The 226,467-nt window shown below is 66.6% G+C and carries 214 protein-coding genes and 4 tRNA genes (1 of these 218 only partly in view); 133 read left to right on the plus strand and 85 right to left on the minus strand.

The features are described from left to right. The first annotated feature begins 260 nt into the window (after window positions 1–260). Window positions 261–1,562 carry a histidinol dehydrogenase gene (hisD, locus tag N5I32_RS00005; RefSeq protein ID WP_261493332.1) on the plus strand — a complete coding sequence of 434 codons (1,302 nt, stop codon included), beginning with the start codon at window positions 261–263 and terminating at the stop codon, window positions 1,560–1,562. Here the strand turns inward: hisD and N5I32_RS00010 are convergent. After that, on the minus strand, window positions 1,559–1,954 hold the full coding sequence (locus N5I32_RS00010; protein ID WP_261493333.1) for an MAPEG family protein: 396 nt from the start codon (window positions 1,952–1,954) through the stop codon (window positions 1,559–1,561). The genes hisD and N5I32_RS00010 overlap by 4 nt on opposite strands. Window positions 1,955–2,157: 203 nt before the next feature. Between N5I32_RS00010 and N5I32_RS00015 the strand changes: the two genes are divergently transcribed. The 10 genes from N5I32_RS00015 (at window position 2,158) to N5I32_RS00060 (ending at window position 7,457) form a co-directional block, all read left to right on the plus strand. Next, window positions 2,158–2,637 carry a UPF0262 family protein gene (locus tag N5I32_RS00015; RefSeq protein WP_261493334.1) on the plus strand — a complete coding sequence of 160 codons (480 nt, stop codon included), beginning with the start codon at window positions 2,158–2,160 and terminating at the stop codon, window positions 2,635–2,637. Window positions 2,638–2,702: 65 nt separating this feature from the next. Then, entirely contained in the window at window positions 2,703–3,107 is a 405-nt protein-coding gene (locus N5I32_RS00020) for an arsenate-mycothiol transferase ArsC (protein ID WP_261495874.1), read from the plus strand. Between the two features lie 183 nt (window positions 3,108–3,290). Next, window positions 3,291–3,689 (plus strand): ketosteroid isomerase-related protein, encoded by a 399-nt coding sequence (locus N5I32_RS00025; protein ID WP_261493335.1) that lies wholly within the window; start codon window positions 3,291–3,293, stop codon window positions 3,687–3,689. Continuing rightward, a complete protein-coding gene (locus N5I32_RS00030; RefSeq protein WP_261493336.1) occupies window positions 3,686–4,273 on the plus strand; it encodes a GNAT family protein in 588 nt (195 codons plus the stop codon). The genes N5I32_RS00025 and N5I32_RS00030 overlap by 4 nt, the downstream gene beginning before the upstream one ends. A gap of 30 nt (window positions 4,274–4,303) precedes the next feature. Beyond that, window positions 4,304–5,197 carry a carbon-nitrogen hydrolase family protein gene (locus tag N5I32_RS00035; RefSeq protein WP_261493338.1) on the plus strand — a complete coding sequence of 298 codons (894 nt, stop codon included), beginning with the start codon at window positions 4,304–4,306 and terminating at the stop codon, window positions 5,195–5,197. An 82-nt stretch (window positions 5,198–5,279) separates the two neighbouring features. Further along, window positions 5,280–5,498 (plus strand): translation initiation factor IF-1, encoded by a 219-nt coding sequence (gene infA, locus N5I32_RS00040; RefSeq protein ID WP_037209844.1) that lies wholly within the window; start codon window positions 5,280–5,282, stop codon window positions 5,496–5,498. Between the two features lies 1 nt (window position 5,499). After that, window positions 5,500–6,078: a Maf family protein gene (locus tag N5I32_RS00045; RefSeq protein WP_261493342.1), complete on the plus strand. Its 579-nt coding sequence runs from the start codon at window positions 5,500–5,502 to the stop codon at window positions 6,076–6,078. Continuing rightward, window positions 6,075–7,127: a ribonuclease E/G gene (locus N5I32_RS00050; protein WP_261493344.1), complete on the plus strand. Its 1,053-nt coding sequence runs from the start codon at window positions 6,075–6,077 to the stop codon at window positions 7,125–7,127. The genes N5I32_RS00045 and N5I32_RS00050 overlap by 4 nt, the downstream gene beginning before the upstream one ends. Beyond that, on the plus strand, window positions 7,124–7,300 hold the full coding sequence (locus N5I32_RS00055) for a DNA gyrase inhibitor YacG (RefSeq protein WP_261493346.1): 177 nt from the start codon (window positions 7,124–7,126) through the stop codon (window positions 7,298–7,300). Before N5I32_RS00050 ends, N5I32_RS00055 begins: the two co-directional genes overlap by 4 nt. Window positions 7,301–7,381: 81 nt before the next feature. Next, a tRNA-Phe gene (locus N5I32_RS00060) sits at window positions 7,382–7,457 on the plus strand. Window positions 7,458–7,488: 31 nt separating this feature from the next. Here N5I32_RS00060 and N5I32_RS00065 read toward each other — a convergent pair. Genes N5I32_RS00065 through N5I32_RS00075 form a run of 3 tightly spaced genes read right to left on the minus strand, consistent with a single transcriptional unit; the run spans window position 7,489 to window position 9,076 of the window. Beyond that, window positions 7,489–8,601, minus strand: a complete 1,113-nt coding sequence (locus N5I32_RS00065) for a tyrosine-type recombinase/integrase (protein WP_261493348.1) — start codon at window positions 8,599–8,601, stop codon at window positions 7,489–7,491. Next, window positions 8,601–8,837, minus strand: a complete 237-nt coding sequence (locus tag N5I32_RS00070; RefSeq protein ID WP_261493350.1) for a hypothetical protein — start codon at window positions 8,835–8,837, stop codon at window positions 8,601–8,603. Before N5I32_RS00070 ends, N5I32_RS00065 begins: the two co-directional genes overlap by 1 nt. Window positions 8,838–8,851: 14 nt before the next feature. Next, window positions 8,852–9,076, minus strand: a complete 225-nt coding sequence (locus N5I32_RS00075; protein ID WP_261493352.1) for a hypothetical protein — start codon at window positions 9,074–9,076, stop codon at window positions 8,852–8,854. A gap of 141 nt (window positions 9,077–9,217) precedes the next feature. Here N5I32_RS00075 and N5I32_RS00080 point away from each other — a divergent pair, with 141 nt between their 5' ends. Further along, window positions 9,218–9,640, plus strand: a complete 423-nt coding sequence (locus N5I32_RS00080) for a helix-turn-helix domain-containing protein (protein ID WP_261493353.1) — start codon at window positions 9,218–9,220, stop codon at window positions 9,638–9,640. Between the two features lie 2 nt (window positions 9,641–9,642). Next, complete coding sequence (locus tag N5I32_RS00085; RefSeq protein ID WP_261493354.1) at window positions 9,643–9,939, plus strand: hypothetical protein; 297 nt, start codon at window positions 9,643–9,645, stop codon at window positions 9,937–9,939. Between the two features lie 335 nt (window positions 9,940–10,274). Here N5I32_RS00085 and N5I32_RS00090 read toward each other — a convergent pair whose 3' ends face one another. The 3 genes from N5I32_RS00090 to N5I32_RS00100 all read right to left on the minus strand — a co-directional run bounded on the left by N5I32_RS00090 (window position 10,275) and on the right by N5I32_RS00100 (window position 12,350). Further along, window positions 10,275–11,150 carry a nucleotidyl transferase AbiEii/AbiGii toxin family protein gene (locus N5I32_RS00090; RefSeq protein WP_261493356.1) on the minus strand — a complete coding sequence of 292 codons (876 nt, stop codon included), beginning with the start codon at window positions 11,148–11,150 and terminating at the stop codon, window positions 10,275–10,277. Next, complete coding sequence (locus N5I32_RS00095; protein ID WP_261493357.1) at window positions 11,143–11,754, minus strand: type IV toxin-antitoxin system AbiEi family antitoxin domain-containing protein; 612 nt, start codon at window positions 11,752–11,754, stop codon at window positions 11,143–11,145. The genes N5I32_RS00090 and N5I32_RS00095 overlap by 8 nt, the downstream gene beginning before the upstream one ends. A 110-nt stretch (window positions 11,755–11,864) precedes the next feature. Further along, entirely contained in the window at window positions 11,865–12,350 is a 486-nt protein-coding gene (locus N5I32_RS00100) for a very short patch repair endonuclease (RefSeq protein WP_261493358.1), read from the minus strand. 76 nt (window positions 12,351–12,426) lie between these two features. Here N5I32_RS00100 and N5I32_RS00105 point away from each other — a divergent pair, with 76 nt between their 5' ends. From N5I32_RS00105 to N5I32_RS00130, 6 genes are read left to right on the plus strand one after another with little or no spacing between them, the layout of a single operon-like run. Continuing rightward, window positions 12,427–14,034, plus strand: coding sequence for a DNA cytosine methyltransferase (locus N5I32_RS00105; protein ID WP_369414204.1), 1,608 nt, complete (start codon window positions 12,427–12,429; stop codon window positions 14,032–14,034). After that, window positions 14,024–15,535, plus strand: a complete 1,512-nt coding sequence (locus tag N5I32_RS00110) for an ATP-binding protein (RefSeq protein WP_261493360.1) — start codon at window positions 14,024–14,026, stop codon at window positions 15,533–15,535. Before N5I32_RS00105 ends, N5I32_RS00110 begins: the two co-directional genes overlap by 11 nt. A 20-nt stretch (window positions 15,536–15,555) precedes the next feature. Then, on the plus strand, window positions 15,556–18,294 hold the full coding sequence (locus tag N5I32_RS00115; RefSeq protein ID WP_261493362.1) for a Z1 domain-containing protein: 2,739 nt from the start codon (window positions 15,556–15,558) through the stop codon (window positions 18,292–18,294). Then, window positions 18,291–19,304, plus strand: a complete 1,014-nt coding sequence (locus tag N5I32_RS00120; protein WP_261493363.1) for a PD-(D/E)XK motif protein — start codon at window positions 18,291–18,293, stop codon at window positions 19,302–19,304. Before N5I32_RS00115 ends, N5I32_RS00120 begins: the two co-directional genes overlap by 4 nt. Continuing rightward, a complete protein-coding gene (locus N5I32_RS00125) occupies window positions 19,297–21,339 on the plus strand; it encodes an AIPR family protein (RefSeq protein ID WP_261493365.1) in 2,043 nt (680 codons plus the stop codon). The genes N5I32_RS00120 and N5I32_RS00125 overlap by 8 nt, the downstream gene beginning before the upstream one ends. 35 nt (window positions 21,340–21,374) lie before the next feature. After that, window positions 21,375–22,121: a hypothetical protein gene (locus tag N5I32_RS00130; protein ID WP_261493367.1), complete on the plus strand. Its 747-nt coding sequence runs from the start codon at window positions 21,375–21,377 to the stop codon at window positions 22,119–22,121. 362 nt (window positions 22,122–22,483) lie between these two features. On the opposite strand, the gene N5I32_RS00135 is transcribed toward N5I32_RS00130, so the two are convergent. The 5 genes from N5I32_RS00135 to N5I32_RS00155 all read right to left on the minus strand — a co-directional run bounded on the left by N5I32_RS00135 (window position 22,484) and on the right by N5I32_RS00155 (window position 27,387). Further along, entirely contained in the window at window positions 22,484–23,032 is a 549-nt protein-coding gene (locus N5I32_RS00135; RefSeq protein ID WP_261493369.1) for a GNAT family N-acetyltransferase, read from the minus strand. Continuing rightward, window positions 23,022–23,330 carry a type II toxin -antitoxin system TacA 1-like antitoxin gene (locus N5I32_RS00140; protein ID WP_261493370.1) on the minus strand — a complete coding sequence of 103 codons (309 nt, stop codon included), beginning with the start codon at window positions 23,328–23,330 and terminating at the stop codon, window positions 23,022–23,024. Before N5I32_RS00140 ends, N5I32_RS00135 begins: the two co-directional genes overlap by 11 nt. Before the next feature lie 47 nt (window positions 23,331–23,377). Next, window positions 23,378–23,959 (minus strand): helix-turn-helix domain-containing protein, encoded by a 582-nt coding sequence (locus N5I32_RS00145; protein ID WP_261493371.1) that lies wholly within the window; start codon window positions 23,957–23,959, stop codon window positions 23,378–23,380. A 282-nt stretch (window positions 23,960–24,241) separates the two neighbouring features. Beyond that, window positions 24,242–25,099 (minus strand): hypothetical protein, encoded by an 858-nt coding sequence (locus N5I32_RS00150; protein ID WP_261493372.1) that lies wholly within the window; start codon window positions 25,097–25,099, stop codon window positions 24,242–24,244. 698 nt (window positions 25,100–25,797) lie between these two features. Next, window positions 25,798–27,387 (minus strand): RelA/SpoT-related domain-containing protein, encoded by a 1,590-nt coding sequence (locus tag N5I32_RS00155; protein WP_261493373.1) that lies wholly within the window; start codon window positions 27,385–27,387, stop codon window positions 25,798–25,800. Window positions 27,388–28,039: 652 nt separating this feature from the next. Here N5I32_RS00155 and N5I32_RS00160 point away from each other — a divergent pair. Beyond that, a complete protein-coding gene (locus N5I32_RS00160; RefSeq protein ID WP_261493374.1) occupies window positions 28,040–28,519 on the plus strand; it encodes a toll/interleukin-1 receptor domain-containing protein in 480 nt (159 codons plus the stop codon). A gap of 138 nt (window positions 28,520–28,657) precedes the next feature. Beyond that, entirely contained in the window at window positions 28,658–30,286 is a 1,629-nt protein-coding gene (locus N5I32_RS00165; RefSeq protein ID WP_261493375.1) for an AAA family ATPase, read from the plus strand. An 82-nt stretch (window positions 30,287–30,368) separates the two neighbouring features. Here the strand turns inward: N5I32_RS00165 and N5I32_RS00170 are convergent, their stop codons facing one another. The 6 genes from N5I32_RS00170 to N5I32_RS00195 all read right to left on the minus strand — a co-directional run bounded on the left by N5I32_RS00170 (window position 30,369) and on the right by N5I32_RS00195 (window position 35,275). Further along, window positions 30,369–31,850 (minus strand): recombinase family protein, encoded by a 1,482-nt coding sequence (locus tag N5I32_RS00170; RefSeq protein WP_261493376.1) that lies wholly within the window; start codon window positions 31,848–31,850, stop codon window positions 30,369–30,371. Continuing rightward, entirely contained in the window at window positions 31,847–31,993 is a 147-nt protein-coding gene (locus N5I32_RS00175; RefSeq protein WP_261493377.1) for a hypothetical protein, read from the minus strand. The genes N5I32_RS00170 and N5I32_RS00175 overlap by 4 nt, the downstream gene beginning before the upstream one ends. Window positions 31,994–32,056: 63 nt before the next feature. Further along, window positions 32,057–33,211, minus strand: coding sequence for a type IV secretory system conjugative DNA transfer family protein (locus N5I32_RS00180; RefSeq protein WP_261493378.1), 1,155 nt, complete (start codon window positions 33,209–33,211; stop codon window positions 32,057–32,059). Between the two features lie 82 nt (window positions 33,212–33,293). After that, entirely contained in the window at window positions 33,294–34,382 is a 1,089-nt protein-coding gene (locus N5I32_RS00185; protein ID WP_261493379.1) for a beta family protein, read from the minus strand. Continuing rightward, window positions 34,383–34,880, minus strand: a complete 498-nt coding sequence (locus tag N5I32_RS00190; RefSeq protein WP_369414205.1) for an ImmA/IrrE family metallo-endopeptidase — start codon at window positions 34,878–34,880, stop codon at window positions 34,383–34,385. Next, window positions 34,877–35,275 (minus strand): hypothetical protein, encoded by a 399-nt coding sequence (locus tag N5I32_RS00195; RefSeq protein ID WP_261493380.1) that lies wholly within the window; start codon window positions 35,273–35,275, stop codon window positions 34,877–34,879. Before N5I32_RS00195 ends, N5I32_RS00190 begins: the two co-directional genes overlap by 4 nt. Window positions 35,276–35,513: 238 nt before the next feature. On the opposite strand from N5I32_RS00195, the gene N5I32_RS00200 reads away from it, so the two are divergent. The 15 genes from N5I32_RS00200 to N5I32_RS00270 all read left to right on the plus strand — a co-directional run bounded on the left by N5I32_RS00200 (window position 35,514) and on the right by N5I32_RS00270 (window position 62,147). Beyond that, the gene (locus tag N5I32_RS00200; protein ID WP_261493381.1) at window positions 35,514–36,071 is read left to right on the plus strand and encodes a DUF3768 domain-containing protein; all 558 of its coding nucleotides are present in this window, start codon (window positions 35,514–35,516) and stop codon (window positions 36,069–36,071) included. 375 nt (window positions 36,072–36,446) lie between these two features. After that, on the plus strand, window positions 36,447–36,797 hold the full coding sequence (locus tag N5I32_RS00205) for a helix-turn-helix transcriptional regulator (protein WP_261493382.1): 351 nt from the start codon (window positions 36,447–36,449) through the stop codon (window positions 36,795–36,797). Continuing rightward, window positions 36,784–37,266: a hypothetical protein gene (locus tag N5I32_RS00210; RefSeq protein WP_261493383.1), complete on the plus strand. Its 483-nt coding sequence runs from the start codon at window positions 36,784–36,786 to the stop codon at window positions 37,264–37,266. The genes N5I32_RS00205 and N5I32_RS00210 overlap by 14 nt, the downstream gene beginning before the upstream one ends. Window positions 37,267–37,656: 390 nt before the next feature. Beyond that, entirely contained in the window at window positions 37,657–38,373 is a 717-nt protein-coding gene (locus tag N5I32_RS00215; protein ID WP_261493384.1) for a DUF932 domain-containing protein, read from the plus strand. Window positions 38,374–40,105: 1,732 nt separating this feature from the next. After that, on the plus strand, window positions 40,106–40,759 hold the full coding sequence (locus tag N5I32_RS00220; protein WP_261493385.1) for a hypothetical protein: 654 nt from the start codon (window positions 40,106–40,108) through the stop codon (window positions 40,757–40,759). 7 nt (window positions 40,760–40,766) lie between these two features. Next, the gene (locus tag N5I32_RS00225; protein WP_261493386.1) at window positions 40,767–40,958 is read left to right on the plus strand and encodes a hypothetical protein; all 192 of its coding nucleotides are present in this window, start codon (window positions 40,767–40,769) and stop codon (window positions 40,956–40,958) included. Window positions 40,959–40,973: 15 nt separating this feature from the next. Continuing rightward, window positions 40,974–41,333 carry a hypothetical protein gene (locus N5I32_RS00230; protein WP_261493387.1) on the plus strand — a complete coding sequence of 120 codons (360 nt, stop codon included), beginning with the start codon at window positions 40,974–40,976 and terminating at the stop codon, window positions 41,331–41,333. Continuing rightward, window positions 41,330–43,408: a type IV secretory system conjugative DNA transfer family protein gene (locus N5I32_RS00235; protein ID WP_261493388.1), complete on the plus strand. Its 2,079-nt coding sequence runs from the start codon at window positions 41,330–41,332 to the stop codon at window positions 43,406–43,408. The genes N5I32_RS00230 and N5I32_RS00235 overlap by 4 nt, the downstream gene beginning before the upstream one ends. Window positions 43,409–43,428: 20 nt before the next feature. Continuing rightward, window positions 43,429–44,298 (plus strand): replication-relaxation family protein, encoded by an 870-nt coding sequence (locus N5I32_RS00240; RefSeq protein WP_261493389.1) that lies wholly within the window; start codon window positions 43,429–43,431, stop codon window positions 44,296–44,298. 432 nt (window positions 44,299–44,730) lie between these two features. Continuing rightward, window positions 44,731–44,964: a hypothetical protein gene (locus N5I32_RS00245; protein ID WP_261493390.1), complete on the plus strand. Its 234-nt coding sequence runs from the start codon at window positions 44,731–44,733 to the stop codon at window positions 44,962–44,964. Window positions 44,965–45,080: 116 nt separating this feature from the next. After that, complete coding sequence (locus tag N5I32_RS00250; RefSeq protein WP_261493391.1) at window positions 45,081–45,668, plus strand: hypothetical protein; 588 nt, start codon at window positions 45,081–45,083, stop codon at window positions 45,666–45,668. A gap of 874 nt (window positions 45,669–46,542) precedes the next feature. Then, on the plus strand, window positions 46,543–57,438 hold the full coding sequence (locus N5I32_RS00255) for a calcium-binding protein (RefSeq protein WP_261496021.1): 10,896 nt from the start codon (window positions 46,543–46,545) through the stop codon (window positions 57,436–57,438). A 123-nt stretch (window positions 57,439–57,561) separates the two neighbouring features. Further along, window positions 57,562–59,283: a type I secretion system permease/ATPase gene (locus N5I32_RS00260; protein ID WP_261493392.1), complete on the plus strand. Its 1,722-nt coding sequence runs from the start codon at window positions 57,562–57,564 to the stop codon at window positions 59,281–59,283. Continuing rightward, the gene (locus tag N5I32_RS00265) at window positions 59,284–60,570 is read left to right on the plus strand and encodes an HlyD family type I secretion periplasmic adaptor subunit (protein WP_261493393.1); all 1,287 of its coding nucleotides are present in this window, start codon (window positions 59,284–59,286) and stop codon (window positions 60,568–60,570) included. 182 nt (window positions 60,571–60,752) lie between these two features. After that, window positions 60,753–62,147, plus strand: a complete 1,395-nt coding sequence (locus N5I32_RS00270; RefSeq protein WP_261493394.1) for a T6SS phospholipase effector Tle1-like catalytic domain-containing protein — start codon at window positions 60,753–60,755, stop codon at window positions 62,145–62,147. Window positions 62,148–62,390: 243 nt separating this feature from the next. Here N5I32_RS00270 and N5I32_RS00275 read toward each other — a convergent pair whose 3' ends face one another. Together N5I32_RS00275 and N5I32_RS00280 are read right to left on the minus strand one after the other, a co-directional pair. Further along, complete coding sequence (locus N5I32_RS00275) at window positions 62,391–62,615, minus strand: helix-turn-helix transcriptional regulator (RefSeq protein WP_369414206.1); 225 nt, start codon at window positions 62,613–62,615, stop codon at window positions 62,391–62,393. Window positions 62,616–62,661: 46 nt separating this feature from the next. After that, on the minus strand, window positions 62,662–63,774 hold the full coding sequence (locus tag N5I32_RS00280; protein ID WP_261493395.1) for a tyrosine-type recombinase/integrase: 1,113 nt from the start codon (window positions 63,772–63,774) through the stop codon (window positions 62,662–62,664). Window positions 63,775–63,872: 98 nt separating this feature from the next. Here N5I32_RS00280 and N5I32_RS00285 point away from each other — a divergent pair. Next, window positions 63,873–63,951, plus strand: a tRNA-Phe gene (locus tag N5I32_RS00285). A gap of 226 nt (window positions 63,952–64,177) precedes the next feature. On the opposite strand, the gene N5I32_RS00290 is transcribed toward N5I32_RS00285, so the two are convergent. Next, a complete protein-coding gene (locus N5I32_RS00290) occupies window positions 64,178–64,978 on the minus strand; it encodes a beta-keto acid cleavage family enzyme (RefSeq protein ID WP_261493396.1) in 801 nt (266 codons plus the stop codon). After that, complete coding sequence (locus N5I32_RS00295) at window positions 64,975–66,303, minus strand: aspartate aminotransferase family protein (RefSeq protein WP_261493397.1); 1,329 nt, start codon at window positions 66,301–66,303, stop codon at window positions 64,975–64,977. The genes N5I32_RS00290 and N5I32_RS00295 overlap by 4 nt, the downstream gene beginning before the upstream one ends. Window positions 66,304–66,427: 124 nt before the next feature. Between N5I32_RS00295 and glnH the strand changes: the two genes are divergently transcribed. The 5 genes from glnH (at window position 66,428) to N5I32_RS00320 (ending at window position 70,499) form a co-directional block, all read left to right on the plus strand. Continuing rightward, window positions 66,428–67,165 (plus strand): glutamine ABC transporter substrate-binding protein GlnH, encoded by a 738-nt coding sequence (gene glnH / locus N5I32_RS00300; RefSeq protein ID WP_261493398.1) that lies wholly within the window; start codon window positions 66,428–66,430, stop codon window positions 67,163–67,165. 66 nt (window positions 67,166–67,231) lie between these two features. Continuing rightward, window positions 67,232–67,888, plus strand: coding sequence for a glutamine ABC transporter permease GlnP (gene glnP, locus N5I32_RS00305; RefSeq protein WP_261493399.1), 657 nt, complete (start codon window positions 67,232–67,234; stop codon window positions 67,886–67,888). After that, on the plus strand, window positions 67,885–68,613 hold the full coding sequence (glnQ, locus tag N5I32_RS00310; protein WP_369414207.1) for a glutamine ABC transporter ATP-binding protein GlnQ: 729 nt from the start codon (window positions 67,885–67,887) through the stop codon (window positions 68,611–68,613). The genes glnP and glnQ overlap by 4 nt, the downstream gene beginning before the upstream one ends. Further along, window positions 68,603–69,625, plus strand: a complete 1,023-nt coding sequence (locus tag N5I32_RS00315) for a C45 family autoproteolytic acyltransferase/hydrolase (RefSeq protein WP_261493400.1) — start codon at window positions 68,603–68,605, stop codon at window positions 69,623–69,625. Before glnQ ends, N5I32_RS00315 begins: the two co-directional genes overlap by 11 nt. Continuing rightward, window positions 69,579–70,499, plus strand: a complete 921-nt coding sequence (locus N5I32_RS00320) for a MurR/RpiR family transcriptional regulator (protein ID WP_261493401.1) — start codon at window positions 69,579–69,581, stop codon at window positions 70,497–70,499. Before N5I32_RS00315 ends, N5I32_RS00320 begins: the two co-directional genes overlap by 47 nt. 74 nt (window positions 70,500–70,573) lie before the next feature. Here N5I32_RS00320 and N5I32_RS00325 read toward each other — a convergent pair whose 3' ends face one another. The 8 genes from N5I32_RS00325 to N5I32_RS00360 all read right to left on the minus strand — a co-directional run bounded on the left by N5I32_RS00325 (window position 70,574) and on the right by N5I32_RS00360 (window position 80,529). After that, on the minus strand, window positions 70,574–71,956 hold the full coding sequence (locus N5I32_RS00325) for an FAD-binding oxidoreductase (protein WP_261493402.1): 1,383 nt from the start codon (window positions 71,954–71,956) through the stop codon (window positions 70,574–70,576). Window positions 71,957–72,113: 157 nt separating this feature from the next. Further along, on the minus strand, window positions 72,114–73,487 hold the full coding sequence (locus N5I32_RS00330; RefSeq protein ID WP_261493403.1) for a GAF domain-containing protein: 1,374 nt from the start codon (window positions 73,485–73,487) through the stop codon (window positions 72,114–72,116). Further along, window positions 73,484–74,038 (minus strand): hypothetical protein, encoded by a 555-nt coding sequence (locus N5I32_RS00335; RefSeq protein ID WP_261493404.1) that lies wholly within the window; start codon window positions 74,036–74,038, stop codon window positions 73,484–73,486. Before N5I32_RS00335 ends, N5I32_RS00330 begins: the two co-directional genes overlap by 4 nt. 146 nt (window positions 74,039–74,184) lie before the next feature. Then, window positions 74,185–77,412 carry an efflux RND transporter permease subunit gene (locus N5I32_RS00340; RefSeq protein WP_261493405.1) on the minus strand — a complete coding sequence of 1,076 codons (3,228 nt, stop codon included), beginning with the start codon at window positions 77,410–77,412 and terminating at the stop codon, window positions 74,185–74,187. Further along, entirely contained in the window at window positions 77,409–78,374 is a 966-nt protein-coding gene (locus N5I32_RS00345) for an efflux RND transporter periplasmic adaptor subunit (protein ID WP_439648166.1), read from the minus strand. Before N5I32_RS00345 ends, N5I32_RS00340 begins: the two co-directional genes overlap by 4 nt. A gap of 19 nt (window positions 78,375–78,393) precedes the next feature. Then, entirely contained in the window at window positions 78,394–78,594 is a 201-nt protein-coding gene (locus tag N5I32_RS00350) for a YgaP family membrane protein (protein ID WP_261493406.1), read from the minus strand. Between the two features lie 136 nt (window positions 78,595–78,730). Beyond that, window positions 78,731–80,020: an NAD(P)/FAD-dependent oxidoreductase gene (locus N5I32_RS00355; protein WP_261493407.1), complete on the minus strand. Its 1,290-nt coding sequence runs from the start codon at window positions 80,018–80,020 to the stop codon at window positions 78,731–78,733. Between the two features lie 164 nt (window positions 80,021–80,184). After that, a complete protein-coding gene (locus N5I32_RS00360) occupies window positions 80,185–80,529 on the minus strand; it encodes an ArsR/SmtB family transcription factor (protein ID WP_261493408.1) in 345 nt (114 codons plus the stop codon). Between the two features lie 59 nt (window positions 80,530–80,588). On the opposite strand from N5I32_RS00360, the gene N5I32_RS00365 reads away from it, so the two are divergent. After that, entirely contained in the window at window positions 80,589–81,962 is a 1,374-nt protein-coding gene (locus N5I32_RS00365; protein ID WP_369414208.1) for a glycerate kinase type-2 family protein, read from the plus strand. Here N5I32_RS00365 and N5I32_RS00370 read toward each other — a convergent pair. Together N5I32_RS00370 and N5I32_RS00375 are read right to left on the minus strand one after the other, a co-directional pair. Further along, window positions 81,959–82,453, minus strand: a complete 495-nt coding sequence (locus N5I32_RS00370) for a flavin reductase family protein (protein ID WP_261493409.1) — start codon at window positions 82,451–82,453, stop codon at window positions 81,959–81,961. The two genes, N5I32_RS00365 and N5I32_RS00370, sit on opposite strands and share 4 nt — an antisense overlap. An 80-nt stretch (window positions 82,454–82,533) precedes the next feature. Further along, window positions 82,534–82,683, minus strand: a complete 150-nt coding sequence (locus tag N5I32_RS00375; protein WP_261493410.1) for a hypothetical protein — start codon at window positions 82,681–82,683, stop codon at window positions 82,534–82,536. 305 nt (window positions 82,684–82,988) lie between these two features. Between N5I32_RS00375 and N5I32_RS00380 the strand changes: the two genes are divergently transcribed. Both N5I32_RS00380 and N5I32_RS00385 read left to right on the plus strand, forming a co-directional pair. Next, window positions 82,989–84,026, plus strand: coding sequence for a DUF475 domain-containing protein (locus N5I32_RS00380; RefSeq protein ID WP_261493411.1), 1,038 nt, complete (start codon window positions 82,989–82,991; stop codon window positions 84,024–84,026). A 198-nt stretch (window positions 84,027–84,224) separates the two neighbouring features. After that, complete coding sequence (locus tag N5I32_RS00385; protein ID WP_261493412.1) at window positions 84,225–85,055, plus strand: 2OG-Fe(II) oxygenase; 831 nt, start codon at window positions 84,225–84,227, stop codon at window positions 85,053–85,055. Between the two features lie 51 nt (window positions 85,056–85,106). Here N5I32_RS00385 and N5I32_RS00390 read toward each other — a convergent pair whose 3' ends face one another. After that, entirely contained in the window at window positions 85,107–85,436 is a 330-nt protein-coding gene (locus tag N5I32_RS00390) for a YegP family protein (RefSeq protein WP_261493413.1), read from the minus strand. A gap of 450 nt (window positions 85,437–85,886) precedes the next feature. On the opposite strand from N5I32_RS00390, the gene N5I32_RS00395 reads away from it, so the two are divergent. The 8 genes from N5I32_RS00395 to N5I32_RS00430 are packed head-to-tail and all read left to right on the plus strand — an operon-like array spanning window position 85,887 to window position 94,995. Next, window positions 85,887–86,396 (plus strand): hypothetical protein, encoded by a 510-nt coding sequence (locus tag N5I32_RS00395; protein WP_261493414.1) that lies wholly within the window; start codon window positions 85,887–85,889, stop codon window positions 86,394–86,396. Continuing rightward, window positions 86,393–88,582 (plus strand): NosR/NirI family protein, encoded by a 2,190-nt coding sequence (locus N5I32_RS00400; RefSeq protein ID WP_261493415.1) that lies wholly within the window; start codon window positions 86,393–86,395, stop codon window positions 88,580–88,582. Before N5I32_RS00395 ends, N5I32_RS00400 begins: the two co-directional genes overlap by 4 nt. An 11-nt stretch (window positions 88,583–88,593) precedes the next feature. Beyond that, a complete protein-coding gene (nosZ, locus tag N5I32_RS00405) occupies window positions 88,594–90,516 on the plus strand; it encodes a TAT-dependent nitrous-oxide reductase (RefSeq protein ID WP_261493416.1) in 1,923 nt (640 codons plus the stop codon). 3 nt (window positions 90,517–90,519) lie between these two features. Beyond that, complete coding sequence (locus N5I32_RS00410; RefSeq protein ID WP_261493417.1) at window positions 90,520–91,851, plus strand: nitrous oxide reductase family maturation protein NosD; 1,332 nt, start codon at window positions 90,520–90,522, stop codon at window positions 91,849–91,851. After that, window positions 91,817–92,713: an ABC transporter ATP-binding protein gene (locus N5I32_RS00415; RefSeq protein ID WP_261493418.1), complete on the plus strand. Its 897-nt coding sequence runs from the start codon at window positions 91,817–91,819 to the stop codon at window positions 92,711–92,713. The genes N5I32_RS00410 and N5I32_RS00415 overlap by 35 nt, the downstream gene beginning before the upstream one ends. Further along, window positions 92,710–93,531 (plus strand): ABC transporter permease, encoded by an 822-nt coding sequence (locus tag N5I32_RS00420; protein ID WP_261493419.1) that lies wholly within the window; start codon window positions 92,710–92,712, stop codon window positions 93,529–93,531. The genes N5I32_RS00415 and N5I32_RS00420 overlap by 4 nt, the downstream gene beginning before the upstream one ends. Next, window positions 93,528–94,085, plus strand: coding sequence for a nitrous oxide reductase accessory protein NosL (locus N5I32_RS00425; RefSeq protein WP_261493420.1), 558 nt, complete (start codon window positions 93,528–93,530; stop codon window positions 94,083–94,085). The genes N5I32_RS00420 and N5I32_RS00425 overlap by 4 nt, the downstream gene beginning before the upstream one ends. 1 nt (window position 94,086) lies before the next feature. Beyond that, a complete protein-coding gene (locus tag N5I32_RS00430) occupies window positions 94,087–94,995 on the plus strand; it encodes an FAD:protein FMN transferase (protein ID WP_261493421.1) in 909 nt (302 codons plus the stop codon). A gap of 66 nt (window positions 94,996–95,061) precedes the next feature. Here N5I32_RS00430 and N5I32_RS00435 read toward each other — a convergent pair whose 3' ends face one another. Then, a complete protein-coding gene (locus tag N5I32_RS00435) occupies window positions 95,062–95,205 on the minus strand; it encodes a hypothetical protein (protein ID WP_261493422.1) in 144 nt (47 codons plus the stop codon). Window positions 95,206–95,232: 27 nt separating this feature from the next. Further along, window positions 95,233–96,588 (minus strand): GSCFA domain-containing protein, encoded by a 1,356-nt coding sequence (locus N5I32_RS00440; protein WP_261493423.1) that lies wholly within the window; start codon window positions 96,586–96,588, stop codon window positions 95,233–95,235. 175 nt (window positions 96,589–96,763) lie between these two features. On the opposite strand from N5I32_RS00440, the gene N5I32_RS00445 reads away from it, so the two are divergent. Further along, the gene (locus N5I32_RS00445) at window positions 96,764–97,867 is read left to right on the plus strand and encodes a glycosyltransferase family 61 protein (RefSeq protein ID WP_261493424.1); all 1,104 of its coding nucleotides are present in this window, start codon (window positions 96,764–96,766) and stop codon (window positions 97,865–97,867) included. A gap of 33 nt (window positions 97,868–97,900) precedes the next feature. Here the strand turns inward: N5I32_RS00445 and N5I32_RS00450 are convergent, their stop codons facing one another. The 4 genes from N5I32_RS00450 to N5I32_RS00465 all read right to left on the minus strand — a co-directional run bounded on the left by N5I32_RS00450 (window position 97,901) and on the right by N5I32_RS00465 (window position 103,076). Beyond that, a complete protein-coding gene (locus N5I32_RS00450) occupies window positions 97,901–98,461 on the minus strand; it encodes a sarcosine oxidase subunit gamma (RefSeq protein ID WP_261493425.1) in 561 nt (186 codons plus the stop codon). Further along, window positions 98,454–101,435, minus strand: coding sequence for a sarcosine oxidase subunit alpha family protein (locus tag N5I32_RS00455; RefSeq protein WP_261493426.1), 2,982 nt, complete (start codon window positions 101,433–101,435; stop codon window positions 98,454–98,456). Before N5I32_RS00455 ends, N5I32_RS00450 begins: the two co-directional genes overlap by 8 nt. Next, window positions 101,432–101,755 carry a sarcosine oxidase subunit delta gene (locus N5I32_RS00460; RefSeq protein WP_261493427.1) on the minus strand — a complete coding sequence of 108 codons (324 nt, stop codon included), beginning with the start codon at window positions 101,753–101,755 and terminating at the stop codon, window positions 101,432–101,434. Before N5I32_RS00460 ends, N5I32_RS00455 begins: the two co-directional genes overlap by 4 nt. A 76-nt stretch (window positions 101,756–101,831) precedes the next feature. Beyond that, window positions 101,832–103,076, minus strand: coding sequence for a sarcosine oxidase subunit beta family protein (locus N5I32_RS00465; protein WP_261495884.1), 1,245 nt, complete (start codon window positions 103,074–103,076; stop codon window positions 101,832–101,834). Window positions 103,077–103,294: 218 nt separating this feature from the next. On the opposite strand from N5I32_RS00465, the gene ccmI reads away from it, so the two are divergent. Genes ccmI through N5I32_RS00480 form a run of 3 tightly spaced genes read left to right on the plus strand, consistent with a single transcriptional unit; the run spans window position 103,295 to window position 105,197 of the window. Beyond that, window positions 103,295–104,497, plus strand: a complete 1,203-nt coding sequence (gene ccmI, locus N5I32_RS00470) for a c-type cytochrome biogenesis protein CcmI (RefSeq protein WP_261493428.1) — start codon at window positions 103,295–103,297, stop codon at window positions 104,495–104,497. Continuing rightward, window positions 104,494–104,970 carry a Holliday junction resolvase RuvX gene (gene ruvX, locus N5I32_RS00475; protein WP_261493429.1) on the plus strand — a complete coding sequence of 159 codons (477 nt, stop codon included), beginning with the start codon at window positions 104,494–104,496 and terminating at the stop codon, window positions 104,968–104,970. The genes ccmI and ruvX overlap by 4 nt, the downstream gene beginning before the upstream one ends. Then, window positions 104,967–105,197, plus strand: coding sequence for a DUF1289 domain-containing protein (locus N5I32_RS00480; RefSeq protein ID WP_261493430.1), 231 nt, complete (start codon window positions 104,967–104,969; stop codon window positions 105,195–105,197). The genes ruvX and N5I32_RS00480 overlap by 4 nt, the downstream gene beginning before the upstream one ends. Before the next feature lie 12 nt (window positions 105,198–105,209). Here the strand turns inward: N5I32_RS00480 and N5I32_RS00485 are convergent, their stop codons facing one another. Genes N5I32_RS00485 through N5I32_RS00505 form a run of 5 tightly spaced genes read right to left on the minus strand, consistent with a single transcriptional unit; the run spans window position 105,210 to window position 110,447 of the window. After that, on the minus strand, window positions 105,210–105,983 hold the full coding sequence (locus N5I32_RS00485; RefSeq protein WP_261493431.1) for a hypothetical protein: 774 nt from the start codon (window positions 105,981–105,983) through the stop codon (window positions 105,210–105,212). After that, the gene (locus N5I32_RS00490; protein ID WP_261493432.1) at window positions 105,977–106,795 is read right to left on the minus strand and encodes a sulfite exporter TauE/SafE family protein; all 819 of its coding nucleotides are present in this window, start codon (window positions 106,793–106,795) and stop codon (window positions 105,977–105,979) included. Before N5I32_RS00490 ends, N5I32_RS00485 begins: the two co-directional genes overlap by 7 nt. Before the next feature lie 55 nt (window positions 106,796–106,850). Then, entirely contained in the window at window positions 106,851–107,846 is a 996-nt protein-coding gene (gene dusA, locus N5I32_RS00495) for a tRNA dihydrouridine(20/20a) synthase DusA (RefSeq protein ID WP_261493433.1), read from the minus strand. A 59-nt stretch (window positions 107,847–107,905) separates the two neighbouring features. Next, window positions 107,906–108,838 carry a dimethylarginine dimethylaminohydrolase family protein gene (locus tag N5I32_RS00500; RefSeq protein ID WP_261493434.1) on the minus strand — a complete coding sequence of 311 codons (933 nt, stop codon included), beginning with the start codon at window positions 108,836–108,838 and terminating at the stop codon, window positions 107,906–107,908. Between the two features lie 16 nt (window positions 108,839–108,854). Next, a complete protein-coding gene (locus N5I32_RS00505; RefSeq protein WP_261493435.1) occupies window positions 108,855–110,447 on the minus strand; it encodes a zinc-binding metallopeptidase family protein in 1,593 nt (530 codons plus the stop codon). A 202-nt stretch (window positions 110,448–110,649) separates the two neighbouring features. On the opposite strand from N5I32_RS00505, the gene N5I32_RS00510 reads away from it, so the two are divergent. The 11 genes from N5I32_RS00510 (at window position 110,650) to N5I32_RS00560 (ending at window position 118,845) form a co-directional block, all read left to right on the plus strand. Beyond that, on the plus strand, window positions 110,650–111,528 hold the full coding sequence (locus N5I32_RS00510; protein WP_261493436.1) for a LysR substrate-binding domain-containing protein: 879 nt from the start codon (window positions 110,650–110,652) through the stop codon (window positions 111,526–111,528). Between the two features lie 111 nt (window positions 111,529–111,639). Beyond that, window positions 111,640–112,710 carry an ABC transporter ATP-binding protein gene (locus tag N5I32_RS00515; RefSeq protein WP_261493437.1) on the plus strand — a complete coding sequence of 357 codons (1,071 nt, stop codon included), beginning with the start codon at window positions 111,640–111,642 and terminating at the stop codon, window positions 112,708–112,710. 34 nt (window positions 112,711–112,744) lie between these two features. After that, window positions 112,745–113,857, plus strand: a complete 1,113-nt coding sequence (locus tag N5I32_RS00520; RefSeq protein ID WP_261493438.1) for an ABC transporter substrate-binding protein — start codon at window positions 112,745–112,747, stop codon at window positions 113,855–113,857. Window positions 113,858–113,912: 55 nt separating this feature from the next. Next, window positions 113,913–114,734: an ABC transporter permease gene (locus N5I32_RS00525; RefSeq protein ID WP_261493439.1), complete on the plus strand. Its 822-nt coding sequence runs from the start codon at window positions 113,913–113,915 to the stop codon at window positions 114,732–114,734. Further along, complete coding sequence (locus N5I32_RS00530) at window positions 114,731–115,543, plus strand: ABC transporter permease (RefSeq protein ID WP_261493440.1); 813 nt, start codon at window positions 114,731–114,733, stop codon at window positions 115,541–115,543. Before N5I32_RS00525 ends, N5I32_RS00530 begins: the two co-directional genes overlap by 4 nt. Window positions 115,544–115,615: 72 nt before the next feature. After that, the gene (locus N5I32_RS00535; RefSeq protein WP_261493441.1) at window positions 115,616–115,972 is read left to right on the plus strand and encodes an Mth938-like domain-containing protein; all 357 of its coding nucleotides are present in this window, start codon (window positions 115,616–115,618) and stop codon (window positions 115,970–115,972) included. A gap of 39 nt (window positions 115,973–116,011) precedes the next feature. Continuing rightward, on the plus strand, window positions 116,012–116,635 hold the full coding sequence (ccmA, locus tag N5I32_RS00540) for a heme ABC exporter ATP-binding protein CcmA (protein ID WP_261493442.1): 624 nt from the start codon (window positions 116,012–116,014) through the stop codon (window positions 116,633–116,635). Window positions 116,636–116,711: 76 nt separating this feature from the next. After that, window positions 116,712–117,368, plus strand: coding sequence for a heme exporter protein CcmB (ccmB, locus tag N5I32_RS00545; RefSeq protein ID WP_261493443.1), 657 nt, complete (start codon window positions 116,712–116,714; stop codon window positions 117,366–117,368). Window positions 117,369–117,423: 55 nt separating this feature from the next. Further along, window positions 117,424–118,152, plus strand: a complete 729-nt coding sequence (locus N5I32_RS00550; protein ID WP_261493444.1) for a heme ABC transporter permease — start codon at window positions 117,424–117,426, stop codon at window positions 118,150–118,152. After that, entirely contained in the window at window positions 118,152–118,307 is a 156-nt protein-coding gene (gene ccmD / locus N5I32_RS00555; RefSeq protein WP_304504698.1) for a heme exporter protein CcmD, read from the plus strand. The genes N5I32_RS00550 and ccmD overlap by 1 nt, the downstream gene beginning before the upstream one ends. After that, window positions 118,300–118,845, plus strand: coding sequence for a DsbE family thiol:disulfide interchange protein (locus N5I32_RS00560; RefSeq protein WP_261493446.1), 546 nt, complete (start codon window positions 118,300–118,302; stop codon window positions 118,843–118,845). The genes ccmD and N5I32_RS00560 overlap by 8 nt, the downstream gene beginning before the upstream one ends. A gap of 187 nt (window positions 118,846–119,032) precedes the next feature. Here the strand turns inward: N5I32_RS00560 and acnA are convergent, their stop codons facing one another. After that, window positions 119,033–121,783, minus strand: coding sequence for an aconitate hydratase AcnA (acnA, locus tag N5I32_RS00565; RefSeq protein WP_261493447.1), 2,751 nt, complete (start codon window positions 121,781–121,783; stop codon window positions 119,033–119,035). 214 nt (window positions 121,784–121,997) lie between these two features. On the opposite strand from acnA, the gene N5I32_RS00570 reads away from it, so the two are divergent. After that, window positions 121,998–122,702: a DUF1223 domain-containing protein gene (locus N5I32_RS00570; RefSeq protein WP_261493448.1), complete on the plus strand. Its 705-nt coding sequence runs from the start codon at window positions 121,998–122,000 to the stop codon at window positions 122,700–122,702. Window positions 122,703–122,777: 75 nt separating this feature from the next. Here the strand turns inward: N5I32_RS00570 and N5I32_RS00575 are convergent, their stop codons facing one another. Then, window positions 122,778–123,818 carry a flagellar motor switch protein FliG gene (locus tag N5I32_RS00575; RefSeq protein WP_261493449.1) on the minus strand — a complete coding sequence of 347 codons (1,041 nt, stop codon included), beginning with the start codon at window positions 123,816–123,818 and terminating at the stop codon, window positions 122,778–122,780. 329 nt (window positions 123,819–124,147) lie between these two features. Continuing rightward, the gene (gene purB, locus N5I32_RS00580; RefSeq protein WP_261493450.1) at window positions 124,148–125,452 is read right to left on the minus strand and encodes an adenylosuccinate lyase; all 1,305 of its coding nucleotides are present in this window, start codon (window positions 125,450–125,452) and stop codon (window positions 124,148–124,150) included. A gap of 75 nt (window positions 125,453–125,527) precedes the next feature. Here purB and N5I32_RS00585 point away from each other — a divergent pair, with 75 nt between their 5' ends. Then, window positions 125,528–125,890, plus strand: coding sequence for a hypothetical protein (locus N5I32_RS00585; protein ID WP_261493451.1), 363 nt, complete (start codon window positions 125,528–125,530; stop codon window positions 125,888–125,890). After that, window positions 125,887–126,297, plus strand: a complete 411-nt coding sequence (locus N5I32_RS00590) for a DUF6314 family protein (RefSeq protein WP_261493452.1) — start codon at window positions 125,887–125,889, stop codon at window positions 126,295–126,297. Before N5I32_RS00585 ends, N5I32_RS00590 begins: the two co-directional genes overlap by 4 nt. Window positions 126,298–126,312: 15 nt before the next feature. On the opposite strand, the gene dddP is transcribed toward N5I32_RS00590, so the two are convergent. Beyond that, complete coding sequence (gene dddP, locus N5I32_RS00595) at window positions 126,313–127,653, minus strand: dimethylsulfonioproprionate lyase DddP (protein ID WP_261493453.1); 1,341 nt, start codon at window positions 127,651–127,653, stop codon at window positions 126,313–126,315. A gap of 138 nt (window positions 127,654–127,791) precedes the next feature. On the opposite strand from dddP, the gene N5I32_RS00600 reads away from it, so the two are divergent. Then, window positions 127,792–128,997, plus strand: a complete 1,206-nt coding sequence (locus N5I32_RS00600) for a class I SAM-dependent methyltransferase (protein WP_261493454.1) — start codon at window positions 127,792–127,794, stop codon at window positions 128,995–128,997. A gap of 9 nt (window positions 128,998–129,006) precedes the next feature. Here N5I32_RS00600 and N5I32_RS00605 read toward each other — a convergent pair whose 3' ends face one another. From N5I32_RS00605 to N5I32_RS00615, 3 genes are all read right to left on the minus strand, one after another. Then, window positions 129,007–130,416 (minus strand): mannose-1-phosphate guanylyltransferase/mannose-6-phosphate isomerase, encoded by a 1,410-nt coding sequence (locus N5I32_RS00605; RefSeq protein WP_261493455.1) that lies wholly within the window; start codon window positions 130,414–130,416, stop codon window positions 129,007–129,009. Window positions 130,417–130,510: 94 nt separating this feature from the next. Continuing rightward, a complete protein-coding gene (locus tag N5I32_RS00610; RefSeq protein WP_261493456.1) occupies window positions 130,511–131,896 on the minus strand; it encodes a phosphohexomutase domain-containing protein in 1,386 nt (461 codons plus the stop codon). A 78-nt stretch (window positions 131,897–131,974) separates the two neighbouring features. Then, the gene (locus N5I32_RS00615) at window positions 131,975–132,253 is read right to left on the minus strand and encodes an acylphosphatase (RefSeq protein ID WP_261493457.1); all 279 of its coding nucleotides are present in this window, start codon (window positions 132,251–132,253) and stop codon (window positions 131,975–131,977) included. A gap of 99 nt (window positions 132,254–132,352) precedes the next feature. Here N5I32_RS00615 and N5I32_RS00620 point away from each other — a divergent pair, with 99 nt between their 5' ends. Together N5I32_RS00620 and lepA are read left to right on the plus strand one after the other, a co-directional pair. Next, window positions 132,353–133,360 (plus strand): C-terminal binding protein, encoded by a 1,008-nt coding sequence (locus N5I32_RS00620; protein WP_261493458.1) that lies wholly within the window; start codon window positions 132,353–132,355, stop codon window positions 133,358–133,360. Window positions 133,361–133,491: 131 nt separating this feature from the next. Next, window positions 133,492–135,291, plus strand: coding sequence for a translation elongation factor 4 (gene lepA, locus N5I32_RS00625; RefSeq protein ID WP_261493459.1), 1,800 nt, complete (start codon window positions 133,492–133,494; stop codon window positions 135,289–135,291). Between the two features lies 1 nt (window position 135,292). Here lepA and N5I32_RS00630 read toward each other — a convergent pair whose 3' ends face one another. Continuing rightward, window positions 135,293–136,129, minus strand: coding sequence for a DUF3800 domain-containing protein (locus N5I32_RS00630; protein WP_261493460.1), 837 nt, complete (start codon window positions 136,127–136,129; stop codon window positions 135,293–135,295). 644 nt (window positions 136,130–136,773) lie between these two features. On the opposite strand from N5I32_RS00630, the gene N5I32_RS00635 reads away from it, so the two are divergent. Next, window positions 136,774–137,127 carry a hypothetical protein gene (locus N5I32_RS00635; protein WP_261493461.1) on the plus strand — a complete coding sequence of 118 codons (354 nt, stop codon included), beginning with the start codon at window positions 136,774–136,776 and terminating at the stop codon, window positions 137,125–137,127. 141 nt (window positions 137,128–137,268) lie between these two features. Further along, window positions 137,269–137,598 (plus strand): GYD domain-containing protein, encoded by a 330-nt coding sequence (locus N5I32_RS00640; protein ID WP_261493462.1) that lies wholly within the window; start codon window positions 137,269–137,271, stop codon window positions 137,596–137,598. A 44-nt stretch (window positions 137,599–137,642) separates the two neighbouring features. Here the strand turns inward: N5I32_RS00640 and N5I32_RS00645 are convergent, their stop codons facing one another. After that, window positions 137,643–137,786, minus strand: coding sequence for a hypothetical protein (locus tag N5I32_RS00645; protein WP_261493463.1), 144 nt, complete (start codon window positions 137,784–137,786; stop codon window positions 137,643–137,645). 142 nt (window positions 137,787–137,928) lie between these two features. On the opposite strand from N5I32_RS00645, the gene N5I32_RS00650 reads away from it, so the two are divergent. The 4 genes from N5I32_RS00650 (at window position 137,929) to N5I32_RS00665 (ending at window position 139,273) form a co-directional block, all read left to right on the plus strand. Continuing rightward, complete coding sequence (locus tag N5I32_RS00650; RefSeq protein ID WP_261493464.1) at window positions 137,929–138,108, plus strand: hypothetical protein; 180 nt, start codon at window positions 137,929–137,931, stop codon at window positions 138,106–138,108. 56 nt (window positions 138,109–138,164) lie between these two features. Beyond that, window positions 138,165–138,470 carry a hypothetical protein gene (locus N5I32_RS00655; protein WP_261493465.1) on the plus strand — a complete coding sequence of 102 codons (306 nt, stop codon included), beginning with the start codon at window positions 138,165–138,167 and terminating at the stop codon, window positions 138,468–138,470. 75 nt (window positions 138,471–138,545) lie between these two features. Continuing rightward, window positions 138,546–138,725 (plus strand): CTP synthetase, encoded by a 180-nt coding sequence (locus tag N5I32_RS00660; protein WP_261493466.1) that lies wholly within the window; start codon window positions 138,546–138,548, stop codon window positions 138,723–138,725. Between the two features lie 59 nt (window positions 138,726–138,784). Beyond that, on the plus strand, window positions 138,785–139,273 hold the full coding sequence (locus tag N5I32_RS00665; protein ID WP_261493467.1) for a cytochrome b: 489 nt from the start codon (window positions 138,785–138,787) through the stop codon (window positions 139,271–139,273). Between the two features lie 9 nt (window positions 139,274–139,282). On the opposite strand, the gene N5I32_RS00670 is transcribed toward N5I32_RS00665, so the two are convergent. Next, entirely contained in the window at window positions 139,283–140,044 is a 762-nt protein-coding gene (locus tag N5I32_RS00670) for an alpha/beta fold hydrolase (protein WP_261493468.1), read from the minus strand. 106 nt (window positions 140,045–140,150) lie between these two features. Here N5I32_RS00670 and N5I32_RS00675 point away from each other — a divergent pair, with 106 nt between their 5' ends. Together N5I32_RS00675 and N5I32_RS00680 are read left to right on the plus strand one after the other, a co-directional pair. Further along, complete coding sequence (locus N5I32_RS00675; protein ID WP_261493469.1) at window positions 140,151–140,522, plus strand: hypothetical protein; 372 nt, start codon at window positions 140,151–140,153, stop codon at window positions 140,520–140,522. 111 nt (window positions 140,523–140,633) lie between these two features. Then, window positions 140,634–140,771: a hypothetical protein gene (locus N5I32_RS00680; protein WP_261493470.1), complete on the plus strand. Its 138-nt coding sequence runs from the start codon at window positions 140,634–140,636 to the stop codon at window positions 140,769–140,771. Window positions 140,772–140,852: 81 nt separating this feature from the next. On the opposite strand, the gene glyA is transcribed toward N5I32_RS00680, so the two are convergent. Beyond that, a complete protein-coding gene (gene glyA, locus N5I32_RS00685; protein ID WP_261493471.1) occupies window positions 140,853–142,148 on the minus strand; it encodes a serine hydroxymethyltransferase in 1,296 nt (431 codons plus the stop codon). A 208-nt stretch (window positions 142,149–142,356) separates the two neighbouring features. Here glyA and N5I32_RS00690 point away from each other — a divergent pair, with 208 nt between their 5' ends. Further along, on the plus strand, window positions 142,357–143,166 hold the full coding sequence (locus N5I32_RS00690; protein ID WP_261493472.1) for an NAD kinase: 810 nt from the start codon (window positions 142,357–142,359) through the stop codon (window positions 143,164–143,166). Window positions 143,167–143,175: 9 nt separating this feature from the next. On the opposite strand, the gene N5I32_RS00695 is transcribed toward N5I32_RS00690, so the two are convergent. The 3 genes from N5I32_RS00695 to prpE all read right to left on the minus strand — a co-directional run bounded on the left by N5I32_RS00695 (window position 143,176) and on the right by prpE (window position 148,104). Continuing rightward, window positions 143,176–144,549: a sigma-54-dependent transcriptional regulator gene (locus N5I32_RS00695; protein ID WP_261493473.1), complete on the minus strand. Its 1,374-nt coding sequence runs from the start codon at window positions 144,547–144,549 to the stop codon at window positions 143,176–143,178. Then, complete coding sequence (locus N5I32_RS00700; RefSeq protein ID WP_261493474.1) at window positions 144,546–146,069, minus strand: response regulator; 1,524 nt, start codon at window positions 146,067–146,069, stop codon at window positions 144,546–144,548. The genes N5I32_RS00695 and N5I32_RS00700 overlap by 4 nt, the downstream gene beginning before the upstream one ends. A gap of 142 nt (window positions 146,070–146,211) precedes the next feature. Next, window positions 146,212–148,104, minus strand: a complete 1,893-nt coding sequence (prpE, locus tag N5I32_RS00705; RefSeq protein WP_261493475.1) for a propionate-CoA ligase PrpE — start codon at window positions 148,102–148,104, stop codon at window positions 146,212–146,214. A 213-nt stretch (window positions 148,105–148,317) separates the two neighbouring features. On the opposite strand from prpE, the gene murD reads away from it, so the two are divergent. From murD to N5I32_RS00745, 8 genes are all read left to right on the plus strand, one after another. Further along, window positions 148,318–149,721 carry a UDP-N-acetylmuramoyl-L-alanine--D-glutamate ligase gene (gene murD, locus N5I32_RS00710; protein WP_261493476.1) on the plus strand — a complete coding sequence of 468 codons (1,404 nt, stop codon included), beginning with the start codon at window positions 148,318–148,320 and terminating at the stop codon, window positions 149,719–149,721. 98 nt (window positions 149,722–149,819) lie between these two features. Further along, a complete protein-coding gene (locus N5I32_RS00715; RefSeq protein WP_261493477.1) occupies window positions 149,820–150,512 on the plus strand; it encodes a phosphatidylserine decarboxylase in 693 nt (230 codons plus the stop codon). 4 nt (window positions 150,513–150,516) lie between these two features. Then, window positions 150,517–151,269: a CDP-diacylglycerol--serine O-phosphatidyltransferase gene (gene pssA / locus N5I32_RS00720; protein WP_261493478.1), complete on the plus strand. Its 753-nt coding sequence runs from the start codon at window positions 150,517–150,519 to the stop codon at window positions 151,267–151,269. 62 nt (window positions 151,270–151,331) lie between these two features. After that, window positions 151,332–152,321, plus strand: a complete 990-nt coding sequence (locus N5I32_RS00725; RefSeq protein ID WP_261493479.1) for a Gfo/Idh/MocA family protein — start codon at window positions 151,332–151,334, stop codon at window positions 152,319–152,321. 67 nt (window positions 152,322–152,388) lie between these two features. Next, the gene (locus tag N5I32_RS00730; protein ID WP_261493480.1) at window positions 152,389–152,832 is read left to right on the plus strand and encodes a host attachment protein; all 444 of its coding nucleotides are present in this window, start codon (window positions 152,389–152,391) and stop codon (window positions 152,830–152,832) included. A gap of 56 nt (window positions 152,833–152,888) precedes the next feature. After that, complete coding sequence (locus N5I32_RS00735) at window positions 152,889–153,848, plus strand: capsular polysaccharide export protein, LipB/KpsS family (RefSeq protein WP_261493481.1); 960 nt, start codon at window positions 152,889–152,891, stop codon at window positions 153,846–153,848. A gap of 113 nt (window positions 153,849–153,961) precedes the next feature. Beyond that, window positions 153,962–154,699, plus strand: a complete 738-nt coding sequence (locus N5I32_RS00740; protein ID WP_261493482.1) for a S1C family serine protease — start codon at window positions 153,962–153,964, stop codon at window positions 154,697–154,699. Between the two features lie 9 nt (window positions 154,700–154,708). After that, window positions 154,709–155,068: a PDZ domain-containing protein gene (locus N5I32_RS00745; RefSeq protein ID WP_261493483.1), complete on the plus strand. Its 360-nt coding sequence runs from the start codon at window positions 154,709–154,711 to the stop codon at window positions 155,066–155,068. A gap of 48 nt (window positions 155,069–155,116) precedes the next feature. Here N5I32_RS00745 and N5I32_RS00750 read toward each other — a convergent pair whose 3' ends face one another. After that, window positions 155,117–156,943 (minus strand): M3 family oligoendopeptidase, encoded by a 1,827-nt coding sequence (locus tag N5I32_RS00750; protein WP_261493484.1) that lies wholly within the window; start codon window positions 156,941–156,943, stop codon window positions 155,117–155,119. 143 nt (window positions 156,944–157,086) lie between these two features. Here N5I32_RS00750 and N5I32_RS00755 point away from each other — a divergent pair, with 143 nt between their 5' ends. Continuing rightward, complete coding sequence (locus N5I32_RS00755) at window positions 157,087–157,818, plus strand: Ntn hydrolase family protein (protein WP_261493485.1); 732 nt, start codon at window positions 157,087–157,089, stop codon at window positions 157,816–157,818. Window positions 157,819–157,823: 5 nt separating this feature from the next. On the opposite strand, the gene N5I32_RS00760 is transcribed toward N5I32_RS00755, so the two are convergent. Continuing rightward, complete coding sequence (locus N5I32_RS00760) at window positions 157,824–158,759, minus strand: alpha/beta fold hydrolase (protein WP_261493486.1); 936 nt, start codon at window positions 158,757–158,759, stop codon at window positions 157,824–157,826. A gap of 16 nt (window positions 158,760–158,775) precedes the next feature. Then, window positions 158,776–159,063, minus strand: coding sequence for an SCP2 sterol-binding domain-containing protein (locus N5I32_RS00765; protein WP_261493487.1), 288 nt, complete (start codon window positions 159,061–159,063; stop codon window positions 158,776–158,778). Window positions 159,064–159,220: 157 nt separating this feature from the next. Here N5I32_RS00765 and N5I32_RS00770 point away from each other — a divergent pair, with 157 nt between their 5' ends. From N5I32_RS00770 to N5I32_RS00790, 5 genes are all read left to right on the plus strand, one after another. Continuing rightward, entirely contained in the window at window positions 159,221–159,688 is a 468-nt protein-coding gene (locus N5I32_RS00770; RefSeq protein WP_261493488.1) for a tetratricopeptide repeat protein, read from the plus strand. An 11-nt stretch (window positions 159,689–159,699) separates the two neighbouring features. Next, a complete protein-coding gene (locus tag N5I32_RS00775; protein WP_261493489.1) occupies window positions 159,700–162,537 on the plus strand; it encodes a helicase-related protein in 2,838 nt (945 codons plus the stop codon). 3 nt (window positions 162,538–162,540) lie between these two features. Continuing rightward, a complete protein-coding gene (locus tag N5I32_RS00780) occupies window positions 162,541–162,843 on the plus strand; it encodes an RNA-binding S4 domain-containing protein (protein WP_369414211.1) in 303 nt (100 codons plus the stop codon). A 113-nt stretch (window positions 162,844–162,956) separates the two neighbouring features. Beyond that, complete coding sequence (gene fdxA / locus N5I32_RS00785; protein ID WP_261493490.1) at window positions 162,957–163,295, plus strand: ferredoxin FdxA; 339 nt, start codon at window positions 162,957–162,959, stop codon at window positions 163,293–163,295. Between the two features lie 270 nt (window positions 163,296–163,565). After that, entirely contained in the window at window positions 163,566–164,075 is a 510-nt protein-coding gene (locus tag N5I32_RS00790; protein WP_261493491.1) for a CarD family transcriptional regulator, read from the plus strand. A 48-nt stretch (window positions 164,076–164,123) separates the two neighbouring features. On the opposite strand, the gene N5I32_RS00795 is transcribed toward N5I32_RS00790, so the two are convergent. Further along, the gene (locus N5I32_RS00795) at window positions 164,124–166,001 is read right to left on the minus strand and encodes a cation:proton antiporter domain-containing protein (protein ID WP_261493492.1); all 1,878 of its coding nucleotides are present in this window, start codon (window positions 165,999–166,001) and stop codon (window positions 164,124–164,126) included. Window positions 166,002–166,008: 7 nt separating this feature from the next. Continuing rightward, the gene (locus tag N5I32_RS00800) at window positions 166,009–166,482 is read right to left on the minus strand and encodes an Lrp/AsnC family transcriptional regulator (RefSeq protein WP_261493493.1); all 474 of its coding nucleotides are present in this window, start codon (window positions 166,480–166,482) and stop codon (window positions 166,009–166,011) included. 118 nt (window positions 166,483–166,600) lie between these two features. Between N5I32_RS00800 and hppD the strand changes: the two genes are divergently transcribed. After that, entirely contained in the window at window positions 166,601–167,695 is a 1,095-nt protein-coding gene (gene hppD, locus N5I32_RS00805) for a 4-hydroxyphenylpyruvate dioxygenase (protein WP_261493494.1), read from the plus strand. Between the two features lie 74 nt (window positions 167,696–167,769). Here the strand turns inward: hppD and N5I32_RS00810 are convergent, their stop codons facing one another. Next, a complete protein-coding gene (locus N5I32_RS00810) occupies window positions 167,770–170,631 on the minus strand; it encodes a hypothetical protein (RefSeq protein ID WP_261493495.1) in 2,862 nt (953 codons plus the stop codon). Between the two features lie 157 nt (window positions 170,632–170,788). Between N5I32_RS00810 and N5I32_RS00815 the strand changes: the two genes are divergently transcribed. Further along, the gene (locus N5I32_RS00815) at window positions 170,789–171,484 is read left to right on the plus strand and encodes an SIMPL domain-containing protein (RefSeq protein ID WP_261493496.1); all 696 of its coding nucleotides are present in this window, start codon (window positions 170,789–170,791) and stop codon (window positions 171,482–171,484) included. 90 nt (window positions 171,485–171,574) lie between these two features. On the opposite strand, the gene N5I32_RS00820 is transcribed toward N5I32_RS00815, so the two are convergent. From N5I32_RS00820 to qhpR, 6 genes are all read right to left on the minus strand, one after another. Then, window positions 171,575–172,861 (minus strand): O-acetylhomoserine aminocarboxypropyltransferase/cysteine synthase family protein, encoded by a 1,287-nt coding sequence (locus N5I32_RS00820; protein ID WP_261493497.1) that lies wholly within the window; start codon window positions 172,859–172,861, stop codon window positions 171,575–171,577. Between the two features lie 76 nt (window positions 172,862–172,937). Next, window positions 172,938–173,081 carry a hypothetical protein gene (locus tag N5I32_RS00825; RefSeq protein WP_261493498.1) on the minus strand — a complete coding sequence of 48 codons (144 nt, stop codon included), beginning with the start codon at window positions 173,079–173,081 and terminating at the stop codon, window positions 172,938–172,940. Between the two features lie 284 nt (window positions 173,082–173,365). Beyond that, window positions 173,366–173,494, minus strand: coding sequence for a hypothetical protein (locus tag N5I32_RS00830; protein WP_261493499.1), 129 nt, complete (start codon window positions 173,492–173,494; stop codon window positions 173,366–173,368). Between the two features lie 125 nt (window positions 173,495–173,619). Then, the gene (locus N5I32_RS00835) at window positions 173,620–175,002 is read right to left on the minus strand and encodes a Do family serine endopeptidase (protein ID WP_261493500.1); all 1,383 of its coding nucleotides are present in this window, start codon (window positions 175,000–175,002) and stop codon (window positions 173,620–173,622) included. 76 nt (window positions 175,003–175,078) lie between these two features. Next, on the minus strand, window positions 175,079–176,080 hold the full coding sequence (locus tag N5I32_RS00840; RefSeq protein WP_261493501.1) for a GT-B fold glycosyltransferase domain-containing protein: 1,002 nt from the start codon (window positions 176,078–176,080) through the stop codon (window positions 175,079–175,081). Between the two features lie 77 nt (window positions 176,081–176,157). Further along, on the minus strand, window positions 176,158–177,204 hold the full coding sequence (gene qhpR, locus N5I32_RS00845) for an AraC-like transcriptional regulator QhpR (RefSeq protein WP_261493502.1): 1,047 nt from the start codon (window positions 177,202–177,204) through the stop codon (window positions 176,158–176,160). A 186-nt stretch (window positions 177,205–177,390) separates the two neighbouring features. On the opposite strand from qhpR, the gene qhpG reads away from it, so the two are divergent. From qhpG to N5I32_RS00885, 8 genes are all read left to right on the plus strand, one after another. Next, complete coding sequence (gene qhpG, locus N5I32_RS00850) at window positions 177,391–178,710, plus strand: flavin-dependent monooxygenase QhpG (RefSeq protein WP_261493503.1); 1,320 nt, start codon at window positions 177,391–177,393, stop codon at window positions 178,708–178,710. Further along, window positions 178,707–180,263 (plus strand): quinohemoprotein amine dehydrogenase subunit alpha, encoded by a 1,557-nt coding sequence (gene peaA, locus N5I32_RS00855; protein WP_261493504.1) that lies wholly within the window; start codon window positions 178,707–178,709, stop codon window positions 180,261–180,263. The genes qhpG and peaA overlap by 4 nt, the downstream gene beginning before the upstream one ends. A 10-nt stretch (window positions 180,264–180,273) precedes the next feature. Then, entirely contained in the window at window positions 180,274–181,707 is a 1,434-nt protein-coding gene (gene peaB / locus N5I32_RS00860) for a quinohemoprotein amine dehydrogenase maturation protein (protein WP_261493505.1), read from the plus strand. Further along, window positions 181,704–182,027, plus strand: coding sequence for a quinohemoprotein amine dehydrogenase subunit gamma (qhpC, locus tag N5I32_RS00865; RefSeq protein ID WP_261493506.1), 324 nt, complete (start codon window positions 181,704–181,706; stop codon window positions 182,025–182,027). The genes peaB and qhpC overlap by 4 nt, the downstream gene beginning before the upstream one ends. Before the next feature lie 10 nt (window positions 182,028–182,037). Further along, window positions 182,038–183,132, plus strand: coding sequence for a quinohemoprotein amine dehydrogenase subunit beta (peaD, locus tag N5I32_RS00870; RefSeq protein WP_261493507.1), 1,095 nt, complete (start codon window positions 182,038–182,040; stop codon window positions 183,130–183,132). Beyond that, window positions 183,129–184,808, plus strand: a complete 1,680-nt coding sequence (locus N5I32_RS00875) for an ABC transporter ATP-binding protein (RefSeq protein WP_261493508.1) — start codon at window positions 183,129–183,131, stop codon at window positions 184,806–184,808. Before peaD ends, N5I32_RS00875 begins: the two co-directional genes overlap by 4 nt. Continuing rightward, window positions 184,805–185,458, plus strand: coding sequence for a subtilisin-like serine protease QhpE (gene qhpE / locus N5I32_RS00880; protein WP_261493509.1), 654 nt, complete (start codon window positions 184,805–184,807; stop codon window positions 185,456–185,458). Before N5I32_RS00875 ends, qhpE begins: the two co-directional genes overlap by 4 nt. 165 nt (window positions 185,459–185,623) lie before the next feature. After that, window positions 185,624–187,339: an AMP-binding protein gene (locus N5I32_RS00885; RefSeq protein WP_261493510.1), complete on the plus strand. Its 1,716-nt coding sequence runs from the start codon at window positions 185,624–185,626 to the stop codon at window positions 187,337–187,339. A gap of 32 nt (window positions 187,340–187,371) precedes the next feature. Here the strand turns inward: N5I32_RS00885 and N5I32_RS00890 are convergent, their stop codons facing one another. Then, window positions 187,372–187,584: a hypothetical protein gene (locus N5I32_RS00890; protein WP_261493511.1), complete on the minus strand. Its 213-nt coding sequence runs from the start codon at window positions 187,582–187,584 to the stop codon at window positions 187,372–187,374. Window positions 187,585–187,822: 238 nt separating this feature from the next. Between N5I32_RS00890 and N5I32_RS00895 the strand changes: the two genes are divergently transcribed. The 3 genes from N5I32_RS00895 to N5I32_RS00905 all read left to right on the plus strand — a co-directional run bounded on the left by N5I32_RS00895 (window position 187,823) and on the right by N5I32_RS00905 (window position 190,136). Then, complete coding sequence (locus tag N5I32_RS00895; protein WP_261493512.1) at window positions 187,823–188,083, plus strand: helix-turn-helix domain-containing protein; 261 nt, start codon at window positions 187,823–187,825, stop codon at window positions 188,081–188,083. Window positions 188,084–188,163: 80 nt separating this feature from the next. Beyond that, window positions 188,164–189,888 (plus strand): SulP family inorganic anion transporter, encoded by a 1,725-nt coding sequence (locus tag N5I32_RS00900; RefSeq protein WP_261493513.1) that lies wholly within the window; start codon window positions 188,164–188,166, stop codon window positions 189,886–189,888. Beyond that, complete coding sequence (locus N5I32_RS00905) at window positions 189,885–190,136, plus strand: hypothetical protein (protein WP_261493514.1); 252 nt, start codon at window positions 189,885–189,887, stop codon at window positions 190,134–190,136. The genes N5I32_RS00900 and N5I32_RS00905 overlap by 4 nt, the downstream gene beginning before the upstream one ends. Window positions 190,137–190,168: 32 nt before the next feature. Here N5I32_RS00905 and N5I32_RS00910 read toward each other — a convergent pair. Next, window positions 190,169–190,252 (minus strand) — tRNA-Tyr (locus N5I32_RS00910). A 140-nt stretch (window positions 190,253–190,392) separates the two neighbouring features. Here N5I32_RS00910 and rlmB point away from each other — a divergent pair. The 3 genes from rlmB to N5I32_RS00925 all read left to right on the plus strand — a co-directional run bounded on the left by rlmB (window position 190,393) and on the right by N5I32_RS00925 (window position 192,425). Then, window positions 190,393–191,199, plus strand: a complete 807-nt coding sequence (gene rlmB / locus N5I32_RS00915) for a 23S rRNA (guanosine(2251)-2'-O)-methyltransferase RlmB (RefSeq protein ID WP_261493515.1) — start codon at window positions 190,393–190,395, stop codon at window positions 191,197–191,199. A 124-nt stretch (window positions 191,200–191,323) separates the two neighbouring features. Beyond that, window positions 191,324–191,785 (plus strand): YHS domain-containing (seleno)protein, encoded by a 462-nt coding sequence (locus tag N5I32_RS00920; protein WP_261493516.1) that lies wholly within the window; start codon window positions 191,324–191,326, stop codon window positions 191,783–191,785. A 163-nt stretch (window positions 191,786–191,948) separates the two neighbouring features. Further along, window positions 191,949–192,425: a CoA-binding protein gene (locus N5I32_RS00925; RefSeq protein ID WP_261493517.1), complete on the plus strand. Its 477-nt coding sequence runs from the start codon at window positions 191,949–191,951 to the stop codon at window positions 192,423–192,425. A 157-nt stretch (window positions 192,426–192,582) separates the two neighbouring features. Here the strand turns inward: N5I32_RS00925 and N5I32_RS00930 are convergent, their stop codons facing one another. Both N5I32_RS00930 and hisF read right to left on the minus strand, forming a co-directional pair. Further along, complete coding sequence (locus N5I32_RS00930) at window positions 192,583–192,894, minus strand: phosphoribosyl-ATP diphosphatase (RefSeq protein ID WP_261493518.1); 312 nt, start codon at window positions 192,892–192,894, stop codon at window positions 192,583–192,585. After that, window positions 192,891–193,652, minus strand: coding sequence for an imidazole glycerol phosphate synthase subunit HisF (hisF, locus tag N5I32_RS00935; protein WP_261493519.1), 762 nt, complete (start codon window positions 193,650–193,652; stop codon window positions 192,891–192,893). The genes N5I32_RS00930 and hisF overlap by 4 nt, the downstream gene beginning before the upstream one ends. Window positions 193,653–193,749: 97 nt before the next feature. Between hisF and N5I32_RS00940 the strand changes: the two genes are divergently transcribed. Continuing rightward, window positions 193,750–194,877 carry a THUMP domain-containing class I SAM-dependent RNA methyltransferase gene (locus N5I32_RS00940; RefSeq protein ID WP_261493520.1) on the plus strand — a complete coding sequence of 376 codons (1,128 nt, stop codon included), beginning with the start codon at window positions 193,750–193,752 and terminating at the stop codon, window positions 194,875–194,877. A 7-nt stretch (window positions 194,878–194,884) separates the two neighbouring features. On the opposite strand, the gene hisA is transcribed toward N5I32_RS00940, so the two are convergent. After that, window positions 194,885–195,613, minus strand: coding sequence for a 1-(5-phosphoribosyl)-5-[(5-phosphoribosylamino)methylideneamino]imidazole-4-carboxamide isomerase (gene hisA, locus N5I32_RS00945; RefSeq protein ID WP_261493521.1), 729 nt, complete (start codon window positions 195,611–195,613; stop codon window positions 194,885–194,887). Between the two features lie 148 nt (window positions 195,614–195,761). On the opposite strand from hisA, the gene N5I32_RS00950 reads away from it, so the two are divergent. Next, window positions 195,762–196,157, plus strand: coding sequence for a DUF2147 domain-containing protein (locus tag N5I32_RS00950; protein WP_261493522.1), 396 nt, complete (start codon window positions 195,762–195,764; stop codon window positions 196,155–196,157). Between the two features lie 2 nt (window positions 196,158–196,159). Here the strand turns inward: N5I32_RS00950 and N5I32_RS00955 are convergent, their stop codons facing one another. Genes N5I32_RS00955 through hisB form a run of 3 tightly spaced genes read right to left on the minus strand, consistent with a single transcriptional unit; the run spans window position 196,160 to window position 198,314 of the window. Next, window positions 196,160–197,092: a glutaminase gene (locus N5I32_RS00955; RefSeq protein WP_261493523.1), complete on the minus strand. Its 933-nt coding sequence runs from the start codon at window positions 197,090–197,092 to the stop codon at window positions 196,160–196,162. Beyond that, window positions 197,089–197,730: an imidazole glycerol phosphate synthase subunit HisH gene (hisH, locus tag N5I32_RS00960; protein ID WP_261493524.1), complete on the minus strand. Its 642-nt coding sequence runs from the start codon at window positions 197,728–197,730 to the stop codon at window positions 197,089–197,091. Before hisH ends, N5I32_RS00955 begins: the two co-directional genes overlap by 4 nt. After that, window positions 197,727–198,314: an imidazoleglycerol-phosphate dehydratase HisB gene (hisB, locus tag N5I32_RS00965; protein ID WP_261493525.1), complete on the minus strand. Its 588-nt coding sequence runs from the start codon at window positions 198,312–198,314 to the stop codon at window positions 197,727–197,729. Before hisB ends, hisH begins: the two co-directional genes overlap by 4 nt. A gap of 260 nt (window positions 198,315–198,574) precedes the next feature. Between hisB and N5I32_RS00970 the strand changes: the two genes are divergently transcribed. After that, complete coding sequence (locus N5I32_RS00970) at window positions 198,575–199,186, plus strand: transglutaminase-like cysteine peptidase (RefSeq protein WP_261493526.1); 612 nt, start codon at window positions 198,575–198,577, stop codon at window positions 199,184–199,186. 64 nt (window positions 199,187–199,250) lie between these two features. Here the strand turns inward: N5I32_RS00970 and N5I32_RS00975 are convergent, their stop codons facing one another. The 4 genes from N5I32_RS00975 to N5I32_RS00990 all read right to left on the minus strand — a co-directional run bounded on the left by N5I32_RS00975 (window position 199,251) and on the right by N5I32_RS00990 (window position 201,578). Continuing rightward, on the minus strand, window positions 199,251–199,790 hold the full coding sequence (locus N5I32_RS00975; protein WP_261493527.1) for a hypothetical protein: 540 nt from the start codon (window positions 199,788–199,790) through the stop codon (window positions 199,251–199,253). Window positions 199,791–199,957: 167 nt separating this feature from the next. Then, window positions 199,958–200,263, minus strand: coding sequence for a hypothetical protein (locus N5I32_RS00980; protein ID WP_261493528.1), 306 nt, complete (start codon window positions 200,261–200,263; stop codon window positions 199,958–199,960). A 245-nt stretch (window positions 200,264–200,508) separates the two neighbouring features. Then, window positions 200,509–200,583 (minus strand) — tRNA-Gly (locus tag N5I32_RS00985). Window positions 200,584–200,663: 80 nt separating this feature from the next. Beyond that, a complete protein-coding gene (locus tag N5I32_RS00990; protein WP_261493529.1) occupies window positions 200,664–201,578 on the minus strand; it encodes an AraC family transcriptional regulator in 915 nt (304 codons plus the stop codon). 173 nt (window positions 201,579–201,751) lie between these two features. Here N5I32_RS00990 and N5I32_RS00995 point away from each other — a divergent pair, with 173 nt between their 5' ends. Continuing rightward, window positions 201,752–202,723 (plus strand): MBL fold metallo-hydrolase, encoded by a 972-nt coding sequence (locus N5I32_RS00995; protein WP_261493530.1) that lies wholly within the window; start codon window positions 201,752–201,754, stop codon window positions 202,721–202,723. A gap of 39 nt (window positions 202,724–202,762) precedes the next feature. Here N5I32_RS00995 and N5I32_RS01000 read toward each other — a convergent pair whose 3' ends face one another. After that, window positions 202,763–206,203, minus strand: coding sequence for a pyruvate carboxylase (locus N5I32_RS01000; RefSeq protein WP_261493531.1), 3,441 nt, complete (start codon window positions 206,201–206,203; stop codon window positions 202,763–202,765). A 162-nt stretch (window positions 206,204–206,365) separates the two neighbouring features. Beyond that, a complete protein-coding gene (locus tag N5I32_RS01005; RefSeq protein WP_261493532.1) occupies window positions 206,366–207,502 on the minus strand; it encodes an alpha-hydroxy acid oxidase in 1,137 nt (378 codons plus the stop codon). A gap of 280 nt (window positions 207,503–207,782) precedes the next feature. Here N5I32_RS01005 and N5I32_RS01010 point away from each other — a divergent pair, with 280 nt between their 5' ends. Then, window positions 207,783–210,155 carry an ATP-dependent helicase gene (locus tag N5I32_RS01010; RefSeq protein ID WP_261493533.1) on the plus strand — a complete coding sequence of 791 codons (2,373 nt, stop codon included), beginning with the start codon at window positions 207,783–207,785 and terminating at the stop codon, window positions 210,153–210,155. Window positions 210,156–210,627: 472 nt separating this feature from the next. On the opposite strand, the gene N5I32_RS01015 is transcribed toward N5I32_RS01010, so the two are convergent. After that, the gene (locus tag N5I32_RS01015; protein WP_261493534.1) at window positions 210,628–210,843 is read right to left on the minus strand and encodes a DUF1127 domain-containing protein; all 216 of its coding nucleotides are present in this window, start codon (window positions 210,841–210,843) and stop codon (window positions 210,628–210,630) included. Between the two features lie 270 nt (window positions 210,844–211,113). On the opposite strand from N5I32_RS01015, the gene N5I32_RS01020 reads away from it, so the two are divergent. From N5I32_RS01020 to N5I32_RS01090, 15 genes are all read left to right on the plus strand, one after another. Next, window positions 211,114–212,184 (plus strand): Mrp/NBP35 family ATP-binding protein, encoded by a 1,071-nt coding sequence (locus N5I32_RS01020; protein ID WP_261493535.1) that lies wholly within the window; start codon window positions 211,114–211,116, stop codon window positions 212,182–212,184. A 631-nt stretch (window positions 212,185–212,815) separates the two neighbouring features. Beyond that, complete coding sequence (gene mraZ, locus N5I32_RS01025; protein WP_261493536.1) at window positions 212,816–213,322, plus strand: division/cell wall cluster transcriptional repressor MraZ; 507 nt, start codon at window positions 212,816–212,818, stop codon at window positions 213,320–213,322. 3 nt (window positions 213,323–213,325) lie between these two features. Further along, the gene (gene rsmH / locus N5I32_RS01030; RefSeq protein WP_261493537.1) at window positions 213,326–214,318 is read left to right on the plus strand and encodes a 16S rRNA (cytosine(1402)-N(4))-methyltransferase RsmH; all 993 of its coding nucleotides are present in this window, start codon (window positions 213,326–213,328) and stop codon (window positions 214,316–214,318) included. Between the two features lie 2 nt (window positions 214,319–214,320). After that, complete coding sequence (gene ftsL, locus N5I32_RS01035) at window positions 214,321–214,668, plus strand: cell division protein FtsL (protein WP_261493538.1); 348 nt, start codon at window positions 214,321–214,323, stop codon at window positions 214,666–214,668. Then, the gene (locus tag N5I32_RS01040) at window positions 214,665–216,449 is read left to right on the plus strand and encodes a peptidoglycan D,D-transpeptidase FtsI family protein (RefSeq protein WP_261493539.1); all 1,785 of its coding nucleotides are present in this window, start codon (window positions 214,665–214,667) and stop codon (window positions 216,447–216,449) included. The genes ftsL and N5I32_RS01040 overlap by 4 nt, the downstream gene beginning before the upstream one ends. Before the next feature lie 26 nt (window positions 216,450–216,475). Continuing rightward, the gene (locus N5I32_RS01045; RefSeq protein WP_261493540.1) at window positions 216,476–217,957 is read left to right on the plus strand and encodes a UDP-N-acetylmuramoyl-L-alanyl-D-glutamate--2,6-diaminopimelate ligase; all 1,482 of its coding nucleotides are present in this window, start codon (window positions 216,476–216,478) and stop codon (window positions 217,955–217,957) included. After that, window positions 217,957–219,405, plus strand: coding sequence for a UDP-N-acetylmuramoyl-tripeptide--D-alanyl-D-alanine ligase (locus tag N5I32_RS01050; RefSeq protein WP_261493541.1), 1,449 nt, complete (start codon window positions 217,957–217,959; stop codon window positions 219,403–219,405). The genes N5I32_RS01045 and N5I32_RS01050 overlap by 1 nt, the downstream gene beginning before the upstream one ends. Continuing rightward, window positions 219,406–220,488, plus strand: coding sequence for a phospho-N-acetylmuramoyl-pentapeptide-transferase (gene mraY, locus N5I32_RS01055; protein ID WP_261493542.1), 1,083 nt, complete (start codon window positions 219,406–219,408; stop codon window positions 220,486–220,488). 12 nt (window positions 220,489–220,500) lie between these two features. Next, window positions 220,501–221,391 (plus strand): MBL fold metallo-hydrolase, encoded by an 891-nt coding sequence (locus N5I32_RS01060; RefSeq protein ID WP_261493543.1) that lies wholly within the window; start codon window positions 220,501–220,503, stop codon window positions 221,389–221,391. 97 nt (window positions 221,392–221,488) lie between these two features. Beyond that, window positions 221,489–222,280, plus strand: coding sequence for a helix-turn-helix transcriptional regulator (locus tag N5I32_RS01065; RefSeq protein WP_261493544.1), 792 nt, complete (start codon window positions 221,489–221,491; stop codon window positions 222,278–222,280). Window positions 222,281–222,430: 150 nt separating this feature from the next. After that, the gene (locus N5I32_RS01070) at window positions 222,431–223,507 is read left to right on the plus strand and encodes an ABC transporter ATP-binding protein (protein ID WP_304504702.1); all 1,077 of its coding nucleotides are present in this window, start codon (window positions 222,431–222,433) and stop codon (window positions 223,505–223,507) included. Window positions 223,508–223,511: 4 nt separating this feature from the next. Then, the gene (locus N5I32_RS01075) at window positions 223,512–224,462 is read left to right on the plus strand and encodes an ABC transporter permease (protein WP_261493545.1); all 951 of its coding nucleotides are present in this window, start codon (window positions 223,512–223,514) and stop codon (window positions 224,460–224,462) included. Then, window positions 224,455–225,267, plus strand: a complete 813-nt coding sequence (locus N5I32_RS01080; RefSeq protein ID WP_261493546.1) for an ABC transporter permease — start codon at window positions 224,455–224,457, stop codon at window positions 225,265–225,267. The genes N5I32_RS01075 and N5I32_RS01080 overlap by 8 nt, the downstream gene beginning before the upstream one ends. A gap of 36 nt (window positions 225,268–225,303) precedes the next feature. After that, on the plus strand, window positions 225,304–226,335 hold the full coding sequence (locus N5I32_RS01085; protein WP_369414213.1) for an ABC transporter substrate-binding protein: 1,032 nt from the start codon (window positions 225,304–225,306) through the stop codon (window positions 226,333–226,335). A gap of 81 nt (window positions 226,336–226,416) precedes the next feature. Continuing rightward, on the plus strand, window positions 226,417–226,467 hold the start of the coding sequence (locus N5I32_RS01090) for a serine hydrolase domain-containing protein (protein ID WP_261493547.1). Its footprint extends 1,182 nt past the window's final position; only the first 51 of its 1,233 coding nucleotides appear in the window; the start codon lies at window positions 226,417–226,419; its stop codon lies beyond the right edge, outside the window.

Genomic DNA, 226,467 nt, shown 5'->3' on the forward strand with positions numbered 1-226,467 from the left:
GGGGCATGGCGATGAGGTGTGAGCGGCGTCCGGTCCGGGCGCGGGACTGCCTGCAGCCGCCGAACGGACGCGGGGGGGGGGGGGGGCCCCCCCGGCCGGGGGGCGCTGCCCCCCGGACCCCCCGGAGTATTTCCGCCAGACTGAAGGAGGCGCCGCGGGAAGGGCGTTCGGGGATGAGCTTTCGGGGGGCGGATGATGCGCGGAGTGCTTGAGGCGGCGCGCGCGCTTCGCTATGGGGGCGGCAGTCGAGGAGAGCACCCATGCCCCATTTCCTGAACAGCTGCGATGACGGTTTCGAGGCTGCATTCGCGGCGCTTCTGACGATGAAGCGGGAGGATGCGCCCGATGTGGACGCCGCGGTTGCCGCGATCATCGCCGAGGTGCGTGCGCGCGGCGACGATGCGGTGATCGAGCTGACCCGCCGGTTCGACCGGCTGGAGCTGACGCCCGCGACGATCGCGTTTTCGGAGGCGGAGATCGCGGCGGAATGCGCGAAGGTCGGGGCGGAAGATCGCGCGGCACTGGAACTGGCCGCCGGGCGCATCCGCGCCTATCACGAGCGCCAGATGCCTGCGGACGCGCGCTGGACCGACGCGGCCGGTGCCGAGCTTGGCTGGCGCTGGGGGCCGGTGTCGGCGGCGGGGCTTTATGTGCCGGGCGGACTTGCCTCCTATCCGTCCTCCGTCCTGATGAACGCGATCCCGGCGCGTGTCGCGGGGGTGGGGCGGCTGGTCATCGCCTGTCCGACGCCGGGGGGCGCGGTAAACCCGCTGGTCCTGATGGCGGCGCGGCTTGCGGGCGTCGACACCGTCTACCGGATCGGGGGGGCGCAGGCGATCGCCGCGCTTGCCTACGGGACCGGGACCATCGCGCCAGTCGACAAGATCACCGGGCCGGGCAACGCCTATGTCGCGGCGGCCAAGCGGCGCGTCTTCGGGCGGGTGGGCATCGACATGATCGCCGGACCGTCGGAGATCCTCGTCATCGCGGATCGCGACAACGACCCGGACTGGATCGCGCTCGATCTGCTGAGCCAGGCCGAGCATGACGAGAGCGCGCAGTCGATCCTGGTCACCGACGACGCCGATTTCGGCCGGGCGGTGGCGGCCGCGGTCGACAGGCGGCTGGAGACGCTGGAGCGGCGCGCGATCGCCGGGGCGTCCTGGCGCGACTACGGCGCGGTGATAGTGGTGCGCGATCTGGCCGAGGCGGCGGCGCTTTCCAACCGGATCGCGCCCGAACATCTGGAGTTGTGCGTGGCCGACCCCGAGGCGCTGGCGGCCGAGACCGTGCATGCGGGGGCGATCTTCCTTGGCCACTGGACGCCGGAGGCGATCGGCGACTATGTGGGGGGGCCGAACCACGTGCTGCCGACTGCGCGGTCGGCACGGTTTTCGAGCGGGCTATCGGTGATGGATTTCCTCAAGCGCACGACGCTTGCGAAGATGACGCCGCAGGCGTTGGCCGCCATCGGCCCGGCGGCGGAGCGGCTGGCGACATCGGAAAGCCTGCAGGCGCACGGGCTGTCGGTGCGTGCCCGGCTTGACCGGCTGAACCGCTAGATCAGTCCGAGGAGCACGCCCGCAAGGACGAGCGCCGATGCGACGAAGGCAAGGTGCTGGACGACCATCGCGGCCGCCCGCGCCGCCGGGCCGCTTGCGAGCAGCATGCCTGCCGCGTGCAGCAGGCGTGATGCCAGGAAGGCCAGCGTGAAAAGCCAGACCAGAGCGGTGTCGACGTTGGCTGCCGCAAGGGCCCAGACGGTCAGCGTGGCCATGGGGGCATATTCGATGAAGTTGCCGTGGGCGCGGATGCGCCGTCTGAGGGTTTCGTCGCCCGCATCGCCGAAGGAGACGCCGAGCGCCCGCCGGCGCATCGAGACCGAGAGCGAGAGGCCGGTGAGCATGAGTGCACAGGCGGACGTGAGGGCGATGGCTGGTGCGATGGCAGTCATCCGGTTTCCTGCGGGCTGAGGGCGGCTTGCGCGCCGGACGTTAGACCCTGCCGAAGTGGCCGGCAATCCTCAATCGGCCCCGCCACGCCGGTTGCCTGAAGCCCCCCTCCGGCGGTTCCCGACGCCCTGCGCCGATGCTGACGGGGTCTTGCGCAACGTCGTTGCGTCGGGCATCACCGGGGGCGCAGTTGGAAAGGCATCGCATGACCCGGATATGCCAGATCGACATCGACGACAGCGGCCTGCCCGCACCGACGCCCGAGGTGGAGCAGGAGCGCAAGGTCGCGGTCTTCGACCTGCTCGAGGACAACAGCTTTGCCCTGCCGGCACGCGGTGACGGGCCGGCGCCCGACGGGCCGTTCCGGCTGGGCCTTGCAATCCGGGAAAAGCGGCTGGTCTTCGACATCCAGTCCGAAGCGGGCGAGAAGGTGGGCGAGGTCCACCTGTCGCTCGGCCCGTTCCGGCAGGTGGTGAAGGATTATTTCCAGATCTGCGAAAGCTATTTCGAGGCGGTCAAGCGCCTTCCGCCCAGCCAGATCGAGGCGATCGACATGGCCCGGCGCGGCATCCACAACGAAGGCGCGCGCATCCTGATGGAGCGGCTCGAGGGCAAGGCCGAGCTCGACGTCGACACGGCGCGGCGCCTGTTCACCCTTATCTGCGTCCTGCATTTCGGAGGGTGATCTTGGGCAACGGGCTGCCGCACTCGGTGCTCTTCTGCTGCGACCACAACGCCGTTCGTTCCCCCATGGCCGAGGGGCTGATGAAGAAGCTCTACGGGCGGAAGATCTATGTCCAGTCCGCGGGCGTGAAGAACGATCTGGAGGTCGATGGCTTTGCCGTCGCGGTCTGCAAGGAAATCGGGGTGGAACTGGCGCGTCACCGCGCCCGCAGCTTCGAGGAGATGCAGCAATGGGGCGACGACCTGTCGGGCTTCGATCTGGTCATCGCGTTGTCGCCCGCCAGCCAGCGGCAGGCGCTGGAACTGACGCGGTTCTTCCATCTCGAGGTCGAATACTGGCCGATCATGGACCCGACCGGCATCGGCGAGACGCGGGAAACCAAGCTGGCCGCCTATCGCCAGACCCGCGACCAGATCAGGGCCCGGATGATCCAGCGCTTCGGCCCGCCGACCGACGATTGCACACCCTGAACCCGCCGGAGGGCCGGGTTCGGCCCGCGCGCACAGGGTGGACGCCATGCAGGCCAGGGGTGCGGCGCGGGATGGTCGCAAACGCGCCGCTTCACGTCCCTCCCGGTCTTGCCTCATCCCGGGGGCTCGGCTAGTCCCTTCCGGGACCGCCAGACAACACCTCCGGGGAGCGAGAGAGAACCGATGAGCCGCGCCACCATTCAAGCCTATTACGACGCCTTCAACCGGGGCGACATCGACGGGATGATCGCAACGCTGCACGACGACTTCGCCCACCATGTGAACGAGGGCGCGACGCGACTGGGCAAGGTGGCCTTTGCCGAATTCTGCAAGCACATGAGCGAGACCTACAAGGAGCTTCTGACCGACATGGTGGTCTTCGCGAACGAGGATGGCACCCGCGGGGCGGCGGAGTTCACGGTGAACGGCACTTACCTGAAGACCGATCCCGGCCTGCCCGAGGCGCGGGGTCAAACCTATGTCCTGCCGGCCGGCGGGTTCTTCACGCTCAAGGACGGCAAGATCACCCGGGTGACGACCTACTACAACCTCCAGGACTGGATCCGGCAGGTCAGTCAATGACGATCGAGATCCTGACGCTGACCGGCGCGGCCTTCGAGGCCGCGCTTGACGATGTGGCGCGGCTCAGGATCGACGTCTTCCGGCACTGGCCCTACCTCTATGACGGCGACATGGATTATGAGCGCCGCTACCTGTCGCGCTATTGCGGCAGCGGCGGCGCGGTCCTTGTCGGCGCCTTCGACGGGGCAAAGCTCATCGGCGCCTCGACCGGCGCGCCGATGGAGGAACATTCCGACGACTTCGGCGCCCCCTTCGCAGAGCGGGGGATGGATCTGACCCACATCTTCTATTGCGCGGAATCGGTGTTGCTGCCCGAATACCGGGGCAGGGGACTGGGCCACGCCTTTTTCGACGCGCGCGAGGCGCAGGCCCGCGCGCTCGGGCGCCGGCACGCGGCCTTCTGTTCGGTGATTCGGCCCGCCGACCACCCGCTCAGGCCTGCAGACTATCGCCCGCTCGACGCCTTCTGGCGCAAGCGTGGCTATGCGCCTCAGCCCGGCATGTTGGCCGAATACGCCTGGAAGGATCGGGGCGAGCCGGCCGAGACCGTGAAGCAGTTGCAGTTCTGGATGCGCGACCTTTAGGCCGCGCATGCCGCATCGGGAGATGGATCAATGAAGATCGCCGCCGCCGCCTATCCGCTCGACTGGTTCGACGACTGGTCCGGCTACGAGGCGAAGCTCTCGCGCTGGGTCGCCGATGCGGCAGGGCAGGGGGCGGAGGTCCTGGTCTTTCCGGAATACGGGGCGATGGAACTGGCGAGCCTTGGCGGGCACGCGGTCGCGGCCGATCAGGAGGGGTGCCTGCACGAGGTCGCGCGCCACAAGGTGGCGGCCGACGCGCTGCATGTGCGGCTGGCGGCAGCGCATGGGGTCTTCATCCTGGGCGCCTCCGGTCCCGTCTTCGACCCCGCCGTCCACCCCGCGCGCCCTGTCAACCGCGCCACGCTCTACGGTCCCGGCGGTATCCTCGGCCATCAGGACAAGGCGATGATGACGCGCTGGGAGCGCGAGGACTGGGACATCGCGCCGGGCCGTGACGTGAAGGTGTTCGAGACCGCGCCGGGCCGGATCGGCGTGTCGATCTGCTATGACAGCGAATTCCCCCTGCTGGCGCGCAGCCTGGCCGAGGCGGGGGCGGAAATCCTGCTGGTTCCGTCCGCGACCGAAACGCTTGCCGGGTTCACCCGCGTCCGTGTCGGGGCGATGGCGCGCGCGCTGGAAAACCAGTTGATCGCGGTCCACGCGCCGGTGGTGGGGGCCGCCCCCTGGTGCGCCGGGATGGAAGCGAACACCGGCCGCGCATCGATCTACGGCCCCCCCGACCGCGGTTTCCCGCCCGAGGGCATCCTGGCCGAAGGGGCACCGGGCGCACCCGGCTGGGTGATCGCGGAAGTCTCGCTTCAGGCGGTGCGGGACGTGCGCGCGGATGGCGGCGTCTTGAACCTCCGGCACTGGCCGGAGCAGGCCGGGCCTGCCGGCAATGTCATAATCGTCAGCGGCGATTGACAATGCGCTTGAAAAATCCCCCTTGGGGGCGCATTTAGGGCGCGCCTGCGGAAGACGGCAGGCGATCTGTCAAGGAGTGACCATGGCCAAGGAAGAAATGCTCGAATTTCCTGGCGTCGTGAAGGAACTCCTGCCGAATGCGACGTTCAGGGTCGAGCTGGAAAACGGCCATGAGATCATCGCACATACGGCAGGAAAGATGCGCAAGAACCGCATCCGCGTTCTGGCCGGCGACCGGGTTCAGGTGGAAATGACGCCCTACGACCTGACGAAGGGCCGCATCAACTATCGCTTCAAGTAACGTGCGGCTGATCCTGGGATCGGCCAGCCCGCGCCGGAAGGAGCTTCTGGCGCAGATCGGGCTTGTGCCCGACGAAATCCGTGCCCCCGACATCGACGAAACCCCGGCCAGGGGCGAACTGCCGCGCCCCTATTGCGAGCGCATGGCGCGCGAAAAGGCGCAGGCCTTGCCCTGTGGCGCGGACGAGGTGGTGCTCTGCGCCGACACGACCGTGGCCCTGGGCCGCCGCATCCTTGGGAAGCCCGCCGACGCGGGTGAGGCGGCGGCCTTCCTCTGGGCGCTGTCGGGACGGCGCCACCGCGTCGTCACCGCTGTCGCGGTCCGCCGTGGCGATCGCCTGTGGGAACGGGTGGTCGAGACGGTCGTGAAGGTCAAGGCGCTGTCGAACGCGGAGGTGAACGGCTACCTCGCCAGTGGCGAATGGCAGGGCAAGGCTGGTGCCTATGGTATCCAGGGTCGCTTCGGCGCGCTGATCCCGTGGATCCAGGGCTCCTTTACCGGCGTGGTCGGCCTGCCGGTCGCGGAAACGGCCGTGCTGCTGCAAGCCGCCGGCATCGCCACATGTGGAGAGTATGCATGAAGGGTCGATTGGTCGTTCTGGGCGAATACCGGGGCCGCGAGGCGGCCGCACTTGTCGTCGACGGCCGGCTGGAGGATCTGCTCATCGCCCCGGCCGAGGATGCGCCGCCCGCACCGGGTGCGATACTGCGCGGGACGCTCGACCGGCTCGTGAAGGGGCAGGGCGGCGTCTTCGTCAAGCTCCCCGAAGGGCAGAAGGGCTTCCTTCGCGAGACGCGGGGGCTCACGCCCGGCCAGCCGGTTCTGGTCCAGGTGTCGGGCCACGCCGAGGCGGGCAAGGCGCTGCCCGTCTCCACCCGCCTTCTGTTCAAGAGCCGGCTTGCCATCGTCACGCCCGATGCGCCGGGGCTGAACATCTCGCGCCGGATCAAGGACGAGGAGACGCGCAGCCGCCTTGGCGTGCTTGCCGAAGGGGCGATGCATGGCTGCGACTTCGGCCTGATCCTGCGCTCCGCCGCAGCGGCGGAGGAAGATGCCGCCATCCTCGGCGACATCGCCGCCATGCGCGAACTGGCCGAAGCTGTCGCCGCCGACCTGGCCGGCAAGCCCGAGCTTCTGGTCGATGCGCCACTGCCGCACGAAGAGGCCTGGCGCGACTGGACCGACCCCGCCCCCGACGAGGTGGACGAGGACGAGGGCGCCTTCGAACGGCACGGGGTCGATGCGCTGGTGGACGCGCTGCTGCCGCCCGAGGTGAAGCTGCACGGCGGCTGGACCATGGTGGTGGAACCGACCCGCGCGCTGGTGGCGGTGGATGTCAACACCGGCGCCGACACCAGCCCCGCCGCCGGCCTCAAGGCCAGTATCGCCGCCGCCCGCGACCTGCCCCGGCAGTTGCGCCTGCGCGGGCTTGGCGGGCAGATCGTGGTCGACTTCGCGCCGATGCCGAAACGCGACCGGGCGGCGGTGGAACAGCAACTGCGCGCCGCCTTCAAGGGCGAAGCGGCCGAAACCAGTCTTGCCGGCTGGACGCCGCTTGGCATGTACGAGATCCAGCGCAAGCGCGACCGGCTGCCCCTGTCCGAGGTGCTGACGGGGGCCGCGACGTGACCTGCCCGATCTGCCGCAAACCCTCTGACACGAAGTACCGCCCGTTCTGTTCCCGGCGCTGCGCCGACGTCGACCTCGGACGCTGGCTTTCGGGCAGCTACGTGATCCCCGGCCACCCCGAAGAGGACGAAACCGCTGCCCGCCCCCCTACCGACGACGGGCCGGTGCACTGAGGCCCTGATTGCACGAATTCCCTCTGGACAGGCCCCGCACACTCGCCTAAGAACGCGCCACCCGAGCGGAAACGCCCCGGTGCCCAGATAGCTCAGTTGGTAGAGCAGCGGATTGAAAATCCGCGTGTCGCTGGTTCGATTCCGGCTCTGGGCACCACTTAAATCCCTGAAATCGCTAGGTTTTGTTTTCATTCCGATTTCCCTTTCGGTTCGGGTTTGACGCATTTGGTGGAAGGTTTGACAGTTCGCGCCCGCCGCGCGTTCTCGGTTTCGAGAGTCGCCATGGTCTCGCGGTTCTTCGCCGCAAGGTTGGCAGAGCGCGAATAGTGCCGCGCCATCGACAGGGTTTTCTGCCCCAGAAGGTCGGCGATGCGGCGTTCGTCCAGTCCCGCCTCGCGCAGCGTGGTCGCCACGGTATGCCGCAGGCCCTTGAGGGTAAGGCCGGGTTGGATCATCCGTTCGGTCTCCAACCCCGTCTTGAAGCGGTGCCAGACTGTGGAGAAGCCGTTGTAGGTCCATTGCTCGCCGCGTGAGTTGGTCAGCAATGCGGGCGCGTCGTGCTTCGGTGCTTGCTTCAAGGCCGTGTGCAACGTCGGGCCGATGGGAATGGCAACTTCGACGCCGGTCTTGCCCCGCACGCCCCAGATGGTTTCGCCATCGATCTGGTCGCGCCGCAGGTTCAGCGCGTCGGATGGATCAAGGCCGGTGTTCATCAGCACGGCCAGAACCACTCTCACATGTGGCGGCGCGTGTTCGAGGACGATGTCGCATTCCTCCGGCTCCCAAGGGCGGTTGGCATAGGCGAGCTTGGCCGGGCGGGGCTTCGGGATCACGCCAGTGGCGAAGTTGGCCGCGATCAGGCCTTTGGGAATGGCGAAGCGGAAGACCTCGCTCAGGAAGGTCCGCAGCATGTTTGCACGCCTCCAGCCGATCTTCTGCGCGGCTTTGTCGTGGATGCCCGCTACCAGCGGCGTGTCGATGGTGTGGATGGGGATTTCGCGGATGGGTTCCAGGAAATCGGCGCATTGCCGATAGTCGCGCCGTGTCGCGGGCGCGAGGTTCTTGAAATGCTCGGTCTCGTAGTAAGATTGGATCAGCCCGCTCAGCGTGCCGACCTTCGGCGCCTTTGCCTTGTTCGCCTCGGCAATGGCGGTGATCTTCTCGCATTCGGTGAAAAAGGCGGCCGACCCAAGCGGGGCCTTCACAAGGTCGATCTTCTGGCCGGTCTCGCGGTGGTAGCAGCGCATCCGACCGTGGCGATCCTTGAAGATCTTGAAGCCCTTGATGCGGACAGTCGTCATCACAAGCGCGCCAGAATGGCGTCGTGCGTGGCGGCCTGCGTGCCGGTCTTCACATCGTCGATCCAGAGATCAAGGTCGCGCTTGTCCCAAAGCAGCACGCCCTGGCGCAGCTGGATCGGCTGCACCGGGCAGGCGATCTTGAAATGCTTGACGGGCAGGCCTGCATAGCTGGCCGCCTCAGTCTCCTTGAACATGCGCTTTTCGATCACGCTGATGTTGAGGTTGGTCGTGGACATGGCACTCTCCCTGATCAATTCACAACCGACGCCGAACCATCCCTCTTACTCTCCGCACCGCGCTGCTTGGTGGCGCGCTTCTGAAATCGCTCCCACCCAGTCATGGTCAGCAAGCGGGTCTTGGGCGTGATCTCGACGAATTCGAGCCGCCCGTCGTTCATCAAGGCACGAATCTGCGCCGTGCTGAGCCCCACAAGGGCGCCAAGTTCCTTGGGCGACAGCAGCTTTTCCTGTGACAAACCCCTCTCCTTTCCTGAAAATGGACGAAAACGCATTGAATGCGGTGCCTTGCCGTGGTTCGATGGTGGAAAGCAGGCGCTGACGCACAAACGTGCGCCTATATGCGTTCATGCGTCATGGCAAGCTGATTGATGTCAAGAATGGTGAATCGTCCGGATACCTACCTCGGCGGCCTCGGCGCGCGCATGGCAATCGCGCGCAACGAGCTTGGCCTGTCGCAGGCCCGGATGGCCCAGGCCCTTGGCATGTCGCAGCGCGCCTACCAGAGCTACGAGACAGGCAAGCGCTCGATCCCGGTCGAGGCGTTGGTGGACATGCACCGCCAGTTCGGCGTGGACCTGAACTGGATCCTGTTGGGGGTCGAAGCGGTGCGCCCGGGCCACGACCTGGCGGCGCTGGAAGGGTTCGAGACGGCGCTGGAACGTCACCTGAGCGCGACCGGCATCCGACTGAAAAGCGAGAAACGCGGCGCGATCGTTGCGCGCTGGTACCGGTCGTTCCTGGAAGGGAAGGAGATTCCGATGGACGACGTCCACACCTGGATCGAACTGTTGAGAGAGTGATGATGAAGATTGAGAAGAGCGATGCATGGCGGCGGCACCAGTCAGCGTTGGCGGAGCGGATGCAGAGAGACCTGGCGCGTTACACCCACCCCGTAATCCGCGCGCTTGGGCTATGCGGGGTAGCCTATTTGGCAAGCTGTGCGGTGGTAATGGTGCTGGGAGCTGGTGCCGTGTCGACGCCGGTGGCGATGGTAGCGGCCTTTTCTGCGGTCGTCTTGGTCCTGGGTGCTCCAGCCTTCGCACTGGCGGTGGGAGTGGAGCGGCATCTGCGAGGGCTGCTGGAAGGGCGCGGTTGTTGACTGGAGAGTGTTCGCGCTCGGCCCAAAGCCGCCGTCCGATCGGTCCCAAACCGGTGTCTGCTTCTGCGCCCCATCCCGGCCATTCGCCGAGCCGATTGCTAAGCCCGAAAGTCGTCATTCGTTAGGGAGAGATTGGCGCTCACAACTGGGTGGGAAACGGAATGGCGACTTTGGGATGGCGAGGTGGCTATAGCGGACGTGGGTTCATCTGGAGTGTGATGACAGCTATGCGTCCGAAACCGACGTCGCATCGGCAACGATCGTTCTCTACAGGGCCGGCGACAGCAGCTACCACATCCTTGCACCTGCTTGACGGCGCACGGTGCCGCGGTCGATCAGCCCTCGGTGCTGGTGGAGGTCAGTCGCACGCATGACGGACCGACCAGTTCCCAGACAGCCTCCACCACCTCGGCTAGCGTGACCACCTGCAGCCCGAGAGAGTCGGCATAGTTTCGCCATTGGCGCTGCTTTGCCGCATCATCGACGAAGGCGCGGGACAATCCTTCCGGCCGTTCGGTCGGGATTGCCGTCCTCCTGCGTTCGAACGTCGCTGCGATGGCAGCGTCGAGATCGGCTGGTCGTATGTGGAGCGCTCTCGGAATGGCCCAGAGGTCGTGATAATCTTTCATGCGCCCGTTGATCATGCCAAGCGCGACCATGGCTTGGAGCTTCTCGGCGATGACGGCTGCGGGCGGATAGGCCTGGATGCTCGGCTCCTCCATGCCGAGGAGCGAGGGATAGTTCATCGGCTCCAGCTTCGGGGCGACCGCATCACCGAACCCGATGTCGACGGTCACCGGAATGCGCGTCCTTTCGAGATATGCGGTGGTTCGAAGGCGCACGCCCTCGTAGTCCATGCCCTCTCTGATCTGATCCGCGCGCAAAGCGACGACGTCAAATTCGATCGCATCGTCGGCGGGCTTCGCCATGATCTCGGCAAAGGTGGCTCTCAGCTCGTCGATCGCCGATTCTCCAAAGCCGAGAAAGTCGGCGTCCCGCGTCTCCCGGTTGCCGCCATCGATCCAGCGCGTCACCAGCATGCCACCCTTGAGCGCAAAGCGGTCGCGATGGGGGGACCGGGAAAGGCGATATAGCAGCCGTTCCAGAGCATATCGCACCAGCACGACCTCGTGAACACGCCCTTTGGCGCGGGCGATGTCGAGCAGGCGCTGCCTGATCGAGGCCGCGGAGGACCGGCGCCCCTCAGCCATCGGACACGAGTGCTTCCAGATAGGGTTGCATGACTTTCCAGGCGCCTCCGTCCCACGCCGAGCGCGCGATCTCCCCCGGCGTCGCGCGGCGATCCCGCAGCGCAGCGCGCAGCGCCTCTATGGCGACCGAGCGATCGACTGCCCTGCTGCGAAACACGTCGGCGAGCGTCTTCGGCACAGAGAATATCGGAACATCGATTCCGGAGATGCGGTGCCGTTCGATTCCGTGGGTCATGTATTTGTCAGGAAACTCGGTGATGCGCATGGGAGGATAGGAGATGACCGGCGCCCAGTCGCGCGGACTGATCGCCACCCACACCTTTCTCGGCATCTGGTCTGTCAGCTCGTGGAAGGCGAGCGCCGACGTCAGGGCGATCACACCCTTTGGCACCAGCTTCGACGCCTCGGCCAGCGACTGCTCGGCCGACAGCTCGGCGTTCACCCGCTGATAGAGTCCCCTCGCAATGCGCGCGAGATCGCCATCTTCCACGGCCCGCGAAATCATCGAGGGCGTGATGCCCGCCTGACGCAGCTCATATGCGCGCACGATCGGCTGTGTCTCGAGAAGGGCCGCAAGACGATCGCGTTGGGAGAGGCGATTCATGGTCTGGTACATATCCTGGGTGCAAACTTAATCTACACCCAGGATATGTCAAGTGTTTATTGGTACATATCCTGGGTTCAGAATCGATCTACACCCAGGATATGTACCGATCATAAGAAAATTTCATCCTGATCAGACGCCCGTCGCGTGCGAACGACGCCGCTTTCGAAGATCGGACTGTCCGACCTGATCCAGTCAACCAGCGACCTCACGGTCTCATCGATGCTGGCAGACCTCAGCCCACACTCCCAGACCGTCGCGATACGCCAGCCTGTCTCGCGCAGCACCGCCATGACCTCTGCATCCCGCTCCCGGTTGCGAGCGAACTTGGCTTCCCAGAAGTTCATGTTCGACGCCGGTGTCGTGCACCAGTGACACCCTTGGTGCCGATGCCAGTAGCAGCCGTGAACGAGGATGGCGATCCTTCGGCCCGGCAAGACAATGTCAGGCCTTCCCGGCAGGCCGACACCGTGAAGGCGAAAGCGGAAACCCTCGCGATGCAGCCGCCGGCGGAGGAGAATCTCTGGCGTCGTGTTGCGGCCGCGGATGCCGGCCATCATCCGCGATCTGGTCGCCGGATCAACTACGTCCGCCATGGACTATTCCCTGTCATTTTCGACGGCAGATGCTATCCTTAAGTCATTTGTCCCGGGGCCAGAGAGCGTACGATTCTTGTCTACATATTCCGTCGTCGACATCTTTGCAGGCCCTGGGGGGCTGGCTGAAGGATTTTCCAGCGTTTCCGCGAGCGACGGCGAACGCGCCTTCCGCATTGCCCTCTCGATCGAGAAAGAACCGTCAGCTCACGCCACCCTGCGGCTGCGCAGCTTTCTGCGGCAGTTCGGCAACGCATATCCCGATGCCTATTATGCCTACCTGAACGAGGGGGGCAAGGAACCGGACTGGTCCGTCAGCCACCCCGCCGAATGGGCGGCGGCGGTCGAGGAGGCTTGGCAGCTCGAACTTGGCAAGGAAGATCCCGATCTGCGCCTCAACGCCAGACTGGACGCGATCCGCAAGAAGAGCGAGGGCAGCGCGATCCTGATCGGCGGACCTCCCTGTCAGGCCTATTCGCTGGTAGGACGCTCCCGAAATCAGGGCAAGAAGGACTATGTGCCCAGCGAGGACGAGAAGCACTTCCTGTATGGGGAATACATCCGGATCCTCGACCGCCTGCAGCCCGCGGCGTTTGTCATGGAGAACGTCAAGGGCATGCTGTCCTCGTCGGTCGACGGGCACAATCGAATCTTCGATCAGGTGCTGCGCGATCTGCGCGGCGAACGCCCCGGGGCGACGCGCTATCGGCTGATAGCGCTCGACCCGCGCTCACGGCGTCAGCTCGATCTGACGCCATTCGAGCCGCGCGCCTCCGACTTCATCGTGCGAGCGGAGGATTTCGGTGTTCCGCAGGCCCGCCACCGCGTGATCGTCGTCGGTCTGCGCGACGACCTCGCGAAAGGCATACCGGACTCATCGCTTGCCGATCTCATGGTCCGGCATACGCTCAAGACGACGGTCGGCCATGTCCTCGACGGCGTGCCCCGCCTGCGCAGCGGCCTCAGTCGCGGCCTCGACAGTAGCGAGGAATGGCGCAGGATCGTCACGACCGCGATGGATTTCGTGGCAGATATCGAAACCGGTCTTCCGGAAGCCGAACAGCTCGCCTTCGAGAAGCGCGCACGCGAATGCCTAGCCAGCCTCAGGCGGATGAACGACGTCCCGGGGCGCGAGAGTTCGGGCACCGGAATCTCTCCCGACTGCCCTGCCGACCTGCGAAGCTGGCTCGTCGACGATCGGCTGGAGAAACTGCCCAACCATGCGTCGCGCAGCCACATGGCAAGCGACTTGGCGCGCTACTTCTTCGCGGCGGTGTTTGCCGAGGTCGCCGGCCGTTCGCCCAAGGCATCCGACTTCCCCGAGGATCTGGCCCCCGACCACGACAACTGGAATTCGGGCAAGTTCGCGGACCGTTTCCGGGTCCAGCTGTCAGGTGGCCCGTCGACCACCGTCACGAGCCACATCTCGAAGGATGGACATTATTTCATCCATCCCGATCCGCTGCAGTGCCGCGCCCTGTCGGTGCGTGAAGCCGCCCGCCTGCAGACCTTTCCGGACAACTATTTCTTCAAGGGCAATCGTACGCAGCAGTACATCCAGGTCGGCAATGCCGTGCCGCCGCTTCTCGCCAGGTGGATCGGCGAGGCGCTCGCCACAATCCTGGGCGCCCGACGGACAGCGGTCCTGACACAACAAGAACCGAGGCTCAGGCATGTCGGATGACTATGACATCGCCAGTCCTGGTGCAACCGAGCTGTTCGAATCGCTGCGCGCGTTCGGCTATGACCTTCCGACCGCACTGGCCGACATCATCGACAACAGCATCACGGCGCGTGCGAGGAATGTGTGGATCGACATGCACTGGGCCGGTCCACAGTCGCGCATCATGATCCGCGACGATGGTCGCGGCATGACGGAGGATGCCCTACGGCAGGCGATGAAGCCGGGCAGCCTTAGTCCGCTGGCCGATCGCCCGAAGGACGATCTCGGTCGCTTCGGGCTCGGCATGAAGACCGCGTCAATCTCCCAATGCCGCTGCCTCACCGTGCTCAGCAGAACGGACCGGTCCGCAGCAGTGCTGCGTCGATGGGATCTCGACTACATCGCCTCGACGGGAACAGGCGAGTGGCGACTGCTCAAGCGTCCCGATCTCCTCTCTCCCGAGGATCATGCCCGTCTGGATTGCCACAAGAGCGGCACCATACTCTTCTGGGATCGTCTCGGCGCGCTTGTCGGCAGCGCCCCCGCTGACGACGAAACGGCGCAGCGGCACTTTCGCGAGCGGGCGGACGCGGTCAAACATCATCTCGCGATGGTGTTCCACCGCTTTCTCAAGGGACGCGGGGCGGTGACGATCCACATGAACGGACGTCCCATCGAGCCTTGGGACCCATTCTTGGAGGACATCGATTTCACCGAACCGCTCTCTGCCGAAACGCTGATCGCCGATGGCGAGCGGGCAGAGATCAAGCCCTTTGTCCTGCCTCACCACAGCCGGCTCACGGCGGATCAGCATGCTGCCGCTGCCGGTCCAAAAGGGTGGAACGCCCACCAGGGGTTCTACATCTACCGCAACCGCCGCCTGCTCGTAGCCGGCGACTGGCTCGGACTCGGCATGCAGAAGGAGGAGCATTTCAAGCTCGCCCGCATCCGCATCGATCTGCCGAACTCGGCCGACCTGCTGTGGCAGATCGATGTGAAGAAGTCCCGCGCGCGACCACCTGCGGCGCTGAGGCTTGATCTGCAGCGGATCGCCCGGACCACCCGCAACCGGGCGTCCAGCATATATCGCCACCGCGGCAAGATCATCCAACGCCAGCTTGGAGACCGCGAGGCATTCCTGTGGACACACCTCACGAAGCACGGAAAGTCGTATTATCGGATCAATCGGGACCATCCGCTTGTGCGCAAGGTGCTGGAGGTCGCCGAGGAGCGCGCACCGATTCGCGCCTTGTTTAGCCTGATAGAGCAGACAATCCCGGCGCCGCTGATCGTGATCAACAATGCCGAGACGCCGGACGCCTTCGGACAGCCGTTCGATGGCGCTCCCGCCGAGCTTCGCGCCGCCATGAAGGCCGTCTTCGATGCGATGGTCGAGGATGGACGGGACCGGGCAGAGGCAGCCCGCGCGCTGCTGCTAATGGAACCGTTCAGCAGCTGGCCCGAGGTCGTCACGGCGTTTCTGGACGAGGTCGCGCGTGAGGCCGCAAAGTCATCACGATAGAGATTGAGCAAGGAGGCAGTATGTCGATGGTCACTCCGGAACAGCAGATGCGCAGCGCCTACGGCGCCGCCAACGCGCTCCTGGAGCTGGAGCCGCGGATCACACAGGAAGCGCTCGAACAGGCCGTCGACACGATCCTCGCCATGCCACCATATGCCAGCGTCGACCGGACACGCCTGCTGCGCGAACTGGAGGCGCGAAACAACACGCTGGTCGGCGGCTATTCCATCATCGACGACAAGGAATTCGTCGCTTGGGTAAAGACCGCCCGCGAGAACCGGACCTTTGAATTCTGGGAACGCTACCGGCACTGGATGGACCGCGGCAAGCAGTGGGCATCCGGCCCGCTGATCCAGCTCGATCGTCTGACCGACGACATTCTGGACAGGCTGCGCAATCCCGAGACCGTCGGCACGTGGGATCGCCGTGGGCTCGTCGTCGGTGACGTCCAGTCGGGCAAGACGTCCAACTACACAGCACTCATCTGCAAGGCGGTAGATGCCGGTTATCCGCTCGTCATCGTGCTGGCGGGCGTCCACAACAGCCTGCGCAGCCAGACCCAGCTTCGTCTCGACGAAGGCTTTCTCGGCTTCGACACACGTCTCAGCCTGCTCGCCGACGACCAAGAGAACCAACGCATCGGTGCTGGAAAGATGCCGAGCGCGCCGTTTCTCGTCGCTCATTCGCTGACAAGCAGCCACGAGGGCGGCGACTTCAAGATCGGCACCGCGGATGGCACGCGGCTGATCCCCGGCGGCCGCGATCCCATAATCCTCGTCGTCAAGAAGCGCGTCAGCATCCTCAAGAACCTGATCGCCTGGGTGCAGTCAGTGCGCGCCAAGGACGACCCCGGCACGCCTGGCGGCAAGCTGATCCGCGACGTGCCGGTTCTCGTCATCGACGACGAAGCGGACAATGCCTCGGCAAACACGAACGAATACCGCAGGGATGACGGATCGATCGACCAGGATGCGAGCCCGACCGAGACCAACCGTCTGATCCGCAAGCTGCTCGTCGGCTTCGAGAAGAGCACCTACGTCGGCTACACGGCCACGCCATTCGCCAACGTCTTCATGCATCATGAAGCGACGAACAAAGATGTCGGCAAGGATCTCTTTCCCAGCAGCTTCATCATCAATCTTCCAGCGCCGTCGAACTACATCGGACCGGAGAAGGTGTTCGGCGTAAACCGACCGGGCGCGGACGGCGAGACAATGGGACTGCCGATCATCCGCCGGATCGCGGACGCAGCAGCGATCTTCCCGCCTGGTCACAAGATGGACCTTCAGGTCACGAAGCTCCCGGCCTCGCTGCATGAAGCGATGCTAGCCTTCCTGCTGGTCTGCGCGGCACGACGCGCCCGCGGCGACATCAATGTCGACAATTCGATGCTCATCCACGTCACGCGATTGGTCGTGGTGCAGGAGAAGGTGGCACGGCTGGTCGATGAGTTCCTGGTCGATGTCGTGCGCCAGCTTGAGTTCCCGGGAACCGGCGGCAGCGCGCTCAATGAACTTGAGGCGCTCTGGCAGAGCGAGTTTGCAGCGAAGTCGGACGAGCTTCGATCCCTGCTGGCCGATCATGACCTGCCGCCGGTTTCCTGGGCTGACGTTCGCGAGAACCTGTTCGACGCTGTCAAGCGGATCAGGGTCAAGCAGGTGAACGGATCGGCCAAGGACGCCCTAGACTATTCGGATCATCCCGGTGGCCTTTCCGTCATCGCCGTCGGCGGCGACAAGCTGTCACGCGGACTGACCCTCGAAGGCCTGTCGATCAGCTACTTCATCCGAACGACCAAGATGTACGACACGCTCATGCAGATGGGGCGCTGGTTCGGTTACCGGCCGCGCTACGCCGATCTCTGCAGGCTCTACACGTCGCGCACTCTCGTGCGCTGGTATCGCCACATCGCGACGGCCACCGCCGAGCTGCGCGAGGAATTCGATCTCGCCTTCAACACCGGACAGACACCGCTGGAGTTCGGCCATCGTGTCCGCACACATCCTGATGGCCTGCTGATCACTGCCGCCAACAAGATGCGGTCCGGCACACGGGTCCGCGCCGGCTTCTCCGGCACGATTTCGGAAACGGTGTCGTTCGAAACGGCGCAGGCGAAAGGGAACTTCGGCGCTTTCGACGCCTTCCTGGCCGGTCTGCCCGCCAGTTCTGCCAAGGGACGGCATCAGTGGGACGCGGTTCCAGGCGCCGACGTCGTCTCGCTGCTTCGCCAGATCCAGACATCGAGGGATTCGTGGAAGGCAAACTCGCAGGCGCTTGCCGACTATGTGGCAAATCGCGTTGCGAACGGGCGTCTCGGCGACTGGACCGTCGTCTTGGCCGGCCAAGGACGCTCCGGCATCCGATGCCGGCTCGGCGGATACGACATCACCCTCACAGAGCGCGAGCATGACGGCGGATCTGGAGACGGCCGCGTCAGCATCGGCCGCCTGGTCAGCCCAGCCGACGAGGTCGCAGATCTCGACCACGCGGCGCAGGTACGCGCCCTCGAACAGACGCTTGAGGCATGGGAGAAGAAGCCCGACCCGAAGAAGGATCGTCCGAAGACTGCCAGTGGCCCGTTCATCCGGCGCCAGCGCAGCCACGATCGCGGCCTGCTTCTGATCTATCCGATCGACGGCGGCCTTCCGGGCAACCTCCCGCTGATGGGCTTTGCGATCAGCTTCCCCTTCGATGACGACGCGCCGCTCATCGACTATGCAGAGAACAGCGTAAAGCAGCTTGAAAGGCTCTTCGAATGAGCCCCGAGGAGCTGCTGTCGATCTGGACGGAACTAGCCGAGGCGCCCCCGACTGCGGCCGGTCTGCAGCGCATCCGGCTTGAAATCGACGCGGCCGCCGACATATTCGCCTGCATCTTCTGGCCCAGCAGGCGTCCTGGCCTGCTGATCGAGGGTGAAGGCGCACACCGCCCTGCAGGCGACCGAATTCCCGCCTGTCGCGGCGTTCGAATGGTCCACGAGATTCTGCCCGGGACCGAGCCACGAACGCTCCTGCGGGTGATGCTGGCAGAGGAGGACGTGTCCGACATATTTGCAGTCATGTCCGCAGACCTTGTCGCCGCAACCGCCACACAGCCGTCTGCAGCGTCGGCGCTGCGGCGATGCATCGATCGTCTCTGCATGTGGCAGGGACTGTTCGAAAAGATCCCTGCCGAGGGGCTGTCCGAGGAGAAGCAGCGCGGGTTGCTCGGGGAGCTTCTTGTCCTCGAAACGCTCTTCCTTCCTCGCATGAGCGAGATCGAGGCGGTCGACGCGTGGACCGGCCCTGACCCAGCGCATCAGGATTTCATCCGCGGCGGACTGGCGGTCGAGGTCAAGACCAGCCTGGCGAAGCGCCATGCCCGCATCCAGATTGCGAACGAAAAGCAGCTGGACGACCGTCCCCATGAAGTGCTGCTTCTCGCCTTCCTGCGCCTCGACGAGAGCGCAACGCACGGTGATTCCTTGCCCGCCGCCGTCGCGCGGGTCCGACAGAGGCTCGGCAGCGCTCCGGGCGCGACGCAGGCGCTGGACGACAGGCTTGCCATGAGCGGCTATCTTGACGTGCACGCCCCGCGCTATGTCCGGAACAGATGGCAATGTTCCGAGCGTCGCTACTTCAGAGTCGAAGGCGACTTTCCGAGACTGACCGAGGCTAACCTGCCCGCCGGGGTCGGCGACATCCGCTACTCCATCATCGCCGACGATCTGGGCGAGCACGAGATCCTTGAAGATGAGGTGTCGGCAATCGTGGGGGAGACCGATGGCTGAACAAGACGATCTCCAGCAATATGCAGTGAACATCCTCCAGGATGTGATCGCCCGGGCCGATTCTGCGGAAGATGGCGCCCTTCGCGCCGAAAGCTTTGCGGAGTTGATGTTCGAGCATCTCGCCGATGCCGGCGAGATCGACGACGGCATCGGCTGTCCCGTCGACGGACGCGGCATCCGATGCTCCGGGTATTTCCTCTCGGAGGACAGTGATCGTCTTGATCTCTTCCTCGTGATCCCCCGGCTCGACGGCACGGTCTCGACGGTGCCGAAGGCGGACGTCGATGCGGCCTTCAGACGTCTCGGGGCCTTTCTGGACAAGGCGCTGACGGGGCTTCACAAGCAGCGCGAGGAAGCCTTGTCCGGCTATGACATGTGCCGCGCCATCTGGGAGGCGCGTGACGAAATCAGCCATGTGCGCCTGTTCGTGATCACCGACGGACTTGCCACGATCGACCAGATCGAGAGCTACATGCTGGGCTCGATCGAGGTGTCCAGCCACCTGTGGGATCTACGTCGCCTGCACCGCGCAGTCTCGTCCGGCTCCAGCCGTGAGCCGATCCATGTCGACTTCGCGCGCCTCGGCGGTCGCCTGCGATGTGTTGTCGCAAGCCCTGCGGAGAGTGGTTATCGCTGCCTGCTCACCATCATGCCGGGCAACCTGCTGGTCGAGATGTACCGGCAGCACGGCCCGAGGCTGCTGGAGCGCAACGTCCGCAGCTTTCTTCAGCTTAAAGGGAAGGTGAACCAGGGCATCCGCAAGACGATCATCGACGAACCGCAGATGTTTCTCGCGTTCAACAACGGTCTGTCCGTCACCGCAACTGGGCTGAAGATTGAGGACAATGGCGACGGCACCGCCGACCTCGTTGCAGCCGATGACTTCCAGATCGTGAACGGCGGTCAGACGACTGGTTCGATCTTCCGCGCATGGCGCAAGGACAAGGTGGATGCCGCGCGCCTTCAGGTGCCGGTCAAGGTCACGGAAATCCTGAGCGACGGGGACATCGAGGAGATCGCCCCCCGCATCTCGCAATCGGCGAACAACCAGAACAAGGTCAACATGGCCGACTTCTCGTCGAACCATCCGTTTCATCGGCGCATGCAGGAGCTTTCGCGATCGATCTGGGCGCCGCCGGCAGGCGGACTTCAGCGGCAGTCGCGCTGGTTCTACGAACGGGCGCGAGGTCAGTATCACGACGCGCTCGCCGAAAATCGCACCGAGGCCGAGCGCCGAAAGTGGGAGCTCATTCATCCACGCAACCAGCTGATCACCAAGACCGATCTCGCGAAGTATGAGCACAGCTGGTCCCAGCTGCCTCACATCGTCAGCCGAGGTGGCCAGAAATGCTATCTGGATTTCATGGACGCGCTTGACCAGCGCGGATCGTTCGATCCCCAGGAAGGATATTTTCAGCGGGCCGTCGCGCGTGCGATCCTGTTCAAGCAGTCCGAGCGCATCGTTTCCAGACAGAAGTTCGGAGGCTATCGCGCCAACATCGTGACCTATCTGATCGCATGGCTGTCGCATCGTACCGCCAAGCGGGTCGATCTCGATGCCATCTGGGCGGCTCAGGAGCTTCCGGCACCGCTTGCCTCCTTCATCGAGGTGTTGAGCGTCCACGCGCACGCACACGTGACCACCCCGCCGGGCGGTCAGAACGTGACCGAGTGGTGCAAGAAGGAGGCCTGCTGGGACCGCTTCCGTGACACTCCGATCGAGATACCGGCCAATGTCGAGGCGGGACTGCTTTCCCGCGAGAATGCCAGAACATCAGGCTCCGCCAGCGTTCTTGAGGAACAGACGAACGCTGGCGAAAGCGAGCTGGTCGACCGGGTGGCGGAAGTGCCTGCGCAGACTTGGTTCGATATCGCCGCCTGGGCGAAGGACACGCAAACCCTTCAGGCCTGGCAGCGCTCCCTTGCGTTCAGTCTCGGCAAACTGGCCGGATCGGGCAGGAAGCCGTCCCGAAAGCAGGCGCTGCACGGCGAGAAGATCATCGAGGAAGCGCGCGTCCTGGGCTTTCGTGGCTAGAGAGACAGGCGAAACCGACGGATCGAGGGAGAGTGATGGCTCGCAGCGAGAAGGTCAGCGCAAACACGCCGTGGACGGACGACGAGCTTCGTCAGTCCGTCGAGGTGTATGTTCTCCTGCTGCGGCTCCAGCTGAGCGGCGGTGACGGGCGATCGGAGTCTGTGGCGCAGGCACTGCTCCGCGGCCCGCTCGCGCTGCGCAACGACGCCGCGATCCGCTACCGCATGCGCAACATTTCGGCCGTGGTTCAGGAAATGGACGGCCCTATGCTGAAGGGCTTCTCGCCCGCCGAAAGCGTCGGGAAGCAGGTTCGACCGCGCATTCGCGCCATGCTCCTCAACGATCCCGACTTCGCGCGCCTGCTTGCGCCGACACCGAATGCCGGGGACGACGACCGCGGCGATGCGCTCAAGGCGCTGGCAATCCTGCGACGACAGATCGAGGAGCTGGAAGCCGATCTCGCGTGGCGCAGGCACAATGGTCCGCCCGAACAGGAAGATGTCGGCATCGAGCGGGCCGATCTACAGGATGCCCGGGAAGCCGTCGCATCGGTGGAGGCCGAGCTTGCGAAGCTTGAGCCGGACACGGAAGCGGTCAAGGCCGGAATATCGCGCATCCTGGGTCTCGCGCTCAAGTTGACGAAATGGATCGGTGAGCGAACGACCAAGTTCGTCGATGCGGTGTTGGTCGCCGGCGCTCCGGTGGCAGTAGCAAAGGTCACCGGGCTGCTGCCGGCGATCATCGATGCGGTGGAGGCGGTGGGCCGCGCCGTCGGTCACTGACCGCTCGCGGAGAACGGCTACAGGTCGTCTCCGCTCGGCACGGCCGAATGTACAGGAGTGTTCCCGATTCCTCACTTCACTTCGAAGACAATTCGGATTGGCATTTCGAAATCGCAGAAGGCAGCCGTTCAACCAGATGAACGTATGGCAGGTTCTCGGATGCGTCTATGATCGTCTGAACGTCGGGGTGTGGGTCGTTGCGGATTGACCGGCGAACCAAGCCAACGTTTGCTTCGCTCGACCTGGCGTCCATAAGCTGCCAGGCCGCAACTCGGTGCTAGACCTGCCATTCGTCCTGGTCGCAGCGACCGGCCGCTTACCGCCCTTCTCGTCCCTCGATCATGAATGTTCCCCCTGACTGATCAGCCGCCAAGCGTCGCCTGGACATCCGCAATGGGGATGAAGACGCGCGTCGGGTTCTTTGGATCGCCCAGAGCCCGAAAGCCCAGATCTTGGTAGAACCGCCAGCGGCGGTCGAAATGGTCGTCCTCGAGTACGTCGAGCACGATGGCGGCAGCGCCCATCTGCTCCGCGATGTCCAGACAGCGCCGCATTGCGTCGATGACAAGCGCTGTTCCCAGCCCTTTACCTTGCAGGTCATGTCGGACTGCAACTGCGCGGATGTAGATCACCGGCACATCGGGCACGCGGGTCCGCTGCCACGCCTTTGGGCCCAGGTCAGACCGAACGGCCAGCGCGCTGAGCGTGTAGAACCCCAGCACCGCCGGATCCGCGCCCGCCGTCGCGATCCATGCCGCAACCATCCCCGCCTTTGTCTGGTCTGACAACGAGGATTTCAGGAAATGGTCGATGGGCGCAAAGCCGCAGGAAAAGGCGCTGCGGTCATGCAGCGCCTTGTCGAATTTTGCGATAGTCAGAGCGGGCCGGACCGCGGGCGGGTCAGCCTGCATCCGTCAGCAGGCCTTTCGAAGCCTCTGCCGCACGGGCCAAGCCGGGCACCACTTTGCCCGGTGCATCCACGGCAGCCCTGAAAGCAGCGAAGGCCTCGACTGGCAGGATCGAAAGGGACAGTCGCTGTTCCACCTCCTGTGCGCGCAGGAGGGCTGCCTGACGGATGAAATCAGCCTCTTGCAACCCAGTCGCGGCGGCGGCGGCGCGGATACGCTCTTCATCCGCGCGATGCAGGCGCAGCTCCTTGCGGGCACCCATCTTTCCCTGTGTCGGGCTGGCTGGTGTCATGACAAACATAGCAGGCCTCCTTTGTATGCGACATGTACGGTAATGCGCCGTACATGTCAAGAGTAGCAGCCTCCCGCCTTCAACCCCGACAGAGCCTCGTCGACCTCTCGCGATATCGCCTCCCGTCTCGCGCCCCACAGATCTTGGAAGTCGGCTATGAGGGTGAACGTAAAGGCCATCAGCGCGCAGATCGCCGCTTCGTCGTCGGCCGAGTAGGACGGGGAACGACCGATCAGCCTTGCCTCGTTCAGTTTGCGGGCGATCTGGTTGATCGCGGTGCCATGGCTTTGGATTTCGGCGGTCCAGCCCTTCAACATGGCTGCCGTTACCGGGTCTGGTGCCATCAGAATCTTGTCGGCAGCTCCCATCAGGCGGCGAACGGCAGCGGGGCGGTCGGTGATGCCGCGTTTGGCAAGCGCAGCCATGAAGCCGGTCAGGTCGCGGTCGCTGACACGCGTGGTCACTGATCGAGTGCGGATGGCCGTCGGCCCGGGTGCCCGCGCACGGTTCAAGGTGTTGTAGATCGTCCGGGGCGAGACACCGAAGCTACAGGCAAGTGCAGCGGCGGGCACGCCTCCAGCGCGTGCCTCGACGATCTGGCGGCGTTCGTCGTCGGTCAGTTTGCGGTGGTGGCGCATGTGAAGATTACGTTCCTATTTCTTGCCAACTTCCTCCGAGCCCCCCGCCTCCCAGCGTCAGCGGAGGCGGGTCAGGGGCTTGGAGTCCGTTTCAGTGGGTTTGCTGGGCGGGTTGGGGTGAGGACTGCGCGATGCGCGCAGCGCGGCGCAGCAAACACGGTGCAAAGGACGTGATGCGTGATGCGCAAGGCGCGGCGCTGGTGACGCGGGACACGACGCAGGGCGCGGAAAGCGCGATGCACGGGACGTGATGCGCGGCGCATTTTACAAACGACGCGCCCCTCATCCCGCCAACCCCGCCGCGCGCAACTGGCCATCGGTCACCAGCCCCGCCGCCACCAGCGCTGCTACCTGCAGGGCGGTGATATGTTTGCACATCGGGTTGCGATCGCGGACCCAAGCGGCCAGCCGGGCGTGGTGATCGGCGGCCAGCGCCGTCCGCGCATCGCGCTCCTCTGCCGCCGCTTTGAGGAAGCGCTGCCAACGACGATCAGCGAACCAGTTGTCCGAGAAACAGACCTTGGACCGCGTGAAGCCCGCGCTCTCGGTCGAATAGGCTTGCACGGCGCGCAACAGATCGTCCGGGTCGATCCCCTCGGCCAGCGCTTCGGTAATCGCCACCAAGCTCGCTGCCTTCCCGCGCTGCCGATCCTTGGGGTAGGCCGCCCAGATCCTTTCGACCCGCTCATCCACCGCCGCCTCCCCGCGCTTGCGCGTAGGTGGTTTATGGATGGTTTCAGGGTGGTTTGGGGTCCATCCTGGACCCCGTACCCCGTCCATGGTGGACCCCCTACCGGGATCACGCTGGACGGGGTTCACAGTGGACCCCGTCCCCTCATCGGGTTCGGCGGAGCTTTCGAAGGCCATCACCCGGTCAAGCATGATCCGGTAGATCACTGTGAAGCCGTTCTTGCAGGGGCGGCGTCCTGTCTCCACCAGGATGCCCTCGCGCAGGAAATCGGTGATCGTCCGCTTGACCGTGCTTTCGCCGAGTTCGGTGTGGCGCTGGATCGTGCCCTTGGAGCACCAGATGCCCGAGCCGTCGTCGCTCGCCTTGTCGGCGAGGAACATGATGATCTGCTTGCGCGCGGCGCTGCCGAAGATGCGGTCGGCGCAGAGATTGGCGATCTTCCAGCTCATGGGCGAGAGTCCGGAAGGGGGGCGCGGCGGCTCGTTAAGGGCGGCGGGTCAAGGCGCTTGACAGGCCGGGAAGTGCAGCCGCACCATCCCCCAACGGCCCCTTTCCGGGTCCGCAGATGGTTTGACAATCGACCGCTAAGTGCTTGATTTCCCGCGGTGGGTTTGACGGAAAACTCAGATATAACCGACTGATCTTCCATCCACAATCCGGGATTGAAAATCCGCGTGTCGCTGGTTCGATTCCGGCTCTGGGCACCAATTATTTCAAATGGTTACGAGTAGTCGGAGCAGAGGCTAGTCTCTTTTTAGTCTCTTTCGTGCACATGATGGCGCAGCTAGTCGAGCCTGCCTCACATACTGCCGATCTATAGTCCCCCACGTCGTCGGCATGATGGCTTGCGTACGGAGTATGTTTCGCAGCAGTCTACTTCGACTGCTCTTTTCGCCTCCCAAGAGGCAGGCAACGCCACATGCGTCGGCATTTCGGCGGAAACGGACTGTCCAAGGCCGGATCACGCCAGTTGTGTTGACGTCAACACAGGGAAGATTAGAGTGAAGGTGGCATACCGAACACACCCGACAGCGATCTGTGTGCTAAGTGTGGAACCTATAGCGCCGCTCTGACGGTGTGCTACTATATATGGGACGCCCTGCAATGCGTAGGGTGATCAATTAGGAGTGAAACTAATGGCGTTTCCTTACGGTTGGGACGGAGACCCCGTGTGAAGTCTCTCGAGTTCCAGTAGGCGCACGCGAGCGCAGTAGTCATGGAACTCAAACAATAGTTGCGCCTCTTGCTCACAAGCGAGAGGCGCATTTTCGTTAAGAATACGCATTCTGCTCCTAATCTGATTTAGTTCAAGTACGTTCGGTGCAAGTTGCGCCCTAACAAAGAGTTCAGTGTCGAGAGCATTGAAATTCGAAGGCGCGAACTCTGTGTCTCGAAGGGATCTACGAATAACACCTAGTTTCGCAAAGGCATTGTTTGGGCAATTTTTGATCCTTCTCCGCAGGCTCAGGCCTCGCTTTAGGTGACGTTCAGCTTCTGCAGCAGAGTTGAGCTTTCGGCCCACATCTGAACCGATAATCTCTGCATGGTAGTAGCTGAGAGATGAATGGAGCGAGTGAAGCCGACGAATTTCCCTAGCCTTCTCATCAGGGCTAGCATTATGGGTAACTCCGCCTAAGAGATGCTCGACTGCTCTCTCTGTTTCGTCAATTGCATCGGCAGTATCTCCAACAAAGAAGGACATCAAGCCGGAAATCCCAGCTATTCTTGCCTTCTCACTGTAATTGACAACTTGGCTCTCCCAGTCACGCAAAGCCTCTCTCCCTCGATCCTGTATGCGACGAATGGCGGTAAGGTGTCCGAGAAAGAAAAGCGTGCATGCTCCGGAGCGGCTCGTACCGCTTTTATATTCTTTGAGGCAAAGCTGAACAAGCTTATCTATGGAATCTGATGCAGAACCAGCGCTAAGAGCGGAAATTTCTTCCTGCTTTTCTTTGAGAAATCGAGACGATTCAATTGCAAAAGCCAGATGGTTTTTTACCTGCTCCCTGAGAAGCGCATCTTTCTTTCTCTGCCGAGCGAGGGCTTGCTGCGTAATCGCTTTCTTGGCGACATCGCTCTGCTGATCTAGTTTCGCGAGAGAGTCACCCAAAAGCTCAAAAGTCCTCAGCAAAGAGAGCTCAACATGACTCGAAGCCTTATAAGTCAAATCGTGGGTCTTGGCTCCCCACGCGTCGTGAAGAATCGTCTTAATTTGTATTTCGCAAATGCACCTCTGATTATCAGAAATCCCGGGCTCGTATAAATTGTAATGGCAAGCAAAGTAGCCTTTGCTCATAAGAGGTCTTCCATGCTTAGAGGTTATTACAGCGTTATCGTCATCGCTTTCGGCTGGCTTCTCCGGAGTTTGAGAGCCAAATACTCCTAGGTCAACAAGTTGATCAATCTTTCGGCATACTTCGGAGATGTCGGATGGATAGGAGACGACCACGGTGAATCCTACAATATCTGGTATTTCCCAAAGCGAGCCTTGTGATAACCCCCGTGATTTATAGTAGCTATTTAGCTTCAGCCTGATCTTTCTAGTTTCTTTCAGAATTTCTCCGCCTTGGCGCTCTTCTCGGCTATAGATTCGGTATATTTCGAGTTTTGACAGGGCATTGGAGACTCTTGTCCGCACCTGATTAAGTGTCTCTATATACTTACTGCGGTTTGCGTCAATGAATTGTTGCACAGTTCTGGGCTCCGCAGGTATAGGTACGCATTCGAAGCTAATCATGGCGAGATATCCCTTTGCTATCTTCATTAGCAGCTGGTGATATGCAGTTGCGGTTTTGCGCGGTGGTAGCTCTTGCTAAGCGTGAGGTCGCGACGCACAGGACATGACAGCGTAATCGATCCTGTCAAGTATAATGTTCTCAAGCTTGACTGGGGGCAAATCACCCCAATAACCTATGAATACGGTTTGAGATCTGCACCATCATGGCTGGGCTTCTTCCTCGGATCGGGCCACCAGGGGCACGGTGCCACGGTGGGATGTCAGCGGGCTCTGCCTTCAGTATCCGGTTGGCACGGAAGAGTATGCCCTGGCTCACGAGGTGAATAGGTGGTGGAACATCGGGATATCGCAATTGGCACTTGGACACGGAAGCCCATAGACATGGTGCTTGATGGCCGCCAGATCACAAGGTATAGTGAAATTCATGGCAAGATGCACAGCACCAGTACGTGGACATCGTTCAGCAGCTGCCGCAGCGGCGTGCCCTGCATGTGGTAACCGATATGGCGGTTACCGTAGCTTCGGCGGCTACGGTTCATACTCGTCCTACACACCATCCTATTCCTCCCGGTCAGTCAGCAGTACCGGTGGAAGGAGTGGCAGTGGACGCGGTAGCAGTAAACCGAGATGGTCTCCGGCAGGATCATCCGCGATGTACACGCCGACGGAGGTGCGGGCACTCACGCCAATCCGCGACAATGTCGAGAGGCGCGCGTCACAACCTGACCTTCGGGATGTCTTTCTCTGCCACGCATGGGACGATCGCAAAAAGGCAGCCAAGGATCTGCACGATTTGCTTGTGTCACAAGGCGTCTCTGTCTGGTTTAGTGAAAAGGACGTCCCTCTCGGTTCGCCTTTGCTCAGAGAAATCGACAGAGGATTGGCAAGATCTCGAATTGGGATCGTGTTGGTAACGCCTGCGTTTCTAGACCGCCTTCGCGGAGAGGGCATCGCCGACAAAGAGCTTTCAGTGCTCCTGGCGCGCGAGTTACTGGTGCCCGTCGTACACAACACGTCGTACGAAGCTCTCCGCGACGTGAGTCCTATGCTCGGATCGCGAAGCGGGCTGAGCACTGGAGAAGAGCCAATGAAAGACGTTGCCACCAAGCTTGCGGAGTTGGTCAAACTGTAACATGGGCTTAATAGTGCATTTGACCATTTCTAAGTCTATGACGACATATCGCTTGATGGCTGCGGTCAGCACATACCCGCGAGCTCCCGAAAAATTAGGAATTTCCGGCGGAAGTGTCGAATTTGGTAAGATTAGAGCATGAGACATCCTTGGAGAATTCCGCCCCTAGAGGGCGGCGGCCCTGAAACCGAAGTTGTGCTGACCAACGGGAGCGCCGTTTTTGTTGTTGGATCAAACGGATCTGGAAAATCTGCACTAATCACGCAGCTCTCAAAGTCTACAGGTGGACTAAAGGTAACGCGTATTGCGGCACATCGTCAGTCCTGGTTACAATCTAGCTCTGTTGACCTTACACCGAAAACAAGGAGAGACCTGGAGCGTAACATCAATACACGTGATCGACAGGATGAAGCCCGATGGAAAGATGACTACGCGCAACCTCGAACCCAGGTCGCCCTCTACGATCTTGCGAATGCGCAAAACCGAGTATCACGTGAAGTTTTTGCACTCCTTAAGGCTGACTCGGTTGAAGAAGCAACCACAGCAGCAAAGTTACCTTCCCCACTAGAATCTATAAATAACATTTTGGCGATCAGTTCATTGACTGTTCAGCTTTCAATCAATGACGACGGAGATATTCTCGCCAGCCATGATGGAGCGTCGAATTTCAGCATTAGCCAACTCTCGGACGGCGAACGAAACGCGGTGATGCTTGCTGCGCAAATCCTTACGGCAGAGCCTGAAACGCTTTTTCTGATCGACGAGCCTGAAAGACATTTGCATCGATCCATTACAGAGCCAATGCTCTCGGCGCTTTTCGAAAAGCGAAGCGATTGCTGTTTCGTTATCGCCACGCACGAGCCAGAGCTCCCGAATTGCAATCTGGACGCAAGGGTGGTCATCGTTCGCGGCTGTAGTTGGAATGGGGCCGTCGCATCCGGGTGGGATGTGGACATTTTAGAGCCTGGAGTTGACGTTCCAGACGATGTTAGGCGGGCCATACTTGGCGCAAGACGAAGAATTCTGTTCGTTGAAGGCGAGACGCAGAGCCTGGATTTTCCATTAATATCTGCGCTCTACCCGAGTTTATCTATCGTTCCAAGGGGTAGTTGCACCGAAGTCGATCGATCGGTTGTGGGCCTTGCTGGGACAGCAGCGTTGCACTGGCTGAGTCCCATCGGGTTAGTTGACCGGGACGACCGAACCGAAAAAGAGGTTGCGGAGCTTGAGGCGAAGCAAGTCTTTGCTCTTGAGGTAAGCGCAATTGAATCAATCTTCTATTCGTCGCGTTCGCTGCATGAGATGGCGGCAGTTCAAGCAGATATCTTCGGTATCGACGCTGCTGCACTTGCGGCCGCAGCAAATCAAGCAGCGTTGTCAGTCTTGGATCAAGAGACAAAAGAAGTGCTTGCCGCCCGTAGGGCCGAGAAGACAGCAAGAAACCGCATGTTGAGTAGTTTGCCGACTTGGCGGGAGATCAGGGAGCAAAGAGGCGCTCAACTTCGAGTGGAAATAGAAACCACGTTTCAGGCTGAACTCGACAGGCTCGATGCTCTGATCGCAGCAAGTGACCTGAATAGTATTGTCGCGAGATACGCCATCAAGAAAACTAGAATGCCGCAAGTCATTTCAGATACCCTTAGGTTCTCCACCAAGCGACACTATGAAGAGGCCGTGGTTGCACGAGCAAAGAAGAAAGTTGATTTTAATCGAGCTTTGCGCGGTCTACTTGGAACATTGGATGGGTATTTAACAGCACTAGATTGAGTTACCGTAAGGGTAACCGTTAATTCGAAAAGTTATCCGGATCGCCCCGCAGATTGAAACTTCATAGTCTAGACTCGTCGTATTATACGTGCTCAAACTTTTTGAGAATGTCTGCGATGGTTCGAAAAGTGTCGCGTTGTGGGTCACCATTGGAGACACTCAGTCTATTCTTAATCTCCTGAAGCCAATTATATGGCTCTAGGTCTAGCTTTGCTTCGCAGAGCGTCCGGTTCGAAAAGCAAATCTCGACTAACTGGCGTTTTTCGTCACGTTTTGCCAAACGGTGAAGCTGGACAAGGTTTTTCATGAGTTCGAAGAACTTATTAACGTCATCTGTGCTCCGGTCGTTCTCCTCCAGTTTGGTCCGGTCTTCCCGGAGTTTCGCGATCTCAAGCGCCATTTCACGCTTTCGCTGGTGGTAGGTGTCGGCGTCGATAATGCTATCGACCAACAGATCGGTCAGCCGGTCCATTCGGGCGGTGGCCCGTCCTATCTGCAGGTCGAGGGCCTGTCGTTCGGCGGCAAGGTCACGCTGCCCGATCCAGGTTTTGAAGTCACTGACCAGGCGCTCCGCATCACCCTCGGAGATCTCGAAGTCCGCTAGGCGCATCTGGACAAAGTAATCAAACCAGTCTTCACGGATCGTCTTGGTCGGACAGCCGATGGTGTGGCAGCGGTAGTACACATGACCCTTCTGAAGTTCCGGGCTGAGCACCCGATCGCAGTGGCCGCAGCGGATCAAGCCCCGATAAGTGTGATTGTGCTTCGTGACTTTCTTTCCGGCGCGTCCAGATCTGATGGCCTGTATCCGGCGGAAGGTAGACAGGGTGATCAGCGGCTGGTGGATACCGTCGAACCTGGCCCCGGTTCGTTTGATTTCGATGATCCCGGCATAGAACGGATTAGCTAGAGTTGCTTCGATGCCGTGCAGGGTGAGCGGACGGCCGGTGTGGCTGCGCAGGCCGAGACGTTCCGCCTCGGCTTGAAGTGATCGCATGGAATGGGCGCCGGACGCGTAGAGTTCCAGCACCTGCCGCACTTGGGGGCCATTGACCGGACAGATGGTCTTTTCCTTGCCGCGGCCGTTGTCGCGGTAGCCGATGGGCGCACGGAACGGGTAGAGCCCCTGCTTCAGCCTTCCGTTCATGCCTTTCAGGGTTTCCTCGCGGAGGTTGCGGATATAGTCGGCAGCAATAACCGCCTGAATGTCGGCGGTGAGGCGGCCGCCACGTGACCGGAAATCCAGGCTTTCGGTGGCGAAATAGACGTCGATGCCCGCGTCGGACAGATCGCTGATGATGGCCCAATCCTTTAGGTTGCGGGCGGAGCGGTCGATTTTGTGGATGATGAGACCCCGCGCCCGGCCGCGTTCCAGCAGTTTCAGCATGCGGCTGAATACCGGGCGGCCACTCTTCGCCGCCGTTTCTTTTTCCTCGAACCATTCGGTAATGGAAAGGTTGTGGCGACTCGCAAAGGCCGTAATCGCGTCTCTCTGGGCTTCGAGCGAAACACCTTCACCTTGCTTCTGTGTCGAGACCCGTATGTATCCAAAACACGGCTTCATGGATCATCTGGGTTATCGTCCGACTCTATCAGATCCTCGGAATTTGGCGAATCTGCCCAAGGCCAGGAACCCTCTGCCAGCATGCGGAGGTAGATGCGCTTGCAAAGATCGAGGTAGTGCTGAATCTGGTCGTCGTTGTTCATCTGCCCATCGTACCGGCTCGTGTGCGGCGCGATAGACACGGGAATGTGCCGTTCGGCGAAGGTTCAAGGGAAGGTGGCGGCACTGAAGGTTTTGGTCTTCTGGCCGCGCACCATGAGTTGGACATAGGCGTGGTGGTTCGGCTGGTTCACGAGGTCGCGGACGTTGACCGTGCCGAGCTGCTGGCTGATCGTGGGTGCATCGAGCGCACCGGTGCGGAAGGCCATGAGGCTGCCGACATTGCCCATGATGGCTTCGAAGACCGGGGCCTCCGTCTGCGCGAGGTGCTGCTGAGCCAGGGTGACGCCAAGACCGTATTTGCGGACCTCGGACAGCATTCCGGCGAAGGCGGTCGTGGTGAAGGAATGGAACTCATCGACATAGAGCATGAAAGGGCGGCGATCCTGTTCAGCTGTATCGTGGCGACTGAACGCTGCGTTCATGATCGACGTCACGATCAACCCGCCGAGCACATTGGCCATATCGGTGCCGAGGCGGCCCTTGGCAAGATTCACGATGAGCATGCCGCCGTCGTCCATGATCCGGCGGAAGCGGAGGGGCAACTCGGGTTCGCACAACGCTTTCCGCGCCACCGGGTGCGCCAGGAAAGCCCCGAGTTTGTTCGCAATCGGCGCGACACCATCTACGGCGGTCTTATAGTTCATGGACGGGTATTCCCGCGTCCAGAACCGGCGTACCTCCGGGTCGGCTATGCGCCTGATGACCTCCTTCTGGAATGGCTTTTCGACAAGGAGCCGCATGATGTCGCGGATGTCGGCGCGGGGCTGGTCGAGGAGTGCCAGGACTGCGTACCGCAGCAGATGCTCCATGCGTGCACCCCAGGCATCGGCCCACTGCTTCTTCAAGGCTTCGATCAGCCCGGAAGTGAGGAGGGGACGTAAGCCGGGGCTGACATGCGTGAGCGGGTTGTATCCATAGGAGCAGGCCGGGTCGGCGATGTCCCAGTACAGGCAATCGGGGTCAAATCGCCTTTGCAGCGATGACGCAAGATCGCCATGCGGATCTATCAAGCAAAAACCAAGACCACCGGCCGCGTCCTGGCATGCCATGTTGCCGAGGAGCGTCGTCTTGCCGGTGCCGGTCTGGCCGATGATGTACAGGTGGAACAATCGGTCGGGCAGGCGGATACCAAAAGGGCGGTCGCCGTATCGGCGGTATGAGGTACCGAGCAAGGTTATGTGGTCTGCGTGCGATGACATACCCCCATTTTGCGACGTAGAGCTGGCAGCACTAGGTGGAGAGAAAAGGAGCCATGCGCATGGCCCCACCCCTACGGCTGTGTCACTCCGGGTACTCGTCGTCCGTGTCGGGCGCGGGATTGAAGTTCGCGTAGTGCAACTGTCGATAGAGGTGCATGTTGATGCGGACGGCGGTTGCCTTATGCAAGCTTCGGATGCCGTTCGGATCCCCGAGAGCCGTCGCCTCGATCATATAGGTTGCCCAGATATGCAGGCCCTTGGGAAATCTCTTGCTATTCGAAGCGGCCTCGGCAGCATCCTTGAACCCACCGTCCTCCTCACGGCATCGGAACGACTCCCACTCGGAACCGGTTGCCAGATCGATCCTCGGCGGAATTGGATTCCCACCACCACCACCTTCGCTCGGCGACCGGCTACTTGCCCAGTCACCGTATACAAGTCGTGCGCGGTTGTTGTTCTGCTGGAGTTGCTGGAAAAGCTGCCGTTCTAGTATTTGGAACGTTGCTCCAAGATCAACTCCGCTGAAGCTGTCTGGAAAGCTGCTGCCAGTCACCGCTATCGGAATGTCATCGCCTCGAAGCACGACTATCTGCTTCACCAGACCATCTACCCAATTTGTGCGACTGAGCAAGTCACGCGACCATCCTGCGTCAAGGACAAAGCCAAAGTTAGAATGCTCGGTGTTGCAGACTTCCTGAATCACGTCACTATATCTCTGACCATTTCCATAGTCCAAGCGCACAAGGAATGGTTTTTCCCGTTTGGTGAACTCGTCAATCTGATTTCTAATAGACGCTAGATCGCCATGATTGACCTGGATACACGGGTAGGCACGCGGATGCTTGTCAAAAAAATCGACCCAGCTTTGGTTGTTATCGGAATGATCGACCAATTCAAGGAAGCTGTCCTGTGCCGGCCGCCTTGTCTCCTTCAGCTTCACCTTGGCTGGTTCGAACGGGTCAATATCGAGAAAATACTCTCGATCCCCGAATGCCTTTCCAATCTGAACTATGGCAGCCTCAAGAAGCTTGGCGGTCTTCCACGGCTTCAGGCAGAAGATTGGCGTAAGGATATCCTTTGCGCTATCAGGCAGTTCAGCAACGGCCTGTAGCTCCGCATTTCGCAAAAAAATTGTCGGAACATACGACGTCGCGCGAATATCGATTGCCAACTAGCCCAACCCCAGCCTGATGCCCATCGCCACCTCTGACACATCGTAGCGCTCTGCCATGATGCGCGCAATCTCCGGTGTCGCAATCCCACCATACTCCCGCAACACACGAATAACACTCTTTTCCGGCATCAGTAATTGTGCGCCCAGTCGGTTCGCTTCAGCCTCCCGCGCGTCGGACAGGGTAGATCGGTACAGTATCGAATCCTCAATCCCATCACCAATGTAATCGCGGTGCAGCAGATAGTGCGCAATCTCGTGGGCGATGGTGAACCGCTGGCGGGTTGCTGCTTCATGCCGGTTCACGCGAATGCGAAAGCCGGAAGGGCTATCAGGCGAGCGCTGCAACTGCCCGGAAATGCGCGGGCGCAATGTTGCGCTTTTAACTTCAATACCAAGCGCGCGTGCCATAGTGGCTATCTTTACCGGAACTGTGCCGAGGAAGGGTGTGATAATCGCCTTTTCTTCAGCTGCGATCCGATCCCATTCACGCGTCACGATGTGCCCTCTTCTTTTTCGCCTTCCTCGAACTCCGTATCGACCGGCTCAACACCACGATAGATAATCGACTTGGCTTCGTTCTTAACGAGGTCGTGAAGCTCTCCACCTTCCTTAATTGCGTCCTGTAGAAAGGTTTTCGCCAGAGACGAAACCCGATCTCCGATTGAGTTCCAGCCAATGAAGGCAAGTATGGCAACCACGAAGCCAAGCGCCGCCAATATCAGTGAAATCCCTGTCATCATGATCGAAACGAAATCGGCGTAGTCGATTGAGGTTCTCGGGCTTGCATCGGCAACTGAAAATGGGGTGAGAGTGGAAGCCGCGTGCACGATCCCATATGCGCCAGCACCGCCCACAGCGACGGCGATGACAGTAGTCACAAAACGCTTCATCCGCTCACCGTCGATCCGAGAACTCACTCACCTTTTCACACGGCTGGATTCGTGATGCAATGCTGTCTTTGTTCACTTTTTGTTCCAGTGACGGACTTCATGCCGTTTGCCATACCCCCACCCGAAATCCCACCACCTTCCCCTGATCTCTGCCTGGTCTGTACAATACCTCCGGACAGCTCTTCTCCCAGCATCGCCTTTCGCCGGGCGCGCCCGACATCCTGTCGGACGGCCGCCCATGCGGAAGGAGATGATCATGGGAGCGGCAACAGATGCAGCGGTAGACGTGTTCGCCGACATCGGCACAGTGCCGGTATGCAAGGCCTGTGGGTCGGAACGGGTGGTGAAAGATGCCTGGGCCTGCTGGAACCCGAAGTTCGGGCTCTGGGAACTGGAGACGGTCTTCGATCATGAGCACTGCCACCGGTGCGAAGGCGAGACAACCTTCGTCTGGCAGCGGATCGAGGCGACCCCACGGCGGCGCATCCGGGAGTTGAATGACCGGATGCGCACCATGGGCCAGGGTGTCGGGTCGGTCGTCGTCACCGCAGGCGTCACGGCGCATGGGCCGGATTTCCTGCGGCACGTTGTCGAGGCCGTCGAGAGGTTTGACGGCTTCGATGATGACAACGATCCCTGGGGTGAACATGACTTCGGTTCCGTCGAGGTCGAAGGTCGAAAGGTCCTCTGGAAAATCGACTACTATACCCCCGAGCTCACCACCGGATCGGAGAATCCGGCCAACGAAGGTGAAACCCACCGGGTGCTGACCATCATGCTCGCCAGCGAATACTGACGATCCCGCCCTCCCTGCGAGGGCGGTTTTTCCTTTTCGAGACCGGAACGGGGTACACCGGACGATACAATGAATGGGCGGTGGCACATGCCGGAAAGCAATCCGCCGCCGACTAGCATTTCGCTCGGGGTAACCGGTATCCTGATCCTCGGAACGGGTGAGGCTATGCTCCCTGGAATACCCACCCGATCGGTAGGACGTGGCCCCGGAAAGGTTTCACCTTTCCGGGAGACGGTCACGGGCCCTGCCGGTCCGGGTGGGACAGGTTCCGGGGAGGATGGCGGACATTGAGAATGGGCAAACTGCGCCTCCTAGAGAAGGATGCGGCGGCCGGACTAGACTGAGCGCGTTATCAGTTCTTAGCCAAATAGCTCTATGAAATCACAATTTGCCCTCGACCTGCGCGTGGCGCGGCGGAACGCGGGGCTGACCCAGCGCGATTGCGCCATTCTACTATCCATCCAGGCATCACGGTTCTCGGAGATCGAAAGCGGCAAGTGCCTGCCCCGGCTCGCGGAAATCTGCGCGCTGTCGCTCATTTTCGGACGGACCTTCGAAAGCCTGTATGGCGTCTTGTTTGACGGCGCGCGGGACGCCTTGCGGAAGACCATCCTGAAGCTGCCAGCCGATACCCGTGTCTATGTCGGCACCAAGAACCGCGACCACACGATCGAACGCCTGGCGGTCCGCTTAGCAGAGGAACAGTACAGGCATGACGGCGTTTAGACTGCTTGCGGTCGCGGCAACGGCGCGGCACGTCGCCTATGTCTTCTTCGTTGGCGAAAAGCTCGCGGACTGGGCAATTTCCGACCGGGCGAGTGAAACCCCTGAGGCAGCACGGCAGGCGGTGGCGCAGTGGATTGAAGACCTCGACCCGCGCGCGGTGATTTCCGAGCGGGCTGATACCGCGCGTCGCAAGGCGGAGAGCACGCGTGCGCTTTTCGCGTCAATCAGCGAGGCAACGACGCAGCGCGGACGGCTCCATGTGGCGGTGACACGGGTACAGGCCTTTCCGAACAAGTACGCCGAAGCCGCTTTTCTTGCTGCTCGCTACCCAGATTTGCTGCCTTGGCTCCCGGAGAGGCGCCGTTTCTACGAGAACGAGCCACGCAATACGATTCTCTTCGAGGCAGTGGCGCTCGCGGACACCGTGCTGCGCAATCCGACGGCCGAACTGGCCCGCGCGCTGGGCTGAGATCGTCAAGCGGATTGATCCAACGGAACCTGAACTGGAACCGACCGAGCGGAACGCGCCTCCAGCCATCGTGGTCATCAAGACTGGGGCAAGGCGAAAGGTGCCGGAGGATGCCCACATTGCAATTTGGAAGTCGGCGCGGCCGGCGCGGAACCTGTGGTCGTCTACTCAGGATGGCAAGGCGTCGACGATTGCCCCGCAGCGGGCGTGACGGGGAAATTGGCAGAATGGCAAGTTCCACCGCCTGGCGCGTTTTCAGGGCCTAATGGTACTCTTTTGCTGGATGTTCCTTTCAATGGCGGCGCTGAACCCGCGACGTATCGGCCTGCGTCGGCGGCGATCCCGGTCTGACGGCAGCATCCGCTTCAACCCAAACCCCAGGAGAGACCCATGACCCTCATGCTGCATGCGGGCGGCGAAGCGATTGCCTTCGACGACCTGCGTACGCTTCCGACGCCAGACCCGACGGCAAGCCACGTGCCGGTGCCGCACCACGCGGTGGTGGACATGGTGCGCTACGCACTCGGCTTCTTTGGCCACGAGTTGCTCGAAGAGCACCACGCGGTGACGCCCGACGGGATGAACTACTTCGGTGTCCTGTCGCTCCGCTCGCCCCACGGGGATTACACCGACATGGTGGGCTTGCGAAACAGTCACAAGAAGCAGTTTCCGATCGGCATTGCGATCGGCTCGCGTGTCTTCGTCTGCGACAACCTCGCCTTCAGCGCCGACCACGTGATCCGGCGCAAGCATACCGCCAACGCCAAGCGCGACCTACCGGGGCTGGTGGCGGCGGTGATCGAACCCTTGGGCGCGCAGCGCCAGGCGCTGGCCCTCACCTACGCTCGATACAAGTCGCTCGCCCTGTCGGACGAACACGCCGACCAGGCTATCATGGCGATGTACCGGCTGGGGATTATCAACCTGACGCGCATCGGTGATGTCGTTCGCACCTACGAGGAACCACCCCATGACTGGGGCGGAAAGACCCCGTGGCGGCTTTTTAACGCCACTACCTATGTGCTGACCGGTCGGGTTGCGGAAAACCCCGCAGCGACGCGGCGCCTGCATGAGGTGATCGACGGAGTGTGTGAGCGGTTAACGTGATGCAAGTCCTTGCCAAGGGGCCCCGGTCGGGGCCCTTTTCCTTGCCGTCCGCATCGCTGCCTGCGCGCATCCAGGCGGCTGATTTCGCCTATAGAGATCTGGGCCGGCGCAGGTGGTTGGCGTTCTTCCTGTCGACCGGTTTGTGCGTGCCCCGGCGATATACCCGTCGGACGGCCACCGATCGTGTTTTCCGGCCGCCGGCGGCAGGGAAACGAAGATCTGGGCAAGAGGGGACGAGCGGCGCGACCCTTCCAAATGTTGGTGACGGCAGAGGCGAGCGAACTGATCCGTTTGATCGACGCCAAAGGCCAGACGTGGCTGGTCCTCGATCCCGCGGAAAATCAGATCTGGTTGGCCGGCAGTCCGAAGGAAGCAGTTGTGCTGCTCGGGATCCTCCCGTCCGACCGGATGAGGATCGTCCTGCACGGCGTCGGAACGAAGCAGGATCAAGGCGACATCCCGCTTGCGGGGTGGGGGACTGGCCTGCCAAGGCCGCTTCTGGTTATATCAGCATTGGATCGAATAGGTGCGACGGGCCGGGAGGCGCAGGGTGGAGGACGGGCAGGTTAGCGAAAGCAAAGGTCAGATTAACTGGTCGCGGGGTTGGTTGAGGCTGTGGGTTGCCGCCACGCTCTTGTGGTTTGTGGTGATTGCGGCGGTCATCCTCGTGGCGCCGGAGGCGGCATGGCGTTTGCGCGAACCGGGGACAGTGACCATTGCCGCCCCAGCTTGCAGGTCAGGTCAAGCGTCCTGCCGGCCCTGGGAGCGGAACTGGGATGGGTTTGATCTTCCAGTCGGATCGGTCGTCAGGGATGGAAATGTGACGGCTCCGAGAGACTTCGCTGCGGGGCGCGTGGCCTTTGCCGCGCTGGGCCCTCCCGCCGCGGTATTTGCCCTCGTGGCGCTGTTGGCTTGGGTCGCCGCGGGTTTTCGAAGCAGCGCTCGCCAGCAGTAGTTGAGGTTCGTAAGATTGGTCCCGGTTCTGTTCCTCTCGTGTTGCCTTGGCATGATACGTCCGCTAGGCCGGCAGCGTCGCACCCCCGCTCGCTGGCGGTGCGGTGTCGGAGGCGGAGAAGCGTAATCGACCGCCCTCCCACCTGGGGGCGGCCGAGCGGTTGGCACGTCGTGAGGCCTGCCCCGGGAGGTCAACCCGCCTGCTGCCGCTGCTTCTGCTTGCGTGTCACCAGCTAGCTGATGCCGAAGCCATCGGAAGCGAGGGTCACGGCGGAGCGGGTTTCGCCGTCCCTCCCCTCAGAGGGCCCATCACGGATAGTGCCCACGGTACGGACCAGATCTCCGGGGCGACATTGTCCCTGGCCCATTGGATGACGTTCTGGTTGCCACGGAATATCTGGGGGCGGCGGTCAGCATTCAGTAGAACGCAAGCTGTTCCGGCCGGGGCCAGATGCCGACGCGCCCGAGTGATTTATCCCCCATAGGGACCCCCAACCCCTATGGGGGTCCGGTATGGGGTGCCATACATGAACGCCTTGATCCACCACGGAACACCGAACTGGGTTCCTGACGCGTGACTTCATCTGCCTTCGCAGATCAACCGCAGCACATCTCGCGCCTGCCTGTCACCCGTCCGAGCTGCACCACCGTCCGAATTGTTCTTTTCTTCGAACCGGTGGTCGGACTAGCATCCACGCCACAAGAAGAGTCTTGAGGTCTCGGCAGCTGAACCAGCAACGGCGCAGATGATGGCGCTGAATTCAAGGGGGATGCGGTGATGGAATACTTCTTTGCGCGCTTGGTTCTTGGCCTGCTCGGTCTCGCGAGCCTCGCGCTGATCGTCATCGGGATCTTTCTTGCCGTGTCCGGCGTCGGGATCGGCGCTGGGGCCGTGATGCGGAGCGGCTACGCCGACGCTGTGCCGGCATCGCTTCTCGCTGCGATTCCCGGCATGGTCATCACGCTCATCGGAGTTTTACTGATGGCCGTCATCGATCATTTCTCGGCCACGCTCGATACCGCGACCTATAGCCGGAAGCTGCTCAGGATCGCCGAGGAGCAGCTCAGGGTGTCGAAGCAGACGCTGAAGCTCGGGGAACTTGCCCAAGCAAGTTACGCGGGCGCGGGGAGCGGATCCCGCGAACATCCCGGTGCACAGAATGGTGCGCAGCCGCGCGGTCTCCTGGGGTTTCTGGGCAGGAAGGGAGGAGCGGCAAGTCGGGCCGCGTTCTCGCCAGGATCGCCCGCCGCGGTCGAGTCGGTGCGGTCTGAACCGTCGGGTGAAGCAGGGACCCGCGGTGGACGCGACCTGGCGTCGGATGCACCTGGCCAGATCGAGGCGGCGGGACACCAGGAACTGCGCCCCACACTGACCAGCGGTCTGGTGGTGCCAGCAACAGCCCGGACCGTCGATCCCGATCGGCGCGCGTGAGCCGGATATGGGCTGCCTCGGCGTCCTCCTGATCGGCTTCGGCATGCTATTCCTGGTCTATGGGCTTGCCGCCTTCTGGGTGCCGCCGGTCGCGGTTCTCCTTCTCGTTCCGGGGGTGGCGCTGCTGCTTCTGGGCCGGTTCCTGCGTCGAAAAGCGCGAGAAACCCGAGTGCGGCGCGAACTCGGCGACCGGTGGTAGCGGGGTGGGCGGCGGATGCGGATCAAGATCACCCATCATGACGTGTCCGAAGGGAGGCTCTTCCGCCGCACCCTCCACGAGGTGCGGCTCACTGTCGATTTCAGCCACGAGGAAAGGCAGATCATCCGTCAGCGCGGCCTGATGGAGACCAGGATCATGGACCGGCGACCCGCCGACGCCCGCGAGGATGATCCGGACGAGTGGTATGAGTTGCGGGTCCGGCACCTCGTCGAGCGCAAGCCCGACCGCTTCAGATGCGCGACACCGTCAGATGCCAAGACTTACGAAGAGGCGCTGGTTGACGCGCTGCGCCTGGTCAAGCTCTGGCTCAGCGACAATGCCGAACCCGGCAGCGGGCGGGTCATCGAACTATGATGCCGCGCAACCCTTTTGACCTCATGGGCGACGCGATGGTTGTGCTGATCCTGGCCATCATCGCGCTTGGCATTACGCTTGCCCTGACGCCACTGGTCCTCGTGGTGGTGCCATTCTGGGTCGGCTATCGCCTCTGGCGCCAGAGCCCCTACCGCGCTGAACGCGCCGCCCGCCGCGAGACGATCGCGCTCTATCGCCATGCCAAGCGCGGCCGTGTCCGGCTCAGCTCGGCAGAGATGGAGGCCGCCCTCACGCTCCGTTTTCCGCCGGACGTACCCGACAGTCTGCGGCTTCAACTGGTCGCGATTGGCCGGACCCTCTTTGCCGATGAGGGTCTTGATCCGGAAATCCCGCCGCCACCAGCACTGTGCAACACCGTGGAGGCCGCGCGCTATCGCGACATGCTCGCGCGGATCGGCCAGGCCCGTGGCGACCGCACCATGTCGCTCTCGGCCCTGGAGATCATCTCGGACGCTCTGGCGCCGATCGCCCATGCGGTTCCGCCGTGCGAGGGCGATGTGCTGGTCGAGGTCACCCAGTTCACCCATCCGCTCGGCCAGACCGTCCAGGATGTGATCGCGCCCTTCTTCCGGGACAATGACTACCGGCATTTCAAGCGCCTGCGGGACCGTCTCGACGCGAACCTCGCCGCTACGCATCGCGGCAGCCCGGTCTTGCCCGTCGACTACAAGGGCGCCGACATTGTCGACACCTATCTGCGCGGGACGCCTTTGAAGGATCTGTTTCGCCTGAAAACGCCCTTCACCATCCCCAAGGATCGTCGTTTCGAGCACATGCATATCGTCGCGGGCTCCGGTCACGGCAAGACCCAGACACTGCAATACTTCATCGCCAGGGATCTTGAGGAAGTAGCGCGTGGCGACAAGACCGTCATCGTCATCGACAGCCAGGGTGATCTCTTGGGCACGATCCTGCGCGCCAGACACTTGCCGCCGGAGCGGATCGTGCTCATCGACCCTGAGGATATCGGCTGGCCGGTCAGCCTCAACCTGTTCTCGGTCGGCCAGGAACGGCTCGAAAATTACGAACCGCTCGAACGCGAACGGCTCACCAACTCCATCATCGAGCTTTATGACTTCGTCTTGGGTTCGCTCCTCTCCGCGGGCATGACCGCCAAGCAGAACGTGGTCTTCCGTTACGTCACTCGGCTCATGTTCCATATTCCAGACGCTACCATCCACACGCTCCGCGACCTGATGGAGCCGGGTGGCACCGAGAAATACCGTGCAGAGATCGCCAGGCTCGATGGCACGCCGCGACGGTTTTTCGAGACCGAGTTCGACAGCAAGGAATTCGCCACGACCAAGACACAGGTGCTGCGCCGCATCTACGGTATCCTCGAGAACCAGACCTTCGAGCGCATGTTCACCCACCCGGTCTCGAAGTTCGACATGTTCGACGAGATGAACGCGGGCAAGCTGATCCTCATCAACACCTCGAAATCGCTCCTGAAGGAGCAGGGTACGGAAATCTTTGGCCGCTTCTTCATCGCGCTGATCGCCCAGGCCGCACAGGAGCGCGCGACGCTGCCCGACTGGGATCGCCTCCCGGTCATGGTCTACATCGACGAGGCGCAGGACTATTTCGACGAGAATGTCGGCGTCATCCTGAGCCAGGCACGCAAATACCGGGTGGGCATGGTGATGGCGCACCAGTATCTCGGCCAGCTTTCCTCCGGCCTGCAGGAAGCCGTTGAGGCCAACACCTCGATCAAGCTCGCCGGTGGCGTCTCGGCGCGCGATGCGCGGGCGCTTGCCGGGCAGATGGGCGCCGATCCGGACCTCATCCAGCGTCAGCCGCGCGGCACGTTCGCCACTTTCGTGCGCGGCCTTACCGAACGTGCCGTGCCGATCAGCATTCCGTTCTTCACGCTCGAAAAGCTGCCGAAGGCGACACCGGGTGAGATCGAGGCGATCCGCGCGCACAGTCGTGGGACCTACGCCCAACCATGGCGGAACCTGCGGGAGCATAGCGTGCCAGTGGAGAGCCAAGATGCTGACAAAGCAAAAGAAATTTCTGATCGAGATCCAACAATCCCTTCGCCGGAACTCTAACTTGGGCTAACCTATGCGGCATGAAGCAGAAAGACAGCCTCGGCCGCGCCACCTTCCACTGCATTGCGCCACTGCCGGATGTCCGTCCGACGCCGCGCGAGATCCGGTGGTTCAAGCATATCGAACGCCACGGCCCGCAAAACTCCGATTATCTCTTCGAACTTACGCGCGGAACCCATCGCTGCAAGGACACCGCGCTGCGGCAACTGCAGAAGCTTCGGGCCGGCGGCTACCTGTGCCTGCCGCCACAGCAGCGGGTGATCGAACGCGCGGAGTTCCAGCCATACATCTATGACCTCGCCCGGAAGGCGAAGGACCATCTGGCTGGGATTGGGGTCGCCGAACCGTCCGTCCGTCCGACGGGTCCCTGGTGGCACAGCTACCTGGTCTCTTGCGTCACAGGTTCGATTGACATCGCCGCCGCGCGGGCCGGTGTGCGGTACATCCCGGCGCAGGACATCCTCGACATCAGGGAGGCGACACTGGCGCTCCCGTTCGGCCGTCAGAGGCTCATTCCCGACCAGATCTTCGCTCTCGACTATGGTGGCCGCTACCGGGCCTACACGCTGGAGGTGGATCGAGGGACCGAGCCCATCACGTCAGCCGGTGTGCGCAAGAGCCTTGCAGCCATGGTACAGCAGTATCGAATCATGTTGGCGGCCGATCTGCCCGCCCGCCATTACGGGCTCAAGGCTACGCTGCTCTGCCTCTTCGCCTTTCAGAGTTCCGGTCGGGAAACGCTGTTCCGGCACCTGGCCGAGCGCGAGGCGGACAGGTACGGCGACCGGTTTCTCACTGCGGTGATCCCGCCGGGATGGAAGCCGCTGGCCGTGCTCGCAGAAGGACCCTGGCAGAGGCCGCGGAGGGCACCGGTGTCACTGCTGCGTTAGGATCGCTTGGTCATGATGCTGCCGTCGGCACCTACGTCGGACACCATAGTTCATGTCTGCCGAACGCCGGCCGCTCTGTGGCCTGCTGATTGCTTTGAATACAGGTTTGTTGACGCACTCGGCGGGAATGGCAGCGGGCAGCGGGTCGGTTTCGCCCCAGACCAAGGGTGCAGACCAGGTAGAGTTGCGGTCGGCGGCGTGGGATGGAATTCTAACATATTGGAAGTTCAACAGTTTGTGACCGAGCGGTGCCGAAAACAGCAACGTCGAGCGGGCGCTAGGAAGCGCGGACGGAAACAATCGGATTTCCAATAAATGCCAGATTGACGCGGGAAGGGATTGCTGAAAGCCTTACCCGCGGTTGCATCACCGGCGGATTGAATGGGCATTGGACAGCGCATTGGAGGCGGCGGGCATTTGGAGACGGCCGGGGTGAAGACGGCAGCTTTGACCAGCGCGCGTGGCGATGGGAAGCTGACCGCGGCGGATGCGGGTTTCGCGCAGTTCCGGGTGCTGGTGACGAATGGCGACGGGACGAAGACGGCCCGGACGCTCACCGAGCTGGGCATCACCGAGATCAACCTGACCGAGGATGCGACGCGGATAGTGTTGCCGGACGGTTCGGTGATCGAGTTCGAGATGATCCCTAAGTGTTTCGCTGCGTAACAATATGAGCAAGGATAGTAAAATTACCGAGTATTGAGAACAGGTATTTCAAGAGTGGTGATGGAGTATCAAGATTCTATTCTCGGAAAACATGGACTAACACATCGGTGACATGAATGACTGTTGAGAAAAATGAATCGAACGTTCGAATGGTGTCGCATCTGGTACTTGTGCCGCTATATTTACCCGCATTGACCTCCTTGATCAGCTTTCTGTTGTTCGGTGGTTTGTGGTGGCCAGTTTCTGATTCTGTTCGTGCTCGAAGAATCGTTCCAAAACTTATAACAGAACATGCGGAAATCTCTTCTTATTTTACGGAACACGCTGCAGACACGTACTCTGTTACTTACGTGAACTATCTTTGCTTAGCTATTTCATCCTCCGTGTTGATTCTTATGTATTTTTTCAGGCGAATGTTTGCTCAGCGCATATTGCATGATAATAACGCGGACCGAGATTATCCATCAGTGCGATTGAAAGAGAATCCGATCAGGCGAACTTTTGTTCTTGTCGTAGCCACAAGTCTTGTTGCCATTCTGGTTTTTTTTGTGCCACTAGCATTTTCACCTTCAGCCGGAATATCTGAATTGCGCTCTCTGTTGGGACTCTACTTTTTATCGTCATTTTTATGTTCATTGCTTGCCGTGATGATCTTGTCAACACTTATATACTCTTTCCACTTAGCGTTGCCCCTTGCAGAGTAAGGATAAGAACATGACTGATACTTGGCAATCAGGTTCTACGCTCAACCAACTTACCGCGGCGGATAGGTTATCTAACCTAGATCAAGTTAATACTGGAATTGAAGCGACCACGGGCGCATTTGGATCGGCTTTAGATCAGTCACTTTCAAAGTATCCGAATGCACCAACAGTGTCGAAGTTGACCGGCGGAGCAATTTCAAAAGCCGCAATAGGTCTTGGTGCCGTGCTGGAAGGTGGGGAGGTGATAGCGGCTGCAACCGATGGCGACCCAAACACGCGAGTGGGCCAGCAGATTGCGGGCGGCGTTGTATCAGTGGCCACGCCAATGGCGGCGTCTTGGGCGGCATCTGAAGGTGGCGCATATTTAGGAGGGGTCGTCGGATCATTTGTAGGACCGGGTGTCGGCACAGCTGTGGGGGCAGTGGTTGGCGGCGTGCTCGGGTTCGCGTCCGGTGTTGCAGCATCTTTGTATGCAGAGGGCTGGGTAGAAAGCCTTTGGGAAACGCCAACGCCCACCACAGACGCTTACCGACGCTATAAAGAAGATAGAGAGGACTTCGTTGACCAATGGGGGGCTGGGGATCCAGACCTTTCGGAGTTCGACCGGCTCGGTAACCCTCTTGGGCCCAACCGCCCTACCTACGGCCCCAATCCCGGCCAGATCACGCTAGGCGAGACGACCCTAACAGGAATGCCGGTGACAGAGGTTGTCAACACTCCCGCCGGTCCCCAAACCGTCTGGAAGGGATCGCACTACAACCCGCCTACGGGAGGTGGTGGCAACAAGAACTCGAGCGGCGGTGCGGGCGCAGCAGGTGGCGGCGGATCTGGCGTTGGCAACGGTGCGGGCCCCTCGGGTGCGAGTGCATCTGGTATGTCCGGAACAGCGGGCAACCCGGGCAAGGTGAAGGACGACACGGTCAGCAAAACCAAAACGGATCCTCAGGGTCGCCCGCCAAGCGACCCCAAGTACACCGGCCCTCAACCCATCCTCCTTGATCTTGACGGCAACGGGGTGAAGATCGACGAGATCTCCCGCTCGACGACGTTCATCGATGCCGGCGGCGACGGGTTGAAGCACCGGACGGCCTGGGCCGGGGCGGGCGACGGGGTACTCTTTTTTGACGCGGACGGCGACGGGACCATCTCGCAGAAGCGGGAGTATGTGTTCACCGAATGGGACCCGACGGCCACCTCCGACATGGAGGCGCTGAGGAGCTATTTCGACACCAACGGCGACGGGAAGCTGACTGCGGCGGATGCGGGTTTCGCGCAGTTCCGGGTGCTGGTGACGAATGCCGACGGGACGAAGACGGCCCGGTCGCTCGCCGAGCTGGGCATCACCGAGATCAACCTGACCGAGGATGCGACGCGGATCGTGCTCCCGGATGGTTCGGTGATCGAGGGGCAGACGACCTTCACTAAATCCGACGGCTCGACCGGCACGGTGGCCAGTACCGCGCTGGTGGCCGAGGCCGAGGGGCACCGGGTGACGGAGGTGGTTTCGACCGACGGCAACGGCAACCGGGTGGTGGTCAGCACCGCCTATGGCGCTGGCGGGCAGGTACTTTATGCGGTGACCTCGGTGACCTCGCCCACGGGTGCGAGTGTCACCAACAGCTGGGACGATGACGGCGACGGGGTGACGGACCGGATCCAGACGATCGACACGGTCACGAATGGCGACGGCTCGAAGGCCGAGACGATCGTCAACAAGGTGGGTGCGCTGGCGGCGACTGCGATCACGGTCAGCCGGACGGTCACGACCCGCAGCGCCGACGGCGCGTCGGTGGTGATCGAGCGGGATTCGACGGGCGGTGGCTGGTTCGACCAGCGCGAGGTGCAGGTGATCAATGCCGATGGCAGCCGGACGAACACGACCAGCGACCTGAGCCAGAGCGGCTCGGTGATCCGATCGGTCAGCGAAACGGTCGCAGCCGACGGCAGGACCCGAGCGACCGCTGCGAACGAGGACGGGCTGGGTGGTGCGGATACCATTACGACCCATGTGATCACGGTGAACGGGGACCTGAGCCGCACGGAAGCGGTGAGCGTGTCGAATGGCGACGCCACGCTGCGCTCGCGCGAAACGACGGTGGTGAGCGCGGATGGCAAAACCAAGACGATCACCAGCGATCTGGATGGTGACGGCGATACCGATCTGACCGAGGCGCAGGAGATCACCGTCTCGGGCGCGGGCTCGGTCTCGACGATCACGCTCACGAATGGCGACGGCAGTCTGCGGAGCAAGGACACCCATACGCAATCGGCTGACGCGCTGACGAAGACTGTTGCGCGTGATGTCGATGGCGATGGCGACAATGATACGTCGACGGTCGATCAGACGGTGGTGAATGCCGATCTGAGCCGGGTCAATACGGTCACCGTCACCAATGTCGATGGCTCGGTGCGCGAGAAGACCATGGTGACGCTCGGGGTCGACAAGGTGACCTCCGAGACCTGGGTGGACCTCGACCAGGACGGAACGTTCCAGGCGACCGACCTGGTGAAGTCGGTGACGGTGGACGCCGGCACGCAGCTGCGCACGGCCCAGATCTGGGAGCGCAATGCCGACGGTTCGGTGCGGGCGTCGGAAGTGGTCACGACAAGCGCCGACGGGCTCGACACCACCCGTGTCCGCGATTCTGATGGCGACGGCGATGCGGACGCGAGGATCGAGGATGTGACCATCCTGGCCGCCGGCATTGCGACCCGGACGGTGACGGTGAGGAATCAGGACAATTCTCTTCGAACGAAGACCGAGACGGTCACGAGCGCTGATGGCCTGACTGTAATCAGCCAGTCAGATATCGACGGCGATGGCAGCTATGATGCGAGTACCATCGACGCGAGAGTTCTGAACGGCGATGGCAGCACGACACGGACGGTGTCGGACTATGCCGGCAACGGGACGACACTGACCGGGAAGGCGACGACGGAGCAGAGTGCGGACCGTCGGACCGTGACTGTGACGCGGGATGCTGACGGTGACGGCTCAGTCGACGGCGTGACGACCTCCATCGAGGCGGCAGACGGCTCGCAGACGGTCACGACGGCGGCATATCATGCCAATGGAGGGCTCCGCAGCCAGTCGGTAAGTGCGATCAGCGCCAACGGCTTGATCGCCACGACTGAGATCGACCTCGACGGCGATCTCATATACGACATCGTCGAGGCCGACTCCTCCGTCCTGAACATTGACGGGAGCCGGACGCGGACCGTCACCCTGACCAACGGCGATGGCAGCCTGCGGAGCAGCACAGTCACAACTACCAGCGACGACGGTCTGGTGACAACAGTAGAGACCGATGCCGACGGCGACGGGGCCTTTGAAACCGTGGCCAGCAGCACCAATGTCCTCAACGCCAATGGCAGCGTGACCACAACGGACCAGGTCCGTTCCCAGGACGCGACGCTTCTTGGACAGACCCAGCGCACGGCCAGTGACGATGGTCTGGTTGTGACCACCGGCGTCGACCGCGACGGCGATGCCAGCGCGGATTTCACCGAATCCCGCTCGACACTGCTTCTGAATGACGGCGGGGTCAGTGTCACCACCGAGCTGCGCGATGCGGCCGATGTCCTGCGCTCCAGGTCGGTCGACACGACAAGCGACGATGGCCGCCTCTCGACAACCTCGACGGATGTGAATGGCGACGGCCTGTTCGATCTTGTCACCACACGGACTGTGGCGGATGACGGATCGGTCACCAGCGTGCGTCGTGAGCAGGCCTCAAACGGATCTCTGCAAGCTTATGCCGCCACGATCATCAGCGATGATGGACTGGTGGTGACGACGGTCGCGGATGCCGATGGTGACGGGGGCAATGAACGCTCGGCACTGGATACCACCGTGCTGAACGACGATGGCTCCACGACCCGGACCCTGGTCAACGTGGGGGCCAACGGGGCGGTCTTCAGGGCCACGATGATCGCGACGAGCGATGACGGGCTGTCGCAAGTCCGGACGGATGACTGGAACCACGACGGCACCGCCGACCTGACAACGAATTCCACGCGATCGGTCAGCAGCGCCGGCATCTGGACCGAGACGCTCGAGCGCAGGGCCGCCGACAATACGATCATAGACAGTTACGCGAAGGTCACGAGTGCGGACCGCCGGGCGGTGACGGAGAGTTTCGATGCCGACGGTAACGGCGTCGCCGATCGCGTGACGACGACCACCATCGCGAGCGATGGCCAGGTGACTCAGGCCACTGAGCGCCTGTCGACCGCCGGCGTTATCGAGGCGACCGAGGTCGCGACGGTGAGCGGCGATGGGCTGGTCGCGACAATCGCGACGGATCGAAATGCCGACGGCCGGATCGACCTTGTCAGAAAATCCGTGACTGCGCTCGGGAGCGACGGGTCGCGGACGACGACGGTCGAATACACCAACGACCACCACGTCCTCTTCGGCCGGACCGAAAGCCATGTCACCGATGATGGGCTCTTCATGACCGAGCGGGTCGACCTGGACGGCGACGATATCTTCGAGTTCCAGTCGGAGCAACGGACCACGCTCGCGGCGAACGGTGACCGGGTCATCTCTCAGGTGACGCGCGACGCCGCGGGACTGGATCTGTCTTCGGCCGAGATCAGGCAGAGCGGCAACGGCCTCCAGACCAGGTCTCGCTTCGACTATACCGGCGATCACGACTTTGACCGCGAGACCCAGCGGATCGAGGCCGCCGATGGCAGTGTCGTTGAAACGCTGAAGTTCTTCGCCGCGGGTGAAGAACTGACCTACCAAAGCACGACGAGCGTCAGTGCCGATGGCCGCACGACGACGCAGGACACCGACCTCGACGGGGACGGAGTGGCGGATCGCCGGGTTGTGTCAGCGATTGATCTCGATCGGGACCACACCGAGACCTGGGCCGACACGCGAGCGGATGGTAGCGCGATAGCCCAAGTGGCCATGGATCTGTCCGCCAACGGGATGTCGGAGGTTGTAACGGTCTCGGTCGATGGTGCGGGTCCGGCCGATATCAGCCGCGAGACCCTGCGGACCTTCGCCGCCGATGGCGCGCTGATCGAGACCTTCAGTGAACGGATCGGGGCGGGCACGCTCGCCTATCGGCAGGTGACCACGACGGCTGCTGACGGCCTCTCGAGAGTTCGCTCGATTGACGCGGATGGCGACGGCGTCACCGACGCGAACAATACCGTTGAAACCACCTTGAACGCCGATGGCAGCCGGACGACCGCTGACGTCGCAACCTATGCGAATGGCAACCTGCGATGGTCGTTCGAGACCTTTGAAAGCGCAGACGGCCGGTTGCTGACCCGCTCTATGGATTATGACGGCAATGGGCTTGCGGACAAGACCATCGCGATCGTGGTCAATGCCGATGGCTCTCGCAGCGAGACGGAAGCAGCCTTCGGACTTGGCGGACAGTTGACCGAACGGTTTGTCACCACCACATCGGCCGACGGGCTGAAAACCTCTATCCAGCGCTTCGGCATCGAGCAGACGATCTCCAGGTCGCCGGTCGACAACGGCAGTTACAGCTGGAACAACGGCGTCACCGCCGCCGTCGGCGCAACCAACGTGATCACAGACCACCAGGTGGATCCGTCCGGTGTCGAGATTTGGACGATCGACAGGACTTGGAAGACCACTGAGACACGCGAGGTCCACGACGAGTTACGCACATTCACCGTGACCCATACCTCGCATGTGGAGGCTCGCCTCGATGCCGTCGCCAAGGCGTTACTTGTTTCGGAAGCCGCGCGGATATTCGACACAGTTCTCGATCGCGAACTGGACTTCAGCGAGATCGAGCTGCTCGCCGACTACATCAAGGACGGCCGGCTCGACGGCGCGGCGCTGACCACGGTGCTGCTCGCCGAGGGTATGCTCGGCGGCGCGGAGTTTGCCGCACGCTATGGCACGCTCACGGATGCCGAATTCGTGACCCAACTCTACTGGAACGCTCTGGGCCGGGCGCCGGACATGGCGGAACTGGGATCGCTTCTGGGGGCGCTTTCGGGCGGCACTCTGGATCGCGGGGGCCTGGTCCTGCAACTCGCTGAATCGTCTGAACACCTGGTGGTCGGCAATGCTCACCGGCTCACCAACAACTTCGATGTCATCCTGAACCCGGTTCAGTACGAGCGGAACCTCGACCGGGTCTTCGTCGAGAACCTCGTGCAGTCGATCTCCGATGTGGTCTATGACCGCGCGCCCACCGAACACGAGCTTGCCTTCCTGCGCGATCGGCTGCTGCGCGATGTCGACAACCCCGATGATGTTGCCGCTGCGCTGCTTGCGTTGGATGGGTCGATCCTGGGTTTTCCGGCGTCGAGCCTCTTTGGCTTGTCGGGCAACGAATTCGTCAACCAGGCCTACTTGAATGCCCTGGGGCGGGTCGCGACGTCGGCCGAGCTTTCTCTCTGGAGCGACCATATCAGTTCGGGCCGGATCACCCAGGCTCAGTTCGTGGCGTCGCTCGCACAGAGCTTGGACCATCTGGCGGCCGGAAACGCGCATACGCAAGCGGAACAGGGCGAGTTCACCACTTGGGCGGGCTCCGCGGGGAATGACACGTCGTCGTTCGGTGCGGGTGCCAACACCAGCATTCCCGCGCTCATGTACGGTTATGCCGGCAACGATACGATCACGGGTTCGGCCCTTGGTGATCAAATCGTCGGGGGCACCGGCGTGGACAGCCTGAAGGGTGAAGCGGGCAGCGACACCTATGTCTGGGCGCGCGGCGACGGCAACGATACGATCGACGACAGCGCGACCTCGATGGTCGAGACCGACCGGCTGGTCTTGACCGACGTTCTCTCGTCCGACGTGGCACTGACGCGCGTGCAGGGCAGCAACAACCTCATCGTGACCATCACGGGTCCGGGCGGCGCGGAAACCCTGACCGTGGTGAACCGCTTCTACAGTGCGACGGAAAGCCGCGGCCTCGAGGTGATCGAGTTCGCCGATGGCGAGGTCTGGTCGCTGAGCGAGATCCTGGCGCAGACGAAGCTCGAGGGCACCAGCGCGAACAATACGCTGACCGGGACGGGCTATGCCGACAATATCCATGGCCTCGGCGGCAACGACACCATCGACGGGAACAACGGTGACGATGTTCTCATTGGCGGCCAAGGAATTGATCTTTTGCGTGGCGGCACCGGAAACGATCTCTACGTCTGGGGCCAGGGCGACGGCAATGACACGATTGACGATACAGGCGCGTCTCTAATTGAAGCCGATGTGCTTGCCCTTGCGGATACCAGCGCGGGTCTGGTTTCGCTGCGAAGAAACAACGGCTCCAATGACCTGAAGATCTTCATTGACGGTGATGGCAGTTACGAAAGCAGCAAAGGGGTACTCTACTACGAATACTATTCCGGTCTGAGCCAGCCGACGGTCGCGACGATTCCGACCACCGGGGTTGCGGGTGTCGGGCGGCTAGAAAGCATGAACCTTGCGGCGCTTGACGCCAAGCACGGAGGTACTGGAAACTACTACGCGTTCAGGATGTTTGGAACTCTCGATCTGGTTGCGGCCGGGGACTATACGTTCAACATCCAGTCCGATGACGGTTGGTCTCTTCTGATCGACGGCGTTCCTGTTTCCAACACCACGGCCTATCAGTGGACCGCGAACACGGTCAGTTTGAGCGCAGGACAGCACACGATCGAGTTCGCCTACTTTGAAGCTGCAGGTGCCGATTACTTCAACATGACCGTGTCGGGGCCGGATACGGGGGGAGCGACCGTCGACCTGTTTGCAAGCGGTCTTCTCGGCCACGCCGAAGACGCTACGCATCTGATGAACATCTCGCCGGGTGATTACGCCGCCGAATTGGCAGGACAGAATGAAATTTCCGTGTCCAACCAGTTTGCGAACACGGCCGACGGGAAGGGCATCGAGGTGATCGAGTTCGCCGATGGCGAGGTCTGGTCCCTGAGCGAGATTCTGGCACGAACGAAAGTCGAGGGCACGAGCGCGAACAACACGCTGACCGGGACGGGCTATGCCGACAATATCTACGGGCTTGCCGGCAACGACACGATCAGCGGCGGCGCGGGCGACGATGTGATCGTCGGGGGCACCGGCGTGGACGCGCTCTGGGGGGGCGATGTCAATGCCAATCCCGAAACCAACGGCAACGATTCCTACCTCTGGTCAAAAGGTGACGGTGGCGACACCATCAATGATTGGGCAAAGTCGATGGTCGAGCAGGACACGCTGGTTCTGCTGGATGTGGTTTCGACGGAAGTGTCCCTGACCTATTCCAACGCCAATGGCGACGACCTGTTGATCACGGTCATCCCGACCAATGAAACCATTACGATTGATGAGCGATTCAAGCACAACTACACGGGGTACGGCATCGAAGCCATCTCCTTTGCCGATGGTGTGATCTGGACACTTGATGACCTGATCGCCCGCACCCGGCTCAATGGCGACGCGAGTGCCAATACGCTGGCCGGCTCTGGCTACGCCGACAATATCTACGGGTTCGGCGGCAACGACACGATCGACGGCAACGACGGTGACGACCGTATCTTCGGAGGCGCAGGGGCCGATCTTCTGCGCGGCGACAACGGCAATGATCTCTACGCCTGGTCGCGCGGTGACGGCAACGACACCATCGATGAAACCTCGACCTCGCTCACCGACGTGGACACGTTGCGCCTGATCGATGTGAATGCCACTGGGGCAACTCTCACGAAATCGGGCAGCGACCTGATCGTGAGCGTGAACGCTACCAGCGAGGTGCTGACGGTCAAGAACCGGTTTGCCTCGGCGGGAAGTGGCTACGGTGTCGAGTACATCGAGTTTGCCGACGGAGTCGTTGTTGAGGTACTGGACAGCCCGGTCGCCGAGGCGATCGTGACCGGCACCTTGGCTGCCAATACGCTGACGGGTTGGGGCTACAGGGACACGATCTACGGGCTTGACGGCAACGACACGATCAGCGCCGGCGCGGGTGACGATGCCCTCTTTGGGGGCACCGGCGTGGACAGCCTGAAGGGTGAAGCGGGCAGCGACACCTACGTCTGGGCGCGCGGCGACGGAAACGATACGATCGATGACAGCGCGACCTCGATGGTCGAGACCGACCGGCTGGTCTTGACCGACGTTCTCTCGTCCGACGTGACGCTGACGCGCGCGCAGGGCAGCAACAACCTCATCGTGACCATCACGGGTCCGGGCGGCGCGGAAACCCTGACCGTGGTGAACCGCTTCTACAGTGCGACGGAAAGCCGCGGCCTCGAGGTGATCGAGTTCGCCGATGGCGAGGTCTGGTCGCTGAGCGAGATCCTGGCGCAGACGAAGCTCGAGGGCACCAGCGCGAACAATACGCTGACCGGGACGGGCTATGCCGACAATATCCATGGCCTCGGCGGTAACGACACGATCAGCGGCGGCGCGGGTGACGATGCCCTCTTTGGGGGCACCGGCGTGGACAGCCTGAAGGGTGAAGCGGGCAGCGACACCTACGTCTGGGCGCGCGGCGACGGAAACGATACGATCGATGACAGCGCGACCTCGATGGTCGAGACCGACCGGCTGGTCTTGACCGACGTTCTCTCGTCCGACGTGGCACTGACGCGCGCGCAGGGCAGCAACAACCTCATCGTGACCATCACGGGTCCGGTCGGCGCGGAGACCCTGACCGTGGTGAACCGCTTCTACAGTGCGACGGAAGGGCGTGGCCTCGAGGTGATCGAATTCGCGGATGGTGAGGTCTGGTCGCTGAGCGAGATTCTGGCGCGGACGAAGCTCGAGGGCACGAGCGCGAACAATACGCTGACCGGGACGGGCTACGCCGACAATATCCATGGCCTCGGCGGCAACGACACCATCGACGGGAACAACGGTGACGATGTTCTCATTGGCGGCCAAGGAATTGATCTTTTGCGCGGCGGTACCGGAAACGATCTCTACGTCTGGGGCCAGGGCGACGGCAATGACACGATTACGGACGCTGGTGTCTCGCTTGTCGAAGCTGATGAACTTTCACTGCACGGGGTGGCTGAAAGCCAGGTGTCGCTTTTCCGCGACAGTGGATCGACCGACCTGAAGGTTGTTGTCAACGGGAATGGCAGCTACGAAAGCAGCAAAGGGGTACTCTACTACGAATACTATTCCGGTCTGAGCCAGCCGACGGTCGCGACGATTCCGACCACCGGGGCTGCGGGTGTCGGGCGGCTAGAAAGCATGAACCTTGCGGCGCTTGACGCCAAGCACGGAGGCAACGGTGACAACTATGCCGTCCGGATGTTTGGAACACTCGATCTGGCTGCGGCCGGGGACTATACGTTCAACATCCAGTCCGATGATGGCTGGGCCCTTCTGATCGACGGTGTTCCTGTTTCCAACACCACGGCCTATCAGTGGACCGCGAACACGGTCAGTTTGAGCGCAGGACAGCATACGATCGAGCTCGCCTACTTTGAATCTGTGAGTGTCGCATATTTCAACATGACCGTTTCGGGGCCGGATACGGGGGGAGCGAACGCCGACCTGTTTGCAAGCGGTCTTCTCGGCCACGCCGACGATGCCAAGCACCTCATGAATGTCTCGCCAGTGACCTACGCCACAGATCTCGCGGGGCAGAGCACCCTTGTCGTGACGAGCCAGTTTGCCAGTACCTCGGATGGAAAGGGCATAGAGCAGATTGGCTTTGCCGATGGCACGAACTGGTCCCTGAGCGAGATTCTGGCACGAACGAAAGTCGAGGGCACGAGCGCGAACAACACGCTGACCGGGACGGGCTATGCCGACAATATCTACGGGCTTGCCGGCAACGACACGATCAGCGGCGGCGCGGGCGACGATGTGATCGTCGGGGGCACCGGCGCGGATACCCTGAAGGGCGAAGCGGGCGGCGACACCTACGTCTGGGCGCGCGGCGACGGCAATGACACGATCGATGACAGTGCGACCTCGATGGTCGAGACCGACCGGCTGGTCTTGACCGACGTTCTCTCGTCCGATGTGACACTGACGCGCGCGCAGGGCAGCAACAACCTCATCGTGACGATCGCGGGCTTGAGCGGCGCAGAGACCCTGACCGTGGTGAACCGCTTCTACAGCACTTCTCAGGGTCGTGGCCTCGAGGTGATCGAGTTCGCGGATGGCGAGGTTTGGTCGCTGAGCGAGATCCTGGCGCAGACGAAGCTCGAGGGCACGAGCGCGAACAACACGCTGACCGGGACGGGCTACGCCGACAATATCTATGGGCTTGCCGGCAACGACACGATCAGCGGCGGCGCGGGTGACGATGTGCTCGTCGGGGGAGCGGGAGCGGACAGTCTCGCGGGTGGTGGTGGTGAGGACACCGTCAGCTACATCACCGCATCGCAGGGCGTCTCGGTTTCTCTGGCCACAAGTGGCGCTCAGACGGGGATTGCGGGCGGAGACGAAGTGGGGGATGTATTGACGGACATCGACCATATCGAGGGCTCTTTGTTCGGCGATGTGCTTGTCGGGGACGCTTGGAGCAACACTCTGTCGGGGCTGGATGGCAACGACAGCCTGCGTGGCGGCAACGGTTCGGACACGCTGGTCGGTGGGACAGGCGCGGACAGCTTCATTTTCGCGGCCGGCGACGATCAGGATATCATCCGGGATTTCCAGGACGGAACAGATCTGATCCGATTTGAGGTGGCCGGTCTCACCTTCGCTGATCTGGTCCTGGACGAAGTGGCCGGCTCGGCCGTTGTCCGCTACGGAGACGGCGACATTGTTGTGCTGGAAGGTGTGACTTTGCCGCAGTTGAGCGCTGATGATTTTATCTTCGTGTGATCGGCGTCAGCCCGCGCACCCCGCGATCCGCGTCATGCGCCGGAAGGGAGATGCCGGCGCATCAGACTGTGCGAGAGCGTCCGGGGCCGGACCGGGGGTCTTTTACGCGTGATGCAGTCGTCCGTGCAACATACCAAGCAACGAGCGCAGGTCGCCTTCGCCATGCCTGCGCTCCCCAAAGGACCGCTTATTCTTGTCACCGTCTTCACGATTGTGGTGAACCTGCTTGGGCTGACCGGCTCGCTGTTCATGCTGCAGGTTTATGACCGGGTCTTGCCGGGTCATTCGGTGCCGACGCTGGTCATGCTCCTCCTGGCGGTCGCCGCCCTTCTGGCGGCAATGGGCGGGCTCGACGCGGTCCGCGGCCAGATCGGCGCACGGATCGGTGCGGCGTTGCAGTCGCAATGTGATGGCCCTCTGTTTCTGGCCACACTCGATCCGCCGCCGTCGGCCGCGCGCGAGGCAGCAACGGCACTCCATGACCTCGAGGCGGTGCGGAGGTTCCTGGGGTCGCCGCAGATGTTCGCGCTTCTGGACCTGCCTTTCGCGCCCCTCTTTTTCGGGCTCATCTTCCTCTTCCATCCGCTGCTGGGGTGGCTCGCCATCACCGGAGGCTTCCTGTTGGTCGCGATCATGCTCGTCAACCAGATCAGCAGCCGCGGGACGGGCGAGACCTCAGCGCGCGCGAGCGCCACCGCTGCGCGAAACGCTGAACTGATCCGGGCCGGCGCTGACACGGTCCGATCTCTCGGCATGTCCGGCAATGCCGCCTCGCGTTGGCGCAGTGATCGCGACCGGGCGCTCGCCGCCGAAATCGACCTCGGCGACCGCAACGGCGGATTCGGTGCAGCGGTGAAGGCGCTGCGGATGTTCCTGCAGTCGGCGATGCTGGCGCTGGCGGCCTGGCTGGTCCTGAGGGCCGAAATGACGGCGGGCGGCATGATCGCGAGCTCGATCCTGATGGGCCGTGCGCTGGCCCCGGTGGAGCAGATCGTCGGAGGTTGGTCGCAGGTCGTTCGCGCGCATCGGGGATGGCACGCTCTCAAGGTCCTCACTGCTGCCGTTGGCGCAAGGCCACGCCTGACGCGACTCAACCCACCCGAGGCGCGTCTTGTGGTCAGCGATTTGACGGTGGTCCCGCCCGGCGAGAGTCGATCGACACTTCTGCGTGCGAGTTTTGCGGTCGGACCGGGTCAGGCCGTTGGCGTCATCGGCGAGAGTGCGGCAGGCAAGTCGACGCTCGCCCGCGCGCTCACCGGGCTCTGGCACCCGACAGCGGGCGAGATCCGGCTCGGCGGCGCGAAGATCGACCAGTATGGCGATGACCTGGCGCGTTACGTGGGGTACCTGCCGCAGGACGTTACCCTCTTCGAGGCATCGGTCACAGAAAACATCGCTCGCCTGGCGGAGGTCCCCGACGATGCTGCCGTCATAGCGGCTGCGACCGAGGCCGGGGCGCATGAGGTGATCCTGAGTCTGCCCAAAGGCTACGATACGCCGGTTGGTCATTCCGGCGCGAAACTGTCCGGCGGGCAACGCCAGCGCATTGGTCTCGCGCGGGCTCTCTACGGCGCGCCCTCCCTCGTGATCCTCGACGAGCCGAACTCCAATCTGGATGCGCCGGGATCGGAAGCTGTGAATGCGGCGATCCGTGCCTTGAAGGCGCGCGGCGCCATTGTCATCGTCATGGCACACCGTCCGGCGGCGATTGCGGACTGCGATCTCGTGCTGATATTGAAGCAGGGCCAGGTCGCGGCTTTCGGGCCGCGCGACGAGGTGCTGAAGGCGAATGTCGTGAACCATGCGCGGCTGGTCGGTGCGTCGCGCCCGGCGGGAGCTACCTGAATGGACTGGAGCACGCGGCGCCAGTCCCTGTTCGGGCTGACCATCACCGCTCTTCTGATGGGCTTCGTTGGGGTGTGGGGCAGTTTCGCCTCGCTCGCAGGGGCCGTCATTGCCGCGGGACAGATCGAACCCGAAGCGCGCAGCCAGGTCGTCCAGCATCAAGACGGCGGTATTGTCGCCCGGATCCTGGTGCGGAACGGCGACCGCGTGGCGGCAGGCGATCCGGTCCTGGAACTCGATGGCGGCACGCTTGGTTCGCAATCGGCCATCGTGACTGGCCAGATCATGGGGTTGCGCGCAGAGGCGGCCCGGCTTGCGGCAGAAGAACTCGCCGCCACTACCCTGGTCTTCCCCGAAGGTCTCAGGGACGCCGCCGCGGGAGATGCAGCAATGGCTGCGACTCTCGGGCGGCAGCAATCCGTTTTCGCGACGAGGCTCGCCACCTATACCGGTACCGTGAAGAGCCTCCGCACCCAGCAGGAGCAGAAGCGCGCTGAGATCGAGGGCCTGCAGCTTCGGTCCGCGGCGCTCCACGACCAGAGAGCTCTCGTCAGCGAACAGCTTGTTGCCGCGCAGGATTTGCAGGCAAAGGGCCTGATGCCGGCCTCGGCTGTGCTCGAACTGCGTCGAACGGAGCGTGTGCTCGACGGCGAGATTGCCGGCGTCGCGGCGTCGGCTGCCGCGGCGGCGAGCGAGATCGCGCGGCTCGATGTCGAGGTGGAGCGTCTCGCGTCCGCGCGCCAGGAAGAGGCGGCGCAGGGGCTTCGCGACGTCCAGAATCGGCTCGCCGAACTTGAGGAGCAGAAGCGCGACCTCGACCGTCGGATCGGGCGACTGGTTCTCCGCGCCCCATTGGCAGGGATCGTCCATGAACTGCAGGTGTACACGCTCGGTGCGGTGATCCGCCCAGCCGACCCCGTCCTGCACATCATCCCGCAGGAAGGCGATCTGACGATCATTGCGAGAATCGACAGCGCCCATGTCGATTCCGTCCGCGCCGGTCAGGCCGCCAAGCTGCGCTTCACCAGTTTCGACAGCCAGCTGACGCCGGAGCTTGCCGCGACGGTCGCGCGCGTTTCCGCCGGCGCGACCCTCGACCAGCGTTCCGGTGCCTCTTACTACACTGCCGAACTTGCCATCGCCGAAGACCAGGGTGCACTCCTTGACGGCAAGCCGCTCCTGCCAGGAATGCCAGTCGAGGTCTATATCCAGACTGGTGAGCGTTCGCCGCTACAATACGTACTTAAGCCGTTTCTCGATTATGTTGAACGGGCGTTCCGGGAGTAGCGAACGCAGCACGAACGATGTGGCCGGGCGGCGACCCGGTTCCATGGGTCATTGGCCCAGCCAGCTCACACCGCGATCATGAACCACCTGAAACGATCATCAGGATGTTCACCCATTGTTCCGTATGCAGTAGGGAGCTAATATCCAAGAACGAGCATTGCAACAGGAACGCGGACCGGATCATGGGTAGGAACATCGCAATTTTCTCGGACGGCACTGGCCAACGCGGCGGTGTCCACTTCGATGAACGACGCAGCAACATCTATAAGCTCTACCGCGCGGCTCGCTGCGGTCCGGACTCCTCTGTCGACCCCTGTGAGCAGTTTGCCTACTACGATCCGGGCATCGGGACCGTTCCGCCAGGGATCGGGTTCGTCGGGGCTCTTCTGCGGCGGGTCGAAAATCTGGTGTGCCAGGCGACAGGACTGGGGCTCACCGCCAATATCATCGACTGTTATGCCGAGATCGTCCGCAACTGGCAGCCGGGTGATCGGATCTATCTCTTCGGCTTCAGCCGCGGAGCGTACACGGTCCGCTGCCTCGCGGCGGTCTTGTCCTTTTGCGGCGTTCCGACGCGCATGAAGGATGGCAGCCCGCTTCTGCGCGACCCGGACACCTGCCGCAAGATTGCCACCGAAGCGGTGACCAAAGTTTACCAACATGTCGGATCGCCGCGCGATACGAAGTACCTGCCGCAACGCCAGGCACTAGCGAGGCGGTTTCGTGAAGACTATGATTCTGGCACGTCGGATCGTTCGAATGCCATTCCGCATTTTATCGGTGTTTTCGACACGGTCGCGTCGCTCGCCAGTATTGGATCCCTGTTCGTTGTCGTTGTCGTCTGGCTGGCTCTGGCCGGCCTGTTTGGCGGGGTGATTGGCGTTGGTGTCGGGAATGCCTGGCTCGGGGGCGCCGCGTTCATTGGCGTTAGCATCGTCATGGCCCTGGCCTTCTATGTGAAGACCCATCTGAAGGTTGCATTCAACTTGCCGGGGATTCCGTGGTGGAAGACTTTGCATTTTACCGCGCTTCGAATGACCTTCTACGATACCCAGTTGAATATCAACGTCGGCTGGGCGCGTCATGCGCTCGCAATTGACGAATGCCGCAAGGACTTCGATCGGGTCCCATGGGGAACGCCCAACGAATGGCGCAAGGTCGGCAACGGCGAGCCCGGCTGGTTCAAGCAGCTTTGGTTCGCCGGCAACCACTCCGACATCGGTGGCAGCTATCCCGAGCCCGAGTCACGTCTCTCCGACATAAGCCTTGCTTGGATGCTGGACGAAGCCACTGGCGTCCCTGACGGGCTGAAAGTCGATCGCACGGTGCTCCAGCTTTATCCGTCACCGGCGGGCATGCAGCACGACGAGACCAGGGGCTGGGTGTTCCGCTATGCAGGGAAGATCAATCGATCGATCGTACATGAAGCACCATTGCATCCCAGCGTGATCGAGCGGTTCGGTGAAGCGAATGTTCTGCAACATGACATTGCAAAGCCCTATCGACCCACTGGATTGCAGCAGCACCAGAAGGTCAAGTCCTTCTACGATCGGTCGGTGGCAGATCATAACTGCTGACCGCACCCGGCATCTTGTTGCTCAGCACCGAAATTCGACGCGGTCAGATCGTGGTCGTGAAATCTCGGAAGTTGGTTCACCGAGGACTGGGTGTGGTTGTGATGGCCAAACGCCACCCAAGGGGTCTGTCGGGTCGGCTCCGCGCATGGCTCCTCCCGCGTGACGACCCACAGGTCGAACGCCGCAGTCCAAACTCAAGGTCAGGTGGCCGGGTTGTGCACACCCGGCCACCTTTGCTCCTATTCAGGAGTGTCGCTCAGGTGCTTCGCGGCAGTCCAGGCGCTCCTGCAGCCAATCCAGGACTTCCGCCTCAACCCATCCGACCCGGTTGGGACCGAGAATAACCCGCAGGGGGAATGTCCCGGCCTTCTCCAGCCTCGCGATGTGTTGCGGTGAGTACAGGACCAACTCCTTCAGCTGGCGCTTTGAAAGTAGCCTCATCACGATGTCTCCATGACTGAAGAGCATCGCGATGCCCTCGGTTACGACAGTACCCTCGGGTGACGTGATGGTATCAATCGGCGGTCAGCTTGGCGAGATATTCGTCATGGAGCATGAGGGCGGCCCGCATTTCGTCGAGGTAGGAGTAACGGTTGTATATCGCCGCGACACCGCTCACCGTGCCGGAGACGTGGTTCAAGAGCTTCTCGGTGACGTGGATGGGTGTCCCTAGCCGCGCCAGGTTGGAGCTGAAAGTCCGGCGCAGGTCGTGGAGCGTGTACGCGGCCACCTCAAGCGGCTTGTCGAACCGCTCCTTCGATTTGCCCCAGCCGTTGAAGGGGTGATCCGGCACGCCACGGGCGGGAAAAAGCATGTCGCCGATCTCGGGCAATGCTTCGATCAGCCTCTGCGCCAATGGCGACAGCGGGCAACGGTGCTCCCGCTTGTTCTTGGTGAACCCGGCCGGAAACACGATCAGGTCGCCCTCGATCCAAGAGCGGCGCAGCGCCGCGATCTCACCACGGCGCTGGCCGGACAGGATGAGGAGCTGGACGATGCTGCCGTAAGGATAGCCGGTGGCGACCGCTCGGTTATACACGGCCTTCAGGTCGGGGTCGGACAACACGTTCGACCTGGTTACGGACCGGAAGGTCAGGGCCGGGACCGGCGAGTGGTCAAGAATTCCCCGCTTCACACACCAGTTCATCATGGCGCGGACTGCAACGAACGCATGCTGCTGCTCCGAGGGTGTGGCGGCCAGTTTCTCGACCGCCGTCACGATATCGGCACGGGTGAGTGTATCCATGTCCTTGCTGAAGGAGAAGTGACGGCACAGCAGCCGGTCGTAGTCGGTGTGGGTACGCTCCTTGTGGCGCAACTTGCTGTCGGCGAGGAAGCGGTCCCTGGCGGTATCGAAGGGCACCGGCTCATCGCGTGGCAGAGCGGCGATGGCGGTCGCGGCGTCGACCTGCACCCGCTTCGCCTCGCGACGAGCCTCAGCGAGCGAGAGGTCAGGGTACCGGCCGATCGTCTTCAGCCGTCGCCTGGTGCCGAACATGACGACGAATGACTTGGTTCCGCCCTGCGACACCCGCACGCCGAAGCCGGGCAGTGCGTCGTCGAAATGGGTCTTCTGGCCGGTCGCCGGGACCTTCAGACTTTTTATCAGAATGTCGGTTAGTCGCATCTTAGTCACTCAAATCTGAGGCGTAGGGGCGAAACTCTATGTTCCACCATGCGCAATACATATCATGAAAAACAGATGGTTACACGTATAGATGTGCAGCCATGATCTGCCCTGAAAAGCAAAAATTTCGGATTGAAAATCCGCGTGTCGCTGGTTCGATTCCGGCTCTGGGCACCACCTCCGCCGCCAAGCCCTTGAATGGCTTCAGCTTTGTCCTTGGGTAGAGCGAGCGTAGAGCATGGCGACCCCCATTGTTGCATGACGGGGTCTTCTCCTTCATCGAACGCGTCCCGAGCGCCCTTCAGCACCACGGCAACTTATCGAAAATTTCGCTCCTTGATGGCACGGCCGGTCATCGTGCGCCACCCTCCCCGCGGCGCGGCGCCCTGCGCCTGTCGCCCTGTCAGAACGACCGGTCGAACGCCTGCGCATCCCGGCTTGCCTTGAGCAGCTTAAGGAAGTCGGCAACCTGGGCGGCGTTGTCGGCGGCCATTGATCCATCGGCCCGGAACAGATTGTTCTCGAACCCGATCCGCACCTTTCCGCCCGCCCTTCGCGCGGCCAGAAGGCAGGCGCTTTCCGCCGGACCGAAGGCACAGGCGGCCCAGTCGGGGGCGACCGCCAGTCCTGCCTGCGCGGCCAGTGGCGCCGCGAGGTCGGCAGGCGATGCCCGCTGGCCGGTCACATAGCGGCCGAGCACGTGGAGCACCTGCAGCCGGCCTGCGGGAAGGATGCCTTCCGCCTGCAGCGCGCCAAGGCGGGCAACGTCGCCGGCGTCGTAGAGGATGTGCTGGACGGCGATGCCGGCCTCGGCGCAGAAGGCGAAGAAGCGGCGGGTGATCGCCATGTCGGGCTCGGCCGCGATCTCCCTCAGCGCGACGGAGACGGACGGCGGCTTCAGCGTCTCGACCAGCGCGCGCTGGTCGCCCGGGCTGTAGCGGCCGGCGGCCTCGGTCGTGATCTGGACCTGCATCTGCGGCACGCGGGCGGCAAGTTCGGCCAGAAGCTCGGCGTAAAGGCCGGCGTCCAGCACGTGCCGCCCCGCGCCGTCGCGCACATGGGCGTGGAGGCCGTCCGCCCCCGACCGTGCGCAAGCCTCGGCGCAGGCGACGATTTCGGGGATCGTCACCGGCAGCGCCGGATGGTCGGCCCTGGTTCTGGTCGCCCCGTTCGGCGCAACCATCAGCGCGGGCAGCGGTCTCATCCCGCCACTGCCTGACGGATCGCGCCGGAAAGCTTGCTCACCAGCTCGTCGATCTGGGTGTCCTCGATGATGAACGGCGGGGCGAGCAGGATGTGATCGCCCCGCTGGCCGTCGATCGTGCCGCCCATCGGATAGCAGATCAGCCCCGCCTCGAAGGCCAGCGCCTTGACCTTGCGGTGAACCCCCAGCGCCGGATCGAAGGGCGCCTTGGTTTCGCGGTCCGCGACAAGCTCGACCCCGCGGAAAAGACCGCGGCCCCGGATGTCGCCCACATGCGGGTGCTGGCTGAGGGCCGCCTCCAGCGCCGACTGGAGCCTGGCGCCCTGTTCGCGGACGCGCGGCAGCAGCCCGCGGCCGAGGATCGCGCCCAGCACCGCGTTGGCGGCGGCGGCGGCCATCGGGTGGCCCATGTAGGTGTGGCCGTGCTGGAAGAAGCCGGAACCCGCCGCGATGGCGTCGTAGATGCGCCCCGAGGCGAGAAGCGCCCCGATCGGCTGGTAACCCGCGCCAAGTCCCTTGGCGATGGTGATCATGTCGGGGGCGATGCCATCTTCTTCGCAGGCGAAGAGGTGGCCGGTACGCCCCATGCCGCACATCACCTCGTCGAGGATCAGAAGGACGCCATGCCGGTCGCAGATCTCGCGGATGCGCCGGAAATAGCCCGGCACCGCCGGCAGCGCGCCGGCCGTGGCGCCCACGACCGGCTCTGCGATGAAGGCCATGACGGTGTCGGGCCCGAGCCGCTGGATCTCGGCCTCCAGTTCGTCGGCGACGCGCAGGCCATAGGCCTCAGCGCTCTCCTCCGGCAGGCGGTCTCGGTATTCGTAGCAGGGCGCGATGTGGCTGGTCTCCACCATGAGCGGCGCGAACTGACGGCGGCGCCAGGCGTTCCCACCCGCAGCCAGCGCGCCGAGCGTGTTGCCGTGATAGCTCTGCCGCCGGGCGATGACCCGGTGGCGCCGGGGCTCGCCGATCTCTAGGAAATACTGCCGCGCGAGCTTGATCGCGGCCTCCACCGCCTCGGAGCCGCCGGAGACGAGATAGACCCGCTCGATCCCCGCCGGCGCATGGGCGACGAGTGTGTCGGCAAGCGATTCGGCCGCGTCGGTGGTGAAAAAGCCGGTGTGGGCGAAGGCCAGCCGGTCGATCTGCGCGTGGAGTGCCGCGCGCACGTCCGGGTCGGAATGGCCAAGGCAGGACACCGCCGCGCCGCCCGATCCGTCGAGATACCGTTTTCCTTCCCGGTCAATCAGGTAGCAGCCGTCGCCCGCGACGGCGACGGGAAGCGCGCCCCTGGTTGAACGGCCGAAGACATGGTCGGGCATGGGTTCTCCTGATCCGCAGAGGAAGGTTAAGCAAAAGATTTGCATTTTGAATGACGTCATGCAAATGTTTTTGCGTGATTGGCGCTGCTTGCCGTCGGTCACCCGTCCAACACAGGAGATCGCCATGAAATCGCTTATCAGACTGGCGGGGGCCGCGGCCCTTGCTCTCGGCGCCACAATCGCCCAGGCCGAAGACCTGATCGTTGCCACCGATACGGCCTTCGTGCCCTTCGAGTTCAAGGAAGGCGACACCTATGTCGGTTTCGACATCGACATGTGGGATGCGATCGCGACCGAACTGGGCGTCACCTACGAACTGCGCCCGATGGACTTTGCCGGCATCATTCCGGCGCTGCAGACGGGGCAGGTGGACGTGGCGCTTGCCGGCATCACCATCAAGCCGGAGCGCCAGGAGGTGATCGACTTTTCGGATGGCTACTATGACAGCGGCTTTCTTCTGATGGTGCCCGCCGACAGCACGATCACCGGCGGGAGCGATCTTGCGGGCAAGTCGCTTGCCGTCAAGACCGGCACTTCGGCCTCGGACTATGCCGAGGCGAATTTCAAGGACACCGAACTGCGCAAGTTTCCCAACATCGACAACGCCTATCTGGAACTGCGCGCGGGCGGTGTCGATGCGGCCATGCATGACACGCCGAACGTGCTTTACTACATCGCCACCGCCGGCGATGGCCAGGTCAAGGCCGTGGGGGCGCAGATGATGGCGCATGAATACGGCATCGGCTTTCCAAAGGGCAGCGAACTGACCTCGCGGGTGAATGAGGCGCTGGCCAACATGAAGGCCGACGGGCGCTACGACGCCATCTACGAGAAGTGGTTCGGCACCAAGCCCGCCAGCTGATCCGACGATCGGGCGCGGCGGCGCTGCCCGCCCGCGCCCTTCCCCTTTCCGCCATCGGAGCGATCCATGCAGACCGACTGGTCCGTCGTCCTGAATTTCCTTCCCCAGCTCATCGGCGGCGCGAAGATCACCGTGCAGATCACCGTGATCGGCCTTTTCGGCGGGCTGATCCTTGGCACGATGGCCGGGCTCATGCGCGCCTATGGCGGCCGAGTCCTGAACGCCATAGCCTTCACCTATGTCGAACTGATCCGCGGCACGCCGATCGTCGTGCAGGTGATGTTCCTCTACTTCGCGATGCCGGTGCTGACCGGGCTGCGGGTCGATCCGATGTCGGCCGCGGTGCTGGCGATCATCGTCAACGCCGGCGCCTATATCGCCGAGATCGTGCGGGGCGCGTTCCTGTCGATCTCTCGCGGCCTCAGCGAGGCGGGGCTGGCGCTGGGCCTGCCGCAGTGGAAGGTGCTCGTCTACATCCTCGGGCCGCTCGCCTTCCGCCGCCTCATCCCGCCGCTTGGCAACCAGTTCATCGTCAGCCTCAAGGACACCTCGCTCTTCATCGTCATCGGCGTCGGGGAACTCACCCGGACCGGGCAGGAGATCATGGCCGCGAACTTTCGCGCGGTCGAGATATGGACCGCCGTCGCCGTCATCTACCTGATCCTGACCGGCACCATGAGCGTGGCGCTGCGCATGATCGAAAAACGCATGAGGATCCTGTGAGCATCATCGAATTCCGCAAGACCTCGAAGCATTTCGGCGACCTGAAGGTGCTGGACGAGGTCGATCTCCACATCGACGTGGGCGAGGTCGTGGTGCTGATCGGTCCGTCCGGTTCGGGCAAGTCCACGCTTCTGCGCTGCATCAACGGGCTGGAACAGATCTCCGGCGGCGATCTCGTGATGGACGGGATCAGCGTGCGCGCCGGCAAGAAGCAGCTCCGCCTGATCCGGCAGGAGGCCGGGATGGTGTTCCAGCAGTTCAACCTGTTTCCGCAGATGACGGCGCTGGAGAACGTGGCTTTCGGGCCGCGCAAGGTGCGCGGCGCGTCCGTGGCCGGGGCGCGCGAGCAGGCGCTGGCACTTCTGGAAAAGGTGGGCCTGAGCGACAAGGCCGGGCACTACCCGGCCGAGCTTTCGGGGGGCCAGCAGCAGCGCGTGGCGATTGCCCGCGCGCTTGCCGTGCGCCCGAAGGTCATGCTTTTCGACGAGCCGACCTCGGCGCTCGATCCCGAACTGAAGCAGGAAGTGCTGACGGTGATGCGGCAACTGGCGCAGGAGGGGATGACGATGGTCGTCGTCACCCACGAGATGGCCTTTGCCAAGCAGGTGGGCACGCGGCTGATCTTCATGGAACATGGCAAGATCTCGGTCGACGGCCATCCGCGCGAAGTGATCGAGAACCCGCCCAGCGAACGCCTGAGAGACTTCCTGCAACATGTCGAATAACGCGAAGGACCTGGGCTGGATCGCGGCCGGCGGCGATCCCCGGTCGATCGGCCGGGCTCTGGGCATGGCGGGGCGCGAGGCCGTGCACCGGCACCTGCTTCGGTCAGCGATCTGGCACCGGGTGACCGATCCGGCGAATTCCGAAAGGGTTGCGATCCTGACCGCCTCGGTCAGGGCGTGCTTCCCGGAGATCTGGGCGGAAATCGAGGGCCTGGCCGAGGGCCTGCACCTGCCCGTCGATCAGGTGATGGCGTGGAACTGCCGCGGCGATCTTCTGGCCTCGGTGCCCGACGGCTGCACCACGGTGATGCTGCCTGGTCCGATGCCGGTTCTGGCCCACAACGAGGACGGGCTGCCCTTCTTCCGCGGCGCCTCATTCATCGCCGAGGTGACGCCAGAGCACGCGCCGGCGTTCCGCGCCTTCTGCTACCCGGGCTCGATCCCCGGACACACCTTCGCCTGGACGCGGGCCGGTCTGGTCCAGACCGTCAACAACATCCGACTGGTGGGGGTCCGCGCCGATATCCCCCGCATGGTGCTTGGCCGCGCGGTCCTGGCCGCGCCCGACATCGACGCAGCCCTTGCGGTGCTCAGGGCGCAATCGAACGCGGGCGGCTTTCACTTCGCGCTGTCGCATGTGACCGACCGTCGCATCGTCTCGGTGGAGTTCGGGCGCGGAGAGCTCTCCGTGACCGACATCGACGCGCCGTCGGTTCATGCCAACCACGCGCTCCATCTCGCCGGCGGCCGTGCGGAGCAGATCGTCACCGCATCCTCGCGCGATCGCCAGGCGCGCGGCGAGGCGCTGCTTGGCGCGGGCCTCGACGATCCGCTGGCCATCCTGCGCGACACCGTCGGCCCCGGCCTGCCGATCCGGCGCGACGCGGCCGACGACCCCGACGAAGAAAACACGCTTGCCACGGCGCTGTTCCGTGTCACACAGGACGGGATCGAATGGAGCGTTCATGACCAGGCATCCGGCCCCGCCGCCTACGCAGGCACAACCGCCTGAAACACTGGACGCGCTGCGTGCGCTGATGGTCGCCATCGCGCGGGGCGAGGCGGCGATCAGCCTGGGGACGAAGGCGCGCGAGGCTCTGGGACGGATCCTCGACCTGACCGGCAATCCGGCCCTACTGTCGATCACCTCGCTGGCCGAGGTTCTGGGCGTCAACCCGTCGACCCTGACGCGGCTTGCCCACAGCCTTGGCTATTCGGGGTTCCCGGCGTTCCAGCAGGTGCTTCTGACCGCCTCCATGGCGCCACCGGGGGAGTTCTATTCCCGCCAGGCCCGCGCCGCGCTGGCCGAAGGCCCCGGCGCACGCTCGCGCGCCGCCCAGCTTTGCCGGGAGAACCAGGCCAACATCGACCGCTTCGTCGAGCGGTTCGACACCGACGCCTTCGAGGCCGCCGTCGACCTGATCATGTCGGCGCCCCGGGTCGCCGTCTACGGCATCCGCCAGTTCCACGCGGTCGCCGCGTTCCTTGTTTACGGGCTCCGGATGATCCGGTCCGATGTCGCCCTTCTCGACGCCAACAACCTCGGGATCGCCGAAGGTCTGGCGATGCTCGGCAAGGGGGATGTGCTGATCGTGGCCAGCTGCGCGCCCTATTCGGCCCAGGTGGTCGAGGTTGCCCGGGCCGCGCGCGAAATCGGGCTCGCCTCCGTCGCCCTGACCGACCGGGCCAGTTCGCCCCTGGTCGACACGTCGCGCGCCGCGATCCTTGTCGGGCATGAGTCGAGCTTCATCTCGAACAGCATCGGCGCCTTCACGGTGGCGGCCGAGTGCCTCATCAACGCCTGCGCCGGCGCGAGGCCGGACCAGACGCGCAAGGCCCTGCTGGAGCGGGACCGGATGATCGAGCGGCTGGGCATCGAACGCTGAGGCTTAATGCGCGGAGCCGGCGGAGTGGCGACCACGGCCCCGGCCGTGATCGCCTTTCCGGTGTTCGCGGCCGGTCAGGCCGCCTGCGCCCCCTTGGCCGGGGTGGCCGCGGGCACCGCGCGCAGGAAGATGCCCTGCGGGTCGTAACGCTTCTGCATCGCGCGCAGTTTCTCCAGCGCCGCAGGGGCGTGGCAGGCGTTGCGCCGCTCGGGCCGCTCAAGATCCGCCTCGCCGACATAGTGGCCCAGCACGCTGGATGCCACGCCGTCGGTCGTCCGCCGTAGCCAGGCGAGGTTTTCGGCGTCGTCCTCCGGCTTTTCCCAGATCGTGTAGACACAGCCCCAGACCGGGCCGAACATCGAGAAGGCCGCGTCGGGCGGGGTCGGGCGGCTGGGCGACAGCACGGTGGCAAGCGCGAAGCTTTGCGCCGAAGGTGCTGCCGCGATGCCCTCTGCAAGACCCGCGACATAGTCCTCGGCCCCGTCCGCGGACCAGGCGGAGTCCACCGCGTAGCGATGCCCGACGGGGAAGAACTGTCCGATGATCTCGTAAAGAACGCCGATCGGGGTGGGCATTTCCGGCTGCACGTCGAACGCGCCTTCCGGGGCAAGCGCGGCGATCCGGCCATGGATGGCGCTGGCTTCGGCGGGGTCGTCGGCAAAGACGGTCGCGATGGCCAGAAGCACCTTGGCGCTGCCGTCGGAACCCGGCGCGCTCTGCATGGCGGCGGTGAACTCGACGAAGTTCGGCACCACATCCATGGCCGCCTTCATCCAGGCCACGACACCTTTCACCGCGGTCAGCGGGTAGACCCGCACGACGGTCGTGATGGCCCGCGGCAGCGGCTTGAGCCGAAGCCGGTAACCGACGACGACGCCGAAGAATTCCGGCCCCGCGCCGCGTGCCGCCCAGAAGATTTCGGCGTGCTCCGTTTCGCTGACGCGACGCAGGACCCCGTCGGCAAGCACCACGTCGATGCTTTCCACGTTGGAAAACCCATAGCCCCAGCTGCCGGAGTTCCAGCCGAAGCCCCCGCCAAGCAGATAGCCGCTCATCGGCACGCTGGCGCAGTGGCCGACGGGGAACGCAAGGCCCTGCGCCTCGAGCGCGCTGGCCAGATCGGCGTTGGTCGCGGCCGGCCCGACCTCGGCGATCCGCGCCGAGCGGTCGATCCAGATCCGGTTCAACGCGCCGAGGTCCAGAACGATCCCGTCCTGCTGGGCGATGCCGGAAAAGTTGTGGCCGCCGCCCCGGGGCGACACGCGCAGGCCCGCTTCGGCGGCGAAGCGGACGGTGGCGATGACATCCGGGATGCAGGACGCCTTGACGATCAGTTGCGGTTGGGCGGACTGCTTGCGGCCGTTCCAGAGCAGGGCTTCGGTCGAAGCCTTGAAGGACGGATCGAAGACGGGGATGACGGCGCCTTTGACGGCGGCCTTCAGTTTCTCGATATTCATGGCGTGTCTCCTGACAGGGCCCGGCCGCAGTCGTCGGATCCCCGCGCGAAGGCGGGTCGATCCCGGACGGCGCGGGCGGCGGGCGTTTCGTATGAGGAGAACCTAGCCGGGCGCCGACCGGGGCGCCTGCTAAGTGTTTCTGCAAAGGATGCTAAGTTTATGCTAAATCGGCCGACAGCGCGCCGTCGCCGGCGCATTCGAGGGTGATCGACCCGGCGATGCAGAGCCGCAACTGCCCGCGTCCGCACTTCTCCAGCCGGATCGGAGCATCGCGTTCCTCAAGCCGCTTGCGCAGCAGCACAAGCCGGGCGTCGAGGTTCTCGGCGTGCTGCGGCAGGCGCAGGGACGGGTCCAGACGCAGTTCGCGCGTGTTGAAGACGGTGCGCCCGGTTGCGACGTGTTCGCGCAGCAGGCGCCACAGGATGGCGCCCGCGACGCCCTTGATCAGGTAATCGTGGCCGAGAAAGATGCTGTCGTCGCGCCCGAAGTGCCGAACCGCGAGGGGCTGCGCCGGGGCAGGGGCGGGCGGCGGTTCTTCAAGGGCTTCCGTCTCCGGCCCTTCCTGGGAGACGGACTGGATGCAGGTGCCGAGGACGTCGGCGATCACCGCCAATGCGTCCTCATCGTCGTGCCAGTAGCGCATCGCGACATCGCTTTCGACGAAGAGCACACCGAAGACGTTCGCGCCCGCGAGGATCGGGAGGGCGACCTGGCTCGAAGGGGCGTCTAGGCCCGGAAACGGAATCTCGGTCGCGGCCTGCCATTCGATCCCGGTCCGGATGACCGCTTCGCGGATGGCGGCGCCGTAGCGATAGTCGGCGGTCAAGTGATTGATGCGGATCGGTGTCCGCTCGCGCGCGGCGACGCCGATGATGCCCTCGCCGATCATGATCTCCGATCCGGTGCCGGAACAGGGATAGCCGCGCGACGCCAGGGTGTAGAAACGGTCGGCCTCCGGATCGAGCATCAGGATCATGCAATGCCCGATCGCGAACTGCTCGACGAGGCAATCCAGGGTGGCATCGAGCAGTTCGTTCAGATCGCCGCATCCCTTCAGCCGCGCGCAGGTCTTGCGCACGGCGCCGAGCAGGTCGCGCGGCCGCGACGGCTCCGCCAGGGTGACGCTGGGGACATGTTCGATCGCGCGCACGCGGAAAATGTCGGCGCCAAGCAGCCGGAAGACACCCTCCATGCCGCTGTGGGACGCAATGCCGGCCAGTTTCGCGCGCATGGACTCGAAGATCGCCCCGGAGCTTCGGGTTTCGAGAAACTCCAGCGAAAGCCGGTGCTGCGCGTTCGTGATCGGGTCGATCACCTCGACCGTCGCGCGGCGCGTCTCCAGCATGTTCCGCCGGGTCTTGTTGAAGAACTGGTAGGACAGGGCCACATGCAGGTCATCGACATGGTGGACTTGCGATATCAGCGAGACGTTCGGCGTGCCCGCCACATCGCAAGTCGCGAGGGTGGCCGGCAGGATACCTTCAAGCGACCGTCGAATCCCGCCGATCGATACCGTCTCACGCTGGGTCATGTCGGCGTCAACGTGGTTCCGGCGCCCGGCCCGGGCGTCTGGACGAAGGCGTGCTCGGGCACGAACGCGATCACCGCCAGATCACCGTGCTCGCAGGACACATAGGCGTCGGAGAAGGCGCGGTCATAGCCGACAAGCACGAGTTGATCGCTGAGGCCAGCCCCCTGAACCAGTGCGGCGTCGCGGTCCGCGGGCTCGGGCTCGACAATCCTTGCCGAAGCCGACTTGAGCTGGATCGAGCGATGGTCCTCCGGGCGGCTGAAGGTCAAGGCAACCGGGTGCCCCCGGGACAATGCGCCCAGCAGGCGGGCATAGGATTGCGCGATGATCGTGACCCGCACCATGCCCGAGGGGTCGACCCTGCATCCCTGGGCCTTGCCGGGAAGGGGGCTTCCGTCGTCATCGACGCTGGCAAGGATGATGCTGATGCCGCTTTGCATGAAAGCAGCCAGTTCGGCGGTCAGCGGATTGCGTGGCCCGTAATCCGGCCGGGCGTCACGCTGCCGGGCGACCTCGCCGATGGGTGATGCCGGATGGATGGCGCGGGGCATTACTGGCCTCGGAACTGGACGGTGCGCACCATACAGGTCCTCGATCTGTCGATCAAACGGCTTGACGTAACGGAAGGAGATCACCCGCGCCCACACCGGGCAGCGGCGGGGCTGGCGAGGCCCGCGCGCCGCACCGCAAGCCGAAGTCAGGTCCGCAGCACCCGGTAGAGCGCGGGGATGACCAGAACCGTCAGCGCGGTCGAGGACGCAAGCCCGAACAGAAGCGAGATCGCCAGCCCCTGGAAGATCGGGTCGGTCAGGATCACCGCCGCCCCGATCATGGCCGCCAGCGCGGTCAGGAGGATCGGCTTGAAGCGGATGGCGCCCGCCTCGATCAGCACCTCGGTCAGCGGCCGGTCTGGCGTGCGCGCATGGCGGATGAAATCGACAAGCAGGATCGAGTTGCGCACGATGATGCCCGCCAGCGCGATGAAGCCGATCATCGAGGTGGCCGAGAAGGGTGCGCCGAAGGCCCAGTGGCCCAGCAGGATGCCGATGAAGGTCAGGGGCACCGGCGTCAGGATCACCAGCGGCACCTTGAACGAGCCGAACTGCGCCACGACAAGGATGTAGATGCCCAGGAGCGCCACGCCGAAGGCCGCGCCCATGTCGCGGAAGGTGACCCAGGTCACCTCCCACTCACCGTCCCACAGAAGGACCGGGGCGCTGTCGTCCTCGGGCTGGCCATGCAGCGCGATCTCCGGCTTCGTGAGGCCCGTCCAGTCCTGCGCCTCGAGCGCGTCGGAAACGGCGAGCATGCCGTAAAGCGGCGCCTCGAATTCGCCGGCCAGTTCGGCGGTCACCATCTCGGCGGGCCTGCCGTTGTGGCGGAAGATCGGGAACGAGGCGCGTTCCTCGGACTTGGTCACCACGTCGCCCAGTTCGACCACCCCGCGTGCGCCTGGCAGGACGTTGGCCGGGATCGGCGTGGTCAGGAAGCGTTCGTCCAGCACCCGGTCGCCCTTGGCGCGCTCCATCACGATGGGGATGGGTTGGCGGCCCTCGCCCCGGTGTGAATAGCCGACCGTCCGCCCGCCGTTCAGCATGGCGAGCGTGTCGAGCACGTCGGACTCCTGCACCTGGAAGAACTCCGCCGCGTCGGTGGAGACGGTCAGCCGCAGGCGCCGCGCCGGATCGCCGAAGGAATTGTCCACATCGACGACGAAGGGGACCGAGCGGAACGCCGCCTCCACCCTTTCGGCCACCGCGCGGCGCGTCTCTGGGTCGGGTCCGTAGATTTCAGCCAGCAGCGTGGCCAGGACCGGCGGGCCGGGCGGCGGCTCCACCACCTTCAGGCTCGCGCCCACCGGCAGCTTCAGGTCGGCGAGTTTCGCCCGCAGTTCCAGCGCGATGTCGTGGCTGGTCCGCTCCCGCTCGCCCTTGGGCGAAAGGTTGACGGCGACCTCGCCCATTTCCGGCATGGCGCGCAGGTAGGTGTGGCGGACGAGGCCGTTGAAGTTGAAGGGCGCGGCGGTTCCGGCATGGGTCTGGGCCGAGATCACCTCGGGCAGGCTCAGCGCCACGGCGGCGGCGTCCTGCGCGACGCGGTCCGTCTCCTCGACCGAGGTGCCTTCGGGCAGGTCGATCGTCACCGACAGTTCCGACTTGTTGTCGAAGGGCAGGAGCTTCACCGTCACATGCTTGGTGTAGAAGAGCGTGAGCGAGCCGAGCGTCAGGACCAGCACCAGCCCGAGGAAGCCCCAGCTGCGCGCCTTGGAGGCGAGGATCGGCCGCGCGACCGCCCCGTAGCCGCGCCCGAGCGCGCCACCCGGATGGCCGTGCGCGTCGCCGTGGCCATGGGCCGACATGTCGGCGCGCCCCGCGACCTTCAGCATCAGCCAGGGCGTGACCATGACTGCGACGAAGAAGGAAAAGATCATCGCGGCCGAGGCGTTGGCGGGAATGGGGCTCATGTACGGCCCCATCAGGCCGGAGACGAAAAGCATGGGCAGAAGGGCCGCGACTACCGTCAGCGTGGCAACGATGGTGGGGTTTCCGACCTCGGCCACCGCGTCGATGGCGGCCTGCCGCCGCGACCGCCCGTCGGCCATGGCCCAGTGCCGGGCGATGTTCTCGATCACCACGATTGCGTCGTCGACAAGGATGCCGATGGAGAAGATCAGCGCGAACAGCGACACCCGGTTCAGCGTGTAGCCCATGATCCACGAAGCGAAGAGCGTGAGAAGGATCGTCACCGGAATGACGATGGCGACCACGAACGCCTCTTTCCGGCCGATCGTTGCCCAGACCAGCGCGATGATCGAGATGGTGGCAAGGCCGAGGTGGTAGAGCAGTTCGTTGGCCTTCTCGTTGGCGCTTTCGCCGTAGTCGCGGGTGATCTCGATCGCGACATCGTCGGGGATGAGCCGGCCTTCGAGCGCCTGGGTCCGGTGCAGGATCTCCTCGGCCACCACCACGGCGTTGGCGCCCGCGCGCTTGGCGATGGCCAGGGTGACGGCCGGGACGCGCAGCGTGGCCTCGCCCTCGCGGGTGACGGAGGCGACGATGTGTTCCTCGGCGCCGGAGACGAAGCTCACCTCGGCCACGTCGCGGACATAGACCGGGCGGCCGTCGCGCGTGGTCAGGAGAAGGTTGCCGATCTCCTCGGGCGAGCGCAGCGTCTCGCCCACGGCAAGCTCGATCTGCTCGCCGCCGTCGCGCAGCCGCCCGGCGGGAAAGGCCGCGTTGGCGCCCTGCACCTTGCCGGCCAGCTGTTGCAGCGTCATGCCGTAAAGCGCCAGTTTCTCCGGGTCGGGGGCGATGCGCAGCCGCTCGCTCGTCTCGCCGACGATGTAGGTCAGGCCCACGTCTTCGATCTTGGCGATCTCGGTCCTGAGTTCGCGCGCGATCCGGGTCAGGTCGTTCGCGGTCATCCGCCTCGCCGCCTCGGGCTTCGGCGTCAGCGTCAGCGACAGGATCGCCACGTCGTCGATGCCGCGCCCGACGATCAGGGGTTCGGGGATGCCGACCGGGATGCGGTCCATGTTGGCGCGCAGCTTTTCATGCACGCGCAGGATCGCCGCGTCGGAGGAGGTGCCGACCAGGAACCGCGCCGTCACCATCACCTGGTCGTCGCGGGTCTGGGAATAGACATGTTCGACCCCGTTGATCCCTTTGACAATGGTTTCAAGGGGTTCGGTGATCAACTTCACCGCGTCCTCGGCGCGCAGGCCGTCCGCGCGCAGGTGGATGTCCACCATCGGGACCGAGATCTGCGGCTCCTCCTCCCGCGGGAGGGAGACGAGCGCGACAAGGCCGAAGACGAAGGCGGCGACAAGGAACAGGGGCGTCAGCGGCGAGGTGATGAAGGCACGCGTCAGCGCCCCGGCAAGGCCGGGTTTCAGGGGGCCCGGTTTCTGGGGCTCGGGGCTCACGGCGCCACCACCCTGTCGCCGGGCACGAGTCCCGTCAGCACCTCGATCATCTCGGCGCCGTCAAGCGACACCGCCTCGCCCAGAACCACGGCGCGTTCGCGGCCGTCCTCCAGCGTCACGAAGTCGATGCCGCCCCGCGTTGCCACGGCGCCTTCCGGCACCAGAAGCGCGGTCCGGCTGCCCACCGGCAGCGTGACCAGCAGGCGCAGCCCCACATAGGCGGTGGCCAGCCCCTCGACATCGACATCGGCGATGACGCGGCCGTTCTCGATCTGGGGATAGAGTTTCGCGATGCGGCCCCGCGCCTCGCCCGCGTCGGTGGCGATGCCAAGTTCCGCGCCCTCCTCCAGCGTGCCCGCATGGCGTTCGGGGATGGCGAGGCGGAGGAAGAAGCCGCCGCCGCCGATGGTTGCGACGGGTTCGCCCGGCAGGATCACCGCGCCCCGCGTCACCGGCACGGTGAGCACCCGGCCGGCGGCAGGCGCGAGCACCTGGCCCTCGGCGGCCTGCTGTTCCACGACCGCGCGCTGGGCGCGGGTGGCGGCGATCTGGCCACGCGCGACATCGACGGCGGTGCGCAACTGGTCAAGCCGCTGCACCGTGGCCACGCCACGCTCCACCAGTTCCTCGCCGCGCTTCAGTTCGGTTTCCGCGGTCGCCAGTTGCGCCTGGAGCGCCGCGATCTGCGCATCGAGTGCTGCGATCTGGAAGGCGATCTTGTCGTCATGCACGCGCGCAATCTCCTGCCCGGCCTCGACTGCATCGCCCTCCGACACGGAAAGCTCCGTCACCGTCCCGCCAATGCGGGCGCGGGCGGGCACGGTCTCCTTCGCCTCGACGCGGCCGTAGACGGGTTTCCACTCCGTCACCGGGCTTGGCTCGATGGTGATCGTCTCGGCCAAGGCGGGAACGGCGAGAAGGGTGGAGGCTGACAGGGCCTGAGCAAAGAGGAACGCGCGCAAGGTTCGGTCCTTTCCGGGGTCAGAAGGCGCAGCCGCGCTTGACGCCGAGTTTACGCAGAATTCCCGCGGCTGGACAGAAGCCGGTGAACGCCGATTGCAGCATGTTGGCGCCGACGAAGGCGGTCAGCCACATGAAATAGGGCGACACCCACAGGGTCAGGGCGAGTGAGAGAAGGATCATGCCGCCGGCAAAGGCGAACATCACGCGGTCGATGGTCATGGGAAGCTCCGATGGGATGAGTTAATACATTCGTAAATGTGAATGTATTGTGGGAATTGCAAGCCCTTTCGTCACGACCCCGCCCGATCCTTGCCAAGATCCGGCGGGGCAGGGGGTGCCCAGGGCCATTCGGGGCCTATTCGGTCTCCACGCTGATTTCCTTCAGCTTCTGGATGCCAAGGACATGCAGCGCCAGCCGTTCGTAGAAGCCTTCGGCCTTGCCGGTGCGGACCTTGTGGAGAAAGTATTTCTCGAACCCGATCTTTGCGGCATGGACCCACTTGCCGGACGACGACCAGTTGACGTTGCGCGGCGGGATCTGCGGCTGGGCAACAAAGGCCACGCCACCATCGCCGAAATCGGCCAGGCAGACGGCGTTCCAGGTGCCCTCGGCATTGGGCTCCTTGCCCTCGATCAGGCGGGCGATGTTGTGGGTTGTCGCCGTGACCATGCTTTCGATCATGAAGCCGGTTTTCGGCACACCCACCGGCACCGGCGTCTTGCCCATCGGCGGGATCGCCACGCAGACGCCGACCGAGAAAATCTCGGGGAAGGCGGGGTTGCGCTGGTGCTTGTCGACAAGGATGAAGCCGCGCGGGTTGGTCAGCCCCTCGATCCCCCGGACCGCCTCGACACCGCGGAAGGCGGGCAGCATCATGGTGAAGGTCTGCGGGATCTCGTGGGTCTTCGCGACGGTCCCGTCCTCGGCGATCTCCGAGACGTGGAGCTTGTCGGCCTCTACCCTGTCGAGCTTGGCGTTGCAGATCCACTTGATGTGATGCTGCCGCAGTTCGCTTTCCAGCAACCCCTTGGTGTCGCCCACCCCGTCAAGGCCGAGGTGGCCGATATAGGGTTCGGAGGTGACAAAGGTCATCGGCACCCGGTCGCGCACCTTGGCATCGCGCAGCGCCTTGTCGAGGATGAAGGTGAACTCGTAGGCCGGGCCGAAGCAGGAGGCGCCCTGAACCGCGCCGATCACCACCGGGCCGGGGTTGGCCACCAGCCGGTCGAACGCCTCCTTCGCCTGAAGCGCGTGGCTGATGTGGCAGACCGACTGGGTATGGCCGGCCGGGCCGAAGCCCTCGATCTCGTCGAAGGCAAGGTCGGGGCCGGTCGCGATCACGAGGTAGTCGTAGCTGACCTGCGCCCCGTCATTCAGCTCGATGCGCTTTTCCTGAGGATGCACGCGCTTCGCGCCCTGCGCGTGAAGGGTGATGTTGCGCTTGGCAAGGACCGGCGCGAGGTCGACGCTGGTCGCCTCCTCGGTGCGCCAGCCGACCGCGACCCAGGGGTTCGAGGGTACGAACTGATAGGTCGACCCCTTGTTGACGACGCTGATCCGGTGCGCCTTGCCCAGCTTGTCGGCCAGTTCATAGGCCATGATGGTGCCGCCGAGTCCGGCGCCGAGAACGACGATATCTGCCATGTTGATCTCCCCCAAGGCCGGTCGCGCCGGCAAGCCTGAACGTGCGGCCGCAAGCACGGCGCATCTGGAAAGGATAGACCCATGCGGCCCGTCCGGAATTGATCCGGATCAAAAGAGATATATAAAAGTATGAATATGAGGTCCGGCTTCGCCGCTGGGCTGTCCTAGGCGTCGGGCGCGGCGCAGAAGAGACCGTAGAGCGTCTTGACCAGTTCGGCCGCGCGCTTGTCGGCGATGGCGTAGTAGATCGTCTTGCCGTCGCGCCGGCAGCCGACGAGTCCCTCCACCCTCAGCCGCGCGAGTTGCTGGCTGACCGCCGCCTGGCGCATTCCCAGCCGGTTCTCCAGTTCGGTGACCGAACATTCGCCCTCGGATAGGTAGCACAGGATCATCAGACGCCCTTCGTGCCCGAGCGCCTTGAGAAGGGCCGCCGCCTCGGTGGCGCGCGCCATCATGTCTTCGGCCGTCACCGGCGATTCGTCCGCGCGCTCGATCACTTCCGTGGTCATCGACCCTTCTCCCGTCCAGGCCCCCTGCGGGGGAGCCTGTCATATAGGGCAAATCCGATATGAAATCGACCCTCTCGCGCGGGAATTCGGGCTCTCTGGGGTCGGGCGGTCGCGAAGATATGGCGAAGTGGCGGTTTCCGGCTGGTCATGCCCTGCCGATCGGCGATGGTGGGCGCATGGACGAAGACGGCATTCACACCCTGCGCGCCCGTGCCCGCGCGATCTTCGACGCGGGCGTTGCCGCGGCCGATCCCGGCCGCGCGGTGGCGGGCTGGCTTGCGCGCGGCGAACTTGCGCCGCCGGGTCCGGGCGGGCGCGCTGTCGTCATCGCCGTTGGCAAGGCCGCGCTGCGCATGGCCGAGGCGGCGCAGGCGACCCTTGGCCCGGTCGAGACGCTTGTGGTCACCAACTACGAAAACGCCGTGCCGCATCCGGGAATGACGGTGCTGGCGGCGGGCCACCCGGTTCCCGACGCGAACGGCGCTGCGGCCGCGCAAGAGGTGCTGGCCCGGCTGTCCCGCGCGGGGGAAGCGAACCATGTGCTGGCGCTCGTCTCCGGCGGCGGATCGGCGCTGCTGCCGGCGCCCGCCGACGACATCAGCCTGGCCGACAAGGCCGAGGTCAACCGCCTGCTCCTGGCCTCCGGCGCCGGGATCGAGGAGATGAACCTGGTCCGCCAGAACCTTTCCCGGCTGAAGGGGGGCGGCTTTGTCCGCGCCGCGTCCCCCGCGCGGGTCACCGCGCTGATCCTGTCGGATGTGGTGGGCGACGACCTGCGCGTGATCGCGTCGGGGCCGACGGTCGCGCCGATCGGCGGGCGCGATGCTGCGCGTGCGGCGCTGCGCGCGCGCGGCCTTTGGGACCGGCTACCAGACGCAGTCCAGCGCCACCTGTCTGCGCCCGAGCCCGAGGCGACCCCCATGCCGGCCGCGCGGAACGTTCTGGTCGGGTCGAACGCGCTCTCGGTCGCGGCGATGGTCGCTGCCGGGGCGGTGGCCCATCCGCACCCCCTGGTCGGCGATGTCGCCGATGCGGCGGCCGAGGTGCTGGAGGCGGCCCTTGCGCTTCAGCCGGGGCAGGCGCTGGCCTTCGGGGGCGAGACGACCGTCACCCTCAGGGGCCATGGACTCGGCGGGCGCAACCAGGAACTGGCGCTGCGCGTGGCGCTGGCTGCCGCGGGCCGCGGCCTTTCGGGGAACTGGGCCTTTCTGGCCGGAGGCAGCGACGGGCGCGACGGCCCGACCGAGGCCGCGGGCGGGCTTGTCGATGCGGGCACCGCGGGGCGGATCGCGGCCGCCGGGCTCGACCCCGCCGCGCTGCTCGCCGACAACGACTCGAACCGTGCGCTGGCTGCGGCAGGCGATCTCGTCATCACCGGCGCCACCGGCACCAATGTCGCCGACCTCGCCGTCTTCGTGCGCGCCGGCACCTAGCCGTGATGGATGAAGTCGCCGTAGCGCCCGCGCCAGAGCAGGAGCGGGTCGCCGTCGCGCATGGTCGCGCGCAGCGCCCGTCCGACAAGAATCGCGTGATCGCCTCCGTCATGCTGCGATTCCGCGGCGCAATCTATGCGCGCCAGGCAGCCGGGCAGGACGGGCATACCCTCGGGCGTGCGCTGGTCCCCGAAGGCGCTGAAATCCCCGCCCGAGCGTGCAAAGTGGCGGCAGACCGACAACTGGTCGGCGGCCAGCACATGGATGGCATAGTGCCGGGCGCGCAGAAAGCTCTCGAATCGCTCCGAGCGCCGGGCCGCGCACCACAAGACCAGCGGCGGATCGAGCGAGACCGAGGTGAAGCTGTTGGCGGTGATTCCGACCGGGCCGCGTTCTCCAAGCGCGGTAACCACCACCACGCCGGTCGCGAAATGTCCCAGAACATCGCGAAACGCGCGCGAGCCTTCCGGGGTGATGGGGATTTCCTGCATGTCCTGTCGCGCCGTCGGAAGCCTTGGTTCCCGAGGGAAATCACAAATCGCGCGGCATGACCACCCGTTGTGAACCGCCGTCAGACGTCCTCGACGCCCGTGTCGATCAGCCAGCCGCCGGGGCCGGCGATCCGGTCGGGCAGGGACAGGATCATTGCCTCGCGCAGGACGGCGCAGACCAGCAGGCTCATCACGATGTCGTCAAATGTGATCTGGGCAAGGTACTGCATCGGCTTCTCCGATCTCCGGTCTTGTCCATCCTCGCGCCAGAACGGGGCGTCAGTTTGACCCGGAAAAGGTAAAATGCCGTTCAATTCGTGCCCCAATGCCGCCCTTTGTGGCCCCGGGACGGCGAAATCCCACAACTTTGCCCCAATCGGCGCCGCGGACGGCACGGCAGACGGCGCGGCGGATCGCTGTAGCGGGGCAGGCACGCAGCCCTGCCCAAATTGCCCGATTGTCCCGTCGTGGCTTGCCCGCGGGAAGCCGGACACTTATGTGGCTAGGACCAAACGCCTTCCAGCCCGAGAGAGACATGGCCTCGACACTATCCCATTTCCGCTGGGCGTTCATTGTCACCTTCGCGGGGCTTCTCGGGACCTTCTGGCTGGGCTGGAGCTACAATCACAATCTGGGCGGGGCGCTTTCCTTCTTCGTCATCGGGCTTGTCCTTGCCGCACTCGAGATTTCGCTCTCCTTCGACAATGCCATCGTCAATGCCAACAAGCTGAAGGACATGACGCCGGTCTGGCAGAAGCGGTTCCTGACCTGGGGCATCCTGATCGCGGTCTTCGGCATGCGGATCATCTTTCCGCTGCTCATCGTCGTGGTCGCGGCCGGCATCGGGCCCTTCGCCGCGCTGCACCTTGCCGTCGCACGCCCGGATGAATACGCCCGCATCGTCGGCGACGCGCACCTGACCATCGCGGCCTTTGGCGGCACCTTCCTGATGATGGTGGCGCTGCGCTACTTCATCGACGAGGGCAAGGAGGTGGACTGGATCCGCACGCTCGAGTGCCAGTTGCGTCGCTGCGCCTCGGTGCGCGGGCTCGAGATCGGCTTCGTCCTGTCGGTGGTGCTCCTCTTCGCCACCGTCCTGCCTGAGGCCGATGTCGCCCCGTTCCTCTTTGCCTCGGTCGCAGGCCTGCTGACCTTCCTCGGGGTCGAGGTCATCGGCCATTTCCTCGACCGCGGGGAAGCCGTGGGGCTGGCAGTGCGCGGGGGCCTTGGCGCGTTCCTCTATCTCGAGGTGCTCGACGCCTCGTTCAGCTTCGACGGCGTGATCGGCGCCTTCGCGCTGACCCACAACCTGTTCCTCATCGCCATCGGCCTTGGCATCGGCGCGATGTATGTCCGCTCGATGACCATCATGCTGGTCGAGAAGAAGACCCTGGCCGAGTTCCGCTATCTTGAGCACGGGGCCTTCTATTCGATCCTCGTCCTCAGCGTGGTCATGTTCGCGCAGACTCTGATCCACGTGCATGAACTGATTACCGGCCTTCTCGGCGCGGGCTTCATCGGCGTGGCGCTCATCTCCTCGATCCGGCACAACCGGCGCGAAGACGTGGCCTAGGCCGGGGTGTCGCGGCGCGCGGCACGTCGGTTGCCTGTCGCGGGAGCGCGGACGGCGGCTGAACAATCGCAAAGATCTTCCCGGATTGCGGGAGAATCGACGCCAATCGCGGCCCATCTGCGCATTCCCCATGACAGCGCGGCATGACCGGGGCATGTATCAGGGCTACTGCACAGTGCCCTTCGCCCGGAGTCCGACATGCCCACCGCCGTCTACCCGCTTGATCCCGTGACACTCGTGGCCCCGTCCGATGCCGCGCGCGAGGCGGCCAGACCCCACGCGGCGGCCTATCAGAGCCAGACCCCCTACCATCACGGCGGCTTCGATAACTTCCTGCCGCCCGAGATACTCGAACGCGTGCGCGAGGAGCTGAAGGAGTTGCCCGAAGCCGAATCGAGCTTCGACCGCGATCAGGAAAAGCTGAAGTTCAGCTACCTGCCGGAGCGTCTGCCGCCTTACTCGCGCGCGCTGTTCCATGCCCTGAACTCGCGCGCCTTCATCCTGTTCCTGGAAGAGCTGACCGGCATCCAGGGCCTGATCCCCGATCCCTACTACATGGGCGGCGGCATCCATGTGGTCCGCAACGGCGGGCACCTCGACATCCACGCCGACTTCAACCACCACGGCAAGATGAACCTGGAACGCCGGCTGAACGTCCTCATCTACCTGAACAAGGACTGGAAGGAGGAGTGGGGCGGCTCGTTCGAGATCTGGGACCACGAGATGAAGCACAAGGTGAAAAGCTTCGTCCCGCTGTTCAACCGGATGGTCTGCTTCTCGACCGGGTCGGACACCTGGCACGGCAACCCCGAGCCGGTGAACTCGCCCACCGGAGAGCCGCGGATGTCGATCGCGCTCTACTACTACACCGCGACCTGGGGACCGGACCGCAAGGAACACACGACGCTGTTCCGCCCGCGCCCGGGCACGCAGGACAAGGCCGACCGCAAGGTGGCGAGCATGCAGTTCTGGCAGGACATCCTGCCACCCGTTCTGTTTCGCAAGATCGTCTGGAAGATCTGGGGCTGAGCGACCCGGATCGGCGGCGGGGTCATGCGCCCCGCCGGCCGCAAGGGTGTGTCAGATTTCCGCGACAGTCGCGTCGGGGGCGTTCTTCCTGACCGACTCGATCCCGTTGTCGCGGGCGGATTCGCTCTCGTAGCTTTCGCTGGTGCCGACCACCTGGCCGTTGGTGGCCTTGAGGTTGAACATGTGCTTGCCCGACTTGGTTTCCTTGCGCTCGAAGCGTGCCTCTGTCGCCGCGTTGCGCCGGACGGATTCGATCCCCTTGCGGGCGCTGGCCATCGTCTTGTAGCCCTCGCTCGCGAGGATGGTCTGTCCGTTGCCTGCCTTCAGACGAAAGCGGAACTCGCCGCCGTTGTCCTTGTAAAGCTCGAACTTGCCTGCCATCGCACTTCCTCCCGTTGACTGATACGCTTTGGTTTCCCGATCCCTCGCGGGGCGGCGTCTCCACAACCGGAAGACTGCGTTACAAGTCGGGGCTTGGCAACCCGGATGATCGGGTGGGCTTCGATTGTGCGCCGCCGCATCCGGGGCAGCGCGCCGTGCCCGCTGACCTGATCCCGGCCCGATTCCCGAAACGGGCCCTGATACGGGCGGCGTGTCGCGCGGGCGCTTATCCTTTTGAGCGGGTGGACAGGCGGGTGCGATCCGTACACCCTGAAAGACGGCACGGCATCGGGCGGATCGTTCGATGGGACAAGATGTCCTGACACTTGTCCCGATTGCCGGGGTTCTTCATCTGCCGGCCGCACGGGCGCCGGCACTGCGTTCACAAAGCGGATTCGGAAGTTGACTATTATCAAGGATGTGTCCGGCCATCCGCGGCATTCGGGGGCCATGAAACGCGCGACAAGGCCCTTTCTGATTCTGCTGACCGTGGTGGCGCTCTGCCTCTACGGGCTGGTGGCGTCTGCCGGAAGGCTGTCGGCCGGAACCGCGTTCGAAATGGTCATCTGCGCCGAGGATGGCCCTGAAACGATCTGGCTTGATGCCGGGGGCACGCCCGTCGAGGCCCCCGCCAAGACCCCGGCAAAGTGTTGCGACTGCCAGGACTGCCTGTCTTTCGCCCCTGCCGCAGTGCTGACGCGCGTCTTCGCCGCCCCGATGCGGCTCCCGGTACCGTCCCGCGCCGCGACGTCCCTCCGCACGATGCCGATCGCCCATCCTGCCCTGACCCTGCCCCTGTCCCGCGGCCCCCCGACCCATCCGGCGGATGTCGCGACCCTTTCGCCTGCCCGCGCGGGCCATGGGTTCGGGGCGTCCGTGTCGCCGGCTCCGGTGTCCGTTGAGGACAACGGCCACGGCGCTGCACAAGCCTGTCGGGCGAATCACGAGGTTGCCCGATGACCGTCTTCTCCCGCCTGTTCCTTTCGCTCGCCCTGGCCGTCATCCTGGCCTTCCCGCTGCGGGCGGAGCCCTTCCTTCCCACCTATCTGAAGGACGTTGCCGCCGCCGACCTCGTGCCGGGGGCCGAAGGCTACGGCGCCATCCGCGACGACATGCCCGTGGCGCCGATCCTGAAGGGTGGCGAAACCGTCGGCTGGGCCTTCATCACCTCCGACTTCGTGTCCACCACCGGCTACTCCGGCAAGCCCATCCATACGCTCGTGGCCGTGGACCCCGACGCAAAGGTGATCGGTGTCCGGCTGGTCAAGCATTCCGAACCCATCGTCCTCATCGGCATTCCCGACGCGAAGATGAAGGCCCTGGCCGAGGGTTATGCCGGGCTCGACCTCGTGGCCGAGGCGCAGTCGGGCGGGACGTCGCATGAGCTCGACATCATCTCGGGCGCGACCGTCACCGTGATGGTGATCGACGATTCGATCGTGCGCTCCGGGCTCAAGGTGGCGCGCGCGCTGGGGCTTGGCGGGCTTGCCCCCGACACGGCCGCCAAGGGGCCGCAGTTCGAGTTGAACCCCGAGGCCACCGCGCCCGGGGACTGGATAACGCTTGAGGGCGACGGCACGCTGCGCCGGCTTGCGCTGGACGTGGGCCAGGTCAACGCCGCCTTCGCGGCGCTGGGCGATCCGCGCTCGGAAGCGCGCGCGCTGACCGAGGCGCCCGAGACGACCTTCATCGAGATGCAGGCCGCCCTCGTCTCGCACCCCGCCATCGCCGCCGCCGTCCTGGGTGAGGCAGAAGCGAGGAACCTCGGATCATGGCTTGCCGCCGGGGAACACGCCATCGCCATCGTCGGGCGCGGGCTCTACAGCTTCAAGGGATCGGGCTATGTGCGCGGCGGCATCTTCGACCGCATCGTGCTGATCCAGGACGATGTCTCGGTGCGCTTCCGCGACCGGATGCACAAGCGCATCGTCGCCCTCGCACCCGCCGACGCGCCTGCCTTCACCGAGGCCGACCTGTTCAAGATCCCGGCCGACGTCGGCTTCGACCCGGCCAAACCCTTCCGCATCCAGCTTCTGGTCCAGCGCGAGGTCGGGCCGATCGAGAAGCTCTTCACCACCTTCGATCTCGGCTACCAGTTGCCGCAGAAATACCTGCGCGCGGTCGCCCCCGCCGCCCCGACCGAGGCCGCAGCGGCCGTCGCGGAGGTGGCATCGCAGGATGAAACCGCGGCGCACCAGGCGCTCTGGAAGCGGATCTGGCTCGACAAGAAGGCCGCGATCGTGGTGACGGCTGCGATGCTCGGCGTGCTGACGCTCGTCTTCTTCTTCCAGAGCTTCGCGACCCGGAATGCCCGCGCCTTCTTCTGGTTCCGCATGTCCTTCCTGACGGTCACGCTCGTCTTCCTCGGCTGGTATGCCAATGCGCAACTGTCGGTCGTCAACCTCATGGCGCTGTTCGGGGCGCTGGTGGCGGGCTTCTCATGGCAGGCGTTCCTGCTCGATCCGCTGACCTTCATCCTGTGGTTCGCGGTCGCGGCGGCGCTGTTGTTCTGGGGACGCGGCGCCTATTGCGGCTGGCTCTGCCCCTTCGGCGCGCTGCAGGAGATCACCAACCGCATCGCCCGCGCGCTCCATGTTCCGCAATGGACCCTGCCCTGGGGCCTGCACGAACGGCTCTGGCCGATCAAGTACATGATCTTCCTCGGACTGTTCGGCGTGTCGCTGATGAGCATCGAACAGGCGGAGCATCTGGCCGAGGTGGAGCCGTTCAAGACCGCGATCGTGCTGAAGTTCGTGCGCGCCTGGCCCTTCGTCGCCTATGCCGCCGCCCTTCTCATGGCCGGGCTCTTCGTCGAACGCTTCTACTGCCGCTATCTCTGCCCGCTTGGCGCCGCCCTGGCGATCCCGGCGCGGCTGCGCATGTTCGACTGGCTGAAGCGGTACCGCGAATGCGGCAACCCCTGCCAGACCTGCGCCAACCAGTGCCCCGTTCAGGCGATCCATCCGACCGGAGAGATCAACCCGAACGAATGCGTCAACTGCCTGCATTGCCAGGTTCTCTACCAATCCAAGACCATCTGCCCGGTTGTCATCAAGAAGATGAAGCGTCGCGATACCGTGGGCACGGCAGCGCCGCGCGACCTGACCGGGCATCCGAATTCACCCAGATCCCAACCTGCTGAATGAAAGGACAGGCCATGTCTGACAGACTGAAACCAGGAATTACGAGGCGCGGAATGCTCGGCGCGACCGCCGGGGGGGCTGCCCTTGCCGGCGCACTCGGAGGACGGGCCGTCCTGACCGGGGGCGCGGTCGGTGCCGCGACGCTTGCAGGCGCGACGGCATCCCGCGCGTCCGAGGCCGTGACGGTAGCGCCCGGCCAGCTTGACGAGTACTACGGCTTCTGGTCCTCGGGCCAGACCGGCGAAATGCGCATCCTTGGCATCCCCTCGATGCGCGAGCTTATGCGGGTGCCCGTCTTCAACATCTGCTCGGCCACCGGCTGGGGGATCACCAACGAATCGAAGAAGATCCTGACCGAAGGTTTGACCGAGAAGACGAAGAAGTACCTTGCCGCGAACGGGCTCGAATTCCCGAGGAACGGCGACCTGCACCACGTCCACATGTCCTTCACCGAGGGCAAGTATGACGGCCGCTTCCTCTTCATGAACGACAAGGCCAACACCCGCGTCGCCCGCGTGCGCTGCGACGTGATGAAGACCGACAAGATCATCGAGATCCCGAACGCCAAGGGCATCCACGGCCTGCGCCCGCAGAAATGGCCGCGCACCAACTACGTCTTCGCCAACGGCGAGGATGAGGTGCCGATGGTCAACGACGGCAAGGTGCTCGACGATCCGTCGCAATACGTGAACTTCTACACCGCGATCAACGCCGACGACATGACCATCGCCTGGCAGGTGATGGTGTCGGGCAACCTCGACAACACCGACGCGGACTACGATGGCAAGTACGCCTTCTCGACCTCCTACAACTCCGAAATGGGTATGACGCTGGCCGACATGACGGCCTCGGACATGGACCATGTCGTGGTCTACAACATCGCCGAGATCGAGAAGGGCATCGCCGAAGGCGACTTCACCGAACTGAACGGCGTCAAGGTGATCGACGGCCGCAAGGGGGCGGAAAAGAACTACGTCCGCTACATCCCGATCCCGAACAACCCGCACGGCTGCAACATGGCGCCCGACAAGATCCACCTGTGCATCGGGGGCAAGCTGTCGCCCACCGTCTCGGTGATCGACGTGCGCAAGCTCGACGACGTGTTCTACAATGGCGCCGATCCGCGCTCGGCGGTGGTCGCTGAGCCGGAACTGGGCCTCGGGCCCCTTCACACCGCCTTCGACGGGCAGGGGCGTGCCTACACCACCCTCTTCCTCGACAGCCAGGTGGTGCAGTGGGACATCGAGAAAGCGGTGAAGGGCGAGGACCCGATCATCTCCAAGACCGACGTCCACTACCAGCCCGGCCACAACTCCACGGCCGAGGGCGAGACGCTCGATGCATCGGCGAAGTTCTACATCTCGATGAACAAGTTCTCGAAGGACCGGTTCCTGAACGTCGGCCCCTTGAAGCCCGAGAACGAGCAGGTCTTCGTGATCGAGGGCGACAAGCTGACGCTGGTGCATGATGGCCCGACCTTCGCCGAACCGCACGATTCGATCGTCGTCCACGCCTCGAAGGTGAACCCGCTCAGCGTGTGGAACCGGCAGGACCCGATGTGGGCCGAGACCCGCAAGCAGGCCGAGGCGGACGGCGTCGATCTGGACGGCTGGCAGGACACGGTGATCCGCGATGGCAACAAGGTGCGCGTCTACATGTCGAGCCAGGCGCCGCAGTTCGCGATCGAGACCTTCACCGTGAACGAAGGCGACGAGGTGACGGTGACGGTCACCAACCTCGACGATATTGACGACCTGACCCACGGCTTCACCATGGGCAACCATGGGGTCGCGATGGAGATCGGGCCGCAAGCCACGAGTTCCGTCACTTTCATCGCCGGACAACCGGGTGTCTACTGGTACTACTGCCAGTGGTTCTGCCACGCGCTCCACATGGAGATGCGCGGCCGCATGTTCGTCGAACCGAAAGGTGCCTGAGCCATGATCCCGCGTCTGGCCCTGATCCTTGCCCTGCTCCTCCCGCTGCCCCTCGGGGCGGCGGAGGTGACGGTTGAGCCGGGGCCCGGCGCGCTGCAACGGGCCATCGCCGGGGCTCTCCCCGGCGATGTGCTGATCCTCTCCCCCGGCCTCCATCCGGGCGCGATCACCATCGACCGCAGCCTAACCCTGACCGGCACGGGCGAGGCGGTCATCGACGGCGGGGGGCTTGGCACCGTCGTCACCATCGCCGCGCCGGACGTCACGGTGCGGGGGCTGACGGTCACCGGCTCCGGCCATGACGGCACGATGCTCGACGCCGGCATCAAGATCCTGAAGGGCGCGGACCGCGCGCGGATCGAGGCGAACCGCCTGCTGGGCAACCTGCACGGGATCGACGTGCACGGCGGGCGTGACGCGCGGGTGACCGGGAATGCCATCGAAGGCACGCAAGGCCCGAAGATGAACGAACGCGGCAACGGCATCTACGTCTGGAACAGCCCCGGCGCGGTGATCGAGGGCAACAGCGTGCGCTGGGGTCGCGACGGCGTCTTCGCCAACGCTTCGCGCGAGAACGTGTTCCGCAACAACACTTTCCGCGACCTGCGCTTTGCCGTTCACTACATGTACACCAACGACTCCGAGGTCTCGGGCAACGTCTCGATCGGCAACCACCTCGGCTTCGCGATCATGTTCTCGAACCGCGTCGTGGTGAAGGACAACCTCAGCCTCGGCGACCGCTCGAACGGGGTGATGCTGAACTACGCCAACAACGGCGACGTTTCGGGCAACCTTGTCCGCGGCGGGGCCGAGAAGTGCCTGTTCATCTACAACGCCCACAAGAACCTGATCTACGACAACCGTTTCCAGGACTGCGGCACCGGCATCCACTTCACCGCCGGGTCGGAGCGCAACGTGCTGACCGGAAACGCCTTTCTGGGCAACCAGGAGCAGGTGAAATATGTCGGCACCCGGCAAGTGGAGTGGAGCTTCGAAGATCGCGGCAACTTCTGGTCCGACCATCCCGCCTTCGACCTGAACGGCGACGGCATCGCCGACGGCGCTTTCCGCCCCAACGACCTGATGGACCATATCCTGTGGTCCCAGCCCGCCGCCCGGCTCCTGACCGGGTCGCCCGCGGTCCAGCTGATCCGCTGGTCGCAATCCTCCTTCCCCGCGATGCTGCCGGGGGGTGTCACCGACAGTCACCCCCTGATGCAACCGCTGACCATTCCCGTTCCCGACGACCTTGCCGCGGATGAAGCCGCGGTGGCAGGGCGTTGGGCGAAAGGCACAGACGATGACTTCGACCTTGACGATCTCGGGTCTCACTAAACGGTTCGAGGGGGTTACGGCCCTTGCGGACGTCAGCCTGACCGTCGCCCCCGGAGAGCGGGTGGCGCTTCTCGGCCACAACGGCGCGGGCAAGTCGACGATGATGAAGATCATCCTCGGCCTCATTCCCGCGACCGAGGGCCGGGTCGAGGTCTGCGGCGCGGCCCCCGGCTCGCCCGAGGCGCGGCGGCAGGTGGCCTACCTGCCGGAGAACGCCGCCTTCCACCCCGCTCTGACCGGCGAGGAGCAACTGCGCCACTACCTGCGCCTGAGGGGCGAGGACCCCGCCGGGGCATCCGCGCTGCTGGAGCGTGTGGGTCTTGGCGGCGCGGCCCGGCGCCGGATTGGCACCTATTCCAAGGGGATGCGGCAGCGCGTCGGCCTTGCCCAGGCGCTGATCGGGCATCCGCGGCTTCTGGTCCTGGACGAGCCGACCAGCGGGCTTGACCCGGTGTCGCGGCGCGACTTCTACGCGCTTCTCGATGCGCTCGCCGCCGAGGGGGCGGCGATCCTGCTGTCGAGCCATGCCCTGACCGAGGTCGAGGCGCGGACCGACCGCATCCTGATCCTCTCGGGCGGGCGGCTGGTCGCCGAAGGAAGCCTGACCGACCTGCGCCGCAGCGCCGCCCTGCCGGTGGCGATGCATGTCACCGCCCGCAACGGCCACGCGGTGCAGATCGCGGCCGCCCTGCCTGGTGCAATCGCGGCCGGCGGACTTGTCCACCTGACCTGCGCGCAGTCCGAAAAGCTCGACGTGCTTGGCCGCATCGCCGGGCTTGGCGACAAGGTCGCCGACCTCGAGGTGCTGCCGCCAAGCCTTGAGGACATCTATAGCCATTACAGCCGGAGGGACGGGCAATGAGCCGCATCCTTGCCACTGCCGCCAGCGAATTCCGCATCGCGCTGCGCAACCGCTGGGTGGCGATCGCCCTTGTCCTGATGGCGGTGTTCTCGCTCGTCCTGTCCTTTGCGGGCTCCGCGCCCTCGGGCGGACTTGGTGCCGACCGGCTGTCGGTCACCGTCGCCTCGCTCACCTCGCTGGCCGTCTACCTGGTGCCGCTCCTCGCGCTGCTGATGAGCTTCGATGCCGTCGCGGGCGAGGTGGAGCGCGGCACGCTGCCGCTTCTGCTGACCTATCCGGTGTCGCGGGCCGAGGTTCTGCTGGGCAAGCTGGCCGCGCATCTGGGCATCCTCGCGCTGGCCATGACGCTCGGCTACGGGCTGGCGGCGGGGGTGACCTTCGCCTTCGACGCCCGCTCTGTCGAGGGGCTGCCCGCGCTCTGGCGGCTCGGCTGGTCGTCGGTCGCGCTCGGTGCCACCTTCCTCGGCGCGGGCTATGCGGTCTCCGCGATCGCGCGTCGGCCCTCGGGCGCGGCGGGGCTGGCGATCGGGCTCTGGCTCGGCCTCGTCGTCCTTTACGACCTTGCCCTTCTGGCCGCGGTCGTGGCCGACAACGGCGGCTGGTTCACGACCGAGGCCTTCCCCTTCGCGCTCCTCGCCAACCCCGCCGATGCGTTCCGGCTTTTCAACCTCGCCGCCTCGGGGGCGAGCGGGGTGTCAGGCGGGGTCGGCGGTGCCGCCTCGGTGATCCCGGTCTGGCAGTCGCTGGTCCCCGTCCTCCTCTGGCCCGCCGCGGCCATGTCCCTTGCCATTCTCGCCTTCCGGAGGGTTACGCCATGAAACGCGCCCTGATCCTTGCCCTGCTTCTGGCTGCCTGCCGGGAGGAAGTCGCACAGGCGACCGACCCCATGCCGCTGACGGCAGAGGCAGTGGGTTATTTCTGCCAGATGAACCTCTTGGAGCACGAGGGGCCGAAGGCGCAGGTGCATCTGGACGGGCTTCCGGGCGCCCCGCTCTTCTTCAGCCAGGTGCGCGACGCGGTCGCCTATGCCCGCCTGCCCGAACAGAGCCACCCGATCCTGAAGATCTGGGTGAACGACATGGGTGCGCCGGGCGCGACCTGGGCCGCCCCCGGAACCGACAACTGGATCGCGGCAGAGGCTGCGCATTTCGTCGTGGGTTCCGCCATCGCCGGCGGCATGGGCGCGCCGGAACTCGTGCCCTTCGCGCGGGCGGAGGACGCTGCGGCCTTCGTGCGTGACAACGGCGGCGTGGTCATGGACCTTGCCGCGATCCCGGACGATCAGGTGATCGCGCCGGTTGCGGAAGACGCGGGCGAGGACGCCGATTTCGCGCGCCGGCTCCAGGCGCTGTCGCAGAAGGCCGGAGGGTAAGATGCTGAACCGTCGCCGTTTCCTGTCGATCGCCGCCGCGGCCAGCCTCGCGCCGGGTCTGGCCCGCGCCGCCCCTCTCCATGTCGAGACCGGCGTAGCCATGGGCGCGCGCGTCACCCTGCGGCTGGCGCATCCCGACGCGCCCGCCCTTGCCGCTGCCGCGATGGAGGAGATCCGCCGGCTGGAACGGATCTTCAGCCTTTACCTGCCCGGTTCGGCGCTCGTCCGGCTGAACGAGACCGGCCGGGCCGAGGCGCCCGCCTTCGAGCTTCTGGACTGCCTGACGGTCGCCGGGGCGGTCCACGGGGCTAGCGGCGGGCGCTTCGATCCGACCGTGCAGACCCTTTGGCAGGCCGAGGCGCGCGCGCGGGAACGGGGCGCGGCACTGACCCCCGCCGAACGGCAGGACGCGCTGGCGCGGACGGGATGGGCGGGCGTGACCCTCGATGCCGGCGCGATCACCCTGCGCCCCGGCGTGGCGCTGACGCTCAACGGCATCGCGCAGGGCTATGTCGCCGACCGCGTGGCCGCTTTCCTCGCCGCGCGGGGCCTTGAGGAGGCGCTGATCGACACTGGCGAGATGGTGGCGCTGGCGGGCGGTCCGGACCCTGACGGCTGGCCGGTCCGGCTGTCCGAGGGAGGTACCGTCGCGCTCCGTCGCCGCGCGCTTGCCACCTCGGCCCCGCTCGGGATGACCTTCGGCGGCGATGGCCGGACCAGCCACATCCTCGACCCGATCGGGGGAGGGCCGGTACAGCCGCTCTGGCGGGCCGTCAGCATCTCTGCCACGCGCGCCGCGGTGGCCGACGCGCTGTCGACCGCGGCTTGCCTCATGCCGGATGCCGATGCCGTGGCGCGTCTTTGCCGAAGGTTCCCCGGTGCGCACGTCGAGGCGGCCGTGCCTGCCTGACCTGCTGGCGAGGCGAGGGCAGCGCGCCGGCGCCGGGGTGAGGATGCCGTTCGACCCGCGGTCGTGCTAACCGGCCGAGAAGAGGAAATCGTTCGGGCCAAGCCGTTGTGCCAGCCGGTAGCCATGCCGCGCAAGGATGGCCGCCGCCGGATCGTACTCCTGCTTCTGGGCGCGCAACTCGATCCAGATCACCGGCCGCACCTCGGTCATGAGCCGGCCGGCGCCCGCAACTGTCAGCTAGACCCAGCTGATCCTGCCCCGGAATTCCGAACGCTTCGGAAAGCGCTGAGCATGGAGATCAAGCAGTCGTGCCGCATCTTCCCGGCGTCTTAACGGGCGGCAGAGCGAGATCAGCCTTTCCAGCGCGACTGGCCGCGCCGGATCGACCTTGACCGCGGTTGCCAGCCTGTCCCAGGCATCCGCGTCGCGCCCGAGTTGGCGCAAAGACGCCGCCTCAAGCATCAGCAGCTCGCCGTCGCCATCGGCGATGGCGCGATTTACCTCAATCAATTCGGTAAGCTGTTGATGCTCTTCAAGCTTGGAAAGCATCCGTGCGGTCGATAGCAGGGCCTCTGACGTCAACGTTGGCAACTCCCCTGACTCGCTTTCCGGATCCGACTCGACATAGTTCAGCAGGACGTCCGACATGATCCGGTTGACGACATCCGGCGAGACGTGTCGGTAGTCGCCACGTGACCAGGCGATGGTGGGGTTCGAAAGCGTCACGAACTCGAAGGACGGGAAGTAATCGACGCCGGGCTTGCCACGCACGAATTCGTCGAGCGCCGCACGCTGCACAGACTTGGAATAGGCGTTGGCGACCAGGACATCCATGTTGCGGAATGTCGCCAGCAACGGAACGGGTGAAACGGTCACCAGCATCTTCAAAGGCTTTGTGCGGTGCCGTATGAGAAGGGCGTAGAACTCCTCCAGCCCCTGCAGGACGTCCGCATAACTCAGTACGCGGAACTCGAACCGCTCCGGCGCGTTCTTGACCAGACGCACAGGCGGCGCGACGTTCAGGTAAAGGCCAAGCTCACGGTCATACCACGTCTCGACGTAGCCCAGAGTCAGGATAACCACATCGGCAGTCGCGACCTGGGCGATAGTGTCGAGATAGCGGTGACGGAAGGCCAGGATATCCTCGATCGGATGTTCCAGCTTTGCCAGGCCCAGTTGGCAGTCGCTGTAGCTCTGGCGCCCGGTCTCGTAAAACAACCGCGCGCCGGGGAAGCTGTCACGCTCCAGCGCCCAGCGAACTTCGTTGATGACGGAATGGATCGAGTACTTGTTGAAGAAGTTTGCAGCGTCGCCAAGGCTCTCACCGATCGCACCCAGATCAAAATTCCGGCTGAGCACGACCTTTCCTGCCGTCGCAAGCGCGCGTTCCACGTTGCGCGCGAAACACGACCCGATGGCGAAAATCGTATCGCTGGGGCCGATCTTGAAGGTAGGGGTGCAATGCGGTGCGGCAAGTGGATACAGGCGGTCACCATCGCGATCGGGTGAAGGGTAGCGGCGCAAGTCGTTGTCCGAAGCGCGCGCAAGGGCGTCGGCGGCACTTGTTACTTCGATCGGCCGGTCGCTTGCCATGATTGCGTTTCTGCCTCCCTTGTTCCGGCTCGGACCATAGGTGAGCCGCCCTGCAACTTCAACCGGCGCGCGATACTACCGTGGGATGAATCCCCGCGCACGCTCAAGGTGTGTGGACATTGCATGCGTCGCGCGACAGTATCCGCCGCAAATCCGCAAACAAAGGTAAATACCGTTGACACCAGACCTGAACGAGCGAATTGCGGACAAGATAGACTATCTCGAGCGCGCCATTGTGGTGCCGCCGGCGAAAGGTCTTGGCAACCAATCCGTGCAAAAGTCCGGTGTCCTGACGGCTGGCGGCGAACATGTCGTCAACTCGATCACCTGGCGAGGGACCAGCCAGGTCTCTGTCCGCCCGGCGATGCCGTCGGCTGAGAGCATACAAGAACTCGCCGGAACGCATCTGTTCCTTGGCCCCCTGTTCGGTCATTTCGGTCATTTTCTGGTCGAGAGCATCTGCCGGATATGGGCGGTGGACCAGTTGCGGGACAAAATCGATGGCGTTGTCTACGTGCCCAAGTTCCAGAACCGACCGGAGCATGTCGCATCGGTCTACCGGCCGTTTCTGGAGGAATTGGGGGTCGATCTGCCGATGCGCAATCTGGATGAACCGACGCGCGTCGAGAGCCTCTATGTGCCGCAGCAGGGTTTCGGCATGTTTCAGATGATCGAAGGCGCGCCTGAGTTCAGGGAATTCGTGCGCCGCCATGCCGGCAAGCGCGTCGAGGCGAAGGGGCCGGAGAAGATCTACATCTCGCGTTCCGGCCTGCCGCCGGTGCGTGGCAGCATCCTGTGCGAAAGGATGCTTGAGGCCGCGCTCGAGGCGGATGGCTATGTTGTTTTCCATCCCCAGAAGCACTCTCACGCTGAACAGATCGCCGCCTACAAGGCCGCGCGCCAGATCGTTTCGGTCGACTGCTCGCCTCTGCATCTCCTCGCGCTGGTTGGCGACAGTGGGCAGAATGTCGGGATCATCGCGCGCCGTGGCGGCGGGTTGGACCAGTATTTCGCACGCCAGATCCGGGCGTTCCAGGAAGCGAAGGCCCATACGTTCGGCGGCCTTTGCGGAAACTGGATCGAGAAATCTTCACATCGCCCGGACCGGACCTCCTGGGGTCAGGTCGACTTCGACGTGCTTGGCCGCGGCCTGAAGGACGCAGGGCTTCTCAGCCCGGATGCAAGCTGGCCCGTGATCGGGCCCGACGAGATCGCCCAGGAGATTGCGCGCCTTGAGGCGGCTCTGGGTATCGAGATGCGTCGGTTCGAGGATGGTTGAACGGGCGGCGCGTGGCCGCCCGTCTTGCGCGGATCACGCCGGGAAGAGCTCGCTGCCCTTGCGGCTGGAGACTTCGAGAAGCCCCATGACGTAGCCCGCGACCGAGCGGAAGGAGACGAGGGTGAACTCCTCCGCACCGGATTTCCAGAAGGCAGCGGCGACCTGGGCGGCGCGGGTGCGGCGGATCTCGCCTTCGGCGAGTGTCGCGAAATCGACCGGGCAGAGCTTCATCAGAACCTCGGCCGCCTTCGCGCCCCGGACGGTGAAGACCGCGCGGGCGTCGGAGACATCGGCGACCAGGTGGTGTTCGCCCGCAAGCGCCTTTTCGAGCGCGGCGACCGCGTCCTGGGCGGCGGCGTAGGGGACCATGACCAGAAGCTCGTCCGGCGACATCCAGGCCACGGCCCTGTCGCCTGCGATCTCGATCCGGCGGGGGGCCGGCACTGCCGTCCCGGTCGCCGCCTTCACCGCCTTCTTCATCGCCGCCGACGACAGGTCGCCCCGCACGGTGATCATGCCGCGCAGGCCGGCCTCTGCCACTTCGGCGAAGCCCTGGTGGGATACGCCGCCCAACGCGCTGACAGCCTTAGACATTCTGCTTCTCCCCATCCTTGTCGTAGAAGACCGGATCGACGATCCGCGCCTTGACGACCCTGCCGTTGTCCACCGGGAAGTCGAGCACTTCGCCCATCCGGTCGGGGCCATGTTTCACCAGCCCCATGGCGATGCCCTTGTTCAGCGTCGGCGAATGGTAGGTGGAGGTCACGCGGCCCTGCATGTTGCGCTGCCCGTTCGCGTTCACGCCTTCGGCCACCGCATAGGCGCCATCCGGGATCACGCTGCCGTCGAGCGTTTCAAGCCCCACGAGCTTCCAGCGGTCGGGCGAGGCCATGTGGCTGCGTTCCTGCGCACGCTTGCCGAGGTAGTCCGCCTTCTTCTTGGAAATCGCCCAGTGCAGGTTGAGGTCCTGCGGGATCACCGTGCCGTCGGTTTCGTCGCCGATCATGATGAAGCCCTTCTCGGCCCGCATGATGTGCATGGCCTCGGTGCCATAGGGCGCCACGCCGAACTCCTCGCCCGCCGCGATCAGCGCCTCCCAGAAGGCGCGGCCTTCGGAGGCGGGCACCGCGACCTCGAACGACAATTCGCCGGAGAAGGAGATGCGGTAGACCCGCGCGCGGAAGCCGCCCAGCGTGCCCTCGCGCCATTCCATGAAGGGCAGGGCCTCTTTCGAGACATCCATGCCACCCAGCTTTTCCAGCACCTTGCGGGCGTTCGGGCCGGCGACGGCCACTTGCGCATATTCCTCGGTCACGTTGGCGGTATAGACCTTCCAGTCCCACCATTCGCACTGGAGCCAGTCTTCCATCCAGCCGTGGATGCGGTCCGCGCCCCCGGTGGTGGTATGGCAAAGCCAGGTATCGTCCGAAAGCCGGACCACCACACCGTCATCGCTCAGGAAGCCGTTTTCGCTGCACATCAGGCCGTAACGGCATTTGCCCACGGGAAGCGTCGACATCATGTTGGTGTAGAGCATGTCGAGGAATTTCCCCGCATCCGGCCCCTTCACGATGATCTTGCCAAGCGTGGAGGCGTCGAGCAGGCCCGCCGCGTTGCGCACGGTGCGGATCTCGCGGTGGACGGCGTCGTGCACGCCCTCGCCATGGCGCAGGAAGCAGTAGGCGCGCCGCCAGAGGCCGACCGGTTCCCAGTGCGCGCCATGCGTCTCGTGCCATTCGTGCATCGGCGTGCGGCGCAGCGGCTGGAAGATTTCCCCCCGCGCCTCGCCCGCGATCGCGCCGAGCGAGATCGGCGTGTAGGGCGGGCGGAAGGTCGTCGTGCCGGTTTCCGGGATCGGACGGTGGAGCGCGTCGGAGAGGATTGCCAGGCCGTTGATGTTCGACATCTTGCCCTGGTCGGTCGCCATGCCGAGCGTGGTGTAGCGCTTGGTGTGCTCGACGCTTTCATAGCCCTCGCGCGCGGCAAGCTGCACGTCCGACACCTTCACGTCGTTCTGCGGGTCGAGCCACATCTTCATGCGAAGCGCCGGGCCCGCGCCCTGCGGCATGATCCAGACCGGCAGCAGCGGCGCCTCGGCCGCGGAGGCGGCAGAGGGGGCCTTGCCCTTGCCGCCGGCGGCCTTGTGGGCGTCGGCCAGAACTTCGTCCGCGGTCAGGCAGCCATTGGCCGACCCCGCCGCTGTCACCATCGCCGCGCCGTCCGCACCCGTCGCCGGGCGCGCCGGATCGGGGCGGAACATCGCGCGTTCCTCGTCCCAGACCAGCTTGCCGCCGCAGTGCGACCAGAGGTGCACCACCGGCGACCAGCCGCCCGACATCGCGACCGCGTCGCAGGCGATGGTCTCAAGCTCCGCGCCCTCGCCGGCCTGCACGCAGACGGAAACGCCGGTGACGCGCTTGGCGCCCTTGACCTTGGCGATGCCGTGGCCCGCGAGGATGCGGACGCCGCGCGCTCGGACGGCCTCGGGCAGGGCGCCCGTCACCTCGGGCCGTGCGTCGATGACGGCGGGAACCAGAAGGCCCGCGTCCAGAAGGGCGAGCGCCGTGCGGTAGGCGTCGTCGTTGTTGGTCACGACAACGGTGCGGTCGCCGGGGCTGACCGCCCAGTTCACCACGTAGTCGCGCACCGCCGAGGCGAGCATCACGCCCGGAATGTCGTTGCCCGCGAAGGAGAGCGAGCGTTCGATCGCACCGGTTGCGGTGATGACATGGCCCGCGCGAATGCGCCACAGCCGGTGGCGCGGGCGGCCGTCGCCGGGCGTGTGGTCGGCCACGCGCTCATAGCCCATGATGTAGCCATGGTCGAAAAGGCCGGACGCCATGGTGCGCGTGCGCAGCGTGACATTGTCCATCTTGCCAAGGGTTTCGATGGTTTCGTTCACCCAGGATTCGGCCGGCTCGCCGTCGATCTCGACCCCGTCGACCACCGCGCGCCCGCCCCAGTGGGCGGTCTGTTCCATCAGCCAGACGCGCTTGCCGGCCTTCGCGGCAGCGAGCGCCGCCGTCAGGCCCGCGATACCGCCGCCCACGACGACGACATCGGCGAAGGCATAGGCGTATTCGTAGCGGTCCGCGTCGCGCGCCACCGGCGCCTTGCCGAGACCCGCGGACTGGCGGATGATCGGCTCGAACACGTGTTTCCAGGCAAAGCGCGGGAACATGAAGGTCTTGTAGTAGAACCCGCCGGGCAGGAAGCGCCCGAAGGTGTTGTTGACCGCGCCGATGTCGAAGTCGAGGCTCGGCCAGTGGTTCTGGCTGGTCGTCGCCGCGCCCTCGAACAGCTCGGTCGTGGTGGCGCGCTGGTTCGGCTCGAACCGCGCGCCCTCGCCCAGGCCCAGAAGTGCGTTCGGCTCCTCCGCGCCGCTCGCGACCAGACCGCGCGGGCGGTGATACTTGAAGGAGCGCCCGACCAGCATCTGGTCCGCGCCGAGAAGGGCCGAGGCCAGCGTGTCGCCCGCAAAGCCCGCCATCCGGCGGCCGTTGAAGGTGAAGTTCAGGGGTTTCGCGCGGTCGATCAGGCGGCCGCCACGGGACAGACGGGTGCTCACTTGTAGCCCTCCCAGTTCGGGCGCTTCGCCCTGATTTTGGCCTGAAGGTCGGCCGGCGGTTCCTTGGACTGCGCCGGATAGGTGCCGAAGACCTCGAGTGTGGCGGTGCAGCGCGCGGCAAGGAACCACTTGCCGCAGCCGTAGGCATGGCGCCAGCGTTCGAAATGCACGCCCTTGGGGTTCTTGCGGCTGAACATGTAGCCGTCGAATTCCTCGTCGGTCGAGCCCGGCCCGTAGCGCTTCAGATGCGCCTCGCCGCCGGCCTGAAGTTCGGTTTCCTCGGCCTTCACGCCGCAACAGGGGCATTCAAGGGTCAGCATGCGTTCGTCCTTTCGGAAGCCGGCCGGGGGCGCTGCCCCCGGACCCCCGGGATATTTGGGAAAAGAAGAAGGGGCATCAATGCGCCACCCCGGCCGCGACGCTTTCGTCGATGAACTTGCCCTCGCGGAAGCGGTACATGGAGAATTCCTCGGTCAGGGGCGAGTGGCCGCGCGCCATCAGCTCCGCCATCGCCCAGCCCGAACCGGGGATCGCCTTGAAGCCGCCGGTGCCCCAGCCGCAGTTGACGAAGATGCCCTCCACGGGCGTCTTCGACAGGATCGGCGAGCGGTCGCCGGTCATGTCGACGATGCCGCCCCACTGGCGCAGCTGCTTGAGGCGCGAGATCATCGGGAAGGTCTCGATCAGGGCGCGGACGGTTTCCTCGATATGGTGGAAGCTGCCGCGCTGGGTGTAGTTGTTGAACCCGTCGGTGCCGCCGCCGATCACCATCTCGCCCTTGTCGGACTGGCTCATGTAGCCGTGCACGGTGTTGGCCATCACGACCACGTCCATGCAGGGCTTGATCGGTTCGGAGACCATGGCCTGAAGTGCCAGGCTTTCGATCGGCAGGCGGAAGCCCGCCTGTTCGGCCAGCACGCTCGCGTGGCCCGCGACGACCATGCCGAGCTTGTCGCAGCCGATGAAACCCTTCGTCGTCTCGACGCCGGTGACGCGGCCGCCCTCGGTCTTCACGCCGGTGACCTCGCACTGCTGGATCACGTCCATGCCCATCGCCGAGCAGGCGCGTGCATAGCCCCAGGCCACCGCATCGTGGCGGGCGGTGCCGCCACGGGCCTGGTAGAGCGCGCCGAGCACCGGATAGCGCGGCCCGTCGATGTTGATGATCGGGACCAGCTTCTTGACCTCGTCAGGGCCGATCCAGCGGGTTTCGACGCCCTGCAGGTTGTTGGCGTAGACGGTGCGCTTGTAGCCCCGGACCTCGTGTTCGGTCTGGCCGAGCATCAGGAGCCCGCGGGGGGAGAACATGACGTTGTAGTTCAGGTCCTGGCTCATCGTCTCGTAGAGCGAGCGGGCCTTTTCGTAGATGGCGGCCGAGGGGTCCTGGAGGTAGTTGGAGCGGATGATGGTGGTGTTGCGGCCCGTGTTGCCGCCGCCGAGCCAGCCCTTCTCGATGATGGCGACGTTGGTGATGCCGTAGTTCTTGCCAAGATAGTAGGCGGTGGCGAGCCCGTGGCCGCCGGCGCCGACGATGATCACGTCGTATTTCTTCTTTGGTTGCGGCGAACCCCAGGCACGTTCCCAGCCGAGGTGATAGCTCATCGCCTGCCGGGCGATGGCAAAAGCCGAGTAGCGTTTCATGGCCATGCGAATCCCTTCCCGATGGTCCGGCATCTGTCGTTCGCTTGATGGAACGGCGGGCGGGTGTCGACCGTCCGTCAAACGCCGCAATCGCGACAAATGCGACATTCCCCGTCGGGAAGGCGGCCGCGGCATGCCCGGCCTGCGGCAACTTGGCCGGTCTTTGGGCTTTTGTGGCCGGGGGGGACGCTTTATATCGGGCCGGACAAGGAGGCGCGATGCTGTTCTGGATCTTCGCCGCGGCGCTCGCGGCTCTCGTCCTGGCGACGCTGTGGCGCGCCTCTGCGGGTGGCGCGGGACCGCTTGGCAGTGCCGAGCGTGACCTGACCGTCTACCGCGACCAGTTGGCCGAGGTCGACCGCGACCTTGCGCGCGGCGTGATCGGGCCGGAGGAGGCGGGGCGCGCGCGCGTCGAGATCTCGCGCCGCATCCTGGCCGCGGACAAGGCCCGCGCGGCGGGCGGCGCGGCGGGCCGCGGGCCGGGGCTGGCGGTGCCGGTCCTGGCGCTTCTGGCGCTGGCGGGGGCAGGTGCGCTCTACCTTCGCCTTGGCACGCCCGAGATGCCCGACATGCCGATGTCTACCCGCCTTGCCGCGGCCGAGGCGCTGAAGGCGGAGCGTCCGACCCAGGCCGAGGCGGAGGCGGCGGTGCCGCCCCAGGGTGCTGCGCCCGATCCGGAATTCGCCGCCCTGATGGACCGGCTGCGCGCCTCGACCGAAGAGCGCCCGGACGTGGCCGAGGGGTTCCGGCTGCTGGCCACCTACGAGGCGCGGCTGAGCAATTTCGCCGCCGCCGCGCGGGCGAAGGCTCGGTTCATCGCGCTCTTGCCGCCGGCGGAGGTGCGCGCCGACGATCACGCCGAACTGGCCGATCTTCTCATCCGCGCGGCAGGTGGCCTCGTCACCGCCGAGGCCGAGGCGGCGCTGGGCGCCACGCTGGCGCGCGATCCCGCGAACGGCACGGCGCGCTTCTACCTGGGCCTGATGGAGTTCCAGACAGGCCGGCCGGACCGGTCCTTCGGCCTCTGGCGCGCGCTTCTGGAAAACGGGCCGCAGGACGCGCCCTGGATCCCCTACCTGCGCGAGAATATCGCGACCGTCGCGGCCCTGGCGGGGGTGGACTATGCGCCGCCCGCCGCCCTTCCGGGGCCGAGTGCCGCCGACATGGCCGCCGCCTCCGAGATGTCGGCCGAGGACCGCGCGGCGATGATCCGCACCATGGTGGAGGGGTTGGAGACGCGCCTGGGCGCGGAGGGGGGCGAGGCCGCGGAATGGGCACGCCTGATCGGCGCCCTGGGCGTGCTGGGAGAAAGCGATCGCGCCCGGGCCGCCTGGGATGCCGCCCGCAAGGCCCATGCCGCCGACCCCGCCGCGCTGGCGGAAATCGACGCGGCCGCGCAGGGCGCGGGGATCGCCGAATGATCTGCGACACGATCGAAGATCTTGCAGCGGCGCTCGCGCCGATGCGCGCCGTCGCGGGCCTTGACCTGGGCGAAAAGACCATCGGGGTCGCGGTCTCGGACCCGATGCTGTCGGTCGCAAGCCCGCTCCAGACGATCCGGCGCACCAAGTTCACCAAGGACGCCGAGGCGCTTCTGGCGCTGGTCGCGTCGCGCAGCCTTGGCGGCCTGATCCTTGGCCTGCCGCGCAACATGGACGGCTCCGAAGGGCCGCGCTGCCAGTCCACCCGCGCCTTCGCGCGCAACCTGTCGCGGCTAACGGAGATTCCGATCGGCTTCTGGGACGAACGCCTTTCCACCGTCGCCGCCGAACGCGCGCTGCTTGAGGCGGATACGTCACGAAAGCGTCGCTCCGAGGTGATCGACCATGTCGCGGCGGGCTATATTCTGCAAGGCGCGCTCGACCGGATCGGGCATCTGAGGCGGCAGACATGACCGACGACGTCTGGAAGCGGAACGAGATCGACAGCCCCTGCATCAAGATCTGCTCGGTGCACCCCGAGGCGCGCATCTGCATCGGTTGCCATCGCACCATCGACGAGATAGCCGGCTGGAGCCGTATGACGCCCGAACGGCGGCGCGAGGTGATGGCGGAACTGCCCGGCCGCTCCAGCCTTCTGCGCCAGCGGCGCGGCGGGCGGGCGGCCCGGCTGGGCGGCTGACGCGGGCCGGTTCTAGGCCCGGTTCACCCAGTCTTCGACCGAACCCAGAAGCGGACGGAAATAGGCGGTGGCGCGGCCCTCCGGCGGGGCTTCGGCACCGTTTACCCAGGGGCTGATCCCATGGAGCGTCATGCGGTGCATCAGGATCGTCTCGCCCTGGCGCAGCGGCACCAGCCGCCGGGGACAGGTGGCGAAAATCTCCCGGCGCGTGGCGTTGTAGCACTCGGTCAGGTCGACATCGCCCCAGTCCTTCGGGTCCGCACCCGCCAGAGCATCCCGGAAGGCGCGGGCGACGATGCGGTGGCTACCTTCCCATACGGCGAGCGGGGCGGCGCCCGGGTCCGGGTCGTTGAGGCCGATCCCGAGGATGAACGCATGCGGTTCGTGCAGCATCCTTTGCCGCGCGGCGCCGACGGCGAGAAGCCCGTCGACATGGGCCGCATCCCGGCGCAGACGGTAGCCGAATGAGGCCTCGGCCTCGTCAGGGCCCCGGCGCGGATAGCCCGGCCGCGCGACGGAAATCTGCGCCCGGTGCCAGGTTTGCGGGCCGAAGGCCGCGGCCACAGTCTGCGCCGCCTGTCCGGCCAGCGGCACGCCGTCCACCGACCCGTCGACGGCATTGGGCAGCGCCTCGAGCCCGACCATCCAGGTCGCGTCCGATCGCCAGTCGGCGCCGGGGTGAAGAACGGCGGCCTTCGCATGGGCGAGCGCCGCGGCCGCCCAGGCGCGCGTCGCGGCCTCGGCCGGGAAGGCCGCCCAGCCGGCCGGATCGAGCGGCCCTACCATCCCGCCGCCTTGCGCAGCATGTTGAGCGCGACCACGGCGAGGAAGGCCGCGAAGACCCGGCGCAGGGGGCCCGGGTCCATCGCGTGGGCGATCCTGACGCCCAGGGGGGTGGTCACCAGCGTCATCGCGATGACAAGGGCGAAGGCCGGCAGGTTGACCGATCCGAGGGTGAAGGGCGGCGCGCCCTCGACCGCCGTCAGCAGGAAGATCGCGACCGATGGCACGGCGATCAGCACGCCGAATCCGGCGGCGGTGGCGACGGCGCGGTGAATCGGGGTGTTGTAAAGGCTCATCAGCGGCACGCCGAAGCTGCCCCCGCCGATGCCCATCAGCACCGACAGGAACCCGACAATCGGCGACAGCGCGGCGCGCGGCGCGCCGGTGGGCATGGCGGGGCCAAGCCGCCAGCCCGCGCGCCCGAAGCCCAGATAGGCGGCGACCACAAGCGCGAGGGTGCCGAAGATCGCCTGCAGCGCAGGCGTGCGCAGCGCCGCCACCACGAGGACGCCGCAGACCGCGCCCACCGCGATGCCGGGCCCCCAGCCCCTGAGGATCGCCCAGTCCACCGCGCCCTTGCGGTGGTGGGCATGGACCGAGCGCAGCGAGGTGACGATGATAGTGGCGAGCGACGTGGCCACGCAGACCTGCATCAGGTCGGCGCCGCCGTAGCCGAGGACGGTGAAGGCGTAGAAGAAGGCCGGGACCAGCACGATCCCGCCGCCCACGCCCAGTAGCCCGGCGATGATGCCGGCGAAGGCCCCGATGGCCAGCAGCAGCGCCGCCATGGTCATGAGTTGGTCCGGTTCGGGCATGGTTTCCTCCGCTGTCGCGGGTTTGGTAGCGGCTTCGGCGCCGCACCGGAAGGGGTCACGCCGCGAGGCGGCGTACCTCGGACAACGCCGCGTCGAGAATGTCGAGCCCGGCCTCGGCCCCGTGCCCGCGTTCGGACAGGACCCGGCGCCAGCCGCGCGCGCCCGGCCTGCCGTGGAACAGGCCAAGCATGTGCCGGGTGATCTGGTGCAGGCGCCCGCCGCGCGACAGATGGTCCGCGATATAGGGCTTCATCCGCTCCGCGACCTCGAACGGGTCGGGGCCGGGGGCGGCGTCGAAAATGACCTCGTCCGCCCGGCCGAGGATGTCCCAGGGTTCATGATAGGCGGCCCGCCCGACCATCGCGCCGTCCAGCTCGTCCGCAAGGAAGCCCCGCGCCTGATCGAGCGTCTGCACCCCGCCGTTGACCGAGATGTGGAGGTGCGGGAAGGCGCGCTTCATCTCGCGCACGAGGGAATAGTCGAGCGGCGGAACCTCGCGGTTTTCCTTCGGGCTCAATCCCTGGAGCCAGGCCTTGCGGGCATGGATCGCGAAGCGGGTGACACCTGCTTGGGAGACGGTTTCGAGGAAGGCGGGCAGCACATCCTCCGGCACCTGGTCATCGACGCCGATGCGGCATTTCACCGTCACCTCGACCGGCGCGACCGCAATCATCGCCGAGACGCAGCCGGCGACCAGCGCGGGCCGTTCCATCAGGACCGCGCCGAAGCAGCCCGACTGCACCCGGTCCGAGGGGCAGCCGACGTTCAGGTTGATCTCGTCATAACCGTAGCCGGCGGCGATCCGCGTGGCCGCCGCCAGTTCCGCGGGCTCCGACCCGCCCAGTTGCAGCGCCACCGGATGCTCCGCCGCGTCGAAACCCAGGAGCCGGTCGCGGTCGCCGTGGATCACCGCGGGCGCCGTCACCATCTCGGTGTAAAGCAGCGCATGACGCGACATGAGGCGGTGGAAGAACCGGCAGTGCCGATCCGTCCAGTCCATCATGGGCGCCACGGACAACCGCGCCGCCCGGCGTATCGCGTCCCTGCTCATGGGGGCTCCGTTCCGGTGGGCCCCCAACATAGGCGTTCGGTTTGCGCTCCGCCAGCCTTTCAGCCCGCGTCGCGCCGGAGTGCCTGCGCCATGCAGTGGATGCCGCCGCCGGTCTTGGAAATTTCGTCTGTCTCGACCGCCGCGACCTCGAATCCGCGCGCCTTCAGCTGCCCGATCAGCACGCGCGAGGAGGCCGGCGCGATGATCTTGTCGTGGCCAAGGCTCATGAAGTTGCAGCCAAGCGCCATGGTGTCGCGGAAGGGCACGTCGATGATCTCGTGCCCCTTGGCCTTCAGCCAGTCGACGATCCAGGGATCGGTGCAATCGAGGCACACGGCCGTCAGCTTCGGCGCGACCGGCACCACCATCAGGTCGATATGGACGTAGTATTCGTCGATGAAGGCCAGTTTGACCTCCCAGCCTTCCTTCTCGAACCAGCCGGCGACCTGGCGCGCGCCTTCCTCCTGTGTGCGGGCGCCGCCGCAGCCGATCAGCACGCAACCCTCCTCGATCACGTTGAAGTCGCCGCCCTCGAAGGTGCCGGCCGTCACCATGTCATAGATCGGGATGCCCATCGCCTCATAGGCGCGGATCGCGGCATAGTTCTCGCCCCGCCGCCACCAGTTCGCCATCGCGGTGATGACGGGGCCATAGGGCGTCATCACGCTCGAATCGCGGGTGTAGACCTGCATTGTCAGTTCCGGTTCGGCCGGCAGCATGTGCACCTTCACCCCGAAATGTTCGTAGGCCGCGACCAGTTCGGCATGCTGCGCCTGCGCCACCTGGATGTTGCAGGGCGCCTCGCGCAGGTGCTTGCGCGACAGCGACGAGGTCGCGCGGTGCTTGAGATGGGCGGGAGAGCCCAGAAGCACGTCGGTCAGGGGATCGGTCTCGTTGCGGAAACCCCAGTGGGCCAGCGGCTTCGTGCCGCCGGCGGGATTGCGGCGCTGAAGCGAGAAGCCTTCGGCGTGGGGCAGTCGGTCAAGGGCCATGGGTCACTCCTTCGGGTCAGGCGCCGGGCAGGGCGGAGGGGATCCACCAGTCCCGCCCGCGCGGGGTTTCGACATATTCGGGCCAGCGGAAATGGATCGGCGGGTCGTAGTCGCAAAGTGGCGGCAACCAGGAGCTGCCGCCGACCCCGCCGCCGGTGCGGTCGCGGAATTCGGTCATCGCGGCATCGCGTGCCCCTGCGTCTTCCAGAAGGCGCACAGCCGAGGCGGCAAGAACCTTGGCCGCCGTGGTCACCATCGGGTCGATGGTCGCCGGGATGCCGCCCAGCGCGTTCATCACCCAGTTCGGATAGGCATAGCCCGCCGGCGCCTTCAGCGCGGGACGGGCGATGTAGAACCGGGCGGTCGGCGCGTGCCAGCACATGTCGGTGTAGTCGTCCGAGGTCGAATGGCCTTGCGACGGCGGCAGGTCGCGGCGCAGGATCGCCTCGGCCGCGTCTGGGTCGATCAGCCGCTCCATCTCCTCGATGAAGGGCGCCTCCATGGGATGAAGCCCCAGCCCGGACTGGATCTCGCGCGCGACGGCGCGGGCCTCCTCGCCCCAGCGCGGCGCGCCGACGGCCTGCATCGCCTCCCAGACCAGCCGCGCCATGGCGTGATTGGCCAGGCCCGGGCGCGACTTGCAGACCCAGCGGCGTTCCCAGCGGCAGCCCGACATCATCGCTGCCGCCTCGGCGTTGCGGTCGAGGACGGCGGTGATCTGTTCGGCCATCGCCACGGTGGGCGTGCGCATCATATACTGGATCTCGGCCAGGCCCGCGGGCAGGTTGTCGGCGGTCGCCTGCCCCGCGGTCAGGATCGCCTCCGATACCGACCAGCCGCCCTGATGCGGCAGCATCGCCTCGCGCAGCGCCTTCGAGGACTGGTACATGAGCATCAGCGCGTCGTTGGCGCCCGGCGCGCGCACCGCCGAATGCGACTGCGGGATCGGCGCGCCGTCTGCGCGGCCCCAGGCCTCGGGAGCGTCGCAGATAAAGCGGTAGACCATCGCATAGGCCGCGCCGCAGTGGGTGTCCCAGCGGACGGTATTGCACATAGGCAGCATGTAGAACGGATGGAACGACAGCATCGCCGCCAACCCGTCGTAGTAGCCCTTCGCGGCATGGATGGGTTTTGACCCGCGCACCTTCTCGGCCGGTTCGCCGGTGAACCTCAGGCCGCCCCGGATCCCGTGCCTTTCCATCGCCGCCTTGGTGGCCAGAAGCCCGCCGAGCGCGCCGATGCCAAGGCCGGAGTGCGGGTCGGTGTGCCCGCCCGCCTGATAGCCCAGCCCCGCGCGCGGCTCGCGCCGGGTGCTGGCCGCCTGGCAGTTGCCGGGCACCGCATCGTATTCGCCATACATGCCGATGACGGGCCCGTCACCGTTCGACCATTCGGCGCAGAAGGCGGTGGGCATCCCGCCCGATCCTTCCTCGACCGCGAAGCCCTCGGCCCTCAACCGCGCGACGTACCATTCGGCCGATCGGTATTCGCGCCAGGCGGTTTCGCCGAAATCGAAGATCGTCGCGCACCAGTCCGAAAGCGCGCCCGCGCGGGCGTCGACGGCGGCAAGGGCATCCCTCTGGGCGGCGGTCAGGATCGGTGCGGGCATCGCGGACCTCTGGACGTCGGGGCGGGGCCGTCGCCGGACGTCGTGCCGACGCAAGGCGGTCGCCCCGTCCTTATCGCTACACGCCTTCGGGCCGCCGGCGGTAGTGAAACCTTTTCCCGACTTCGGCAAATCCCATTCACCATTTCGCTGGATTCGGGGGCAGGGCGGGCTAGACTTGCGCGGTCACAGCAAGCGGGGCCGGATGGCGCGCATACCCTCCACGCAGGCGCTCAGGGCGCTTGAAAGCTTTGCCCGTCTCGGCACGGTCTGGCAGGCGGCAGACGAACTGAACGTCACGCGCAGTGCGGTCAGCCACCAGTTGCGCCTTCTGGAGCAGGACCTGGGCTTTCCGCTTTACACCCGCGTCGGCACCCGGATCGAGCTGACCGTGCGCGGGCGCGCCTATGCCAGCGACGTGCGCAAGGCGCTGTCGGTCATCGCCGGGTCGGCCTCGCGCAATGCCGGACGCGGGCTTTCGGGGCAATTGACGCTCTCCTGCACGCCGGGATTTGCCGCCGCATGGCTGTCCACCAAGATCGGACGTTTCCGCGCGATCTGCCCCGATGTGCAGCTGTCGGTCATCACCCCGCGCCGGCTTGACGACGTGTCGAACCCCGACGCCGACCTTTTCATCGCCTTCGGCACCGGCAACTTCCCCGGCGGGCAGACGGAGCTTCTGAAGGAGGTGGAGTTCACCCCCCTCATCAGCCCGATCCTGCTGAACCGGCTGGGCGGGATGAAGGACTTCGCCGATGTGCAGCGCGGCGATCTTCTCCACCTCGTCAACCGCTCCGACTGGGTCGACTGGCTCAGGCTTGCCGGGCTTGGCGAGGATATCGCCGCCGGCGGGCTGACATTTTGCGACATGAACCTGGTCTACGCCGCGGCGATGAACGCGCAGGGCATCGCCATGGGCGACGGTTTCATCTGCCGCGAGGCGATGGAGGGCGGGCAGCTCGTGCGCCCCTTCGAACTGGCGGTGCGTTCGCCCAAGTCCTATTATCTTGTCATTCCAGAGGAAAAGGCCGCGATTCCGGCGGTGACCGAGTTCCGTGCCTGGATCCGGGAGGAACTGCCCTGAGCCGCCGCGCCGCGAATGGCGGCAACGACAAAATTCCTTTGCCGAAGCGGGAAAAACATTTCGATTGCCGCCCTGCCGCGCCTGCCCATACCTTCCGCCAAGGAGGACCCCATGCCCACCCCCCAGGCCGCCGAACTCACCGCCCGGTCGATCCGCAAGGAATTCGGTGAGTTCGTGGCGCTCGACGATGTGTCGCTGACCATCGGGCGGGGGGCGTTCGTCACCCTTCTGGGGCCGTCGGGATCGGGCAAGACCACGTTTCTCATGGTGCTGGCCGGCTTCCTGCCGCCCACGGCGGGCGAGGTGCATCAGGACGGCCGCGACATCACGGCACTTCCGCCCGAGGCGCGGGGCTTCGGCATGGTCTTTCAGGGCTATGCGCTGTTCCCGCACATGACTGTGGCCGAGAACATCGCCTTTCCCTTGAAGGTCAGCCGCCGGTCGGGTGCCGAGATCCGGCGCCGGGTCGCGGAGATGATCGAGATGGTGGGCCTTTCCGGGCATGGCCACAAGCGCCCGGCGGCGCTGTCGGGCGGGCAGCAGCAGCGCGTGGCGCTGGCGCGGGCGCTGGCTTGCGAACCCGCGGTCCTGCTTCTGGACGAACCCTTCTCCGCGCTCGACAAGAACCTGCGCGGCCAGATGCAGGACGAGGTGCGCCGCCTCCACCGGGAGATCGGCACCACCTTCGTCTTCGTCACCCACGACCAGTCCGAGGCGCTGGCGCTGTCCAGCACGGTGGCCATCTTCGACCACGGGCGGCTTCAGCAGGCCGGCGGCCCGCAAGAGGTCTACGAGCGGCCGGCGAACCGCTTCGTCGCCGAATTCCTGGGCGATATCAACATTCTGCCGATTTCCGGGGCCGAAGCGCAGGGGGGCGTCGGCCACGGCCGCTTCGAAGGCCGCGCGATCCGGGCGTCATGCGGCGCGGCCGGTGCCACGGCGGCACTGGCGGTCCGGCCCGAACACATGCGGCTGGAACTGGGCGAGCCTGCCGGAGGAAATGCCATTCCCCTCTCCGTCACCGATCTGACCTACATGGGGGCCGAGACACGGCTTCACCTAGTCTCGGGCGGCGGAACGCCCGTGATCCTGTCCGTTCCGACCGCGGCGATGCCTGCCGCGGTCACCCCCGGTGCCGCCGTGTGGGCGGCCTGGGCCGAAGACCGCGGTTTCTTTCTCTAGCCAACACCAGCCACCTCGACACAGGGAGGAAAAGATGAACGGCCACTTCCAGGAAGACTGCCTGCAAATCCTTGCCGAACGCGCCCGGCGCGGAGAGATCTCGCGCCGCCGCTTCACCCAGTTGGCCATCGGCCTGATGGGGGCGGCTGCGGTCGCCGCGCGCGGCACGCCGGTTCTGGCCCAGTCGGGCGAACTGGTCTTCGTCAACTGGGGCGGCGACGCGATGACCGCCTACGACCAGGCCTATGGCCAGCCCTTCCAGGCCGAAACCGGCGTCGTCGTGAAGCAGGACGGATCGGGCCCGACCGAAGGTGCGATGCAGGCCCAGTTCGAAAGCGGCAAACCCACCTGGGACATCTGCGACGCCGACCCGTTCTCGGCCCAGGCGCTGGGGCGCAAGGGCATGTGCGAGCCGATCGACTACGCCATCGTCGACAAGGCCAAGATGCGCGAGGGGTTCGGCTGGGAATACGCCGCCTCCTCCTACTTCTTCAGCTATGTCATCGCCTACGATTCGACCAAGTTCGACACCGCCCCCACCGGCATGGCCGACTTCTTCGACGTGGAGAAATTCCCCGGCAAGCGCGCGATGTACAAATGGGGCGCCGCCATGTGGGAGGCGCTTCTGCTGGGCGACGGGGTGGCGCGCGACGCGCTCTATCCGCTCGACCTCAAGCGCGCGCATGACAAGCTTGCGGCCTTCAAGGAACATGTTGTGGCCTTCTGGGGCGGCGGCGCGGAAAGCCAGTCGCTGCTTCTGAACGGCGATGCGTCGATGGCGCTGGTCTGGTCCACCCGTGCACGCCTGCTGGAGCAGGACTCGGGCGGCGACATCAAGTTCATCTGGGCCGACGGTCTTCTCTCGCCGGGCGCGATGGCGGTGATCAAGGGCAACCCGGGCGGCGCCGAGACCGCGATGAAGTTCATCGCCTCTGCCCAGGACCCGGCACGACAGGTGGTGATCTTCGACCTTCTGGGGCAGGGGCCTGCGAACCCCGCGGCAGACGCGCTGATCGCGCCGGACGCCGCGCGCTTCAACCCCGTCGATCCCGCGAACATGCCCCAGCAGGTCGCGCTCGACATGGCCTGGTACGAGGAAAACTACGGCCCCGCGCTGGACGAATTCCTCAAGATCGTCTCCGCCTGATCCCCTTCGCCGCCGTCCCGCCCTGACGGGGCGGCGGCCCGATACGGAGTGCCCGATGCGCCAGATCACCCGCAGCCTCGTCCTGCTCGGGCCGCTGCTGATCCTGCTGGCGCTTGCCTATATCCTGCCCTTCCTCGGCATCCTGCGCTGGAGCGTGACACTGCCCGAGCCCGGCCTTGGCCAGTATCGCGCCGCGCTGAGCGATCCGCTGATCCTGTCGGTCTTCTGGCGCACCCTCCGTATCTGCGCGGTCGTCACCGTGCTCAGCGTCTCTGCCGGCTACGCGGTCGCCCTCCTCTGGGTGTGGGGCGGGCCGGTCGCGCGGCTTCTGACCGAGTTGTGCATCTTCATCCCGTTCTGGATCTCGGTCCTGACGCGCGCCTTCGGCTGGCTGTCGATCCTGTCGAACCGCGGGCTGGTGAACAGCTGGCTTGAAGGCGCGGGGCTGATCGCCGAGCCGCTGGCCCTCGTGCGCAACGAATTCGGCGTCATCGTCGGGATGACCCATTTCCTCATCCCCTTCGCGGTCTTTCCCATTGCCTCGGCCATGCGCAGCGTGGACGAACGCGTGCTGATGGCCGCGCGCGGGATGGGGGCGGGACGGGCGCGCATCTTCTGGCAGGTGTTCCTGCCGATGACGCTGCCCGGCGTCCTTGGCGCCGCCCTTCTCGTCTTCGTCTTCTCGATCGGCTTTTTCGTGACGCCCGCGATCCTCGGCGGCGGGCGCAGCGTCATGGTGGCCGAACTGATCTACCTGCGCATATTCCAGAGCCCCGACTGGGGACTGGCCGCCGCGGTCAGCGTGATCCTGATGATCGCGATCGCGGGCTTCCTCGCCCTGCTCCTGCGAAAGATGACGCCGGGGGATGCGCGATGATCCTCCAGCGCCCCGGCCGACTTGCCATCACACTCGCGATCATCGTCTCGCTGTTCCTCCTCCTGCCGCTTCTGGCGGTGGTGCCGGTGTCGTTCACGCCCAAGCGCTTCCTCTCCCTCCCCGAGGGGGAATGGTCGCTGCGCCACTACCGCGCGCTGGTCGAGAACCCGGCCTGGGGCGCGGGCCTGTGGCTGTCGATCCGCATCGGGCTGATCAGCGCGGCGCTGGCCACCACACTCGCCACGCTCTTCAGTCTCGGCATGTGGATGCTGCGCCCGCGCTTCGGCGGGGTGCTGATGGGGGTGGCGCTCCTGCCGATGGTGGCGCCGCCGGTCGTCTCGGCGCTGACGCTCTACTTCTTCCTCATCACCCTCGGCCAGGCGAATGACCTTGTCGCCTACGACACGCTCGCCGGCGTCGCGCTGGCCCATACGGTGATGATCGCACCCTTCGCGGTCGTCCTGATCTCGGTCGCGCTGGCGCAGGTCGACCGGCGGATCGACCTGGCCGCGCGCGCCATGGGGGCCGGGGTGGCGCGGCGCATCTTCCAGGTGATCCTGCCCAACATCCGCTTCGGCCTCGTCTCCGCCTTCTTCCTCACCTTCGTCCTCAGCTGGGAGGAGATTGCGGTCACGCTCTTCATCACCTCGGTCGATGCCGTCACGCTGCCCAGGCTGATGTGGATGGGGCTGAGGGACAACATCGACCCCGCCATCGCCGCGATCTCGGTCCTCCTGATCGTGCTGGTGACGCTGGTGGCGGTGTCGCGCGCCCTTCACGCGGCATGGCGCGGGCGCAAGGCCGGCTGATCCGGCCCTTGGCCCCGCCCGCCTGGCGGGGTAATCTCTCAGGGCTTGCGGGACAAGGAAAGGCGCCGCCTCGTGAACCTCAGCGAAATCGACTTCGGACAGGCCCGGCCCATCGACGGCTACGGCCCCGGCTTCTTCCGGATCGCGGGCCAGGCGCTGCAGGGCGCGGTTATCGTCACCCGGACCGGCGCGCGCACCTGGCAGGGCTACGGCGATCCTGCGCCACTGCTGGCACTCGCCGGGCAGGTCGACGTGCTTTTCGTCGGCACCGGGCGGCAGATCGCGCATCTGCCCGCTGACCTGCGCGCGACCCTCGAGGGCGCGGGCCTCGGCGTCGAGATCATGGACAGCCCCGCCGCCTGCCGCACCTACAACGTCCTACTCTCCGAGGGGCGGCGCATCGCCGCGGCCCTCCTGCCCGTCGACTGAGGCTTTGCGCTTGTCCGCGGCATCGGCTAACCCCGCATCATGGACCTGACCGTCACCGACCTCGCCATCGCCCGCGGCGGCATCCCCGTGCTCGCCCATGTCTCGCTGACCCTGCGTCCGGGGCGGGCGCTGGTCCTGCGCGGGCCGAACGGGATCGGCAAGACGACGCTCTTGCGCACCATCGCGGGCCTGCAGCCGCCGCTTGCGGGCGCCATCGGCCTGCCGGCCGAGGATATCGCCTATGCAGGCCACGCGGACGGGCTCAAGGCGACGCTCAGCGTGGCGGAAAACCTGCGCTTCTGGGCGCGCATCTTCGGCACCGGCGACATTGCCGCAGCCCTTGCCGCGATGGATCTCAAGGGGCTGGCGGACCGCCCGGCGCACAGCCTTTCGGCCGGGCAGAAACGCCGGCTCGGCCTCGCCCGCCTTCTTGTCACCGGGCGCCGCTTCTGGCTTCTCGATGAACCGACCGTCTCGCTCGACGCGGCCTCGGTCGCGCTCTTCGCCGCGGCCGTGCGCGCCCATCTGGCGCGGGGCGGTGCGGCGCTGATGGCCACCCACATCGACCTCGGCATCGCGGAGGCGGAGGTGCTCGACCTCACCCCGTTCCGCGCCGCGCCCACCGCGCCGGCGCCGGGCGGGTTCGAGGAGGCCTTCGCATGATCTTCTTCTTTTCCCAAGTATCCCGGGGGCCCGGGGGCAGCGCCCCCGGCGGCCGGTTGCGTTCGGGGCGGCCGGCATGATGGCGCTCCTCTCCCGCGATCTGGCGCTTGCCTTCCGCGCCGGCGGCGGCTTCGGGCTGAGCCTCGCCTTCTTCCTCATCGTCACCGTGCTCGTCCCCTTCGGCGTCGGGCCGGAGGGGGGCACACTGGCCCGCATCGCCCCCGGCATCCTCTGGGTCGGCGCGCTCCTGGCCTGCCTTCTCTCGCTCGACCGCATCTTCGCGCTCGATCACGAGGACGGGACGCTCGACCTGCTCGCCACCGCGCCTATCCCGCTCGAGACCGTCGCGGCGACCAAGGCGCTGGCGCACTGGCTGACGACGGGCCTGCCGCTGACGCTGGCAGCACCCGTTCTGGCCATCCTCCTCAACCTGCCGCCGTCGGGGTTCTTCTGGCTCACCGCATCGCTCGCGCTCGGCACGCCGGCGCTCTCCATGATCGGCGCCTTCGGGGCCGCGCTGACGGTGGGACTGAAACGCGGCGGGCTGCTTCTCTCGCTTCTCGTCCTGCCGCTTTACATCCCGACGCTGATCTTCGGCGCCGAATGCGCCCGCCGCGGGGCCGAGGGGCTGGCGACCGCCACGCCGGTCCTGATGCTGCTGGGCATCACGCTCGGCTCGCTCGCGCTCTTGCCCTTCGCCGCGGCTGCGGCAATCCGCGTCAACCTGAGATAGTGCCGTTCATGTTAAGCCTATTGTGAGCGCTCACCGGAACATTTAGTCAGTCGCCATGTCGATCTGGGAATACGCCAACCCGAAGAAGTTCATGCAGACCTCGGCCTGGGCGTTGCCCTGGGTGACGGGGCTGGCCGTGCTGACCCTTCTTGGCGGGCTGGTCTGGGGCTTCTTCTTCACGCCCGACGATTTCCGCATGGGATCGACCGTCAAGATCATCTACATCCATGTCCCGGCCGCGATCATGGCGACGGGGACCTGGTTCATGATGCTGGCCGCCTCGCTCGTCTGGCTGATCCGTCGCCACCATGTCTCGGTCCTGGCCGCGAAGGCGGCGGCGCCCGTCGGCATGACCATGACGCTGATCGGGCTTTTTACCGGGGCCATCTGGGGCCAGCCGATGTGGGGCACCTGGTGGGCCTGGGACCCGCGGCTGACCGCCTTCCTGATCCTGTTCCTCTTCTACCTCGGCTACATGGCCCTGTGGGAGGCGATCGAGAACCCCGACACCGCCGCCGACCTGACCTCTGTCCTCTGCCTCGTGGGTTCGGTCTTTGCCGTCATCTCGCGCTATGCGGTGTTATTCTGGAACCAGGGGCTGCACCAGGGGTCGTCCCTGTCCATGGACCAGGAAGAGCATGTGGCAGATGTCTATGCCTGGCCGCTCTGGACGGCGATCGTGGGATTCGGGCTGCTCTTCGTCTCGCTCCTCCTCATCCGCACCCGGACCGAGATTCGGGCGCGGCGTCTGCGCGCGCTCGAGGCGCGGGAAAGGATGGCGTGATGGTGGAGCTTGGCAAGTACGCGGTCACCGTGCTGGCCGCCTATGGCGTGACGATCCTGCTGGTTCTGGGTCTCGTCGCGCTGTCCCTGCGGAAGGGGACCCGGGTCAAGCGCGCGCTCGAGGTGCAGGAAAGGCGGATGGCGAAGAATGGCTAGACTCTCCCCCCTCGTGATGCTGCCGCCGGTGATCTTCGCGGCCCTGGCGGCGACCTTCTACTGGGGAATGGGGCGGCAGAACCCGGACGAACTGCCCTCGACCTTCATCGGGCAGCAGGCGCCCGAACTCGGCGGCGCGGCACTGGCCGGGTTCCCCTTCGCGACGGATGCGGACCTGCGCTCGGGCGAGGTGACGCTGGTCAACTTCTGGGCCACCTGGTGCCCGCCGTGCCGGGCCGAACATCCGAACCTGAACGCGATGGCCGCGAACGGCATCCGCATCGTCGGCGTGAACATCCGCGACGACGACGCCAAGGCGACGGCCTACCTGACCGAGGAGGGCAACCCCTTCATCGGCGTCGTGTCCGACCCGACCGGGCGGCGATCGATCGACTGGGGCGTGACCGCGCCGCCCGAAACCTTCATCATCGGCGGTGATGGCACCGTGCTTTTCAAGTTCATCGGCCCGCTCGTGGGGTCCGACTACCAGCAGCGGTTCATGCCGGAACTGGAAAAGGCGCTGGGCAAGGCGGAATAGGCGGGAAGAGGAAGGCCGCCGCGGCCTGAATTTCCGCGACGGCCACGCCACCCGCGCGACGCGCCCGGACGGGTCCGGGCCGCGCCCCACCGCGCAGACAGCCCCATGACACTAACCGAATCCCTCGCACGGAAAAGAAAAGCCCGGCGCGCGGCCGGGCTTTCACGAGAAATTCAACGTTTCCGGATCAGGACTTCGCCAGGTTCCGCAGGACGTAGTGCAGGACACCGCCGTTCTCGACATACTCGATCTCGACCTCGGTATCGATCCGGCACTTGATCTGGATCGTCCGTTCGCTGCCGTCGCCGTAGCGGATCGTGCAGGGAACGAGGCTCAGCGGCTTCAGGTCGCCTTCGAGCCCGTGGATCGAGATCACCTCGTCCCCCTTCAGGCCCAGCGACTTGCGGTTCTCGCCCCCGGTGAACTCGAACGGGATGACGCCCATGCCGACGAGGTTCGACCGGTGGATACGCTCGAACGACTCCGCGATCACCGCCTTGACGCCAAGAAGGTTGGTGCCCTTGGCCGCCCAGTCGCGCGACGACCCGGCGCCGTATTCGACCCCGCCAAAGATAACGAGCGGCGTGCCCGCGTCCTGGTAGGCCATCGCGGCGTCGTAGATCGAGGTCTGCGCGCCGTCCGGCCCCTTGGTATAACCGCCCTCGACCCCGTCCAGCATCTCGTTCTTGATGCGGATGTTGGCGAAGGTGCCGCGCATCATGACCTCGTGGTTGCCGCGGCGCGAGCCGTAGCTGTTGAAGTCCTTCTGCGCGACTTGCCGGTCGGTCAGGTACTTGCCCGCCGGCGTGGTCGCCTTGAAGGACCCCGCGGGGCTGATGTGATCGGTGGTGATCATGTCGCCGAGAAGGGCGAGGACCCGCGCGCCGGAGATGTCGCGGATCGTGCCCTTTTCCTTGCCCATCCCGCGGAAGTAGGGCGGGTTCTGGATATAGGTCGAGGTCGAGGGCCAGTCGTAGGTCTCGCTGTCGGTGGTCTTGACCGACTGCCACTTGGCGTCGCCCTTGAACACGTCGGCGTATTTCTTCTGGAACGCCTCGCGGGTGACGACCTCGTGCACGAGTTCCGCGATCTCGCGGTTCGAGGGCCAGATGTCCTTCAGGAAGACCGGCTTGCCGTCCTTGGAGGTGCCAAGGGGCTCGCTCGTCAGGTCGATGTTCATGTCGCCGGCGATGGCGTAGGCCACCACGAGCGGCGGCGAGGCGAGGTAGTTCGCCCGCACGTCGGGGCTGATCCGGCCTTCGAAGTTGCGGTTGCCGGACAGGACCGAGACGGCGACAAGGTCATTCTCGCCGATCGCCTTTGAGATTTCCGGCTGCAAGGGGCCGGAGTTGCCGATGCAGGTGGTGCAGCCGTAGCCGACAAGGTTGAAGCCAAGCGCGTCAAGGTCTTCCTGAAGGCCCGCGGCCTCCAGATATTCCGACACGACCTGCGACCCGGGCGCGAGCGAGGTCTTGACCCAGGGCTTGCGGGTCAGGCCGAGCGCGCGCGCCTTGCGCGCCAGAAGCCCCGCGCCGATCAGCACATAGGGGTTCGACGTGTTGGTGCAGGAGGTGATGGAGGCGATCACCACCGACCCGTCGCGGATCGCGTAAGCCTCGCCCTCGACCTTCGCGGTCTTGAGGACGTCGTTCGGCGCGGTCAGCGTGTCGCCTTCGGAGGCCATGTTCTTGGCCGCCTCGGAGGCATCGACGCCGCGATAATCGCTCACCACCTTGTAAAAGCTTTTCGCCGACATGTTCAGCGGCGTGTAGTCCTGCGGCCGCTTCGGGCCGGAAATCGCCGGAACGATCTCCGCCATGTCAAGCTCGAGCGTCGAGGTGTAGATCGGGTTGTAGTCCGCCCCGCGCCAGAAGCCGTTTTCCTTGGCATAGGCCTCGACCAGCGCGATCCGGTCCTCGTCGCGTCCGGTCTGGCGCAGGTAGCGCAGGGTCTCGGCGTCGATCGGGAAGAAGCCGCAGGTGGCGCCGTATTCGGGGGCCATGTTGGCGATGGTGGCGCGGTCGGCCAGCGGCAGGTGGTCAAGCCCGTCGCCGTAGAACTCGACGAACTTGCCCACGACGCCATGCTTGCGCAGCATCTGCACGACCTTGAGCACGAGGTCGGTCGCGGTGGTGCCTTCCATCATCCGGCCGGTCAGGCGGAAGCCCACGACCTCCGGGATCAGCATGGAAACCGGCTGGCCGAGCATCGCCGCCTCGGCCTCGATCCCGCCGACGCCCCAGCCGAGGACGGCAAGGCCGTTGACCATCGTGGTGTGGCTGTCGGTGCCGACCAGCGTATCCGGGTAGGCCACCATCGCGCCGGTCTGGTCCTTGTCGGTCCAGACGGTCTGGGCGAGGTATTCGAGGTTCACCTGGTGGCAGATGCCGGTGCCGGGCGGCACCACGCGGAAGTTCTGGAACGCGTTCTGGCCCCATTTCAGGAACACGTAGCGTTCCATGTTGCGCTCGTATTCCAGATCGACGTTCTTCTGGAAGGCGCGCGGGTTGCCGAATTCGTCGATCATCACCGAATGGTCGATGACAAGGTCGACGGGGTTCAGCGGGTTGATCTTCTGCGGATCACCCCCCAGTGCCTTGATGCCGTCGCGCATCGCGGCCAGGTCCACCACGGCCGGAACGCCGGTAAAGTCCTGCATCAGCACGCGCGCGGGGCGATAGGCGATCTCGCGCGGGTTGTCGCCGCCCTGCTTGCCCCAGTCGGAGAAGGCGCGGATGTCGTCGACAGACACGGTGCGCCCGCCGTCCTCGAACCGGAGCATGTTTTCCAGCACCACCTTCAGCGCGGCGGGCAGGCGGGAGAACTCGCCCAGCCCCGCGGCCTCGGCGGCGGGGATCGAGTAATAGTCGACCGACTGGCCCCCCACGGTCAGGGTACGGCGGGTCTTGGCGGTATCGGTTCCGGTGACGATGGTCATGTCGGTCTCCCTCCTGAGGACAGGGTATCGCTCGCATGGCTAATGCCGCAACGGAAGTCGCGGATCAAGAGGGGGGTGACGTTTTTGTATACCATTGTGCACAATTTGCCGTGTGGCGGTGGCGACCCGGTTGAAAGAAAGTCTCGCGCATCCTTGATTGGCAAATGTCTGCGCCAGGGCATACCAAGACCCAAACGGATACGGGACCCCGACCATGCGCCAGAAGCCAGTGACCGCAGCCTGCGTTGCACTCACCCTCGTGTCGGCGCCCATCGCCCGGGCCGACGACAGTCCGATCGTGATCGAACTGTTCACCTCGCAGGGCTGCTCCTCCTGCCCGCCGGCGGATGAACTGCTCGGCTCGCTTGCCAACCGGACCGACGTGCTGCCGCTGGCGCTGCATGTCGACTACTGGGACTACATCGGCTGGAAGGACACCTTCGGCAGCCCCGCCCATTCCGAACGCCAGCGTGCCTACGCCCAGCATGCGGGGGTGCGCATGGTCTACACGCCGCAGATGATCGTCGGTGGGATGGAGCATCTCGTGGGCGTAAAGCCCGAGGCGATGGAACAGGCGATCCGGATGGAGGCGGCGATGCCGCATCTCGTCTCGCTCACGCTGGAACGGTCGGGCGACAGCGTGGCCATCAGCGCCCGGCCGCTCGGCCAGCTTCCCGAGGACACGATGGTGCAGCTAGTCCGCGTCCGCCCCTCCGCCACCGTCGAGATCGGCAGGGGGGAGAATGCGGGCCGGACCTTCACCTATTCCCATATCGTGACGGACTGGACGCAGCTTGGAGACTGGGACGGACACGAACCCTTCCGCCAGACGGTCGCGGCGCCGGGCGCGGACGATGTTGTTGTGATCGTGCAGGAACCGGGCCCGGGACGTATCCTGGCCGCCGCGGTCATGCACTGATCCGCGCGGGGGGCGCGGGCCCTTGCGGCGGTGTTCCCCTGCGCGCGGGCGACTGCGCGGCCCAAGGCGAAGCCATCAGTCGTCCTCCTCCATCCTCAGCCGGATATCCCCCGCGTCGGCAAGATCGCGGATGGCACCGACGATTTCGGTCTGTGCGGCCTCGGCATCCTTTTCCCTGACCTTGCCCAGGGCCGCGACTTCCTCCCTCAGCGTGGCGGCCATGCGCTGCGACATCGCCGAAAGCAGGAACTCCGCGACCCGTTCCAGCGGCCCGGTCGCACCGGCGAGGGCGCGCACCAGAACCGCCTGATCGACACCGCGCAGCGCCTTGGGCACATCGCGCGGGTCAAGGCGTTCGGGCACATGCGCGAAGGTGAAGATCGCCTTGCGCACGGCGGCCGCAAACACCGTATCCTCGGCGTCGAGCGCGCTCAGCACCTCGTCGCGGATGGCCGCGGCCGACAGGTTCAGGATCGCCCCCATCCGCGCGTCCGGATCGGTTTCAAAAGCGCGCGGCGGCTGCGTCTCAAGCTCCTGCGCCAGCGCCAGGCCGATGCGGCGCACGGTTTCGGGCGCGACCGATCCGGTCCGCGCGACCGCATGGGCAAGACGCCTCGCGCGATCGCCCGGCAGCATGCCCAGAAGTTCGGCCGCGCGCGCCACCGGCAGCTTGGACAGCATGATTGCGCCAACCTCGGGTGCTTCGCGCTCAAGCACCGGGAGAAGCCGTTGGGACTCGAGGCCCGAGATCCGGTCCCAGGGGTCGGCCCGGGTCGAGGCGCTGGAAAGCCGCCGCAGCCGATTCGCCGCATTGGCCGAGATATGCCCGTCGAGCATGGTCAGCGCCCCGTCGATGCCGCCGGGAAAGGACAGGCCGATCGCGTCGATGCGCGCGCAAAAATCTTCCACCACCGCGCGGAGCGTCTTGCGATCGACGGTGCGCATGCGCCCGATCTGTTCGGTCAGCGCCGCCTGAACGTGCTCGGGCAGCGATTGCAGCGGCGGCTCCGCCCCCTCGGACAGGAGGAGTCGGACGATCACGGCCGCCTTTTCGCGCCCGGACAAGGCCACTTCGCCTGCGCCCTTCGGCGCGGCTGCAGGGGCGATGGCTGACATGACTTCCTCCGCCTTCAACGCAGGCAGAGGGTTTCATGGTCCGGTTAAGCCACGGTTACCTTCAGCTTGAAACCACGATGCAGCGCTGGGTCGCCTCGTCCCAGGTCGTGCCTTCGGCGCAGGTGATCTGGGCGCTGCGCTGATCGTGGCCGCAACTGTCGGATGAAGCGAGCGCAGGCGAAATCCCCGCGATCAAGGCGAGGGCAGCGACAAAGGCCCTTGTCGTCATGGTGTCCTCCTTCCCAATGCGGAAAGTGTGGCACCGGCCCGCCCGGTCGGGCAACGATTTCCGCCCGGCCGCCCCTCCGATCACGCGAACGTGAGCGGCGTCACGCGCCGAAGACCCGCGCGAAGATCGTGTCGACGTGCTTCGTGTGATAGCCGAGGTCGAATTTCTCCTCGATCTCGGCGGGCGAAAGGGCGGCCGTGACCTCGGGATCGGCCAGCAGTTCCTCACGGAAATCCGCGCCCTTCTCCCAGACCTTCATCGCGTTGCGCTGCACCAGGCGATAGGCATCCTCGCGGCTGACGCCGGCTTGCGTCAGTGCCAGAAGCACCCGCTGACTCATCACCAGGCCCTTGAACTTGTTCATGTTCTTCAACATGTTCTCGGGATAGATCACCAGTTTCTCGATCACGCCCGCCAGCCGGTTCAGCGCGAAGTCGAGGTGGATGGTCGCATCCGGCCCGATCCCGCGCTCCACGCTCGAATGGCTGATGTCGCGCTCGTGCCAGAGCGCCACGTTCTCCAGCGCGGGGGTCACCGCGCTGCGCACCAGCCGCGCCAGCCCGGTCAGGTTCTCCGTCAGCACCGGGTTCCTTTTGTGCGGCATCGCCGACGATCCCTTCTGGCCGGGGGAGAAATACTCCTCCGCCTCCAGCACCTCGGTGCGCTGCATGTGGCGGACCTCGATGGCGATGTTCTCGATGCCCGAGGCGATGACGCCGAGGGTGGCGAAGAACATCGCGTGGCGGTCGCGCGGGATCACTTGCGTGCTGATCGGTTCGGGGGTCAGGCCCATCCTTTCGCAGACATGCGCCTCGACTGCCGGGTCGATGTTGGCGAAGGTGCCGACCGCGCCCGAAATTGCCCCCGTCGCCACCTCTTCCCGCGCCGCCTGCAGACGGCGGCGGTTGCGGTCCATCTCGGCGTAGAAGCGGGCGAAGGTCAGGCCCATCGTCGTCGGTTCGGCATGGATGCCGTGGCTGCGGCCGATGCGCACCGTGTCCTTGTGCTCGTAGGCACGTTTCTTCAGCGCCGCCAGCACGCGGTCGAGATCGGCCAGCAGGATGTCGGCGGCGCGGACAAGCTGGATGTTCAGCGTGGTATCGAGCACGTCGGACGATGTCATGCCCTGGTGGACAAAGCGGGCGTCCTCGGACCCGATGTGTTCGGCGAGATGCGTGAGAAAGGCGATGACGTCGTGCTTGGTCACCGCCTCGATCTCGTCGATGCGGGCGACGTCGAACTCCACGTCCTTCGCGCGCCAGACCGCCTCGGCGTTGGCCTTCGGGATCACGCCAAGGGCGGCCTGCGCGTCGCAGGCATGGGCCTCGATCTCGTACCAGATGCGAAAGCGGGTCTCGGGCGACCAGATGGCGACCATTTCGGGGCGGGCGTAGCGGGGGATCATCGCGGCCTCTTGCATGTCCTGGCAATCGCGGCTCTCCTAGACCGCATGGACCGGGGTGGCAATGGGCGAGGAGCGATGAAACCTGCGCTGATCACGATTCTTCTTGTGGCCGTCACCGTCCTCTGCGCGACCGGGGCGGAGGCGCAGGAGTCCTGGAAGCGCCTGAAGGAGGGGCAGTTGAACAACGCCCTCGTCACCCAGCGGCTGCGCTTCGAGGATGGTGCGACGCAAAGCTTTGCCGAGGACGGCTCCACCCGCCATGCGGCGGAGCAGACGCGCCGCGGCTACTGGAAGATCGAGGACGACAAACTGTGCATGGCCTGGCCGCCGGCGGGGGACTGGACCTGTTCCCGCGTCCACCGGAGCGGTGACGGCAAGCGGCTGCGCTTTACCGCCGACGACGGGGGCACGAAGGTCGGCACCTACATGTCGCGATGACCGCGCCCACGCTTGCCGATTTCGCGGGGCTCTGGCGGGTCGAGCGGGCGATCATCGATCACCGCGCAGGGCTTGCAGGCCGATTCACCGGCACCGCCGTGTTCGTGCCGGACGGGTCCGGCCTGACGTACCGGGAGGAAGGAAGCCTTGCCTTCGGCGCGGCGGCGCCGGTCCGGGCCGAACGGTCCTATCTTTGGTCCGAAAGTGCCGGGCGTATCGCCATCTGCTTTGCCGATGGCCGGCCGTTTCACGACTTCGACCCCGCCGAGGCCGCGGCCACGCATTTCTGCGCCCCCGACCATTACGCAGTGCGCTACGACTTTGCCGGCTGGCCGGAGTGGGCGGCCGAATGGCGCGTCACGGGGCCGCGCAAGGACTATCTCATGCGGACCCGCTACCGCCGCTGAGCGTGCAGGACCGGCTCAGCCGCCCACCAGCGCAGGATCGAAGGGATAGGTCGTCAGGTTCTCGCAGCCGTCCGCCGTCACCAGCACCTGATCCTCGATCTTGATCGAGAAGTCGCCGCCCTCGGGGCTGACGAGCGCCTCGGTGCAGATCACCATGCCCTCCTCGATGACATGGTCGAAGGCGCCCTCGGCCCAGGCGTCGGGGTAGGGGACATAGGGCCATTCGTCGCAAAGCCCGACCCCGTGCATCTTGCAGGAATATTTCTGCGCCCAGTACTGGCCCTCAAGCTTATGGCCGCCGAACACCAGTTCGCGGATCGACACGCCGGGCCGCAGCCGCGCCTGGTGGTCGCGGATGTGGTCAAGCGCGTGGTTCATGGCAGAGATCATGGCGTTGGTCGGGCGTTCGCCTCCGACCCACCAGGTGCGCGAGATGTCGATGCAGATGCCGTAGGATCCGATCAGGTCGGTGTCGAAGGCCACGATCTCGTTCGGCTGGACGATCCGGGGGCCGCATTCCTGGAACCACGGATTGGTGCGCGGACCCGAGGCCAGAAGCCGCGTCTCGATCCACTCGCCCCCACGCCGGATGTTCGATTTGTGCAATTCTGCCCAGATATCGTCCTCGCTTACGCCACCAAGAGGTACGTTTTGTCTGGTGAATGCCTCCATCTCGGCGATCGCGGATTCGCAGGCGTGATGGGCGCAGCGCATGGCGAGGATTTCGTCCGGGCCCTTGATCGCGCGGGTGCGCTCGGTCAGTTCCTCCCCCTCCATCACCTCGAAGCCCGCGCGTTCCAGCGCGCGCAGACCGTGGATCTGGATCTTGTCCACCGCCAGCCGCCGGTTCGCGCCCGCATGCGCCCGCATCACCTCTTCCACCTGGCCGGCGAATGAGGTCGCGTCGCGATCGCCCAGATCGCCCGAGACGGCGTAGAAGAACGACGCACCGGCGCGAATCTCCCGGATCAGCGGGTTGAACGAGACGAGGAAGGGCGCGTTCTTGTATTCCCAGATCACCATGTGGCCGTCGGCGCAGACAAGGCAGGCGCGAAACGGGTTGTGCGCGTTCCAGAGCTGCATGTTGGTGGTGTCGGTGGCGTAGCGGATGTTCATCGGGTCGAACATCAGGATGCCGCCGTAGCCGCGCGCGGCCAGGGCCTTGACGATCCGCTCCAGCCGGTCGGCGCGCATCCGCTCCAGGTTGGGCAGGCTCAGCCCCGCCGCCTCCCATTCACGAAACGCAAGCTGCGTCGGCCCGATTTCCACCCGGTCGTTGTCGTTGGGCGTGCCGTCGCCCAAGCGGTCGCCCCGGTTGGGGTCGATCTTGCGCCGTTCCGAATAGTGCTGTGCCATGCTCCGACCTCCCCGCGTTGCGGCCAGCTTCGGGGCAGCCACGCCGCCGTTCCTGTCCGGACGCGACACGCCGATGACGGGTTTGGCCCGTTCCCCCCGGCGGCGGCTCTTGCTAGACCGGAGCAAACGGAGGGGCGCATGTCCACGGTCGAAGAACACTACGAAGCCTATCCCTATCCCGAGCGCGACCCGGCGGACGAACGCCGGCGGCTGATCACCGGCTCGCCCTCGCACCCGCTCGAGATCGACCACTTTCTCTGGGGCGGCCAGCGCGACTGGTCGCGCCCCTTCCGCGCGCTGGTCGCCGGGGGCGGGACGGGGGACGCGCTGATCCAGCTTGCGGCGGTCCTGACGGCGGCGGGCCGGCGCTACGAGATCACCTATCTCGACCTCTCGCGCGCGGCGCGCGAGATCGCGGAGGAACGGGCAAGGGTGCGTGGTCTGACCGGCATCACCTTCACCACCGGCAGCCTGCTGGATGCCGCCGACCTGGGGCGTTTCGACTACATCGACTGCTGCGGCGTGCTGCACCACCTTCCCGACCCGCAGGCGGGTTTCGACGCGCTCGCGCGTGCGCTCGCCCCCGAGGGCGGCATGGGCGTGATGGTCTATGCGCCCTACGGCCGGTCGGGCGTCTATCCCCTTCAGGACGCCTTCGCCACGCTGACGCGCGGCATGACCCCCGAGGCGCGGCTAAGGACGGCGCGTGCGGTCTACGCGCGCCTGCCCGAAGGCCATCCCTTTCGCCGCAACCCGCATCTGGTCGATCACGAGCAGGGCGACGCAGGGTTCTATGACCTGCTCCTGCATGCGCAGGACCGGCCCTTCGCCATCGACGACCTTGTCGCCAGCCTCGACCGCGCCGGCCTGGCCTTTGCCGGGGCTCCGATGGCCGCGCTCTACGATCCGGCGCGGTTCCTGCCCGAGGGCACCGGCCTGCCCGAGGGGCTGGAGACGGCGGAGCGGATGGCGCTGGCCGAACGCCTGGACGGGACGATCAAGACGCACGTCGTCTATGCGGTGCCGAAGGGCCGGATGCCCGCGCGCGCCGGCGCCGACCCGCAGTCGGTGCCGCACCTCAAGGGCGTCAGCGGCCCGGACCTTGCACGGCAGGTGGAGCGCAGGGGCGAGGTGGCGGTGACGCGCGGGACCAGCCGCGTGACCCTTCCGGTCGACCGGGCCGCCGCGCGGCTTCTGGCGCGGATCGACGGGCGCCGCAGCCTGGCCGAGATCGCCGCCGCCGAACGTCTTGACGCACTCGCCATGGGCGCGCTCTGGCGCCCGGTGGAGCGGGCCCTGACGGGGCAGGGGATACTGCTTTACTCGCGCCTGCTCAGGCCCTGATGCCGGCATTCAGGAGCGCGCATAGGCGTCCTCGTAGCGGATGATGTCGTCTTCGCCGAAATAGCTGCCCGTCTGCACCTCGATCAGCACCATCGGCCCGTCGCCGGGGTTTTCGAGCCGGTGCGTCGCGCCCTGCGGGACATAGACGGACTGGTTTTCCTGCACGATCGACACCTCCGGCCCGATGGTCACGCGGGCGGTTCCGGTGACGACCACCCAGTGTTCGGCCCGGTGGCGATGGCTTTGAAGGGACAGGATCCCGCCCGGCTTGACGACGATGCGCTTGACCTGGAAGGCGTCGGTGAGCGTCAGGGTTTCGGACCATCCCCAGGGGCGGTGATCGCGCGGAAAGGCCTCGGCCTGACGAACGCCCTTCTCCTTCAGGGCGGTGACCGCCAGGCGAACGTCCTGCGACCGCCGCCGGTCGGCAACCAGCACCGCGTCGCCCGTCGCCACCACCATCACGTCCGACAGGCCGATCCCCACGACCTCGGTCGCGGGATCGTCCGACCGCAGGAGCGTCGCCTGGCAGTCGATGGCGGTGCAGCGCGGCCCCGCCACCACCTCATCCTCCCGGGCGGCACTTTCGCGCCAGACCGCTTCCCAGCCGCCGAGGTCGGACCAGTGCCCCTGGTAGCGGACCACGTCAAGGTTGGCCGCCTTCTCGAGAACCGCATAGTCGATCGAACGATCCGCCAGCCCCTCCCACGGGGCGGGGGCGAGGCGGCGGAAGTCGAGATCGTCACGCGCGCCGTCAAGCGATGCCTGCACCGGGGCGAGATACTCGGGCGCATGCGCCGCGAAGGCGGCGACGATCGTGTCCGCGCGCGCCAGGAAGATGCCGGCGTTCCACAGGCAGTTCCCTTCTGCGATCATCGCCGCCGCCCGCGCCGCGTCCGGCTTCTCGATGAAACCGGCCAGCGGCGACACCGCGCCGGCGTCCCGTGGCAGCAGCAGGTATCCGTAGCCGGTCTCGACCCGGTCGGGGGTGATGCCGAAGGTCACGATCCGGCCCTTTCCCGCAGCCTCCATCCCCAGCATGACGGTCGCCCGGAAGGCGGCGGGGTCGCGCACCGCGTGATCGGACGGCAGGATCAGAAGCGTCGCATCCGCATTGCTGGCGACGGCGGACAATGCCGCGGCCAGGATTGCGGGCGCTGTGTTGCGGGGGGCAGGTTCGATCAGGATCGCGCCGGGGCCGATGCCGGCCTCGGCCAGCTGCTCGCCGACGATGAAGCGGAAGTCGGCGGCGGTCATCACCACGGGCGCGGCGAAGGGCGCCCCGGCGACGCGCCGGGCCGTGGCCTGAAAGGGCGTCTCCTCGCCCAGAAGGCGCACGAACTGCTTCGGGTAGGCCCGGCGCGACACGGGCCAGAGCCGCGTCCCCGAGCCGCCGCAGAGGATGACAGGTGTAATCAACTTCGGCCTCTCCCGTTCCTGGTCCTGCCATCCGGCCGGGCCGGGCAAACCCGATCCGCGGTCAGTTCTTCACGCCTCTGGCGCTGCGCCGGGTTCATTCCCGAAAATGCTCCACCCGCGCCAGCATCCCGGCGACCAGCGCGGCCGCGCGTTCGGGCAGGGCGCTTTCGCCGTAGCAGCGCAGTTCCGGCGCATTGCCCGAGGGCCGCAGATGGACGACATCGCCCCCCGCAAGCGTCAGCCTGAGACCGTCGGTGAGATCCCGCGCGACCTCCGCGCCCAGACCGTCGAGCATGAGCTGAAGCGCCGCCGGTTCCTCCAGAAGGCGGGCGATCAGCGCCCTTGCGCGCGCGGGGGGAAATTCCGTCAGCCGGTCGGCCGCGGTGAAGCGCGGCGGCACGGTGTCGACGAAGTCCGACAGCGTGATGCCGCGTTCTGCGGCGGCGACAAGGGGAACAAGGGCGGGCAGCATCGAGTCGCGGGTCATCAGTGCCGGAAGCGGGCCTGCCGGACCCTTGGCGTCGAAGCCCAGCAGAAAACCGCCGTTGGCCTCGTATCCCGCCACGGCGCGGCGTCCCGCGCCCTCGGCCACCATCGCCTCGATGACCTTCGGCGATCCGATCGCGGTGCGGCGGACGCGGGTAAAGCCCATCGCATCGACGGCGCTGTTGGAGGTGACCGGGGTGCACAGGATCTCCGCGCCCAGATACCGCGCGCTCAGCGGGCCGAGGATGTCGCCCGGCACCACCCGCCCACGGTCATCGACGACAAGCGGGCGGTCGGCGTCGCCATCGGCCGACAGGATCGCGTTCAGCCCCTGCGCCCGCACTTCCGCGGCAAGCCGGTGCCGGAGTTCCGGGGCAAGCGCCTCGGTATCCAGCGCCACGAAGGTGTCGCTGCGGTCGAAGGGCAGGGCCTGTCCGCCCAGCGCACGGACGGCCTGCGCCATCAGGTCGCGGGCAACGGTCGAATGTTCATGGATGCCGATCCTGAGGCCCGACAGCGCCTGCGGGCCGAAGGCGCGCGCGTAGCGGTCGAGATAGTCCTGCGCGCAGCTTCCGTCGCCTTCGGCGGGCGCAGAAGGTGCTGGCGCCGCCGCCGGGGCGAGCGCGGACAGGATCGCGGCCTGTTCGGCATCCGTGATCTCGCCCGCGGGCGTGTAGAACTTGAGACCGTTGCGGTCCGCGGGGATGTGGCTGCCGGTGACCATGACCGCCGCGCAAGCCCGCGTCTGCGCCCGAAGCGCCAGCGCCGGCGTCGGCACCGCGCCGCAGTCGAAAACCCGGCTTCCCCGGTCGCGCGCCACCGCCGCCACCACCGCCGCGATGGCCGGGGAGGACGGCCTGAGGTCATGCCCGATGCAAAGCCCCGCGCCGGTGGGGCAGGACGTGAGGAACGCCTGCACGTAAGCGGCCACGCAGTCCGGCGTCAACTCGTCCACCAAGCCGCGAAGACCGCTCGTACCGAATTTCGGGGGCATGTCCGGGGCTCGACCGGGAGTTGTTTGTGCTGCATCTGATTAGCAGCTAGCCAGTCGGCGAGGCAACGCAAATCCGCGTCAGTAACGGATCTCGAACCCCGGCGCGACGGAGGCGGGATCGGCCGGGGTGGTGAAGACGTCGGTTACGCGCGCCGCCCCCGGGCCTTCGGACATGGCCGTGACCATCTCCGTCACCGCCTCCTCAGGTCCGGCCACCAACGCCTCGACCGAGCCGTCGTCGCGGTTCCTGACCCAGCCCCTGAGCCCTCGGGACGCAGCCACGGCCCTTGCCCATGCGCGGTAGGCAACGCCCTGCACCCGGCCCGTGACCCGCACCTCCACCGCGATCTCGCGCATTGCCCGCCCTCCGAGCCTGCCTTGCAGGCCCCAGTCTAGCACGAACGGCCCCTTGACCGAAGTCCCGCGTCCCCGCAGTCTCCGCCCGGAGGAGACGCCGTGAAATTCGTCCGCACCGACCGCGAGCTGGAGACGCCCCTGATCGACCGGGATCTGGCCGGCCACGGTCGACTTGTCCTTTTGCCCGAGGGGGTGGGCGAGGATCAGCTCGCCGCGGAGGTGGCCGACGCCGATCTTCTCCTGATGTGCTACACGCCCGTCACCGCCCGCGTGATCGCCGCGGCGACGCGTCTGAAGGCCATCGTGAAGTATGGCGTGGGCATCGACGCGATCGACATTCCCGCCGCCATGGCGCGCGGGGTTCCCGTCGTCAACATCCCCGAATACGCCGAGGACACGGTGGCCGAGGGCGCCATTGCCCTGATGATCGCGCTGGCCAAGCGGCTGGTGCCGCTTGACCGGCAGATGCAGGGCGCGGGCTGGGCCTGGCCGACCGCGCGCTGGATGGGCAGCGACATCGCGGGCAAGACCGTGGGCATTGTCGGCCTGGGCCGGATCGGGCGCAGCTTTGCGCGCATGGCGGGGCAGGGGTTCCGCGCCCGCGTCATCGCCTTCAACCCCGGCATGGACGCGGCAGAGATGGCCGCCCACGGGGTTGAGAAGATCGACGACCTGCACGACCTCCTCGGGCAGTCCGACTTTGTCTCGCTCCACTGCACGCTGAACGACACCACGCGTCATATCATCGGCGCGGCCGAACTGGCGGCGATGAAGCCCACCGCCTTCCTCATCAACTCCTCGCGCGGGGCGCTGGTGGACGAGGCGGCCCTTGTCGCCGCGCTGACGGGCGGGCGCATCGCGGGCGCCGGGCTCGACGTCTTCTCGTCCGAGCCGCTCAGCCTTTCGGGCCACCTGATGAGCCCACTGTTCGGGCTGCCCAACGTCCTCATGCTGCCGCACCTGACCTTCTACACCGCCGAGGCGATGGAGCGGCTGGAACGCGAGACGCTGGAGCGCTGCGACGAGGCGCTGGCGGGCGGACCGGTGCTGGTGAAGTCCCGCGACCCCCGCCTGCGCGCCCAGACCCGCGGGGTGCGGTTCGCCTAGGCGCGTCCGCATCGGCGCCCGGCCCGGGCGCGGGCTTCCCGCGCCGGGACGGGGGCGAGGGGCGGCGGCGCTGCCCGCGCAGGTCCTTCCCCATTGACCGTAAGCCATTTCCCAAGCATATCGCGCGGATCATGACCGAGCTCGCACAGATCCGCAATTTCTCCATCGTGGCGCACATCGACCACGGTAAATCCACTCTGGCCGACCGTCTGATCCAGACGACCGGCACCGTGGCCGACCGCGACATGAAGGAACAGCTTCTCGACTCGATGGACATCGAGCGGGAACGCGGCATCACCATCAAGGCCAACACCGTGCGCATCGACTACCGCGCGAAGGATGGGCGCGACTACGTGCTGAACCTGATCGACACGCCGGGCCATGTCGACTTCGGCTACGAGGTCAGCCGGTCGATGCGCGCGGTCGAGGGCTCGCTTCTCGTCGTCGACGCGACGCAGGGGGTCGAGGCGCAGACGCTGGCCAACGTTTACCAGGCGATCGACGCCAACCACGAGATCGTGCCGGTCCTCAACAAGATCGACCTGCCCGCCGCCGATGTCGACGCGGTCAAGCACGAGATCGAGGACGTGATCGGCATCGACGCCCAGGACGCGATCCCGATTTCCGCCAAGACCGGCCTTGGCATCCCCGACGTGCTCGAGGCCATCGTCAACCGCCTGCCGGCGCCGAAGGGCGACCGCGACGCGCCCCTGAAGGCGATGCTGGTCGACAGCTGGTACGACCCCTACCTTGGCGTTGTCGTGATGATCCGCGTCATGGACGGCGTGATCCGCAAGGGCGACCGCATCAAGATGATGCAGACAGGCGCGCAGTACGGCATCGACAAGCTTGCCGTCCTGCGTCCGCAGATGGTCGACATCGCCGAACTTGGCCCGGGCGAGATCGGCGTTTTCACCGCTTCGATCAAGCAGGTCCGCGACACCCGCGTGGGCGACACCATCACCCATGAGAGGAAGCCCTGCGCCACCGCCCTGCCGGGCTTCAAGCCGGCGCAACCTGTCGTCTTCTGCGGCCTCTTCCCGGTGGACGCCGCCGATTTCGAGGGCCTGCGCGACGGGATCGAGAAACTGGCGCTGAACGACGCCTCCTTCAGCTACGAAATGGAAACCTCGGCCGCGCTCGGCTTCGGCTTCCGCATGGGCTTCCTCGGCCTTCTCCATCTCGAGGTGGTCCGCGACCGGCTGGAACGGGAATACGACCTCGACCTGATCACCACCGCGCCCTCGGTCGTCTTCCGGCTGCACATGAAGGACGGCGAGGTGCGCGACCTGCACAACCCCGCCGACATGCCGGACCTGACCTACGTCGACCATATCGAGGAGCCGCGAATCAAGGCCACCATCATGGTGCCGGACGACTACCTCGGCGATGTGCTGAAGCTTTGCCAGGACCGGCGCGGCATCCAGATGGACCTGACCTATGCCGGCTCGCGCGCGATGGTGGTCTACGACCTGCCGCTGGCCGAGGTCGTCTTCGACTTCTACGACCGGCTGAAATCGGTGACCAAGGGCTATGCGAGCTTCGATTACCAGATGCTCGAATACCGCGAGGATCTGCTGGTCAAGATGTCGATCCTGGTGAACGACGAACCGGTCGACGCGCTGTCGATCATGGTCCACCGCGACCGCGCCGAGGCGCGCGGCCGGGTGATGTGCGAAAAGCTCAAGGACCTGATCCCGCGCCACATGTTCAAGATCCCGATCCAGGCGGCCATCGGCGGCCGCGTCATCGCGCGGGAGACCATCGCGGCGCTCAGGAAGGACGTGACGGCGAAATGCTACGGCGGCGACGCGACGCGCAAGCGCAAGCTTCTGGACAAGCAGAAGGCCGGCAAGAAGAAGATGCGCCAGTTCGGCAAGGTGGAGATCCCGCAGCAGGCGTTCATCAACGCGCTGAAGATGGATAGCTAGTTTAGCGAAATAGAGCCCCTCCGGGCTTCTGTGAAATCCCGTCGGAAACCGTCAGGCCGCCCCTAGTTCGGCCACTTGCTTCATTGTACCTGAATTGACTTTCCCTGAGCCATATTTTGTACCGCTCCTTTATAGTGGTGTAGCCCGGTCTAACGTGAGGGCTGGTCACGTGGCCCTTGCAGCAGGTTTCGATGGCAATCGGCGTGATGATCGCGGAGCAAACCAAATCAATAAGTTGCAGGCCGGCGTGATTGTCAGAATGTGAGAAGGCCGGAAGCTCAACGATGCGGTCATACGTGTCGCCGGTGCCCTTGAATTTTTGAGTGAAGACTGAATGGGCAACTTGAGTGTTCAGATGGTGAACCCTGCTGTCTGACACGACGAAACCGATGTCATTCGCGCGCTCCAGGTATTTCTGGAAATCCTGATATATAGATTGAATTGAATATGTGTACACAGACGTCCCATTCATGGGCGTGCCGATGCCCTTGACCCACACTCGTCCGACAATTTTGGCGGAAGCCGCGGCACACAGTGCGGTCACTTTGTCGATCACGCCAAACGCATGACGTTTCTCGTTGCGCGATGACTGGCAAGCCTGTTTTCTTAGTTCGGCACCCTTAACTTCGGCGCGAATCCAATCGAGGTGAGTCGCTGTGGCGGGAAGGAGCCTCGGGAAGAACCTCTGCTTTGCTTCGATCATATCCGAGGTGAGCTTGTGCAGCGATGAGTAATCAACAATCAAGCCCGTGATGGCTAATGTTGGCTGTATGCTAGATGTTGCGCTTTCGAGAGTTCCAGTGCACCCAGCCTCGTCAACATAGCAAATTTTCACCATAGATTTACCCAAATCAGCTTGTCTATATTGACAAGGATATGCGCAAGAGCCATATCTTTGCCATAGCAATCGCTAGTAGCCGAACTGCTCCGCAGGCGGCAAGTCCTATAGCCACCCTCGGGTGGCTATAGTTGTTTTTGCTTGCCAGTGACTCGTCGCGTTCTTGAATTTCATTTAAGAATCAACGGCTTGCTGTTGGCCTGTCTTAGGGTGGGTTTTCGTGCGTACCACCCCTCGCAGCGAGCTGTAGCAATGCGCAGGTCGGGGTTCACCCCGACTCCTTTCGCCCGATTTCGGCGATATGACGAAATCGGGGCACTGCCTCGACGGCCTGCCCTTCGGGCCAGGCGCGATACTGCGCACTCCCGGCCTGCCCGACGCGAGCAGGCGTTCGACCGGGAACCGGTCCACTAGACCGCTTCTGATCCGGTCTCACCCCAAGCAGCCGCGCCCCGATTTGGCAGCGTCCGGCTGCACGGATACCCCCTTGGCCTCCGGCTTGCGCATCCAGCCAATCGGACCAGATGGCGTGCCACTATCACGTCACCTGACGGTCCTCGGGCGCCCTGACCTCCCACCGTTCCTAAATGTTCGATTCGTGCTATTCTCCCCCCACCAGAACAACCAAGGGAAGGGGACAGACCATGACACCGGACCAACGGAACTACCTGTCGATGTCGCGTTCGGACCACTTGTTCGCGATCTTGCGCACCTCGCTGTTCGTGCTTGCCGCCAATGCCGGCTTCATCCACTTCGGGCCGGAGGGCTATTCCGCGCCGCTGACGATGCTGGCGATCGCCGCCGGCGCCTTCGGCATCATCGCCGGGCGGGTGGCGCTCGACGACATCGCCGCCCTGCGCGACGACATGAGTGACGAGATGAAGGCGACCCACATGGGCCGCGCGCTGGCGGGGCGGAACTTCGCAGCGCTGAAGGCGATCACCTCCGCGCTCATCGGCCTGACCGTCCTTGCGGAGCTTTACGCGATCTTCGTCTGAGGGGGCCATCGGCGGCCTTACGCGGTTCCGGTGCCAAAGCCGCGGCGAACGTGCTAGACTGCCCGCTCGGGTGGGTTTCCGGGATCGGCCTGCAATCCCGTGGGCCGGGCGTAGAGGTGCCTGCCCGGGAGGGACCTTGACATGGCTCAGTACATCATCACCGGCTGCTACACGCCAGCCGCCATGAGCGGCATGATCGCGCATCCGAGCGACCGGGAAAAGGCGACCGGCGCGCTGGTGGCGGCGGCGGGCGGCAAGCTCGAAAGCTTCTTCCTGACGACGGGGGAGACGGATTTCATCATGCGCGTCACCTCGGACGATATCCTGAAGATGCTCTCGGCGCTGATCGCCGCCGGGGCGTCGGGCGCGGTGTCGGGCCTCAAGACCGTTCAGTGCTTCACCTCGGCCGAGTTCCTGCAGGCGCAGAAGGCCGCAGGCGCCATCGCCGCGAAATACAGCGCGCCCAGTTGAATGCAGGGCCGGCGCCCGGCGACGGGTGCCGGCCGCTGACCCGCTCAGAACAGCCCGTCGCCGCCTTCCCGATCCTCGACCACCTCGTCGGCCAACACCGCGCCGCCCGCGCCGACGATGACCGCGGCACAGCCGGGCAACGTGCCCAGCATCAGAAGGGCCAGTATCCATCCGGTCCGTCTTGTCATCGCGTCCTCCCTTTGCGCTCAGCCTGACAGAGAGACGCGCGGATGGAAACAGGCAACGACGCGCCCCCGCGAGGCGTCCCGGCGGGGCATCGGCACGGCGGGTGGAACGTGCTAAGCTCGGGCGATCTGGCGGGAGGTGTCGATGACAAGGTTTCTGGTCGCCGCCCTGATCGGCGCGGGGCTCGTGTGGGGGTACCTCACGGTGAACCCCTCGGCCCGTGCGGGGCTCGGACTGCCGCAAACAGGCGGAGTGCTGACCGGCGCGCCGGCGCGCGGCGTGGCAAACGGGATCGGCAACCTGGCGGGGCGGGTCTTCGACTAGCCCCGGCCCGGCTGCGCGTTAACCGGCCGTTAACCCTTGGGTGGGAGCGTGCGGCCATGCGCGCTCTGTTCCCCCTTCTTCTCCTTGCGGCCTGCGGCGCCTCGCCCGCGCCGCAGTTCTTCGGCGCCGAACGGCATGAGGTGCGGCTTTCGGGCATCGACTTCGTCGTCTTCCGCAAGGGCGACCGGGCCGAGGTCGTGCGCCTGGGCTACCTTGGCCGCGCCGCGCGCGACGCGGTCCCCGCGCTGATGGAGGAGGCGGTCCGCGTGACCACCGGCTGCCGGGCGCTGCCGGGCTCGAAGGTCACGGGCCTGCCGGGTGATACCGGCGAGGCGCGGTTCGACATCGACTGCGACGGGTGATCCAGATCAAGGCGTGGACGGCGGCCGCGGGGCAACGTTACCACGGAAATGTGCGCAAGGTGGAAAGGGACATCCATGCTTCGCCTCCTCTTCGTGATCTATGCGCTCGCCGCGACGGTGCTTGCGGGTTCGGCGGTCGTCGCCGTGCTGAGCATGCAGATGCCGGGCGCCCGCCCGATCATCCTGGCCGCCCTCCTGGGCGCGGTGGCGGCGGTTCCCGTCGCCTGGGCCATAGCCCGCCGCCTGATGGCGTGACGCGCGACGGAACCGCGCCGGCTGCGCGTTCAACATCCGTGTGATATTCGGAGGCAGTGATGAAACCACAAGGCTACAGCCGTTCTCAGATCCTTCTGCACTGGGCTGTCTTTCTTCTCCTGATCCCGCAGTTCGTCTTCGAGGACGGGATCAAGGGCGCTTGGCGCGCCTTCCGACAGGGACAGGAGGCGGGTTTTGACCCGACGGTGCCGTTTCACGTCTTCGGCGGGCTTGCGATCCTGGCCCTGGTCGGCTGGCGCGTGGCACTCCGTCTGCGCCGGGGCGCGCCCGAAGCGCCGGCCGGCGGCAGTGTCCTGATGGAAAGGGTCGCCGGGCTGACGCATCTGGGGCTTTACGCGCTGCTGTTCGCCCTGCCGGTGACGGGCGCCCTGGCCTGGTTCGGCGGGCTGAGCGACCTGAGCGAGGTGCATGAGGTGATGACCACCCTGCTGCTGATCCTGTCGGGCCTGCACATCCTGGGCGCGCTCTATCACCAGTTCGTGCTGCGCGACGGGCTCTTGCTGCGCATGAAGCGCCCGGCGGCCTGATCCCTCGGATCAGCCGAGGAAGGCGCGCAGCGCCGCCTCGAACTCGCGCGGGCGGTCGGCATGCAGCCAATGGCCCGCGCCCGGGATTTTCGCCTGTTTCGCCTGCGGGAACAGGTGCTTGATCCCGGCGCGATGCTCGGGGCGGACATAGTCCGACGCGGCGCCGGAGAGAAACAGCACCGGACCGTCGAAGCGCCCCCCGGTCCCCGGCCAGCCGACGATCCCGGCCATCTCGGCCTCAAGCACGTCGAGGTTCAGCCGCCAGCGCGGCGGATCGGCCTTCAGGTCCAGCGATTGCAGAAGGAAGGCTCGCACGCCGGGGTCCTCGACCGTGGCGGCAAGGCGGCGGTCGGCCTCGGACCGGCTCTCGAGGCCCGCAAGGTCGAGCCCGCGCATCGCCGCGATCAGGTGGTTCTGGCTATGCCCGTAGGCCACCGGGGCGATGTCGGCTACGACCAGCCGGCCGACCTTTTCGCCATGCGTCAGCGCAAGCTGCATCGCGGCCTTGCCGCCCATCGAATGGCCGACGACATCGGCCCGCCCGCCGATTGCCTCGATCACTTCGGCGAGGTCGGCGGCCATGTCGGCGTAGCTGTGCGTGGGGAACCACGGGCTTTCGCCGTGATTGCGCATGTCGACGGTCACCACCTCGCGGTCGGAGGCCATGCGGCGCGCGATGGCGCCCCAGTTGCGCGCCGACCCGAACAGGCCGTGCACGATGAGAAGCGGGGGCAGGGCGGTGGGCGCCCCGTATCGGGTGATGGTCAGCATGGCCCTTCCTAGCGCGGCCCACGCCCCTGCACCAGAGCGTCGCCGCGCCAGAACGTTGCCCGGTCCGCGCTCCGCCGCTAGGATCGCGCTCCGGAGGAGTGCGCGGATGAAGAGTGTTTCGGTCGAGGAGATGGCGGATCGCATCGCCGCGCTGATGGGGGACAGGCTGGGCGTGCGGGGGCGGACCCTCGCCGACAAGCTGCGCCGCGGCGGCGGAAGGCTGCCGAAGCGGATCCGGGCCGAGGCTGAGGTGCTGAGCCGCGCGGTCGCCGAGGCGGGCCATCCGGTCCTCGCCGCGCGGATGGATCGCGCCCGCGTGGCGGCGGCCTTCGACGCCTGCCTGCGTTACCTGCGCCCGATCGGGTCGCGGCAAAGGTGGCTGAACCGGCTACTGGATTTCGCCGCGCAGGTCGCCTTTGTCCTTCTCGCGACCGGGCTTCTCTTGCTTTCGACCCTCGTCTGGCGGGGGTTCCTCTAGGCACGTTCCCGCGACCGGGCCCGGCGCCGGGTTGCACCGGGCGGGGCCGGGGACTATCTCTGTGCTGGTTTCGCCCAAGGCAGGGCGCCGACAGCGACAAGAAGGCAGGACATGAAGAGCATTCCGAAGAAGCGGCCCGACCTGGCCGGATACCGGGCAGAGATTGCCGCGGCCGCGCAACCCGCGCCGGTGGAAGCCGTGCCCGCCAGCCGGCCCGTGCCGGTGGGGATCGCCGTTTTTCCGAAGTGATCGGGACGCGCCGCGCGCGCGGGTGACAAAACAGACTGGGGCGCCCCCTGCGGGACGCCCCTGAAGCCCGGCCCTGACGCCTCAGAGCGTCGGGTAGAGCGGGTAGCGCGCGCAAAGCTGCGCGACTTCGCCCCGCACCTTGGCCTCGACCGCGCCGTTGCCCTCGTCGCCATGGGCGGCAAGGCCGTCTACGACCTCGACGATCCAGCGGGAGATCTGGCGGAACTCCGCCTCGCCGAAGCCGCGCGTGGTGCCGGCCGGCGCGCCGAGGCGCACGCCCGAGGTCACGAAGGGCTTTTCAGGGTCGAAGGGCACGCCGTTCTTGTTGCAGGTGATGTGGGCGCGGCCAAGGGCGGCCTCCGCCGCTTTGCCGGTCACCTTCTTCGGGCGCAGGTCGGCCAGGCACAGGTGGTTGTCGGTCCCGCCCGAGACGATGTCGATGCCGCCCTTCATCAGCTCGTCCGCCATCGCGGCGGCGTTGGCCTTGACCTGCGCCGCATAGGCCTTGAACTCCGGCCGCAGCGCCTCGCCGAAGGCCACGGCCTTGGCGGCGATCACATGCATCAAGGGGCCGCCCTGAAGGCCGGGGAAGACCGCCGCGTTGATCTTCTTGGCGATATCCTCGTCATTGGTCAGGATCATCCCGCCGCGGGGGCCGCGCAGGCTCTTGTGCGTGGTCGTGGTCACGACATGGGCGTGCGGCAGCGGCGAGGCATGGACGCCACCCGCGACAAGCCCGGCGATATGGGCCATGTCGACATGCAGCCAGGCGCCGATCTCGTCCGCGATGGCGCGGAACGCCGCCCAGTCCCATTCGCGCGAGTAGGCGGTGCCGCCGGCCAGGATCAGCTTCGGCCGGTGCTGGAGCGCCTTGGCGCGCACGTCCTCCATGTCCAGCCGCTGGTCCTGCTGGCGCACGCCGTAGGAGACGACGTTGAACCACTTGCCCGACATGTTGACGGGCGAGCCGTGGGTCAGGTGGCCGCCGGAGTTGAGGTCAAGCCCCATGAACGTGTCTCCGGGCTTCAGAAGCGCCAGGAACACCGCCTGGTTCATCTGGCTGCCCGAGTTCGGCTGGACGTTCGCGAACTTGCAGTCGAACAGCTGCTTGGCGCGTTCGATCGCCAGCGTTTCGGCCACGTCGACATACTGGCAGCCGCCGTAATAGCGCTTGCCCGGGTAGCCTTCGGCATACTTGTTGGTCATCACCGAGCCCTGCGCCTCGAGCACGGCGAGGGAGACGATGTTTTCCGACGCGATCAGTTCGATCTCGTCGCGCTGGCGGCCCAGTTCGTTGCGGATCGAGCCGAAAAGCTCGGGGTCGCGGCTGGCAAGGCTCTCGGTAAAGAATCCGGCGTCGCGGTGGGGGGCGTTCATGGGCGTCTCCTGATTTCACGCGTCGTGCGCTCTTTACCCGAGGGGAGGGCAGCCGAGAAGTTTGAATCCGACCTGATTTGGCGCACCGGCGAAACATGGTTTCCGATAGGAAACTTTTTTGCGCTCCACAGCCGCGCGCATCCCGCCGCCCAGCTTTGCCGCCGGGCGGGGGCCATGGGGCTTGTCTTCGCCGGTCCGGCGTGGATCAATGCCGGCAGTCCCCGGGCACTCACCGGGCGGGCGGGAGGTCATTGTGTCTGTTCCCATCGCTTTCCTGGCCAGCGAGACCGAGGTGGCGCAATCCGCGCTGTCGCGGCTGGTCGCGCGCTATGGCAACGTCGATCTCGACGCTGCGGGGGCCATCGTGGCGCTCGGCGGCGACGGGTTCATGCTCCATACGCTGCACGATACCCAGGGACTTGCCGCCCCGGTCTACGGCATGAACTGCGGCACCATCGGCTTCCTGATGAACGAATACGCCGAGGAGGGCCTGCAGGAGCGCCTCGCCCGCGCCCGGGAAGAGGTCATCAACCCCCTGTCGATGCGGGCGGTGGGCGAGGACGGGCAGGTGCGCACGGCGCTGGCGATCAACGAGGTGTCGATGCTCAGGGCCGGGCCGCAGGCCGCCAAGCTCAGGATCACCATCGACGGCATCGTGCGGCTTGAGGAACTGGTCTGCGACGGCGCGCTTGTCTGCACGCCGGCGGGATCGACCGCCTACAACTATTCCGCCCACGGCCCGATCCTGCCCATCGGCACGCAGGTCCTGGCGCTGACCGCGATGGCCGCGTTCCGCCCCCGGCGCTGGCGCGGCGCCCTTCTGCCAACGACCGCCACGATCCGTTTCGACGTGCTCGAGGCGGACAAGCGCCCGGTGATGGCCGATGCCGACAGCCGGGTTTCCGTGCGGCGCGTGCGGTCGGTCGAGATCCGCTCGGAACCGGGGGTGCGCCACCGCATCCTCTTCGACCCCGGCCACGGGCTTGAAGAACGGATCACCCGCGAACAGTTCGTCTGACCGCGCGGCTCAGGGCGCCTTCCAGCCCTCGATCTTGCGGTAGAGCGTCGAGGCGGCGACATCGAGCGTGCGCGCGGCCTTGGGAACCGAGCCGCCGTGGCGCGCCAGCGTCGCCTCGATCACCATCCGTTCGACCTCGGCCAGCGTGCGTCCCACCAGCCCGTCGAGCGTGACGGCAGGCTGCCCGTCGCCCCCGGCGTCCGTCCCCGTCTCCAGAAGGTGATGCATCTCGAAGGGCAGCATGGACCGCGTCACCACCGTGCCGTCGTTCAGCACCACCACGTTGCGCATGACGTTCAGAAGCTGGCGCACGTTGCCCGGCCAGCGGAAGTTGCGGAAAAGGGCGCGCACTTCCGGGTCGATGGCGCGGAAGCTGCGCCCCTCTTCGCGCGCGAAACGCTCCAGCGCCATGTCGGCGATCTGGGCGATGTCCTCGCCCCGCTCGCGCAGGGGGGGCAGGTGGATGGGCACGACATGCAGCCGGTAATAGAGGTCTTCGCGGAATCGGCCCTGTCGAACCGCTTCCTGCGGATCGCGGTTGGTGGCGCAGACGATGCGCACATTCACCTTGCGCGGACGGGCGGCCCCGACCGGCTGGATGGTCGAGGTCTGGAGAAACCGCAGCAGCTTGGTCTGCAGGTTCGGATCCAACTCGCAGATCTCGTCGAGAAAAAGCGTGCCGCCATCGGCCGAGGCGGCCGCGCCGGGCTTGTCGGCGATGGCGCCGGTGAAGGATCCCTTCACATGGCCGAACACCTCCGATTCCAGAAGTTCCGAGGGGATCGCGCCGCAGTTGATCGGCACGAAGGGGCCGCGCGCCCGGTTCGACAGGTCGTGCACCGCCTGCGCGCAAAGTTCCTTGCCGGTCCCGCTTTCGCCGGTGATGAAGACCGTGGCCATGGAGCGCGCGGCCGAGCGGATGCGGTCGTAGACCTTCCGCATCGGTTCGGAGCGGCCGATGAACTCGCCCGGCGGGCGGTCCGCCGGCGTGCCGGCCGCTGCCGGTGCGATGGTCGCGACCGACCTCAGCGCATTGTCGACAGCGGCCAGGAACCGCTGCTCGTCGAAAGGCTTGACCAGGAACTCGTGCGCGCCCTTGCGCATCGCCCCCACCGCCTTGTTGATCGAGCCGTTGGCGGTGACGACGATCACCGCCGTCTCGGGCCGGAGCGCAAGCATCTCCTCCATCAGGTCGAGCCCGTCGCGGTCGGGCAGCATCAGGTCGAGAAGCACGACCGGCGGGCGGGCCGCCTTGAACGCCTTCAGCCCTGCCTCGGCGCTGGCCTCGCTGCGGACGACGTGGCCGGCATTCTTCAGGACGGATTCGTAGACCATCCGCAGCGACGGCGTATCCTCGATCAGCAGGATCGGGGCGCCCGTCATGCCGCCCCCGCACGCCGGGCGCGCTCGTCGGCCACCAGCCCGATCAGGCGATGGAGAAGGTCAAGCGCCTCCTCCCCCTCGGCGCGGCCGATCGCCTCGCTCTGGTGCGCCATCGCGTTCAGCGACTGCGCCAGCGCCTGAAGGCGTTCCGCCCCGACGGCGCCCGCAAGCGCGATGAGCACATGGGTTGCGGCGCGGATGGCCCCGCGATCCTCTGCCGCCAGCCCCGCGGCAAGCTCCGCTTCCGTGCGCCGCAGATCGTCATCGAGCCGGTCGAGAAGTTCGCGCGCCGCGGCCGGCCCGGCGATGGACATCAGCCGTTCGAAGGTGTCGCGGTTCATCTCCTCCGGTGCGGGGGGCGTCTCCTCGCTTCGCAGCGTTCCGGCGCCGTGGAGGACATCGGCGATGGCCTTGCCGAAGACCTCGATCCCCGGCAGCGGCTTGGGCAGGATGGCGTCGGCGCCGGCTGCATAGATCGCGTCGCGGTTGGCGCGTAACACATAGGCGGTGACGGCGATCACCGGCATGCGCCGGTTGGCCAGCGTCATCGACCGCAGCGTGCGGATAACCTCGATCCCCGACATCCGCGGCATCTCGATATCGATGAGCGCAAGGTCGAACGCCTCGCGCTCCAGCCAGTGCAGGGCTTCGTCCCCGTCTTCGGCAATGGCATGCTCCGCGCCCATCCGGGTCAGCATCTGGCTGATGATGGCCTGGCTCGTGGGGTTGTCCTCGGCGACAAGGATCTTCAGCCGGCCGAGATCGGGCAGCGAGCCGGAGGGTTCCTGCCCGGCCAGGCGGTCCCAGGATTCTGCGGGCAGTTCCAGCCGCACGCGGGCGCCGCCCTCGGCCCGGTTCTCCACCAGGATGCTTCCGCCCAGCCGCCCGGTCAGGTCCTTGGTGATATGCATGCCGAGCCCGAGACCCGGCTTGGCGTTCCCGAGGGGTCGGCCCTCGTATTCGAACAGCCGCGCAAGGGCGGCGGCCGAAAAGCCGGGCCCCTCGTCCTCGACCGTGATGGTGAGCGCGCCGCCCTCGGTCATCGCCACGTCGAGCGAGACGCTGCCGCTGTCGGTGTATTTGACCGCGTTCGACAGGATGTTGGACAGGATGCGCTCCAGCGCGATCCGGTCCAGCGCGATCACCCGCGGAACCTCGGGCGCGCGGGTGACGCGGAATCCCAGGCCCTTTTCATGGGCGCGGGCGGACCAGCGCATTTCCACGTCGTAGAGGAACCGCGCGAGTTGCAGGTTGCCGGGATGGGCGCTGGCCGGATCCTCCTCGCCCAGCATCGCGGCGAGCGTCTCTTCCATCAGCCGGGCAAGAAGTTCGCCGGCCGTGCGCACCCGTTCCAGTTGCAGCCGGGTGTGGCCGTCAAGCTGGCTCTGGTCGATCAGCCGGAGCCCGCCGATCACGTCCGATACGGCCGCGCGCAGGTCGTGGCCCAGAAGCGCCATCCGTGCGGGATCGACGGCGGCCTTGTCCGGTTCGGGCAGTGGCGGGACTGAAGGCAGGGTCATCGGGGATCGGCCGGGCGCGATGGGTCTGAGGGGCAAGCCCCGGAAGGGCCTGCATGTCGTTCCTATCTATACAGCAATCCGCGCCCTTTCCAACCGGGTAGAGGGGCGGGCCGGAGGCCCGCCCGAGCGGTCGCTCGCGGTCTCAGACGCGCGGATAGCCCAGCGATTTCAATGCCTCGGCGATCTCGTCAAGGATTGCCGGGTCGTCGATGGTCGCCGGCATCTTGTAGGACTCGCCATCGGCGATCTTCACCATCGTGCCGCGCAGGATCTTGCCCGAACGGGTCTTCGGAAGCCGGTCGACGACGGTCGCAAGCTTGAAGGCCGCGACCGGCCCGATCTGGTCGCGCACGCGCACGACGCATTCCTTGACGACCTCCTCCGGCGGGCGGTTCGTGCCCTTGTTCAGGCACAGGAACCCCATCGGCAACTGCCCCTTCAACTCGTCCGCGATGCCGATGACGGCGCATTCGGCGACATCCGGGTGGCCCGCCAGCACCTCCTCCATCGCGCCGGTCGACAGGCGATGGCCCGCGACGTTGATGACGTCATCGGTGCGCGCCATGATGTAGAGGTATCCGTCCGCGTCGATGTAGCCCGCATCGCCCGTCTCGTAATAGCCGGGGAAGTGGTTGAGGTAGGACTTGCGGAAGCGGTCTTCGGCGTTCCACAGCGTCGGCAGCGTGCCGGGCGGCAGCGGCAGCTTCACCGCGATGGCGCCAAGCGTGCCGGGCGCGACAGGGTGGCCGCCCTCGTCCAGGACCTGCACGTCATAGCCCGGCATCGGCACCGAGGGGGAGCCGATCTTGACCGGCAGTTCCTCGATCCCGAGCGGGTTGGCGGCGATCGCCCAGCCTGTCTCGGTCTGCCACCAGTGGTCGATCACCGGCACGTTCAGGTGCCGTTGCGCCCACTGGATCGTGTCGGGGTCCGCACGCTCGCCGGCGAGGTAGAGCGCCTGCAGGCTTTTCAGGTTGTAGTCCCCGATCAGCCTGCCCTGCGGATCCTCGCGCTTGATCGCACGCAGCGCGGTCGGCGCGGTGAAGAAGGACTTCACCTTGTGGTTCTGGATCACGCGCCAGAAGGTGCCCGCGTCCGGCGTGCCCACCGGCTTGCCCTCGAAGACGATCGTCGTGCAGCCTGCGATCAGCGGTCCGTAGCAGATATAGCTGTGGCCGACGACCCAGCCCACGTCCGAGGCCGCCCAGAAGACATCGCCCGCGCCGACGTTGTAGACCGCCCGCATCGACCAGTTGAGCGCGACGAGATGCCCCGCGGTCGGCCGCACCACGCCCTTCGGCGCCCCGGTCGTGCCCGAGGTGTAAAGGACATAGGCCGGGTGGTTGCCCTCGACCGGCACGCATTCGGCCGGCTGTACCCCGTACTGGAACGAATGCCAGGCGAAGTCGCGCCCCTCGATCAGCTTGGCCACTTCCTGCTCGCGCTGGAAGATGACGGTGAAGAGCGGCTTGTGGCTTGCCTGCTCGATCGCGGCGTCGACCAGCGGCTTGTAGTGGACGACCCGCCCCGGTTCGAGCCCGCAGGACGCCGCGATGATCGCCTTCGGCTTCGCGTCGTCGATCCTGACCGCAAGCTCATGCGCGGCAAAGCCGCCGAAGACGACGGAATGGATCGCGCCGAGGCGGGCGCAGGCCAGCATCGCCTCCAGCGCCTCGGGCACCATCGGCATGTAGATGATGACGCGGTCGCCCTTCTCGATCCCCTTGGCGCGCAGCGCCCCGGCAAGCGAGGCGACGCGGTCGCGCAGTTCGCGGTAGGTGATGCCCTTGGTCGAATGGGTGATCGGGCTGTCGTGGATGATGGCCAGCTGGTTGCCGCGCCCGGCCTCGACATGGCGGTCGACCGCGTTCCAGCAGGTGTTGACCTTCGCATCCGCGAACCATTCGTAGATCGGCGCTCGCTCGGCGAACAGGGCGCGGCTGGGCTTCTCGACCCAGTCGATCGCCTCGGCGGCCTCCATCCAGAAAGCCTCCGGGTCGGACTTCCAGCGGGCGTAGGTTTCCTGATAGCTCACGGGGGTCGCCTCCTCCTCGATGCCCGCCTGCGCGGTCGTGAAATGATTATCGTCGGGCTGCCCCTCTCACAAGAATGTTGCGCAAATTTTGCACCTGCAGAAAGAGGTTGCGACAGCCTGCCACGTTTGGCGCTAACAGTGCGGGGAAAGGCCCGGCTTGCCCCCGCTGCGGGCTCGGGGCAATGTCGCGGCGGGGATTTTCCGGGGGATGCGATGATTCCGGTCGGCGGATATGCGGGGGCCCGCGTGGCGGTGCTGGGGCTGGGCCGGTCGGGCCTTGCCGTCGCGCGCGCGCTTGCCGCGGGCGGGGCCGAGCCGCTTTTGTGGGACGACAGCCCCGAGGCGCGCGCGCGGGCCGAGGCCGCGGGCTTCACGCTTTTCGACCTGACGCGGGGCGCCGCCTGGGACGATGTCGCGGCCCTGGTGGTGTCTCCGGGCATCCCGCATCTGTACCCAGAGCCGAACCGCCTGATCGCCCGCGCGATGGCGGCGGGCGTGCCGGTCGACAACGACATCGGTCTTTTCTTCCGCTCGTTCGCGACCCCGGACTGGGACGACATGGCGGTGGCGCCGCGTGTGGTCGCCGTGACCGGGTCGAACGGGAAGTCGACGACAACCGCGCTGATCCACCACATCCTTCAGGCGGCGGGCCGTCCGACGCAGATGGCGGGCAACATCGGCCGCGGCGTCTTCGACATCGACCCGCCGCAGGACGGCGATGTGGTGGTGCTGGAGCTGTCGTCCTACCAGACCGACCTTGCCCGCGCGCTGACCCCCGATGTCGCCGTCTTCACCAACCTTTCGCCCGACCACCTCGACCGTCACGGCGGCATGGGCGGCTATTTCGCGGCCAAGCGGCGGCTGTTCGCGGAAGGTGCCCCCGACCGCGCGGTGATCGGCGTGGACGAGGTGGAGGGCCGCTTCCTCGCCAACCAGATGGCGCAGGGCGCGGCCGACGACCGGGTGATCCGCATCTCCTCGGGCCAGAAGCTCGACGGGCCGGGCTGGTCGGTCTTCGCGCGCAAGGGGTTCCTTGCCGAATGGCGCAAGGGGCGGCAGGTGGCGTCGATCGACCTGCGCGCGATGCCGGGGCTGCCGGGCGCGCACAACCACCAGAACGCCTGCGCGGCCTATGCCGCGGCGCGCGCGCTGGGCCTTGCGCCGCGCGTGATAGAGGAGGCGCTGGCCTCGTTCCGGGGCCTGCCGCACCGGTCCCAGACCGTGGGCGAACGGGGCGGCGTGCGTTTCGTCAACGACAGCAAGGCCACCAACGCCGACAGCGCGGCCAAGGCGCTTCAGGCCTTCGACCGCATCCGCTGGATCGCGGGCGGCCTCGGCAAGGAAGGCGGCATCGCCGCGCTGGCGCCCCATCTCGGCTCGGTCGTCAAGGCCTATCTGATCGGCCATTCCGCGCGCGACTTCGCGCTGCAGCTTGGCGATCTGCCGCACGAGATCTGCGAGACAATGGAACGCGCGGTGGCCCGCGCGGCGGCGGAGGCAGAGCCGGGCGAGACCGTGCTTCTGGCGCCGGCGGCCGCAAGCTTCGACCAGTACAAGGATTTCGAGCAGCGCGGCGATGACTTCAACGCGCGGGTGGCGGCGCTGATCGCGACCTGAGCGCGCCTTGCCGCGACGGCCGCCGCGCGACCCCGCGGTTGACATCGCCCGCGCTGCGGGTATGCACCTTTGGGCAGGAACCGACGCGGAGAGCCAAGATGACGATGATCGGCACGGTGATCAAACCGATGCACCCCGAGGGGCGCAAGTTCGTCGCCGCCTTCGCAGCCGCCACGGTCGTGCTGTGGCTGATCTGGCAACCGCTGGGCTGGATCGGGCTCGGCCTGACCGTCTGGTGCTACTACTTCTTCCGCGACCCCGTCCGCGTCGTGCCGCTCAGTGAGGGGCTGGTGGTCAGCCCCGCCGACGGCGTCGTGTCGCTGATCGAGCCGGCGGTGCCGCCGGCCGAACTTGGGTTGCCCGCGGTGCCGCTCCTGCGGGTGTCGGTCTTCATGAACGTGTTCAACTGCCATGTGAACCGCGCGCCGGTGCCGGGCACCGTCTCGGCCGTGGCCTACCGGCCGGGCAAGTTCCTCAACGCCTCGCTCGACAAGGCGAGCGAGGACAACGAACGGATGAGCCTTGCGATCGAGATGGCGGACGGCCGCACCGTTGCCTTCGTGCAGATCGCGGGGCTGGTCGCGCGCCGCATCGTCTGCTTTGTCGAGAAGGGGCGGCGGCTGGACGTGGGCGAACGTTTCGGGCTGATCCGCTTCGGATCGCGCGTGGACGTCTACTTGCCGGAGGGGGTGGAGCCGCTGGTGGCGCTGGGCCAGACCATGATTGCGGGGGAAACGGTGATCGCCGACCTGACCGGCGCCGCGCGCCCCGGCGGCCAGCGGCGGGACTGAGCGCATGGCCCGCGCGCCCCGGTCGCAGAAGACCGAACTGCCGCTGTTCCAGCTGATCCCGAACCTCGTGACGCTGACGGCGATCTGCGCGGGGCTGACCGCGATCCGCTTTGCCTTCCAGGGCAGCATCGAATACGCGGTCGCGCTGATCGTGCTGGCCGCGGTGCTGGACGGGATCGACGGCCGCCTGGCCCGCGCGCTGAAAAGCGAAAGCGACCTCGGGGCGGAACTGGATTCGCTGGCCGATTTCCTCAACTTCGGCGTTGCCCCGGCGCTGACGCTCTACGCCTGGACGCTGAGCGAGCCGCGCGGCGCCGGCTGGATCGCGGTTCTCGTCTACGCCATCTGCTGCGTCATGCGGCTGGCGCGCTTCAACGTCGGGATCAAGACCGCCGAGGGCGGCGACAAGCGGTTCTTCACCGGGGTGCCCGCGCCGGCCGGGGCGCTTCTGGTGCTGTTCCCGATCTTCGCCACCAAGGCCGTCCCCGGCTGGCCGGTCATCCCGCGAGAGGCGATCAGCGCCTACATGTTCGTCGTCGCCGGGCTGATGATCAGCCGCCTGCCGACCCCCTCGCTCAAGGCGGCGAAGGTCCGGGCGGATCACGCGCGCTACGTCCTTGTCGCCGTCATCGCGGTCTTCGCCGCGCTGGTGACCTACCCCTGGGTCACGCTGTTCACGCTCGATGTCCTTTATCTCGCGGGCCTTGTCGTCGCGTTCTGGCAGTGGCGACAGGGGCGCGGCACCGGCGCCGGCTAGGGCGGCGATTGCGCTAACGGTCAAAGCCGCCTAACCTGCCGCCGGGTTCAGCGGAGGCGGTCATGAAAACGGTCAACTGGGGTATCCTCGGCGCGGCGAAATTCGCGCGCGAGCACATGGCGCGCGCCATCCATGAGGCCGAGGGCGCGCGCCTTCTGGCGCTCGCCACCTCCGACCCCGCGAAGGCCGAGGGGTTTCGCGCCTTCTGCCCCGACCTGAAGGTGCACGCGAGCTATGAGGCGCTTCTGGCCGACCCCGGGGTGGACGCGGTCTACATCCCGCTGCCCAATCACCTGCACGTCGAATGGACCCGGAAGGCGATGGAGGCGGGCAAGCATGTGCTGACCGAAAAGCCGATCGCGCTTCGCGCGGCCGAGATCGACCCGCTGATCGCGCTGCGCGACCGGACCGGTCTTTTTGCGACCGAGGCCTACATGATCGTCCATCATCCGCAGTGGCAGCGGACGCAGCAACTGGTGGCCGAGGGCGCGATCGGGCGCATCCTGCACGCCGACGCCGCCTTCAGCTACGACAACCGCGCCGACCCCGGCAACATCCGCAACCGCCCCGAAACCGGCGGCGGCTCGATCCCCGACATCGGCGTCTACGCCTATGGTTCGGTCCGCTGGGTGACGGGGGGGGAGCCGGTGGCGCTGCGGTCACGCATCGTGCGGGAAAACGGCGTCGACGTCTTCGCGCAGGTTGTCGCAGACATGGAGGGTCCCGGCGGCCGCTTCACCTACACGGCGATGACCTCGATGCGCCTGCCCGCCCGGCAGGAGGTGGTCTTCCAGGGCGAGGCGGGCCTGATCCGCCTGACCGCGCCCTTCAACGCCGGCCTTTTCGGCGAGGCGCGGGTGCACATGTTTCGCCCCGGCCAGCCCGATCACGTCGAACGCTTCCCCGGCGCGCGCCAGTACCGCAACCAGGTCGAGGCGTTCGGGCGCCGCATCCGCGACGGCGCCGCCTATCCCTGGTCGCTCGAGGATGCGCGGGGGACGCAGGCGATGATCGACCGGGTATTCGAGGGCGAAATGACGCTCGGGTATTGAGGCGGATCAAGGTTGCCGCCGGGTCAAGGCTGTATCATTCTTTTCGGTAGCAGTGGGGAGAATGGCCATGAGACCTGTTCGCACGCTTGTCGTCGTCGCCGATGACGAGAACGCGCGCTTCGTCCTGAACGAAGGCGTGGGCAAGGGGTTGAGCGAGTGCGCGGTGCTGTCCGTCGCACAGTTCGCAGAGGATACGATCACCTACGACGACCGGCCCGGCCGGGGTTCCGGCGGAGCCGCGGGACGGCACGGCTACGAAGCCGGCGCCACCGCCGACGAGATGGGGCGCGACCGCTTCGCCCGGCACTTGTCGGAGGCGTTGGAGCAGGAGTGGCGCGAGCTTTCGCCCGACCGGCTGATCCTCGTCGCGCCGCCGAAGATGCTGGGCGTGCTGAGAACCAGGATCGGTTCGGGCCCGCGCGCGGCGGTGTCTGCCGAACTGGCCAAGGATCTGGTCAAGGTGCCGCTTGCCGATCTGGCAGGGCATCTGGAAAGCGTTCTGGTCGCCTGAACGGCGGGGCTGCGGGCGCGCGTTGATCGTGGCGCGTTTCCTGCTAGTGTCGCGGCATGTCGAGGCCAGGTATTGTTCTTCACCTTCCGGTTGCGCTCCTTCTCGGACAGGAACACATCGCGCCCTATTTCCACAAGCTGCGCGAGGGGCTTGAGGCGCGGCGTCTGCGCGTGCGCGTCGACGCCCTCGAACGGCAGGGCTTCCTGGACCGGATCGCCGGCGACGAGGATTTCCACATCGTCAACCACGGCGATTTTCGCCATCCGCGCGTGCTCAACACCGCCTCGGCCTATATCGCGCCGTTCTGGTATCTGGATCCGCAAGGCGTGCGCCGGCACTCCTCGATCGGGGCGAAGGCCTTCGATCCCGCCACCGTCGACCCCGTCGCGGCGCAGGCGTTCTTCAACGGGCTTCGCCGCCGCCGGATCGGGGAAAGGGTGTCGCGCTATCCGCAGCCCGGCGCGGCGGAGGCATTCCCGAAGGGCGCCATCGCCGTATTCCTGCAGAAGGGCGATGCCGACGCCGGCGCCCATGTCGGACGCGCCGCGATGATCGACGCGCTGCTGGCGCGCCACGATACCTCGCCCATCCTGATCAAGCCGCATCCGCGCGACGACAGCCCGGAGACGGCGGCGCTGGTCAACCGGGCCGCAGGCGACCCGCGCGTGCAGGTGACGCAGGCCAATATCCACGACATCCTGTCCGCCGCGCGCGTAACGGTCACGATCAACTCGGCCGTCGGGCTCGAAAGCCTGATGCACCGTGTTCCGTCGGTCCTGTGCGGCCCCTCCGATTTCCACCACGCGGCGGTGACGGTGCGCGAGGCGTTCGACCTCGACGCCGCCATCGCCCGGGCGCGGCTTACCCCATGGCCCTTCGCAGCCTACCTTTACTGGTTCCTCAAGCTCAACTGCGTGAACGCGGGCGCCCCCGACATGATCGACGACGTCCTCGCCCGCATCGCCGCGACGGGGTATGACGTCGGCCGCCTCTCGCCGGGCGGGGTGCGGGCCTGAGATTGGGGACCGCGCCGGACGCGGACCGTCGGGCCACCTGATTTGACGTCGATCAAGGACGCTTGCCCGCTTTGCGAGTGATAAAAGCCAAGGGTTTGCGGGGGGATCTGCTCATGTCGGGAAATCCAGCGATCTGTCTTGCCTTGGCGCTGGCTCTGGCCGGGTTTCAGGGCGCTGCGGCTTCTGCCGAGGCGTCGCACTGTGGTCTTTCGGCGCAAGAGGTCTATGAACGCGCAGCACCTTCGGTCGTTGAGGTGTTTTCGTTGACGATAGACCGGTTTCGCGTCGCGGGGCGCGTTCTGCCGAGTTTCGGGTCCGGCTTCTATCTGCAGGACGGCAGGGTTGCGACCAACTATCACGTCGTCGCCGATGCCCAGAACGTCATCATCTATGATGAAGAAGGCGCCTGGGATGCGATGGTGGTGGGCAGCGACCCGCTTCTGGATATCGCGCTGCTTGAGCGGGCTTTCGCCCCGGACGAAAGGCAGGGCCTCGAGATCGTCGGGGCGGACATGCTCAGCGTCGGTCAGCAGGCGTTCACCATCGGGTTCCCGCTTGGCCTCGGCAAGAGCATCTCCGAGGGCATCGTCGCCGGCACCGGACGCGTCATTCCGCGGACAACCTGGGATTGGCTGAGCCCGATGATCCAGACCGACGCGGCGGTCAACCCCGGAAACTCGGGCGGGCCGCTTCTTGACGATTGCGGTCGCGTTCTGGGCATGGTCAGCCGATCCATACACGGCGAGACGGCGGACAACGTGGGCTTTGCTATCCCCGGAGAGGTTCTTGCCCCGGTGCTGGGCGAACTTGCCGAAAACGGTGCGGTTGCGCGCGCTTGGCACGGGCTTTAGGGCAAGATGGTGACGCCACCCATCCTCATGATCCTCGGGGTGCCGTTCGAGCAGTGGATCGACAGTTCGGGCTTCCTCGTCGAAACGGTCGAACCCGGAAGCGCCGCGGATCGCGCCGGTCTGCAAGGCGGCGATTGGCCGGTGATCTGGGGCGGGACGCAATACCTTATCGGCGGTGACATCATCACCCACGTCGATGGCGTCCGCGTCACGGACCTGGCCTCGACCCTGCAACTGGTCAGGGGCCTGACGGTCGGACAGGAGGTGACGGTGACATGGCAGCGCGAGGGTGAGCAGATGGAGGCGACTGTCGTGCTTCAGGAACGGCCGACACTTCCCGCGGACCTGGAGCAATACCGGCTGAGGTAAGTGTCCGCCACGTGGCGGATGTGCCGGGCGCCGCCGCCCGGCCAGGTCTCACCCTTCCATCGCCTCCAGCTCGTCGATCATTCCGGCGATCATGCTCAGGCCCTTGTCCCAGAACTTCGGGTCGCTGGCATCCAGACCGAAGGGGGCCAGCAACTCCTTGTGGTGCTTGGACCCGCCTGCCTTCAGCATGTCGAAATACTTCGCCTGGAAGTCCGGCAACCCTTCCTCGTAGACCGCATAAAGCGCGTTCACCAACCCGTCGCCGAAGGCATAGGCGTAGACGTAGAAGGGCGAATGGACGAAGTGCGGGATGTAGGCCCAGAACGTCTCATAGCCGTCCATGAACTCGAACGCGTCGCCCAGGCTTTCGCCCTGCACGCTCATCCAGAGCCGGCCGATGTCCTCGGGCGTCAGCTCGCCCTCGCGCCGGGCGGCATGCAGCTTGCATTCGAAGTCGTAGAAGGCGATCTGGCGGACGACCGTGTTGATCATGTCCTCGACCTTGCCGGCCAGCAGCACCTTGCGCTCGGCAGGCATCTTCGCCTGCGCCAGCAGCTTGCGGAACGTCAGCATCTCGCCGAAGACGCTTGCGGTTTCGGCGACCGTCAGGGGGGTGGAGGCCAGCATCTCGCCCTGCGGCGCGGCGAGCCGCTGATGGACGCCGTGGCCAAGCTCGTGCGCCAGCGTCATCACGTCGCGCGGCTTGCCGAGGTAGTTGAGCATCACGTAGGGATGCACCTCGGTCACGGTCGGGTGGGCGAAGGCGCCGGGCGCCTTGCCGGGCTTCACGCCCGCGTCGATCCAGCCCCGGTCGAAGAAGGGCTCGGCCAGCTTGGCCATCTCGGGCGCGAAGCCCGCATAGGCCTGCATCACCGTTTCCCGCGCCTCGTCCCAGCCGACGATCTTCTTTTCCTCGATCGGCAGGGGGGCGTTGCGGTCCCAGACCTGGAGCTTTTCCAGCCCCATCCACTTCGCCTTGAGGCGATAGTAGCGGTGCGAAAGCTTCGGATAGGCGGCGACCACGGCATTCCTCAGCGCCTCGACCACCTCGGGTTCGACATGGTTCGACAGGTGCCGGGCATGCTGCGCGCTGGGCATCTTGCGCCAGCGGTCCTCGATCTCCTTGTCCTTCGCCAGCGTGTTGTGGACGCGGGCGAACAGCTTGACGTTGCGGCCGAACACCTCGGCCAACGCGCGTGCGCCGGCCTCGCGCCGGGGGCGCTCCTGCTCGGACAGAAGGTTCAGCGTCGCCTCGAGGTTCAGCGGCTCCGCCGTCCCCTCGGGCGTGAAGGTCAGCCCCGCCAGCGTCTCGTCGAAAAGCTTGTTCCAGGCCGAGGCGCCGACCGACGACTGGTCGTGCAGGAACCGCTCCAGCTCGTCCGAGAGCTGATGCGGCTTCATCGCGCGCATGCGGTCGAAGACCGGCTTGTAGCGCGCGATCTCGGGCGAGGCGGCGAAGACCTCGGCGTAGCGCGCGTCTTCGATCCGGTTGAACTCGAGGCTGAAGAACACCAGCGGCGTGGTCATCGTGGTGATGCGGTCCTGGCAGTCCGACATGAACTTGGCACGGCCCGCGTCCACGGTGTTCTGGTAATAACGCAGCCCCGCATAGGACATGAGCCGACCCGCGACCGCCTCGATCCGCTCGTAACGTCGGATGCAGTCGAGCATGGCAGCACCGTCGAGCGTGGCCAGCTTGCCCTCGTAATCGGCCGCGAAAACGGCGCAGGCCCCCTCAAGCCAGTCCAGGTCGCGCTTCACCTCGGGCGCGTCGGGGGCGGCGTAAAGATCGCTCAGGTCCCATTCCGGCAGGTCGCCCAGCCCTCCGGCGGCGGCGTTGGCGTCGAAGACGGGGCGGGGCAGGCGGATCGGCATCGGTCTCTCCTTCGGTCATCGCGCCCCGACAATGATCATCCGCACCGGCAACCGCAAGGGCGGGCAGGAGATTTCCGCACCCCGGTTGCGGCCCGGCGGCCGCCGCCCTAGTGTGGCGCGTCCGGACGAAAGGGGGGGCGAACATGACCTATGCGGTGGGGTTGTTGCTGAACGAGGGCATGGTGCTTCTGTCCGACACCCGCACCAACGCCGGGATCGATCACATCTCCTCCTACCGCAAGATGTTCCGCTTCGAGGTGCCGGACGAACGCGTGATCGTCATCCTTACAGCGGGCAGCCTGTCGGTGACGCAGGCCACCATCGCGCGCCTGCAGGAGGCGATCGAGGACCCCGAGGCGACGGCCGACACCTCGATCCTGCTGGCCCCCTCGCTCCTCAAGGTGGCGGAGATGATCGGCGCCACGCTCTGGTCCGTGCGCGAGGCGATGGACCGCCGGCTTCACACCAACGGCAGCTTCGGGCAGGCCTCGATGATCGTCGCGGGCCAGCGGCGGGGCGGGGTGATGCGGATGTTCCTGATCTATCCCGAAGGCAACTTCATCGAGGCGACCGAGGACACGCCCTTTCTCCAGATCGGCGAACACAAGTACGGCAAGCCCATCCTCGACCGGATCGTGCGGCCCGAAACCTCGCTTGCCGACGGGCAGAAGGCGGTGCTGCTGTCGATGGACTCGACGCTCCGGTCCAACCTTTCGGTGGGGATGCCGCTCGACCTTGCCATCATCGAGCGCGACGCCTGCCGCGTCAGCCATGTGCGCCGGATCGAGGCGGGCGACGACGATTTCCGCGCCATGAGCGAGGCGTGGTCGGCCGCGCTGCGCGAAGGCTTCACCAAGATCGTGCTTCTGCCCTGAGCCCGTCAGCCGCCGCTCTCGGCGAAAAGCGCCAGCGCGCGGTCAAGGAAGGTGTCGCGCACCTCGGGCAGTTCCATCAGGATCTCGTGCTCCGCGCCCGAAAAGAGATCGAGCCGCCCGCCCGGCCAGGTGCCCATCAGCGAATCGATTGCCACCGGGTCGACGATCCGTTCCCGCGTGCCGACGGCGGCGTAGCAGGGAACGGCGGGGGCCGGCCGGGCGCGCAGCAGCCGGGTTTCGGCCAGCGCCTCGTTCAGCCAGTGCAGCGACGGCCCGCCCAGGCCCAGTTCGGGATGCGTCCGCGCCTGGGTGCGCATGAATTCCCACATCGTCCGGTCGCGGGTGAGGAAATTGTCCTCGAACGGCGCCGCCAGCACATAGGCCGCGGACGAGGTGCCGGGCGCATAGCGGTGGCCCTGCCGGACGGTGCGCGCGGCCGTGGTCAGCGCCCAGGCCGTGGGTCGGAGCGCGGGGTGGATTCGGATGCCCCACATCGGCGCGGTCAGCGCCGCCGAACGCACCGGCAGGCCCGCGTGCAGCGCCCTGAGGCCGATGCAACCGCCCATGGAATGGGCGAGAAGGTGGTAGGGCCCCGGTGCATCGAGGGTCGCGGCCAGATGGAGCAGCGCCGCCACGTCCGACTGATAGTCCACGAATTCATGGACATGCCCGCTCATCGGGTCGGCGATGATCCGGTCCGACAGGCCCTGTCCGCGCCAGTCGATGACAAGGCAGGCATGGCCCGCCGCCGTCAGGCGCGCGATCGCGGGCCCGTATTTCTCGATGTATTCGGTGCGGCCGGGAAAGATCAGCACCGTCCCCTTCGCGCCGCCCGCCCAGTAGGCCAGGCGCAGGCGGACTCCGTCCTGCGCCCGGGTCCAGACCGTCCGCGCCCCCTCAGGCGCGCGGGCGACATCGGCAAAAAGCGGTGCGGCCTCCATCCTCGGGCCCCTTTCTTCAGGCCAGTGCGGCGCCCAGCTGCATGGCAAGGCCCATGTCGCCATCGACCGACAGCTTGCCGGTCATGAAGGCGGCGGTCGGATTCACGTCGCCGGCCAGCATCCCCCGGAATGTCTCGGCGCTGGCGGTCAGGGTGACGTCGGCGGCCTCGTCGCCCGCGCGGGCGCCGGTGCCGTCGACCATGATCGCGCCCTCACCCTCGATCACGAACTTCGCGACGCCCGAAAAGCCGCCGCCCAGCTTGCCGTTCAGCGCCTCGACCGCGGCGTTGATTACTTCGCTCATCCGTTCCTCCAATTGTGACTGCCGGGGCACTCGATTTCCGGCGCGGTTCGATTACATTCACGTTATGCGCAATCTTCGGCCAATTCTCAAACCTATCGCTACGGCAGTTACCGTCTTGTTGATGGTCGCCGGCCCGCTTGCGGCGCAGGACGCGGACATGGACCGGCTTTATGCGGAACTCGCCGATCCCGAGAATGCCGACTGGCCGCGCGCGCAGGCCGACATCCTGCGCGAATGGTCGAAATCCGGGTCGCCGGCGATGGATCTGCTGCTTCAGCGCGGGCAGGACGCACTGGCCATTGGCGATTTCCCCGCCGCGATCGAGCATCTGACCGCGCTGATCGACCAGGCGCCCGAATTTGCCGAAGGCTGGAACGCGCGCGCCACCGCCTATTTCCACGCCGGCTACTTCGGGCCCTCGCTGGTGGACATCCAGCATGCGCTGGCCCTCAACCCGCGCCACTTCGGGGCGCTTGCCGGACTTGGCATGATCCTCGAGGCGAGCGGCAAGACGGATCAGGCACAACGCGCCTATGCGGCCTCGCTTGCTATACATCCGCACCAGGACGGGATAAGGCAGGCGCTCGACCGACTTGAGCAGGAAAGCTCGGGCACCGAGCTTTAGGAGTGGCCCAGATGAACGCGCAGGCGAGGATCGCGGCGGTCCTCGGGCCGACCAACACCGGCAAGACGCATTATGCCATCGAACGGATGCTGGCGCACCGGACCGGCGTGATCGGCCTGCCGCTGCGCCTGCTTGCGCGCGAGGTCTACGACCGCATCGTGGCGCTGCGCGGCCCGTCGGTCGTCGCCCTCGTGACCGGCGAGGAGCGCATCGTCCCCGAACGCGCGCAGTACTGGGTCTGCACGACCGAGGCGATGCCGCAGGAGATCGGCGCGGACTTCGTCGCCGTGGACGAGATCCAGCTTTGCGCCGACCCCGAGCGCGGCCACATCTTCACCGACCGCCTGCTCAGGGCGCGGGGCCTGCACGAGACGCTGCTGCTGGGATCGGAAACCATGCGCCCGGCGATCGCGGCGCTGGTGCCGAAGGCGCAGTTCCTGCGCCGCGAGCGGTTTTCGGCGCTGAGCTATACAGGTTCGAAAAAGATAAGCCGCCTGCCCGCAAGATCGGCCCTGATCAGCTTTTCTGTTGAAAATCTGTATGCCATCGCCGAACTGATCCGCCGCCAGAGGGGCGGCTGCGCGGTCGTCATGGGGGCGCTCAGCCCGCGCACCCGCAACGCCCAGGTGGCGCTTTACCAGAACGGCGACGTGGATTTCATCGTCGCCACCGACGCCATCGGCATGGGGCTGAACCTCGACATCGGCCACGTGGCCTTTTCCGCCACGGCCAAGTTCGACGGCCACCGGATGCGGTCGCTTTTCCCGCATGAGATGGGCCAGATCGCCGGTCGCGCCGGGCGCTACATGCAGCCCGGCACCTTCGGCGTCACCGGCGAGGCGCGGCCCTTCGACGAAGACCTTGTCGAGGCGCTGGAAAACCACCGCTTCCGCCCCATCGACCGTCTGCAGTGGCGCAACCCCGACCTTGACTTCGGCACCGCCGACCGACTCATCGCCGCGCTCGAGGCCGCGCCCGCGAACGAATGGCTGGTGCGCGGGCGCGAGGCGGACGACCTGCGCGCGTTCAAGGCGCTTGCCGACCTGCCCGACATCCGCCGCCGCGTGCAGGGGCCGCGCGATGTCCGGCTCCTCTGGGACGTCTGCCGCATCCCTGATTTCCGCTCCATTTCGTCGGGCGAGCATGTCTCGCTTCTCGACCGGATCTTCGGCTTCCTGCAGGACCAGGGGCATGTCCCCTCGGACTGGCTGGCCCAGCAGATCGCGCGCATCGACCGGACGCAGGGCGACATCGACACGCTGTCGAAACGCCTCGCCTATGTCCGGACATGGACCTACATCGCGCAACGCTCGGGCTGGGTCGATGATGAATCCCATTGGCGCGGCGAGACGCGCGCTGTAGAAGACCGCCTGTCGGATGCGCTGCACGGCGCGCTGACACAGCGATTTGTGGACCGGCGGACATCCGTTCTTCTCCGCCGGCTCAAGCAGAAGGAGAGCCTTGTGGCCGAGGTGAACGACAAGGGCGAGGTGACGGTCGAGGGCGAGTTCGTCGGCCGGTTGGAAGGGTTCCGTTTCCGCCAGGACGCGTCCGCCACGCCAGACGAGGCGAAGACGCTGCGACAGGCGGCCTACGAATCGCTCCGGCCCGAGTTTCATCTGCGCGCGGACCGCTTCTACAACGCGCCCGACACCGAGCTGGACTTCACCGAGCAGGGTGGCCTCATGTGGGGCACGCACGCGGTCGGCAAGCTCGTCAAGGGCGCGGACGCGATGAAGCCCCAGGTCGAGCCCTTCGTGGACGAGGAGGCGGGCTTTGACGTCGCCGAAAAGGTGCGCCGCAGGCTTCAGCATTTCATCGACCGGAAGGTGGCCACGCAGTTCGAGCCGCTTCTCAACCTCAGCCGCGACGAGGCGCTGACCGGGCTTGCCCGCGGCTTCGCCTTCCGGCTGGTCGAGAACCTGGGCGTTCTCCCGCGAGAGACCGTGGCCGAGGACGTCAAGTCGCTCGACCAGGAGGCGCGCGGTGCGTTGCGCAAGCACGGCGTTCGGTTCGGCCAGTACACGATCTTCCAGCCCGCGCTGCTGAAGCCCGCGCCGACGCGGCTGCGGCTGGTCCTGTCCTCGCTTGCCCGCGGGCTCGACGAGTTTCCCGAAAGCCCTCCGCCGGGCCTCGTGACCATCCCGAACCTGCCCGACGTGCCGAAGGACTACTACACGCTCTCGGGTTATCACCCCGCGGGCGCGCGGGCGATCCGCATCGACATGCTGGAGCGGCTGGCCGACCTCCTGCGCACGCAGGACAGCCGCGCGGGCTTCGAGGCGACGGCCGACATGCTGTCGATCACCGGCATGACGCTTGAACAGTTCGCCGACCTGATGGCGGGGCTCGGCTACAAGGGCGAGCGCGGCGAACGCGAGAAGGTGCGCACCGAGGTTGCGGCGCCCGCCGAGGGAGAGGGGGCGAACCCCATCCCAGAAGGCGAGGCGGCGATGCAGACGGTGACCGAGACCGAGGTGTTCTTCACCTTCACCTGGGCGCCGAAGCAGCGCGCCCCGCGCCACCCGCGCCCGGAACGGCGGGGCGAGCCCCGCGCGGACCAGCAGGGCGAACGCGGCCCACGTCCCGAGAAGCCCGCGCGGCATGACGGCGGCAAGGGCGGGGAACGGGGCGGAGAGCGGGGCGACAAGGACAAGTCCGCCCGCGGCGGCGACCGTCACGGCGACCGCGGCGGCAAGCCCGGCAAGGGCAAGCCGCACAACCGCGACAAGGACGCGCGGCGCGACGACAAGCCCCGCAGCTTCGAGTCCCGGCCGCAGAAGAACGACCGCATCGACCCCGACAACCCGTTTGCCGCGGCTCTCATGGGGCTGCGCGACAAGATCTGAGCGATGGCGGAGGCCGGGCGCATCCGCATCGACAAGTGGCTCTGGCAGGCGCGCTTCTTCAAGAGCCGGACGCTGGCGGCCGATCGCGTGGCCGCGGGCGCGGTGCGGGTGAACGGGCAGCGCATTTCGAAACCCGCCCATGACGTCGGCCCCGGCGACGTGCTGACGTTTGCCCAGGGCGGCGAGGTCCGTGTCGTGCGGATGATCGCCCCCGGCACCCGCCGCGGCCCGGCGGCCGAGGCGCGTCTCCTTTACGCCGATCTGGGCGAACTTCCGGCGGCCGGGGGCCCTGAAGGCGCGGACTGATTTCCCTTGCGGCGGCACTTCCGGGGAAGGGCGGTCTTTCCGGCGCGCGCGGTCTTGAATGATCCCCGGCTTGGGGCTAGGTAGCGACTGAATTCCAAGCCCGGGGTCCGGCCATGACCTATGTCGTCACCGACAACTGCATCGCCTGCAAGTACACCGACTGCGTCGAGGTCTGTCCGGTGGACTGCTTCTACGAAGGCGAGAACATGCTGGTCATCCACCCGGATGAATGCATCGATTGCGGCGTCTGCGAACCCGAATGCCCCGCCGACGCGATCCGGCCCGACACCGAGCCCGACATGGACGACTGGGTGGAGTTCAATCGCAAGTACTCGGAAATGTGGCCCGTCATCACCCAGCGCAAGGATCCCTTGCCCGAGGCCGAGGCGCGCGACGGTGAGCCGGGCAAGCGCGACAAGTACTTCTCCGAAGCGGCCGGCAGCGGCGACTGAGCCGCCGAATCAGCCAACCGATTCGAGGTTCGGGCAGGTCTGGAAGCGACAATATGACCGTCGCTTTCCGGCCTTTACCGGGTGGCATCCCCTTTTTTCGGGGGGTTTTTTCTGTTATACTGCTGTGACAATAGATCGAGGATGCCCCAAGCCCCGCAGAACACCTGATCTGCGGAGGTTTTTTTGACCGCCACAGCCACGCCCTGATCCGACCCGCCTGCCGGAACGGATTTGTCGACCGAGGCGGGATCCTTTGCGAGGAATGACTGCATGACCAAGACCAGGAAGAGCGATTTTCGGCCCGATGATTTCGTTGTCTATCCCGCGCATGGCGTGGGCCGGATCATCTCGATCGAGGAGCAGGAAATCGCGGGCCTCAAGCTCGAACTTTTCGTGATCTCGTTCGAGAAGGACAAGATGACGCTGCGCGTGCCCACGCACAAGGCGACCGAGATCGGGATGCGCCAGCTGTCGACGCCCGATGTCGTCACCAAGGCGCTCGAGACGCTGAAGGGCAAGGCGAAGGTGAAGCGGGCCATGTGGTCGCGCCGCGCCCAGGAGTACGAGCAGAAGATCAACTCCGGCGACCTTCTGTCGATCGCCGAGGTGGTGCGCGACCTGCACCGCACCGACGACCAGCGCGAACAGTCCTATTCCGAGCGTCAGCTTTACGAAGCCGCGCTTGAGCGGCTGACCCGCGAAGTTGCCGCCGTGTCCGGCGTCGACGAGGCGGGCGCGCAGAAGAAGGTGGACGACGTCCTTCTGTCGCGCGCGGCCTGATCGCAGCCTGATATTGCCCCGAACGCGGCCCCGGGCGGGCCGCGTTTTTCATTCGCTTTCGGGATGCTCCTGATCGGTCCGGCGTTCGCGCGCCTTGGCGAACTTTGCCATCAGCGTCGCTTCAAGATCGCGGTTCAAAACCTTGGCGCGGGCCACGTATTCCGGGTTCCTTTCGTTCGGCACGCCGGGTTTCCACAGTTCCGCGAGATCGCGGACCGCCTCGCGGTCGAGCTTGTAGAACAGGGCCTGAAGTTCATGCGCCTCGTATTCGGAAAGCCCCATGTTCTCAAGAACATATCGGCCCATCCTCAGGCTTGAGTCGAAGTGTTCCCGGACGATGTCGTCGGCCCCCGCGCGATACAGTTCGTAGACATGTTCGCGGTCGCGGGCGCGGGCGATGATGTGCAGGTCCGGGCGCTGCCTGCGGGCGTAGCGGACGATCTGGATGTTCGCGTCCCGGTCGTCGAGGCAGGCCACCAGGACGCGCGCGGTATCGAGCCCCGCGGCCTTGAGCAGTTCCGGCCGGGTCGGGTCGCCGACATAGCCCTTGAAGCCGAAGTGCCGCAGAAGCTGGATCGTCTTCAGGTCATGGTCGATGACCGTGGTCTTGAAGCCGGAACTGGTCACCATCCGGTTGACGACCTGCCCGTAACGCCCGACGCCGGCGATGATGATGGGTTGGTGATCGTCGATCTCGTCCGCCTTGAGCGGGGTGGTCTCGTCCGCCAGCCGGCGTCCGAGCACGTCGTAGAGGATGAAGAAGAGCGGCGTCAGCAGCATCGACAGCGCGATGACCAGAAGCAGCGTCTGCGCCAGATCCGCCCCGATGATGCGCTGCTTCAGGCTGAAGGCCACCAACACGAAGCCGAATTCCCCCGCCTGTGCCAGCCCGAGCGTGAAGAGCCAGCGGTTGCGCCCGCGGATGCGGAAGACGAGCGAGAGGAGGAAGAGGACAACGCCCTTGGCCAGCATCAGCGCGACCGTCATCCCGATGATCGTCAGCGGCTTGCCGAAGAGAACGCCGAAGTCGATCCCCGCGCCGACGGTGATGAAGAAAAGCCCCAGCAGCAGTCCCTTGAAGGGGGCGACGTCGCTTTCAAGCTCGTGCCGGAACTCGGAGTTGGCCAGGACCACGCCCGCAAGGAAGGTGCCGAGCGCGGGGGAAAGCCCGACCATCAGCATCAGCGAGGCGATGGAGGCGACGATCATCAGCGCGAAGGCCGTGTGCACCTCGCGCAGGCGGGCGGCGTGGACGTAGCGGTAGAGCGGGCGGACGAGGTAATGGCCGCCCGCGACCGTCGCCACCACCGCGCCGAGGGTGACAAGCGTCACGCCCCAGGCCGGCAGGCTTTCGATCAGGCTGATCGCGGCATGGTCCCCGCCGCTTTCGGCCTGTGCGATGGCGCGCGCGCCGGGCAGGGCCAGGAGCGGCAGAAGGGCAAGGATGGGGATGACCGCGATGTCCTGCATGAGGAGAACCGCGAAGGCATTCCGCCCGCCCGCGGTCTGCATCAGCTTCTTTTCCGAGAGCGTCTGCAACACGATCGCGGTCGAGGACAGCGACAGGGTGACCCCGACCGCTATCGCGATGCGCAGGTCGTAGTCGAAGGCCACAAGGCCCGCAGTCACCAGGACCGCGGTCAGCACGATCTGCAGGCCGCCCAGACCCAGGAGCCGACTGCGCATTGCCCAGAGCGCGCGCGGCTCAAGCTCCAGCCCGATCAGGAACAGCATCATCACCACGCCGAATTCGGCGAAGTGCTGAAGGTCCTGCGTCTCCGACCCGACAAGGCCCAGGACCGGTCCGATCAGGATGCCCGCAGCCAGGTAGCCCAGCACCGACCCGAGCCCCAGCCGCGAGGCGAAGGGGACCGCGACCACCATGGTGATCAGGTAGAGCGTGGCCTGGAACAGGAAACCTTCCATCGAACTCTCAGACAGGCAGGGGGGCGTCGGGCTTGAACTGGTCCATCACGATCTGGCTTTGCACCCGCGCCACCGACGGGTGCGTCAGCAGCACCTGATGGATGAGGCGGTTGAGCGCGGCCAGATCCTCGCAATAGACGCGCAGCAGATAGTCGGCCTCTCCGGTCAGTGTCCAGGCCGATATGACCTCGCTCCGCGTCGCGACGAGGCGGGAGAAGGCGGCGGCGGTTTCGGTCCCGTGCCGCGCCATCTGCACCTGCACGAAGGCCTGCACCGTCAGCCCCAGCCGGGCCGGGTCAAGCCGGGCGGCATAGCCGGTGATGAGCCCCTCGGATTCGAGCCGCTGCCGCCGCCGGCCGGCCTGGCTGGCCGAGAGGTTCAGCGCCTCGCCCAGTTCCTGCGCGGTCAGGTGCGCATCGCGCTGCAGGGCGGCGAGGAGACGCGAATCCGTCTCATCCAGGGAGATGCGTGAATTTTGCATTTGTTTGCACTCTAGCGCGCGGACTTCGCGCAGTCCCATGAAATTTTCATTACATACGCGCAATATTCGCGTGAATTGCGCGTTACCCTGTCGTCAGCGCGCACAGGAGGTCTGTCCCATGGGTCCATTTCCGCATTCCGCCCCGAAATCGGTGATCTCGGCGGCCAATCCCGCCGGCACCGACGGATTCGAATTCGTCGAGTTCGCCCATCCCGAGCCCGATGAGCTGCGGCAGATTTTCGCCCGCATGGGCTATGAGCTTGTCGCCCGCCACCGGACGAAGGCGATCGAGCTTTGGCAGCAGGGCGACATCACCTATGTCCTGAACGCCGAACCGGGAAGTTTCGCCGCCCGCTTCGTCGCCGAACATGGGCCCTGCGCCCCCGCGATGGGCTGGCGCGTCGTCGATGCGGACCACGCCTTCCGCCATGCCGTCGCCATGGGCGCCGAGCCCTACGAGGGCGACGACAAGACCATGAACGTGCCTGCGATCAAGGGCATTGGCGGGTCGCTGATCTATTTCATCGACCGCTACTACGAAACCTCGCCCTACAACGAGGAATTCGACTGGCTGCAGAAGTCCAAGCCCGAGGGGGTGGGGTTCTACTACCTCGACCACCTGACCCACAACGTCCACAAGGGCAACATGGACAAGTGGTTCGATTTCTACGGGCGGCTGTTCAACTTCCGCGAGATCCGCTTCTTCGACATCCAGGGCAAGTTCACCGGCCTCTATTCCCGCGCGCTGACCTCGCCCTGCGGGCGCATCCGCATCCCGATCAACGAGGATCGCGGCGAGACCGGGCAGATCGTCGAATACCTGCGCCGCTACAAGGGCGAGGGGATCCAGCATATCGCCGTCGGGACCGAGGACATCTACGCCGCAACCGATGCGATCCACGACCGCGGGCTGCGCTTCATGCCGAAACCGCCGATGAGCTACTACGAGATGAGCCACACGCGCGTTGCGGGCCACGAGGAGCCGGTCGAGCGGATGGCCAAGCACGGCGTCCTGATCGACGGCGAGGGCGTGGTGGACGGCGGCGAGACGAAGATCCTGCTCCAGATCTTCTCGAAGACGGTGATCGGCCCGATCTTCTTCGAGTTCATCCAGCGGAAGGGCGACGACGGTTTCGGCGAGGGCAACTTCAAGGCGCTTTTCGAGTCGATCGAGGCCGACCAGATCGCGCGCGGCGTCCTGAAGGCGAGCTGAGGGAGGGGGCGGGGGCAGCGCCGGGAAACGGTGCGCCCCTTTGCCTTGTCCGACCCAGCCCGACCCAGCCCTGCTCAGCCCTTGTTGGTCATCTTCAGGACGTGGGTCTTGCCGTTCTTGACGTAGGTCAGTTGCCCGTCGCCGATGCCGGAGACCTTACCGCCGTCCAGCTTGTCCCCGACCGAGACGGTCAGGATGCGGCCCTTCGAAGTCCGCACCAGCGCGCGCTGCCGCGATGCCGAGCCGACGATGCCGATCAGGCTCAACTCGCCCAGGTCGATGGCATTGGCGATGGTTGCGTTCTTGGCGACATTGGCTGTGGTCGGGATGTCGGGGGCGGGGGCTTCGGGTTCGGGCTCGTCCAGCTCCTCATGCGCGTCGGCGACGTCGGCGGGGGCTTCGGCTGCGGCCTCGGCAGGGGCGTCCGGGGCGGCTTCAGCCAGCGCGGCGGCCAGCGCCTGCTCCACGGCGCGGTTCAAGAGGTTCGGCCGCGCCGTCGGGCTGGGCGAGGTGGCGACGGCATAGCGGGACGCCGTCACCACCGGGGCCGGTTCCGTCTCGGGTGTGGCAACCGGCGCGGCGGCGGCGATGGCCGCAGGCCGGGACAGCGGCTGGCGCGCGGCGGTGACCGGGTCCGGCGGGGGTGGCGCGGCGCTGGCCTGATCGTCTGGCGCCGTGATGGAAGGTTCGGAGGTGGCAGGTTCGGTCGCGCCGGGTTCGGGGACGACAGGTTCGGGTGCGGGCGGCTGAATCGCCGCGGGCCGCGTCACCGGACGCTTGGCAGCCGTCGCCGGGTCGAGCGGTTGCGGAACGGACTCGGCCGCAGGTTCAGGCTCGGCCGGCGCGGGCGCTGCCGCGGCATCGAGCCCCTCGACGGGCTCGGCCGGTTCGGTCGCGGCGGGGGCTGAGGCGGCCGCAAGGGCGGCGGCGAGGGCTTGGATTTCGGCGGGCCGCGCAGGCGGGGCGGCATCGGGGCGCCCGGCGATCAGCAGGAAGCCCTGCGGCGTGCGCACGCCCTCGGCGGTGGCGATGATGTTGCCGTCCGCATCGAAACGCTGAAGCGCGCCGAAGGCCGCCGGTACCGGCTGCGCCGGGGCGGGCCGGTCGGAGCTTTCGGGGCCGGACGCGGACAGCGCGGCAGGCGGAGCCAGCGCCACGGCGCTTTCGCTGGCGGCGCCGGGGCGGCCCACCTCGGCATCGGGGGCCGGATTGGCGGCGATTGCGGGGGCAAGTTCGGGCAGCGCGGGCGCTGGTTCGTCCGGCCCCGCAGCCACGGGCGCGCGTTGCCCGGCTTCGGGCGCAGTCTCGGGCGCAGTCTGGAGCGCGGTTTCGGGCGTGGCCGCCGGCTCAACCTCCACCACGGTCTCCGCCGGGGTCGGGGCGGCGCTGTCTGCGACGGCCTCCGCGTCGGGGGCGGCGGCTTCTTCGGTCGCCGGCGTGGCCTCGGCGGCCGGTTCTGCGGCCGGTTCCGGGGCCGGCGCGGGCGCTTGGACGGCGGCAGGGGCCGCCGCCTCGGGGGCGGTGGCGATCGTCTGCGGCTCGGGCTGCGCCGGACGGGTCTCGAAATACCACCACCAGAGGCCGGCGACCCCGGCAAAGAGGACGGCGGCGGCGGTGGTCGCGGTGCCCAGCATGCGGCGGTTGCGCTGGTGGCGCTGGCGCTGTTCGGCCACGCCCACCGGCGCGCGCACGCGGTCGAGCGCCCGGATCAGCGTGTCGCCCGCCTCGGCAGCGCCGGGGTCGAGCGGGGGCAGCGACGGGCTGCGCAGCAGCGGTTGCGCGCGCGGCGGGGTCGCGGGCCGTTGGGGCGCGGGCGGCGCCTTGGGCGCGGCACCGCGCGTCTGGGTCATCTGGATGCGGGAGGTGATGGCCTCCAGACGGCTCGGGCCGGCCGCGCCGGTAGCCGCCCCCGCAAGCGCCGCGGGCCGATGCGAGGCGAAGCCGGGCACCGGCGCGGCGCCGGCGGGGCTGTCTTCTGCCGGTGCATCGGTATCATCGACGACGGGACGGACCGACCGCCAGTCGCCATCAAAATCGGCGAAGATGTCGCCCTCATCGGTCATATCCGCAAACGGCGCCTCGTCCGCCGACTCGTCCGCCGACTCGTCCGCCTCGGGCATCGCCGAAGCGGGTGCGGCCGGCACCGGATCGGCCGGGGCCGTTTCGGCCTCGGCGGGCGCCATGTCCTGCGCGGGCGGGGTCTCGGCCTTGTCGCCCGAATCGGGGTGCTCCGCCTCGGGGTGCTCCGCCTCCTCATCGGCGCCGGGTTCGACTTTGGCGACAGCCTCAGCGACCGGCTCGGGCACCGCCTCGGGAGCGGGGGCAGGTTCGGCGGCGGTGTTGCTTTCCTCTTCCTCAACCATGTCCGCCGCGTCGGCGGCGGGCAGAGGCGGCTGGTCCAGCCGCACGGGGTCCGTGTCGCGTTCGAACTGCGCGCCGGCGGGCAGGTGCGCGGCCTGCCGCTTGGTCGGGCCGAAGAAGGGCTCGCCCGCGAACTGGCCCGGTTCGGGGACGGTGACGAAGGCGACCGGGGCGAAGTCGTGTTCCTCGGCAAAGCCCTCCGCCTCGTCGAGCGTGAGGCGCGCGACGACGGCGACCTGCACCACCGGGCCATCGCCCGACCAGTCGAACACAAGCTCGTCCACCCGGTAGGGCGTCCGGCCGTCCAGCGCCGCCTCGATCTGGGCGCGGCGGCTGGCCTGGTCGGGGCCGGGGGCGGACACCTCGGCGTAAAGGATCTGGCTCGGCGGCAGGATCACCTTTGTCTGGAACCCGTCCGGCGCGCTCGCGGCCGCGCGTGCGCGCAAGGCCGCCATCTGCGCATCAAGATCGTCCGACGCCGGATCGGCGGTGCCCAGATGCGCCCAACCCCCGGGCGTCCTTGCAAGAAGGTCGATCCGTTCATCCGACAGGGAAAGCGCAAATCCGGGTTTCATGCCCTGCGTCTACCATCACTTCATGGCCGCCGGAACGGCCGGGCGGCGCATAATCCTCCTAAAGCAGAAATCCGCGCAAGAAAAGGCGCGACCCAAGGATTGACTTGCGGCCTGCGTCCTACCTTCGATGATCCGCACCAAAGCGAAGGAGTTGCGCATGAGGATCCTGCCCCTGGTATTCGCCGCCGCCATGACGGCCTTTCCCGTTCTGGCCGAAACGCCGGCCCCCGTCATTTCCGTGACCGGCGAGGGGTCCGTGATGGCACCGCCCGACATGGCGACCTTCTCGCTTGGCGTGGCCACGACCGGAGAGACGGCGCGCGCGGCGCTGGATGCCAACAGCGCCGCGCTCGCCTCGGTTCTGGCGCGACTGAAGGCCGCGGGCGTGGCCGATGCGGACATGCAGACATCGGGCCTGTCGCTTGGCCCGGTCTACGACTATTCCGCCTCGGGCAGCGGAGAGGCGCCGAAGCCGACCGGCTATCAGGCCTCGAACATGGTCACGGTGAAGGTTCATGCCCTTGACGGGTTGGGCGCGCTTCTCGATGCGGCGGTGGGCGAGGGGGCGAACACGCTCAACGGCGTGTTCTTCGGGCTTGAGGATACGGCCGAAAAGGCGGATGCCGCCCGGCTTCTGGCGGTGGCCGATGCGCGGCGCAAGGCGACGCTTCTGGCCGAGGCCGCGGGGGTGAAGCTGGGCCGGATCGTCGCCATCGCCGAGGGCGGCATGGCGGTGCCGTTCGGCGGCATGGGCGGGGTCGCCTTCGACAGGGCGGCAGCCTCGGTCCCGGTGGCGGCGGGAGAACTTGAGATCTCGGCGCAGGTCTCGGTGACCTGGGAGATTGCGGAATGATCGACGGCGCGGCCGCGTGAGGGGCGGGCGCGCGATCGCGCCCCCGCCCGTTTCCATCAGGCCCCCGTTTCCGTCAGGCCCCCGTTTCCGTCAGGCCGTGGCCTTCGCCAGAGCCTGGTCGAGGTCGGCGATGATGTCGTCGGCATCCTCGATCCCGATCGACACGCGCACGACATTCGGCGCGGCGCCGGCGGCCTTCTGCTGCTCCGGCGTCAGTTGCCGGTGCGTGGTCGAGGCCGAGTGGATGATGAGCGAGCGGGTGTCGCCAAGGTTCGCGACGTGGCTGAACAGCTCAAGGCTGTCCACCAGCTTGACGCAGGCCTGATAGCCGCCCCGCACGGCGAAGGTGAAGAGCGCACCGGCCCCCTTCGGGCAGACGCGCTTGCCGCGCTCGTAATAGGGCGACGACGGCAGGCCCGCATAGGTCACATGTTCCACCCGCGGGTCGTTTTCCAGCCACTCGGCGACCTTGCGGGCGTTTTCCACATGGCGCTGCATCCTGAGGCTCAGCGTCTCGATCCCCATCAGCGTGTAGTGCGCCCCTTGCGGGTTCATCGTCATGCCGAGGTCGCGCAGGCCGATGGCGATGGAGTGGAAGGTGAAGGCCAGCGGTCCGAAGGTCTCGTGGAACTTCAGCCCGTGATAGGCCGGTTCAGGCGCGGACAGCGAGGGGAACTTGCCCGAAGCCGACCAGTCGAACTTGCCCGAATCGACGATCGCGCCGCCGGTGACGGTGCCGTTGCCGGTCAGGTACTTGGTGGTCGAGTGGACGACCAGCGTCGCGCCCAGGTCGATCGGGCGGCAGAGCCAGGGCGTGGCCGAGGTGTTGTCGACGATCAGCGGCAGGCCGGCACGGTCGGCCACGTCGGCCACGGCGCGGATGTCGGTGATGTAGCCGCCGGGGTTCGCGATCGATTCGCAGAAGATCGCGCGGGTGTTGCCGTCGATGGCGGCGGCAAGCGCGTCGAGGTCGTCGAAATCGACGAACTTCGCCGACCAGCCGAACCGCTTGATGGTCTGGCTGAACTGCGTGACGGTGCCGCCATAGAGGCGGGTCGAGGCGATCAGGTTGCAGCCCGGTCCCATCAGCGGGAACAGCGCCATGATCTGCGCGGCATGGCCCGAGGAACAGCAGACCGCGCCCACGCCGCCCTCCAGCGTGGCGATGCGCTCGCCCAGCACCGCGACCGTGGGGTTGGTCAGGCGCGAATAGATGTAGCCCACTTCCTGCAGGTTGAAGAGCGCGGCCGCGTGGTCCGCATCGCGGAAGACATAGGCCGTGGTCTGGTAGATCGGAACCTGGCGCGCGCCCGTGGCCGGGTCGGGCCGGGCTCCGGCATGGATCTGCAGTGTGTCGAAACCGTAGGATCTGGACATTCGTGACCTCGTCGGGTGAACCTTGCCCGACGTTAAGGCAACGCGCCGCCCGGCACAACCGGCGGAGGCCGGGGGCTTAGTCGTCGTTGTCGCCCTTCTCGCCCTTGGTGTTAAAGAAAGGCCGGTTGTCGTGGAAGGACCGCAGGTCCGATCCGCTGCTGGCGCAGGCGCTGAGAAACAGCGACGCGGCGAAAAGGGTGAAAAGCGAAATCCTGGTCATGGGGGTCTCCGGTTGCGATGGGTGATACGCACTGGACCCATGGTACCGCCTGCGGCCGATCACCCGGAAATCAACAGCCGGACAGCCGCGCGTTACCGGACCGGATGGCCGGGCGGCCGACGCAGACGAAGCCCCGGCCCCGGCCGGTCTCCGGGTTCACGAGGCTGTCGCGTGATGCTGGCGGTCTTGAGGGGGGCGCAGTCCATCGCGCCGCGGCCGGCGCCTCTGGCCACTGCAGGCGGGCGGACGGGCGAAGCCTGACGGCGGCTGCGCCCGCGGGGCTGTCAGCAGCCGCAGTCTCTGCGCCCGGCGCCGCGCCGGCGGGGCGAGCAGGGGACGACGCCCGAGCGGGATGTCAGCACGAGGCCGGTCGCAAACAGCGAAAGCGCGGCGAGAATGGCAACGAAAGTCATGATGACCCTCCTTTCCCGGCCATTGTGACGGAGTCCTCACCGAAATGGAAATCAAGAGGCGGAGAACAATGTTACGGGTGCCCCGCAGAGCGCCCGCACGGCGGGCGGGCGTGGCTTGCGGCGGGTCAGCCCCGGATCCGCAGCGCCACCCGCTGCCCGTCGCGCACGAACTCGATCTGCCAGCGCCGGCTTTGAGCGCGCGCCACGGTCTCCAGATCCGAAAGGTCGCGGATCTCGATGCCGTTGATGGCGAGTATCACGTCGCCCTTCTGCAAGCGCGTGGCGCGGGCCGCGCCCTCCACCTCGGTGACGATGACCCCTTCGGCCGCCAGCGGCAGGCCGAACCGCTCGATCAGCGCCGGGCTCAGCACCGCGGCGGTCAGGCCGTCGAAGATCGTCCGGGCGGAAATGCGCAGGCTTTCGCCTTCGCCTTCCGGGGCGGGGGACAGCGTGACCTCGGCCTCGGCCATCGCGCCGTCGTGCCAGTAGGACACCGCCGCGGTGCCGCCGATGCCCATGGTGGTCAGGCGGAATTCCAGCTCCTGCGGGCCGTCGACATCGAGGCCGGAGATCGCGGTGATGACGTCGCCGGCCTGAAGGCCCGCGGCGGAAAAGGGGCTGTCGGGATGGAGCCGCGTGATGACGACGCCACGCGGCGCGGGCATTCCCATCGCCTCGGCCATGGCGGCGTCGACGACCTGCACCTCGATCCCCGACCACGGCCGCTCGATCTCGGCCCGCCCGGCCTCGGCCTGCTCGACATACTGGCGCACGAGGTTGGCCGGGATGGCAAAGCCGATGCCGTTCGACCCGCCCGAACGGGTGACGATCTGGCTGTTGATGCCCAGCACCCTTCCGTCCATGTCGATCAGCGCGCCACCCGAGTTGCCGGGGTTGATCGGCGCGTCGGTCTGGATGAAATAGCCCCGCCCCTGGCCCATGCCGCCGCCCGAGCGCGCGAGGCCCGAGACGATGCCCGATGTCACCGTCTGCCCGACGCCGAAGGGGTTGCCGATCGCCAGCACGAGGTCGCCGACCTCGGCCCGGTCGGAATCGGCAAGCGCCAGCGCAGGCAGGTCCGACGCCCCCTCAAGCTGGATCACCGCGATATCGGCCTCTGCGTCCGACAGGATCACCCGGCCATCGAATTCGCGCCGGTCCGACAGCACGACCCGGATCGCGTCCGCGCCGCCGACCACGTGGTAGTTCGACACCACGATCCCGTCGTCGCGCAGGATGACGCCGGAGCCGAGCGAGTTCTGCACCCGCGGGGCGGCCTGCCCGAGCCCGAAGAACTGCGAGAAGAAGGGGTCGTTGGCAAACGGGCTTTGCCGTTGCTCGACGATGCGGCGGGCGTAGATGTTGACGACCGCGGGGGCGGTTTCCCGAACCAGCGGCGCAAAGCTCAGCGTCATGTCCGCCTGGTCCTGCGGTACCCGGTCTTCGGCCCGCGCGGGCGAGAGCGACGCGGCCAGGGCGCAGACGGCAAGGATCAGAAGCGGTTTCACGGGCGGTCCCTCCTGCGGATGTGCGCCAGAAATGTGATCGGGGTGAAAGGGATTTCAAGAGGTTCGGACGGGCGCGCTATCGCAGCCATAGCTTGGCCTGCTTGATCCGGTTGCGGATCGCCTGTTCCTTGTGGGGCAGGTTCGCGCGGTCGAACATCGCCCGGACCTCGGCGCCCTTGCCCTGGTAGACCATCCTGCGGATCGGCTCGTAATCCTTGACGGCCTTCTTGATCCAGTTCGGCGCCAGCGCCGCCTCGACCGCGGCGACGGCGCGGTCATCCTCGCGCGCATAGAGGAGCGGCAGCAGGCGGTAGTGGCAGGTCAGCGCACCGTCGAGCCCTTCCAGTCCCGGTCCCGGCCGGCCGCCGCCGAGGGAATGGATGACAAGCGGCAGCGCCACCTGGTCGAGCCAGGGGTCGAGCGACTGGCACACCAGTTCCTCGGGCGCGTCGTCCCGGATCGCGAGCGCATAGTCGAGGAAGCGTTGGCCGAAGGCCCGCGCATCGCGATGAAAGAACCAGCCCGCGTTGAAGTAGAGATAGCGTTCCCAGTATTCGTCCGGCTTCGTCCGGTCGAGCGAGGTCTCGAAGTCGAGCCCGAAGCGGTCGTAGAGCGAGGCCCAGATGCGGGTATAGCCCGGCCCGTAAAGCTCGATCTCGGGCCAGGTGCCCTCGCGCCGCATCGAGGCGGACGGACGGTCGAAGTCGAACCGCGCCTCCGACAGGGGGCCGGTGAAGGCGGTGTCGGTGTCGAAGAAGACGAAGGGCCGGTCGCCCGGCAGCGCCGCCAGCGCCTCGATCTTGTTGCCGTAGGGGTAGGACTGGCCGAAGTGGCGGTTCTCGAACGGCACGATCTCGGCCCCGAGCCGTTCGAGGACCGCACGCAGGTCGGGGTCGACGCGCGTTTCGACCTGCCAGAGCGCGCCCGGCTGCGGCTCTGCCATGATCAGGCGGCCCGGAAAGCCGGGATTGGCGGCGCGGAAGGTCGCGGCGAAGATCACCGCCTCATAGGCCAGGCGGCCCGCCTGCACCACGCACAGGACGTCGTACGGTTCAACCTGTGGGTGCATCGCTGCCATGGCGCTTTATTGCGCCCCCATGCCGGGCTGGCAAGGGGGACGGGCGCGCGGGTCGTCCGCCGCACCCGCCGCGGCGATCAGGATTGCGTTATCCCCACGTCTGCACCTTCGCCCAGGGCCTGACGGAACCGCGCGGGCGTGGTTCCGGCCGTGCGGCGGAACGACCGCTCGAACGCGCTGCGGTCGGAATAGTCGATCCTGAGCGCGATCTCGTCGATCGAGAGGCTGGGGACCGTCAGCAGATTGCGCGCGACCTCATGCCGGCAGGTGCCGAGGATGGAGGCGTAGCTTGCATGCTCCTCGCTCAGGTGGCGGCGCATCGAGCGCTCAGACAGACCGATCGCGCGCGCGATCTCCGCCTCGCCGCAGGAGCCCTGGCCAAGGTTGCGCACGATCTCGTTGCGCACGCGCAGCGGCAGCGGCAGCGACCGGTCGCGCAGGCGCGCGCAATGCAGAAGCCGGTCCGCCTGTCCCTGAAAGCGCGACCTGTCGCCGCCCGACAGCGGCAGCGACAGAAGCCGGGCGGGAAAGCGCATGGTGTTCTCGCTTGCGCCATGCACCACCTGGCATCGCATGTGGAAGCCATAGCTGTCGTCGCTGGCGTGCGGCGCGTGCTCGGTTGCCACGGCGGTGGGGCGCCAGCCCGGACCGGCCGCCCGCTCCACCAGCGAGGCGATGATGCCGAGCGTGAATTCGGCATCCTGGGAACGGGGCCAGATGCGCGGGTTGAGGATGCGGTAGGTCACCACCGCCTCGTCGTCGCGGCACTCCAGCGTCATGACCGAGTCGCTCTGGATCACCGCGAAGGCGTTGCAGAAAAGCCGGATGGCGGCGCGCACGTCAGGGGCGGCCAGAACCGTGTCGCCGAACGGGCCCAGAAGCCCGAGGTCGAACTCCCGTCCCGCCAGCCAGCCGAAGAACCCGTGCCCGTAGCGGCGCGCGGCGTTCTGCAGGAAGCCGACGAAGGCGGCCAGCGAGATCATCACCTCCTCGCCCTCCGAACGCGCATCGCTGCGCGGTGCGCGCAGAAGATCCTCAATATCGGGAAGGGAAACGGCGGCCTCGCGCAGAAGCGCGCAAGGACCGGCCAGGCTGCTGGCGACGATCAACGCATCCTTTGGCATGGACCGCTATGCTCCCTTCAACCTAGCGGGGCCGAATCCGGTCTTTGGCCGGCTTGATGTTCCGATCATCCGTCAGCACGGGCCTTTCAGGCAAGTCCGTTGCGTGGATTTGGCCGGAATTGTCATGTTCTTTCGTGGCGGTCCTGCAAGACTTTGCCGATGCCCATGGAGGGGAGGCCATCGGCGGTGCTCAGGGACCGGTACGACATCGTCATTGCGGGGTGCGGGCCAGCGGGTCTGAGCTTTGCCCTGCGCGCCGCGCGACAGGGCGCGCGCGTCGCCGTGGCGGGGTTGCCGGCGCCCGGTCCGCGGGTCGAGGGCGCCTCGGCGCGGGTCGCGGCGCTCCTGGCCGAGATCGGGCTCGACATCGCGATCCTCGGGCCGCGGCTGGCGCGGGCGGTGTCCTGGCCCGGCCTCACCTCGACGGAGAACGGCGAGCATCTGATCGACAGGCAGCGCCTGGATGCGGCGCTCCTCGACCTCGCGCGGGAGGCGGGGGTGACCTTCGTGCCGGCGGGGGTGCGCCGGCTTGACATGCGTCAGCGCGCGATCGTGCTGGATGGCGGCGCCCTTTTGGCGGGCGGCCTGGTGGTCGAGGCCCGGGGCCGCCGCGCGCCGGTCGGCCGCGGCCGCCGCCGGGGCCCCGCGACGGTTGCGGTCGCGGGCGCGGTGCCGCGGGGCGAGGGCGCGCCCGGAAGCCGGGTTGCGGCGGGGCCCTGCGGCTGGCTTTGGCATGCGCGGCCCGTTTCCGGGCCGGACTGGGTGCAGATCGCCGTAGATGCCGCCGACCTTCGGGAGGAGGGCGTTGCGACGCTCTGGCAGACGCTCACGGGTGGGCTGCCGCTGCCGCAGCAGCAGCGCATGACGGGGTGCGAATTGCGCCTGTCGCGGCCCGACCTCGATCCCGGCTGCCTTGCGCTGGGCGATGCGGCGGTGGCGATGGACCCGCTGTCGGGGCACGGCCTTTTCTGGGCGCTGGGTTCCGCGCTGGCCGGTTTGCCGATGGCGCAGGCGATGCTGTCGGGCGAGGACGGGCTTGCGCGCCGCTTCCACCGTGAGCGGGTGGTGGAAACCTTCTACCGGCAGGCCCGCATCGGCCGCGATTTCCACGCGCTCGCCGCACCCGCCTTCGGCACCAGATTCTGGCAGGACCGCGCCCGCTGGCCCGATGCGCGCCCGGCCAAGGCCGCACCCGGCGACCGCTGGCTGCGCCGCGTCGTCGTGCAGGCCGGGCGGCTCGAGGAACGCGCCGTCCTTGCGACAGAGGAGGCGCCGGGCGGCGTCGCCTTTGTCGCCGGCCTCGCGCTCGAGGGGATCGCCGCGCGCCTTGCCGGGCGCCTGCTGCCGGACCTCGCGGAATTCTCCGCCCGCATCGCCCCCCTCGTCGCCCCCCTTGCCGCGCCCCGGCAGGCCGAGGCCGCCCACGCCTGGCTGACCCGCGAGGGTTTCGCCGCCAACCCCTTCCCCGGAACCATCTCTGACGCGATACAGGAGGTCACGACATGATACCCATCCCGCATTCCGGCCCGACGCCGGCGCGGCTCTTGCTTACGGCGGCGGCGCTTGCGCTCTCGGCGGCCGCGCCGGCGCTTGCCCAGGACGCCGGGCTTCTGGCCAAGGCCTGCGGCGACTGCCACACCGCCGCGGCGGACGGCAGCCTGAGCCGCATCTCCGGCCAGCGCAAGACGCCCGAGGGATGGCTGATGACGATCGTGCGAATGCGCCAGTCGCACGGCGCCGACATCGACCGCGCGACCGAGGCGGAACTTGTGCGCCATCTGGCCGACACCCAGGGCCTTGCCCCGTCCGAGGCGGCCCCCTACCGCTACGCGCTGGAGAAGGACCCGAACGCGATCGAGGGCTTTGACGAGCCGCTGGGCACGATGTGCGCGCGTTGCCACACCGGCGCGCGGGTGCTTCTCCAGCACCGCACGCCCGAGGAATGGCGCACGCTGATCGACTTCCACGTCGGCCAGTTCCCGACCATCGAGTATCAGGCGCTGGGCCGCGACCGCGAGTGGTACAAGATCGCCTCGACCGAGGTGACGGATTACCTCGCCGCGGGCCAGCCGCTCGAGACCGAGGCCTGGACCGCCTGGCAGGCCGCCGACAAGCCCGCCGTGGCCGGCGACTGGGTGGTGCTGACCACGCTTCCCGACGCGGGTCAGGCCTATGGAAGGCTGACGGTCACGGGCGACGCCTCGCCCTATCAGGTGGCCGGAAGCCTGACGCTGGCCGACGGGTCGAACCGCCCCGTCACCGGACAGATGAACCTTTACACCGGCTACGAATGGCGCGCGACGCTCGACATCGGCGGGCAGAGCTACCGGCAGGTGCTGGCGCTCGACGGGGCGGGCGGGATCGACGGGCGGCAGTTCCTGGTCGCGCAGGACAGTCTGGGCGGGCGGCTGACGGGCGTTCGGGCCGACGCGGGCGCGCGCGTCCTCGGCACCGTGCCCGAAGCGGTCGCGGGGCTGTCCGGCGCCGTGCAGGTGGTCGGCGCCGGGCTTGACGGGCTGACGGTGGCGGGCGCCACCGCCGAGGGCCTTCAGGCCAACGACTTCGGCGCGACGGTGACGCTGGGCGCCGAGGCGCAGGGCCTTGCCACGCTTTCGGCGGGCGACAGCAGCGTCGGCGTCGCGCTTTACACTGCGCCCGACCGGCTGACGGTGGAGCCCGAGTTCACCATCGCCCGCGTCGGCGGCGGGTCGGACAACGGACCCGCGGCGGTGCCCGCGCATTTCAGCGCGGTGGGCTGGCTGAACGGGCCGGACGGGGCGGCGGGAACCGAGGACGACATCCGCATTGGCAGCCTTTCCGCCGAATGGTCGACCTCGGACGCCAACGAGACCGCGGCGATGATGCAGGACGCGGCCTATGCCGGAACGCTCGACCCCAATGGCCTGTTCACGCCTGCGGTCGCCGGGCCGAACGCGGAACGGCCCTTCTCCACCAACAACGCGGGCGATCTGACGATCACCGCGAAGGCAGGCGGGCTGGAAGCCTCGGGGCGGCTGATCGTGACCGTCCAGCGCTTCATCGACCCGCCGCTGCGCTAGGGAGGACCGGATGGGATACCTGTTCTACCAACCGCAGAACGCGCACCGGGTCGAGGTCGAGGGGCGCAACCTCCTGTTCCACATCCCCACCACCTCGCTTTTCGAGATCGACAGCCTCGACGCGGCAGTGATCGACGCCTTCGCCCAGACGGGACGGGCGGACGCCGACGCGATCCGCTCGCTCTTCCCCTCGGCGGAGCCTTCGGACATGGCGCGCCGCATCCAGGGCCTTGTCGATCTGGAGATCCTGACTGACGGGCGGGCGCCATCGCCCGAACGGCCGCCGGTCAAGATCACCCAGTTCCCGCTGACGACCATGGTGCTGAACGTCAACACCGGCTGCAACCTGTCGTGCACCTACTGCTACAAGGAAGACCTCGACACCCCGTCCAAGGGGCGCCGCATGGCCTTCGACACGGCGGTGCGCTCGATCGACCTGCTGCTGAAGGAAAGCCCCGACCAGAAGACCTATAACATCGTCTTCTTCGGCGGCGAGCCGTTGTCGAACCTCGCGCTGATCCGCGAGGTGGTGGAGCATGCCGAGCCGCGGTTTGCAGCCCTTGGCAAGGCGGTCAACTTCACCCTGACGACGAATGCCACGCTTCTGAACGAACAGGTCGTGGACTGGCTCGACGCGCATCGCTTCGGGCTGACGGTGTCGATGGACGGGCCGAAGGCGCTGCATGACAAGAACCGCAAGACGGTCGGCGGCAAGGGCAGCTACGACGCGGTCGCGGCCAAGGCGCGGATGCTGCTCGCGCGCTATCGGTCGCGTCCCGTGGGTGCGCGAGTCACGCTGACGGCGGGCGTCACCGCGGTCGAGGAGATATGGGATCACCTGAAAAACGACCTCGGCTTTGCCGAAGTCGGCTTTTCGCCCGTCACCTCGGGGCCGATGACCGCCTTCAACCTGACCGGCGACGAACTGCAGGCGGTGTTCGAGGGGATGAAATCCCTTGGCCGCCGCTATCACCGCGAGGCGCTGGAGGGCCGCAACATCGGCTTTTCCAACATGCACCAGATGATGCAGGACCTTTACGAGGGCCGGTCCAAGGCGCTGCCCTGCGGCGCGGGCGTGGGCATGCTCGCCGTCGATCATGCGGGCGAGATCAACCTGTGCCACCGCTTCACCGGATCGGACATGGAGACCTTCGGGACGGTCACGGACGGCATCGCCCGCGACCGGCTGGCGGGCTTCATCGAGGCGCGCGCCGACCGCACCGGCAAGGGCTGCGCCACCTGCCGCATCCGCAACCTCTGTTCGGGCGGGTGCTACCACGAAAGCTATGCCCATTTCACCGACCCGCTGAAACCCGCCTACCATTACTGCGACCTCATGCGCGACTGGGTGGATTTCGGCATCGGCGTCTACGGCGACCTGATCGCCCGCGCGCCCGAGTTCTTCCACAATGTCATCGCACCCCGGAGGGCCAACGGAAAATGAAACCCCTGAACCAGAAAGCCGACCGTGTGCTGAAGGCCGCGGCCGAGGACAAGATGGACGAGGTCCGCGCGATGCAGACCGTGACCGCAGGCTGCGCCACGACCTTCGATCCGGGCTGGGAAGTCGACCCGTTCGGGTCGGTCGCCGCGCTCTGCCAGCCGATGGAGGCGGACCTCTACGGCTGCTCGGACCCGTGCTGGTGGCCCGCGCAGGTGCCCGACACGATGGTGGTGCACCCCGACTGGGACGCCAACGCGACCAGCGCCGCACGCGACTGGCGCGCGCTCGGCTCGGTCTTCCCCGGCGACAGCAATACCTGAGGTGAAAGCGATGAAGACATTCCTCACCGGGCTTTCCCTGGCCCTTGCCGGGGTTCTCGCCCCCGCTTCGGGCGCAGAGGCGCGCGACCTGCTCGTGACGGTCGCCCGGCCCGACAACCTCTATGTCATCGACGCGGCCAGCCGCACGGTGATCAAGGACTGCACCATCGGCGCGGAGCATCCCTCGCCGGGGGTCACGGTGATGTCGCCGGACGGGCGCATCGCCTACATGCTGCTCGACCGCTGGCAGAACGTCGTCGGCGTCAACATCGAGACCTGCGAGCGGGTGTTCTTCGCCCGCCAGTCGGAGGAGAAGGTGATCCGCCGCTCCATCGCCTCGCTGGCGGTGTCGCGCGACGGGACGCGGCTTTACACCGTGCGCAACCCGGTCCGGCACCATCCGGACCACTACGAGGTGATGGAACCCGAGTTCGCCGTCTTCGACACCGCCGCGGGCCTTGACGCAAAGCCGCTCGCGATCCATCCCGCGCCGCGCCGTTCCACGCTGATGGCGGCCGACGACGCCGGCACGGTCTATATCGCGGGGCACGACGTCTTTGCCGTCAATCCTGAGACCGGAGACACCAGCGTGGCGATCGCCAACGCCAACTGGGACCGCCCGACCTATTCGGGGCCGGACGTACTCGCCTTCTGGCCGATCGGGACGCAGAACGACGAGTTCATGCTGCTCTACTCCGCCGCCGTCTTCACCGACGAGAAGAAGGAGGAGATGGCCGATTTCGTCTGGGGCTACGAATCCGTCGACCTGAAGACCGGCGAGACCGAGATCAAGGACTTCGCCTCGTTCGAGGTCATCATGTTCTCGGCGGTGCGCAACCCCAATGCGGAGAACGAGCTTTACGGCGTCTACACGCAACTCTCCAAGCATGACGTGGCCACGGGCGAGCTGATCAAGCGGGTGGACCTGCCGCATACCTACTACGTCATCAACATCTCCTCTGACGGCAAGGAGGTCTACGTCGGCGGCACCAACAGCGACATCGGCGTCTACGACACCTCGACGCTTGAGCGCATCGGCGAGATCCAGCTGCCCTCGGGTGGTGACATGAGCGTCAGCACGCTTCAGATCGTGCAGGCCGAATGACCGCCCTGCCGGTCACCGGCGGGGCGCTTCCGGCCCGGATGCGGCGCGGATTGATCCGGCGCGCCTTCGGGTCGGAATGGCTCTTCGACCGGCTCCGCCCCTATCTGGGGCGGGGCCTTCTGCTTCTGGCGCTCGGCCTTCTGGCGGCGGGGCTGGCGCTGGTTCCGCCCTGGCTTACCAAGCTGGTGATCGACCGCGGGCTGGTGGCGCGCGACCCGGACGCACTGGTCACCTGGGCGCTGGCGCTCTTCGGCGTGGGCTTCGTGGCGTTGATGCTCTCGGCCCTGTCCAACGTGCTTTACATGCGCGCCTCGGTCGCGATGCTGGCCGACCTCCGGCTGTCGTTGGCGCGCCTCGTGCTGGGGCGCTCGCCGCTCTGGCGGTCGGGCCAGCAGGCGGGCGAGATCATGGCGCGCCTCGACGGCGACGCGGGCGAGGTGCAGCAGTTCGCCTTCAACCTGCTGCTGACCGGGGCCTCGGCGCTGGTCCGGCTTCTGGGCGGCGCGGCGCTGCTCTTCGCGCTGAACGCCCCGCTGGCGCTGGTCGCGGTGATGCTGGCCCCGCTCGAATTGCTGTTCCTGACCTGGGCCCGCCCGCGGACCGAGGCGGTGACGCGCGCGGCCCGCGCTGCGCGCGGCGATCTGGCGGCACGGCTGACCGAGATGATCCAGGGCCTGATGCCGATCCAGGCCGCGGGCGGCGAGCGGGCGGTGATGACCGGCCTCGGCCGCGCGCAGGAAAGCCTCAACCGCGCGCTTCTGGGCGCGCAGGTCTGGGGCGAGGTCACGCGGACGGTGCCCGCGACGCTCGCCGCGCTGGCGCGCGCGGGCGTGGTGCTGATGGGGGGCTTCGCGGTCATCGAGGGGACGCTGTCGCTGGGCGGCTTCGTCGCCTTCCTTGCCTACCTTGCCTTCCTGACCGGGCCGGTGCAGTCGCTGCTTGGCCTCTGGCAGGCGCGCGTCCGCGTCACCGCCGCGCTGGAGCGGATCGACGGCCTGCGCCGCGATCCGCCGGGCGAGCCGCGCTGGCCCGAGGTGCCGGTGCCGCTGCCCGCGGGGGGGGGCGCGCTGGCCTTCGAGGATATTCCCCTTGCCGATGGCGGGCGCCTGAGCGCGGCGATCCCGGAGGGCACGAAACTGCGGATCGCGGGGCCGAGCGGGGCAGGGAAGTCCACGCTTCTTGCCCTTCTTCAGCGTCACGCGGACCCGGCGCGGGGGCGGATCCTGCTCGACGGCGCGGATATAGCGACGCTTTCCCGCGCCGACCTGCGCGCCGCGGTGATGCTGGTGCCGCAGCGGCCCTTCCTGCTGTCGGGCAGCGTGGCGGAAAACCTCGCCCTCTCCGCGCCCGATGCGGGGCGCGAGGAGATGGAGCGCATGCTCGCGCTCGTCGGTCTCGACGGGCGGCTGACGCCCGAAAGCCGGCTGGGCGAGGACGGGCTGACGCTGTCGGGGGGCGAACGGCAGCGCCTCTGCCTGGCCCGCGCGCTTCTGGCGCCCTTCCGCGTCCTCATCCTCGACGAGGCGCTGTCGGAGGTGGACCCGCCGGCCGTGCGCCGGATCGTCGCCGCCATCGACGCGGGCTGGGGCGGCTGCACCCGCATTGTGGTGAGCCACGGCGGGGCCGAGGCCCTTGGCGCGTTCGACCGGGTGATCGAGGTCGGGGGCAGGGCGTGATCCGCGTGGCGCTGATCGACGGGCCGCTTGCCGCGGACCATCCCGCGCTCGGCGCGCGCAACCTGCTGCGGGCGGGGGATGCGGCGGGGCCCGAGGGCACGCACGCCGCCGCCATGGCCGCCGCGCTGCTGGCGGGCTGTCCGGGCGCGCGGATCGACAATCTCGTCGTCTTCGGCGGGGGCCTGACCACCACCGCGGAATGCGTGGCCTCTGCGCTTGAGGCTGCGGAGGGGGCGGCGCTTGTCCTTTGCGCGTTTGGCATGGCACGCGCCGACCCCGGCATGGCGGCGGCCGTCGCGCGCCTTCTGGACGCGGGCGCGCTGGTGGTCGCAGCCGCCCCCGCCCGTGGCGCGCCGGTCTACCCGGCCGGGTTCGCGGGGGTGGTTTCGGTTCAGGGCGATGCGCGCTGCGGGCCCGGAGACTGGTCGCGGCTTGACCTTCCGCAGGCGCGGTTCGGCGCCTGTCCCGCGCTCGCGGGTCACCCCGGCGTCGGCGGGGCGAGCGTGGCGGCCGCGCATTTCGCCGGCATCGTCGCGCGCCGGATCGGGGCGGGCGAGGACCCCGCCGGGGTGATCGCCGAACTGGCGCGCACCGCCCCCCATCAGGGCCGGGAGAGGCGGGGAATCGCGCCTGCGGCGCCGCCGGGCTGAGGCGCGGCCGGGCTGCCCGCCGGAGAGTTTGGCCGGAATTGTCGTCGGTGCGGGGGCTGCTGCCTCTGGCCCGGCGGGCGCGCATGGCGCAGAATGCGGCTCCGTCCCGGGGAGGGGGCGGGAAGTGCGCGCAGGCCCTTTGCGGAAGGGACGAGGGAGGAGAGGATGCAGCCAGACGATACCGGCTTTCCGGCAGGCGGGCTTTCAGAGGTCAGGGGCGCGCTGGACGAGCCGCTGATCGAGGCGACGATCCCCGCGCTGCTGGCCCGGACCGCCGCGCGGATGGGGGATGCGCCGGCCCTTGTCTTTGCCGCGCAGGGCATCCGCCGCACCTGGCGCGCGTTCGCGGAGGAGGTCGACCGCCTCGCCGCCGGCCTTGCCGCGCTGGGGCTGGCCAAGGGCGACCGCGTCGGCATCTGGTCGCCCAACCGCTACGAATGGCTCCTGACGCAGTTCGCGACGGCCCGCCTGGGTGTCATCCTCGTCACCATCAACCCGGCCTACCGGGTGTCGGAACTGGACTACGCGCTCCGGCTGACGGGCTGCGCGGCGCTGGTCCTCAGCCCCCGCTTCAAGGGCTCCGACTATGTCGCCATGCTGGCCGAGGTCGTCCCCGAATTGCCGGCGTCCGCGCCCGGCGCGCTGGCGTCGGCGCGGCTCCCCGCGCTGAAGCATGTGATCGTGATGGGCGAGGAACGCCACCCCGGCACCTGGGCCTTCGACGAGATCCTGGCCCGGGGCGAGGGGGCGGATGCAACCGCACTCGACCGGATCGGCGCGACGCTTCGCCCGGAAGACCCGATCAACATCCAGTTCACCTCGGGCACCACCGGCCTGCCCAAGGGGGCGACGCTGACCCACCGCAACATCGTCAACAACGCCCATTTCGTCACCGGCAGGCTGAAGCTGACCGGGGCGGACGGGCTCTGCATCCCGGTTCCCTTCTACCACTGCTTCGGCATGGTCATGGGCACGCTCGGCTGCGTGACCAAGGGCGCGCGGATGATCGTCCCGGCCGAGGCGTTCGACCCCGTCTCGGTCCTCTCCACCGTCGAAGCCGAGGGGGCGACGGCGCTTTACGGCGTGCCCACGATGTTCGTCGCCATGCTGGAACACCCCGATTTCGCGCGCTACGACCTTTCCACCCTGCGCACCGGGATCATGGCGGGCGCACCCTGCCCGATCGAGGTGATGAAAAGGGTGCAGACGCTCATGCACATGCGCGAGGTCACCATCGCCTACGGAATGACCGAAACCAGCCCGGTGTCGTTCCAGTCCGCCACCGACACGCCGCTGGAAAAGCGCGTGGCCTCGGTCGGGCGCATCCACCCGCATGTCGAGGTCCGCATCGTGGACGAGGCGGGGCGCACCGTGCCGGTGGGCGAACAGGGCGAGTTGCTGACGCGCGGCTATTCGGTGATGAAGGGCTACTGGGACGACGCCGTGCAGACCGCGAACGCCATCGACGCCGAGGGCTGGATGCACACCGGCGACCTCGCGCGCATCGACGCCGAGGGCTACTGCAACATCACCGGCCGGGTGAAGGACATGATCTGCCGGGGCGGCGAGAACATCTATCCGCGCGAGATCGAGGAGTTCCTCTATACCCATCCCGACGTCAGCCAGGTGCAGGTCTTCGGCATTCCCGACGACCGTCTGGGCGAGATCGTCTGCGCCTGGATCGTGCCGAAGCCGGGCGCCGCGCCGTCCGAGGCTGCGATGCGCGACTTCTGCAAGGGCCGCATCGCGCATTTCAAGATCCCCGCACTCGTCCGCTTCCGCGACAGCCTGCCGATGACCGTCACCGGCAAGCCGCAGAAATACCTGATGCGGGACGCGATGATTGCCGAACTCGGTCTTTCGGTCGCACAAACGGCCTGAGCCCCGGGCCGTTACGGGGCGCCTGCGGTGGCTCACGCCTCCGGACCGCCCTTGCCCTGCCCGAGGCGGGCCGCCATCCGGCCTGCGCGCAGGCACCAGATGCAGAAGCGGTCGCCAAGGGCGCTGCACAGGATCATCCCCACGAAGACCGGCGACAGAAGCACGGCTGCGAGTGCCGCCGAGAACCCGGTGGACCGGGGAACCTGGCGGAATGTCCGGGGCGGCGGCTTCTTGAGCTGTTGCATGCAAGTCCCAAGAATTGCAGGAAAAGGAACGGGCGGACTCGCAACGGGGGAGGGCAGGATGGGTCGCCGCTCCGCGCGGATCAACCCTTCGCGACATTCTTTTTTCCGCCCCGATTGCGCCGCAATTCCGCCAGAATCGCGATCGTGCTGCCGCGCTGCCTCGGCGGTGGCTCAGTTGATGCTTGACATATCAGTTCTGATTTACAGATATACAATCATCCCGTTCAGGACATGGAAGATGATCACCTCTGCCCAAATGCGTGCCGCCCGCGCGCTTCTTGGTCTCGACCAGAAGACGCTGGCGGAACTGTCCGGTGTTTCGGTCCCTACCATCCAGCGGATGGAGGCGAGTGCTGGCACCGTGCGCGGCGTCGTCGACAGCCTGACGAAGGTGGTCGAGGCGCTGGAGGGCGCGGGTGTTGAACTGATCGGTGACGGCGCCACGAGCCTGTCGGGGGGGCGTGGCGTCCGGCTCAAGTCCCCCGCCTCGAATTCCTGAAACGTCAACCCCGCGACGGCGACCGCCGACCCAGAAAGCCGACGATCCCGCCGCTTCCTTGCCCAAGGTGCGGCCCCGAGATGAAAAAACACCGACCCCGGACGAGCGAGGCCGCGAGTTTCGCGGAACTGTTCACCCCGAAACTCCTGACTGTCCTGCGCGAAGGCTACGGCCTTGGCCACCTGCGCGCGGACGCGGTGGCGGGCCTGACCGTGGCCATCGTGGCGCTGCCGCTGTCCATGGCCATCGCCATCGCCTCGGGCGCGACGCCCGCGCAGGGCCTTTATACCGCGATCGTCGGCGGCTTCCTCGTCTCCGCGCTCGGCGGGTCACGCTTCCAGATCGGCGGGCCGGCGGGGGCCTTCATCGTGCTGGTCGCGGCGACGGTCGCGCAGCACGGGATGGACGGGCTGATCCTGGCCACCTTCCTGTCGGGCCTGATGCTCGCCGCGGTGGGGTTGCTGCGCTTGGGCACCTTCATCAAGTTCATCCCCTTTCCGGTGACCGTGGGCTTTACAGCCGGCATCGCCGTCATCATCTTCGCCAGCCAGATCAAGGAGTTGCTGGGGCTTTCCCTGGATCATGAGCCGGGTGAGCTGATCGCCAAGGTCACCGCGCTCTGGGCCGCGCGCGACAGCGTGGCGCCGGTGGCCGTGGCGGTCTCGGCCGGCACGGTCGGGGTGATCCTGGGCTTGCGCCGCTGGCGCCCGCACTGGCCGGGAATGCTGATCGCGGTCAGCCTGGCCGCGGCGGCGACGGCGGTGCTGAACCTGCCGGTCGCGACCATCGGCACGCGGTTCGGCGGCATCCCCTCGTCCCTGCCCATGCCGGCGCTGCCCGCCCTTTCCTTCGCCCGCATCGTCGAGGTGCTTCCCGCCGCGGTATCCTTCACGCTGCTGGGCGCGATCGAATCGCTTCTCTCGGCGGTGGTGGCGGACGGCATGACCGGGCGGCGGCACCGGTCGAACTGCGAGCTGGTCGCGCAGGGCGTGGCCAACGTGGGCTCGGCCCTGTTCGGCGGCTTCTGCGTCACCGGCACCATCGCCCGTACCGCGACAAACGTGCGTTCGGGCGCGCACGGCCCGGTCTCGGGAATGCTGCACGCGGCGTTCCTTCTGGTCTTCATGCTGGTCGCGGCGCCCCTTGCGGCGTTCATCCCGCTGGCGGCGCTGGCCGGGGTGCTGGCGGTCGTCGCCTGGAACATGGTCGAGAAGCCCGCCATCGCCATCCTCGTCCGGTCGGGCTGGGGCGAGGCGACGGTGCTGACCGCGACCTTCCTGCTGACCATCTTCCGCGACCTGACCGAAGGCATCGTCGTCGGCCTGGCGCTGGGGTCGGTCCTGTTCATCCAGCGCATGAGCCGGATGACCGCGGTCGCCACCGACCCGCCCTTCGTCGCCCGCGACCAGGCCGACACGACAGGCGCGCGCAGCGCCTATGACGAGGAACTGGCGGCAAACCCCGATGTCGTCGTCTACCGGATCACCGGCGCGCTCTTCTTCGGGGCGACGGCCTCGATCGGGTCGGTTCTCGACCGGATCCAGGACAGCCACCGCGCGCTCGTGGTGGATTTCAGTTCGGTGCCCTTCCTCGACTCGACGGGGGCCAACATGATCGAGGGGCTGGCCCACAAGGCCCGCCGGCGCGGCGTCGCGCTGTGGCTGACCGGGGCCAGCCGGGACATCCGGCGCATGTTCCTGACCCATGGCCTGCGCAAGCCGCTGGTGCGTTATGCCTCAACGGTCGATGACGCGGTGGCGGCGGTCCGTAACGGGGGGCGCAGCCGGAAGGAGGCGGCGGAGTGACCGGCCAGCCGCACCCGGCGCACCGGCGCAAGCGACGCCGGGCGCCCGCCGCGGCCGAGGCGCGCCGCCACACCGTGCTGATCGCGCTGGAAAGGCCGCGCACGCAGGCGGAGTTGCGCGATCTTCTGGGGTTCTCGAACAGCGGCATCCTGCACCTGCTGCGCCGGCTGGAACGTGACGGGCTGGTGCGCCCGGCCGAACGCGTCGCGGGAACCCGCGTCTGGGAACGGGCACGCGGAAGGGGCTGAGGGGGGCGTCTGCGCCGGATGTGAGGGGGGAATGGTGGGCGACCCTGGAATCGAACCAGGCGTGGGTCTCCCCGGCGGAGTTACAGTCCGCTGCCGCACCTTGCAGCCCGTCGCCCGCGGCCGGGTGTGACACCCGGCGCGAGGCGGTGGATAGCGCCCCGCCCGGAACGCGTCAACCGCAAAATGGGCGCCGCCGCTGCGAAGGCTTGCCACCCGGCGCGGCCCGTGTCAGAGCGGGCCCGAAGGGGGGACCGTCATGGCCGGACAGAAGTCGAAAAAGCCGAAGTGGGTGATCGAGAAGGAACGCTCGCGCCGCGCCTCGGCCGCCGAGACTGTGTGGCTTTTCGGCCTGCATGCGGTGCGCGACGCGCTCATGAACCCGATGCGCGACCGGCTCAGGCTTGTCCTGACCAAGAACGCCGCCGACCGGCTGGCCGAGGCGGTGGCCGGATCGGGACTGACGCCGGAGATCGTCGATGCGCGCAGCTTCGGCGACCATGTGCCGATCGACGCGGAAAGCGTGCACCAGGGCGCCGCACTCGAGGTGCGGCCGATCGACTGGGGCCGGCTTGAGGACATCTGCGCGACGGGCGGGCGGGCGCCGGTCGTCGTCCTTCTCGACCGGGTGACGGACCCGCACAACGTCGGCGCCGTCCTGCGGTCGGCCGAGGTCTTCGGCGCCCGCGCTGTGATCGCGCCGCACCGCCATTCGGCGCCCGAGACCGGGGCGCTGGCCAAGACCGCGAGCGGGGCGCTGGAGCGGCAGCCCTACCTGCGCGTCGGCAACCTGGCCGATGCGATGGAGACGCTGAAGGCCATGGGCTATGTCCTTCTGGGCCTGGACGGCGCGGCCGAGACGCCGATTGCCCAGACGCTTGCCGGGCTTGGCGGCCGGCCGGTGGGCCTTGTCCTTGGCGCCGAGGGGCCTGGCCTCAGGGACAAGACGCGCGAGACCTGCGATGCGCTGGTGAAGATCCCGTTTCAGGGGGCCTTCGGGTCGCTCAACGTCTCGAACGCGGCGGCGGTCGCGCTTTACGCCGCAGCGATGCGGCCTGCGGCGTGACGGGTCACGGCCGGGCACCCGCGTTCACGCTTTCGGGAGACAGGTTTTCAAGGATCGCACCCGGTGCCATCTTGGGCGGAACAGGTGGCCGCCCGCGTGTGGCCGCACAGATTGGGAGAGACCGATGAGCCTCAGCCGTCGCGCCATCCTGGCGGCCGTGATCGCGATCCCGGTAGCCGGCACAATCCTTCGTCCCGCGCTGGCGAAGGAATCGGCCGTCTATGCGCCTCAGGGCGTGGCTCTGGGCGGCTATGATGTCACTGCCTATTTCACCGAAGGGCGCGCTGTCCAGGGCACCTCCCGGCACGAGATCATGTGGCACGGCGCCGTGTGGCGGTTCGCCAGTGCCCAATCCCTGATGGAGTTCGAGATGAACCCCGCGGCCTATGCGCCGCAATATGGCGGATACTGCGCCTTTTCGGCGTCGAAAGGATCCATCGCCGCGCCCATGCCCGAGGCCTTTGCGGTGCGGGACGGCAAGCTCTACCTGACCCACAACATGGAGATGCTGGCGCTCTGGAACGAGGATCCGGAGGGCAACATCGCGCTTGCGGACCGGAACTGGCCGGCGGTGATCGGCCAGTGACGATCACATTCCGGCGATGGGTCTTTCATAAAGCCTTCATCGTGCCAATATAGAGACATGGAAGCGCGGCACCGGAACTGCCGTGCTTCAATTCACTGTCCCTCGTTCCGCGACTGGCGCCCGACCTCTTGGATCGGGCGCCTTTTTCTGGCAGGGGTTGGGAATGCCTGACTATTCCGATGCCTTCCTGTCCCAGACGCTCAAGATGGTGCGCACCGTCGCCGTGGTGGGGTTTTCGCCCAATCCGGTGCGACCGTCCTATTTCGTCGCCCGCTACCTGGGGCTGAAGGGCTACCGGGTGATTCCGGTCAATCCCGGCCACGCGGGCGAGGTGGCGCTGGGCGAGACGATCCGCGCCGATCTGGCCTCGATCCCGAAGGAGGTGCCGGTCGACATGGTCGACATCTTCCGCCGTTCCGAGGCCGTGCCCGCGATCGTCGAGGAAGCGCTGGCCGCGCTGCCGCGGCTCAAGGTCATCTGGATGCAGATCGGGGTGGAAAATGCCGCGGCCGCCGCACTGGCCGAGTCGCGGGGCATCCGCGTGATCCAGAATCGCTGCCCGAAGATCGAGTACCAGCGGCTTTTCGGCGAACTGCGCATGGGCGGATTCGCGACCGGGGTGATTTCCTCGAAGTTGTGAACGGGGGCCGTCCGCGGGGGGCGGGGGCCGTTCGCGGGGGGCGGGGGCCGTTCGCGGGGGGCGGGGGCCGTTCGCGGGGGGATCGACCCCCCTTGTCCGGGCGGCCGTGCCGGCCGCGCCTCCGGCGGGAGTATTTGGACCAGACTGAAAGGGGCGCTCAGCCCCGCGCGGCCTTTTCGGCCAGGCCGGAGGTGCCTTCGCGCCGGGCGAGTTCGGCCTGCACGTCGGCCAGGGTCACCTCGCGCGCGGCGAGCATGACGAGGAGGTGGTAGAGCACATCGGCCGCCTCGGCGGTCAGGCGGGCGCGGTCGCCCCTGACCGCCTCGATGATCGCCTCTACCGCTTCCTCGCCGAACTTCTCGGCGCATTTCTCGGGTCCTTTGGCGAGGAGCTTGGCGGTCCACGAGGTTTCGGGATCGGCGCCCTTGCGGGCCGCGATGGTGGCGGCGAGGCGGTCGAGCGGGGTCATGCGAGCCTCATCGGGATGCCGGCGCGGGCCATGTGTTCCTTGGCCTCGCGGATCGTGAAGGTGCCGAAGTGGAAGATCGAGGCGGCGAGGACGGCAGAGGCATGGCCCTCGGTCACGCCCTCGACGAGGTGGTCGAGCGTGCCGACCCCGCCGCTCGCGATCACCGGCAGGTCGACCGCGTCGGCGATGGCGCGGGTGAGGGGCAGGTTGAAGCCCTGCTTGGTGCCGTCGCGGTCCATCGAGGTCAGCAGGATCTCGCCCGCGCCCTTCGCGGCGACGGTGCGGGCGAATTCGACCGCGTCGATGCCGGTGGACTTGCGTCCGCCGTGGGTGAAGATCTCCCACCGGCCGGGTGCCACGGTTTTCGCATCGATGGCCACGACGATGCACTGCGAGCCGAAGCGGTCGGCGGCCTCGGCCACCACGTCGGGGTTCGCGACCGCGGCGGAGTTGAACGAGACCTTGTCGGCCCCGGCAAGGAGGAGGGCGCGCACATCCTCGTGCCCGCGCACGCCGCCGCCCACGGTCAGCGGGATGTAGCACTGCTCGGCGGTGCGGGTCACGAGGTCGAACATTGTGCCGCGGTTTTCATGCGTGGCGTGGATGTCGAGGAAGCAAAGCTCGTCCGCACCGGCCGCGTCATAGGCGCGCGCCGCCGCGACCGGGTCGCCCGCGTCGATCAGGTCGACGAAGTTCACGCCCTTGACCACGCGGCCGTCGGCCACGTCGAGGCAGGGGATGATGCGGGTCTTGAGCATGGGCGGGTCCTTTCGGCACGCTTCTAGACCGGATCGCGGGGCGCGCCAAGGGCTACGCCCCCTCGCGCCCGGGGCAAATCCGCGCTATGGCGCCGGGATGGATGACAAAGCCGCCCCCTTCGAGATCTTCCTGGCCGCCCTTCCGGGGTTGGAGCCGCTTCTGGCGGCGGAGGCGCGCGAGGCGGGCTTTGCCGGGGTGGAGGAGGGCGCCGGCGGGGTCACCTGCCGCGGCGGCTGGGCAGAGGTCTGGCGCGCGAACCTGACGCTCAGGGGGGCAAGCCGGGTGCTGGTCAGGATCGGCGGCTTCCGGGCGTTTCACCTGGCGCAGCTCGACAAGCGGGCGCGGCGGTTTCCCTGGGGCGATTTCCTGCGGCCGGACGTGCCGGTGAAGGTCGAGGCGACGTGCCGGCGATCGAAGATCTACCACGCCGGCGCTGCGGCGCAGCGGATCGCGCGCGCCCTTGCCGAGACGCTGGGCGCGCCCGAGGCCACGGGGGAGGAGGCCGCGGTCCGGCTGATGGCGCGAATCGAGGACGACCTGGTGACCTTTTCGCTCGACACGTCGGGCGAGCCCTTGCACCGGCGCGGCCACAAGGTGGCGGTGAACAAGGCGCCGCTGCGCGAGACGATGGCGGCGATGTTCCTGCGCGACTGCGGCTATGCCGGGGCGGAGCCGGTCCTTGACCCGATGTGCGGCTCGGGCACCTTCGTGATCGAGGCGGCGGAGATCGCGGCGGGCCTGATGCCCGGTCGCAGTCGTGCCTTTGCGTTCGAAAGCCTTGCGGGTTTCGACGCGGGCGCCTGGGCGGCGATGAAGGGCGCGTTCCCCGTCCGCGTTCCCGCGCAGCGCTTTTACGGCTCGGACCGGGATGCGGGCGCGGTGCGGATGTCGCGCGAGAATGCCGAGCGGGCCGGGGTGGGGGAGTGGTGCGCCTTCTCCTGCCATGCGGTCGGCGAGCTTGCCCGGCCGGAGGGCCCGCCCGGCCTGGTCATGGTCAATCCGCCCTACGGGGCGCGGATCGGCGGAAACCGCAACCTTCTCTTCGGGCTTTACGCGGCACTCGGCGGGGTGCTCAAGGATCGGTTCGCCGGCTGGCGCGTCGGGCTTGTAACCTCGGATGCGGGGCTGGCGAAGGCCACTGGCCTGCCGTTCGGCGCGCCGGGCGCCGAGATCGACCACGGTGGCATCCGGGTGCGACTCTGGAAGGCCGGGCCGCTGCGCTGAGCGGCGCCTAGCGCGGCACGCGGCGCAGTTCCTCGATTGCCGCCGTGAGGTCGATCGCCCCGTCGTAAAGCGCGCGGCCCGAGATTGCGCCCGCGATCACGCCGGTGTCGCGCAGCGCGATCAGGTCGGCGAGCGAAGACACGCCGCCCGAGGCGATGACCGGGATCGTGACGGCGCGCGCCAGCGCCTCGGTCGCGGCGAGGTTCGGCCCCTGCATCGCGCCGTCGCGCAGGATGTCGGTGTAGATGATCGCGGCGACGCCCGCGTCCTCGAAGCTGCGCGCAAGGTCGGTGACCAGCACGTCGGTCTCCTCGGCCCACCCTTTCGTCGCCACCCGCCCGCCGCGCGCGTCGATGCCGACCGCGACACGGCCGGGGAAGGCGCGCGCCGCTTCGCGCACCAGCGCGGGGTTCTCCACCGCCACGGTGCCGAGGATCACCCGCGCCAGCCCCTTTTCCAGCCACATCGCGATGGTGGCCATGTCGCGGATGCCGCCGCCCAGTTGGCAGGGGACGGTGACGCGGGCCAGGATCGCCTCGACCGCCGCCGCGTTGACCGGCAGGCCGGCGAAGGCGCCGTTCAGGTCGACGAGATGGATCCATTCGCAGCCCGCCGCCTGGAACTTTGCCGCCTGCGCGGCGGGGTCGTCGCCGAAGACGGTGGCCTTGTCCATCTCGCCATGCAGGAGCCGCACGCACTGGCCGTCCTTCAGGTCGATGGCGGGATAAAGGATCATGGCTTCCTCCGTCGGAGCGTCGCGTCGGGCTTCGGCGGCTCTTGCCACAGGGGGCAGCCGATGGAAAGGGGCAGGCGCCGCGACGTCACGCTTGCACGGAGGGGCCGGCCGGGCCGATGATCGCCCTGCAACCGGCAGGGAGGAGACGATGCGGGCGGCACTACTGGCACTTGCATTCATCGGTGCGGGAGGGATGGCGTTGGCCGATCCCGTGGAAGGCGTCTGGCAGACCAGGCCGGACGACAACGGCGATTATGGCCATGTCGAGATCGCGGCCTGCGGGGCGGCCTTCTGCGGCGTGCTGGTCCGGGCCTTCGACGGCGCGGGGGCGGAAAAGACCGCCTCGCCCAATATCGGCAAGCAGATCGTCTGGGACATGACGGCCGAAGGCGAAGGCGCCTATGGCGGCGGCAAGGTCTGGGCGCCCGACCGCGACAAGACCTACCGCGCCAAGATGGCCCTTGCAGGGGACAGCCTGTCGGTGTCCGGCTGCGTTCTGGGCGGCATCATCTGCCGCGCGTCCGAGTGGAAGCGGGTCAAGTAGGCCTATCCGAAGACCGACCAGCCCATCCGGCGGGCCAGCATCTCGACCGCCTCGGTCCCGAGCTTGGAGTTGCCCTGCGCGTTCAGCCCCGGCGACCAGACCGCGACCGAGGCACGCCCCGGCGCGATCACCAGGATGCCGCCGCCGACGCCCGACTTGCCGGGCAGGCCGACGCGGAAGGCGAAATCGCCCGATCCGTCGTAGTGCCCGCAGGTCAGCATCAGCGCGTTGATCCGGCGCACCCGGTCGGCCGAGACAAGGCGCGGCATGCCCGGCGCGCCCATCAGGAAGCGGCCCGCGCGGGCCAGTTGCGCGCAGGTCATCTCGACCGCGCACTGGTGGAAATAGGCGCCGAGCGTCAGTTCGGGCGGGTTGTCCAGGTTGCCATGCGCCCGCATGTAATGGGCCAGCGCGAAGTTGCGGTGGCCGGTCTCCGTCTCCGATCGCGCCACGGCGTCGTTGATGTGGATGTCGTCATCCTCGGCCGCCGCGCGGATGAAGCGCAGGAGCTCGCCCAGGTATTCGCGCGGGGCGTGGCCCGCAAGGGCCGCGTCCGTCACCACGATGGCGCCGGCGTTGATGAAGGGGTTGCGCGGGATGCCCTGTTCGTGTTCGAGCTGGAGGATCGAGTTGAAGGCAAGGCCCGACGGCTCCCGCCCCACCCGCGCCCACAGCCGGTCACCGAGCCGGCCCAGGGCGATGGCCAGCGCGAAGACCTTGGAGACCGACTGGATCGAGAAGGGCACATCCGCATCGCCCACCGAATGCTGGCTGCCATCGGCCAGCGCGACCGACAGGCCGAACTGGCCCGGATCGACGCCCGCAAGCTCGGGGATGTAGTCGGCGACGCGGCCCCGGTCCGTCGACGCCCGCGCCGCCGCGAGGATGTCGCCCAGAACCGCGTCCAGACCGGCGGTCCCCGGATCGGCGGTCATGGCCGCCAGGTCAGGAAGTTGGAGATCAGCCGCAGGCCCACCGCCTGGCTTTTCTCCGGGTGGAACTGGGTGCCCACCACGGTGTCGCGCCCGACGATGGCGGTGATGTCGCCGCCGTAGTCCACATGCGCCAGCCGGTGCGCGGGATCATCGACGCGGAAGTGGTAGGAGTGGACGAAATAGGCGTGATCGCCTGTCGCGATCCCCTCCAGCACCGGGTGCGGGTGGTCGATCACCAGATCGTTCCAGCCCATGTGCGGCACCTTCATCGCGGGGTCCGAAGGGGCGATGCGCACCACCTCGCCCGGGATCCAGCCGAAGCCCCGCGTATCGCGGTTTTCGCGGCCCCAGGTCGCCAGCATCTGCATGCCGATGCAGATGCCCATGAAGGGCCGCGCGCGGACCGTCACCGCCTCCTCGATCGCTTCGAAAAGCCCGGTGAAGCGGGTCAGCGCGGCGCGGCAGGACGGAAAGGCGCCGTCGCCCGGCAGCACGATCCGGTCGGCGCGGGCGACGTCCTCGGGGCGGGAGGAGACCAGGACCGCGCCCGCGCCGGCCTCGCCCGCCATCCGCTGGAACGCCTTTTCGGCCGAATGCAGGTTGCCGCTGTCATAGTCGACAAGGACCGTCAGGCTCACAACGCACCTTTCGTCGAGGGCAGCGCACCGCCCATGCGGGCATCAGGCTCCACCGCCATGCGCAGGGCGCGCGCCACCGCCTTGAAGGCGGCCTCGGCGATGTGGTGGCTGTTGATCCCGTGCACCTTGTCCACATGCAACGTGATGCCGCCGTGGGTGGCCAGCGCCTGGAAGAATTCGCGCACCAGTTCGGTGTCGAAGGCGCCGATCTTCGCGGTCGGAAAGTCGAGGTTCCAGACCAGGTAGGGCCGCGCGGACAGGTCGAGCGCGCAGGCCACCTGCGCATCGTCCATCGCCAGCACGAAATGGCCGTAGCGGCGGATGCCGCGCTTGTCGCCGAGCGCGCGCACCAGCGCCTGCCCGATGGCGATGCCGGTATCCTCGACCGTGTGGTGGTCGTCGATGTGCAGGTCGCCCTTGGCGCGCACCGTCAGGTCGATGAGCGAATGGCGCGACAGCTGGTCGAGCATGTGGTCGAAGAAACCGACGCCGGTTTCGTTCGAATATACCCCCGTCCCGTCGAGGTTCAGCGTCACGCTGATCTCGGTTTCGGCGGTATTCCGCGTGATCGTGGCCTGACGCATGGCGATCCCCCGCTCGTGGTCTCGCGCGCCTTATAGGCAGGACTTCCGCCAGCGCCAAGCCTTGGTTAGGGCGGAGATGCGCGTCCCAGTGTTTCCACAGGAGAAATCCACATCGGCGACTGTCTTTCTTTCGCGGAATTGCCACGATCAGGGCCAATTTTCGACACGCCGGGCGGGCTTCATTCCTTCGGGGGAATGCAATGAGGCTGCCGATGCGGACAGAACCGGGGAAAGTGGGCGCGCGCCTTTCAAGACGAGGCTTGTTTGGGGCGGCACGGGCCGCGATGCACGCGGCCGCGCTGACGATCATCGCGGCGGGCGTGTCTTACACGGCGCCGGCGCATGCCGCGGAGGGTGGAACGCTGACGTCCCGCAAGGCGATCGCCGCGCCGGACGGGTTCGGCGACGTCTGCAGCCGCTACGACTGGGCCTGCGCGGCTGGGCGTAAGGACCGGGTCGACGGGTCGGACCTCCTGGCGCTTGCCCGCGGGATCAACCGCGCCATCAACCTGCGCTATCGCCAGATCACCGACCGCAGCCAGTATGGCGCCGAGGAGGTCTGGTCGCTGCCCACGGCGTCGCGGGGCGGCGATTGCGAGGATTTCGTGCTGGCCAAGAAGCAGTCGCTGATCGCCGCCGGGGTGGCGCCGGGCCGGTTGCTGATCGCCACCGTGCTCGACCGCCGGCGCGCGCTGCACGCGGTGCTTGTGCTGCGCACCGACGCGGGCGACTACGTGCTCGACAACCTGAACAACAGCGTGAAGGGTTGGCAGGAAACCGGCTATTCCTTCCTGCGCATGCAGAACCCGGAGGCTCCGCACCGCTGGAACGCGGTATTCGCGGGCGGCGTGTTCAACCGCGCAAGCTCCTGAAAATGGAGGGATCCGGCGCTACCGCGCCGGACTCCATCGCGATGAAAGACGGCGGGGCCGAGCGCTACTTGCCCTTGCCCGGGTTGTCATTGTCGTCGCAGCCACCGCCCTTGCAGTCGCCTTCGTCGCCGTTGCCAAGGCCGTTGTTGCCATTGCCGGTGTCGCCATCCGTGCCGCCATCGGTCCCGCCGTCAGTTCCCCCGTCAGTTCCCCCGTCAGTGCCTCCGTCGGTCCCGCCGTCAGTGCCGCCATCGGTGGTTCCGCCATCCGTGCCGTCATCGGGCACGTCCGGCGTCGTCGTGCCGTCGCTGCCGTCATCCGCCGCCGGAATGATCGTGGCGGTGGCGCCATCGGTCAGCACCGCGGCGACCGCCGGGCAGGCTTCAAGCGTGTATTGCAGCAGTTCGCCGAAATACTCGCTTTGCTGGATTCTGGTCAGTTCGCTGCGCTTGAATTCCTTGCGCGCGCACAAATCGTCCAGGAACTCTTGCGACATCGAGACATTGCGGATCGCCGCGGTGCTGCTCGTTGCATAGAGCGACGCCGAGGCGGCCAAGGACAGAACGCCTGCCGCAAGCAGCAGCGTTCCGGATCTGGTAGACATCACATTACTCCCCACACCATCGGGCCCGCCCCCTGCGGCGCCCTTACAATCCTTCATCTTGCCGCCCGCGAACGGGCTCCTGTCAAGAATACGGCAAAATAATGTCCAAAAAGTGACCTAGCGGCAACCCGCCCGGATCAGTGCTGCAGGAGAGCGCCGACGCGCGATCAGTTGCCGTCCGGCACGGGCGCGCCGTTCGTCGTCACGGCCGTCGCGCCGTCGGTCAGCAAGGCCGCGACCTCGGGGCAGTACTCCAGCGTAAACTCAAGCAAATCAACGAACAATTCGGATTTCTGGAGGCTGTCGATCTCGGCCTGAGACAGCGCGGAGCGTTGGCACAGCAGCTCAAGGCTTTCGTTGGTGACGCTCTGGTCGGGCACCAGCGCCAGCGCCGGCGCGACCGTCAGACACATCGTCAGCGCCAGCGCGAATGCCAGTCGAACCGGTGTTTCCACTATTTTCGCGGCAGTCATGATCGGGACTCCAGCACCTCACCCGCCAGAACACAGGGCGGAATACCGGTCCACCTCGCGCGCACCCTTTAAAGTTGTCAAGAAAAAGGCGCATTCATCCTGAAAACGGCGAAAGTGTGGCAACAATAAGGCCACAGGCCCCGGAAAGGACGGCAACTGGAAAACGCTGGCCTGACCCTGCATCGTGCGGGCGGGGATGTCGGGGGGCGGAAAAAACGAAAGGCACCCGAAGGTGCCTTGTACGTTGGAGCGGGCGATGAGATTCGAACTCACGACCCTAACCTTGGCAAGGTTATGCTCTACCCCTGAGCTACGCCCGCGCTCCGTGAGGGGCGATGTATAAACTTCGCCGGGGGGGTGCAAGAGGAAAATTGCGCCCGCAATCAAGTTTTCCCGCCGCTCAGGCCGCGCGGGCGGCGCGGCGCAGTTGCGCCGGGGTTTCGCCGAAGCGGCGGCGGAATGCACGGGCGAACCCGGCCTCGGAAACATAGCCCACACGCTCGACGACATCGGGCAGGGCGAGGTCGGACCCGGCCACCAGGTGCCGGGCCTGCAGCAGCCGCCATTCGGTCAGATAGGCGCCGGGGGGCATCCCCATCGCCTCGTGAAAGCGCGTCGCGAACGAGGTGCGCGACATTCCCGCCTCGCGCGCGATGCGGCTCAGGTCGAGGTCGCGCGCGTGGTTCTGGTGGATATAGCTCAGCGCACGGGCCAGGCGCGGGTCGTTGATCGTGGCCAGCACGCCATGGGTGGGTACGTTGTCCGCGATCCAGGCCCGCAGGAGCGACACGAACAGCACCTCGCCCATCCGGTCGGTCACCGCCGAGGCGCCGGGCGCGTCGCCTGACTGTTCGGCGGTGATCAGGTCGACGATGGTGGAGAACAGCGCGCCCCCCTCGCGGCCGAGCATGTTGCGCACAAGGATCACCTGCGGCAGTTCGGAAAACAGCGGATGGTCGAGCGTCCCGTCCCATTCGAAATGCCCGCAGAGCATCCGCGCCACGCCGGTCGCGGGTTCGGGCAACGCGCGCAGACGCTCTATGATCGAGCCCCCGCCCATCGGTCGCGCCGCGGCGGTGTCGAGCATCGTGTGGGCCGCACCGCGCGGCAGAACCACCGCGTCCCCGGCGCTCAGTTCGTGTTCCTCCGTCCCGATCCTCAGGATGCAGCGGCCTTCAAGGACCAGATGCACCGGTCCGTTCACGGTCGCGGGGGCGCTGAGGCCCCAGCCGGCTTCCATGGTCCGGGCGAAGTAGACGCAGGCGCGCAGCCGGACCAGCCGCAAGACCTCGCTCAGCGCATCGTCCCGGATCATGCCATTCCCCCGCTCGTCATTCCGTTCCGCCATACTGGGCGGTTCCCCCGCATCGGGCAACCCGCGGCGACGGCGCTTTGAACGATGCGTCATTTCCTTTGAACGGGCGTGACTGAGCAGCGGCGGGCGTTTGCGCCATAGAGGACGCCGAAACCCGAAAACAGGAGTATCCCATGTCTTCCTTCCTGACCAACCGCCGCCAGCTTTTCGTGGCGGCCGGCGCGCTTGCGACCGCGCCGATCCTCAGGGCGGCGCCGGCGCGTGCCGCCATCGACCCGGCCGGCGCCGCGCTGCGCGCCGTTCACCGCTTCTCGCTCGGCGGCATGAAGATCAGCGTCATCGACGACGCCCGCTTCACCTTTCCCGCGCCGATGTTCGCGGTGAACCAGCCCGAGGGCACGATCGCGCCCTTCCTCGAAGGCTTCGGCCTGCCGGGCGAGACGGTCAGCCTGCACATGCAGATGACGCTGGTCGAAACCGGCGGACGCAAGGTGCTGCTCGACACCGGGATGGGGGACATCACCTTCCCCGGCAACGCGGTCGACAACGGGCGCCTGTTCGCCGGGCTGGCGGTGCTGGGCGTGGCGGCGGAGGACATCACCGACGTGATCATCAGCCACGGCCACCCCGACCACATCGGCGCCTGTGCCATCGACGGGGCACCCGCCTTCCCGAACGCGACCTATCACATCCCGCCGGAAGAGCTGGAGTTCTGGACCCAGAAGCCGGGCGACGGCCAGGACTTCATGTCGATGATGCTGGCCGTCGGCAATGCCAAGCTTGAGCCCGTGCGCGCGCTGACGCGGCCCTACAAGGACGGGGACGAGATCGCGCCGGGCGTCTTTGCGGTGGCCGCGCCGGGCCACACGGTCGCGCACCACGCAATCCTGCTGTCGGACGGGGGCGAAAAGCTTCTGCACCTGATGGACACGGCCGTTCACTACCTTGTCGGACCCGAACAGCCCGACTGGGCGATGGGCGTGGAGATGGACGTCGAGAAGGCTGCCGAGACGCGCCGCCGCCTGTTCCGGCAGGCCGCCGAGGAAAAGCTTCTGGTGGCGGGATACCACTTCCCCTTCCCGGGTGTCGGCCGGATCGTGGAGCAGGGCGCAGCCTGGCGCTACGTGCCGATGCAGACGGCCTGACCTTGAAGAGGGACGGGGGCGGCGCTTTGCGCGCCGCCCCTATTCCAGTTCGATCAGCAGGTCCTTCGCCTCGATCTGGCTGCCCGGATGGACATGGACCGCCTTCACCGTCGCCGCGCGCTCGGCGTGGATGCCGGTTTCCATCTTCATCGCCTCGATGGTCAGCAAAAGGTCGCCCGCGTTGACCTTGGCGCCCGCGCCGACCGCAACCGAGGCGACCGAGCCCGGCATCGGCGCGCCGATGTGGTTGGGGTTGCCGTCGGTGGCCTTGGGCCGCGCGGCGGTCTTCGACTTCACCAGCCGGTTCGGCACGCGGATCACGCGCGGCTGGCCGTTCAGTTCGAAGAACACCTTGACCTCTCCGGTCGCGTCGGTCTCGCCCACCGCCTGAAGCCGGATTTCCAGCGTCTTGCCGGGGTCGATCTCGGCGGTGATCTCCTCGCCCGGTTCCATGCCGTAGAAGAAGGTCCGGGTCGGCAGGGTGCGGACCGGGCCGTAGATGCGGTGGCGGCCCATGTAGTCGAGGAAGACCTTGGGATACATGAGATATCCGTTCAGATCCTCGTCATCGACGGCAAAGCCCAGAAGTTCCTTCGACACGGCGGCGCGGGTCGCGGCCAGATCGACCGGGGGCAGGTGCTTGCCGGGGCGTTCGGTGTTCGGCCGCTCGCCCTTCAGCACCTTCTTCACGATGACCTCGGGGAAGCCCCCCGGCGGCTGGCCAAGGTTGCCGCGCAGCATGTCCACGACCGAGTCGGGGAAGGCCACGTCGACGGCGGGATCCTCGACCTGCGCGCGGCTCAGCCCCTGCGCGACCATCATCAGCGCCATGTCGCCCACGACCTTCGACGACGGCGTGACCTTGACGATGTCGCCGAACATCCGGTTGGCGTCGGCATAGGCCTGCGCGACCTCGTGCCAGCGTTCCTCAAGCCCAAGGCTGCGCGCCTGGGCCTTGAGGTTGGTGAACTGCCCGCCCGGCATCTCGTGCAGGTAGACCTCCGAGGCCGGCGCTTCGAGCCCGGACTCAAAAGCGCGGTACTGGTGGCGGACCGCTTCCCAGTAGTTCGACATCTGACGGATCGCCGCGATGTCGAGGCCGGTGTCGCGTTCGGTATGGGCCAGCGCCTCGACGATGGAGCCGAGGCAGGGCTGCGAGGTGCCGCCCGAGAAGGCATCCATCGCCGCGTCCACCGCCGCAACGCCGGCGTCGGCGGCGGCGAGGATCGTGGCCCCGGCGATGCCGCTGGTGTCATGGGTGTGGAAGTGGATCGGCAGGCCGACCTCTTCCCTCAGCGCCTTGAAGAGGACGCGCGCGGCGGCGGGCTTCAGGAGGCCGGCCATGTCCTTCAGCCCCAGCACATGCGCGCCCGCATCGCGCAGCGCCTTGCCCATGGAGACGTAGTAGGCCAGGTCGTATTTCGCCCGGTCGGGGTTCAGGATGTCGCCGGTGTAGCAGATCGCCGCCTCGCAGACCTTGTCGTTCTCGATCACCGCGTCCATGGCGACGCGCATGTTCTCGACCCAGTTCAGGCTGTCGAAGACGCGGAAGACGTCGATGCCGGTCGTCGCGGCCTGGCGGACGAATTCCTGCACCACGTTGTCGGGGTAGTTGGTGTAGCCCACCCCGTTCGAGGCGCGCAGCAGCATCTGCGTCATCAGGTTCGGCATCGCCCGGCGCAGGTCGCGCAGGCGCTGCCAGGGGCATTCCTGCAGGAATCGGTAGGCGACGTCGAAGGTGGCGCCGCCCCAGCATTCGACCGAGAAAAGCTGCGGCAGGTTCGCGGCGTAGGCGGGCGCCACCTTGATCATGTCGATGGAGCGCATGCGCGTGGCCAGAAGGCTCTGGTGCCCGTCGCGCATCGTGGTGTCGGTCAGCAGCAGTTTCTTCTGGCTTGCCATCCAGTCCGCCACCGCCTGCGGGCCCTTTTCCTCCAGCAGGGTGCGCGTGCCGGGGGCAGGGGCGGCCCGCAGCGCGGGCACCTTCGGCGCGCGCGCCTCGGCCGGGGGCTTCGGCCGCCCCGCGGTCTCGGGGTGCCCGTTCACGGTGATGTCGGCGATGTAGGTCAGGATTTTCGTCGCGCGGTCGCGGCGCTTGCGGAACTGGAACAGGTCCGGCGTCGTGTCGATGAACTTCGTGGTGTAGGTGTTGTTGAGGAAGGTCGGGTGCTTCAGCAGGTTCTCGACAAAGGCGATGTTGGTGGAGACGCCGCGGATGCGGAACTCGCGCAGCGCCCGGTCCATCCGCGCGATCGCCTGTTCCGGCGTCGGTGCCCAGGCGGTGACCTTGACCAGAAGCGAGTCGTAGTAGCGGGTGATGACCCCGCCCGAATAGGCGGTGCCGCCATCGAGCCGGATGCCCATGCCGGTGGCGGAGCGGTAGGCGGTGATGCGGCCGTAGTCGGGGATGAAGTTGTTCTGCGGGTCCTCGGTCGTCACCCGGCACTGGAGCGCGTGGCCCGACAGGCGGATGTCCTCCTGCCGGGCGATGCCGGTGGCCTCGGCCAGCGTCTTGCCCTCGGCGATGCGGATCTGGGCCTGGACGATGTCGATGCCGGTCACCTCCTCGGTGACGGTATGCTCGACCTGGACGCGGGGGTTCACCTCGATGAAGTAGAACTTGCCGGAGTCCATATCCATCAGGAATTCGACGGTGCCGGCGCATTCGTAGTTCACATGGGCGCAGATGCGGCGGCCCAGTTCGCAGATATCGGCGCGCTGTTCGTCGGTCAGGTAGGGGGCGGGGGCGCGTTCCACAACCTTCTGGTTCCGGCGCTGCACGGTGCAGTCCCGCTCGTAAAGGTGGTAGATCGACCCGTGCCGGTCGCCGAGGATCTGCACCTCCACATGGCGCGCGCGCAGGATCATCTTTTCCAGATAACCCTCGCCGTTGCCGAAGGCGGCCTCGGCCTCGCGCCGGCCCTCGCGCACCTTTTCGGCCAGTTCGTCAGGCCCGTTGATGGGGCGCATCCCCCGCCCGCCGCCGCCCCACGAGGCCTTGAGCATCAGGGGATAGCCAATCTCGGCGGCTTCCTTCCTGATCGCGTCGAAGTCGTCGCCCAGCACCTCGGTCGCGGGGATCACCGGGACGCCCGCGGCAACGGCCACGCGCCGCGCGCTGGCCTTGTCGCCCAGCGCGCGCATCGTCTCGGCCTTCGGCCCGATGAAGGTGATGCCGGCGGCGTCGCAGGCCTCCACGAACTCGGGGTTCTCGGACAGGAGCCCGTAGCCCGGATGGATCGCGTCTGCCCCGCATTCCTTCGCGACGCGGATGATCTCGGGGATCGAGAGATAGGCCGCGACCGGCCCCAGCCCGCCGCCGATCCGGTAGGCCTCGTCGGCCTTGAAACGGTGGAGCGACAGCTTGTCTTCCTCGGCGTAGACCGCGACGGTCTTCTTTCCCAGCTCGGTCGCCGCGCGCATGACGCGGATCGCGATTTCCCCCCGGTTGGCGACAAGGATCTTGCGGAACTCGGTCATCGGCGGCCCTCCCTGCTGACGGCGCGGACTTTAGGCTTGCTGCACTGCGGCGCAAGTCCCGAATCCGGCAGATCGTCAGGATTCTGCAACATTCCGTTCTGCATATTCCCCGCAGCGCGGCACTCTGATGCACAAGCGAAGCATAGAGAGCGAAACGCGACGTCAGCGGCCGAGAAGCCGCGCCGGCAGGTCGGCCAGTTGCCGCGCGCCAAGCTGACCCATGTTGGCCCTGAGGTCGCTTGCTAGGAGGTCGATCAGATGCTCAGGCCCGCGGTCACCCAGCGCGCCAAGCGCATAGTGCCAGGCGCGGCCCAGCATGACGAAATCGGCGCCAAGCGCGATCGCGCGCAGGATGTCGAGCCCGCCCTCGATCCCGCCGTCGAGAATCACAGGCAACGTGGTGGCGGCGCGGATGGCGGGCAGCGCCTCGATCGACGCGGGGGCGGCGTCGAACTGCCGGCCCGCGTGATTGGACACCCAGATCGCGTCCGCGCCTTCGTCCTGAAGCCGCGCCGCATCGTCGGGGTTGAGCACGCCCTTCACGATCAGCGGCCCGTCCCAGGCGTCGCGCAAGGCGCCGAGATAGTCCCAGTCGGGCGCGGTGCGCAGCAGGTATCCGGCATGCGCGGTCGAGGACAGGCTGGACGTGTTGTCGGCGTAGGCGTCGAGGAAGCGCATCCGCGGCATCCCCAGCCTCAGCGTGCCCGCGGTCCAGGCCGGGCAGCGCGCCACCTGCGCCAGCAGGCGCGGCGTCAGGCGCGGCGGCTGGGTCAGGCCGGACCGGGTCTGCCGCTCCCGCCGGCTGGCGACGGGGACATCCACGGTCAGGATCAGCGCGCTGAACCCGGCCGCCTTCGCACGGCGGAGCATGTCGGTCCGGATCGCCGGGTCGCGCGGCGGATAAAGCTGGAACCAGCCGTGTTGGCCGAGGACGGGGGCCAGATCCTCGGGCGTCCGGCTGGCCACGGTCGAAAGGCTGTAGGGCAGCCCCGCCCGCGCCGCCGCCGCGGCAAGCCTGCGTTCCGCGTCGGGCCAGATCAGCCCCGACATGCCGACCGGCGCCACCCCGAAGGGCAGGGGGAAATCGTGCCCGAAAAGGCGCACCGAGGGGTCGCAGGCGATTTCCCCGTGCAGGATCGAGGGTCGGAACAGGACCCTGTCGAACTCCGCCCGGTTGCGCCGCAGCGTCGCCTCGGTGCCCGTCGCGCTGTCCAGGTATTCCCAGACGAAATGCGGAATCCGCGCCCGCGCGCGCGCCCTGAGGTCCGAAATCGCGGGGAATCTCTGGTGCAGGTCCATGTTTCGATCCAGGGGGCAAGGCGTCGTCAATATCCAGTGCGGGCAGGGGCCTCAGCCGGCATGCAGGCGCGCGGCGCCGATCTCGCGCATCCAGGCCTCGGTTACATGCTGATAGATCACACGGTTGAGGTACTGGACCAAGCGACTGTTCCCCGTTCACTGCCACCCACAGGTGTAGCGAACCGCGCCGAAGGTGCAAGGCCGCCGCGCCGCAGGCCATGGCGAACGGACCGGGAACACGGGCTTTCATTTTCTGGCGCCGGGGCATAGATTGGCGGCCATGAGCCGTTTTGCCGACGATCCGTCCGACCAAGACATGCCCGGGGGCGCCGCCCTGTCGCTGTCCGCGCGCGCCATGGCGGCGCGGCCTGCGCCCTATCTCGACGGGCTGAACCCGGCGCAGCGGCAGGCGGTCGAGGCGCTCGATGGTCCGGTCCTGATGCTGGCCGGCGCCGGCACCGGCAAGACCCGTGCCCTGACCGCGCGGATCGTGCATCTTCTGGCCACCGGGCGGGCGCGCCCGAACGAGATCCTCGCCGTCACCTTCACCAACAAGGCCGCGCGCGAGATGAAGGACCGCGTCGGCCGGCTGATGGGGCAGGCGGTTGAGGGGTTGCCGTGGATGGGCACCTTCCACTCGATCAGCGTTAAGATCCTCAGACGGCATGCCGAACTGGTCGGGTTGAAGTCGAACTTCACCATCCTCGACACCGACGACCAGATCCGGCTTCTGAAACAGGTGATCGCGGCCGCGAACATCGACGAAAAGCGCTGGCCCGCGCGGCAACTGGCCGGCCTCATCGACCACTGGAAGAACCGCGCCTGGGGCCCCGATCAGGTGCCTTCGTCCGAGGCCGCGGCCTTCAACCACGTCGGAACGGAGCTTTACGCCGCCTACCAGCAGCGCCTGCTGACGCTGAACGCCTGCGACTTCGGCGACCTTCTGCTGCATGTCGTGACGATCTTCCAGAAACACCCCGACGTGCTGGCGCAGTACCAGCGCATGTTCCGCTACATCCTTGTCGACGAATACCAGGATACCAACGTCGCCCAGTATCTCTGGCTGCGCCTGCTCGCCGCGGGGCATCGCAACATCTGCTGCGTGGGCGACGACGACCAGTCGATCTACGGCTGGCGGGGGGCGGAGGTCGGCAACATCCTGCGCTTCGAAAAGGACTTTCCGGGCGCGACGGTGATCCGGCTGGAACAGAACTACCGCTCCACTGAACACATCCTCGCCGCCGCCTCGGGGCTGATCGCGGCCAACGCCGGGCGGCTCGGCAAGACCTTGTGGACCGAGGCAAAGGGCGGCGAGAAGGTACGCCTGATCGGCCACTGGGACGGCGAGGAAGAGGCGCGCTGGATCGGCGAGGAGGCGGAGGCGCTGCAACGCGGCACCCGCGGGCGCGACCCCGTCAGCCTCGACCGCCAGGCGATTCTCGTCCGCGCCTCCCACCAAATGCGCGCGTTCGAGGACCGGTTCCTGACCATCGGCCTGCCCTACCGGGTCGTGGGCGGCCCGCGCTTCTACGAACGGCTCGAAGTGCGCGACGCCATGGCCTATTTCCGGATGGCGGTCAGCCCCGCCGACGACCTGGCCTTCGAGAGGATCGTGAACACGCCCAAGCGCGGGCTGGGCGACAAGGCGGTGCAGACGATCCAGCGCCAGGCCCGCGAGGACGGGACGAGCCTGCACGAGGCTGCGCGCTACTGCGCCGCCTCGGGCCGGATCGGTGGCAAGGGCGGGGCGCAGTTGCGGCTTCTGGTGGAACAGATCGACCGCTGGCACCGGGCGGTGCAGGTCGCCGACTACGACCACGTCCGCCTGGCCGAAACCATCCTCGACGAATCGGGCTACACCGCCATGTGGCAGGCCGACAAGACGCCCGAGGCGCCGGGGCGGCTTGAAAACCTCAAGGAACTCGTCAAGGCGCTGGAAAACTTCGACAACCTGCAAGGCTTCCTCGAACATGTCTCGCTGATCATGGACAACGACAGCGAGGATGCGGAGGAGAAGATCACCATCATGACGCTCCATGCCGCCAAGGGGCTGGAATTTCCGGTGGTCTTCCTGCCGGGATGGGAGGACGGGCTGTTCCCCTCTCAGCGCAGCATGGACGAAAGCGGGTTGAAGGGGCTGGAGGAGGAGCGGCGGCTGGCCTATGTCGGCATCACCAGGGCGGAGGAACTCTGCACAATCTCCTTCGCCGGCAACCGCCGCGTCTACGGCCAGTGGCAAAGCCAGTTGCCCTCGCGCTTCATCGACGAACTGCCCGCGCGCGAGGTCGAGGTGCTGACGCCCCCCGGCCTTTACGGCGGCGGCTATGGCGCTGCTGCCCCGCAGGCAAGCGCGATGGAAGACCGCGCGACCCGCGCCGATGTCTACAACTCTCCGGGCTGGAAGCGGATGCAGGACCGCTCCGGCCAGCGTGGCCTGTCGCAGCCGCGCGAGGCGCGCCACGCCGTCATCGACCTTGACGCGGTCTCGGCCTTCACCGAGGGCGACCGCGTCTTTCACCGCAAGTTCGGCTACGGCACGGTCGAGGGGACCGAGGGCGACAAGCTCGAGATTGCCTTCGACAAGGCCGGCGTGAAGCATGTCGTGGCCAGCTTCGTCGTCGCCGCCGAAACCGCGGACGACATCCCCTTCTGATCCGCCTTCTTCGTTGCCTTGAACACGCCCGCCGGGCGCGCGCCGGCCTGCGCGGGCTGTCGATGCCTGTCCCGCTGCAAGGAAAAAAGAAAACGGCGGCCCCTGGGAGGAGGAGGGACCGCCGTCATGACGTGGACCCCAGGGAGGAGGAGGGGGCCCGCGTTGGGTCGTGAAGGGTCGGTGGCGGCTCAGGGAGGAGGAGGAGCCGCCACCGTCTTCACTGCGGCGCACCCAAGGGAGGAGGAGGGGCGCGCACGCATGCCTTTGGGCCATCCGGGCCCGAAATCTGTCCGGCGTCCTGCCGGGAAGGGAAGTCGCGGCGGTGGCAGGGAGGAGGAAGCCACCGCCGCGCTTCGGTCCGGAACCCTCAGGGAGGGAGGAGGGGGTTCCGTCGGTCTCGCGGCGACATCAGGGAGGAGGAAGATGCCGCCGCTGGTCCCGCGCCAGGGAGGAGGAAGGCGCGGGGAATTCCTTACTTGCCGTAGGCCGCCTCGATCGAGATCGAGTCGATCATCGACCGGTTGATGCCCAGGTCGCTGAGGTCGCGGTCGGTCAGGGCGTTCAGTTCCTTGACCGTCTGGCGGTAAACCTTGTAGCGGCTGCGGGCATCCTGCAGGTTGCGGAGGAAAGCGCCGATCCGGTCGGTCAGCCCCAGTTCAACTCCACTCAGCATCGATACGTTTGCCATTTCATCACCTTTTCATCATCTCGACGCCGTCCCTGGCGTCCTGCGTCAAGCGCCTTGTTCTGCGCTGTTGGGGCTAACATGGGCCGGATGCTGCGACTGCACAATAGGTCGCGCAGTCAATGCTGCCATGCAGAAAATGCATAACCCATTCTGACCTGTTTTCGGGCATTTGCCTTGTCCTTGCGTCATTTTTTAGGCTTGGTGCGGATGCGCCCCTTGCCGTTGTCATGCAACCGTCACAACTCTGGCGCCAAAGCGAAGGAGCCTGCGATGAGCCTGACCCGTGAAGCCGTCCTTGAAGCCCTCAAGCGCGTGGCGCTGCCCGATGGCGGCGACCTTGTCGGGCGCGACCTTGTCCGCGCGCTCTCGGTCGAGGGGGGGGCGGTGCGATTCGTGCTCGAGGCGCCCGATCCGGACACCGCCCGCCGCATGGAACCGGTCAGGCAGGCGGCCGAGGCTGCGGTCCGGGCGCTGGCGGGTGTTGCCTCGGTCTCGGTCGTGCTGACCGCGCACGGGCCGGCCCCGAAGGCGCCCGCGCCCAGCCTGAAGATCGGCGGCCACCCGACGCCGCAGGCCGGTCCGCAGCCGGTGGCGGGCGTGCACCGGATCGTCGCCATCGCCTCGGGCAAGGGCGGGGTGGGCAAGTCCACGCTGTCGTCGAACCTCGCCGTGGCGCTGGCGCGGCAGGGGCGGCGGGTCGGGTTGCTCGACGCCGATATTTACGGGCCGTCGCAGCCGCGCATGATGGGCGTGTCGCAGCGCCCGGCCTCGCCCGACGGCAAGACCATCATCCCGCTCAAGGCCCACGGCGTCACCATGATGTCGATCGGCCTGATGCTGAAGGAGGATGAGGCCGTGGTCTGGCGCGGGCCGATGCTGATGGGGGCGCTGCAGCAGTTGCTGGGACAGGTCGCCTGGGGCGAGTTGGACGTGCTGATCGTCGACCTGCCGCCGGGAACCGGCGACGTGCAACTGACGCTCTGCCAGAAGACGCACCTGACCGGCGCCATCGTCGTCTCCACCCCGCAGGACATCGCCCTTCTGGACGCGCGGCGCGCCATCGACATGTTCGGCAAGCTCAAGACCCCGATCCTGGGGCTGGTCGAGAACATGTCGACCTATGTCTGCCCCAACTGCGGGCACGAGGCGCATCTGTTCGGCCATGGCGGCGTTGCCGCCGAGGCGGCGAAGCTGGGGGTTCCCTTCCTCGGGGAGATCCCGCTGAACCTCGACATCCGCCTTGCGGGCGATGCCGGCACGCCCATCGCCGCCACAGAGGGGCCCGTGGCCGAGGCCTACGCCCGCCTCGCGCACCGGCTGGTCGCTGGCGGAATGGCCTGAGCCGGGATTTCACGGGACCGGCGCGCGCGCCACGGGACCGCACGGGAACGGGCGGGCGCCTACCGCCGAAATTGAGTGCGAATCACGCAGCGCGGGCGCGCTGAGGCGTGATTCCGTGCGATCTTGATCGCGCCAAGGCACTAGATGGCTATGTTTGCCAAAGTTTGTGGGAATTTACGGGACATCCTGTCTCCGTTAAGATTTCAACATATTGTGAGCAATCTTCGTATGCTCGCTATTTGTAGCGGCATCTTGAGTAGATGTCATAAATTTCCGTATTTTCTTCGCCTTATCTGGAAGAGCTTTTGTATCGGGCGGCGTAGTTTTTCCTTGCTTCCCGTGAATTCCCATGCAATCCCTATACGTACCGATGAAGACGGGCTCTAAGGGCACAAAGACCCAAACGGCAGAAGTCAGGTTTCATACAGGCACCCGCTTTCATCGAACCAAGAGATCCGGCGCTCATGCGAGCAGACATCCCCCCAGGTGGCAGGGCGACCGGACAGACCCAGTAATGGGAACGAGGGCGGCGGATCGGGCAGTGGCAGCAGCCCGATCCGCCGTTGTCGTTCCGGGGCCGGCCCGTCGGCGCGGCCCCGGATGTGAGGGACAGGTACGGGAGCGCGGGCCGGTGGCACGCAGGTTCAGAGGGTCGGATACGTTCAAGGTGGACGCGAAGGGTCGCGTTTCCATCCCCGCCCCCTTCCGCCGCGTGATCGAGGCCTCGGACCCCGACTGGAAGGAAGGTCTGCGTCCCAACATCGTCATCGTCTACGGCCCCGAAAGCCAGGACTGGCTCGACGTCTATTCGATGGAAGCCGTGCACGAGATCGACGCGCAGATCGCGCTCATGCAGCGCGGCTCGCCAGAGCGGCTCTGGAACGAGGAACTCATGTACGGCCAGTCGTTCGAGGCGCAGGTCGACGACGACGGGCGCCTGACCATCCCGCAGAAATACCGCGACAAGATCGGCCTGAAGGGTGAGGCGTTCTTCATCTCGGCCGGCGACTACTTCCGCATCTGGAACCCGGAAGCCTACGAAGCCAGGGCCACGCGCCACAGCCGCCGCTTCACCGACCAGTACCCCGAGGACTTCGACCCCCGAAGCCTTCTGCCACCCCTGCCGCCAAAGGGGTGAGAGATGGCTGCTGCCGCAATCCCGACACCGCCGCAAGGTCCCCATATTCCCGTACTGCTGCGGCCGCTGTTACAGGCGGTCGCACCCGTCTTCGGGGTCTGGGTGGACGGCACCTTCGGCGCGGGCGGATATGCACGCGGACTGCTTGCCGCGGGCGCGGAACAGGTGATCGGGATCGACCGGGATCCCATGGTCTTCGAAATGGCACGCGCCTGGGCGGCGCCTTATGGCGACCGGCTCCGGCTGGTCGAAGGCACGTTTTCCGACCTCGATGCGATCGCGGGCGGGCCGGTCGACGGGGTCGTGCTCGACCTTGGCGTTTCCTCGATGCAGCTTGACCTTCCCGAACGGGGGTTTTCCTTCCAGAAGGACGGCCCGCTCGACATGCGCATGGCCGACAGCGGGCCGACGGCGGCGGACCTCGTGAACACCGCGTCCGAGGGCGAGATCGCCGACATCCTCTACCACTACGGCGAGGAACGCGCCTCGCGGCGCATCGCGCGGGCGATCGTGGCGGGGCGTCCCTTCGCGCGGACGCTGCAGCTTGCCGCGGTGATCGAGCGTTGCCTGCCGCGTCCGAAGCCGGGCCAGAGCCATCCCGCGACGCGCAGCTTCCAGGCGATCCGCATCGCGGTGAACGACGAATTCGGACAGCTTGTCCGGGGGTTGGAGGCGGCCGAACGGGCGCTGAAGCCCGGCGGCAAGCTGGCCGTGGTCAGCTTCCACTCGCTGGAGGACCGGATCGTGAAGCGGTTTTTCCAGCAGCGGTCGGGGACCGAGGGGCAGGGCAGCCGCCACGCCCCCGCGCGCGAAGGCCAGGCCCCCGGCTTCACGCTGCTGACGCGCCGCGCCATCGGCCCCGACGACGCGGAACTGGCCGCGAACCCGCGCGCGCGCTCCGCCCTCCTGCGGGTGGGTCGCCGCACCGATGCCCCCGCCCGCCCGGCCGACCGCGCCGCGCTCGGCCTTCCGAAACCCGCGCTGATGGGACTTTGACGATGCGCAACCTGCTTTATGTCCTGACCGCCTTCGCCGTGATGGGTCTGGCCTTCTGGGCCTACCGCGAGAATTACCGCACCCAGGCCGAGGTTGCCGAGGCGCGCAGGCTTCAGGCGGAAATCGCCGACCTGCGCGAACGCCTGGGGGTGCTGAAGGCGGAGTGGGCCTATCTGAACCGTCCCGACCGCCTCAGGGCGCTGGCGGAGATCAACTTTGCCCGTCTCGGCCTTCTGCCGATGCAGCCGCAACAGTTCGGCGACGTGCGCCAGGTATCCTATCCCGACCTCGACCTGCTGCCCGTCGCCGATGCGGTGGACACGGCCGCGATCCTGGAGGCGGGCCAATGATCCGCACGCCGCTGCGCCCGCTGGCCCGCATCCTGTCGGCCCGCGACCGGGGCGAGAACCCCGATGCGATCGAACGCGCCAACATCCGCGACCGGCACGAGGCGATGCGCGACCGCGCCCGCGCCCGCGCCGAGGGGCGGCTGCTCCTCCTCGGGGTGGCCTTCTTCGCCGCCTTCTCCGTCGTCGGGATCCGCATGGGCGTCCTGGCGACGACTGAACCCGAAGAGCCGCAGGCCGTGGCCTCCGGCGCCTCGATCCTCGCGCAGCGGGCCGATATCGTCGACCGGCGCGGGCGGGTTCTGGCGACGAACCTTGTGACCCACGCGCTTTACGCGCAGCCGCAGATGATGGTGGACCCCGCGCGCGCGGCCAAGGGGCTGGCGATGATCTTCCCCGACCTGAAGGAGGAAGACCTGCTGAAGGACTTCACCGGGTCGCGCAAGTTCCTGTGGATCAAGAAGAAGATCTCGCCCGAGCAGATGCAGCTGGTGCACGAGATCGGCGATCCCGGCCTGCTGTTCGGCCCGCGAGAGATGCGGCTTTACCCCAACGGGGCCTTGGCCTCGCATGTGCTGGGCGGTGCGAGCTTCGGGCGCGAGGGTGTCGCCTCGGCCGAGGTGATCGGCACGGCGGGGGTGGAACGCACCTTTGACGCCTGGCTGCGCGATCCGGCCAACGGTGGCGCGCCGCTGGAACTGTCGCTTGACCTCACCGTGCAGTCCACGGTCGAGGAAGTGCTGGACGGCGGCATGAAGTTGATGAACGCCAAGGGGGCGGCCGCGATCCTGATGAGGGTCGATACCGGGGAGATCGTCTCCATGGCCTCGCTGCCCGACTTCGATCCGAACGACCGGCCGGCCCCGCTGACCAAGGGCGAGGCCGGCGATACGCCGCTTTTCAACCGCGCGGTGCAGGGGGTCTACGAACTCGGCTCGACATTCAAAATCTTCGCCATTGGCCAGGCGCTCGACCTCGGGCTTGTCAACCCGGACACGATGGTGGACACCAAGGGGCCGATGATCTGGGGCCGCTTCAAGATCCGCGATTTCCACAACTACGGGCCCGCGCTGTCGGTGCGCGACGTCATCATCAAGTCCTCGAACATCGGCACCGCGCATATCGCCCAGCAGATCGGCGCGGAGCGTCAGCAGGAATTCCTCAAGTCGCTCGGCTTCTTCGAGCCGACGGCGGTGGAACTGGCCGAGGCCGCCTCGGCCCGGCCGATCGTGCCGAAGAAATGGCCGGAGATCACGACGATGACGGTGTCCTACGGGCACGGGCTTTCGGCCAGCCCGCTGCACCTTGCCGCCGCCTATGCCAGCATGGTCAACGGCGGCCGGCGCGTTACGCCGACGATCTTGCGCGCAAAGTCGCAGCCGCAGGGCGCACAGGTGCTGTCGCCGGAGGTTTCGGCCGAGATCCGCGGCATGCTGCGCGCGGTCGTCCAGCGCGGCACCGCCACCTTTGCCGAGGTTCCCGGCTACGACGTCGGCGGCAAGACCGGCACCGCGGACAAGCCGATGCCGAGGGGCGGCGGCTACTACAAGGACAAGGTGATCGCCACCTTCGCCTCGGTCTTCCCGGCGCACGACCCGCAATATGTCCTTGTCGTCTCGCTCGACGAACCGGTGGAGACCTCGGGGACCGAGCCGCGTCGCACCGCGGGCTGGACCGCGGTTCCGGTCGCGGCCGAGATCATCCGCCGCGTCGCCCCGCTCATGGGCCTCAGACCCGAGGTTGAACCCACCGCCGCGGACGGAGTAACACTCGTCAGCAACTGAACCGGGCGTGGGGGCCTGAGACGACGATGACGAGTGCTACGAAATCGCTGGCCGACCTCGGGCTGACGGCGCAGGGCGGGCGGGAGGTCCGAGTGACCGGCCTTGCCGTCGACAGCCGGCAGGTGAAGCCCGGAAACCTGTTCGCGGCCCTGCCCGGTAGCCGGGTTCACGGCGGGGAGTTCATCCAGTATGCGCTGCGCATGGGCGCGGGCGCGGTCCTGACCGACCGCGAGGGGGCCGAGATCGCGGCGGCAGAGCTTGCGGGCTCGGACGCGGCGGTCGTGGTGACGGAGGACCCACGCCAGACGCTCGCCTTCGCGGCGGCGCTGTGGTTCGGGCGCCAGCCGGAAACCGTGGTCGCCGTCACCGGCACCTCGGGCAAGACATCGGTCGCGACCTTCACGCGCCAGATTTGGCAGGCGCTGGGGCGTCCGGCGGCGAACCTCGGCACCATGGGGGTGCTGGGCGATTTCACCGCGCCGCTCGCCCACACGACGCCCGAGCCGATCACGCTGCACCGCGTCCTCGCACAAATGGCGGATGCCGGGATCACCCACGCGGCGATGGAGGCCTCGTCCCACGGGCTCGACCAGGGTCGGCTCGACGGGGTGCGGCTGAAGGCCGGGGCCTTCACCAACTTCAGCCAGGATCACCTCGACTACCACGCCGACTTCGAGGAATACTTTGCCGCCAAGGCCGGGCTGTTTGCCCGCGTCCTGCCCGAAGAGGCGACCGCCGTGATCAACATCGACGAGGCGCGGGGCCGCGAGATGGCCAAGATCGCGGGCGGGCGGGGGCTGGACCTGATCACGGTCGGGCGCTCTCCGGTGGCCGATCTCTGCATTGCCTCGCAACGCTTCGACGCCACCGGGCAGGACCTGCGATTCACCTGGAAGGGCGCGCCGCATCTGGTGCGGCTGGCGCTGATGGGCGGGTTCCAGGCCGAAAACGTGCTGGCGGCGGCGGGCCTTGCCATCGCCGGCGGCGAGGCGCCGGAGGCGGTCTTTGCCACGCTGTCCGGGCTGACCACGGTGCGCGGCCGGATGGAGCTTGCGGCCAAGCGCGACAACGGCGCCACCGTCTTCGTTGACTATTCGCACAAGCCTGGCGCGCTCGCCTCGGCGCTGCAATCGCTGCGCCCCCACGTGATGGGCCGCATCGTCTGCGTCTTCGGCGCGGGCGGCGACCGAGACCGGCTGAAGCGCCCGCTGATGGGGCAGGCGGCGGCCGAGTTCGCCGACGTGGTGATCGTGACCGACGACAATCCGCGCACTGAAGACCCGGCGGCGATCCGGGCCGAGGTGATGGCCGGCTGCCCCGAGGCGACCGAGGTCGCCGACCGGGCAGAGGCGATCCTGCGGGGGGTGGATGCGCTGTTGCCGGGCGACGCGCTCCTGATCGCGGGCAAGGGGCACGAGACCGGGCAGATCGTCGGCACCGACGTCTATCCCTTCGACGATGCCGAACAGGCCAGCGTCGCCGTGGCCGCGCTGGACGGAAGGATCTGATGGACCCGCTCTGGACCTCCGCCGATGCCGAAGCCGCGACCGGGGGCCGCGCGACGCGCCCCTTTGCCGCCACCGGCGTGTCGATCGACACCCGGACCCTGCAACCCGGCGACCTTTTCGTGGCGCTGAAGGACGTGCGCGACGGGCACGACTTCGTCGCCGAGGCGCTGCGCCGGGGTGCGGCGGCGGCGCTCGTCTCGCGCCTGCCCGAGGGGTGCGGCGATGATGCTCCCCTCCTGATCGTGCCGGACGTTCTGGCCGCGCTCGCCGCATTGGGCCAGGCCGGCCGGGCGCGGTCGCCGGCGCGGGTGGTGGCGGTGACGGGATCGGTCGGCAAGACCTCGACCAAGGAAATGCTGCGCGTCGTGCTGGCCGGGCAGGGCCGCGTCCATGCCGCCGAGGCCAGCTACAACAACCACTGGGGCGTGCCGCTGACGCTGGCGCGGCTGCCGCGCGACGCCGATTTCGCGGTGATCGAGATCGGCATGAACCACCCCGGAGAGATTGCGCCGCTGGCGCGGCTGGCGCGGCCCGATGTGGCGATGATCACAACCGTCGCGCCGGTGCACCTGGAGGCCTTCGCCGACGGGGTGGACGGGATCGCGCGGGAAAAGGCCGCGATCTTCGAGGGGCTGGAGCCGGGCGGCGCGGCGATCGTGCCGTCGGGCCTGCCCGTCACGCCGATCCTGCTGGACGCTGCCCGCGGGGCCGCGCGCGTGATCCGCTTCGGCGCCGAGGCGGGGGACGACTGGCGGCTTCTTTCGGTGATCCTGTCGCAGGACGCGACCGTGGTGAAGGCCGAACATGCCGGTCAGCCGATCCTCTTCAAGCTGAAGACCGCCGGGCGCCACTTCGCCGCGAACGGCCTGGGCGTCCTGGCCGCGGCGGGCGCGCTGGGTGCCGACCCTGCGGTGGCGGCCTGCGATCTCGGCCTCTGGTCGCCCCCCGCCGGGCGCGGCACGCGCGAACGCATCTTTCTCGACATCGTCGACGAGGCACAGTCCTTCGACATGATCGACGATGCCTTCAACGCCAATCCCGCCTCGATGGGGGCGGCCTTCGACGTCCTGGCGGCGGCGGAGACGCGCGACGGCGTCGGCCGCCGGCACGAGGGGCGGCGGGTGGCGATTCTTGGCGACATGCTGGAACTTGGCCCGACCGAGGCGGCGCTGCACGCCGGCTTGGCCCGTCACCCGGCGATGGCGCGCATCCATCTGGTGCACTGCGTCGGTCCCCTGATGCGCCACCTCTGGCAGGCGCTCCCCGAGGCCCGGCGCGGCGAGTGGCACCCGACGGCGGCCGACCTCGCGCAGCGGGTGCATCTGCTGGCGGACGCGGGCGATGTGGTCCTGGTCAAGGGCTCGAAGGGTTCGAAGGTCAGCATCGTTGTTGACGGCCTGCGCAAACTCGGGCAACCGGGCGCGGGCGAAACGCGGGGAACGGAATAGATGCTCTACTGGCTCAAGTTTCTGTCGGACGGCGGCGACGTCTTCAACCTGTTCCAGTACATTACCTTTCGGGCCGGGGGCGCCTTCTTCACCGCGCTGATCTTCGGGTTCATCTTCGGCCAGCCGCTGATCAACCTGCTGCGGCGCAAGCAGAAGAAGGGCCAGCCGATCCGCGACGACGGCCCGCAGTCCCACTTCGCCAAGGCCGGCACGCCGACAATGGGGGGACTGCTGATCCTGTCGGCGATGTTGGTGGCGACGCTCATGTGGGCACGTCTCGACAATCCCTATGTCTGGATCGTGCTGTTCGTCACCATCGCCTTCGGATTGATCGGCTTTGCCGACGACTACGCCAAGGTGACCAAGCAGAACACCAAGGGCGTGTCATCGCGCATCCGCTTTGCCATCGGGCTGCTGATCGCTGCCTTGGCGGGGGCTGCCGCCGCCTGGGTGCATCCGGCGGACCTGACCAACCAGCTGGCGGTTCCGGTCTTCAAGAACCTGCTGATCAACCTCGGGATATTCTTCGTGCCCTTCTCGATGATCGTCATCGTCGGGGCGGCGAACGCGGTGAACCTGACCGACGGGCTTGACGGGCTGGCGGTGATGCCCGTTATGATCGCGGCCGGGGCGCTGGGAATCATCGCCTACGTGGTCGGCACCTCGACGTTCTCGGCCTATCTCGGCGTCCACTATGTGAAAGGCACGGCCGACCTTCTGGTCTTCACCGCCGCCCTGATCGGCGGGGGACTCGGGTTCCTCTGGTACAACGCCCCCCCCGCGGCGGTCTTCATGGGCGACACCGGATCGCTCGCGCTCGGCGGCGCGCTGGGCGCCATCGCGGTCGTGACCAAGCACGAGATCGTGCTGGCGATCGTCGGCGGCCTTTTCGTGGTCGAAGCGCTGAGCGTCATCATCCAGGTCCTCTATTTCAAGCGCACCGGCCGGCGCGTGTTCCTGATGGCGCCGATCCACCACCACTTCGAGAAGAAGGGCTGGGCCGAGCCGCAGATCGTGATCCGCTTCTGGATCATCTCCCTCATTCTGGCTCTGATCGGGCTGGCCACACTCAAGCTCCGCTGAAGGATTTCAACAATGGATACCCTGAGGGTCTTTGAACCCTTTCCCAACCTTTTCGCCTTCTACGACGGCCGCGTGCCGGGGCATCGCTTCCTGCCCCAGGACAACTGGGTGGATGCGGGCGCCATCTCTCTCGGCATCGCGAGCTATGCGCTCGTGTCCGGGACGCGGGCGCTGGTCTACGACACCCATGTGTCGGTCGCCCATGCACAAGCGATCCGCGCTGATCTGGAGCGCCGGGGCGTGCGGGAATTCACCGTCATCTACAGCCACTGGCACCTCGACCATGTCGCGGGAACGGCGGCGTTCACCGGCGCCGAGGTGATCGCCAACGCGCGCACCGCCGCGCACCTGGCCCGCCTCAGGCCCGCGATCGAGGCGGGAACGCTGGAGGGCCCGCCCGCCATCGCGCCGCTGGTGCTGCCCACGCAGGTCTTTTCGGGCGCGCTTTCGTTCGAGTTCGGGGGCGAGCGGGTCGAGCTGATCGAGGCCAACATCCATTCCGACGATGCGACGCTCCTGTGGTTGCCCGAACGCGGCGTCCTCTTGGCGGGCGACACGGTCGAGGATACCGTTACCTTCGCGGACACGCCCGAGGACTTCGCCGTTCACCTGACTGAGCTTGACCGCGTCGCGGGCCTTGGCGCGCGCCACATCCTGCCCAATCATGGCGCGCCGGAACGGATCGCGGCCGGCGGTTACGGGCCGGGCCTGATCGGCGCGACGCAGCGCTATATCCGCTGGCTGACCGACAATGCCGCCGACCCCGCGGCGGCAGAGGTGCCGCTGGCCTCGATCGTGGCGGCGGACATCGCGGCGGGCGATCTGGTCTGGTGGGGCGAGTACGAGGCGGTGCACGACCACAACCTCGGCCGCGCGCGGGACTGGCGCCTGTCGGGCGGCTGACGGGCGGCGGGCGGGCGGCGGGGCGGGCCGGGACACGAAAACGGTTTCGCCCGGCGGCACGCTTGGTATGATCGCCCCGAAGCGGCCGGGGCCAGACGTGTATCTCAAGACCAGCTTGCCGAGCGTGACCACCGAGGAAGCCCTGGGCGCGGCCATCGACGCGGTCGGCCGGGCAGAGTTCATGCCCGCCGTCCTCGACTACCTGCGCACGCTCGCCCCCTTTCACGGCTGCCTTGCGCTTCTGTTCGAAAGCGACAAGCGGCCGGTCCATGTCTACGACAACGTGCGGGCCGAACGCCGCGCCGTGGTAATCGACCGCTATCTCGACGGGGCCTACCTGCTCGACCCGTTCCGCGAATACTTCCTCAACAGCCGGGGTGACGCGGTCGCCCGCCTGCGCGAGGTGGCGCCGGACCGGTTCCGCAACTCCACCTACTACCAGAGCTATTACAGCCACATCCGGCTTCGGGACGAGATCGGGCTCTTCGTGGGGCTCGCGAACGGCAAGACGCTGTTCTTCTCGATCGCGCCGGTCGATGCCGAGCGGGAGTTCAGCCAGGGCGACGTGCGCGCGCTGCGCCGTGCCCTGCCGGTCCTCTCCGCGCTCTGCCGGCGCCATTTCGACCGCTACGACCACGGCGAGGCCGGCACGCTGTCGGTCAACGTCGAGGAGGTGTTGACCGCCGGGGCGGGCGCCTGCCTGTCGCGGCGCGAGGGGCAGATCGCGGCGCTCATCCTCAAGGGCCACTCGACCGAGGCGATCGCGCGCCTGATCGGCATTTCCGGCGGCACGGTCAAGCTGCACCGCAAGAACATCTACCGAAAGCTGCACATCTCCTCGCAAGGGGAGCTTTTCAACCTGCTGCTGTCGGAACTGGCCAAGCCCTGAGCGGTTCGGGTCGCGCGCCATCCCCCGCCCGATATATCCCAAGAGGGGTATTTACACCCGTCCGTGCTGCCCTCAGTCTGGGGGGCGATGGGCCGCCGGCGTCAAGACCGCGACAAGGCCCCGCAGGGAAAGATCAGCGGAGGACGGGACTTGGGCTCGGACGACGGCTTTATCGAAATCGTCGATGTGACAAAGGCCTTCGGCCCGGCGGACCGGCGGGTGTTCGCGCTCGGGGGCGTGACGGCAACCATCCGGCGGGGGGAGTTCTTCACGCTTCTCGGGCCGTCGGGCTGCGGCAAGACCACGCTTCTGCGGCTGATCGCGGGGTTCGAGCTGCCGACCTCGGGCGAGATCCGGCTTGACGGGCAGGAGATCGGCCACCTGCCGCCGTTCCGCCGCCCGGTCAACACGGTCTTCCAGAACTACGCGCTGTTCCCGCACATGACGGTGGCCGAGAACATCGGCTTCGGGCTGGAGATGCTGGACAAGCCGCGCGCCGAGATCGCGTCGACGGTCGCGCGGATGCTGGCACTCGTGAAGATGAGCGATCTTGCCGGGCGCCGGACCGACCAGTTGTCGGGCGGCCAGCAGCAGCGCGTGGCGCTGGCCCGCGCGCTGGCCCCCCAGCCCAAGGTGCTGCTCCTCGACGAACCGCTGTCGGCGCTTGACCTGAAGCTGCGCAAGGAAATGCAGGTCGAACTCAAGCGCATCCAGCACGAGACCGGCATCACCTTCATCTTCGTCACCCACGACCAGGAAGAGGCGCTGACCATGTCGGACCGCATCGCGGTCATGGAAAAGGGTCACATCCTCCAGATCGGCTCGCCGACCGAGATCTACAACGCGCCCGCCGCGCGGTTCGTGGCCGACTTCATCGGCGACATCAATTTCATCGAGGGCGAGGTGGTTTCCTGCGGCGACGGCCGGGCCGAGGTCAGGCTGCCCTCGGGCCCGTTGCTGAGCGCACATGCGGGGCAGCCCGTCAGCGGGCGGGTGACGCTGGCGATCCGGCCCGAGAAGATCGGGCTGAGGGCGGCGGGGGACGGCACGGCGCAGCTTTCGGGCCGGATCACCAACCTCGTCTATTTCGGCTCGGGCACCAACGTGCATGTCGACGCGGGGATCGGTGCCGACATCGTCGCGCGCACGACCACGCCCGGCGTCGCGATCGGCGACCGGGTGGGCCTGGACCTGCCCTTCGCCGACCTCTCGGTTCTGGCGGAGTAGCGCGATGAGTACGCCGGACACCCACGCCCAGGCCGACGCGGCGCTGCGCGCGGCCATCCGCCAGAGGGAGCGGGAGGCGTTTCGCAACCGCTGGCTGCTGCTTGCGCCGGGCGTCGGCCTGATCGCCTGCGTCGGCCTTCTGCCACTGGCGCTGACGATGATCTATTCCTTCCTGGAACCCGGCACCTACGGCGGCGTCACCTGGACCTTCTCGACCGGCGCCTACGAGCAGTTCCTGTTCGAACGCGATCTCTTCGACGAGACGCTTTTGACCTTCAACCCGTCCTACGTCATCATCTTCGCCCGCTCGATCTTTCTCGCACTCGTGGCCACCGTCGGGACGCTGCTTGTCGGTTATCCCACCGCCTATTTCATCGCCACACGTCCGCGCGAAAGCCGCAACCTGTGGCTTTTCCTGATCACGCTGCCGTTCTGGACCAACCTTCTGATCCGCACCTACGCGATGCTCCTGATCATCCGGGACGAGGGGCTCATCAATGCCGTCCTGATGGGGGTGGGGGTCGTCGAACAGCCGGTCGGCATCCTCTACACCGATTTCGCGGTGTTCCTCGGCCTGATCTACAGCTTCCTGCCGTTCATGGTCCTGCCGGTCTACGCCTCGCTCGAAAAGCTGGATTTCCGCCTGGTCGAGGCCGCCTACGACCTTTACGCCACGCGCTGGCGCGTGCTGCGCCGGGTGATCATCCCGGCGACGCGCCCCGGCATCGTCGCGGGCTGCATCCTCGTCTTCATCCCGGGCCTTGGCGCCTACATCACGCCAGAGCTTCTGGGCGGCGGCAAGAAGCTGATGATCGGCAACATGATCGCGCTGCAGTTCGGCACCGCGCGCAACTGGCCCTTCGGTTCGGCGGCGGCGCTGATCCTGATGGCGATGGTGGTGCTGATGCTGGTGTTCCTGATGCGGCGCGGCGGAAGGCAGGTGGGCCATGGCTGAACGCAAGGGGCGCCCGTTCAACCTCAAAAGCCAGCCGGGCTTCACCCAGATCGCCTGGGCCTGCGTGGTGTTCCTCTACGCGCCCATCCTCGTCCTGATCGCCTTTTCCTTCAACGAGAACCGGTCGGTCGTGCGCTGGACGGAGTTCAGCTTCGACTGGTATGTCTCGGCCTTCCAGAACGACGGTATCCGCAACGCCGCGATCGTGTCGCTGAAGGTCGCCACCTCTGCCACGCTGATCGCCACCACCTTCGCGACCATGGCCGCGCTCGCCACAACCCGCACCGCGCCCTTCCGCGGACAGGGCCTGGCCTTCGGCATCATCAACCAACCGCTGATGGTGCCCGAGATCGTGACCGCGGTCGTGACGCTGTCGTTCTTCGCGCTGGTCAAGCAGGTCACCGGGCTGACCGGGATCGGCTACCTGATCCTGGCGCACACGGTCTTCTGCATCCCCTTCGCCTACATGCCGATCCGCGCGCGGCTCGAGGACATGAACCTGACGCTGGAACAGGCGGCGGCCGATCTTTACGCGACGCCCTTCCGCGTCTTCCGCCGGGTGACGCTGCCCCTGATGGCGCCCGGCATCCTGGCGGGGGCGATGCTCGCCTTCGTCGTCTCGCTCGATGACGTGATCATCACGCTGATGATCTCCGGCCCCGGCGAAACCACGCTGCCGATCTACATCTTCGGCCAGATCCGCCGCGGCATCACCCCGGAAATCAACGCAGTTTCCACCGTCCTTCTGGGCGTCTCGGTGCTGCTTGTGTCGTCCTTCTTCCTGATCGGACGGAAGAAGGCGTGAAACCGCCCGACACGGGCGCAACAAGGAGGTACGAACGTGAAACACGGCATGCGCGTCCTGATGGCGGCGACGGCGCTGGGGATGCTTCCCCTCGCGGCCCTCGCCGAAGGCAAGCTGAACATCTACAACTGGGGCAACTACACCAGCCCCGAACTGATCGAGAAGTTCTCGAAGGAATACGGGGTCGAGGTCACGCTCGACGACTACGATTCAAACGAGATCATGCTGGCCAAGGTGAAGGAAGGAAACACCGGCTACGACATCGTCGTGCCCGGCGACTACATGATCCAGATCATGATCGGCGAGGGCCTGCTGGCCGAGGTGAAGCCGAACGAGATGGAGAACTTCAAGAACGTCGATCCGAAGTGGGTCGACGTCTGGTGGGATCCGGGCCGCAACTACTCGGTGCCGTGGCAGTGGGGTACCACAGCCTTCACCGTCGACACCGAGGTCTACAAGGGCGACATCAACACGCTCGCCCTGCTGTTCGAGCCGCCGGCAGAGCTTCAGGGCCGCATCAACATGCTCAACGACATGAACGATGTGATCAACGCGGGCCTGCGCTACCTCGGCTATCCGCGCTGCAACAGCAACCCCGACCAGCTGCGCGAGGTCACCGACCTTCTCATGAACGCCAAGCAGTACTGGCGGACGATGGACTATGCCACGATCGAGAAGCTGACCTCGCGCGATGTGGACCTGTCGCAGAACTGGAACGGCGCCGCGATGCGGGCGCGCAAGGACCGGCCGACGCTGCAGTATGCCTATCCGAAGGAAGGGTTCACCGGCTGGATGGACAACGTCGCGGTGCTGGCCGACGCGCCCAACATGGAGAACGCGAAGCTCTTCATGAACTTCATCATGGCGCCGGAAAACGCCGCGATGATCTCCAACTTCGCGCGCTACGCGAACGGCGTCGCGGGGTCCGAGGCATTCATGGACGCCGAGATGCTGGAGGCGCCCGAAATCCTGATGCCGGCCGACGCGCCCGCGCCCGATTTCGTGCAGCCCTGCCCTCAGGAAGTCGTGGACATGTACAACAAGATCTGGACGCGCATCAAACAGTGACCGCGTCCTGAACGACACCCCGGGGGCGGCGGATGCGCCCGCCCCCGGGAACTCACCGGCACCCCCAACCCGGAGCACATCATGGCCGGCCACGTGCGCAGCGACGGCTTCACGGTTCCGCGGACGGCGCGG

This window comes from Albidovulum sediminis (assembly GCF_025380365.1).
Classification (GTDB): domain Bacteria; phylum Pseudomonadota; class Alphaproteobacteria; order Rhodobacterales; family Rhodobacteraceae; genus Albidovulum; species Albidovulum sediminis.

Coding starts and splice junctions, on each gene's coding strand:
- N5I32_RS00885 (WP_261493510.1), top strand. CDS start 185,624: ATGCAGCCAGACGATACCGGCTTTCCGGCAGGCGGGCTTTCAGAGGTC.
- qhpR (WP_261493502.1), bottom strand. CDS start 177,204: ATGCCAAAGGATGCGTTGATCGTCGCCAGCAGCCTGGCCGGTCCTTGC.
- N5I32_RS00370 (WP_261493409.1), bottom strand. CDS start 82,453: ATGCAGGAAATCCCCATCACCCCGGAAGGCTCGCGCGCGTTTCGCGAT.
- N5I32_RS00890 (WP_261493511.1), bottom strand. CDS start 187,584: ATGCAACAGCTCAAGAAGCCGCCGCCCCGGACATTCCGCCAGGTTCCC.
- N5I32_RS00120 (WP_261493363.1), top strand. CDS start 18,291: ATGAGCCCCGAGGAGCTGCTGTCGATCTGGACGGAACTAGCCGAGGCG.
- N5I32_RS00765 (WP_261493487.1), bottom strand. CDS start 159,063: ATGAGCGAAGTAATCAACGCCGCGGTCGAGGCGCTGAACGGCAAGCTG.
- N5I32_RS00085 (WP_261493354.1), top strand. CDS start 9,643: ATGAAGATTGAGAAGAGCGATGCATGGCGGCGGCACCAGTCAGCGTTG.
- N5I32_RS00450 (WP_261493425.1), bottom strand. CDS start 98,461: ATGTCTAAGGCTGTCAGCGCGTTGGGCGGCGTATCCCACCAGGGCTTC.
- N5I32_RS00610 (WP_261493456.1), bottom strand. CDS start 131,896: ATGCCCCCGAAATTCGGTACGAGCGGTCTTCGCGGCTTGGTGGACGAG.
- N5I32_RS01060 (WP_261493543.1), top strand. CDS start 220,501: ATGGATACCCTGAGGGTCTTTGAACCCTTTCCCAACCTTTTCGCCTTC.
- N5I32_RS00295 (WP_261493397.1), bottom strand. CDS start 66,303: ATGCCCGACCATGTCTTCGGCCGTTCAACCAGGGGCGCGCTTCCCGTC.
- N5I32_RS00810 (WP_261493495.1), bottom strand. CDS start 170,631: ATGAAACCCGGATTTGCGCTTTCCCTGTCGGATGAACGGATCGACCTT.
- N5I32_RS00225 (WP_261493386.1), top strand. CDS start 40,767: ATGGGCTGCCTCGGCGTCCTCCTGATCGGCTTCGGCATGCTATTCCTG.
- N5I32_RS00115 (WP_261493362.1), top strand. CDS start 15,556: ATGTCGATGGTCACTCCGGAACAGCAGATGCGCAGCGCCTACGGCGCC.
- N5I32_RS00125 (WP_261493365.1), top strand. CDS start 19,297: ATGGCTGAACAAGACGATCTCCAGCAATATGCAGTGAACATCCTCCAG.
- N5I32_RS00660 (WP_261493466.1), top strand. CDS start 138,546: ATGCTTCGCCTCCTCTTCGTGATCTATGCGCTCGCCGCGACGGTGCTT.
- hisA (WP_261493521.1), bottom strand. CDS start 195,613: ATGATCCTTTATCCCGCCATCGACCTGAAGGACGGCCAGTGCGTGCGG.
- N5I32_RS00460 (WP_261493427.1), bottom strand. CDS start 101,755: ATGCTGACCCTTGAATGCCCCTGTTGCGGCGTGAAGGCCGAGGAAACC.
- glnH (WP_261493398.1), top strand. CDS start 66,428: ATGAAATCGCTTATCAGACTGGCGGGGGCCGCGGCCCTTGCTCTCGGC.
- N5I32_RS00420 (WP_261493419.1), top strand. CDS start 92,710: ATGAGCCGCATCCTTGCCACTGCCGCCAGCGAATTCCGCATCGCGCTG.
- N5I32_RS00800 (WP_261493493.1), bottom strand. CDS start 166,482: ATGCAAAATTCACGCATCTCCCTGGATGAGACGGATTCGCGTCTCCTC.
- N5I32_RS00900 (WP_261493513.1), top strand. CDS start 188,164: ATGAAAAAACACCGACCCCGGACGAGCGAGGCCGCGAGTTTCGCGGAA.
- N5I32_RS00500 (WP_261493434.1), bottom strand. CDS start 108,838: ATGGCCCTTGACCGACTGCCCCACGCCGAAGGCTTCTCGCTTCAGCGC.
- N5I32_RS00615 (WP_261493457.1), bottom strand. CDS start 132,253: ATGCGCGAGATCGCGGTGGAGGTGCGGGTCACGGGCCGGGTGCAGGGC.
- ccmB (WP_261493443.1), top strand. CDS start 116,712: ATGATGGCGCTCCTCTCCCGCGATCTGGCGCTTGCCTTCCGCGCCGGC.
- N5I32_RS00155 (WP_261493373.1), bottom strand. CDS start 27,387: ATGATTAGCTTCGAATGCGTACCTATACCTGCGGAGCCCAGAACTGTG.
- N5I32_RS00755 (WP_261493485.1), top strand. CDS start 157,087: ATGACCTATGCGGTGGGGTTGTTGCTGAACGAGGGCATGGTGCTTCTG.
- N5I32_RS01010 (WP_261493533.1), top strand. CDS start 207,783: ATGAGCCGTTTTGCCGACGATCCGTCCGACCAAGACATGCCCGGGGGC.
- N5I32_RS00740 (WP_261493482.1), top strand. CDS start 153,962: ATGTCGGGAAATCCAGCGATCTGTCTTGCCTTGGCGCTGGCTCTGGCC.
- N5I32_RS00415 (WP_261493418.1), top strand. CDS start 91,817: ATGACTTCGACCTTGACGATCTCGGGTCTCACTAAACGGTTCGAGGGG.
- N5I32_RS00165 (WP_261493375.1), top strand. CDS start 28,658: ATGAGACATCCTTGGAGAATTCCGCCCCTAGAGGGCGGCGGCCCTGAA.
- N5I32_RS00070 (WP_261493350.1), bottom strand. CDS start 8,837: ATGTCCACGACCAACCTCAACATCAGCGTGATCGAAAAGCGCATGTTC.
- peaA (WP_261493504.1), top strand. CDS start 178,707: ATGATACCCATCCCGCATTCCGGCCCGACGCCGGCGCGGCTCTTGCTT.
- N5I32_RS00175 (WP_261493377.1), bottom strand. CDS start 31,993: ATGAACAACGACGACCAGATTCAGCACTACCTCGATCTTTGCAAGCGC.
- N5I32_RS00235 (WP_261493388.1), top strand. CDS start 41,330: ATGATGCCGCGCAACCCTTTTGACCTCATGGGCGACGCGATGGTTGTG.
- ruvX (WP_261493429.1), top strand. CDS start 104,494: ATGATCTGCGACACGATCGAAGATCTTGCAGCGGCGCTCGCGCCGATG.
- N5I32_RS00530 (WP_261493440.1), top strand. CDS start 114,731: ATGATCCTCCAGCGCCCCGGCCGACTTGCCATCACACTCGCGATCATC.
- N5I32_RS00240 (WP_261493389.1), top strand. CDS start 43,429: ATGAAGCAGAAAGACAGCCTCGGCCGCGCCACCTTCCACTGCATTGCG.
- N5I32_RS00250 (WP_261493391.1), top strand. CDS start 45,081: ATGACTGTTGAGAAAAATGAATCGAACGTTCGAATGGTGTCGCATCTG.
- N5I32_RS01045 (WP_261493540.1), top strand. CDS start 216,476: ATGACGAGTGCTACGAAATCGCTGGCCGACCTCGGGCTGACGGCGCAG.
- N5I32_RS00570 (WP_261493448.1), top strand. CDS start 121,998: ATGCGCCAGAAGCCAGTGACCGCAGCCTGCGTTGCACTCACCCTCGTG.
- N5I32_RS00275 (WP_369414206.1), bottom strand. CDS start 62,615: ATGCTCTTCAGTCATGGAGACATCGTGATGAGGCTACTTTCAAAGCGC.
- N5I32_RS00505 (WP_261493435.1), bottom strand. CDS start 110,447: ATGCCCGCACCGATCCTGACCGCCGCCCAGAGGGATGCCCTTGCCGCC.
- dusA (WP_261493433.1), bottom strand. CDS start 107,846: ATGAGCAGGGACGCGATACGCCGGGCGGCGCGGTTGTCCGTGGCGCCC.
- N5I32_RS01005 (WP_261493532.1), bottom strand. CDS start 207,502: ATGGACCTGCACCAGAGATTCCCCGCGATTTCGGACCTCAGGGCGCGC.
- N5I32_RS00975 (WP_261493527.1), bottom strand. CDS start 199,790: ATGTCTACCAGATCCGGAACGCTGCTGCTTGCGGCAGGCGTTCTGTCC.
- N5I32_RS00010 (WP_261493333.1), bottom strand. CDS start 1,954: ATGACTGCCATCGCACCAGCCATCGCCCTCACGTCCGCCTGTGCACTC.
- N5I32_RS00930 (WP_261493518.1), bottom strand. CDS start 192,894: ATGACCCCGCTCGACCGCCTCGCCGCCACCATCGCGGCCCGCAAGGGC.
- N5I32_RS01000 (WP_261493531.1), bottom strand. CDS start 206,203: ATGACCGAGTTCCGCAAGATCCTTGTCGCCAACCGGGGGGAAATCGCG.
- glyA (WP_261493471.1), bottom strand. CDS start 142,148: ATGAACGCCCCCCACCGCGACGCCGGATTCTTTACCGAGAGCCTTGCC.
- ftsL (WP_261493538.1), top strand. CDS start 214,321: ATGCGCAACCTGCTTTATGTCCTGACCGCCTTCGCCGTGATGGGTCTG.
- glnP (WP_261493399.1), top strand. CDS start 67,232: ATGCAGACCGACTGGTCCGTCGTCCTGAATTTCCTTCCCCAGCTCATC.
- N5I32_RS00525 (WP_261493439.1), top strand. CDS start 113,913: ATGCGCCAGATCACCCGCAGCCTCGTCCTGCTCGGGCCGCTGCTGATC.
- N5I32_RS00015 (WP_261493334.1), top strand. CDS start 2,158: ATGACCCGGATATGCCAGATCGACATCGACGACAGCGGCCTGCCCGCA.
- N5I32_RS00510 (WP_261493436.1), top strand. CDS start 110,650: ATGGCGCGCATACCCTCCACGCAGGCGCTCAGGGCGCTTGAAAGCTTT.
- N5I32_RS01050 (WP_261493541.1), top strand. CDS start 217,957: ATGGACCCGCTCTGGACCTCCGCCGATGCCGAAGCCGCGACCGGGGGC.
- N5I32_RS00360 (WP_261493408.1), bottom strand. CDS start 80,529: ATGACCACGGAAGTGATCGAGCGCGCGGACGAATCGCCGGTGACGGCC.
- N5I32_RS00830 (WP_261493499.1), bottom strand. CDS start 173,494: ATGACTTTCGTTGCCATTCTCGCCGCGCTTTCGCTGTTTGCGACCGGC.
- N5I32_RS00270 (WP_261493394.1), top strand. CDS start 60,753: ATGGGTAGGAACATCGCAATTTTCTCGGACGGCACTGGCCAACGCGGC.
- N5I32_RS00750 (WP_261493484.1), bottom strand. CDS start 156,943: ATGCCGATCCGCCTGCCCCGCCCCGTCTTCGACGCCAACGCCGCCGCC.
- N5I32_RS00400 (WP_261493415.1), top strand. CDS start 86,393: ATGACCGTCTTCTCCCGCCTGTTCCTTTCGCTCGCCCTGGCCGTCATC.
- N5I32_RS00195 (WP_261493380.1), bottom strand. CDS start 35,275: ATGAAGCGTTTTGTGACTACTGTCATCGCCGTCGCTGTGGGCGGTGCT.
- N5I32_RS00130 (WP_261493367.1), top strand. CDS start 21,375: ATGGCTCGCAGCGAGAAGGTCAGCGCAAACACGCCGTGGACGGACGAC.
- N5I32_RS00955 (WP_261493523.1), bottom strand. CDS start 197,092: ATGACCGCCGATCCGGGGACCGCCGGTCTGGACGCGGTTCTGGGCGAC.
- N5I32_RS00680 (WP_261493470.1), top strand. CDS start 140,634: ATGAAGAGCATTCCGAAGAAGCGGCCCGACCTGGCCGGATACCGGGCA.
- N5I32_RS00375 (WP_261493410.1), bottom strand. CDS start 82,683: ATGCAGTACCTTGCCCAGATCACATTTGACGACATCGTGATGAGCCTG.
- rsmH (WP_261493537.1), top strand. CDS start 213,326: ATGGCTGCTGCCGCAATCCCGACACCGCCGCAAGGTCCCCATATTCCC.
- N5I32_RS00030 (WP_261493336.1), top strand. CDS start 3,686: ATGACGATCGAGATCCTGACGCTGACCGGCGCGGCCTTCGAGGCCGCG.
- N5I32_RS00575 (WP_261493449.1), bottom strand. CDS start 123,818: ATGTCAGCCATCGCCCCTGCAGCCGCGCCGAAGGGCGCAGGCGAAGTG.
- ccmI (WP_261493428.1), top strand. CDS start 103,295: ATGCTGTTCTGGATCTTCGCCGCGGCGCTCGCGGCTCTCGTCCTGGCG.
- hisB (WP_261493525.1), bottom strand. CDS start 198,314: ATGCGTCAGGCCACGATCACGCGGAATACCGCCGAAACCGAGATCAGC.
- N5I32_RS01020 (WP_261493535.1), top strand. CDS start 211,114: ATGAGCCTGACCCGTGAAGCCGTCCTTGAAGCCCTCAAGCGCGTGGCG.
- N5I32_RS01075 (WP_261493545.1), top strand. CDS start 223,512: ATGAGTACGCCGGACACCCACGCCCAGGCCGACGCGGCGCTGCGCGCG.
- N5I32_RS00350 (WP_261493406.1), bottom strand. CDS start 78,594: ATGACCATCGACCGCGTGATGTTCGCCTTTGCCGGCGGCATGATCCTT.
- N5I32_RS00670 (WP_261493468.1), bottom strand. CDS start 140,044: ATGCTGACCATCACCCGATACGGGGCGCCCACCGCCCTGCCCCCGCTT.
- N5I32_RS00330 (WP_261493403.1), bottom strand. CDS start 73,487: ATGACCCAGCGTGAGACGGTATCGATCGGCGGGATTCGACGGTCGCTT.
- N5I32_RS00770 (WP_261493488.1), top strand. CDS start 159,221: ATGGACCGGCTTTATGCGGAACTCGCCGATCCCGAGAATGCCGACTGG.
- N5I32_RS00215 (WP_261493384.1), top strand. CDS start 37,657: ATGACCCTCATGCTGCATGCGGGCGGCGAAGCGATTGCCTTCGACGAC.
- N5I32_RS00090 (WP_261493356.1), bottom strand. CDS start 11,150: ATGGCTGAGGGGCGCCGGTCCTCCGCGGCCTCGATCAGGCAGCGCCTG.
- N5I32_RS00925 (WP_261493517.1), top strand. CDS start 191,949: ATGCCTGACTATTCCGATGCCTTCCTGTCCCAGACGCTCAAGATGGTG.
- N5I32_RS00490 (WP_261493432.1), bottom strand. CDS start 106,795: ATGCCCGAACCGGACCAACTCATGACCATGGCGGCGCTGCTGCTGGCC.
- fdxA (WP_261493490.1), top strand. CDS start 162,957: ATGACCTATGTCGTCACCGACAACTGCATCGCCTGCAAGTACACCGAC.
- N5I32_RS00630 (WP_261493460.1), bottom strand. CDS start 136,129: ATGGTGAAAATTTGCTATGTTGACGAGGCTGGGTGCACTGGAACTCTC.
- N5I32_RS00820 (WP_261493497.1), bottom strand. CDS start 172,861: ATGTCCAGATCCTACGGTTTCGACACACTGCAGATCCATGCCGGAGCC.
- N5I32_RS00825 (WP_261493498.1), bottom strand. CDS start 173,081: ATGACCAGGATTTCGCTTTTCACCCTTTTCGCCGCGTCGCTGTTTCTC.
- N5I32_RS00520 (WP_261493438.1), top strand. CDS start 112,745: ATGAACGGCCACTTCCAGGAAGACTGCCTGCAAATCCTTGCCGAACGC.
- N5I32_RS00230 (WP_261493387.1), top strand. CDS start 40,974: ATGCGGATCAAGATCACCCATCATGACGTGTCCGAAGGGAGGCTCTTC.
- ccmA (WP_261493442.1), top strand. CDS start 116,012: ATGGACCTGACCGTCACCGACCTCGCCATCGCCCGCGGCGGCATCCCC.
- N5I32_RS00390 (WP_261493413.1), bottom strand. CDS start 85,436: ATGGCAGGCAAGTTCGAGCTTTACAAGGACAACGGCGGCGAGTTCCGC.
- purB (WP_261493450.1), bottom strand. CDS start 125,452: ATGATCCCCCGCTACGCCCGCCCCGAAATGGTCGCCATCTGGTCGCCC.
- N5I32_RS00200 (WP_261493381.1), top strand. CDS start 35,514: ATGCGGAAGGAGATGATCATGGGAGCGGCAACAGATGCAGCGGTAGAC.
- N5I32_RS00795 (WP_261493492.1), bottom strand. CDS start 166,001: ATGGAAGGTTTCCTGTTCCAGGCCACGCTCTACCTGATCACCATGGTG.
- N5I32_RS01015 (WP_261493534.1), bottom strand. CDS start 210,843: ATGGCAAACGTATCGATGCTGAGTGGAGTTGAACTGGGGCTGACCGAC.
- N5I32_RS00080 (WP_261493353.1), top strand. CDS start 9,218: ATGGTGAATCGTCCGGATACCTACCTCGGCGGCCTCGGCGCGCGCATG.
- N5I32_RS00135 (WP_261493369.1), bottom strand. CDS start 23,032: ATGCAGGCTGACCCGCCCGCGGTCCGGCCCGCTCTGACTATCGCAAAA.
- N5I32_RS00725 (WP_261493479.1), top strand. CDS start 151,332: ATGAAAACGGTCAACTGGGGTATCCTCGGCGCGGCGAAATTCGCGCGC.
- N5I32_RS00440 (WP_261493423.1), bottom strand. CDS start 96,588: ATGGCAAGCGACCGGCCGATCGAAGTAACAAGTGCCGCCGACGCCCTT.
- N5I32_RS00560 (WP_261493446.1), top strand. CDS start 118,300: ATGGCTAGACTCTCCCCCCTCGTGATGCTGCCGCCGGTGATCTTCGCG.
- N5I32_RS00355 (WP_261493407.1), bottom strand. CDS start 80,020: ATGGCAGATATCGTCGTTCTCGGCGCCGGACTCGGCGGCACCATCATG.
- mraY (WP_261493542.1), top strand. CDS start 219,406: ATGCTCTACTGGCTCAAGTTTCTGTCGGACGGCGGCGACGTCTTCAAC.
- N5I32_RS00160 (WP_261493374.1), top strand. CDS start 28,040: ATGTACACGCCGACGGAGGTGCGGGCACTCACGCCAATCCGCGACAAT.
- N5I32_RS00025 (WP_261493335.1), top strand. CDS start 3,291: ATGAGCCGCGCCACCATTCAAGCCTATTACGACGCCTTCAACCGGGGC.
- N5I32_RS00395 (WP_261493414.1), top strand. CDS start 85,887: ATGAAACGCGCGACAAGGCCCTTTCTGATTCTGCTGACCGTGGTGGCG.
- N5I32_RS00145 (WP_261493371.1), bottom strand. CDS start 23,959: ATGCGCCACCACCGCAAACTGACCGACGACGAACGCCGCCAGATCGTC.
- N5I32_RS00430 (WP_261493421.1), top strand. CDS start 94,087: ATGCTGAACCGTCGCCGTTTCCTGTCGATCGCCGCCGCGGCCAGCCTC.
- N5I32_RS00485 (WP_261493431.1), bottom strand. CDS start 105,983: ATGGTAGGGCCGCTCGATCCGGCCGGCTGGGCGGCCTTCCCGGCCGAG.
- N5I32_RS00600 (WP_261493454.1), top strand. CDS start 127,792: ATGTCCACGGTCGAAGAACACTACGAAGCCTATCCCTATCCCGAGCGC.
- N5I32_RS00365 (WP_369414208.1), top strand. CDS start 80,589: ATGAAATCGACCCTCTCGCGCGGGAATTCGGGCTCTCTGGGGTCGGGC.
- N5I32_RS00650 (WP_261493464.1), top strand. CDS start 137,929: ATGACAAGGTTTCTGGTCGCCGCCCTGATCGGCGCGGGGCTCGTGTGG.
- N5I32_RS00780 (WP_369414211.1), top strand. CDS start 162,541: ATGGCGGAGGCCGGGCGCATCCGCATCGACAAGTGGCTCTGGCAGGCG.
- N5I32_RS00840 (WP_261493501.1), bottom strand. CDS start 176,080: ATGGCAGCGATGCACCCACAGGTTGAACCGTACGACGTCCTGTGCGTG.
- N5I32_RS00065 (WP_261493348.1), bottom strand. CDS start 8,601: ATGACGACTGTCCGCATCAAGGGCTTCAAGATCTTCAAGGATCGCCAC.
- N5I32_RS00690 (WP_261493472.1), top strand. CDS start 142,357: ATGCCGGCAGTCCCCGGGCACTCACCGGGCGGGCGGGAGGTCATTGTG.
- N5I32_RS00735 (WP_261493481.1), top strand. CDS start 152,889: ATGTCGAGGCCAGGTATTGTTCTTCACCTTCCGGTTGCGCTCCTTCTC.
- N5I32_RS00775 (WP_261493489.1), top strand. CDS start 159,700: ATGAACGCGCAGGCGAGGATCGCGGCGGTCCTCGGGCCGACCAACACC.
- nosZ (WP_261493416.1), top strand. CDS start 88,594: ATGTCTGACAGACTGAAACCAGGAATTACGAGGCGCGGAATGCTCGGC.
- dddP (WP_261493453.1), bottom strand. CDS start 127,653: ATGGCACAGCACTATTCGGAACGGCGCAAGATCGACCCCAACCGGGGC.
- qhpC (WP_261493506.1), top strand. CDS start 181,704: ATGAAACCCCTGAACCAGAAAGCCGACCGTGTGCTGAAGGCCGCGGCC.
- N5I32_RS00280 (WP_261493395.1), bottom strand. CDS start 63,774: ATGCGACTAACCGACATTCTGATAAAAAGTCTGAAGGTCCCGGCGACC.
- N5I32_RS00020 (WP_261495874.1), top strand. CDS start 2,703: ATGGCCGAGGGGCTGATGAAGAAGCTCTACGGGCGGAAGATCTATGTC.
- N5I32_RS00265 (WP_261493393.1), top strand. CDS start 59,284: ATGGACTGGAGCACGCGGCGCCAGTCCCTGTTCGGGCTGACCATCACC.
- N5I32_RS00585 (WP_261493451.1), top strand. CDS start 125,528: ATGAAACCTGCGCTGATCACGATTCTTCTTGTGGCCGTCACCGTCCTC.
- N5I32_RS00950 (WP_261493522.1), top strand. CDS start 195,762: ATGCGGGCGGCACTACTGGCACTTGCATTCATCGGTGCGGGAGGGATG.
- N5I32_RS00895 (WP_261493512.1), top strand. CDS start 187,823: ATGATCACCTCTGCCCAAATGCGTGCCGCCCGCGCGCTTCTTGGTCTC.
- infA (WP_037209844.1), top strand. CDS start 5,280: ATGGCCAAGGAAGAAATGCTCGAATTTCCTGGCGTCGTGAAGGAACTC.
- N5I32_RS00665 (WP_261493467.1), top strand. CDS start 138,785: ATGAAACCACAAGGCTACAGCCGTTCTCAGATCCTTCTGCACTGGGCT.
- N5I32_RS00980 (WP_261493528.1), bottom strand. CDS start 200,263: ATGACTGCCGCGAAAATAGTGGAAACACCGGTTCGACTGGCATTCGCG.
- N5I32_RS00035 (WP_261493338.1), top strand. CDS start 4,304: ATGAAGATCGCCGCCGCCGCCTATCCGCTCGACTGGTTCGACGACTGG.
- N5I32_RS00590 (WP_261493452.1), top strand. CDS start 125,887: ATGACCGCGCCCACGCTTGCCGATTTCGCGGGGCTCTGGCGGGTCGAG.
- rlmB (WP_261493515.1), top strand. CDS start 190,393: ATGGCCGGACAGAAGTCGAAAAAGCCGAAGTGGGTGATCGAGAAGGAA.
- N5I32_RS00655 (WP_261493465.1), top strand. CDS start 138,165: ATGCGCGCTCTGTTCCCCCTTCTTCTCCTTGCGGCCTGCGGCGCCTCG.
- N5I32_RS00920 (WP_261493516.1), top strand. CDS start 191,324: ATGAGCCTCAGCCGTCGCGCCATCCTGGCGGCCGTGATCGCGATCCCG.
- N5I32_RS00715 (WP_261493477.1), top strand. CDS start 149,820: ATGACGATGATCGGCACGGTGATCAAACCGATGCACCCCGAGGGGCGC.
- hisF (WP_261493519.1), bottom strand. CDS start 193,652: ATGCTCAAGACCCGCATCATCCCCTGCCTCGACGTGGCCGACGGCCGC.
- N5I32_RS00550 (WP_261493444.1), top strand. CDS start 117,424: ATGTCGATCTGGGAATACGCCAACCCGAAGAAGTTCATGCAGACCTCG.
- N5I32_RS00325 (WP_261493402.1), bottom strand. CDS start 71,956: ATGAATATCGAGAAACTGAAGGCCGCCGTCAAAGGCGCCGTCATCCCC.
- N5I32_RS00255 (WP_261496021.1), top strand. CDS start 46,543: ATGTCCGGAACAGCGGGCAACCCGGGCAAGGTGAAGGACGACACGGTC.
- N5I32_RS00205 (WP_261493382.1), top strand. CDS start 36,447: ATGAAATCACAATTTGCCCTCGACCTGCGCGTGGCGCGGCGGAACGCG.
- N5I32_RS00480 (WP_261493430.1), top strand. CDS start 104,967: ATGACCGACGACGTCTGGAAGCGGAACGAGATCGACAGCCCCTGCATC.
- N5I32_RS00380 (WP_261493411.1), top strand. CDS start 82,989: ATGGCCTCGACACTATCCCATTTCCGCTGGGCGTTCATTGTCACCTTC.
- lepA (WP_261493459.1), top strand. CDS start 133,492: ATGACCGAGCTCGCACAGATCCGCAATTTCTCCATCGTGGCGCACATC.
- N5I32_RS00700 (WP_261493474.1), bottom strand. CDS start 146,069: ATGACCCTGCCTTCAGTCCCGCCACTGCCCGAACCGGACAAGGCCGCC.
- ccmD (WP_304504698.1), top strand. CDS start 118,152: ATGGTGGAGCTTGGCAAGTACGCGGTCACCGTGCTGGCCGCCTATGGC.
- N5I32_RS00645 (WP_261493463.1), bottom strand. CDS start 137,786: ATGACAAGACGGACCGGATGGATACTGGCCCTTCTGATGCTGGGCACG.
- N5I32_RS00990 (WP_261493529.1), bottom strand. CDS start 201,578: ATGATCCGGGACGATGCGCTGAGCGAGGTCTTGCGGCTGGTCCGGCTG.
- hppD (WP_261493494.1), top strand. CDS start 166,601: ATGGGTCCATTTCCGCATTCCGCCCCGAAATCGGTGATCTCGGCGGCC.
- N5I32_RS00435 (WP_261493422.1), bottom strand. CDS start 95,205: ATGACCGAGGTGCGGCCGGTGATCTGGATCGAGTTGCGCGCCCAGAAG.
- N5I32_RS01080 (WP_261493546.1), top strand. CDS start 224,455: ATGGCTGAACGCAAGGGGCGCCCGTTCAACCTCAAAAGCCAGCCGGGC.
- N5I32_RS00465 (WP_261495884.1), bottom strand. CDS start 103,076: ATGAAACGCTACTCGGCTTTTGCCATCGCCCGGCAGGCGATGAGCTAT.
- N5I32_RS00640 (WP_261493462.1), top strand. CDS start 137,269: ATGGCTCAGTACATCATCACCGGCTGCTACACGCCAGCCGCCATGAGC.
- N5I32_RS00385 (WP_261493412.1), top strand. CDS start 84,225: ATGCCCACCGCCGTCTACCCGCTTGATCCCGTGACACTCGTGGCCCCG.
- N5I32_RS00220 (WP_261493385.1), top strand. CDS start 40,106: ATGGAATACTTCTTTGCGCGCTTGGTTCTTGGCCTGCTCGGTCTCGCG.
- hisD (WP_261493332.1), top strand. CDS start 261: ATGCCCCATTTCCTGAACAGCTGCGATGACGGTTTCGAGGCTGCATTC.
- N5I32_RS00150 (WP_261493372.1), bottom strand. CDS start 25,099: ATGAGCTGGAAGATCGCCAATCTCTGCGCCGACCGCATCTTCGGCAGC.
- N5I32_RS00790 (WP_261493491.1), top strand. CDS start 163,566: ATGACCAAGACCAGGAAGAGCGATTTTCGGCCCGATGATTTCGTTGTC.
- N5I32_RS00100 (WP_261493358.1), bottom strand. CDS start 12,350: ATGGCGGACGTAGTTGATCCGGCGACCAGATCGCGGATGATGGCCGGC.
- N5I32_RS00095 (WP_261493357.1), bottom strand. CDS start 11,754: ATGAATCGCCTCTCCCAACGCGATCGTCTTGCGGCCCTTCTCGAGACA.
- N5I32_RS00875 (WP_261493508.1), top strand. CDS start 183,129: ATGACCGCCCTGCCGGTCACCGGCGGGGCGCTTCCGGCCCGGATGCGG.
- peaD (WP_261493507.1), top strand. CDS start 182,038: ATGAAGACATTCCTCACCGGGCTTTCCCTGGCCCTTGCCGGGGTTCTC.
- N5I32_RS00425 (WP_261493420.1), top strand. CDS start 93,528: ATGAAACGCGCCCTGATCCTTGCCCTGCTTCTGGCTGCCTGCCGGGAG.
- N5I32_RS00815 (WP_261493496.1), top strand. CDS start 170,789: ATGAGGATCCTGCCCCTGGTATTCGCCGCCGCCATGACGGCCTTTCCC.
- N5I32_RS00320 (WP_261493401.1), top strand. CDS start 69,579: ATGACCAGGCATCCGGCCCCGCCGCCTACGCAGGCACAACCGCCTGAA.
- N5I32_RS00940 (WP_261493520.1), top strand. CDS start 193,750: ATGGATGACAAAGCCGCCCCCTTCGAGATCTTCCTGGCCGCCCTTCCG.
- N5I32_RS01040 (WP_261493539.1), top strand. CDS start 214,665: ATGATCCGCACGCCGCTGCGCCCGCTGGCCCGCATCCTGTCGGCCCGC.
- N5I32_RS00695 (WP_261493473.1), bottom strand. CDS start 144,549: ATGACGGGCGCCCCGATCCTGCTGATCGAGGATACGCCGTCGCTGCGG.
- N5I32_RS00995 (WP_261493530.1), top strand. CDS start 201,752: ATGTCTTCCTTCCTGACCAACCGCCGCCAGCTTTTCGTGGCGGCCGGC.
- N5I32_RS00335 (WP_261493404.1), bottom strand. CDS start 74,038: ATGCCCCGCGCCATCCATCCGGCATCACCCATCGGCGAGGTCGCCCGG.
- N5I32_RS00675 (WP_261493469.1), top strand. CDS start 140,151: ATGAAGAGTGTTTCGGTCGAGGAGATGGCGGATCGCATCGCCGCGCTG.
- peaB (WP_261493505.1), top strand. CDS start 180,274: ATGGGATACCTGTTCTACCAACCGCAGAACGCGCACCGGGTCGAGGTC.
- pssA (WP_261493478.1), top strand. CDS start 150,517: ATGGCCCGCGCGCCCCGGTCGCAGAAGACCGAACTGCCGCTGTTCCAG.
- N5I32_RS00110 (WP_261493360.1), top strand. CDS start 14,024: ATGTCGGATGACTATGACATCGCCAGTCCTGGTGCAACCGAGCTGTTC.
- N5I32_RS00635 (WP_261493461.1), top strand. CDS start 136,774: ATGACACCGGACCAACGGAACTACCTGTCGATGTCGCGTTCGGACCAC.
- N5I32_RS00515 (WP_261493437.1), top strand. CDS start 111,640: ATGCCCACCCCCCAGGCCGCCGAACTCACCGCCCGGTCGATCCGCAAG.
- murD (WP_261493476.1), top strand. CDS start 148,318: ATGATTCCGGTCGGCGGATATGCGGGGGCCCGCGTGGCGGTGCTGGGG.
- N5I32_RS00290 (WP_261493396.1), bottom strand. CDS start 64,978: ATGAGACCGCTGCCCGCGCTGATGGTTGCGCCGAACGGGGCGACCAGA.
- N5I32_RS00140 (WP_261493370.1), bottom strand. CDS start 23,330: ATGTTTGTCATGACACCAGCCAGCCCGACACAGGGAAAGATGGGTGCC.
- N5I32_RS00730 (WP_261493480.1), top strand. CDS start 152,389: ATGAGACCTGTTCGCACGCTTGTCGTCGTCGCCGATGACGAGAACGCG.
- N5I32_RS00210 (WP_261493383.1), top strand. CDS start 36,784: ATGACGGCGTTTAGACTGCTTGCGGTCGCGGCAACGGCGCGGCACGTC.
- N5I32_RS00050 (WP_261493344.1), top strand. CDS start 6,075: ATGAAGGGTCGATTGGTCGTTCTGGGCGAATACCGGGGCCGCGAGGCG.
- N5I32_RS00760 (WP_261493486.1), bottom strand. CDS start 158,759: ATGGAGGCCGCACCGCTTTTTGCCGATGTCGCCCGCGCGCCTGAGGGG.
- acnA (WP_261493447.1), bottom strand. CDS start 121,783: ATGACCATCGTCACCGGAACCGATACCGCCAAGACCCGCCGTACCCTG.
- N5I32_RS00410 (WP_261493417.1), top strand. CDS start 90,520: ATGATCCCGCGTCTGGCCCTGATCCTTGCCCTGCTCCTCCCGCTGCCC.
- N5I32_RS00180 (WP_261493378.1), bottom strand. CDS start 33,211: ATGTCATCGCACGCAGACCACATAACCTTGCTCGGTACCTCATACCGC.
- N5I32_RS00170 (WP_261493376.1), bottom strand. CDS start 31,850: ATGAAGCCGTGTTTTGGATACATACGGGTCTCGACACAGAAGCAAGGT.
- N5I32_RS00315 (WP_261493400.1), top strand. CDS start 68,603: ATGTCGAATAACGCGAAGGACCTGGGCTGGATCGCGGCCGGCGGCGAT.